The 230686-nt window shown below is 68.2% G+C and carries 190 protein-coding genes, 13 tRNA genes, 3 rRNA genes, 6 pseudogenes and 1 riboswitch (2 of these 213 cut by a window edge); of the genes and pseudogenes, 144 read left to right on the top strand and 68 right to left on the bottom strand.

Annotated features, from left to right (window positions below; genetic code table 11):
* The 5 genes from ACZ5UM_RS01610 to ACZ5UM_RS01590 form a co-directional block, all read left to right on the top strand.
* Nucleotides 1–891 carry the 3' portion of an alpha/beta fold hydrolase gene (locus ACZ5UM_RS01610; RefSeq protein ID WP_464846555.1) on the top strand. The gene continues 189 nt to the left of window position 1, outside the view, so the window shows 891 of its 1080 coding nt (coding positions 190–1080); the start codon falls outside the window, past its left edge; its stop codon occupies nucleotides 889–891.
* An 82-nt stretch (nucleotides 892–973) separates the two neighbouring features.
* On the top strand, nucleotides 974–1417 hold the full coding sequence (locus ACZ5UM_RS01605) for a peroxiredoxin family protein (RefSeq protein WP_464848254.1): 444 nt from the start codon (nucleotides 974–976) through the stop codon (nucleotides 1415–1417).
* A gap of 13 nt (nucleotides 1418–1430) precedes the next feature.
* Nucleotides 1431–1880 carry a YaaR family protein gene (locus ACZ5UM_RS01600; RefSeq protein ID WP_464846553.1) on the top strand — a complete coding sequence of 150 codons (450 nt, stop codon included), beginning with the start codon at nucleotides 1431–1433 and terminating at the stop codon, nucleotides 1878–1880.
* A 155-nt stretch (nucleotides 1881–2035) separates the two neighbouring features.
* Nucleotides 2036–3316: a homocysteine synthase gene (locus ACZ5UM_RS01595; protein WP_464846551.1), complete on the top strand. Its 1281-nt coding sequence runs from the start codon at nucleotides 2036–2038 to the stop codon at nucleotides 3314–3316.
* A 171-nt stretch (nucleotides 3317–3487) separates the two neighbouring features.
* A complete protein-coding gene (locus tag ACZ5UM_RS01590) occupies nucleotides 3488–4168 on the top strand; it encodes a helix-turn-helix domain-containing protein (RefSeq protein WP_464846549.1) in 681 nt (226 codons plus the stop codon).
* Between the two features lie 253 nt (nucleotides 4169–4421).
* On the opposite strand, the gene ACZ5UM_RS01585 is transcribed toward ACZ5UM_RS01590, so the two are convergent.
* The gene (locus tag ACZ5UM_RS01585) at nucleotides 4422–5309 is read right to left on the bottom strand and encodes a tetratricopeptide repeat protein (RefSeq protein WP_464846545.1); all 888 of its coding nucleotides are present in this window, start codon (nucleotides 5307–5309) and stop codon (nucleotides 4422–4424) included.
* A gap of 219 nt (nucleotides 5310–5528) precedes the next feature.
* Here ACZ5UM_RS01585 and ACZ5UM_RS01580 point away from each other — a divergent pair, with 219 nt between their 5' ends.
* The 12 genes from ACZ5UM_RS01580 to ACZ5UM_RS01525 all read left to right on the top strand — a co-directional run bounded on the left by ACZ5UM_RS01580 (nucleotide 5529) and on the right by ACZ5UM_RS01525 (nucleotide 17148).
* Complete coding sequence (locus tag ACZ5UM_RS01580) at nucleotides 5529–6239, top strand: HAD family hydrolase (RefSeq protein WP_464846543.1); 711 nt, start codon at nucleotides 5529–5531, stop codon at nucleotides 6237–6239.
* Between the two features lie 258 nt (nucleotides 6240–6497).
* On the top strand, nucleotides 6498–7001 hold the full coding sequence (locus tag ACZ5UM_RS01575; RefSeq protein WP_464848253.1) for an NADH-quinone oxidoreductase subunit B: 504 nt from the start codon (nucleotides 6498–6500) through the stop codon (nucleotides 6999–7001).
* 93 nt (nucleotides 7002–7094) lie between these two features.
* Nucleotides 7095–7454, top strand: coding sequence for an NADH-quinone oxidoreductase subunit A (locus ACZ5UM_RS01570; protein ID WP_464846542.1), 360 nt, complete (start codon nucleotides 7095–7097; stop codon nucleotides 7452–7454).
* A gap of 66 nt (nucleotides 7455–7520) precedes the next feature.
* Nucleotides 7521–7991 (top strand): NADH-quinone oxidoreductase subunit C, encoded by a 471-nt coding sequence (locus ACZ5UM_RS01565; RefSeq protein ID WP_464846540.1) that lies wholly within the window; start codon nucleotides 7521–7523, stop codon nucleotides 7989–7991.
* Nucleotides 7992–8005: 14 nt separating this feature from the next.
* A complete protein-coding gene (locus tag ACZ5UM_RS01560; RefSeq protein WP_464846539.1) occupies nucleotides 8006–9157 on the top strand; it encodes an NADH-quinone oxidoreductase subunit D in 1152 nt (383 codons plus the stop codon).
* Nucleotides 9158–9159: 2 nt separating this feature from the next.
* Nucleotides 9160–10341 (top strand): NADH-quinone oxidoreductase subunit NuoH, encoded by a 1182-nt coding sequence (nuoH, locus tag ACZ5UM_RS01555; protein ID WP_464848252.1) that lies wholly within the window; start codon nucleotides 9160–9162, stop codon nucleotides 10339–10341.
* Nucleotides 10342–10358: 17 nt separating this feature from the next.
* The gene (locus tag ACZ5UM_RS01550; RefSeq protein WP_464846536.1) at nucleotides 10359–11162 is read left to right on the top strand and encodes a NuoI/complex I 23 kDa subunit family protein; all 804 of its coding nucleotides are present in this window, start codon (nucleotides 10359–10361) and stop codon (nucleotides 11160–11162) included.
* The gene (locus tag ACZ5UM_RS01545) at nucleotides 11159–11689 is read left to right on the top strand and encodes an NADH-quinone oxidoreductase subunit J (protein ID WP_464846534.1); all 531 of its coding nucleotides are present in this window, start codon (nucleotides 11159–11161) and stop codon (nucleotides 11687–11689) included. The genes ACZ5UM_RS01550 and ACZ5UM_RS01545 overlap by 4 nt, the downstream gene beginning before the upstream one ends.
* Nucleotides 11689–12012 (top strand): NADH-quinone oxidoreductase subunit NuoK, encoded by a 324-nt coding sequence (gene nuoK, locus ACZ5UM_RS01540; RefSeq protein ID WP_464846533.1) that lies wholly within the window; start codon nucleotides 11689–11691, stop codon nucleotides 12010–12012. Before ACZ5UM_RS01545 ends, nuoK begins: the two co-directional genes overlap by 1 nt.
* A gap of 13 nt (nucleotides 12013–12025) precedes the next feature.
* Nucleotides 12026–14083, top strand: a complete 2058-nt coding sequence (gene nuoL / locus ACZ5UM_RS01535) for an NADH-quinone oxidoreductase subunit L (protein ID WP_464846531.1) — start codon at nucleotides 12026–12028, stop codon at nucleotides 14081–14083.
* A 13-nt stretch (nucleotides 14084–14096) separates the two neighbouring features.
* Entirely contained in the window at nucleotides 14097–15620 is a 1524-nt protein-coding gene (locus ACZ5UM_RS01530; protein ID WP_464846530.1) for a complex I subunit 4 family protein, read from the top strand.
* Nucleotide 15621: 1 nt separating this feature from the next.
* Entirely contained in the window at nucleotides 15622–17148 is a 1527-nt protein-coding gene (locus tag ACZ5UM_RS01525; RefSeq protein WP_464846528.1) for an NADH-quinone oxidoreductase subunit N, read from the top strand.
* A gap of 99 nt (nucleotides 17149–17247) precedes the next feature.
* On the opposite strand, the gene ACZ5UM_RS01520 is transcribed toward ACZ5UM_RS01525, so the two are convergent.
* Nucleotides 17248–18450: an alanyl-tRNA editing protein gene (locus ACZ5UM_RS01520; protein WP_464846527.1), complete on the bottom strand. Its 1203-nt coding sequence runs from the start codon at nucleotides 18448–18450 to the stop codon at nucleotides 17248–17250.
* 141 nt (nucleotides 18451–18591) lie between these two features.
* Here ACZ5UM_RS01520 and ACZ5UM_RS01515 point away from each other — a divergent pair, with 141 nt between their 5' ends.
* The 8 genes and pseudogenes from ACZ5UM_RS01515 (at nucleotide 18592) to ACZ5UM_RS01480 (ending at nucleotide 28081) form a co-directional block, all read left to right on the top strand.
* Nucleotides 18592–19875 carry a methyl-accepting chemotaxis protein gene (locus ACZ5UM_RS01515; protein ID WP_464846524.1) on the top strand — a complete coding sequence of 428 codons (1284 nt, stop codon included), beginning with the start codon at nucleotides 18592–18594 and terminating at the stop codon, nucleotides 19873–19875.
* Nucleotides 19876–20572: 697 nt separating this feature from the next.
* Nucleotides 20573–20926, top strand: coding sequence for a hypothetical protein (locus ACZ5UM_RS01510; RefSeq protein WP_464846523.1), 354 nt, complete (start codon nucleotides 20573–20575; stop codon nucleotides 20924–20926).
* A gap of 87 nt (nucleotides 20927–21013) precedes the next feature.
* Nucleotides 21014–21769, top strand: a complete 756-nt coding sequence (locus ACZ5UM_RS01505) for an SIR2 family NAD-dependent protein deacylase (RefSeq protein ID WP_464846521.1) — start codon at nucleotides 21014–21016, stop codon at nucleotides 21767–21769.
* Nucleotides 21770–21907: 138 nt separating this feature from the next.
* The gene (gene nrdR / locus ACZ5UM_RS01500; RefSeq protein ID WP_464846519.1) at nucleotides 21908–22360 is read left to right on the top strand and encodes a transcriptional regulator NrdR; all 453 of its coding nucleotides are present in this window, start codon (nucleotides 21908–21910) and stop codon (nucleotides 22358–22360) included.
* Nucleotides 22361–22418: 58 nt separating this feature from the next.
* Nucleotides 22419–24182: pseudogene (locus ACZ5UM_RS01495) on the top strand (ribonucleotide reductase N-terminal alpha domain-containing protein); the annotation flags it as partial.
* 27 nt (nucleotides 24183–24209) lie between these two features.
* A pseudogene (locus tag ACZ5UM_RS01490) lies at nucleotides 24210–26597 on the top strand (LAGLIDADG family homing endonuclease); the annotation flags it as partial.
* Between the two features lie 18 nt (nucleotides 26598–26615).
* Complete coding sequence (locus tag ACZ5UM_RS01485) at nucleotides 26616–27284, top strand: TSCPD domain-containing protein (protein WP_464848251.1); 669 nt, start codon at nucleotides 26616–26618, stop codon at nucleotides 27282–27284.
* Nucleotides 27285–27610: 326 nt separating this feature from the next.
* Nucleotides 27611–28081, top strand: coding sequence for a hypothetical protein (locus ACZ5UM_RS01480; protein ID WP_464846516.1), 471 nt, complete (start codon nucleotides 27611–27613; stop codon nucleotides 28079–28081).
* A 122-nt stretch (nucleotides 28082–28203) separates the two neighbouring features.
* Here ACZ5UM_RS01480 and ACZ5UM_RS01475 read toward each other — a convergent pair whose 3' ends face one another.
* From ACZ5UM_RS01475 to ACZ5UM_RS01445, 7 genes are read right to left on the bottom strand one after another with little or no spacing between them, the layout of a single operon-like run.
* Nucleotides 28204–29487 (bottom strand): Ig-like domain-containing protein, encoded by a 1284-nt coding sequence (locus ACZ5UM_RS01475; protein WP_464846514.1) that lies wholly within the window; start codon nucleotides 29485–29487, stop codon nucleotides 28204–28206.
* Between the two features lie 39 nt (nucleotides 29488–29526).
* Nucleotides 29527–30399 (bottom strand): hypothetical protein, encoded by an 873-nt coding sequence (locus tag ACZ5UM_RS01470; protein ID WP_464846512.1) that lies wholly within the window; start codon nucleotides 30397–30399, stop codon nucleotides 29527–29529.
* A gap of 3 nt (nucleotides 30400–30402) precedes the next feature.
* Nucleotides 30403–30624 (bottom strand): hypothetical protein, encoded by a 222-nt coding sequence (locus ACZ5UM_RS01465; RefSeq protein WP_464846509.1) that lies wholly within the window; start codon nucleotides 30622–30624, stop codon nucleotides 30403–30405.
* Nucleotides 30621–31358, bottom strand: coding sequence for a hypothetical protein (locus tag ACZ5UM_RS01460; RefSeq protein ID WP_464846506.1), 738 nt, complete (start codon nucleotides 31356–31358; stop codon nucleotides 30621–30623). The genes ACZ5UM_RS01465 and ACZ5UM_RS01460 overlap by 4 nt, the downstream gene beginning before the upstream one ends.
* Before the next feature lie 12 nt (nucleotides 31359–31370).
* The gene (locus ACZ5UM_RS01455; protein ID WP_464846504.1) at nucleotides 31371–32453 is read right to left on the bottom strand and encodes an ABC transporter substrate-binding protein; all 1083 of its coding nucleotides are present in this window, start codon (nucleotides 32451–32453) and stop codon (nucleotides 31371–31373) included.
* The gene (locus ACZ5UM_RS01450) at nucleotides 32450–33262 is read right to left on the bottom strand and encodes an ABC transporter ATP-binding protein (protein WP_464846502.1); all 813 of its coding nucleotides are present in this window, start codon (nucleotides 33260–33262) and stop codon (nucleotides 32450–32452) included. The genes ACZ5UM_RS01455 and ACZ5UM_RS01450 overlap by 4 nt, the downstream gene beginning before the upstream one ends.
* Nucleotides 33259–34260, bottom strand: coding sequence for a FecCD family ABC transporter permease (locus tag ACZ5UM_RS01445; protein WP_464846500.1), 1002 nt, complete (start codon nucleotides 34258–34260; stop codon nucleotides 33259–33261). Before ACZ5UM_RS01445 ends, ACZ5UM_RS01450 begins: the two co-directional genes overlap by 4 nt.
* Nucleotides 34261–34570: 310 nt before the next feature.
* On the opposite strand from ACZ5UM_RS01445, the gene ACZ5UM_RS01440 reads away from it, so the two are divergent.
* Nucleotides 34571–35683 (top strand): hypothetical protein, encoded by a 1113-nt coding sequence (locus ACZ5UM_RS01440; protein ID WP_464846498.1) that lies wholly within the window; start codon nucleotides 34571–34573, stop codon nucleotides 35681–35683.
* A 161-nt stretch (nucleotides 35684–35844) separates the two neighbouring features.
* Nucleotides 35845–36288 carry a hypothetical protein gene (locus tag ACZ5UM_RS01435; protein ID WP_464846496.1) on the top strand — a complete coding sequence of 148 codons (444 nt, stop codon included), beginning with the start codon at nucleotides 35845–35847 and terminating at the stop codon, nucleotides 36286–36288.
* Nucleotides 36289–36601: 313 nt separating this feature from the next.
* Here ACZ5UM_RS01435 and ACZ5UM_RS01430 read toward each other — a convergent pair whose 3' ends face one another.
* From ACZ5UM_RS01430 to ACZ5UM_RS01415, 4 genes are all read right to left on the bottom strand, one after another.
* Nucleotides 36602–36793 carry a hypothetical protein gene (locus tag ACZ5UM_RS01430; RefSeq protein ID WP_464846493.1) on the bottom strand — a complete coding sequence of 64 codons (192 nt, stop codon included), beginning with the start codon at nucleotides 36791–36793 and terminating at the stop codon, nucleotides 36602–36604.
* Nucleotides 36794–37747: 954 nt separating this feature from the next.
* Nucleotides 37748–39325: a glycine betaine ABC transporter substrate-binding protein gene (locus ACZ5UM_RS01425; RefSeq protein ID WP_464846491.1), complete on the bottom strand. Its 1578-nt coding sequence runs from the start codon at nucleotides 39323–39325 to the stop codon at nucleotides 37748–37750.
* 121 nt (nucleotides 39326–39446) lie between these two features.
* Complete coding sequence (locus tag ACZ5UM_RS01420; protein WP_464846490.1) at nucleotides 39447–40088, bottom strand: ABC transporter permease; 642 nt, start codon at nucleotides 40086–40088, stop codon at nucleotides 39447–39449.
* The gene (locus tag ACZ5UM_RS01415; protein WP_464846488.1) at nucleotides 40085–41206 is read right to left on the bottom strand and encodes an ABC transporter ATP-binding protein; all 1122 of its coding nucleotides are present in this window, start codon (nucleotides 41204–41206) and stop codon (nucleotides 40085–40087) included. The genes ACZ5UM_RS01420 and ACZ5UM_RS01415 overlap by 4 nt, the downstream gene beginning before the upstream one ends.
* A gap of 166 nt (nucleotides 41207–41372) precedes the next feature.
* Between ACZ5UM_RS01415 and ACZ5UM_RS01410 the strand changes: the two genes are divergently transcribed.
* The 34 genes and pseudogenes from ACZ5UM_RS01410 to ACZ5UM_RS01245 all read left to right on the top strand — a co-directional run bounded on the left by ACZ5UM_RS01410 (nucleotide 41373) and on the right by ACZ5UM_RS01245 (nucleotide 76033).
* Complete coding sequence (locus ACZ5UM_RS01410; protein WP_464846485.1) at nucleotides 41373–42176, top strand: DUF2797 domain-containing protein; 804 nt, start codon at nucleotides 41373–41375, stop codon at nucleotides 42174–42176.
* Between the two features lie 210 nt (nucleotides 42177–42386).
* Complete coding sequence (locus ACZ5UM_RS01405; protein WP_464846482.1) at nucleotides 42387–43088, top strand: 2Fe-2S iron-sulfur cluster-binding protein; 702 nt, start codon at nucleotides 42387–42389, stop codon at nucleotides 43086–43088.
* Between the two features lie 98 nt (nucleotides 43089–43186).
* Nucleotides 43187–44656, top strand: coding sequence for a MocR-like pyridoxine biosynthesis transcription factor PdxR (gene pdxR / locus ACZ5UM_RS01400; RefSeq protein ID WP_464846479.1), 1470 nt, complete (start codon nucleotides 43187–43189; stop codon nucleotides 44654–44656).
* A 216-nt stretch (nucleotides 44657–44872) separates the two neighbouring features.
* Nucleotides 44873–46069, top strand: a complete 1197-nt coding sequence (locus ACZ5UM_RS01395; RefSeq protein ID WP_464846476.1) for an ROK family transcriptional regulator — start codon at nucleotides 44873–44875, stop codon at nucleotides 46067–46069.
* 20 nt (nucleotides 46070–46089) lie between these two features.
* Complete coding sequence (locus ACZ5UM_RS01390) at nucleotides 46090–47178, top strand: ABC transporter ATP-binding protein (protein ID WP_464846473.1); 1089 nt, start codon at nucleotides 46090–46092, stop codon at nucleotides 47176–47178.
* 5 nt (nucleotides 47179–47183) lie between these two features.
* On the top strand, nucleotides 47184–48890 hold the full coding sequence (locus ACZ5UM_RS01385; RefSeq protein WP_464846471.1) for an ABC transporter permease: 1707 nt from the start codon (nucleotides 47184–47186) through the stop codon (nucleotides 48888–48890).
* Nucleotides 48891–48903: 13 nt separating this feature from the next.
* On the top strand, nucleotides 48904–50487 hold the full coding sequence (argH, locus tag ACZ5UM_RS01380; RefSeq protein WP_464846469.1) for an argininosuccinate lyase: 1584 nt from the start codon (nucleotides 48904–48906) through the stop codon (nucleotides 50485–50487).
* The gene (locus ACZ5UM_RS01375) at nucleotides 50484–51470 is read left to right on the top strand and encodes a BadF/BadG/BcrA/BcrD ATPase family protein (protein WP_464846465.1); all 987 of its coding nucleotides are present in this window, start codon (nucleotides 50484–50486) and stop codon (nucleotides 51468–51470) included. The genes argH and ACZ5UM_RS01375 overlap by 4 nt, the downstream gene beginning before the upstream one ends.
* Before the next feature lie 138 nt (nucleotides 51471–51608).
* Nucleotides 51609–52736 carry an extracellular solute-binding protein gene (locus tag ACZ5UM_RS01370; RefSeq protein WP_464846463.1) on the top strand — a complete coding sequence of 376 codons (1128 nt, stop codon included), beginning with the start codon at nucleotides 51609–51611 and terminating at the stop codon, nucleotides 52734–52736.
* Nucleotides 52737–54015: 1279 nt separating this feature from the next.
* Nucleotides 54016–55770, top strand: a complete 1755-nt coding sequence (locus ACZ5UM_RS01365; protein ID WP_464846461.1) for a peptide-binding protein — start codon at nucleotides 54016–54018, stop codon at nucleotides 55768–55770.
* Nucleotides 55771–55857: 87 nt separating this feature from the next.
* The gene (locus tag ACZ5UM_RS01360) at nucleotides 55858–56823 is read left to right on the top strand and encodes an ABC transporter permease (protein WP_464846458.1); all 966 of its coding nucleotides are present in this window, start codon (nucleotides 55858–55860) and stop codon (nucleotides 56821–56823) included.
* 9 nt (nucleotides 56824–56832) lie between these two features.
* On the top strand, nucleotides 56833–57666 hold the full coding sequence (gene opp4C / locus ACZ5UM_RS01355; protein WP_464846455.1) for an oligopeptide ABC transporter permease: 834 nt from the start codon (nucleotides 56833–56835) through the stop codon (nucleotides 57664–57666).
* 490 nt (nucleotides 57667–58156) lie between these two features.
* A 16S ribosomal RNA gene (locus ACZ5UM_RS01350) occupies nucleotides 58157–59721 on the top strand.
* A 349-nt stretch (nucleotides 59722–60070) separates the two neighbouring features.
* Nucleotides 60071–63420 (top strand): 23S ribosomal RNA (locus tag ACZ5UM_RS01345).
* Between the two features lie 59 nt (nucleotides 63421–63479).
* Nucleotides 63480–63587: ribosomal RNA gene (rrf, locus tag ACZ5UM_RS01340) — 5S ribosomal RNA — on the top strand.
* Together the 16S, 23S and 5S rRNA genes with 12 tRNA genes alongside form the textbook arrangement of a ribosomal RNA operon.
* 114 nt (nucleotides 63588–63701) lie before the next feature.
* Nucleotides 63702–63775 (top strand) — tRNA-Gln (locus ACZ5UM_RS01335).
* Nucleotides 63776–63780: 5 nt separating this feature from the next.
* A tRNA-Glu gene (locus ACZ5UM_RS01330) sits at nucleotides 63781–63856 on the top strand.
* Between the two features lie 46 nt (nucleotides 63857–63902).
* Nucleotides 63903–63986: transfer RNA gene (locus ACZ5UM_RS01325), tRNA-Leu, on the top strand.
* Between the two features lie 3 nt (nucleotides 63987–63989).
* Nucleotides 63990–64080 (top strand) — tRNA-Leu (locus ACZ5UM_RS01320).
* 11 nt (nucleotides 64081–64091) lie between these two features.
* Nucleotides 64092–64167: transfer RNA gene (locus ACZ5UM_RS01315), tRNA-Thr, on the top strand.
* A gap of 34 nt (nucleotides 64168–64201) precedes the next feature.
* Nucleotides 64202–64278 (top strand) — tRNA-Arg (locus ACZ5UM_RS01310).
* 7 nt (nucleotides 64279–64285) lie between these two features.
* Nucleotides 64286–64361, top strand: a tRNA-Arg gene (locus ACZ5UM_RS01305).
* Nucleotides 64362–64368: 7 nt separating this feature from the next.
* Nucleotides 64369–64444: transfer RNA gene (locus ACZ5UM_RS01300), tRNA-Trp, on the top strand.
* Nucleotides 64445–64455: 11 nt separating this feature from the next.
* Nucleotides 64456–64532: transfer RNA gene (locus ACZ5UM_RS01295), tRNA-His, on the top strand.
* A 5-nt stretch (nucleotides 64533–64537) separates the two neighbouring features.
* Nucleotides 64538–64613: transfer RNA gene (locus tag ACZ5UM_RS01290), tRNA-Ala, on the top strand.
* 6 nt (nucleotides 64614–64619) lie between these two features.
* Nucleotides 64620–64696 (top strand) — tRNA-Pro (locus ACZ5UM_RS01285).
* A gap of 224 nt (nucleotides 64697–64920) precedes the next feature.
* Nucleotides 64921–64997: transfer RNA gene (locus ACZ5UM_RS01280), tRNA-Pro, on the top strand.
* 267 nt (nucleotides 64998–65264) lie between these two features.
* Nucleotides 65265–66485: an MFS transporter gene (locus ACZ5UM_RS01275; protein ID WP_464846452.1), complete on the top strand. Its 1221-nt coding sequence runs from the start codon at nucleotides 65265–65267 to the stop codon at nucleotides 66483–66485.
* A 104-nt stretch (nucleotides 66486–66589) separates the two neighbouring features.
* Nucleotides 66590–68152, top strand: coding sequence for an L-glutamate gamma-semialdehyde dehydrogenase (gene pruA, locus ACZ5UM_RS01270; RefSeq protein WP_464846450.1), 1563 nt, complete (start codon nucleotides 66590–66592; stop codon nucleotides 68150–68152).
* A 504-nt stretch (nucleotides 68153–68656) separates the two neighbouring features.
* Nucleotides 68657–69952, top strand: a complete 1296-nt coding sequence (locus tag ACZ5UM_RS01265) for an IS110 family RNA-guided transposase (protein WP_464846448.1) — start codon at nucleotides 68657–68659, stop codon at nucleotides 69950–69952.
* 585 nt (nucleotides 69953–70537) lie between these two features.
* Nucleotides 70538–71203 (top strand): annotated as a pseudogene (gene ltrA / locus ACZ5UM_RS01260) (group II intron reverse transcriptase/maturase); the annotation flags it as partial.
* 553 nt (nucleotides 71204–71756) lie between these two features.
* Nucleotides 71757–73070: a group II intron reverse transcriptase/maturase gene (gene ltrA, locus ACZ5UM_RS01255; protein WP_273381634.1), complete on the top strand. Its 1314-nt coding sequence runs from the start codon at nucleotides 71757–71759 to the stop codon at nucleotides 73068–73070.
* A gap of 224 nt (nucleotides 73071–73294) precedes the next feature.
* A complete protein-coding gene (locus tag ACZ5UM_RS01250; protein WP_464846446.1) occupies nucleotides 73295–73870 on the top strand; it encodes a group II intron maturase-specific domain-containing protein in 576 nt (191 codons plus the stop codon).
* Between the two features lie 132 nt (nucleotides 73871–74002).
* Nucleotides 74003–76033 carry an ATP-dependent DNA helicase gene (locus ACZ5UM_RS01245; protein WP_464846442.1) on the top strand — a complete coding sequence of 677 codons (2031 nt, stop codon included), beginning with the start codon at nucleotides 74003–74005 and terminating at the stop codon, nucleotides 76031–76033.
* 35 nt (nucleotides 76034–76068) lie between these two features.
* Here ACZ5UM_RS01245 and ACZ5UM_RS01240 read toward each other — a convergent pair whose 3' ends face one another.
* On the bottom strand, nucleotides 76069–76716 hold the full coding sequence (locus ACZ5UM_RS01240) for an HhH-GDP family DNA glycosylase (protein WP_464846440.1): 648 nt from the start codon (nucleotides 76714–76716) through the stop codon (nucleotides 76069–76071).
* A 128-nt stretch (nucleotides 76717–76844) separates the two neighbouring features.
* On the opposite strand from ACZ5UM_RS01240, the gene ACZ5UM_RS01235 reads away from it, so the two are divergent.
* The 3 genes from ACZ5UM_RS01235 to ACZ5UM_RS01225 are packed head-to-tail and all read left to right on the top strand — an operon-like array spanning nucleotide 76845 to nucleotide 79391.
* Nucleotides 76845–78155, top strand: coding sequence for a homoserine dehydrogenase (locus ACZ5UM_RS01235; RefSeq protein ID WP_464846438.1), 1311 nt, complete (start codon nucleotides 76845–76847; stop codon nucleotides 78153–78155).
* A gap of 3 nt (nucleotides 78156–78158) precedes the next feature.
* Nucleotides 78159–78431, top strand: a complete 273-nt coding sequence (locus ACZ5UM_RS01230) for a LysE family transporter (RefSeq protein ID WP_464846436.1) — start codon at nucleotides 78159–78161, stop codon at nucleotides 78429–78431.
* Nucleotides 78432–78449: 18 nt separating this feature from the next.
* Nucleotides 78450–79391 carry a glycerophosphodiester phosphodiesterase gene (locus ACZ5UM_RS01225; protein WP_464846434.1) on the top strand — a complete coding sequence of 314 codons (942 nt, stop codon included), beginning with the start codon at nucleotides 78450–78452 and terminating at the stop codon, nucleotides 79389–79391.
* Nucleotides 79392–79571: 180 nt separating this feature from the next.
* Here ACZ5UM_RS01225 and ACZ5UM_RS01220 read toward each other — a convergent pair whose 3' ends face one another.
* On the bottom strand, nucleotides 79572–81605 hold the full coding sequence (locus tag ACZ5UM_RS01220) for a stalk domain-containing protein (RefSeq protein ID WP_464846430.1): 2034 nt from the start codon (nucleotides 81603–81605) through the stop codon (nucleotides 79572–79574).
* A gap of 193 nt (nucleotides 81606–81798) precedes the next feature.
* On the opposite strand from ACZ5UM_RS01220, the gene ACZ5UM_RS01215 reads away from it, so the two are divergent.
* From ACZ5UM_RS01215 to ACZ5UM_RS01180, 8 genes are all read left to right on the top strand, one after another.
* Nucleotides 81799–82287 carry a BsuPI-related putative proteinase inhibitor gene (locus ACZ5UM_RS01215; RefSeq protein ID WP_464846427.1) on the top strand — a complete coding sequence of 163 codons (489 nt, stop codon included), beginning with the start codon at nucleotides 81799–81801 and terminating at the stop codon, nucleotides 82285–82287.
* A gap of 161 nt (nucleotides 82288–82448) precedes the next feature.
* On the top strand, nucleotides 82449–85601 hold the full coding sequence (locus ACZ5UM_RS01210; protein WP_464846425.1) for a BTAD domain-containing putative transcriptional regulator: 3153 nt from the start codon (nucleotides 82449–82451) through the stop codon (nucleotides 85599–85601).
* 112 nt (nucleotides 85602–85713) lie between these two features.
* Complete coding sequence (locus ACZ5UM_RS01205; RefSeq protein ID WP_464846423.1) at nucleotides 85714–87468, top strand: phospho-sugar mutase; 1755 nt, start codon at nucleotides 85714–85716, stop codon at nucleotides 87466–87468.
* A gap of 93 nt (nucleotides 87469–87561) precedes the next feature.
* A complete protein-coding gene (locus tag ACZ5UM_RS01200) occupies nucleotides 87562–87999 on the top strand; it encodes a magnetosome magnetite crystal formation protein family (protein ID WP_464846421.1) in 438 nt (145 codons plus the stop codon).
* Between the two features lie 327 nt (nucleotides 88000–88326).
* A complete protein-coding gene (locus tag ACZ5UM_RS01195; protein WP_464846417.1) occupies nucleotides 88327–89835 on the top strand; it encodes a UDP-N-acetylmuramoyl-L-alanyl-D-glutamate--2,6-diaminopimelate ligase in 1509 nt (502 codons plus the stop codon).
* A gap of 140 nt (nucleotides 89836–89975) precedes the next feature.
* Nucleotides 89976–90740, top strand: a complete 765-nt coding sequence (locus tag ACZ5UM_RS01190) for a LiaF domain-containing protein (RefSeq protein WP_464846415.1) — start codon at nucleotides 89976–89978, stop codon at nucleotides 90738–90740.
* Nucleotide 90741: 1 nt separating this feature from the next.
* Nucleotides 90742–92304: a histidine kinase gene (locus tag ACZ5UM_RS01185; protein WP_464846412.1), complete on the top strand. Its 1563-nt coding sequence runs from the start codon at nucleotides 90742–90744 to the stop codon at nucleotides 92302–92304.
* Nucleotides 92279–92911, top strand: coding sequence for a response regulator (locus ACZ5UM_RS01180; protein WP_464846410.1), 633 nt, complete (start codon nucleotides 92279–92281; stop codon nucleotides 92909–92911). The genes ACZ5UM_RS01185 and ACZ5UM_RS01180 overlap by 26 nt, the downstream gene beginning before the upstream one ends.
* Here the strand turns inward: ACZ5UM_RS01180 and ACZ5UM_RS01175 are convergent.
* Together ACZ5UM_RS01175 and ACZ5UM_RS01170 are read right to left on the bottom strand one after the other, a co-directional pair.
* Nucleotides 92908–93750: a helix-turn-helix domain-containing protein gene (locus ACZ5UM_RS01175; RefSeq protein ID WP_464846409.1), complete on the bottom strand. Its 843-nt coding sequence runs from the start codon at nucleotides 93748–93750 to the stop codon at nucleotides 92908–92910. The two genes, ACZ5UM_RS01180 and ACZ5UM_RS01175, sit on opposite strands and share 4 nt — an antisense overlap.
* Before the next feature lie 1092 nt (nucleotides 93751–94842).
* The gene (locus ACZ5UM_RS01170) at nucleotides 94843–95418 is read right to left on the bottom strand and encodes an ECF transporter S component (RefSeq protein WP_464846406.1); all 576 of its coding nucleotides are present in this window, start codon (nucleotides 95416–95418) and stop codon (nucleotides 94843–94845) included.
* Between the two features lie 143 nt (nucleotides 95419–95561).
* Nucleotides 95562–95739: riboswitch (FMN riboswitch) on the bottom strand.
* A 289-nt stretch (nucleotides 95740–96028) separates the two neighbouring features.
* On the opposite strand from ACZ5UM_RS01170, the gene ACZ5UM_RS01165 reads away from it, so the two are divergent.
* The 3 genes and pseudogenes from ACZ5UM_RS01165 to ACZ5UM_RS01155 all read left to right on the top strand — a co-directional run.
* On the top strand, nucleotides 96029–98020 hold the full coding sequence (locus ACZ5UM_RS01165; protein ID WP_464846402.1) for an ABC transporter ATP-binding protein: 1992 nt from the start codon (nucleotides 96029–96031) through the stop codon (nucleotides 98018–98020).
* Between the two features lie 6 nt (nucleotides 98021–98026).
* A complete protein-coding gene (locus tag ACZ5UM_RS01160; protein WP_464848250.1) occupies nucleotides 98027–99820 on the top strand; it encodes an ABC transporter ATP-binding protein in 1794 nt (597 codons plus the stop codon).
* A gap of 276 nt (nucleotides 99821–100096) precedes the next feature.
* Nucleotides 100097–100468, top strand: a pseudogene (locus ACZ5UM_RS01155) (S-layer homology domain-containing protein); the annotation flags it as partial.
* Nucleotides 100469–100624: 156 nt separating this feature from the next.
* On the opposite strand, the pseudogene ACZ5UM_RS01150 reads toward ACZ5UM_RS01155, so the two are convergent.
* From ACZ5UM_RS01150 to ACZ5UM_RS01140, 3 genes and pseudogenes are all read right to left on the bottom strand, one after another.
* A pseudogene (locus ACZ5UM_RS01150) lies at nucleotides 100625–100762 on the bottom strand (SLOG cluster 4 domain-containing protein); the annotation flags it as partial.
* A gap of 43 nt (nucleotides 100763–100805) precedes the next feature.
* Nucleotides 100806–100958, bottom strand: a pseudogene (locus ACZ5UM_RS01145) (SLOG cluster 4 domain-containing protein); the annotation flags it as partial.
* 134 nt (nucleotides 100959–101092) lie between these two features.
* Nucleotides 101093–102355 carry an MFS transporter gene (locus ACZ5UM_RS01140; RefSeq protein ID WP_464846401.1) on the bottom strand — a complete coding sequence of 421 codons (1263 nt, stop codon included), beginning with the start codon at nucleotides 102353–102355 and terminating at the stop codon, nucleotides 101093–101095.
* A 115-nt stretch (nucleotides 102356–102470) separates the two neighbouring features.
* Here ACZ5UM_RS01140 and ACZ5UM_RS01135 point away from each other — a divergent pair, with 115 nt between their 5' ends.
* Complete coding sequence (locus ACZ5UM_RS01135; RefSeq protein ID WP_464846400.1) at nucleotides 102471–104090, top strand: putative polysaccharide biosynthesis protein; 1620 nt, start codon at nucleotides 102471–102473, stop codon at nucleotides 104088–104090.
* Nucleotides 104091–104129: 39 nt separating this feature from the next.
* On the opposite strand, the gene ACZ5UM_RS01130 is transcribed toward ACZ5UM_RS01135, so the two are convergent.
* On the bottom strand, nucleotides 104130–104630 hold the full coding sequence (locus ACZ5UM_RS01130; RefSeq protein WP_464846398.1) for a MarR family winged helix-turn-helix transcriptional regulator: 501 nt from the start codon (nucleotides 104628–104630) through the stop codon (nucleotides 104130–104132).
* Nucleotides 104631–104946: 316 nt separating this feature from the next.
* Here ACZ5UM_RS01130 and pheA point away from each other — a divergent pair, with 316 nt between their 5' ends.
* The 15 genes from pheA to ACZ5UM_RS01055 all read left to right on the top strand — a co-directional run bounded on the left by pheA (nucleotide 104947) and on the right by ACZ5UM_RS01055 (nucleotide 122157).
* Nucleotides 104947–105774, top strand: a complete 828-nt coding sequence (gene pheA / locus ACZ5UM_RS01125; RefSeq protein WP_273382115.1) for a prephenate dehydratase — start codon at nucleotides 104947–104949, stop codon at nucleotides 105772–105774.
* Nucleotides 105775–105838: 64 nt separating this feature from the next.
* Nucleotides 105839–106207: a response regulator gene (locus tag ACZ5UM_RS01120; protein WP_464846396.1), complete on the top strand. Its 369-nt coding sequence runs from the start codon at nucleotides 105839–105841 to the stop codon at nucleotides 106205–106207.
* A gap of 4 nt (nucleotides 106208–106211) precedes the next feature.
* Nucleotides 106212–107042 (top strand): HD-GYP domain-containing protein, encoded by an 831-nt coding sequence (locus ACZ5UM_RS01115; RefSeq protein WP_464846394.1) that lies wholly within the window; start codon nucleotides 106212–106214, stop codon nucleotides 107040–107042.
* Between the two features lie 615 nt (nucleotides 107043–107657).
* Nucleotides 107658–108191, top strand: coding sequence for an acetolactate synthase small subunit (gene ilvN / locus ACZ5UM_RS01110; protein ID WP_464846393.1), 534 nt, complete (start codon nucleotides 107658–107660; stop codon nucleotides 108189–108191).
* Nucleotides 108166–109182, top strand: a complete 1017-nt coding sequence (gene ilvC / locus ACZ5UM_RS01105; protein WP_464846390.1) for a ketol-acid reductoisomerase — start codon at nucleotides 108166–108168, stop codon at nucleotides 109180–109182. Before ilvN ends, ilvC begins: the two co-directional genes overlap by 26 nt.
* 492 nt (nucleotides 109183–109674) lie before the next feature.
* Nucleotides 109675–111246 (top strand): 2-isopropylmalate synthase, encoded by a 1572-nt coding sequence (locus tag ACZ5UM_RS01100; protein WP_464846388.1) that lies wholly within the window; start codon nucleotides 109675–109677, stop codon nucleotides 111244–111246.
* 74 nt (nucleotides 111247–111320) lie between these two features.
* Nucleotides 111321–112217 carry a branched-chain-amino-acid transaminase gene (ilvE, locus tag ACZ5UM_RS01095; RefSeq protein ID WP_464846386.1) on the top strand — a complete coding sequence of 299 codons (897 nt, stop codon included), beginning with the start codon at nucleotides 111321–111323 and terminating at the stop codon, nucleotides 112215–112217.
* 30 nt (nucleotides 112218–112247) lie between these two features.
* Entirely contained in the window at nucleotides 112248–113936 is a 1689-nt protein-coding gene (ilvD, locus tag ACZ5UM_RS01090; protein WP_464846384.1) for a dihydroxy-acid dehydratase, read from the top strand.
* An 18-nt stretch (nucleotides 113937–113954) separates the two neighbouring features.
* The gene (gene ilvB, locus ACZ5UM_RS01085) at nucleotides 113955–115670 is read left to right on the top strand and encodes a biosynthetic-type acetolactate synthase large subunit (protein ID WP_464846381.1); all 1716 of its coding nucleotides are present in this window, start codon (nucleotides 113955–113957) and stop codon (nucleotides 115668–115670) included.
* Nucleotides 115671–115803: 133 nt separating this feature from the next.
* A complete protein-coding gene (locus tag ACZ5UM_RS01080; RefSeq protein WP_464846377.1) occupies nucleotides 115804–116658 on the top strand; it encodes a class II fructose-1,6-bisphosphate aldolase in 855 nt (284 codons plus the stop codon).
* A 95-nt stretch (nucleotides 116659–116753) separates the two neighbouring features.
* Nucleotides 116754–117782, top strand: a complete 1029-nt coding sequence (locus ACZ5UM_RS01075; protein ID WP_464846375.1) for a carbohydrate kinase family protein — start codon at nucleotides 116754–116756, stop codon at nucleotides 117780–117782.
* The gene (locus ACZ5UM_RS01070; protein WP_464846372.1) at nucleotides 117775–119064 is read left to right on the top strand and encodes an O-acetylhomoserine aminocarboxypropyltransferase/cysteine synthase family protein; all 1290 of its coding nucleotides are present in this window, start codon (nucleotides 117775–117777) and stop codon (nucleotides 119062–119064) included. The genes ACZ5UM_RS01075 and ACZ5UM_RS01070 overlap by 8 nt, the downstream gene beginning before the upstream one ends.
* 71 nt (nucleotides 119065–119135) lie before the next feature.
* Nucleotides 119136–119552, top strand: a complete 417-nt coding sequence (locus ACZ5UM_RS01065; protein ID WP_464846369.1) for a CoA-binding protein — start codon at nucleotides 119136–119138, stop codon at nucleotides 119550–119552.
* 762 nt (nucleotides 119553–120314) lie between these two features.
* On the top strand, nucleotides 120315–121034 hold the full coding sequence (locus tag ACZ5UM_RS01060) for a hypothetical protein (protein ID WP_464846366.1): 720 nt from the start codon (nucleotides 120315–120317) through the stop codon (nucleotides 121032–121034).
* A 472-nt stretch (nucleotides 121035–121506) separates the two neighbouring features.
* On the top strand, nucleotides 121507–122157 hold the full coding sequence (locus ACZ5UM_RS01055; RefSeq protein WP_464846364.1) for a hypothetical protein: 651 nt from the start codon (nucleotides 121507–121509) through the stop codon (nucleotides 122155–122157).
* Between the two features lie 353 nt (nucleotides 122158–122510).
* Here ACZ5UM_RS01055 and ACZ5UM_RS01050 read toward each other — a convergent pair whose 3' ends face one another.
* Both ACZ5UM_RS01050 and ACZ5UM_RS01045 read right to left on the bottom strand, forming a co-directional pair.
* Nucleotides 122511–123107, bottom strand: coding sequence for a sigma-70 family RNA polymerase sigma factor (locus ACZ5UM_RS01050; RefSeq protein WP_464846360.1), 597 nt, complete (start codon nucleotides 123105–123107; stop codon nucleotides 122511–122513).
* Between the two features lie 223 nt (nucleotides 123108–123330).
* On the bottom strand, nucleotides 123331–124224 hold the full coding sequence (locus ACZ5UM_RS01045; RefSeq protein ID WP_464846359.1) for a LysR family transcriptional regulator: 894 nt from the start codon (nucleotides 124222–124224) through the stop codon (nucleotides 123331–123333).
* Nucleotides 124225–124419: 195 nt separating this feature from the next.
* Between ACZ5UM_RS01045 and ACZ5UM_RS01040 the strand changes: the two genes are divergently transcribed.
* Nucleotides 124420–125502 (top strand): M42 family metallopeptidase, encoded by a 1083-nt coding sequence (locus tag ACZ5UM_RS01040; RefSeq protein WP_464846357.1) that lies wholly within the window; start codon nucleotides 124420–124422, stop codon nucleotides 125500–125502.
* A gap of 88 nt (nucleotides 125503–125590) precedes the next feature.
* Here the strand turns inward: ACZ5UM_RS01040 and ACZ5UM_RS01035 are convergent, their stop codons facing one another.
* The 3 genes from ACZ5UM_RS01035 to ACZ5UM_RS01025 all read right to left on the bottom strand — a co-directional run bounded on the left by ACZ5UM_RS01035 (nucleotide 125591) and on the right by ACZ5UM_RS01025 (nucleotide 128507).
* Nucleotides 125591–125797 (bottom strand): hypothetical protein, encoded by a 207-nt coding sequence (locus ACZ5UM_RS01035; protein ID WP_464846356.1) that lies wholly within the window; start codon nucleotides 125795–125797, stop codon nucleotides 125591–125593.
* Nucleotides 125798–125902: 105 nt separating this feature from the next.
* Nucleotides 125903–126856, bottom strand: a complete 954-nt coding sequence (locus ACZ5UM_RS01030; RefSeq protein ID WP_464846353.1) for a GntR family transcriptional regulator — start codon at nucleotides 126854–126856, stop codon at nucleotides 125903–125905.
* Between the two features lie 136 nt (nucleotides 126857–126992).
* Complete coding sequence (locus tag ACZ5UM_RS01025; protein ID WP_464846351.1) at nucleotides 126993–128507, bottom strand: DEAD/DEAH box helicase; 1515 nt, start codon at nucleotides 128505–128507, stop codon at nucleotides 126993–126995.
* A gap of 169 nt (nucleotides 128508–128676) precedes the next feature.
* Between ACZ5UM_RS01025 and ACZ5UM_RS01020 the strand changes: the two genes are divergently transcribed.
* Complete coding sequence (locus tag ACZ5UM_RS01020; protein ID WP_464846347.1) at nucleotides 128677–128922, top strand: hypothetical protein; 246 nt, start codon at nucleotides 128677–128679, stop codon at nucleotides 128920–128922.
* Between the two features lie 12 nt (nucleotides 128923–128934).
* On the opposite strand, the gene gluQRS is transcribed toward ACZ5UM_RS01020, so the two are convergent.
* Nucleotides 128935–129903 (bottom strand): tRNA glutamyl-Q(34) synthetase GluQRS, encoded by a 969-nt coding sequence (gluQRS, locus tag ACZ5UM_RS01015; protein WP_464846345.1) that lies wholly within the window; start codon nucleotides 129901–129903, stop codon nucleotides 128935–128937.
* A 107-nt stretch (nucleotides 129904–130010) separates the two neighbouring features.
* Here gluQRS and ACZ5UM_RS01010 point away from each other — a divergent pair, with 107 nt between their 5' ends.
* From ACZ5UM_RS01010 to ACZ5UM_RS01000, 3 genes are read left to right on the top strand one after another with little or no spacing between them, the layout of a single operon-like run.
* The gene (locus ACZ5UM_RS01010) at nucleotides 130011–130766 is read left to right on the top strand and encodes a peptidylprolyl isomerase (RefSeq protein ID WP_464846343.1); all 756 of its coding nucleotides are present in this window, start codon (nucleotides 130011–130013) and stop codon (nucleotides 130764–130766) included.
* A gap of 25 nt (nucleotides 130767–130791) precedes the next feature.
* Entirely contained in the window at nucleotides 130792–132105 is a 1314-nt protein-coding gene (locus ACZ5UM_RS01005; protein ID WP_464846341.1) for a YgjP-like metallopeptidase domain-containing protein, read from the top strand.
* A gap of 43 nt (nucleotides 132106–132148) precedes the next feature.
* The gene (locus ACZ5UM_RS01000; RefSeq protein ID WP_464846339.1) at nucleotides 132149–133138 is read left to right on the top strand and encodes an ABC transporter ATP-binding protein; all 990 of its coding nucleotides are present in this window, start codon (nucleotides 132149–132151) and stop codon (nucleotides 133136–133138) included.
* 63 nt (nucleotides 133139–133201) lie between these two features.
* Here the strand turns inward: ACZ5UM_RS01000 and ACZ5UM_RS00995 are convergent, their stop codons facing one another.
* Entirely contained in the window at nucleotides 133202–133603 is a 402-nt protein-coding gene (locus tag ACZ5UM_RS00995) for a GIY-YIG nuclease family protein (protein WP_464846337.1), read from the bottom strand.
* A 268-nt stretch (nucleotides 133604–133871) separates the two neighbouring features.
* Between ACZ5UM_RS00995 and ACZ5UM_RS00990 the strand changes: the two genes are divergently transcribed.
* Nucleotides 133872–135029 carry a CapA family protein gene (locus tag ACZ5UM_RS00990; RefSeq protein WP_464846336.1) on the top strand — a complete coding sequence of 386 codons (1158 nt, stop codon included), beginning with the start codon at nucleotides 133872–133874 and terminating at the stop codon, nucleotides 135027–135029.
* A gap of 87 nt (nucleotides 135030–135116) precedes the next feature.
* On the opposite strand, the gene ACZ5UM_RS00985 is transcribed toward ACZ5UM_RS00990, so the two are convergent.
* On the bottom strand, nucleotides 135117–136043 hold the full coding sequence (locus tag ACZ5UM_RS00985) for an arginase (protein ID WP_464846334.1): 927 nt from the start codon (nucleotides 136041–136043) through the stop codon (nucleotides 135117–135119).
* A 144-nt stretch (nucleotides 136044–136187) separates the two neighbouring features.
* On the opposite strand from ACZ5UM_RS00985, the gene ACZ5UM_RS00980 reads away from it, so the two are divergent.
* On the top strand, nucleotides 136188–136439 hold the full coding sequence (locus ACZ5UM_RS00980; protein WP_464846331.1) for a small, acid-soluble spore protein, alpha/beta type: 252 nt from the start codon (nucleotides 136188–136190) through the stop codon (nucleotides 136437–136439).
* Between the two features lie 43 nt (nucleotides 136440–136482).
* Here ACZ5UM_RS00980 and ACZ5UM_RS00975 read toward each other — a convergent pair whose 3' ends face one another.
* The 5 genes from ACZ5UM_RS00975 to ACZ5UM_RS00955 all read right to left on the bottom strand — a co-directional run bounded on the left by ACZ5UM_RS00975 (nucleotide 136483) and on the right by ACZ5UM_RS00955 (nucleotide 141598).
* Nucleotides 136483–137070, bottom strand: coding sequence for a DNA-3-methyladenine glycosylase I (locus tag ACZ5UM_RS00975; protein ID WP_464846328.1), 588 nt, complete (start codon nucleotides 137068–137070; stop codon nucleotides 136483–136485).
* Nucleotides 137071–137341: 271 nt separating this feature from the next.
* Nucleotides 137342–138049 carry an SDR family oxidoreductase gene (locus ACZ5UM_RS00970; RefSeq protein ID WP_464846325.1) on the bottom strand — a complete coding sequence of 236 codons (708 nt, stop codon included), beginning with the start codon at nucleotides 138047–138049 and terminating at the stop codon, nucleotides 137342–137344.
* 231 nt (nucleotides 138050–138280) lie between these two features.
* Nucleotides 138281–139114, bottom strand: coding sequence for an ABC transporter permease (locus tag ACZ5UM_RS00965; protein ID WP_464846321.1), 834 nt, complete (start codon nucleotides 139112–139114; stop codon nucleotides 138281–138283).
* A complete protein-coding gene (gene nikB / locus ACZ5UM_RS00960) occupies nucleotides 139107–140036 on the bottom strand; it encodes a nickel ABC transporter permease (RefSeq protein ID WP_464846318.1) in 930 nt (309 codons plus the stop codon). The genes ACZ5UM_RS00965 and nikB overlap by 8 nt, the downstream gene beginning before the upstream one ends.
* Nucleotides 140037–140041: 5 nt before the next feature.
* A complete protein-coding gene (locus ACZ5UM_RS00955; RefSeq protein WP_464846315.1) occupies nucleotides 140042–141598 on the bottom strand; it encodes a glutathione ABC transporter substrate-binding protein in 1557 nt (518 codons plus the stop codon).
* Between the two features lie 316 nt (nucleotides 141599–141914).
* On the opposite strand from ACZ5UM_RS00955, the gene ACZ5UM_RS00950 reads away from it, so the two are divergent.
* Nucleotides 141915–143228: an NAD(P)/FAD-dependent oxidoreductase gene (locus ACZ5UM_RS00950; protein ID WP_464846312.1), complete on the top strand. Its 1314-nt coding sequence runs from the start codon at nucleotides 141915–141917 to the stop codon at nucleotides 143226–143228.
* Here the strand turns inward: ACZ5UM_RS00950 and ACZ5UM_RS00945 are convergent.
* The 3 genes from ACZ5UM_RS00945 to ACZ5UM_RS00935 form a co-directional block, all read right to left on the bottom strand.
* A complete protein-coding gene (locus ACZ5UM_RS00945) occupies nucleotides 143225–144403 on the bottom strand; it encodes a DUF4097 family beta strand repeat-containing protein (protein ID WP_464846309.1) in 1179 nt (392 codons plus the stop codon). The two genes, ACZ5UM_RS00950 and ACZ5UM_RS00945, sit on opposite strands and share 4 nt — an antisense overlap.
* 115 nt (nucleotides 144404–144518) lie before the next feature.
* Entirely contained in the window at nucleotides 144519–144779 is a 261-nt protein-coding gene (locus tag ACZ5UM_RS00940; RefSeq protein ID WP_464846307.1) for a YqhV family protein, read from the bottom strand.
* A gap of 12 nt (nucleotides 144780–144791) precedes the next feature.
* The gene (locus ACZ5UM_RS00935) at nucleotides 144792–145244 is read right to left on the bottom strand and encodes a DUF441 domain-containing protein (RefSeq protein ID WP_464846304.1); all 453 of its coding nucleotides are present in this window, start codon (nucleotides 145242–145244) and stop codon (nucleotides 144792–144794) included.
* Between the two features lie 115 nt (nucleotides 145245–145359).
* On the opposite strand from ACZ5UM_RS00935, the gene ACZ5UM_RS00930 reads away from it, so the two are divergent.
* The 5 genes from ACZ5UM_RS00930 (at nucleotide 145360) to ACZ5UM_RS00910 (ending at nucleotide 150055) form a co-directional block, all read left to right on the top strand.
* On the top strand, nucleotides 145360–146739 hold the full coding sequence (locus tag ACZ5UM_RS00930; protein ID WP_464846300.1) for an MFS transporter: 1380 nt from the start codon (nucleotides 145360–145362) through the stop codon (nucleotides 146737–146739).
* 81 nt (nucleotides 146740–146820) lie between these two features.
* Nucleotides 146821–147633 (top strand): GNAT family N-acetyltransferase, encoded by an 813-nt coding sequence (locus tag ACZ5UM_RS00925; protein ID WP_464846296.1) that lies wholly within the window; start codon nucleotides 146821–146823, stop codon nucleotides 147631–147633.
* A 22-nt stretch (nucleotides 147634–147655) separates the two neighbouring features.
* Entirely contained in the window at nucleotides 147656–148528 is an 873-nt protein-coding gene (locus ACZ5UM_RS00920; RefSeq protein WP_464846293.1) for a PH domain-containing protein, read from the top strand.
* Nucleotides 148529–148651: 123 nt separating this feature from the next.
* Nucleotides 148652–149476: a phosphosulfolactate synthase gene (comA, locus tag ACZ5UM_RS00915; protein WP_464846289.1), complete on the top strand. Its 825-nt coding sequence runs from the start codon at nucleotides 148652–148654 to the stop codon at nucleotides 149474–149476.
* Nucleotides 149477–149611: 135 nt separating this feature from the next.
* On the top strand, nucleotides 149612–150055 hold the full coding sequence (locus tag ACZ5UM_RS00910) for a hypothetical protein (protein ID WP_464846287.1): 444 nt from the start codon (nucleotides 149612–149614) through the stop codon (nucleotides 150053–150055).
* A 418-nt stretch (nucleotides 150056–150473) separates the two neighbouring features.
* On the opposite strand, the gene ACZ5UM_RS00905 is transcribed toward ACZ5UM_RS00910, so the two are convergent.
* The 6 genes from ACZ5UM_RS00905 to ACZ5UM_RS00880 all read right to left on the bottom strand — a co-directional run bounded on the left by ACZ5UM_RS00905 (nucleotide 150474) and on the right by ACZ5UM_RS00880 (nucleotide 156347).
* Nucleotides 150474–151199: a succinate dehydrogenase iron-sulfur subunit gene (locus ACZ5UM_RS00905; protein WP_464846284.1), complete on the bottom strand. Its 726-nt coding sequence runs from the start codon at nucleotides 151197–151199 to the stop codon at nucleotides 150474–150476.
* A 22-nt stretch (nucleotides 151200–151221) separates the two neighbouring features.
* Complete coding sequence (locus ACZ5UM_RS00900; protein WP_464846283.1) at nucleotides 151222–152943, bottom strand: FAD-binding protein; 1722 nt, start codon at nucleotides 152941–152943, stop codon at nucleotides 151222–151224.
* A gap of 25 nt (nucleotides 152944–152968) precedes the next feature.
* On the bottom strand, nucleotides 152969–153304 hold the full coding sequence (locus ACZ5UM_RS00895; protein ID WP_464846280.1) for a succinate dehydrogenase hydrophobic membrane anchor subunit: 336 nt from the start codon (nucleotides 153302–153304) through the stop codon (nucleotides 152969–152971).
* A gap of 25 nt (nucleotides 153305–153329) precedes the next feature.
* A complete protein-coding gene (sdhC, locus tag ACZ5UM_RS00890; protein ID WP_464846278.1) occupies nucleotides 153330–153752 on the bottom strand; it encodes a succinate dehydrogenase, cytochrome b556 subunit in 423 nt (140 codons plus the stop codon).
* Between the two features lie 326 nt (nucleotides 153753–154078).
* The gene (locus ACZ5UM_RS00885; RefSeq protein WP_464846276.1) at nucleotides 154079–154771 is read right to left on the bottom strand and encodes a response regulator; all 693 of its coding nucleotides are present in this window, start codon (nucleotides 154769–154771) and stop codon (nucleotides 154079–154081) included.
* Complete coding sequence (locus ACZ5UM_RS00880; protein ID WP_464846274.1) at nucleotides 154737–156347, bottom strand: GAF domain-containing protein; 1611 nt, start codon at nucleotides 156345–156347, stop codon at nucleotides 154737–154739. Before ACZ5UM_RS00880 ends, ACZ5UM_RS00885 begins: the two co-directional genes overlap by 35 nt.
* A gap of 280 nt (nucleotides 156348–156627) precedes the next feature.
* On the opposite strand from ACZ5UM_RS00880, the gene ACZ5UM_RS00875 reads away from it, so the two are divergent.
* The 13 genes from ACZ5UM_RS00875 (at nucleotide 156628) to ACZ5UM_RS00815 (ending at nucleotide 169622) form a co-directional block, all read left to right on the top strand.
* The gene (locus ACZ5UM_RS00875; protein ID WP_464846272.1) at nucleotides 156628–157404 is read left to right on the top strand and encodes an ABC transporter ATP-binding protein; all 777 of its coding nucleotides are present in this window, start codon (nucleotides 156628–156630) and stop codon (nucleotides 157402–157404) included.
* Nucleotides 157394–159451 (top strand): ABC transporter permease, encoded by a 2058-nt coding sequence (locus ACZ5UM_RS00870; RefSeq protein WP_464846270.1) that lies wholly within the window; start codon nucleotides 157394–157396, stop codon nucleotides 159449–159451. Before ACZ5UM_RS00875 ends, ACZ5UM_RS00870 begins: the two co-directional genes overlap by 11 nt.
* 98 nt (nucleotides 159452–159549) lie before the next feature.
* The gene (locus ACZ5UM_RS00865; RefSeq protein WP_464846267.1) at nucleotides 159550–160191 is read left to right on the top strand and encodes a cation:proton antiporter regulatory subunit; all 642 of its coding nucleotides are present in this window, start codon (nucleotides 159550–159552) and stop codon (nucleotides 160189–160191) included.
* A gap of 184 nt (nucleotides 160192–160375) precedes the next feature.
* Nucleotides 160376–161515, top strand: coding sequence for a betaine/proline/choline family ABC transporter ATP-binding protein (locus ACZ5UM_RS00860; protein WP_464846265.1), 1140 nt, complete (start codon nucleotides 160376–160378; stop codon nucleotides 161513–161515).
* Entirely contained in the window at nucleotides 161512–162126 is a 615-nt protein-coding gene (locus ACZ5UM_RS00855) for an ABC transporter permease (RefSeq protein WP_464846261.1), read from the top strand. The genes ACZ5UM_RS00860 and ACZ5UM_RS00855 overlap by 4 nt, the downstream gene beginning before the upstream one ends.
* Nucleotides 162127–162144: 18 nt before the next feature.
* Nucleotides 162145–162795, top strand: a complete 651-nt coding sequence (locus ACZ5UM_RS00850; RefSeq protein ID WP_464846264.1) for an ABC transporter permease — start codon at nucleotides 162145–162147, stop codon at nucleotides 162793–162795.
* A gap of 54 nt (nucleotides 162796–162849) precedes the next feature.
* Nucleotides 162850–163770 (top strand): glycine betaine ABC transporter substrate-binding protein, encoded by a 921-nt coding sequence (locus tag ACZ5UM_RS00845; RefSeq protein WP_464846263.1) that lies wholly within the window; start codon nucleotides 162850–162852, stop codon nucleotides 163768–163770.
* 729 nt (nucleotides 163771–164499) lie between these two features.
* A complete protein-coding gene (locus ACZ5UM_RS00840; RefSeq protein ID WP_464846262.1) occupies nucleotides 164500–165639 on the top strand; it encodes a betaine/proline/choline family ABC transporter ATP-binding protein in 1140 nt (379 codons plus the stop codon).
* Nucleotides 165636–166250 (top strand): ABC transporter permease, encoded by a 615-nt coding sequence (locus tag ACZ5UM_RS00835; RefSeq protein ID WP_464846261.1) that lies wholly within the window; start codon nucleotides 165636–165638, stop codon nucleotides 166248–166250. Before ACZ5UM_RS00840 ends, ACZ5UM_RS00835 begins: the two co-directional genes overlap by 4 nt.
* An 18-nt stretch (nucleotides 166251–166268) precedes the next feature.
* Nucleotides 166269–166919: an ABC transporter permease gene (locus ACZ5UM_RS00830; RefSeq protein WP_464846258.1), complete on the top strand. Its 651-nt coding sequence runs from the start codon at nucleotides 166269–166271 to the stop codon at nucleotides 166917–166919.
* Nucleotides 166920–166965: 46 nt separating this feature from the next.
* The gene (locus tag ACZ5UM_RS00825; RefSeq protein WP_464846257.1) at nucleotides 166966–167892 is read left to right on the top strand and encodes a glycine betaine ABC transporter substrate-binding protein; all 927 of its coding nucleotides are present in this window, start codon (nucleotides 166966–166968) and stop codon (nucleotides 167890–167892) included.
* A 76-nt stretch (nucleotides 167893–167968) separates the two neighbouring features.
* Complete coding sequence (locus ACZ5UM_RS00820) at nucleotides 167969–169156, top strand: mechanosensitive ion channel family protein (protein ID WP_464846255.1); 1188 nt, start codon at nucleotides 167969–167971, stop codon at nucleotides 169154–169156.
* The gene (locus tag ACZ5UM_RS00815) at nucleotides 169101–169622 is read left to right on the top strand and encodes a peptidylprolyl isomerase (protein WP_464846253.1); all 522 of its coding nucleotides are present in this window, start codon (nucleotides 169101–169103) and stop codon (nucleotides 169620–169622) included. The genes ACZ5UM_RS00820 and ACZ5UM_RS00815 overlap by 56 nt, the downstream gene beginning before the upstream one ends.
* 65 nt (nucleotides 169623–169687) lie before the next feature.
* On the opposite strand, the gene ACZ5UM_RS00810 is transcribed toward ACZ5UM_RS00815, so the two are convergent.
* A complete protein-coding gene (locus ACZ5UM_RS00810) occupies nucleotides 169688–169843 on the bottom strand; it encodes a hypothetical protein (RefSeq protein WP_464846251.1) in 156 nt (51 codons plus the stop codon).
* A 553-nt stretch (nucleotides 169844–170396) separates the two neighbouring features.
* On the opposite strand from ACZ5UM_RS00810, the gene ACZ5UM_RS00805 reads away from it, so the two are divergent.
* From ACZ5UM_RS00805 to ACZ5UM_RS00790, 4 genes are all read left to right on the top strand, one after another.
* Nucleotides 170397–171275: a basic amino acid ABC transporter substrate-binding protein gene (locus ACZ5UM_RS00805; protein ID WP_464846248.1), complete on the top strand. Its 879-nt coding sequence runs from the start codon at nucleotides 170397–170399 to the stop codon at nucleotides 171273–171275.
* Between the two features lie 79 nt (nucleotides 171276–171354).
* A complete protein-coding gene (locus ACZ5UM_RS00800) occupies nucleotides 171355–172029 on the top strand; it encodes an amino acid ABC transporter permease (RefSeq protein ID WP_464846247.1) in 675 nt (224 codons plus the stop codon).
* A complete protein-coding gene (locus ACZ5UM_RS00795) occupies nucleotides 172016–172738 on the top strand; it encodes an amino acid ABC transporter ATP-binding protein (RefSeq protein ID WP_464846245.1) in 723 nt (240 codons plus the stop codon). The genes ACZ5UM_RS00800 and ACZ5UM_RS00795 overlap by 14 nt, the downstream gene beginning before the upstream one ends.
* Nucleotides 172739–172894: 156 nt before the next feature.
* A complete protein-coding gene (locus ACZ5UM_RS00790; RefSeq protein WP_464846243.1) occupies nucleotides 172895–173860 on the top strand; it encodes an NAD(P)/FAD-dependent oxidoreductase in 966 nt (321 codons plus the stop codon).
* Between the two features lie 214 nt (nucleotides 173861–174074).
* On the opposite strand, the gene ACZ5UM_RS00785 is transcribed toward ACZ5UM_RS00790, so the two are convergent.
* From ACZ5UM_RS00785 to ACZ5UM_RS00775, 3 genes are all read right to left on the bottom strand, one after another.
* Nucleotides 174075–174344, bottom strand: coding sequence for a hypothetical protein (locus tag ACZ5UM_RS00785; protein WP_464846241.1), 270 nt, complete (start codon nucleotides 174342–174344; stop codon nucleotides 174075–174077).
* A gap of 76 nt (nucleotides 174345–174420) precedes the next feature.
* Nucleotides 174421–174555 carry a hypothetical protein gene (locus ACZ5UM_RS00780; protein WP_464846238.1) on the bottom strand — a complete coding sequence of 45 codons (135 nt, stop codon included), beginning with the start codon at nucleotides 174553–174555 and terminating at the stop codon, nucleotides 174421–174423.
* A gap of 317 nt (nucleotides 174556–174872) precedes the next feature.
* Complete coding sequence (locus tag ACZ5UM_RS00775; RefSeq protein ID WP_464846237.1) at nucleotides 174873–175820, bottom strand: COX15/CtaA family protein; 948 nt, start codon at nucleotides 175818–175820, stop codon at nucleotides 174873–174875.
* A gap of 110 nt (nucleotides 175821–175930) precedes the next feature.
* On the opposite strand from ACZ5UM_RS00775, the gene ACZ5UM_RS00770 reads away from it, so the two are divergent.
* Together ACZ5UM_RS00770 and ACZ5UM_RS00765 are read left to right on the top strand one after the other, a co-directional pair.
* Nucleotides 175931–176500 carry a GNAT family N-acetyltransferase gene (locus tag ACZ5UM_RS00770; RefSeq protein WP_464846235.1) on the top strand — a complete coding sequence of 190 codons (570 nt, stop codon included), beginning with the start codon at nucleotides 175931–175933 and terminating at the stop codon, nucleotides 176498–176500.
* Nucleotides 176501–176587: 87 nt separating this feature from the next.
* A complete protein-coding gene (locus ACZ5UM_RS00765) occupies nucleotides 176588–179431 on the top strand; it encodes a heavy metal translocating P-type ATPase (RefSeq protein WP_464846232.1) in 2844 nt (947 codons plus the stop codon).
* Nucleotides 179432–179498: 67 nt separating this feature from the next.
* Here the strand turns inward: ACZ5UM_RS00765 and ACZ5UM_RS00760 are convergent, their stop codons facing one another.
* The 6 genes from ACZ5UM_RS00760 to ACZ5UM_RS00735 all read right to left on the bottom strand — a co-directional run bounded on the left by ACZ5UM_RS00760 (nucleotide 179499) and on the right by ACZ5UM_RS00735 (nucleotide 187608).
* A complete protein-coding gene (locus tag ACZ5UM_RS00760; protein ID WP_464846229.1) occupies nucleotides 179499–180965 on the bottom strand; it encodes a hypothetical protein in 1467 nt (488 codons plus the stop codon).
* On the bottom strand, nucleotides 180955–181566 hold the full coding sequence (locus ACZ5UM_RS00755; protein WP_464846226.1) for an RNA polymerase sigma factor: 612 nt from the start codon (nucleotides 181564–181566) through the stop codon (nucleotides 180955–180957). The genes ACZ5UM_RS00760 and ACZ5UM_RS00755 overlap by 11 nt, the downstream gene beginning before the upstream one ends.
* Before the next feature lie 152 nt (nucleotides 181567–181718).
* Complete coding sequence (locus ACZ5UM_RS00750) at nucleotides 181719–184376, bottom strand: cation-translocating P-type ATPase (protein WP_464846223.1); 2658 nt, start codon at nucleotides 184374–184376, stop codon at nucleotides 181719–181721.
* A 171-nt stretch (nucleotides 184377–184547) separates the two neighbouring features.
* The gene (locus ACZ5UM_RS00745; RefSeq protein ID WP_464846221.1) at nucleotides 184548–186086 is read right to left on the bottom strand and encodes a DUF4153 domain-containing protein; all 1539 of its coding nucleotides are present in this window, start codon (nucleotides 186084–186086) and stop codon (nucleotides 184548–184550) included.
* Between the two features lie 18 nt (nucleotides 186087–186104).
* The gene (locus ACZ5UM_RS00740) at nucleotides 186105–186710 is read right to left on the bottom strand and encodes an ATP-binding cassette domain-containing protein (protein WP_464846219.1); all 606 of its coding nucleotides are present in this window, start codon (nucleotides 186708–186710) and stop codon (nucleotides 186105–186107) included.
* Nucleotides 186652–187608 (bottom strand): ArsR/SmtB family transcription factor, encoded by a 957-nt coding sequence (locus ACZ5UM_RS00735; RefSeq protein ID WP_464846216.1) that lies wholly within the window; start codon nucleotides 187606–187608, stop codon nucleotides 186652–186654. The genes ACZ5UM_RS00740 and ACZ5UM_RS00735 overlap by 59 nt, the downstream gene beginning before the upstream one ends.
* A gap of 224 nt (nucleotides 187609–187832) precedes the next feature.
* Between ACZ5UM_RS00735 and ACZ5UM_RS00730 the strand changes: the two genes are divergently transcribed.
* Nucleotides 187833–188735 (top strand): ABC transporter ATP-binding protein, encoded by a 903-nt coding sequence (locus ACZ5UM_RS00730; protein ID WP_011196731.1) that lies wholly within the window; start codon nucleotides 187833–187835, stop codon nucleotides 188733–188735.
* The gene (locus ACZ5UM_RS00725; RefSeq protein ID WP_464846213.1) at nucleotides 188728–189951 is read left to right on the top strand and encodes an ABC transporter permease; all 1224 of its coding nucleotides are present in this window, start codon (nucleotides 188728–188730) and stop codon (nucleotides 189949–189951) included. The genes ACZ5UM_RS00730 and ACZ5UM_RS00725 overlap by 8 nt, the downstream gene beginning before the upstream one ends.
* Nucleotides 189952–189996: 45 nt before the next feature.
* On the opposite strand, the gene ACZ5UM_RS00720 is transcribed toward ACZ5UM_RS00725, so the two are convergent.
* The 7 genes from ACZ5UM_RS00720 to ACZ5UM_RS00690 all read right to left on the bottom strand — a co-directional run bounded on the left by ACZ5UM_RS00720 (nucleotide 189997) and on the right by ACZ5UM_RS00690 (nucleotide 197324).
* A complete protein-coding gene (locus ACZ5UM_RS00720; RefSeq protein WP_464846211.1) occupies nucleotides 189997–190659 on the bottom strand; it encodes a response regulator in 663 nt (220 codons plus the stop codon).
* Complete coding sequence (locus ACZ5UM_RS00715) at nucleotides 190628–192190, bottom strand: PAS domain-containing sensor histidine kinase (protein WP_464846208.1); 1563 nt, start codon at nucleotides 192188–192190, stop codon at nucleotides 190628–190630. The genes ACZ5UM_RS00720 and ACZ5UM_RS00715 overlap by 32 nt, the downstream gene beginning before the upstream one ends.
* A 146-nt stretch (nucleotides 192191–192336) precedes the next feature.
* Nucleotides 192337–193191 (bottom strand): DmsC/YnfH family molybdoenzyme membrane anchor subunit, encoded by an 855-nt coding sequence (locus ACZ5UM_RS00710; RefSeq protein ID WP_464846206.1) that lies wholly within the window; start codon nucleotides 193189–193191, stop codon nucleotides 192337–192339.
* A 1-nt stretch (nucleotide 193192) separates the two neighbouring features.
* Nucleotides 193193–193756 (bottom strand): 4Fe-4S dicluster domain-containing protein, encoded by a 564-nt coding sequence (locus tag ACZ5UM_RS00705; protein ID WP_464846204.1) that lies wholly within the window; start codon nucleotides 193754–193756, stop codon nucleotides 193193–193195.
* 15 nt (nucleotides 193757–193771) lie between these two features.
* Nucleotides 193772–195976, bottom strand: coding sequence for a molybdopterin-containing oxidoreductase family protein (locus ACZ5UM_RS00700; protein WP_464846203.1), 2205 nt, complete (start codon nucleotides 195974–195976; stop codon nucleotides 193772–193774).
* A complete protein-coding gene (locus ACZ5UM_RS00695) occupies nucleotides 195973–196593 on the bottom strand; it encodes a TorD/DmsD family molecular chaperone (protein ID WP_464846202.1) in 621 nt (206 codons plus the stop codon). Before ACZ5UM_RS00695 ends, ACZ5UM_RS00700 begins: the two co-directional genes overlap by 4 nt.
* On the bottom strand, nucleotides 196590–197324 hold the full coding sequence (locus ACZ5UM_RS00690; RefSeq protein WP_464848249.1) for an ATP-binding protein: 735 nt from the start codon (nucleotides 197322–197324) through the stop codon (nucleotides 196590–196592). The genes ACZ5UM_RS00695 and ACZ5UM_RS00690 overlap by 4 nt, the downstream gene beginning before the upstream one ends.
* An 87-nt stretch (nucleotides 197325–197411) precedes the next feature.
* Between ACZ5UM_RS00690 and ACZ5UM_RS00685 the strand changes: the two genes are divergently transcribed.
* Nucleotides 197412–198044: a hypothetical protein gene (locus ACZ5UM_RS00685; RefSeq protein ID WP_464846200.1), complete on the top strand. Its 633-nt coding sequence runs from the start codon at nucleotides 197412–197414 to the stop codon at nucleotides 198042–198044.
* Between the two features lie 116 nt (nucleotides 198045–198160).
* Nucleotides 198161–198844, top strand: a complete 684-nt coding sequence (locus ACZ5UM_RS00680; protein WP_011196729.1) for an SIMPL domain-containing protein — start codon at nucleotides 198161–198163, stop codon at nucleotides 198842–198844.
* Nucleotides 198845–198874: 30 nt separating this feature from the next.
* On the opposite strand, the gene ACZ5UM_RS00675 is transcribed toward ACZ5UM_RS00680, so the two are convergent.
* The 4 genes from ACZ5UM_RS00675 to ACZ5UM_RS00660 form a co-directional block, all read right to left on the bottom strand.
* Nucleotides 198875–199855 carry a GNAT family N-acetyltransferase gene (locus tag ACZ5UM_RS00675; protein WP_464846195.1) on the bottom strand — a complete coding sequence of 327 codons (981 nt, stop codon included), beginning with the start codon at nucleotides 199853–199855 and terminating at the stop codon, nucleotides 198875–198877.
* Nucleotides 199856–199918: 63 nt separating this feature from the next.
* Nucleotides 199919–201379, bottom strand: a complete 1461-nt coding sequence (locus ACZ5UM_RS00670) for a nicotinate phosphoribosyltransferase (RefSeq protein ID WP_464846193.1) — start codon at nucleotides 201377–201379, stop codon at nucleotides 199919–199921.
* A gap of 101 nt (nucleotides 201380–201480) precedes the next feature.
* Nucleotides 201481–202356 carry a LysR family transcriptional regulator gene (locus ACZ5UM_RS00665; protein ID WP_464846190.1) on the bottom strand — a complete coding sequence of 292 codons (876 nt, stop codon included), beginning with the start codon at nucleotides 202354–202356 and terminating at the stop codon, nucleotides 201481–201483.
* 137 nt (nucleotides 202357–202493) lie between these two features.
* Nucleotides 202494–203852 (bottom strand): hypothetical protein, encoded by a 1359-nt coding sequence (locus ACZ5UM_RS00660; protein ID WP_464846188.1) that lies wholly within the window; start codon nucleotides 203850–203852, stop codon nucleotides 202494–202496.
* Between the two features lie 688 nt (nucleotides 203853–204540).
* On the opposite strand from ACZ5UM_RS00660, the gene fdnG reads away from it, so the two are divergent.
* From fdnG to fdhD, 5 genes are read left to right on the top strand one after another with little or no spacing between them, the layout of a single operon-like run.
* Nucleotides 204541–207594 (top strand): formate dehydrogenase-N subunit alpha, encoded by a 3054-nt coding sequence (gene fdnG, locus ACZ5UM_RS00655; RefSeq protein WP_464846186.1) that lies wholly within the window; start codon nucleotides 204541–204543, stop codon nucleotides 207592–207594.
* Nucleotides 207595–207598: 4 nt separating this feature from the next.
* Nucleotides 207599–208390, top strand: coding sequence for a 4Fe-4S dicluster domain-containing protein (locus tag ACZ5UM_RS00650; protein ID WP_464846185.1), 792 nt, complete (start codon nucleotides 207599–207601; stop codon nucleotides 208388–208390).
* Nucleotides 208387–209595: a polysulfide reductase NrfD family protein gene (locus tag ACZ5UM_RS00645; RefSeq protein ID WP_464846184.1), complete on the top strand. Its 1209-nt coding sequence runs from the start codon at nucleotides 208387–208389 to the stop codon at nucleotides 209593–209595. Before ACZ5UM_RS00650 ends, ACZ5UM_RS00645 begins: the two co-directional genes overlap by 4 nt.
* 30 nt (nucleotides 209596–209625) lie before the next feature.
* Entirely contained in the window at nucleotides 209626–210639 is a 1014-nt protein-coding gene (locus ACZ5UM_RS00640) for an aldehyde ferredoxin oxidoreductase N-terminal domain-containing protein (RefSeq protein WP_464846182.1), read from the top strand.
* 15 nt (nucleotides 210640–210654) lie between these two features.
* Entirely contained in the window at nucleotides 210655–211401 is a 747-nt protein-coding gene (gene fdhD / locus ACZ5UM_RS00635; RefSeq protein WP_464846179.1) for a formate dehydrogenase accessory sulfurtransferase FdhD, read from the top strand.
* A 15-nt stretch (nucleotides 211402–211416) separates the two neighbouring features.
* Here the strand turns inward: fdhD and ACZ5UM_RS00630 are convergent, their stop codons facing one another.
* Nucleotides 211417–212106, bottom strand: coding sequence for a DUF881 domain-containing protein (locus tag ACZ5UM_RS00630; protein WP_464846176.1), 690 nt, complete (start codon nucleotides 212104–212106; stop codon nucleotides 211417–211419).
* Nucleotides 212107–212277: 171 nt separating this feature from the next.
* Between ACZ5UM_RS00630 and ACZ5UM_RS00625 the strand changes: the two genes are divergently transcribed.
* The 6 genes from ACZ5UM_RS00625 (at nucleotide 212278) to ACZ5UM_RS00600 (ending at nucleotide 217464) form a co-directional block, all read left to right on the top strand.
* On the top strand, nucleotides 212278–213459 hold the full coding sequence (locus ACZ5UM_RS00625; RefSeq protein ID WP_464846174.1) for an MFS transporter: 1182 nt from the start codon (nucleotides 212278–212280) through the stop codon (nucleotides 213457–213459).
* Between the two features lie 50 nt (nucleotides 213460–213509).
* Nucleotides 213510–213608: transfer RNA gene (locus ACZ5UM_RS00620), tRNA-Sec, on the top strand.
* 216 nt (nucleotides 213609–213824) lie between these two features.
* A complete protein-coding gene (locus ACZ5UM_RS00615; protein ID WP_464846172.1) occupies nucleotides 213825–214253 on the top strand; it encodes a hypothetical protein in 429 nt (142 codons plus the stop codon).
* Nucleotides 214254–214406: 153 nt separating this feature from the next.
* Nucleotides 214407–214967: a signal peptidase I gene (gene lepB / locus ACZ5UM_RS00610; protein WP_464846170.1), complete on the top strand. Its 561-nt coding sequence runs from the start codon at nucleotides 214407–214409 to the stop codon at nucleotides 214965–214967.
* Nucleotides 214968–214980: 13 nt separating this feature from the next.
* Nucleotides 214981–215292: a phosphoribosyl-ATP pyrophosphohydrolase gene (locus ACZ5UM_RS00605; protein WP_464846169.1), complete on the top strand. Its 312-nt coding sequence runs from the start codon at nucleotides 214981–214983 to the stop codon at nucleotides 215290–215292.
* A gap of 1494 nt (nucleotides 215293–216786) precedes the next feature.
* On the top strand, nucleotides 216787–217464 hold the full coding sequence (locus tag ACZ5UM_RS00600; RefSeq protein WP_464846167.1) for a peptidoglycan recognition protein family protein: 678 nt from the start codon (nucleotides 216787–216789) through the stop codon (nucleotides 217462–217464).
* Nucleotides 217465–217528: 64 nt separating this feature from the next.
* On the opposite strand, the gene ACZ5UM_RS00595 is transcribed toward ACZ5UM_RS00600, so the two are convergent.
* The gene (locus ACZ5UM_RS00595) at nucleotides 217529–220465 is read right to left on the bottom strand and encodes a hypothetical protein (protein ID WP_464846165.1); all 2937 of its coding nucleotides are present in this window, start codon (nucleotides 220463–220465) and stop codon (nucleotides 217529–217531) included.
* Nucleotides 220466–220617: 152 nt separating this feature from the next.
* Between ACZ5UM_RS00595 and selA the strand changes: the two genes are divergently transcribed.
* The 5 genes from selA to ACZ5UM_RS00570 all read left to right on the top strand — a co-directional run bounded on the left by selA (nucleotide 220618) and on the right by ACZ5UM_RS00570 (nucleotide 227015).
* The gene (gene selA / locus ACZ5UM_RS00590; protein ID WP_464846162.1) at nucleotides 220618–222018 is read left to right on the top strand and encodes an L-seryl-tRNA(Sec) selenium transferase; all 1401 of its coding nucleotides are present in this window, start codon (nucleotides 220618–220620) and stop codon (nucleotides 222016–222018) included.
* 22 nt (nucleotides 222019–222040) lie between these two features.
* Nucleotides 222041–223108, top strand: a complete 1068-nt coding sequence (gene selD / locus ACZ5UM_RS00585; protein WP_464846160.1) for a selenide, water dikinase SelD — start codon at nucleotides 222041–222043, stop codon at nucleotides 223106–223108.
* Complete coding sequence (gene bshC, locus ACZ5UM_RS00580) at nucleotides 223108–224778, top strand: bacillithiol biosynthesis cysteine-adding enzyme BshC (protein ID WP_464846158.1); 1671 nt, start codon at nucleotides 223108–223110, stop codon at nucleotides 224776–224778. The genes selD and bshC overlap by 1 nt, the downstream gene beginning before the upstream one ends.
* Before the next feature lie 270 nt (nucleotides 224779–225048).
* A complete protein-coding gene (locus tag ACZ5UM_RS00575) occupies nucleotides 225049–225747 on the top strand; it encodes an NAD(P)-binding domain-containing protein (RefSeq protein WP_464846156.1) in 699 nt (232 codons plus the stop codon).
* Nucleotides 225748–225758: 11 nt separating this feature from the next.
* Nucleotides 225759–227015 (top strand): D-alanyl-D-alanine carboxypeptidase family protein, encoded by a 1257-nt coding sequence (locus ACZ5UM_RS00570; protein ID WP_464846154.1) that lies wholly within the window; start codon nucleotides 225759–225761, stop codon nucleotides 227013–227015.
* 327 nt (nucleotides 227016–227342) lie between these two features.
* Here ACZ5UM_RS00570 and ACZ5UM_RS00565 read toward each other — a convergent pair whose 3' ends face one another.
* Both ACZ5UM_RS00565 and ACZ5UM_RS00560 read right to left on the bottom strand, forming a co-directional pair.
* Nucleotides 227343–228545: an acetate/propionate family kinase gene (locus tag ACZ5UM_RS00565; protein WP_464846152.1), complete on the bottom strand. Its 1203-nt coding sequence runs from the start codon at nucleotides 228543–228545 to the stop codon at nucleotides 227343–227345.
* Nucleotides 228542–229432, bottom strand: coding sequence for a 3-hydroxyacyl-CoA dehydrogenase family protein (locus tag ACZ5UM_RS00560; protein ID WP_464846148.1), 891 nt, complete (start codon nucleotides 229430–229432; stop codon nucleotides 228542–228544). Before ACZ5UM_RS00560 ends, ACZ5UM_RS00565 begins: the two co-directional genes overlap by 4 nt.
* Nucleotides 229433–229768: 336 nt before the next feature.
* On the opposite strand from ACZ5UM_RS00560, the gene ACZ5UM_RS00555 reads away from it, so the two are divergent.
* Nucleotides 229769–230686, top strand: the 5' portion of a protein-coding gene (locus tag ACZ5UM_RS00555; RefSeq protein ID WP_464846147.1) for a DUF3794 domain-containing protein. It continues 426 nt past the right edge of the window; only the first 918 of its 1344 coding nucleotides appear in the window; it begins with the start codon at nucleotides 229769–229771; its stop codon lies beyond the right edge, outside the window.

Below are 230686 nucleotides of genomic sequence, written 5' to 3'. Positions count from 1 at the left end.
TGGTGGGAGCCGCTGGTCGGGCCCGGCAGGGCGTTTGACACCGACCAGTACTTCGTGATTGCGACGGACACCCTGTGCAGTCCCAAAGCGCGGGATGCCGCCGTAGCGGCGACCGGCCCCCACACGGTGGATCCCGCCGGGGGCGCCCGGGCTGGCGACGTGTTGCCGCAGATCACGGTGCGCGACAACGTCCGGCTGCAGCGGAAGCTCCTGGATTCGCTGGGCATCGAGCGGCTGGCCTGCGTGGCCGGCCCTTCGACGGGAGGTTTTCACGCCCTGGAGTGGGCGGTGACCTACCCGGATCACGTGCAGCAGGTGATTGCGGTGGCCAGCGGGCATCAGGCGAGCCCCCTGTTCGCCCTGGCCGTCTGTCAGGCGGCGATCGACGCCATCCGTTCCGACCCCGAGGCGGGACTGCTCTACGCCCTGCGGCTGTTCCTCACGCTTTCCTCGTCCAACGACTGGCTGGACGCGGTGTGGGGCAGGCGCACGGCGCCGTTCTCGCCCCATCCGTGGACAGGCCCCGAGGGGCGCTACGCCTTTCAGGCCGAGGTGGAGGCGGAGGCGGAGCGGCTGGCCGCGTCGCTGGATCCGGAGCACTTTGCCGTCGCGGCCCGCATGGCGCTGCTCCACAACATCGCCCACGGGAACCGGGACCTGCACGTGGCGGCTCAGAAGATCAGCGCCGAGCTGCTGCTGATCCCGGTTTCCAGCGACATCCTCTTTCCGCCCTCCGGCAACTTCGACTTCGCCGCCCTGGTCCGCAGCTACGGCGGGCGGGCAGAGGTCTCCGTCCTGGACTCCCGCGCGGGGCACCGCGCGGCCCTGCTGGAGGCCCACCGGCTGGCCGAGCCCATCGCCGCGTTCCTGGGGCACCCGGTGCGGCATTGAGCTTCCGGCCCCGTACCGGCTGGAGGAATCTGGCGCGCCGCGGCGAATAGCCCTTCAAGAGGGAACGGGGGTGAAGGCGCCGATGATTCAACCCGGCGAGATGGCACCCGACTTTACCCTGGAGTCCACGGAGGGGCCGTTTTCGCTCTCGGCACTCCGGGGGAAGAAACGCGTGCTGATCATTTTCTACCCCAGGGACAACACCCCTGGCTGAAATCGGCAGCTTTCGGCCGCGCGGGACGCGGCCGAGGCGTACGCCGCCCGCGGCGTGCAGGTCGTGGCTGTCAATCCCGGCAGCCTGGCCTCTCATCAGCGGTGGGCGGAGAAGAACCGCTTCGGCTTCCCGATCTGCGTGGATGAGGGGAAGCAGGTGGCCCGGGCGTACGGCGCGCTGAACGCCCTGGGCGGGATCCAGCGGACGGTCTTCCTGGTGGACAAGCACGGGGTCGTCCGCTGGGCGCAGAAAGGGATGCCCTCCACCGAGGCGATCCTCGCGGCTGTGGACGCGCTCGGCGAAGAGGCGTGAAAGGGGGATGCCCGTGGAACGGGTACGGCTGGCCACCGGCCTCACCCGCGTCGCGACCACCGGCCATGGCGAGCGGCCCACGCCCGCGGCCCGGGTGCCGTTCCGTGAGCAGCTGGCGCAGGCCCATGTCCTGCAGTTCAACGAGCGGATCGACCGCGCGCTGGCGGAGATCGACGAGCTGGGCCGGCGGCTGACCGAGTCGCTCAGCCAGCACGACCTCCGCCTGTACCGGGAGGCCATCGGCCGGCTCTTTCGCGACCTCACCCGCCACATGACGGAGGTCCGGCAGAACCTGGAGTGGGACTCCTACGCCTGGGAGCAGCGGACGATGGTGACGATCGAACGGGTGGACCAGCGGCTGGAGGAGCTCGCCCGGCTCGTGCTGGAGCAGGAGCAGGACCGGCTGGCCATCCTGGCGGCCGTGGACGAGATCCGGGGGCTGCTCCTGGACGTCCGGATGTAGCATACCGGGACTGCGGGCCCCTTCCCCTGCGGGGGGAGGGGCCGTTCGGTTTCCTGCGCAACTGTACTCACATCTGAGTACAGTTGCTGGATTCCCGGTGACCGCCGTGTTAGGATACTGTCATCGCAATTCTGGGAAGTGAGGGAGTGGTGGCGATGGCGGAAAGGGGCTACCGTTTGGAGACGCTGGCCATTCATGCCGGTCACGAGGTGGATGCGACGGGGGCCCGGGCGGTCCCGCTCTACATGACCACCTCCTACGTCTTCCGGGACACGGCGCATGCCGCCCGGCTGTTCAGCCTGCAGGAGCCGGGCAACATCTACACCCGCATCATGAACCCGACCACCGATGTGTTTGAGAAGCGGATGGCTGCCCTGGAGGGCGGCGTGGGGGCGCTGGCCGTCGCTTCCGGGCAGAACGCGGAACTGTACGCCATCCTGAACCTGGCCCGGGCGGGCGACGAGATCGTCGCAGCCACGAGCCTCTACGGCGGAACGTACGCCCTGTTCGCCCACAACCTGCCCCGCCTGGGCATTACGGTGAAGTTTGTGGAGCCCTCGGATCCCGAAAACTTCCGGGCGGCGATCACCGACCGGACCCGGGCCCTCTACATCGAGACCATCGGGAACCCCCGGTGTGACGTGCCGGACATCGCCGCGATCGCCGCGGTCGCGCACGAGAACGGGCTGCCCCTGATCGTCGACAACACCTTCGCGTCGCCGTACCTGTGCCGGCCCATCGAGCACGGCGCGGACATCGTCATCCACTCGGCGACGAAGTTCATCGGGGGCCACGGCACCGCGATCGGCGGCGTCATCGTCGACAGCGGCCGCTTCGACTGGAGCGCCGGCCGGCACCCCCTGTACACGGAGCCCGATCCGGCCTACCACGGCCTGCGGTACGCCGACCTGGGGGAGCAGGCCTACATCCTGCGGGCCCGGGTGAGCCTCCTGCGCGATCTGGGCGGCGCCCTCTCGCCCTTCAACGCGTTCCTGTTCCTGCAGGGGCTCGAAACGCTGCACCTGCGCATGGAGCGCCACTCCGCCAACGCCCTGGCGGTTGCGCGGTTCCTGGAGGGGCACCCCAAGGTGGAGTGGGTCACCTACCCTGGGCTCGAATCGAGCCCGTACTACCCGCTGGCCAGGCGGTATCTGCCCCGCGGGCAGGGGGCCATCCTCGCCTTCGGCATCCGCGGCGGCCTGGAAGCCGGGCGGCGCTTCATCGAGTCGCTCAGGCTCTTCTCCCACCTGGCCAACGTGGGCGACTCCAAGTCGCTGGCCATCCACCCGGCCTCCACGACCCATGAGCAGCTGTCCGACGAGGAGCGGCGGGCGGCCGGCGTCACGCCCGAGATGGTGCGGCTCTCCATCGGCACGGAACACGTGGACGACATTCTCGAGGACGTGGCGCAGGCCCTGGAACGGGCGACGGCCTAGCGGGGTCCATGACCGGAAAGGGCGTGCCGGCGCGAACCGGCACGCCCCCTTCTTCAGATGTTGAGCAACGCACAATTGTCTGGCAACTGTTGACTGGCTGTCTCACGGGCTGATAAAATGAAGATCCCAAACTCTTGATGGAGCGAGCGTGTGTGGCGAGGGGGGGAGACCATGCACAGCTCAATGGGGGAGCGGTTGGCCTGGGCGCGCAACCAGCAGGGGATGATCCTGCAGCAGGTGAGTGAGAAGAGCGGTCTGGCCGTCGGGTACATCTCCCAACTGGAGAAGGGGGCCAAGGTCAATCCGACCATCGACGCGCTGGGGCGGCTGGCCAAGGCCCTGGGCGTGAGCATCGCGTTCATCCTGGGGGAGGTGCACGCGCCGCCGTACGACGACCGGGCCGCGCTGCTGATCGGTGGACAGGCCTGGACGGTGGGGCAGCGCTTTGCCCGCTGGTATGAGCAGCTTTCGCCTGAGGAGCGCCGCCAGATCGAGCTGGAGACGGTGGAACAGCGTTTCGCCCGGGTGGTGGACTTCCTCTGTCAGGAGTTCCCCGAAACCTTCACCCGGCCTGTGGTGGCGTATCAGCTGGGCCTCTCCGTGCGCGCGCTGAATGACATCATGGACCGCTACTGTGAGGTGGGGCCGATGGTGCTGAGCCAGATGGTCTCCATCACCGGCATTCCGCTCTCGTTCTATGCCCGGGGGCGCATGGAGTCGACGCCCGTGGATATCACCCCGGCCCAGATGATCCAGTACGCCGAGGCGATCTCCATGGCCGCGGAGGCGCACATCACGCCGGAAGAGCTGGTCTCGCTGATCCGGGGCGCCTCGCAGGCGCAGAAAGGATGAGGCCCGTCCTCCTCCGCCGAGGACAGGCCCCCCACTTATGTTACTGTGATTAGAGGGAAGACGGACCGGCGCTCCGCGGCTCGGCCAGCGCGGTGGCCGCGATCGCGAGCATGCTGGCCATCACGAACAGGCTGATCAGGATCCGGCGCATTTTTCTCTCCCCTTTCCGCAGATCTGGATTCATGAAGCAGTCGGGCCCCCGGTGTGCAGTACCGGGCTTCTTTCTGTCTGTGCCCGAACCTTGCAGGCCTCCTCACGGGCGAATGTGGCCCAGCTCATATAACTTCCGCCGCAGCGCGGTCGCGCGGTTCATGAGGGCAGACTGACGGGACTTCAGGGCGTACTGCATGGCCAGATTGGAGAACAGCTTCGCCTCATCGTACCGGCCCAGGACGAGGGCATTCTCGCCCGCGATCACCGCCGCCGTGGAAAGCACGTTCTCGTCCTGCCCGGGCAGGCCCGGGGTCATGGCCCTGGTGCAGAACGCCATCGACTGGCGGAGATCGCCCGTCTGCTGATAGTAGTACGCCCAGTCGGTGAGCAGACTGGCTGCCACCTGGTCGTTGGGATGTTCCTGCAGGAGCCGCTCCAGCTGCTGGAGGTACGGGAGGGCCTCCTCCGGCTGATCCAGGGCCAGGTAGCAGTACACCAGACCGCGCAGGGCCTCCATGAGGAGCGGCCAGTTGCCGCACCGCCTCAGCAGATCCAGCGAAAGGTGATGGGAGCCGATGGCATCCTCGTACTGGCGGCGGTAGCGGAAGAGCAGGGCCAGGTTGTGGTGGGTGCCGGCCTCGACCTCTACCAGGTGGGGGGTCCGGTGCAGCTCATTCAGGCACTTGAAGAGATGGTCAAAGGCCTGGGGATAGTCGCCCAGCGTCAGGTAGTACTCGCCCAGGTCGAAGTGGCACTTGTTGATGAGCTCCCAGTTCGTCGTCCGCTCCGCGACCTCCAGCGCGTACTCGCCCAGCTTGATCGCGGCGTAGACCTCACGGCGGTAGTAGCTGGCCATCGCGGTACCCTTGTAGGCGCCCGCCAGCTCCTCGGCCGTGAGCGTGCCCGCGTGGATCAGCCGCTCTCCTTCAAGCTGCGCTTCGCGGTAGCGTTCCTCTTCGAGCAGGCGGCGCAGGCGAGACAGCGGCAACGGCGTTCCCCCCCGGATGATTGACAGAAACGTCAGTGCATTCTGGCTAACACTATGTTAACGGGTCAGTGCGCCAAACGCAAGAGGATGATATGTCGGAGTCGCCAGAATCATTCGACACAAACTCGACAACCCGGATGCCTGGAAAGATTGGGCGGCAGGAGTTGGCGCTCCGATGCCCAATACTCCACGTCGTAGGTATGTCGATGAGGTGATCGGTTGGTCAGGACCATTTTGTTTGATCTGGACGGCACGCTTCTCCCGATTGACACCGATGCGTTCATCAAAGGCTATTTCGACGCCCTCGCGGAGTACGCGGGCCACATCGTTCCGCCCCGGAAGCTGGTGCAGGAGGTCTGGGCTGCCACCGCGCAGATGATCCGCAACACCGACCCCGGGCTGACCAACGCCGAGGTCTTCGCCCGCGCCTTCTTCCCTGCGGTGGGCCAGGCCGAGGAAGCGCTGATGCCCGTGTTCGACAGTTTTTACCGCACCCGGTTCCCTGCGCTGCGCTCGGCGTGTTCGGGGCTGCCGGGCATCGCCCGCTCGGTGGTGGAGACGGCGCTGGAGATGGGGTACGAGATCGTGCTGGCCACCAATCCGCTCTTCCCTCGCATCGCCATCGAGGAGCGCATGCGCTGGATCGAGGTGGACGACCTGCCGTGGCGGCTGGTGACGGCCTACGAGGACATGCACGCCTGCAAGCCGCAGCCCGAGTACTACCAGGAAGTGCTGGCGCGCATTGGGCGCAGACCCGAGGAATGCCTGATGGTCGGCAACGACGTCCAGGAAGACGGTGCGGCCGCCCGTGTCGGGATCGACGTCTTCTTCGTCACGGATTTCCTGATCGACCGGGAGGGGCGCCGGCTGCCCCAGGACCGGTCGGGCTCCCTGGCCTCCTTCCGGGACCGGCTGGCGGCGGGGTGGTAAGGGCGAGGGGTCGCCTCATGCCGCAACATGCTTTCGTCGCATGGGGAGCATAACACTTTTTCATCCTGACGGCATCTTGGCTGTAGCCCTTTCGTACCGTGCCCTCGTTGACTCTTAAAGAAACATGACAGTATAATGGGCAGTAGTGTGTGACAGATGGTGCATGGGGTCGCCTAGTACGAATGACTCTTCCCAGAACGGGGGGGTGGCGCCTTGAGCCAGGCACGGCATGAGTTGGATTGGCTCAACGACGAGGTAGTGGTCTCGGAAGTCGACGTCGTCAACGAGAACGTCATCGCCGGCAAGCTGCCCAACGTCATCAAGAAGGTGTTGGGCTGGGGTTACGGCAACTCGACCTGGCCTCTGGGCTTCGGTATCGCCTGCTGCGCCATCGAGATGATGGCGGCGTCCAGTTCCAAGTACGATATCGCCCGGTTCGGTTCCGAGGCGATGCGCATGTCACCTCGCCAGGCCGACGTCATGATCGTCGCCGGCACGGTGAACGAAAAAATGGCAGTCGTCGTCCGCCGGCTCTACGACCAGATGTCGGAGCCTAAATTTGTGATTGCCATGGGTGCCTGCGCATCCAACGGCGGTCCCTATTGGGATACGTACAACGTCGTCGATGGTGTGCATAAGGTCGTGCCGGTCGATGTATACGTTCCGGGCTGCCCGCCCCGGCCGGAGGCGCTCCTGCAGGGGCTCATGGAGATCCAGGAGATGATCAAGACCGGCAAGCGCGGCCTGATTACGAAGGGTTAGCATCCTCTGGGCAGGGCCGGTTGCCCTGCCCTTTGACCGGAGGCCGGGTCCGTACGGCCTCCGACGTCGCTCTCGGAAAGGGGACAGTGCCCGGTGAGCTACTCCTACGTGGACCTCATTACGGTCCTGATCGTCGTTGTCGGTTTCGTCTTCCTGAACTACGGCATCGTGGCGCTCTTTGCGCCCCGGAACCCCAAACAGGGTGAAAAGCTGGAGACTTACGAGTGCGGTGAGCTGCCCTTCGACGATGCACTGGTCAACTTCAACATCCGGTACTACGTGTTCGCACTCACCTTTTTTGTGTTTGACATGGAGGCGATCTTCCTGTACCCCTGGGCGGTCGTGTTCAACGTGCTCGGCGCCGGTGCCCTTATCGAGATGTTCCTCTTCCTCCTGGTCCTGGCGATCGGGCTGTTTTACGCGTACAAGAAGGGCGTGCTGCACTGGGTCTGATCGCCCGCACGCGATCCCGCTTCGCCCAGCATTCGCCGTGTAGAGTACTCCAGGGGGTGAGTCCGTTTGGACTTCTTGAAGGAGCGTTTTCCGGAAGCCCAGTTTGCGACCCACGTCAACGGCGACACGGAGATCCTCGTGCCGGCGCAGCAGTACGAGGAAGCGGTCCGTGTCTGCTATGACGCGGGTTTTACTTATTGCAGCTGCGTCACCGCGATCGACTGGCAGGATCGCCTGACGCTCGTGACCAGCCTCGCGCGCATCGACCCGGATGAGGTGGGGGCCCGCAACATCCACATCAAGGTCGACCTTCCCCGGGAGGGGGCGCGCATCCCGTCCATCGCGAAGCTGTATCCCGGCGCCAACTGGCATGAGCGGGAGACCTACGACATGTACGGCATTCGGTTTGACGGTCACCCCAACCACCGCCGCATCCTGCTCCCCGACAACTGGCAGGGCGGTCACCCGCTGCTGAAGGACTTCACCGATCGGCGACCCAAGCGCCCGCGGCTTGTGCGGCACCGCTTCGCTGAATAGCCCGGTGCGGAGGTGTGAACGTGGAACGGACGCAAGAACTACTGGTCAACATGGGCCCGCAGCACCCCTCGACCCACGGCGTGCTCCGCCTCATGGTGAAGCTGGACGGGGAGCAGGTGACCTGGTGCGAGCCCGACATCGGTTACCTGCACCGCTGCTTCGAGAAGCTCTCGGAGCAGAAGACGTATACCCAGGTCATCCCCTACACCGACCGGACGGACTACCTCGCCGCGCTGCTCAACGAGATGTGCTACGTGGAGGCCGTCGAGAAGCTGTTCGGCGATGCCATCGTCGTGCCGGAACGGGCGCAGTACATCCGCGTGATGATGGCGGAGCTGCAGCGGATCACCTCGCACCTGCTCGCGCTGGGCTCGATGGCGATGGACCTGGGTGCGGTGACGCCGTTCCTCTACTGCTGGCGGGACCGTGAGAAGATCTACTCCCTCTTCGAGCGCATCACCGGCGGGCGCATGCTGTACAACTACCTGCGGATTGGCGGCGTGCGCAACGACCTGCCGGAGGGTATCCTCGGCACGCCGCAGGACGGCGAAGACAAGGCCCACAAGACCATCTGGGGCTTCATCAACTACTTCGACTCCTACGTGTACCCGCAGTGGAAGGCCCTCGTCACGGGCAACCGCATCTTCCAGTACCGCACGCAGAACATCGGCGTCCTGACGGCCGAACAGGCCATTGCTTACTCGGCCTCCGGCGCGGTGCTGCGGGGCTCGGGCGTGAAGTGGGACCTGCGGAAGAACCTGCCCTACTCCATCTACGACCGGTTCGAGTTCGACATCCCCGTCGGCAAGAACGGCGACTGCTTCGACCGCTGGTGGGTCCGCCAGGAGGAGATGTACCAGTCGTCGCGCATCGTCAAGCAGTGCCTGGCCTGGCTGGCCGAGAACCCCGGCCCCGTCATGGCCAAGGTGCCGCGCGTCCTGAAGCCGCCGAAGGGCGAGGTCTACCACCGCATCGAGGGCGCCCGGGGCGAGGTCGCCTGCTACGTGGTCTCCGACGGCACCACCAACCCCTACAAGGTCAAGTGGCGCTCGCCGGCGTTTACCCACCTGCAGCTGATGCCGCTCCTGTGCCCCGGCCATAAGGTCGCCGACATCATCGCAATCCTGGGCTCCATCGACGTCGTGCTCGGGGAGGTGGACCGGTAGTGATGGAGTGGTGGAACAGCCTCCCGCCCACCGCACAGGTGTGGCTCGGCGGCATTCTGAAGGCCAGCTTCATCCTGGTGTGGGGCCTGCTCAACTTCGCGATCTGCCTCATGCTCGAGCGCAAGATCTCCGCATGGATCCAGAACCGCGTCGGGCCCTGGCGGGTCGGCCTCTGGGGCTGGATTCAGCCGATCGCCGACCTGATCAAGCTCTGGGTCAAGGAGTACATCCAGCCCAACAACGTCGACAAGTGGCTTTATCTCATCGCCCCCTTCATCGGCTTTGCCTCTGCCAACCTGGTGTGGCTCATTGTCCCCTTCGGCGACAAGCTGATCGCCACGGACCTTGAGATCGGCATCATCTTCATCGCCGCGATCACCGGCTACGACGTGATCGCGACGTTCATGGCCGGCTGGGGCTCCAACAACAAGTACTCCCTGCTGGGCGCCATGCGCGGCGCCGCGCAGCTCATCTCCTACGAGATCACCATGGTCATGTCCGTCATCGGCGTGGTCATGATGGCGGGGTCCCTGCGGCTGTCGGATATCGTCCTGGCGCAGCAGGAGCGGGGCTTCCTGGGCTGGTTCCTGTTCCCGCAGGCGATCGGTTTCATCGTCTACCTGATCGCCTCGCTGGCGGAACTGAACCGCGCCCCGTTTGACCTGGCCGAGGCCGAGCAGGAGCTGGTGGCGGGGCATCATACGGAGTACTCCGGCATGCGCTGGGCCATGTTCATGCTGGCCGAGTACATCCACCTCGCGGCCTGGTCGGCCATCGCCGCGACGCTCTTCCTGGGCGGCTGGAGCGGCCCGACGCTGGGCCAGGTGGCGGCCGGCCTGGGCAACGTGCTGAACGGCTTCGGCGCGTTCGTCAACCCGGTGGGCTCCGCGGTCCTGAACTGGGGCCTCGCGGTGTCCGGCTCCACCGTGCTCAACTGGATTGCCGGCGTGTTCTGGCTGGTCCTGAAGACCTACTTCTTCATCTTCCTGGCGATGTGGATCCGGTGGACCCTGCCCCGGGTGCGCATCGACCAGCTCATGGACCTCGGCTGGAAGTTCCTGCTGCCGGTCTCGCTGTTCAACATCTTCCTGACGGGAACGCTCCGGTACGTCGCCGTCACCTTCGACGGCCTGCCGATCTCCATCGGATCCTTCACCCTGCGGCTCCTGGGCTGGTGGCTCTAAGGGAGGTGTGAAGCTGCATGGGCGTTACCAACTTCGTCGGGGAGGCCTTGCGCACCGGGAAGTCCATCGTCACCGGGATGAAGATCACCTTCCAGGAGATGATGTTCCGCCCGGCGATCACCGTGTTCTACCCCGACCAGCGGGACGAGATCCCGCCGTGGTTCCGGGGGATACCGGTGCTGAAGACGGACCTGCGCACGGGCGAGTACAAGTGCACGTCCTGCCTGCAGTGCGCACAGGCCTGTCCCGTTAATGTGATCACCATCGAGTGGCACCAGGATCCGGAGACCAAGAAGAAGGTCAACGACCGGTTCGCCATCGACATGTCGCGGTGCATGCTCTGCAACTTCTGCGTGGAGGCGTGCCCGTTCGACTCCCTGGTGATGGGGTACGACTACGAGCTCTGCAAGGTCGATCCGGAGAACCTGGTCTTCGAGTTCGAGGATCTGCTGCGCCTTGGGCTGAAGTACTCGAAGGCCGAGGATCCCGGTCCCAAGGCTTCCCGCTCGGCAACGCCGCCGTGGGTGTTCCACGACCTCACCAACGCCACGGAGGATGACATTCAGGACGTCCACGGCTACCTGGGCCGTCCGCCCCTGCCGAAGGGCTACGAGCCGGAGCTGAAGCCGCAGTTCCGCAAGCAGGAAGAGGCCGGGCCGGAGGCGGCCGCTGAGGCGGAGGCCAAGGCGGAGCCGAAGCCTGAAGCGAAGGCGGAGGCCAAGCCAGAAGCCAAGCCGGAAGCCAAGGCAGAGACCAAGCCTGCGTCCAAGCCGGCCGCGGAGCCGGGCAGCACAGACGGGGAGGGGGCCGGGCAGCCGTGACAACAGACCTGCTCATGAGCGGCCAGTTCTGGACCTTCATCATCCTTGCGGTGGTCACCCTGGTCTCGACCTACCGCATGGTCACCGTGCCGCTGATCACGCACGCCGCTCTGTTCATGGCACTCTCGTTCACAGCCGTGGCCGGCATCTTCCTGCTCATGCAGGCGGAGTTCATCGCGGCGATCCAGGTCCTGGTGTACGCCGGCGCCATCACCACCATGGTCATCTTCGCGATCATGCTGTCCGGTCTGCGGGACATCAAGCGGCAGCAGAAGGAGCGGGTGAGCCTGTGGCGCTCCAACCCGGCCGTCCTGGTGGTCGGTGCGGTCTTCGCCGCCTTCATGCTCTACCTGTACTCCACCGCCAACCTGCCGGCCGGCGGCGGCGAGCGGCAGGTGGTTCCGGTGAAGGCGATCGGCATGGACCTGTTCACCACCTATGTGATCCCGTTTGAGATCGCCTCGGTTCTGCTGCTGATCGCCATGATCGGCGCCATCATCCTGACGGCGAAGGAGGCGGAGTCGTAGTGGAACTGCCGATCTATTATCCACTCGGTCTCGGCGCCCTCCTGTTCGGTCTGGGGCTGTGGGGCGCCCTCACCCAGAAGAACGCCGTCCGGATCCTGATGTTCATCGAGATCATGCTCAATGGCGTCAATCTGAACCTGATCACGTTCAGCCGCTACTACTGGCAGACGAGTCCCGAGACCGCGGCCCGCGCGCCGATTCTCACGCTCTTCGTGATGACCGTGGCGGCTGCGGAGGCGTCGGTCGGCCTCGCCATCATCCTCTCCATGGTGCGCAACCGCGGCGTGGTCGAGGTCGACAAGGCCACACTCCTGAAGGGTTAGGAGGGTTGACAGCGTGGACTTCTTCCTGAATACAGCCTGGGTCATCGCTGCGCTCCCCCTGGCCGTCTCCGCACTGATCGCCATGTTCGCCGGCGTCCTGCGCGACCGGGCGTGGATCCCGGGGACCGCCGGCATGCTGATCACGTTCCTGTGGTCGGCGGGCGTGCTCGCGGCGGTGATCGCAAACCCGGCCCACGGCGGCGAGGCGTTGTACAACACGGTGCCCGCCTGGAAGGCCTCGTTCGACTGGGCCAGTTTCGGGCCCTACACGATGCGCATGGGCTTCCAGGTCGACAACCTGACGGCTCTCATGCTGCCCATGATCAGCCTCGTCTCCTTCGCCGTCCAGCTGTACTCCAGCGCCTACATGCACGGCGACAAGCGGATCCCCCGTTTCTACGCCGCGCTGAACCTGTTCACCATGGCCATGCTCGTCCTGGTCATGGCCGACAACCTCTTCCTGCTGCTGGTGGCGTGGGAGATCATGGGCCTCTGCTCCTACCTGCTGATCGGCCACTGGTACGAGCAGGCCTGGCCCCGCTACGGCCAGATCAAGGCCTTCCTCACCACCCGCGTCGGCGACATCGGCATGATGGTCGGCATCTTCATCGTCTTCTTCGCCGCCCGTGACCTGAGCTGGGCGGGCCTGGCGGAGAAGGTGCCGGTTCTGGTGCAGGATCCGGCGATGGCCAGCCTCCTGGCCCTGGGCGCCTTCCTGCTGTTCACCGGCGCGATCGGCAAGTCGGCGCAGTTCCCGCTGCACACCTGGCTTCCCGATGCCATGGCCGGCCCCACGCCGGGCTCCGCCATCATCCACGCCGCGACGATGGTCGCCGCCGGCGTGTACCTGGTGGGCCGCGCCTTCATGATCTTCGGCCATGTGCCCGACTGGGTGCTGGTGGTCGTCGCCTTCGTCGGCGCCTTCACGTCGCTGTTTGCCGCCTCCATCGCCACGCTCCGCTGGGACATCAAGGAGGTCCTCGCGTACTCCACCATCTCCCAGCTGGGCTACATGATCATGGCCATGGGCCTGGGCGGCTGGACGGCAGGCAACTTCCACCTGCTCACCCACGCCTTCTTCAAGGCGCTGCTCTTCCTCGCCGCAGGCTCGGTCATCCACGCCCATCACCACAACCAGCTGCTGCACAAGATGGGCGGCCTGCGCAAGAAGATCCCGATCACCTTCTGGACCTGGATGGTGGGCTACGCCGCGCTGGCGGGCATTCCGGGCTTCTCCGGCTTCTTCTCCAAGGACGAGCTGCTGCTGGCCGCCTGGGAATGGAACAACGGCCTGGTGGCCACCTGGCCGATCTGGCTGCAGAAGCTGCCGTTCGCCATGGCGCTGACCACGGCGTTCCTGACGGCCTACTACATGACCCGGGCCACTTACCTGGCCTTCTTCGGGAAGCCCCGGGATGAGCACCTGTACGAGCAGGCCCACGAGTCGCCCCGGGCGATGACGATCCCGCTGGTGATCCTGGCGGTGCCGGCGGCGCTCTACGGCTGGCTGGGCACCCCGCTGTTCCATCACTTCACGAACGCAGACTGGATGATCTTCATCCAGAACTTCCTGCACCTGCCCGGCCTGGATCACCACGTCGAGTTCAGCACCGAGCTGATGATCACCGGGATGGCCACCGCCGCCGGGCTCATCGGCATCTTCCTGGGCTGGTACCTGTACGCCGTGGTCCGCCCCGAGACGCGGGCGGCATGGATTGCACGGCTGCGGCCAGTTTACACCGTGGTCAGGAACAAGTATTATGTCGATGAGTTCTATGATCTGGTGGCCGTCAAGAGCACCCAGGCTCTGTCCCGGGCGATCAACTGGTTCGACATTGCGGTGGTGGATGGCCTGGTCAATCTGACGGGAACCATCTCAGTGTACGCATCGGAAGCTGCAGCCTGGTTCGACAAGCATGTCGTGGACGCGCTGGTCAACATGTGGGCGGACATCGCCCGGGCCCTGGGAGCTGCCTTCCGCCGGCTGTCCACCGGGTACGTGCAGCAGTACATGTTCACGTTCCTGGTGATGCTGGTCGCCAGCGTGGTCCTCGTCCAGGTGATTAGATAGGAGGCTGTCGGGGATGCTGTCGCTGATCATCTTTGTACCCCTGGTCTTCGCCTTCGTGATGCTTTTCGTGCCGAAGACTCAGGAGCGGCTCCTGTACTGGCTTGCGGGGATCGGTACCCTCATTCCGTTCGTGCTGGCCCTGGTGCTGGCCGCGCAGTGGCCCACCGCGGAGGTCTCCACGGCCCCCTACGCAGCAGGCATGCGCTTCGTGACCCACGTGCCGTGGATTGAGGCCATCGGCGTGCACTACACGCTGGGCGTCGACGGCTTCGGCTTCACCATGATCCTGCTCTCGACGCTGCTCTTCCCCCTCGCCGTTCTGGCCTCGTACAAGTACATCAACGACCGGGTGAAGGACTACCTGATCCTGCTCCTCATCCTGGCCACCGGTACCAACGGCGTCTTCGCCACCCTGGACTTCATGCTGTTCTACGTGTTCTGGGAGATCGTGCTCCTGCCCATGTACTTCCTGATCGGCATCTGGGGCGGCGAGCGGCGTGAGTACGCGGCCATCAAGTTCTTCCTGTACACCCTGATCGGTTCGACCGTCATGCTGGTCGGCGCGATCTACCTGTACGTCGTCACCGGCGTCGGCACGTTCAACCTGCTGCAGATGGCCGCCGCCACGTCGAAGCTGAACATCACGGGCCTGACCACCTTCGCCTTCTTCGCCCTGCTGGTGGGCTTCGCGGTGAAGGTGCCGATGTTCCCGTTCCACACCTGGCTGCCCGACGCCCACGTCGAGGCGCCCACGCCGATCTCGATGCTGCTGGCCGGCATCCTGCTGAAGCTGGGCTCCTACGCGATGGTGCGCATCAGCCACCCGATGCTGCCCCAGGTGGCGGAGCGTTATGCCGACCTCATCTTCGTCTTCGGCGTCGTCGGCATCATCTATGCGGCCCTGGCTGCGATGGCGCAGAAGGACTTCAAGAAGCAGGTGGCTTACTCGTCGGTCAACCACATGGGCTTCTTCATCATGGCCCTGGCGGCCGCGAGCAAGCTGGCGCCCACCAGCCCCGAGCTGGCGCAGGTGGCGCTGCAGGGCGGGTACTTCGTCACCATCGCCCACGGCCTGATCTCGCCCCTGTTCTTCTTCGCCGTCGGCATGTTCTACGAGCGCACGCATACCCGCGACCTGACCAAGCTCGGCGGCATGTTCCTGACGATTCCTGTCGTCTCCTTCGCCACGGCGTTTGTCGCCTTCGCCAATCTCGGCCTGCCCGGCCTGGCCGGGTTCATCGGCGAGTTCATCTCGCTCACCGGCTCCTATCCGGCCTTCGGGCTCTGGGTGCTGGTGGCCGGCGCCGGTATGGTCATCACCGCCGCCTGGCACCTCATCACCATGCGGAATGTGCTGCTGGGTGAGGCCAAGCCCGAGTATCGCGGCCTGAACGACATCACCCTGAAGGAGAAGATTATCTTCGCCCCGCTGGCCGTGCTCATCGTGCTGTTCGGCGTCTATCCCAGGCCGGTTATGGCGATTCTCGAGAGCTCTGTCGAGGTGCTGACGCAGGTGATGGGTCTGGGAGGGATGTAGGTTGGCAGGAGTCCTCAACTGGAGCCAACTGGTTAACCCCAGTTACGTCGCCGTCCTGCCGCACCTGATCGTCACCGCCACCCTCCTGGTCATCATTCTCCTGGACGCCTTCTTCAAGGAGAAGCGGAGCCTGGTCTGGGTGACGCTGGGCGGTGTGGTCCTGGCGATGCTCTCCATCCTGTACACCGCCAGCGACCAGCAGATTCAGGCGGCCATCGCTGCCGGACAGCCCCTGGAGTTCTGGGGCCGGATGATCATCGCCGACGGGTTCACCTTCTTCATGAACGGCGTGCTGCTGGGCATCGCCGCCCTGGTGATCCTGCTGTCGGGCGACTACGTCGAGAAGTTCCTGCGCGGGGCGTACATGGAGTTCTATGAGATCATCCTGGCTGTGACGCTGGGCATGATGTTCATGGTCTCCTCCCGCGACCTGCTGACCATCTACATCGGGCTCGAGCTCACCTCGATCTCCTCGTACGTGCTGGCGGGCATCCTCCGCAAGGACGCCCGCTCCAACGAGGCCGGTCTGAAGTACTTCCTCACCGGCGCGGTCGCGTCCGCGGTGCTGCTCTTCGGCCTCTCGCTGATCTTCGGCGTGACGGGCACGACCCGGCTGCCGGACATCGCGGCGGCGCTCACGGGCGCCAGCCCGGTGGTGGCGGCGGCCGGACCGGCCCTGACGCCGCTGCTGGTGGCCGGGATGGCCTTCCTGATGGTGGGCTTCGGCTTCAAGGTGGCGGCGGTGCCCATGCACCTGTGGGCGCCTGACGTGTACGAGGGCGCGCCGACCCCGGTCACCGCCTTCTTCTCGGTCGGCCCCAAGGGCGCCGCCATGGCCGCCATCCTGCGGGTCTTCGTCGGCGGGCTGGGGGTCGCCCCGTTCACCGAGAAGTGGACCCTGATCTGGGCCGTGGCCGCGGCGGCCTCCATGACCCTCGGCAACCTGGTCGCGCTGCAGCAGACGAACATCAAGCGGATGATGGCCTACTCGTCGATCGCCCAGGCCGGCTACGTCCTGGTCGGCGTGGCGGCCTCGGGGCTGCAGTCCACCGAGGGCATCTCGTCGGTGCTCTTCTACGTGATGGCCTATGCGGTGACGAACCTGGGCATCTTCGCCATCCTCACCCACATGGATCAGGAGGGCGGCTGGGTCGAGATCGACAACTACAAGGGGCTGGCCAAGCGGAACCCCCTGTATGCCTGGGCCCTGCTCCTGTTCTTCGTCTCGCTGATCGGCATTCCGCCGACCGTGGGGTTCGTGGGCAAGTTCTTCCTGTTCCGCGCGGCGGCCGCGGCCGGCTATCTCTGGCTGGCGCTGCTGATGGCGGTCAACTCCGTCATCTCCGTCGGCTACTACTACCGGGTGGTCAAGGTGATGTTCCTGGATCCGTCCGACGACCCGGCCCTCACGCCCAGCGCGGGCATCTCCGCCACCGTGGCGCTGTCGCTGGCCGGTGTGGTCCTGTTCACCATCTTTGCCAACCCGTTCGTCCAGTGGACCGCCCAGTCGGCCGCACTGCTGAAGTAGACCGAAACGTAGAAACGAGCCGGGAGCAGCAGCCCCCGGCTCGTTCTTCTTTCGTCGGCTGTGCAGCGCCTTCCTCACGCTGTGCGGAAGGATCCGCCCTTACGCCCGCAGCGCCGCGGCGATGCGGCTGACGGCCGCCTCCATGGCCTCTTCCAGCCGCTCAGGCCGGCTGCCGCCGCCCTGGGCCTGGATGGGCGATCCGCCGCCCTTGCCGTCGATGATGGGCAGGACCTCCTTCAGGATCTGCCCCACATCCAGGCGCAGGTCGGTGGCCCGGTGCAGGATGATCTGCGGCACGGCGCCCCGGGTGCCGAAGACGGCGATGCAGCCCGGGGCTGCGGCCACCTTGGCGGCCAGCAGCCTGAGCTCGTCCGTGGGCCGGCCGCCGAAGATGTGGCGCACCAGCCGGGCCGGCCCGACCCTGTGGGCGTCGGCCAGCAGCCTTTCGGCCTCCACCGCAAGCAGCTCTTCCTGCTGGGTGCGGACCCGTTTCCGCAGGCTGTTCAGCTCCTCCTGGGTGCGGTCGGCCCACCGCGGCAGGTCGGAGACGCCGATGGAGAGCCGGCGGCCCAGGTCACGGGTCATCCGGTCCAGCGCGAGGTAGTCGTGCAGCGCGCGCTGGCCCGCCAGGAACGTCACGCGCACGGCCTGTTTGTACCGCTCCCAGGCCTTGATCTTCAGCAGGCCCAGCTCCCCGATGCTCCTCAGGTGCGTGCCGCCGCAGGGCGACCAGTCGTAGCCCTCGATCTCCACGACGCGGATCGGGCCGCTCACCGGGGGCGGCTTGCGCAGCGGCAGCTTCTGCGCCTCCTCAGGCGCGCACAGGTGGATGTGCACCGGAAGCCCGGTGCGGATCAGGCGGTTGCAGGTGAGCTCCAGCTCCTCCACCTGCGCGGCGTCCAGGCTCTCCATGCCGACATCGACCGTGCTGGCCTCCGCACCCAGGTGCCAGCTGAGGGTCTCGGCCTGGAAGAGGTGCACGAAGGCGGCGGAAAGGAGGTGCTGGCCCGTGTGCTGCTCCATGTGGTCGAGCCGGCGGCTCCAGTCCACCTGGCCGATGACGGTGCCGGTGAGCGGCGAACCCACCACATGGACGACGGTGCCATCAGGCTCTGCCCGCACGTCCAGCACGGGCGCACCGCCCAGCGTGCCGCCGTCGCTGGGCTGCCCGCCGGAGGCCGGGTAGAAACAGGTCTGATTCAGCACCACGGCCCAGGCGTCGCCGACAGGGGTACAGGAGAGTACGCGGCCCTCGAACTCGGTGCGGTATGCATCTGCTTGAAACAGCTTCACCGTGCGCACCTGGCATCACCCTTCAGATGTCGCTGACCCCATTTTAGCACATAGATGAAGCAACAGCGGGGGCAGGAACATCACTGTATCATGCTGAATCAAAAAACATTCATGTCGAAACCTATTGGCACGACTGGAGGAGGGGTTCCTGTGTTCTGGCGCGCCTGGGCCAGCAGTCTGGTCACCGGGGGTCTCGTGGCGGTTGCGTTCCTCAGTCCTGCACCGGTCGCCCAGTACTCCCTGCTGGCTGCCGGACTGCTGGCCTCCCTGCTGGGCGGGCTGTGGGTGCAGCGCGCGGCGGCGTCCTCCCCCGCGCAGACGGCGGGTCCCTCTGTGCAGGCAGCCCCTGCCGGGCCGACAGCTGCCGGGCCGGCAGCTTCTGCCGGGCAGACAGCCTCTGCGGAGGAGACTGCCCCCGGCGGGCCGGCGGAGGCTCTGGCGGGCGCCGCTGCGCAGGCGGCCGCTGCTCAAGGGGAGGCGAGGGTGGCCGACCCCCCGGGCGGGGCGGCCGTGCAGGAGCTGTCCGGCGCCTGCGAACACCTGCTGCTGGAGGCGCAGCGCACGCAGGAGGCGGTGCAGGAGATCCTCCGGCTGACCGGCCGGGTCAACGAGCTTCTCGAACAGCTCCACCGGGCCACCCGCGACCAGCTGGACGACCTCGACCGCACCCGGGGGCTGGCCCACCAGGTGGTCACGGTGTTCGAGGAGATGACTTCTGCGGCCCGTGCCGCGCGGGCGGAGGCGGCGCGCCACCGGCAGGCGGCGGAGGCGGTCCAGCGGGCCCTGGGCCAGATCGGCGCCGGCATGGAGGGCATCCGGGCGGCAACCGATGCCTCCGCCCGGGCCCTGCGGGACCTGGACGAGCAGTCCGGCGAGATCGGCGACATCGTGAAGCTGATCCGGGACGTGGCCGACCAGACCAACCTGCTCTCCCTGAATGCGGCCATCGAAGCGGCGCGGGCCGGCGAGGCCGGGCGGGGCTTTGCCGTGGTGGCCTCCGAGGTGCGCGCGCTGGCCGACCGCTCCCGCAACGCCACCCGGCAGATCCAGGAGCTGGTGGCGAAGATCCAGGCCGGCACCGCCGCCGCGATGGCGGCCATGCAGGAGTCGCAGGAAGAGGTCAGCCGGGGCACGTCCACCGTGGAATCGACCCGCGCGGCCATCGTGCAGGTCCTGGAGTCCTTCGAGGGCCTCGCCCATACCGTGGAGGGCTTCGGGGAGCGGGCCGAGGCGACAGCCGGGGAGATGGCGGAACTCGTGAAGGCGGTGGAGGAGGCGACCCGCCTCGCCAACGAGAACACGGCGACCTCGGGCGAGCTGGCCGAGGCCGACTGGTTCTCCCGGGCGATACGGGAGGCCGAGGCCCGGGCCGCCGCTCTGGTGGCCGTTGCACAGCAGCACATGGAGATGCTGGTGCAGGCGCGGCGGCAGTAGCGCATCGTGCGGATTCGGGGGGCCCGACTCGCAGGGTCGGGCCTCAGCCGCGCCTGCGCTGCAGGGGTTCGTAGAGGTGAGGGAACTGCTTGCGCCAGCCGAAGCGCCACAGGAGCCACCAGGGCAGCCAGCCCGCGCCAGCCAGGGCCGCAGCCAGGACCGTTGCGGCAGGGCCGCCTCCGGCCGCTCGGGCCCGCAGGGCCAGCCAGACCTGCGCCGCCCCGATCAGCAGGGTCGCGGCGCCCGCCTGGACGCTGTACTGCAGCCGGTGCCGGTCCCGGCTGCGGGCCAGCCGCTCGGGGCGGACGTCGACCGTGCGGAACGACCGGTCCAGGGCGAGACTCGCGAGGAGCCACTGGGCTCCGTGCAGCAGCAGCGCAGGCAGCAGGACACCTCACCTCCTTCCGGATCTCGCATTCCCATCGTAGCCGCGCCAGCCTGCGCTGTCCAGCAGGCCGGCAGAGGCTGCGCCATCTGCAGGATCCGTCAAAGCGGGCGCGCTTTCCCGACAACGAATCGTCGCAGGTGGAGAACCCGCCGCGACTTTTGTCCGTTTACACCAATGGAGTCACGGGGAAGCGGAAGGGGGAGCTGGCAGGTGTCGCGGAGCCCGGTATCGTGGGGGAAGGGCCTGCGCCTGAGGCGCACCTCACTGGATGACAAGCTGATGAGGCGAAGCGGACTGGATGAGGTGAACTTGAGGCGGGCTCGGAGGGCGTTTCAGAGGCGCTGGCTGCGCACGCCGCTGCCTGAGCGGCGCCGGCTGGCGGAGGCTGGCACCGCTCTCCGGTTTGGATTCGTGGTCAGTACGCTGCGGACGGCCTGGTCGCCTGAAGTGTGGAATCTGTGGCTCAGGTACCTGGAGCACACCGATGCGGAGATCGACGAGATGGTCGCCGGGGAGTACCCCATTTCGCCTTACATGGTCCGGGTGAGCAGCGCGCTGCTGGGCGTGACCGTGGATTTTCTCGCGGCGGGCTGCTGGCCCGCCGGGGCTTACGACGGGCCTGACATCGACGTGCTCCCGTCGCGCCACTTCGGACGCGCCTGACGGCGCCGGCCTGTTTTCCAAACGGCCACCAGTAGAGGTGGCCGTTTTTTCATGGCGAAGAAAAGAATGGTGAAGGGGTGAAGCACCATGATGGAGCAGATTCGGGAGTTCGCTCAGGCACTGAGGACGGCGAAGCACGCGGTGGCCCTGACGGGCGCCGGCGCCTCCACCGAGTCGGGACTGCCGGACTTCCGGTCGAAGACCGGGCTCTGGAGGGGCATCGACCCGGTGTCGCTCATCTCCATGACCGCCCTGCGCAGGCGGCCTGTGGACTTCTACCAGTTCTACCGGATGCGCTTCGCGCACCTGTGGGGCGCGCAGCCCAACCCCGTTCACAAGGTGCTGGCCGCGCTCCAGCGGGAGGGGCTGCTGAAGCGGCTGATCACCCAGAACGTGGACGGCCTGCACCAGGCCGCCGGGTCTCCGGAGGTCATCGAGCTGCACGGCTCGCTGCGGGAGTGCCAGTGTCTCACCTGCGGCCGCCGGTTCCCCAGCAAGCTGATCGACGTTCCGGTGGAGACGGAGGCCGACATTCCCCGCTGTCCGGAATGCGGCGGCATCCTGAAGCCCGGCGTGGTCCTCTTCGAGGAGGCGCTGCCGCCGGATGCGATCGAAGAAGCGTTCGAAGCCGCCATGCAGGCCGACCTGTTCTTCGTGGTGGGTTCCTCGCTGGAGGTGGGACCGGCGAACCAGCTGCCGTTGGTCGCGGTGCAGCACGGCGCGCCGCTGGCGATCTTCAACCTCACGCCCACCTTCCTGGACCACCGGGCGCGCTGGATCTTCCGGGAGAAGGCGGGGCAGGCCCTCACCGCGCTAGCGGAAGAGCTGGGGATCTCCCTGTGAGGTAGAAATTCGAAGGAAGAAGGAAGAAGCGGGAGCAGCGCGCGTCAAAAGTCCAATTTTGGGAGCTCAGCACAGTTGTCGCACCCTACATATGGTGGTAAAGTAGGACGTGCAATCACTACATATGGGGGTTGCACGATGAAATGCCCGTTCTGCGGAGGTGAGTCACGGGTCATCGAGTCCCGTCCGGCCGCGGACGAGGAGGCCGTGCGCCGGCGCCGGGAGTGTCTCGCCTGCGGACGGCGCTTTACCACCATGGAGCGGGTGGAGGTGCCCCCGCTGATCGTGGTGAAGAAGGACGGCCGCCGCGAACGTTTCAACCGGGACAAGCTGCTCAGCGGAATCCTGAAGGCCTGTGAGAAACGGCCGGTGCCGATGGAAGTGATCGAGAAGCTGGCCGACGACATCGAACGGGACCTGCGCTCCTCGCTGGACCAGGAGGTTCCCACTTCGGTCATCGGGGAGCGGGTGATGGAGGCGCTGCGCCAGATCGACGGCGTCGCCTACGTGCGGTTCGCATCGGTCTACAGGGAGTTCAAGGATCTGAACGAGTTCCGGGAGCAGCTGGAACAGCTGCTGAAGTCCCGCTGAAGCGGGGCCGTGCCGCGCCCGGGGGACGGCGCGCGGCCGGCAGCAATCTACCTGATGGATGGGGGGCCCCGACTTGGAACTGACGCATATCGCGAAGACCGTACTGGAAAAGCGGTACCTGCGGACGAAGGAAGACGGCACCCGGGAGACGCCGGATGAGATGCTGCGCCGCGTGGCCAGGGTCATCGCTGCGGTTGAGGAGAAGTACGGTGCGAGCAAGAAGGAGATCCGGGCGGTGGAAGAGCGGTTCTACCAGCTGATGGACCGCCAGGACTTCATGCCCAACAGCCCGACGTTCACCGGCGCTGGGACGGCCCTGGGCCAGCTGTCTGCGTGCTTTGTCCTTCCCGTGGGGGACTCCCTGCCGGAGATCTACGAAACCATGAAGCAGGCCGCCCTGATCCACCAGACAGGGGGTGGGTGCATCGCCGGCGACGCCCACGTGCACACCACCTTCTGCGGCGTCGAGCAGATCAGCACGCTGTACGAGCGGGTGCGGGCCCTCGGCGTGCCCGAGATGGCGGAGGCCGACCATCGCATCATGGATGTGACCCACCTGGGCATCCGCACCTTCGCCGTCGACCCGGCCACGGGGCGGTTCGAGCCCCGGCAGGTCACGCACCTGTGGCAGTGGGACGTTCCGGCGGAGAACCAGTACACCGTGGTGTGTGCGGATGGCACCGAGGTGACCACCAGCGCCTGGCACCCGTTCATGGTCTTCACCGCCGGCGGCATCGTGGAGCGGCGGGCCGACGCCCTGCAGCCCGGCGACCTGCTGCTCACGCCCAACCCCTCGGTGCGGGCGCAGTGGCCGTTCACGGAGCCCAGGGAGGTGGAGGGGTTCACCGTCACCGAGCCCCTGGCCTGGCTGGTCGGCTTCGCCCTGGGCGACGGCGGCCTTGACTGGTTCGAGAACCGGACCACCAGCTACCGGGCCCTCCGGCTCCGCCTGTTCGACGGGCGGAAGGAGAGCCTGGAGTTTGCGCAGCGGGTGCTGGCGGATTACGGCGTGGAGGTTTCGCTGCAGCAGGACAACCGCGGGCTCTACCGCCTGACGACCACGGACTCCCGGTTCGTGCCCGCCTTCGCCCGGCTGGCCGGCCTGGAGCCGGGGCCGAAGGATCACCTCACCCTGCCGGAGTGGGTGGCCAAGTCGCCGCTTTCGGTCATCGGCGCCTTCCTGGGTGGCCTGATCGACTCGGATGGGTACGTCTCGCTGGGGCGGCGACGGGTGGAGTTCTCCACCGTCTGCCCGGACCTCGCCCGCCGGCTCACGTCGCTGCTCAGCCTGCTCGGCTTCAATCCCTCGATCCGCGAGAAGGCGCCGGGCCGCAAGGGCACCAGGACCGAGTACGTGCTGCACATGGCGGATGCCAAGCGCACGCCGGAGCTGGTTTCACTGGTGCTGCCCTGGGTGCACGACGCGTTGAAGAAGGAGCGGCTGCTCAAGCTGCAGGAGCGGCTGGCGCACAACAGCCACGCCCGCATTCCGCTGCCCTTCGGCGCGGTGGAGGGGCTGCTGCAGGCGGCCGGCGTCGACACGCACGCCACTGCCATTCACCGGAAGCCGGTGTCGATCGGCGGTGAGGCGTTCTGGCTGCACCGCTTCAAGTGGGGCGACGGAATCGGCGAGGACAAGCTGATGCGCCTCGTCCAGGCTCTGCGCCGGGTGCTCCCGACTGCGTATGAGCCCCAGCTCGCCCGGCTGGAGAGCCTGGCCGCCGGCTGGACGGTGGTGGAGTCGGTGGGCCCCGCCGCGGTGCCCAAGCAGTTCTACGACTTCACGGTGGAGGGTCACAACAACTACCTGGCCGGCGGCGGCCTCGGCCAGATGACCGTGGTGCACAACACCGGCTTCGCCTTCTCCCGCCTGCGGCCGGCCGGCGACGTCGTGCGTTCCAGCCAGGGCGTCGCCTCGGGCCCGGTCTCCTTCCTGCGGGTCTACAACGCCTCCACCGAGGCGATCAAGCAGGGCGGCACCCGCCGGGGGGCCAACATGGGCATCCTGCGGGTGGATCATCCCGACATCCTGGACTTCATCGAGTCGAAGGCCGACATCACGCAGATCACCAACTTCAACATCTCGGTGGGCATCACGGACGCCTTCATGGCCGCCCTGGAGGCCGGCACCGAGTACGAGCTGATCAACCCGCGCAACGGCGAGGTCACCGGCAAGCTCTCGGCCAAGCTGGTCTGGGACAAGCTGGTGGAGAACGCGTGGAAGACCGGCGAGCCCGGTATCATCTTCCTCGATAGAATTAATAGGCGTAATCCCAATAACCATGTAGAAGTTATAGAAGCTACGAATCCCTGCGTGACCGGCGACACCCTGGTGTACACCGACCAGGGCCTGCGACGGATCGACGAGCTGGCCATGGCCGATGAGCCGCCGGTGGTTGTGACCGACAGCCGCCTGAGCGAGCAGGCCCGCGCGGCCGCGTCGGGCGCCTTCCTCACGGGGATCAAGCCGGTCTACCGGCTCACCACCGCCGAGGGGTTCGAAGTGCGGCTCACCGCCGACCACCGGGTCATGACCGATCGCGGTTGGGTGGCAGCGGCTGACCTCGTGCCGGGAGACCGCATCCACGTGCTGGACCGGCCCGGCGGCTTCGGCACTGCTGGCTCGCGTGAGCTCGGCCTCGTGCTGGGCTGGCTGGTGGGCGACGGTTCGCTGAAGGAAGACCGGGCCACGCTGCACTTCTTCGGCGAGGAGAAGGCGGAGCTGGCCCCTGCCCTGGCGGCGGCCGTCAACGCCGTGGTGCCGGAGAGCGCAAACGGCCGCAGCTATGCGGTGGGCGTCGTGGATGTGCCGGCGCGCGACGAGGCGCGGGTGCAGTCCGCCCGTCTGCTCCAGCTTGCCGCTGAGCACGGTCTGGATGCCGACAAGCTGCAGGTGCCCGCGGCGGTGTTCCAGGGCTGCCGGGAGATGCAGGTGGGCTTCCTCCAGGCCCTGTTCAGCGCAGACGGCCACGTGGAAATCGGCGACGGCGCACGCTGTTCGGTGGTGCTGACGTCGGTCAGGCCGGCCTTCCTCCAGCAGGTGCAGCGGCTGCTGCTCAACTTCGGCATCTACAGCCGGATCTACCGCAGTCGCAAGCAGGCCGGGCGCAAGCTCATGCCCGACGGGAAGGGGAGCCTCGCCGAATACGACTGCCAGGAGGTCTGCGACCTTCGGATCACCGGCCACTCCCTGCTGGCTTTCCACCGGGAGATCGGTTTCCTCCATCGCCGCAAGGCCGAGCGGTTGGAGCACATCGTCCGCTCGTTCGTCCGCGGCCCGTACCGGAAGCCGTTCATTGCCCACTTCGAGGCGTTGATCCCCGACGGCACCGAGATGGTTTACGACCTTAACGTACCCGGCGTCCATGCGTTTGCGGCCAACGGACTGGTGGTGCATAACTGCGGCGAGCAGCCGCTGCCGCCCTACGGCTCCTGCAACCTGGGCTCGGTCAACCTGGCCAACTTCGTCAAGAACCCGTACACCGACCAGGCTGAGGTGGACTGGGAGCGGCTGGGCGAGGTCGTCCGCACCGCCACCCACTTCCTGGACAACGTCATCGACGCCAACAAGTACCCGCTGCCGCAGATCGCCGAAAAGGCCCTGCGCGACCGGCGCATCGGCCTCGGGATCATGGGCTGGGCGGAGATGCTGGTGCAGATGGGGCTGCCGTACGACTCGGAAGAGGCGGTGGCCCTGGGCAACCGGGTGATGACCTTCATCAAGCAGAAGGCGCTTGAGGAGTCCATGGCGCTGGCCGAGGCCCGGGGCGCCTACCCGGAGTGGGAGGGCAGCCAGTGGCACAAGGCGGGCCTCAAGGTGCGCAACGCCACCCTGACCACGGTGGCGCCCACCGGCACCATCTCCCTGTTCGCGGCGCGGCCCGACATGCCCTGCTCCGGTGGCATCGAGCCGAAGTTCGCCCTGGTCTTCACCCGGAACCAGGCCGGCGTGATGATGCTGGACGTGGATGGCCAGTTCGCCACCATCGCCAAGCGGGAGGGCTGGTACTCGGACGAGCTGATGCAGAAGGTGGCCGAGCGCGGCACAGCCCGGGGCGTCGACGGGGTGCCCGAAAAGTGGCAGCGCATCTTCGCCACCTCCCACGACATCTCGCCGGAGTGGCATGTGCGCATGCAGGCGGCCTTCCAGGGCATGGACGGGCTGCCCGTCGACCAGCAGCCGGTGGACGCGGCGGTGTCAAAGACGATCAACTTCCCGCACCACGCCACCGTGGAGGACGTGGCCAAGTCGTACATGCTGGCCTGGAAGCTGGGGCTGAAGGGCATCACCGTCTACCGCGACGGCTCCCGGGTGTCGCAGGTGCTGACCACCGGCGACAAGACCAGCCAGCAGCAGACCGCCGAGCCGGCCCCTGCGGCCCCGCAGGGCCCGTCGATCCGGCCCCGCCCGACCGAGGCGGTGGGCAAGATGTTCGTCGTGCCCACCCACTTCGGCAAGATGACGCTGGACGTGCACATGGACGAGGAGGGCGAGCCCTTCGAGATCATCGTGAACGTGGGCGCCGTGGGCTCCGACCTGATGGCCGACGCCGTGGGCATGGGCATGCTGGTCTCCAAGATGCTCCGGCTGCGCTCGGACGTGCCGGTGCGGGAGCGCATCGAGATCGTCATCGACACGCTGAAGAACATCGGCGGCTCCGGCTCGTACGGCTTCGGCCCGAACCGCATCACCTCCCTGGCCTCCGCGATCGCCAAGGGGCTGCAGCGGTTCCTGGCCTGGAAGGACGCCAACGGCAAGCTCCAGCAGGTCACCGCCACGACGGCGCCTGCGCCGCAGCCGATGATGAAGGGCGCCCAGGTGGACACCCCCGTCGACCCGTGCCCCGAGTGCGGCTCCTTCGCCCTGGCGATCGGTGAGGGCTGCGCGACCTGCCACAACTGCGGGTATTCCAAGTGCAGCTAGTCTCATAGGACGTATGTGGGAACAACGGCCCGGCGCTGGTGCCGGGCCGTCTGTTTGGTCGCAAGCACTGGTGACGCATTACCCGACGCCTGGTCGGTACTGGGACCGGAGTTGCTGCCGCTCACCGATCCGTTCAGAGTCGCGTCCTATGGCTCGCATGGACTTCATGGAACCTGAGCCGGCCCCGGATCGTCCTTTTCGTGAAACGATCGCAATACTGTTGCGACTGGGAGGGTTAGCGGTGCCTCGCCCTTCTGCAAACTTGGGCGGGTTCTGGCGAGAACCGTTGAGGGGGATGACGCGTGCGGTCAGGATTGCGATTCTGGATGGTCGTCTTGATCGCGGTCGCCGTTGGAACGGGGATAGGATGGATCTATACACATCCGCCCCTGCGCAGCACCGGCTTGTCGGAGCGATACACAGGAGACAAGACGCTGGCCTACGGCATCGACCTGCAGAACACGGGGCGGTGGTCTCTCCGGCTGACCGGAGTTCGCGTCAACGGTGAAAACTGGGAGTACCCCCGAGCGATGGCTGTGGCCAATTTCACCGATACCCACCTCGCCGGAAACGCGGCGATCGATCTCGATGCGAACGGCCACAAGCTGAAGACAGGGCCGGTAAGGGGATGGGAGATAGAGCCCCGGCAGCGCGTTCTGGAAAAAGGAGAAGGAAGCTACGGACTTCGTCTGGACTGGGAGGGTATGCCTTCGGAACAGACCGAAGTCATCATCTACTACCGATACCTTGGTCTGCCCTTGCGACACGCTGTAACGTCGATATGGGCAATACCCTGACCGGACGCGAACCCCGCCGAGACCATTCGGCCCTGCCGGGTGCGGCGGCACATCCGGAACGGACAAAGGGCTGTCCCGCCGGAGCGATCAGCTCCCGGGACAGCCCTTCTGCACTGCCTATCCTACTCCTCGCCGGGGACCTCGTCCTCAGCAGGTGCCTCCTCGTCAGCAGGGGTCTCCTCCTCAGCGGGGGTCTCCTCCTCGGCAGGAGCCTCTTCCTCTACGGAAGCATCGTCCTCATCGGCAGTGCCTTCCTCATCGGCAGTGCCCTCCTCAGCGGGAGCGCCTTCCTCATCGGCGGCGCCCTCCTCAGCGGGAGCGCCTTCCTCATCGGCGGCGCCCTCCTCATCGGCAGCGCCTTCCTCGGCGGGGGTGCCTTCCTCAGCCGTGTCCTCTTCCTCCGCAGGAGCCGCGAAATCCGTGGTGGTCACCAGCACGGTGCGGGACTCGGCGTCGAAGTCCACAATGAACCCGAAGACATCGGCCAGGTCGCGCAGCTTGAAGTAGTTATAGCCGCCGATGTTGTAGGTGTAAGCCGTGGAGGGGGCGCCGTTGAACAGGGCCGGGTGCGGGGACGGCATGCAGGTGGCGCTCAGGTCCTCAGCGCTCTTCTGCAGCTCGCCGCCCACGGGCACGTAAGCTTCGCCCGAAATGGCCGTGACCAGGCCCTTCTCCTCATCCCAGTTCACCGAGAACTGGTTGGCCGTTCCGTTCAGGGCCATCGCGATGTCCCGCAGCTTGTAGTAGTTGTAGCCGTCCACGTTGTAGGCCTGGGCGTCCACCGGCGTACCGTTCACGACCAGGGTCCAGTCGGAGAGGACGCAGTACTCGAATGCCGGGGTGTCGGCGGGCTTGATCTCAACTGCGGGTTCCTCGGCAGGCTCCTCAGCAGGTTCCTCAGCGGGCTCCTCGGCAGGCTCCTCAGCGGGCTCCTCGGCAGGCTCCTCAGCGGGCTCCTCGGCCGCAGCCTGGGCCGCCACGGTGAAGCTCACCCGGACATCCTCCCCGAGGGTGTTGCCGTTGTTGGCCATGACATCGGCTCCGATGACCAGCGCGTACTCGCCCTCGGCCAGCGGCGCGGCCGGCGTCACGGTGTAGACGGACTTATCATCGCCCTGGGCCACCTCGGCCTCGACTTCCGTATCACCGGCGTACAGCTTGATCAGGGCCTTGTTGGCTTCGAAGTTGTCCTTCATGCCACGGTCGAACGTGATGGCGATGACGGCATCGGGACCCACGGTGGCGCCCTCCAGGTCGGCGCCGTCCACCTGAACGGACACGACGTTAAGCGGGCTCTGGCCGCCACCGCCACCACCGCCGCCGCCGGCGGCAAAGGCCGTGGCAGTGAGGACGAACACCATCAGCAGGGACAGCAGAAACCCGAACGACGTTCTTCTTGTCTTCATCCGTACCGCTCCTTTGACCATATTTATAGCAAAGAATAGTTACGACGACTTCCCTTTTTTGAGCAAAATTCCTCCTGCGATTGCCACGGCAACCGCACCGAAGGCCACCGGCAGCACCGGGAAGCCGCCCTGCCGGCTCGTGGCGTCGCCCGCCGCCGCGCCCTCACCTCCGCTTGGCTGCGGCTGCCCTGCGGCCGGCGGTGCGGCGCCCGATCCGGACTCGAGGTCGCCTGCAGGGGGCTGGTCCGGGGCGGCCACGGCGGGCGCTCCGCCGTACGGCCCTGCGGAGGAGGGGGCCGCCTGTGCGGGTTCTTCAGCGCCGGATCCTTCCGCAGCAGGATCGTCCTTCGCGGGTTCACCCGCAGGAGATGCCACGGCCGGAGTCTCTGCTGCCGGCTCCTGTTCTGCCGGCGGCGCTTCTGCCTGAGCCTCGTCGGCGGGCGAAGTCTCCGCCGGAGCTGTCTCGACCGCCGGCTCACCGGCGACAGTGAAGCGGAACGTGATGTCCCGGTCCAGCTCTGTGCCGTTCTTGGCCGTCAGACCCTTTTCGATCACCAGCACGTAGGCGCCCGGCTGTAGACCGGTCGCCTGCAGGTCGACCAGGCGCTTGACGCTGGGATCCACCTGCGCGTCCCCCATGATCACTTCCAGGGGGTGCCGCTCGCCGCGCTCGTCGTACAGGGCGAAGCGGGTCATGTTGTTCTGGCGGACGGAGATGTGAACCACGTTCTTGTTGAACTCGAGGTGGACCGACAGCGTGTCGCCGTCGATGACCGCCCCGTCTTCCAGCGAGCTGTAGACCACGGCAATCGGCTCATCGCGGTTGTCCCCGGACCCATCGCCTGCCAGGGCAGCGGCGGAACCGCACAGCGTCAGGGCGAGCACCAGCAGGAGCGAAAGCAGTCTCCTCACCGTCTATCCGTCCTTTCGGAGGCATGTAAAGCTGTCTGCCGTCCACCGGCGCCAGCGGCAGTTGTAGCACGTCACGGCCTCGTCGAAGAAGCACTCCTCCTCGTCGTCCCGCTCGAACCGGCCGCAGTCCAGGGCCGCCCGGGCGGCCAGTTCGGGCTCGTCGTCGCCGTGCAGGAAGCGCTTCGTGCCGTCGGCGGCGATCTCCCACATGCGGCCTGACCTCACTTCTGCGCCTTCTCCCTGCGCAGCTTGGGCCTCGGCTCCCAGTGGTCGCCGTGCCAGACGAGCTGCGCCGTGATCTTGTGGTCCAGGTACACCGCCTTGGTCTGCTCGCGGAAGACCAGCGGTTCGTTCTCGCCCACGGGCGCTCCGTCCACTTCGCGAACGGCCTGGTGCAAGCCGTATTTGCGGCAGAACTCGCCCACCGTGAGCCGCTCGCCCGGCGTCTCGGGGTGGATCTTGCCCTTCACCCGGCCGTCGCTGCCGGTGAGGCGCAGCGCCGCCCCGGCCAGCGCGCCGATGATGCCGATGCCGGTTCCGCCGTGCTCCGACAGCCAGACCCGGCCCGGATAGGCCTGTGCGACCCGCCAGGCGTCATCCTTCGACAGGATCTCCGTCTGCGCCCGACGGCCGTAGTCGAGGAGGGAGGCGGCCCCCTCCAGCTCATCCGGCAGGAGCAGGCACATCCCGGGGTCGGAGCCCTGCGCGGCATGGGCCTGCAGGTAGTTCCCGGCGAAACGCGCGACGGCCTCGGGGTTCTCCAGCGTCACCTCGGTGCACATGGCGCTGTTGTGCGAGGTGTAGGGGATGTCCTCGTGGACGAAGAGCTGGTGCCGCGTGACGAAGCCCCCCGTGCCGAGGCCCGCCTCCTTCAGCGCGGCGCACAGGTGCTCCAGCAGCTCGCCGGTGCCGATGCTGTCCAGGTTGTCCGTGTCGTCGATGCAGAGATAGGCCCTCATGGGTGTCCTCCCTTACTCATCCCTGCCGCCGCTCTTCTTGGGCGTGCGGATGCCGTCGCCCTTCAGCACGGCCGCGGCTGTCTCGTCGTCCATGTCGTAGTCAAAGAACATCTTGTAGAAGTGCTTCATCTCGGCCACGATGTCGATGTCGAACCGGTCAGGGTACAGCAGCTCGGCCAGCCAGAGGATGGCCAGCGGCGTTTCGACGCTGTTCGGGTGGCCCCACCGGGTCACGCCCACGGGAATCTGGTACACCCGGCCGTCCCGCACGGCGCGCAGTCCGGCCCACTTCTCGTCGGTCAGGATATAGTCGTCGACCCCCGGCTCGTTGGCGATGATCACGTCGGGATCCCACACGTAGATCTGCTCCAGCGTGGTGTAGGCGTGGTCGCCTTTCATCTCCAACTCCGCATCCAGCGAGACGTTGATGGCGCGGGTGACGGCGATCCAGTCCGCCGGCACGCTGCCGGGATAGTCGGTGCGCACCGCCTCGTTCACGGAATGGTAGAGACGGGGCAGCTCGTCCCCGGGGATGTCGGCCACGCCCCCGGCCACCCGGTCAATAGCCTCCTGATACCAGGCGACATAGGCCTCGGCTTCCTCTGTCTCACCCAGGGCCTCGCCGATCACGCGGGCGGCCGCCATCTGGCCGGCCATATCCGTGAACTGGATGACCACGTAGGGAAGGCCCAGCGCCTCCAGCTTGGCCCGCTCGTCGGGATCGGCGTAGATCTCCGGGTCGACGAAGATGAGGTCCACGTTCAGCCGCAGGATTTCCTCCGCGTTCATGGAGCCGCTGCTCTTCACACTCACGGAGTTCTCCAGCGCGGGCTCCATGGCATGGATCAAGAGGTCGCGCTTGACCGCGTTGGTGGTGGCCGGCATCCGGTCGCCCCATCCGTAGAGCACCACCATGGGCCCGGCGAAGGGGCTCAGGGTGGCCACGGCCTTCGGTTCGGCCGGAACCTCCACGCTGCGGCCGAGCGTGTCCACGACGGTGCGCGTGTCGCTGCCGGCGGGGGACTTTCCGCCGCAGGCGGCGAGCGGGACCGCCAGGCAGCAAAGCAGCAGCAGAGCAATCAGTTTCTTTCTCACTTTATCGTCCTCCGCAGCGAGATGGAGCGGATGGCCCGCCCCTGTTCATCGATGTCGGTCACGATGCGTGCCTTCACCCCGTACACCTGCTCCAGCGCGGCCTCGGTAATCACCTCCTCCGGATCGCCGTAGGCGAAGATGGTTCCGTCCTTGAACATGGCTGCCCGGGTCTCGGTGCCCAGGCCGGCGAAGTAGAAAGCGTGTTCCGGCGAGTGGGTCGCCATCAGCACCGAGATCCGCTCCTTGGCCACCAGCGAGGCGATGGTCTCCAGGAAGAGCAGTTCGTTCCGGTAGTCCAGGTGTGCGGTGGGCTCGTCCATGAGGATGAGCCGGGTCTGCTGCCCGAGCGCCCGGGCCAGCAGCACCAGCTTGATCTCGCCGCCGGACAGGCGGGAGTAGGGCTGGTCGGCGAAGCGATCGACGCCCACCCGCCGCATCGCGGCCAGGCAGACCGCTTCGTCCTCCTCGTCAGGCTCGCCGAACAGGCCGGTGTAGGCCGTGCGCCCCAGCATGACCACCTCGCGGACCGTGTAGGGGAAGTGGACGTCGTGGATCTGCGGGACGTAAGCGATCTCGGACGCGATCTCGTGCCGCTTGTAGGCGTGCAGCGGCTTGCCCAGCAGGGTGATCGAGCCCTGGTCCGGCCTGTGAATCGCCATGATGTTGTCCAGCAGCGTGGTCTTGCCGCAGCCGTTGGGCCCCATCAGGCAGACGATCTGTCCTGCCGGAACCGAAAAGCTCACGTCCCGGAAGACCTGCCGCATGCCGTAGGAGAACGCCAGGTGTTCCACCCGCAGGAGTTCACTCATCGCCACGCGCCCCCCTTCGTCTTCTTCAGCAGGTAGATGAAGAAGGGTGTGCCCACCAGCGACGTCAGGATGCTCAGCGGGACCTCGGACGTCGTGATGTTGCGCGAGATCAGGTCAGTGAGGACCAGGAAGCAGGCCCCGAGCGACATGCTCACGGGCACCAGTCGGGTGTTGTTGTTGCCCACGAGCATGCGGCCGATGTGGGGAATCACCAGGCCGATCCAGCCGATCGAGCCGCTGATGCACACCGCGGACGCGGTGCTCAGCGTGGCGCCGCCGATGATCAGGAACTTGTAGAGCCTGGTGTCCACGCCCAGGGCCAGCGCCTCGCGCTCACCCATGGACAGGGCGTTGATCTTCCACCGGCAGAGCCAGACCAGGAACATACCTGCCGCCATGGGGAGCACGGCGACCAGGTGGGTGTAGCCCACCGAGGCCAGGGAGCCCATCATCCAGAAGGTGATGGCCGGCAACTGGGTGTAGGGGTTGGCGAGGTACTTCAGCAGCGAGGTCAGGGACCCGAAGAGCGAGGAGATGATCACGCCGCCGAGCACGAGCGTCACCGTGGGCGATGAGCCGTACACCCGCCCGGCCAGGGCGCTCATCACCACAGCCAGGATGGCGAAGGCGAAGGCAAAGATGTAGCTGTAAACCCCGCCGCCCATCAGCACGATGGCCAGCGCGGCGCCGAAGGCCGCGCCGTTGTTGACGCCCAGGATGCCGGAGTTGACCAGCGGGTTCCGGAAAACCCCCTGGAACGCGGTGCCGGCTACGGCCAGCGACGCGCCCACAAAGGCCGCCGCGACGGCGCGGGGGAGGCGCAGGTACCAGATGACGGTGAGCACCTCGATGGATCCGCGGCCCAGCAGGGCGCCCCACACCCCGCTGAAGCTGACCGCGTAGCGCCCGACGAACAGCGTGAGGAGGATGCACAGCAGGGGGCCCAGAATGAGCAGCAGCTTACCGGCTATCCTGGGAGATGTCTGACGGATGATCATACGCGCCTCCTCTGCCGCGATGCTCCGTTCAGCATCACGCCAGAAATATAAAAAGGTGGTCGTGTTTTCCGAGAACGGTCACACAGGCGCACCGGCTCAATATCTCAGGGTATGAATTGTTCGCATCAAAAGCATTGCCTCTCTGATTGTAACATGGCGGGTGCAGTTGTGCGAACCCACCGATAGGGCTACCCGAGTACTACTCAACACCGGCTGCTGGTCCTTACTGCCCGCAACTTCGGTGCGTTGGCCGGCGTTATGGCAGGTGAAGGTGTCCAGATGCAGGTTTGAACAGAGGAGGGGGCCTCCCATGAGAATCGCAGCGCTCTTGCTTGCGCTGGTCGTGCTGGTGGGCTGCAGTTCGCCCAGCCGCTTGCCCGGTGGGGAAGTTGCAGACGAGTCTGCGGCGGTGAGTCAACCCGCTGGCCCGATCGGTGAACAGACGCCGGAACCCCCGGCCGGGGTCGCTGACGCGGATGGGCCGGACTCGCCCGGGGGGGGGGCCGCCGGTGCCGCGCCGGGGCGCGACTGGGATGAACGGGCGCGCAGGGCGGACGAGCGGCTGGCCGAGCTGCGCCAGGAGCTCAGCTACCCCATCTTTGTCCCCACGCAGGTTCCGGAAGGACTACATCCGCTCATGCCGACTCACCAGGACCGGCTGGTGAGGATCGTCTACGTCGACGATGACCTTCAGGCGGAGTTGAGCGTTGCCGCCGGCCCGGCAGGGTGCTGCATCGATGCCGATCCGCGCAAGATGGTCGGCGGTGGCACGCCCATCCGCGACGGCCGTGAGGCGCGCTTCATCCCCAACCAGCCGGAGTTCGGGGGGAACATCGTGTGGTGGAACGAGGACGGGGCCTACATCGCGCTGTCCGGGCCGCACTTGACCCAGGAGGACCTGTTCGCCATCGCCGAATCCATGTCGCCGACTGCGCTGCTGAGCGGCCCCGGCGGGGAGGACGAGGCGGCATCGACTCCTCCCGACGTCTACCCGCCCGATTTTCGCACGCAGATCGCCGAAGTCGACGCCGTCATCGATGCGTTCCTGGCGAAGGATGTCGACCGCCTGGTGTCCTGCGATATGCTGGAATGTGAAGAAGACGCAGAAGGCGCGCTGGCACCGCGTGTGACGTGGGGATCGTGCCAGGTCAACAACACCTGGACGGGCCGGGATACCGTCCGCAGCCTCGCGGAGAACTGGGTGGGGGGATCCCGGTGGCTTTACGCCGCCTACCGGGTGCACGGCATCGGCGACTGGGCCTATTTCGTGCAGTTTGCGGAGTACCGCCACGATCATGGAGCCAAGGCAGCCGTTCTGAACGAGGATGGCCGGATCCTGCAGCTCTGGATGGGCTGCGGCGCGCCGCTGGATATGCCTGCCGACCATTACGAACCGATCGCCCCGCCTCGGGTTGGCCGGTAATCGCCCGCGCTGCTTGCCTTGTGTGGCGGCCTGGAAGCGGCAGGCGGGGCGAAGTCTGTCGCCATGGCCGTAATTGATCGAACCTTCCGGCGCCTCTGGGCGGTCTAAGAGTGTGAGAGGGATGGCTGCACAGACCCGTAAGGGGAAGGGAGGCGAAGGGAATGCGTTCGTGGGGACTTCATCTCCTCGTCATCTGTGGCGGGGTGGCCCTGGTTTGCGTGGCGGGGTCGCTCCAGCAGCTGGTCGTCAATCCGCGCACCCTCACACACTCGTGGGGCTACTTCTTCCTGGCAGGCGCCCTCCAGGTGCTGGCCGGCCTCCTGGTCCTGGCGCCGATCCTCTGGGCGCGGCTGCGGAGACAGGACTTCGCTCGGCCGCAGTGGGGGCTGACCATCCTGTACCTGGCCGCTGGGCTCCTGCTGGTGAGCGCACTGCCCCTTCAGGTGGCGCTGTACAGGGCGGGACTGTCGGCGGCAGGGCACTGGCTGAGCCCGCTGGCCTCGGGAGCCGCCCTTCGCATGTTCGGCGCGTTCCTCATCGCTGTTGGGGTGCTCCATGCGTTTGGCTCGCAGCCGAGGCCCAACGAGAATCCCGCCGAGCGGTGAAGGGGGCCAATCGGAAGGTTCGTTGCTGCATGTCGGCCCTGGGCGAGATGCATCGCCCAGGGCCGACCACGATTCCGGCGTCGCTCTGTGGGAACCGCATCCAATCGATCCAGCGGTGGTCACGGAGGAGGTCATCCGTGAGGCGGTGTCCCACCTCGGTGAATCCGAGTACAGGGGTGAGTTTGAAGTCTGGAACACGCGGCTGGTCACTGAATCCCTTCGCGTGGGAGTAGGCGAAGCAAAGGTGGAGCAGCTCCAGCGGCAGTTGGAACTGCTCCACAGCTTGTTCGGAGCAACGACTGTACACGCGGGGTTACGATGACGGCGCCGGGCGTCCGCGCCGGTGCAGCAGGTATGCCAGAAGGCCCAGGAAGGAGAACAGGTAAGTCGCCAGGGCCCAGGTCGGCGCCCAGGGATCCCGTCTCCGGTGGCCGTCCCGCCACACCCATATGGCAGCACACAGGTTGAAGAGCAGGATCGTGATGTTGATGACCGTGAAGACCATGCGGCGCCTCACCTCGTGCTGCCGCATGAATGCCTGCAAGGGCGGATGGTGCGCTCTTTCAACGCTTCAACCACCCCGCGCAGAGGCGTGGCGTCCGCCAACTGCGGCCGATTTCGACTTCGCTATCGGGCGAAGTGGAAACCGGCCGCACTTCGTGTCCCGCGGCCGTCTCCTTCAGACCTCAACCACATGGCAGCGGTCCGCGGCGCCGGCGAGTTGCGGCGGATTTCGACTTCGCTTGCGTACCAAGTGGAAATCGGCCGCACTTCGTGCCCCACAGCCGACTCCCTCAGCCTTCAACCACACGGCAGCGGTCCGCGGCGCCGGCGAGTTGCGGCGGATTTCGACTTCGCTTGCGTACCAAGTGGAAATCGGCCGCACTTCGCGCCCCGCGGCCGACTCCCCCAGCCTTCAACCACACGGCAGCGGTCCGCGGCGCCGGCGAGTTGCGGCGGGTTTCGACTTCGCTTGCGTACCAAGTGGAAATCGGCCGCACTTCGTGCCCCATAGCCGACTCCCTCAGCCTTCAACCACACGGCAGCGGTCCGCGGCGCCGGCGAGTTGCGGCGGATTTCGATTTCGCCCCGAGAGCAAGTGGAAATCGGCCGCACTTCGCGCCCTGTGCCCGATTCCGTCACGCCTCCGGGAAGAATGTGCACTCGCTCCTGCCCCCTCGGTGCACATCTTGCCCGCTCACCGGTCCCGAGGGCAGTTGCCAGTCTCGCCGCGGGGCCCTTGGCGCCGCCCTACCCGCCGATCTGGCGCGTCTCGGGTCCCGTTCCGGGCAGAATGTGCACCCTCAGCCCCCGCCCCAGCGCACATTTTGCCCGTTCCGTGACCGCAGCCCCTGCCGGTGACATTGTCGTGAGGTCCATCGTATTAGCCGCCCCGCACGCTGCCTGATGCCATGTCGCCACAGCACCCGTCCTGCCACCACCACCCATATCCCAAAACTCACTGCACGATCCCTTGACTCCGCAAGAAGTCCCGCGCCACCTCCTGCACGCTCTCCCCCAGCACCTCCACCCGGTAGTTCAGCTCCCGCATCGCCTCGTCCGAGAGCGTGCCGGCGAGCAGGTTCACCGCCTCCATGAGCCCCGGGTTCTTCGCCACGGTGTCCTGCCGGATGATCATCCCGCCGTTGTAGGGCGGGAAGAAGCGCTTGTCGTCCTCCAAGATCACCAGGCCGAACGCGCGCAGCTTTCCGTCGGTCGCGTAGGCGTCCATCACGTGGATCTCGCCCGACTGAATCGCGGTGTAGCGCAGCCCGGCGGTCATGGTGCTGACGCTCTTGAACTGGTACCCGTAGGTCTCCACCATCGGCTGGTAGCCGTCCACCGCCCGGCCCATGAACTCGTTGGTGGTGCCGAAGACGAACCGGGGGCTGTGCGGGGCAAGGTCGGACGCGGTGCGGATGCCGTACTGCGCCGCCAGGTCCTCGGGCATGGCCAGGGCGTAGGTGTTGTTGAAACCGAACGGCTCAGACCAGGTGAGCCCGAACTTCACCTCAAACTCCCGCCTGACCTGGTCGTACACCGCCGCCGGGTCGGTGACGGGCTCGGTGTGGCCCAGGTGGATGGCGTAGGCGGTGCCGTCGTACTCCGGGTACATGTCGAGGCTGCCGCTGCGCAGCCCGTCGAAGTTCACCTTCGTGCCGCCCAGGTTCAGCTTCCGCACCACCCGGATGTCGGTGCGGGCCTCGATGGTCTGCGCGACCATCTCGCTCAGCAGGATCGACTCCGTGAAGTCCTTTGAGCCGATCGTAACCACGCCCTCCCGTGGGCCGGCGCCGCCGGCGGCCGACATGGCCACCAGCGACACTGCCGCGAAGGCGCCGATGGTCGCCCACTGGCGCAACCGCCGGCCGCCCCGCCGGGCTCCGCCGGGCATGAGCCCGGCGGGGGTGAGCAGCACCTCCAGCGCGCCGATGGCCCGGTCGGCCAGGACCGCCAGCACCGCCGCCGGGACCGCGCCGGCCAGGATCATCTTGTTTTGGACCCGGTCGATGCCCGCGAAGATCTCCTGCCCCAGTCCGCCGGCCCCGGCCAGCGACATCATCGTGGCCGTGCCCACCGCGACCACCGTGGCCAGGCGCACCCCGACCAGGATTACCGGCAGGGCCAGGGGGATCTCCACCCGGGTCAGGATCTGCCACCCGGTCATGCCCATGCCGCGGGCGGCCTCGATTACCCCGGGCTGCACCTGGGAGATGCCCGTGTAGGTGCCCCGCACGATGGGCAGCAGGCAGTAGAAGAAGAGCACCGTGATGCCCGTCCAGCGGGTGAGCCCCAGGAAGATCATGACGAAGCCGATGAAGGCCAGCGCCGGGATGGTCTGGAAGACTGCGGTGGTACCGACCAGCGGACCGGCCACGGCGGGGTACCGGCTGGCGAGGATGCCCAGGACGACGCCCACCACCAGGGCCCCCAGCACCGCGATCAGGGCGATCTGCAGATGCTGGCCCGTGAGTTCCAGCAGGTGGCGCCAGTTCTCGGCCATGTAGCGCAGGGTCTCGATGGCGGTCGCCTCCAAACATCAAGGGTCGGGAAGGGTCGGGCACAGGCGCAGGGTCAGGCACAGGATCGGGCACAGGGTCAGGCACAGAGTCAGGCACAGGCGGTGCCGGTGGCGGCACCGCCGGGCGCCCGCCGCGTCAGGTGCGGGCCTGGCGGGTCCCCGCCCGCTCCAGCCGGCCCAGCAGGAAGTCGGTGAGCAGGGCCAGCAGCGTCACGGGGATGCCGCCGGCCAGGATGTGCGGCGTGGAGACCATGGCGAACCCGGTGAGGATGGTGTCGCCCAGGCCCCCGCCGCCCACGAAGGCCGCCAGGGTGGCCCATCCGATGACCATGACGGCGCTGGTGCGGATGCCGGTGAGGATTACCGGAAACGCCACCGGCAGCTCGACCATCCTGAGGAGCTGGAGGTTGCTCATCCCCATGCCCCGGCCTGCCTCCCGCAGGTTCGCGGGCACCTCGCGCAGGCCGGTGTAGGTGTTGCGCAGGATCGGCAGCAGGGCGTAGAGGAAGAGCGCCACCAGGGCGGGCGTGCGGCCGATGCCCAGGAGCGGGATCATGAAGGCCAGCAGGGCCAGCGAGGGCAGGGTCTGCAGCACGCTCACCGCCGCCATCACCGGTTCGGCGAAGCGCTCCAGCCGGGTCAGCACGATGCCCAGCGGAACGGCCGCCAGGATGGCCAGCCCCACCGCCGCCAGCGAGAGGGTGATGTGCTCGCCCGTCTGGCGGAGCAGGTTCTGCTGGAGGGCCGGATCGCCCAGCACCGCGAAGAGGTCGTTCATTCCGACTCCCCCTCGTCAGACCAGAGCGCCTGCGAGAGCGCGTCGACCATGGTCGTGCTGGTGATCAGCCCCACCAGCCGGCCTTCCTCGTCCACCGCCGGCAGGTAGTCCAGGTGCGCCAGGAACATCCGCTCGAAGGCCTCCTGCAGCGGGGTCTCCGGCGATGCGGTGATGATGTCCGGCCGCATCACGTCGGCCACCCGGCCCCGCCGCACCTTCTCGATCATGCGAGGGGTGACGAACCCCAGCAGCCGGTCGTCCTCATCCACCACCATGAGCGAACTGACCCTCCGCTTCTTCATCAGCACCAGCGCCTCGGCCAGGCCGTGCTCGGGGCCGATGGTGACGGGCCGGATCATGACGTCGGCCACCTTCAGCAGGCTGACATCCCGCGTCCGGTCCCGGCCCACGAACTGGGCCACGAAGTCATCCTTCGGGTTGCGCAGCAGCTCATCGGGCGAGGCCGCCTGGACGATCTTCCCGCTCCGCATCACCACGATGGTGTCGCCGAGCTTCAGCGCCTCGTCCATGTCGTGGGTCACGAAGACCACCGTGAGCTTGTACTTGTGCTGCAGCCGCTTCATCTCGTCCTGCAGCGTCTCCCGGGTGATGGGGTCCAGCGCGCTGAAGGGCTCGTCCATCAGGATTAGCTCCGGCATGGCCGCCATGGCCCGCGCAATCCCGACCCGCTGCTGCTGACCCCCCGAGAGCTCGCTGGGGTAGCGGTCGCGGTAGGTGGCCGGGTCGAGCCCCACCAGCGGCAGCAGCTCGTTCACCCGCTTCTCCTGCCGCGCCCGGTCCCAGCCCAGCAGCCTGGGCACCAGGGCAACGTTCTCCGCGATGGTCATGTGGGGCATGAGGCCGATATGCTGGATGACGTACCCGATCTGACGCCGCAGGGTGACCGGATTCATCTGCATGATGTCCCGGCCGTTCACGTAGATGCGGCCGGAGGTGGGCTCGTGCAGCCGGTTGATCATCTTCATCGTCGTGGTCTTGCCGCAGCCCGACGGGCCGATGAGGCAGACGAACTCGCCCTTCCTCACCTCCAGGTTCAGGTCGTCCACGGCCTTTTGCCCGCCGGGGTAGACCTTGCTCACGTGCTCGAAGCGCACCATGCCGCATCCCTCCTCTCCGCTCCCGCTGTAGTATGCGCGTATGCGCCGCCGCGGCACCGCACTGCGGCGCGCCTGTCGCGCCGTGCGCCCTGGGGAGGAGAAAGGACCGCGCGCCCCGAACCGAGGGAGGGAGGTTTCGCAACCCTCTCAGAATCGGGGTGGAATCGTGTACACAGGGATGATCCGCGATCTCCTGCTGCGCATCGGCGACGGCGTGGTGGACTACCACCTGCTGCTGGACGACCGCGAGATCGCGCTAAATCCGCTCATCGGCGAGCGGGTGGCCATCCGGTTCACCGGCGAGCGCCGGTGCATCTACTGCGGGCGCAAGTCGAGCAAGCTGTTCAACAACGGCTCCTGCTGGCCGTGCTTCCGGCGGCTGGCCGTCAACGACCTCTGCCAGGTGAAGCCCACGCTCTGCCACTACGAGACCTGCCGGGAGCCCGAGTGGGGCGACGCCCACTGCATGATCCCCACCTACGTCTACCTGGCCAAGTCCAGCGACGTGAAGGTGGGCGTCACCCGCAGCCTGCCCGGCCGCTGGCTGGACCAGGGAGCCGTGGAGGCGGTGCCCATCGCCCGGGTGCCGAACCGGAAGATGGCGGGCGAGCTGGAGGCGTTCCTGACCCGGTTCGTGGCAGACAAGACCAACTGGCGGCGCATGCTGAAGGGGGAGGTGTCCGACGCCGACCTCCTGGCCGAGCGGGCGCGCCTCCTGGAGCTGATTCCCGAGCCGTTCCGGCCCTACATCCTGCCCGACGAGTCCCTCCGCAGCTTCACCTATCCCCTGGAGGCGGCACCGCCCAGGCTGACGTCCCATGACCTGGAGAAAGGCGGCGCCGAGGGCGTGCTGCTCGGGATGAAGGGCAGTTACCTGGTGCTGGACACCGGGGTGCTCAACGTGCCCAAGTTCGCCGGCTACCTGGTCTCCTTCGAGACCCTCACCGTGGCCGGGGCGCACAGTGGCTAGCCTTACCTGTGGTCAAATCGTTACATTCGTGTCACGGAATTGTAACGCGAGTGGGGTAACATACGAAGTGTGTTGACCCCCTCTGTGTGTTCGTTTTCTTGGCGGCTCGAACAGAGCCGCCGCTTTTTTCATTGAGCGATCATAAAAACTTCCGTATAATAGGCATGTTGATTCATGTTGGAGCTTCCGTGGGAGGAGGAGGGTCCGGCAGTGCCTGAGACCAAGTATGGATCGCAGATCTACCTGGGCGTGCTGGCCGATGCCGAAACCGCGGGCGCGACAGCCGCCCGGGTCTTCCAGGACTTCGTCGGCCGGCTGCGCCGGGCGGCCCCGGGCGTGAGGGACCTGCGGCTGGAGCTGGAGGAGCCGGCGCCGCGCAAGGAAGATCCCGGGGTGTTCGAGTGCTGGGCCACGCTGAAGGCGGTGGTGCCCCATGACCTCACGCACATCGGGGCCGACAACCACCGGGACGCCTGGCGGGCGATCCTGCGTGACACGTTCCAGACCACGTGCCACCTGAACCACGAACTGGTGCACCACACCTCCAGCCGGGTGGGGGTCACCCGCGAGGTCTTCCCCTACGAGGAGGAGCCGCAGGTGGAGAAGGCGCCGGCGGAGGAGAAGCCCAGGGAGATGATCCGGGTCAAGGTGCTGCTGGGCGGGCAGGTGCACGAGGTCGACATCCCCAAGGACGAGAACCTGCTGGACGGCGTCAACGACAAGGGCGTCGACGTGAAGTGGGACTGCAAGAGCGGCGTCTGTGACACCTGTAAGATCCGCGTGATCAAGGGCATGGAGAACCTGAGCCCGGTCAACGACCGAGAGCGGGAGATGCTGGGCGACAAGGTGGAGCAGGGCTGGCGCCTCTGCTGCCAGGTGACCGCCCACGGACCCTGCGAGTTTGAACACTGACCGATGGCCGCCGATCCCGCGCGCTGCGGGGTCGGCGCTTCTCTTCGCGTTGTGCTACAATCAGCAGGGCGGGCCGAGGACGGAAGGGGGAAGGAAGCGTGTTCAAACTCGACCGCAACAGCACGACGCCGCTGTACCGGCAGCTCTACGCACAGGCCAGGGAACGGATCCTCTCCGGCGCGCTGCCCCCTGGAACCCGGCTTCCGCCGGAACGCACGCTGGCCCGCCGGCTCGGCGTGAACCGGACGACCGTCGTCAACGCCTACCGCGAACTGGCGGCGGAAGGGCTGGTGGAGGGGCGGGTCGGCCACGGCACCGTGGTACTCGGGCCGCCCGAGGCGCCGGGCGCCGACGTCATCCGTCCGATGCCCTGGGCCGGCCCGACCGAGGCCGAGGAGCCGCTGGTCGCGGACATCAACGCCATCATCCGGCGCCCCGGGGCCATCTCCTTCGCCCACGGCGAGATGTCGCCGGAGCTGTACCCGGCCGGAGCCCTGACCGAACTGATGCTGCAGGTGCTGCAGGACAGCTCCGCCCTGGGCTACGGGCCCATCGCGGGCCTGGCGCCCCTCCGGCAGGCGATCGCCGACGCCATGGGGGCGGCGGCCGACGAGGTGCTCATCCTGGCCGGGTCGCAGATCGCCCTGTACCTGATCAGCCGGGTCCTCCTGCAGCCGGGCGACACGGTGCTTCTCGAGATGCCGTCCTACATCAACACCCTGGGCATCTTCGACTCCGCCGGCGTCCGGGTGGTCCCGGTGGCGGTGGACCAGCACGGTTTGGTGGTGGAGGGGCTGGAGGAGCTGATGCTGCGGTACCAGCCGAAACTGCTGTTCACCCTGCCCACCTTCCACAACCCCCTGGGGGTCACCATGACCCTGGAGCGGCGGCGGCGGCTGATCCAGCTGGCCGCGCGGCACCAGGTGGGCATCGTGGAGGATGACCCCTACGGGCCGCTGTACTTCACCGAGCGGCCGGTGCCCACCCTGAAGTCGCTGGACCCCGGGGGCTATGTGATCTACGTCAGCAGCGCGAGCAAGGCGGTGAGCCCGGCGCTGCGGCTGGCCTGGATCGTGGCGGCGCCGCCGGTGGTCGAGCGGATCGCGCGCGCCCGGGGCAACCTCGACTTCCGCGCCGCCCTGCTCAACCAGCGGGTGATGGAGGCCTTCCTGCGGGAGGGACGGCTGGCCGAGCACCTGGCGAAGCTGCGGCCCGCCCTGAAGGCGCGACGGGACCTGATGCTGAAGGCCCTGGCCGACCACATGCCCGGCGGCGTGACCTGGTACGTGCCGGAGGGCGGATACCACATCTGGTGCCGTCTGCCCCGGCCGCTCACGGCCCGGCGGCTGCTCGCGGAGGCCGGGCGGGAGGGCGTGGCCTTCGTGCCCGGAGACTTCTACGGGGCCGGCCAGATGGCGCGGCGCGGACTGCGGCTCAACTTCTCCTACCCCCGGCCCGAGGAGATCGAGCCTGGCATCGAGCGGCTGGCCCGGGCGGTGGAGAGGCTGCTGCGTGAGGAGGCCGGGCAAGGCGGGGAGACCGACCCCATCAGCGGTCCCGTAGTGTGAGAAGCGACCCTCGCGCGCGGCGGGCGAACGGCCCGCCGCTTTTCCGCGTCCCGACGCACCGGTCGCGTGGTATAAAAACGTTCTATCAAGACTATCTCTGGCGCGAAAAATCATTATCCTGTGTTCGGGAGGAGTTCCGGCCGCCGGACGGGAACTCCTCCACACATACTTTCTTAAGCGAATTTAGTAAGTCGGCGCGCGGTGGGAGGGGTTGCCGTGCCCAGGCCAGCCAACGCCCGATTGATGAAGCATCTGAACCGGCACGCGGTGCTGTCGGCGATCCGGGATCGCGGGCCGATCTCCCGCGTCGAACTGGCGACGCTGACGGGGCTGAGCCAGCCCGCAGTCACGGCCATCGTGCGCGATCTGCTGGACCTGGGCCTGGTGGAGGAGAAGGGGCTGGGCCAGTCCTCCGGCGGCCGCCCCCCCATCATGCTGCTCTTTAACCCGGCTGCCCGCTTCATCCTCGCCGCCTGCCTGGAAGGGGAGCGGCTGTGGGGCGGGCTGGCGGACCTCAGCGGCGCGCTGCAGGCAGAGGCGGAAGTGGTGCTTCCCTCCGACCCCCACGACCCGGCCCGCGCCCTGGGGGACTTTCTGCAGGGGCTCATCGGCCGGGCCGGGGTCGACCCCGCCCGGCTGGCTGCCGTGGCCGTCGGGGTACCCGGCATCGCCCACCTGGAGGGCACCGTGAGCCACGCCCCGTCGCTGGGCTGGTGGCAGAAGGTGCCCCTGCGGGACCGGCTGCACCAGCGCTTTGGCGTGCCCGTGGTGGTTGAGAACGACGTGAACCTCATGGCCCTGGGCGAGTACTTCCAGGGGGCGGGGCAGGGCGTTGCCAACCTGGCCCTGATGCACGTCAGCGACGGCATCGGCGCCGGGATCCTGATTGACGGCACGCTCTTCCGCGGCGCCCGCCAGGCGGCGGGCGAGGTGGGCTACCTCCCTCTGGGACCGGTGAGCCCGCGGCGGCCCCAGGACTACGGCCTGTTCGAGCTGCACTACTCCTCCCGTGCGATCCGCCGGCGGCTTCAGGAGGCCGCCGCGGCAGAAGGCCCGCACGAAGGCGCGGGAGACGGCGCAGACGGGCGGCCCGTCCGGCGGCTCAGGGAGCTGGCCGAGGCGGGGGTCCCCTGGGCCCGGGCGCTTCTGGAGGATGCCCTGCGCCACTGGGCCCACGCCCTGGCCAGCATCACGTGCATCCTCAATCCCGAACTGGTCCTCCTGGCCGGCGACGCGGTGGACTGCGGCCAGGACGGGCTGGAGGAGATCCGCCGCATCGTGGCCGGTCTGGTGCCCGATCTGCCCGAGATCCGCTTTGCCGAGCTGGGCAGCCGTGCCGCCCTCACGGGCGCGGTGGCCATGGCCCTCAGTCTGGCTGACGAGAACGCTTACGGGATCGAAGCAGACCAGTGAACAGGGAAGGGGAGTCACCTATGGGCGAGGCGCAGTCCGTCACCCTGGAGCGCGTGTCCAAGAGCTTCGGCGGCGGCGTGCTCACGGTGAAGGAAGTCGACCTGCATATCGCCGGCGGCGAGTTCTTCACGCTGCTCGGCCCCTCGGGCTGTGGCAAGACCACAACCCTCCGGATGATCGCCGGTTTCTACTACCCCACGTCCGGACGCATCCTCTTCGGCGACCGCGACGTGACCTACCTGCCCCCCAACCAGCGGAACATCGGCATGGTGTTCCAGAACTACGCCCTGTTCCCGCACCTCACGGTGTTTGAGAACGTGGCCTTCGGCCTCCGGGTGCGCAAGGTGCCCCGGGCTGAGATGCAGCGCCGGGTGGCCGAGGCTCTGGCCCAGGTGCGGTTGGAGGGCATGGAGCACCGGCGCATCGACCAGCTTTCCGGCGGCCAGCAGCAGCGGGTGGCCCTGGCCCGGGCCCTGGTGATCCGGCCGGCGCTGCTCCTCCTGGATGAGCCGCTCTCCAACCTGGACGCGAAGCTCAGGGACGAGACCCGCACCGAGATCCGCCGGCTCCAGACCGAGGCCAACATCACGGCCGTGTACGTCACCCACGACCAGGCCGAGGCGATGGCCATCTCCGACCGCATCGCCGTCATGGAGGGCGGCGTGGTCCACCAGGTGGGTACGCCGCAGGAGATCTACCACCGGCCCGCCACCCGCTTCGTGGCCACCTTCATCGGCAAGTCCAACCTGCTGGAGGGCCGGCTGGTGGAGGCGGACGGCACGGCCGGCCTGGTGGAGCTGCCCGGCACCGGCCGGATCCGGGTGGACCTGACCCGGCGGAACCCGCACGTCCCCACGTCGGTGGGCAGCCGGGTGGTGCTGACGTTCCGCCCCGAGGGCGTGCAGGTCGTGGACGGGCCCGGCGGCGACAACGTCATCTCCGGGCGGGTGACGGCCGCCGAGTTCAGCGGCGCCTACACCGAGTACATCGTGGCGGCGGGCGAGACGACCCTCATGGCATCGGTGACCGACCGGTACGGCGGCGTGCGCAGGCAGGGTGAGTCGATCCACCTGCACATTCCGCCCGAGCGAGTCTATCTGGTGGAGTGATGACGGTGGCAGCCAAGTGGACGGACAGGTGGCAGCGGGTCACCGCCTCGCCGTACTTCGCATACGTCCTGGTCGCTCCCCTGGCCCTGGTGCTCTGGGGTTACGTGGTGCAGCCCATGCTGGCCACCTTCCTCACCAGCGTCCGGGACGACGGCGGTTTCACCCTGAAGTACTACCAGGGCTTCCTGAGCCTGCGCATGACCACGCAGATGGAGGCGCTCCTCACCAGCGTGGGCATCTCGGTGCTCAGCGTCATCACCTGCGCCATCGTCGGCGTGGGCATGGCCTTCCTGCTGAATCGGTTCGAGTTTCCCGGCCGCCGGCTGCTGGAGAGCCTGGCGCTGGTGCCCATGGCGCTGCCGCCGCTCATCGGCGTCTACGCGTTCATGTTCCTTTATTCCTCCAGCGGCATCATCCCCCGGGCGATCAAGGTGCTTTTCGATCTGCCCCAGGTCCCCTTCGCCCTGAAGGGGCTGACCGGCGTCCTGGTGGTGCACACCTTCACCATGTATCCCTACTTTTACACCGCCGCCGCGGCGGCCTTCGCCGGCTTTGACCCCTCCCTGGAGGAGGCGGCTCTGGGCCTGGGCGCCAAGCGCTGGCAGGTGTGGACCCGGGTGCTGCTGCCGATGCTGACGCCCGCCCTGGTGTCGGGGTCGCTGCTCACCTTTATGGTCTCGATGGCCTCCTACACGGCGCCGCTCATTTTCGGCGTGGACCGGACGATGACGATGCAGATCGCCATCGCCCGCACCAACGGCAACCTGCCGCTGGCCTCTGCCGAGTCGACGATCCTTTCCGTGGTCTCCATCGCCTTCCTGATCCTGATGCGGTGGTACCAGAACCGGCGGACCTACCGGTCGCTCTCCAAGGGCGTCTCGGTCCACCGCACGGAGGTGAAGAGCCCGGTGGGTCGCATCCTGGCCATGATCGGGGCGATCATCGGGACCCTGATCCTGATCCTGCCCATCATCACCCTGGCCCTGATCTCCTTCTCCAAGGACGGCTCCTGGACCGTGCAGGTGCTGCCGCCCAAGTACACGCTGGAGAACTATATCACCCTCTTCAACGATCCCCGGGCCTGGCGGCCCATCAAGAACAGCTTGCAGATGAGCGGCATCGCGACCCTGGCCTCCATCGTGGTGGGGGTGGCGGCGGCCTACGTCATCAACCGGCTCAACTTCAAGGGCAAGTCGCTGCTGGACATGGCGGTGATGCTGCCCTGGGCCCTGCCGGGCACCGTCGTCGGTATTAACCTGATCGCTGCTTTCAACCGGCCCTCGGTGTTCAGCCTCGGCCATGTGCTGGTGGGCACGTTCTGGATCCTGCCCCTGGCCTACTTCGTCCGCTTCTCGCCGCTGGTCTTCCGCTCCAGCAACGCCACCCTGGCGCAGATGGACCCCTATGTGGAGGAGGCCGCCTTCTCTCTGGGCGCCACGTGGTGGTACACCTTCCGCCGAGTCACCTTCCCGCTCATGTTCCGCGGCGTCCTGGCCGGCGCCCTCCTGGCCTTCGTGCAGGGCGTGGGCGAGTTCGTGGCGTCGGTGCTGATCTACACCGCCCGCAACCAGCCGATCTCGGTGGAGATCAACAACCTCATGTACTCCTTCAAGTTCGGGACGGCGGCCGCCTACGGCATGCTGCAGATCCTGCTGATCCTGCTGGTGCTCTTCATCTCCCGCCGCCTGGACCAGCGGCAGAACCTCGCCTAAGGAAGTGATCTCGTTGACGCACCACACCGCGCCCCAGGCTCCGAGCCGTGCGGAGATCGCCGCACAGGACGGCCGCTGCTTCCCGGGCCGCAGCTACGCGGAGGCCGTGCTCAGCCCCATCTACGAAAGCGCCAAGCACGAGCTGCTCGGGCCGATGATGGCCATCCACCGGGCCCACCTGGTGATGCTGGCGGAGCAGGGGCTCGTGGATCCCGGTTCGGCCCGGAAGATCCTGGCTGCCCTGGAGTCCATCGACCTCGCCCAGGTGGCCGCTTCCCGCTACGACGGCAGGTATGAAGACCTGTTCTTCTACGTGGAAGACCTGACCCTGCAGGCCGCGGGCGAGGAGGCCGGCAACCTGCACATCGCCCGCAGCCGCAACGACATGGGCGTCACCATGTACCGCATGGTGCTGCGGAAGCACCTGCTGGACGCGATTGAGGCGGCCCAGCTGCTCCACCGGGTGCTGTTGCGGTTCGCCGCGGAGGAAGCCGATACGGTGATGCTGGCGCACACCCATACGCAGCAGGCGCAGCCCACCACGCTGGGCCACTGGCTCACCGCCGCCGCCGATGTGCTGGAGCGGGACATCGTCCGGCTGCAGGCCGCCTACCAGCGGGCAAACCGCTCGCCCATGGGCGCCGCCGCCCTCTCCACCTCGGGCTTCCCCATCTCCCGGGAGCGGGTCGCCGAGCTTCTGGGCTTCGACGGGCTGGTCGAGAACAGCTATGACGCCATAGCCGGGGCCGACTACGTGAGCGAGGCGGCGGCAGCGGCACAGCTGGCCGCGCTGCACACCGGTCGCATGGTCCAGGACCTGCTCACCTGGTGCACGCAGGAGTACGGGGTGCTGCGGGTGGCCGACCCGTACGTGCAGACCAGCTCCATCATGCCCCAGAAGCGGAACCCGGTCTCGCTGGAGCACGCCCGCGCCCTGCTCAGCAGCAGCGCCGGGCGGGCGCAGACCGTGCTGCAGATGCTGCACAACACGCCCTTCGGCGACATCGTCGACACCGAGGACGAGATGCAGCCCAACCTGTGGGCGGCCCTGGCCACCCTGCGGGACGTGTTCCGGCTGCTGGCCAACGTGCTGGGCACCGCCGAGGTCAGCCGTGAGCTCCTGCTGGAGCGGGCCCGGGCCAGCTTCGCCAACGTGACCGAACTGGCGGACCTGCTGGTGCGGGAAGCCGGCCTGCCCTTCCGCACCGCGCACCGCGTCGTCGCCGCGCTGGTCCGGGCAGCCGAGGCCCGGGGCATCCGCGACGTGCGCCAGATCGAGCCTCAGATGGTCGAGGAGGCGACCCGGCAGGTGCTGGGACGCGACCTGGGCGTACCGGCCGGGAAGCTGCGGCAGGCGCTGGACCCCGTGCACTTCGTCGCCGTCCGCACCGTGCGGGGCGGCGTGGCTCCGGCCGAGGTGCGCCGCATGCTGGAGCGGCGGAAGGCGCGCCAGGCCGAGATGGCCGCCTGGCTGGACGGCGCCCGGACTCGGCTGGCGGATGCGGCGCACCGCCTGGATGAGGCCTGCAACGCGCTGGCACGTGCCGAGGGAAGCGGCGCGGGCCCTCAGGCCGAAGGGGAGGAGGGCCGGCGATGACCTACTACCTCGCGGTGGACGGCGGCGGCACCAAGTGCCTCGCGGTGCTGGTCCACCGGGGGCAGGGGGTGGTGGGCAGCGGCCTGTCCGGCGGGAGCAACCCGCACTCGGTGGGCCGTGAGCAGGCCGTGCGGGCGCTCACGGACGCCGTGCGTGCAGCCTGCCGGGATCTGCCGCCGGGCTGCCGCATCGACACCGCTGCCTTCGGGCTCGCCGGGGTGGACACGCCTGCGAGTGAGGAGGAAGCGCGTCGGCTTGCGCAGGCCGCGCTGGATGCGGCCGGGGTCGCCGCCGCCCGGGTGCTGGTGGAGAACGACGGCCTCATCGCCCTGCGGGGCGCCGCAGACGGCGGGCGCGGCCTCCTGGTGGCATCCGGCACCGGATCGGTGGTTTACGCCGGCGACGGCCAGCGGTTCGTGCGGGCCGGCGGCTGGGGGCACCGGGTGGGCGACGTGGGCAGTGCCTTTCACATCGCCCAGATGGCCCTGTCCAGCGCCTTCCGCTCGCTGGACGCAGGCGAACCGGACACTCCGCTGATCCGCCACCTGTGCGAGGCGGCCGGGGCACGCGACCTGTATGCCCTCTACGACTGGCTCTACCTGCCCGCCACGGGCGTCGATGCCGTGGCCGGGCTCGCCCGGGCGGTGGACGCCGCGGCCCGGGCGGGCGATCCCGCCGCCGGCGAGATCCTGGCCCGGGCCGGCCGGGAACTGGGCGGCGCCGCGGCGCTGGCGGCCCGCCGGGCCGGCCTCCCGGATGGCGGCCCTTTCCCCGTCTTCCTGCTGGGCGGGGTGCTGCAGAACTCGCCGGCCGTGCGCTCAGCCCTGCTGGAGCGGCTGGCGGAGGAGGCCCCCGGCGGCGTGGTGCAGGTGCCCCGCTATGCCCCCATCTACGGAGCCGTGATGCGGGCCCTGGGCGGCCCGGCCGCGGTGGACGAGGGGCTGCGGCGCCGGCTCCTGGCGGCGGACGTGCTGCTGGTCTGAGTGAATGGTCTTCAGGCGCACAGCGCCTGAGTTGTCTTAGAAGATTGCGGGAACCGAAGGGGGGTGGATCTGCCCGTTCGCGGATCCGTTACGCGTGCAGATCCTGTATTTCACCATACTGAAGGGGGATATATGCCAATGCGAAGCACCTGGTCTCGCAAACTCGTGGGTCTCTTGCTGGTCGCCGGCCTGTTCGCCGCCGGCTGCGGCAGCTCCGGCCAGCCCTCGGGCAGCCAGGGCGGCGGCTCCCAGACGCCTCCCGCCTCGCAGACGCCGCAGCAGAACCAGGAGCCGCAGGAGGAGGCCCGGCTGGTCATCTACACCGGGCGCGACCAGTCCATCATCGACCTGATGGTCGCGAAGTTCGAGGAGAAGTACCCTGAGTACAAGGGCAACGTCGAGGTCCTGCCCATGGGCGCCCAGGAGATCATGGAGCGCGTCCGGGCCGAGAAAGAGAACCCCCAGGGCGACATCTGGTGGGGCGGCACCCAGCAGGCGCTTTCCCTGGCCGTGAAGGAGGGGCTCCTGGCCAAGATCGAGCCGGAGTTCGCCGCCAAGATCCCCGAGGGGTACAAGGATCCTGAGGGTCACTGGTACGGCGAGATGCTCCTCCCGGAGGTCATCATGTACAACACGGAGATGATCTCCGAGGACGAGCTGCCGAAGGACTGGGATGACCTGCTCGATCCCAAGTGGAAGGACCAGATCATCATCCGCGCCGTGCCGGCCTCGGGCACCATGCGCACGATCTACGCGGCGATGATCGACCGGTTCTACCAGCAGGACGGCACCCCTGACCGGGGCTACGAGTGGCTGCTGAAGCTGGATGCCAACACCAAGGAGTACGCGGCCAACCCGACCGACATGTACCTGAAGATCACCCGCCAGGAAGGCAGCCTCAGCCTCTGGAACCTGCAGGACGTGCTGATCCAGGCGGAACAGGAGGGCATGCCCTTCGGCTACATCATCCCCGAGAGCGGCGTGCCGATCCTGGTCGACGGCGTGGGTATGATCGCCGGCGCCAAGCACCCGCAGGCGGCCGAGAAGTTCCTGAACCTGCTCTTCAGCGACGAGATCCAGGCGGAGCTGTCGGCCAGCCGGTTCCAGATCCCGTCCATCAGCCTCCCCGAGTCCATGCAGCCTGACTGGCTGAAGGAGCTCTCCCCGAAGCTGAAGGCCATGGACCTGCAGTGGGACGTCATGGCGGAGAAGGAAGCCGAGTGGATCGGCTACTGGGACGAGAACATCAAGGGGAAGGGCAAGTAACGGTTGAGAACTGCGAGGTCCGGGCGTCCCCGTGAGGGGGGCCCGGACCTTCTTAGCTGTGAGCGGTGGGCGGTGAGCGGTGAGATGAGTGGTGAGCGGTGGGCGGTGAGCGGTGAGATGAGTGGTGAGCGGTGGGCGGTGAGCGTGGCAGTGGGAGAGGCCTGCGCGGTGGGTGGTGGGCAGTGGGCGGTGAGATGGGCGGTGGGCGATGTGCCGTGAGCGGTGAGAGGGGCGGTGGGCGATGTGCCGTGAGCGGTGAGAGGGGCAGTGGACGGAGGCGTGAGGGTGGGTGGTGGGCAGTGGGCGGCGTTAGCGGCGGGTAATGGGCCGTGAGCAGTGAGAGGGGCGGTGGGCGATGGGGCCGAGAGCGGTGGGTGGTGAGAATGGCAGTGGGAGGCGTGAAGGTGGGTGGTGAGATGTGGAAGGTCGGAGGGCGGTGGGAGAGGCAGTGGGTCGCCGGACATCGGGCGTGAGATCGGTTGTGGGCCCCGGGAATGGCAGCGAGCGGGGAACTTCGCAGCGAGACTGCTGCGGGCGGTCACATGCAAGGGCCACGGTCGCGCAGAATGTGCAGTGGGCCGGGCACCCCGGGGTGTACATTTTGCGCGCAAGCCTGGCAGAACCCGGCCCGGACGAGGGGTGCTGGGACCAGGGGAAGGGCTCGAGCGACTCCGCCGGCGGGGATGCAGGCGCGTGAGCGCGCAGAATGTGCAGCGGGCCGGGCACCGGGGGTGTACATTGTGCGCGCAAGCCTGGCCGAACCCGGCCCGGACGAGGGGTGCTGGGACCAGGGGAAGGGCTCGAGCGACTCCGCCGGCGGGGATGCAGGCGCGTGAGCGCGCAGAATGTGCAGCGGGCCGGGCACCGGGGGTGTACATTGTGCGCGCAAGCCTGGCCGAACCCGGCCCGGACGAGGGGTGCTGGGTCCAGGGGACGGGCTCGAGCGACTCCGCCGACGGGGATGCAGGCCCGTGAGCGCGCAGAATGTGCAGCGGGCCGGGCACCGGGGGTGTACATTGTGCGCGTAAGCCTGGCCAGACACGGCCGGATGCGGGAGTTCGCGGCCTGCGCCACACAGCGGTGAGCCCGAGCTTGCGCGGGGCCGCGGACGGGCATCCCCTGGGGACTGGTTCCCCGGTTGGCCGCGCCATACTACCGGTGAGCAACATCCTTCATCCTGAGCATACACTGCGCCCGCGGCGGCCCCAGGTATAACTCCGCCTGTCCGCGCATCTGCTAGAGAGGGGCTGTCCCGGGCGCCGTCCTGTGGAGGCTGCCCATGCCTGGCTGGAGACCCATCGCCCTGACCGTGCTGCTCGCCCTTCTGCTGGCCGGCTGTGCCCCGCCTGCGCGCCCCTCGGCGGAAGGAAAAGCGGGGCAGGCCCCGCCCGCTGAGGAACCGGTGGACGGCGGGACGCTCTATCTCTCCATGTTCTCTGCGCCCCGGGGTGTCTTCAACCCCATCCTGATGGAGGACGGCTACGACGCCACCATCGTCGGCCTCGTCTTCGCCGGCCTGCTGACCCGGGACGAGCGTCTGGACCTGGTCTGCGATCTGTGCGAGAGCTTCGCCGTCTCGCCGGACCACCGCCAGTTCACCTTCCGCCTGCGGCGGGACGTGACGTGGCACGACGGCCGCCCGTTCACCGCCCGCGACGTCGCCTACACCTTTCTGACCATCCTGCACCCCGACTATCCCGGCGTGTTCACCGGGGAGTACGCCGCCCTGCGGGGCGTCGAGGCGATGCTGGCGGAGCGGGCGGAGGCCGACAGGGATCAGGCCGAAGGACGCATCACCGCCGGGGAGGCGGCCGGGCGCAAGCGGGCGGGCTGGCAGGCCTGGCTGGACGGCCCGGGAAAGGAGGCCATCCGGGTAGTGGACGACCACACCGTCGTCTTCACCGCCGACCGGCCCCACGCCCCGCTGCTGGGGAACCTGGCCGTCCCGCTGCTCCCGGCCCACATCTTCAGCGATACGCCTCCGGGCGAACTGGCCGGGCACCCGGCCACGCGGGCGCCGGTTGGCGTCGGGCCGTACCGGTTCGTCCGCTACGTGCCGGACCAGTACGTGGAGCTGGTGCGCTACGAGGCCTACCACCGCGGCCGGCCGCACATCGAGCGGATCATCTACCGCATCGTGAGCCAGGACGTGGCCATCGGCCAGCTGAAGGCCGGCGAACTGGACTACGTGCCGCTGAAACCGGGCGACGTGGCGCTGGTGGAGGGCGACCCGTACATCGGCGTCTTCACCCGACCGGACCTGGGCTACCAGTACCTGGGGCTGAACCACCGCAACCCGCTCTTCGCCGACCGGCGGGTGCGGCAGGCCATCCTGCTGGCCATCGACCGGCAGGCCATCGTCGACCATCTGCTGAAAGGGTACGGCCATGTCGCCGAGAGCCACCTGCCCTACGGCCACCCGTACCACGATCCCGGTGCTTTGCCGGTGCGCCGCCGCGATCCGGAGGCCGCGGCCCGGCTGCTGGCCGAGGCCGGCTGGCGGGACCGGGACGCGGAGGGCTACCTGGTCCGTGACGGCCAGCGCTTCCGCTTCACCCTGCTCTACCCCTCGGGAAACGCCGTGCGCGCCGCCACGGCCCCGCTGATCCAGGCCGACCTGAAGGCGGTGGGCATTCAGGTCGACCTGCAGATGGTGGAGTTTTCCACCCTCGCGGCGATGGTCTTCGGCGGCGGGCAGGCCGACGCCTGGCTGATGGGCTGGAGCGTGGGACCGGACCCGGATCCGGGGCCCGTCTTCGACCCCGGCAGCCGCTGGGGACAGGCGACGGGCTGGCGGAGCGCCCGCAGCCTGATGCTGCTGCGCCTTGGGGCGAGCCGGCTGGAGCCGGCGGAGCGGCGGCTGGTCTACCGGGAGTGGTCCCGGCTGCTGGCAGAGGAGCTGCCGGTGATCTTCCTCTACAGCCAGGACCAGCTCGAGGCGGTGCGCCTGGACCGGGTACGGGGCCTCCGGCCGGACGCCCGGGGCAGCCTGTGGAACATCTGGGAGCTCTGGATTTCCCCGGAGCGCCGTTGAGGGGGTCAGCCGCCGCCGCGCGGCCGGCCGCCGTGCGGCGGGGCAGCGGTCCTGACGGCGGCGTCGCAACAGGGAGGGGGACAGGCGGTGGCCGGCTTTGTGCTGCGGCGCTTCGTGCAGCTTCTGCCCATGCTGCTGGGCGCCTCGCTGCTGGTCTTCGCCGTGATCCGGCTGGCGCCCGGCGATCCCTACAGCGGGCTGATCGACCCCCGGGCTGACCCGGCGAAGGTGGAGGAACTGCGCCGGCGCCACTGCCTGGACTGCCCCATGCTGCAGCAGTACTGGCGTTGGCTCACCCACGCGGTGCGGGGAGACCTGGGCACGTCCATCCGCTTCCGCATCCCGGTTGCGGACTTGATCGGCGACCGGCTGGGCCCCAGCATCGCCCTGGGCGTGGCGTCCCAGTCCATCGTGCTGCTGGCGGGCATCCCGTTCGGCGTCCTGGCCGCCGTCCGGCGGGGAACCTGGGTGGATGCGGTGCTGACGACCTGCTCGCTGGCCGGCCTGGCCATCCCGGCCTTCTTCTTCGGCCTCCTGCTCCTGCGCTGGCTGTCCCTGGGCGGCCTGCAGATCCTGCCGTCGGCGGGGTTCACCACCCCGGGCATCCATGTCACCGGCGTGGCGCTGTGGCTGGATGCCGCCCGCCACCTCATCCTGCCGGCGATGGCCCTGGGGGTGACCAGCATCGCCGGGCTGATGAGCCACGTGCGGTCGGCGATGCTGGAGGTGCTCCGGCAGGACTACCTGCGCACCGCCCGGGCCAAGGGGCTGCCGGAGCGGGTGGTGCTGTACCGGCATGCCCTGCGCAACGCCCTGATGCCGGTGGTGACGCTCCTGGGCCTCAACCTGCCGGCGCTGCTCGGCGGCGCGATCATCACCGAGTCCCTGTTCCAGTGGCCGGGGCTGGGCAGGCTGACCTACACCGCCCTGCTGGAGCGGGACTACCCGGTGCTGATGGCGCTGAACCTGCTCTTCGCCGGGCTCACGCTCCTGGGCAGCCTGCTGGCGGACGTGGGCTACGCCGTGGTCGATCCCCGGGTGCGCTACGGCTGAGGAGGTGGGATGGTGGCCTGGCGCCGCTTTCGCGCCAACCGGCGGGCGATGCTCGGGCTGTACGTGCTCATCGTTCTGGCGCTGGCCTCGGTCTTCGCGCCGCAGCTCACCTGGCACGACCGGGACCTGCCGGACATCCGGCACGCCGAGCAGCCGCCCTCCCGGGAGCACTGGCTGGGCACGGACGAGCTGGGCCGGGACGTCTACACCCGGTTGCTCTACGGCGGGCGGGTCTCGCTGACCGTGGGGCTCGTGGCCGTCGCCCTCTACATGGTCATCGGCGTGACGCTGGGCGCGGTTGCCGGCTACTACGGCGGCGTAGTGGACACCGTGATCATGCGCATCACCGACGTGGTGATGATCATCCCCTTCTTCCCGCTGGCCCTGACGATGGCGGCGGCCCTGCGGCCGTCGGTCTACAATACGATGCTCGTCCTCGGCCTGCTGGGCTGGACCGGCATCTGCCGCCTGGTGAGGGGCGAGTTCCTGACGCTGCGCAGCCGGGAGTACGTGGAGGCGGCCCGGGCCATCGGCATGCCGGACGGGCGGATCATCTTCCGCCACATCCTGCCCAACGCGCTCGGCCCGGTCGTGGTGGCCGCCACGCTCGGGATGGGCTCGGCCATCCTCAGCGAGGCCGGCCTCTCGTTCCTGGGCTTTGGCGTACAGCAGCCCGTGCCCTCCTGGGGCAACATGCTCTCAGCCGCGCTTTCATTGAAGGTCCTGCTCCTGCAGCCGTGGATCTGGCTGCCGCCGGGGCTCCTGATCTTCGTGGCCATCCTGGCGCTCAACCTGGTGGGCGAGGGGCTGCGGGAGGCCCTGGATCCGCGGCTGCACCGGTAGAGGGTTGACCCGGGCCACGGGAGCGAGGATACTGTGGGCGCGCGTGCCCACCGGCACGGCGACGGCGGCCACAGGGGCGGCGTTCTACGCCCGGCCCGTCTTCGGCCCGGGCATCGGGTCGCCGTGTCTGAAGTAGAAATTGTCGGTCCGGGCTCAGGGCTTGCCCTCGGGCGGCGTCGCGTGTTAAGATGCACAAGCCGCCACTTCAGGATGCGGCGACGTGATTGGGCGGATTTGGTCGGTTGACGCCGGTCCGTCCGCCTGATAAAATCACTTCTTGCCGCCAGCTGGGCGGCGGGGTTCACGGCGGAGACAGCCGGCCGGAACGGCCAAGTGGCACGAACTGGCCGGTTGACACGACGCCGGGAACTTGCTAAACTGGTGAAGCTGTCGCCTGACGGCGGCGGCGGATCTCGAACCTTGAAAACTAGACAGTGCAGAAGAGGGAAGCCGAGCGAGCCGGTATTCCAAAGGAGCCAAAGTCAAGCTTTCCACGGAGAGTTTGATCCTGGCTCAGGACGAACGCTGGCGGCGTGCCTAAGACATGCAAGTCGAGCGGGGCTTCGGGGCTTCGGCCCTGAAGCCCAGCGGCGGACGGGTGAGTAACACGTGGATAACCTGCCCTCTGCTCTGGGATAACAGGCCGAAAGGCCTGCTAATACCGGATAAGCTCACGGTCCCGCATGGGGCTGGGAGAAAAGGCGCTGGAGTCAGTGGCGCTGGCAGAGGAGGGGTCCGCGGCCCATTAGCTGGTTGGCGGGGTAACGGCCCACCAAGGCGACGATGGGTAGCCGGCCTGAGAGGGCGACCGGCCACACTGGGACTGAGACACGGCCCAGACTCCTACGGGAGGCAGCAGTCGGGAATTTTGCACAATGGCCGAAAGGCTGATGCAGCAACGCCGCGTGAGCGAAGAAGGCCTTCGGGTTGTAAAGCTCTGTTGCCTGCGAAGAAGGGCCCCGTCAGGAAATGGGCGGGGTTTGACGGTAGCAGGCGAGGAAGCCCCGGCAAACTACGTGCCAGCAGCCGCGGTAATACGTAGGGGGCGAGCGTTGTCCGGAATTACTGGGCGTAAAGGGCGTGTAGGCGGCCTGTTAAGTCAGGGGTGAAAGACCGGGGCTCAACCCCGGGGGTGCCTCTGAAACTGGCGGGCTTGAGTGCTCTAGAGGGCAGTGGAATTCCCGGTGTAGCAGTGAAATGCGTAGAGATCGGGAGGAACACCAGTGGCGAAGGCGGCTGCCTGGGGAGTCACTGACGCTGAGGCGCGAAAGCTAGGGGAGCAAACAGGATTAGATACCCTGGTAGTCCTAGCCGTAAACGATGAGTGCTATGTGTGAGGGGTATCGACCCCCCTCGTGCAGGAGCTAACGCACTAAGCACTCCGCCTGGGGAGTACGGCCGCAAGGTTGAAACTCAAAGGAATTGACGGGGGCCCGCACAAGCAGCGGAGCATGTGGTTTAATTCGAAGCAACGCGTAGAACCTTACCAGGGCTTGACATCCACCGAACCCTGCAGAGATGCGGGGGTGCCTCTTTTCGGAGAGGAACGGTGAGACAGGTGGTGCATGGTTGTCGTCAGCTCGTGTCGTGAGATGTTGGGTTAAGTCCCGCAACGAGCGCAACCCCTGTCGCATGTTGCCAGCACGTTATGGTGGGCACTCATGCGAGACTGCCGGTGACAAACCGGAGGAAGGTGGGGATGACGTCAAATCATCATGCCCCTTATGTCCTGGGCTACACACGTGCTACAATGGCCGCCACAGAGCGCCCCGAACCCGCGAGGGGGAGGCAATCGCGAAAGGCGGTCCCAGTTCGGATCGCAGGCTGCAACTCGCCTGCGTGAAGTCGGAGTTGCTAGTAATCGCGGATCAGCACGCCGCGGTGAATACGTTCCCGGGCCTTGTACACACCGCCCGTCACACCATGGGAGCTGGCAACACCCGAAGTCGGTGAGCTAACCCGCAAGGGAGGCAGCCGCCGAAGGTGGGGCCGGTGACTGGGGTGAAGTCGTAACAAGGTAGCCGTATCGGAAGGTGCGGCTGGATCACCTCCTTTCTAAGGAGCACAGCCCCTGAGAAGGGGAGACTCCGAGGTCGATCCTCAGCCCATCAAAACGGGCTGAGGGAAACTGACGGCCGCTGGGCGGACCGAATCTGCACTGTTTAGTTTTGAGGGTTCGAGATGAGCGGTGAGCAGTGGGCTGTGAGCAGTGAGAGCTGTTCCGGCCCGCACGCTTGCTGACTCAGGATCTTCGAGCCCCTCAGTGAGTGCCTGCGGGAGCTTCGCTCCCGCACGGGACCACGGGCTGCTTCGGGAACCTTGGGTTCCCTGCAGCAGCGTCGTACCTTGAAAACTGCACAGTGGACACACGCAAAGGCAACGCGGGAAGCGTGCATCTCAGCGAAATCAAGCTGGGAAGGGCACACGGTGGATGCCTGGGCGCCAGGTGCCGATGAAGGACGTGGAAAGCTGCGATAAGCCTCGGGGAGCCGCAAGCAGGCGTAGATCCGGGGATCTCCGAATGGGGCAACCCGGCTGGCGTAATGGCCAGTCACCCACAGCTGAATCCATAGGCTGTGGGGGGGCACCGCCCGAACTGAAACATCTCAGTAGGGCGAGGAAAAGAAATCAACCGAGATTCCCTCAGTAGCGGCGAGCGAACGGGGAGGAGCCTAAACCAGCAGCGAGCCATCGCTGCTGGGGTTGCGGGACGCCCGTAAAGCGATGCTGCCGAGTCTAGCCGAAGAGGTCTGGAAAGGCCCGCCACAGAAGGTAAGAGCCCTGTAGGCGAAAGGCGAGGCGCCGCTGGGCGGATCCCAAGTACCACGGGACACGAGGAATCCCGTGGGAATCCGGGGGGACCACCCTCCAAGGCTAAATACGCCTGGCGACCGATAGTGAACCAGTACCGTGAGGGAAAGGTGAAAAGCACCGCGGGAGCGGAGTGAAAGAGACCCTGAAACCGTGTGCCTACAAGCAGTACGAGCCCCGTACGTGGGTGAGTGCGTGCCTATTGAAGAATGAACCGGCGAGTTACGGTCACTGGCGTGGTTAAGGGCCTCAGGCCCGGAGCCGAAGCGAAAGCGAGTCTGAAGAGGGCGTAGTCAGTGGCTGTAGACCCGAAACCCGGTGATCTATCCATGGCCAGGGTGAAGCGGGGGTAAGACCCCGTGGAGGCCCGAACCGGTTAGCGTTGAAAAGCTATCGGATGAGCTGTGGATAGGGGTGAAAAGCCAAACGAACCGGGAGATAGCTGGTTCTCCCCGAAATAGCTTTAGGGCTAGCGTCGGCATGTGAGCTTGCTGGAGGTAGAGCACTGATTGGGCTAGGGGCCCTACCGGTTACCGAACTCAGTCAAACTCCGAATGCCAGCAAGTATGGCCGGCAGTCAGACGGCGAGCGCTAAGGTCCGTCGTCAAGAGGGAAACAGCCCAGACCGCCAGCTAAGGTCCCGAAGTTCCTGCTAAGTGGGCAAGGATGTGGCGTTGTAGAGACAACCAGGATGTTGGCTTAGAAGCAGCCATCATTGAAAGAGTGCGTAATAGCTCACTGGTCGAATGACGCTGCGCCATAAATACTCGGGGCTAAGCAGGACACCGAAGCTGCGGGTGTGAGCGGTGAGAGGTGAGTGGTGAGCAGTGAGTGCGGTCCGGAGTTTTCGGGATCTGCGGGTGTACCAGCGGAGCTATGAGCTGGCGCTGACGGTACACCGGCTGACCCGAAGCTTTCCGGCGCACGAACAGTTCGAGCTCGGACAGCAGCTGCGTCGCGCAGCCGTATCGATACCGGCGAACATCGCCGAGGGATTCGGTCGGCGCGAGTCGGCCGCTGACTTCCGACACTTCTTGCGGATGGCGTTGGGGTCTGCCAACGAGATGTTCGTGCTGAGTCTGGCCAGGGATCTCGGGTACGAGATCGCTGCCATGGACAAGGTGATATCCGAGTACGAACAGCTCGGGAAGCAGATTTACGCGCTGATGCAGAGGTTGCAATAGCTCACTACTCACTACTCACATCTCACTGCTCACGCGGTAGGGGAGCGTTCCATGTGCGTCGAAGGTCGACCGGAAGGACGGCTGGAGCGCATGGAAGTGAGAATGCCGGTATGAGTAGCGAAAAGACAGGTGAGAATCCTGTCCACCGAAAGCCTAAGGATTCCTGAGCAAGGCTCGTCCGCTCAGGGTCAGTCGGGACCTAAGCCGAGGCCGAATGGCGTAGGCGATGGGAAACAGGTCGACATTCCTGTACCACCTACGGGTCGCTTGACCGATGCGGGGACGCAGGAGGCTAGGGGGACCCGGCCGCTGGTTGAGCCGGGGTAAGCGGGTAGCGTGGCCCGGTAGGGAAGTCCGCCGGGCTAAACGTGAGACGCGATGCCGACCGAACTGAAGTAGGGAAGCCCCTGACGCCACACTGCCGAGAAAAGCCGCTAGGGAGACCCGGGGTGCCCGTACCGCAAACCGACACAGGTAGGCGGGGAGAGAATCCTCAGGTGCGCGGGAGAACCCTCGCTAAGGAACTCGGCAAAATGCATCCGTAACTTCGGGAGAAGGATGGCCCTCGGACCGTGAGCGGAGAGACGCCGCAGAGCGGGGGAGGGTTGCAGAGGAGAGGCCCAAGCGACTGTTTACCACAAACACAGGTCAGTGCTAAGCCGGAAGGCGACGTATACTGGCTGACGCCTGCCCGGTGCTGGAAGGTTAAGGGGAGAGGTCAGGCCGGAAGGCCGAAGCTTTGAACCGAAGCCCCAGTAAACGGCGGCCGTAACTATAACGGTCCTAAGGTAGCGAAATTCCTTGTCGGGTAAGTTCCGACCCGCACGAATGGCGTAACGACTTGGGCACTGTCTCAGCGAGGGACCCGGTGAAATTGCAATACCTGTGAAGATGCAGGTTACCTGCGATTGGACAGAAAGACCCCGTGGAGCTTTACTGTAGCCTGGCATTGGATTTTGGTGGTGCGTGTACAGGATAGGTGGGAGCCTGCGAAGCCGGGTCGCCAGATTCGGTGGAGGCGCCGTTGGGATACCACCCTCGCAGCATCGAAGTTCTAACACGGGCCCCTGCAACGGGGTCGTGGACCGTGCCAGGTGGGCAGTTTGACTGGGGCGGTCGCCTCCCAAAAGGTAACGGAGGCGCCCAAAGGTCCGCTCAGGATGGTTGGAAATCATCCGGGGAGTGTAAAGGCAGAAGCGGGCTTGACTGCGAGACAGACAGGTCGAGCAGGGTCGAAAGACGGGCTTAGTGATCCGGCGGTTCCGAGTGGAAGGGCCGTCGCTCAACGGATAAAAGCTACCCCGGGGATAACAGGCTGATCTCCCCCAAGAGTCCACATCGACGGGGAGGTTTGGCACCTCGATGTCGGCTCATCGCATCCTCGGGCTGAAGTCGGTCCGAAGGGTTCGGCTGTTCGCCGATTAAAGCGGTACGCGAGCTGGGTTCAGAACGTCGTGAGACAGTTCGGTCCCTATCCATCGCAGGCGGAGGAGATTTGACGGGAACTGCCCCTAGTACGAGAGGACCGGGGTGGACGGCCCGCTGGTGTACCAGTTATCCCGCCAGGGGTACAGCTGGGTAGCCAAGGCCGGAACGGATAAGCGCTGAAAGCATCTAAGCGCGAAGCCAGCCCGAAGATGAGATCTCCCATCCCGCAAGGGAGTAAGGCCCCTGGAAGATGACCAGGTAGATAGGCCGGGAGTGGAAGCGGCGCAAGCCGTGGAGCGGACCGGTACTAATCGGCCGAGGGCTTGATTTCGCTGAAGCCGGAGCGTGTGCAGATCACTGTGCAGTTTTGAGGGTAGGACCTCAGGAGTTTTGGGTGGCGATACCGGAGGGGATCACCCGTTCCCATACCGAACACGGAAGTTAAGCCCTCCAGGGCCGAAGGTACTCCGCAAGGGGGAGAATAGGTCGCTGCCCAAACTAGATTTCTGCGGTAAGCCTCCCCCGGCGGCAGCCGTCGCCGGGGGACGGCGGACCGATGGGTGGGCTTGTCTGCAACTGACGGCTTCACGAGAACGCATTTCGCGTGTATACTGGGGATTGGGGTAACGGTAGCCCGCCTGACTCTGGATCAGGTAGTCTAGGTTCGAATCCTAGATCCCCAACCACATGCGGCCCCATCGTCTAGAGGCCTAGGACGGCGCCCTCTCACGGCGCAAACAGGGGTTCGAATCCCCTTGGGGTCACCACCACATGCCCCTTCAGGGAGCCCCCTGAAGGGTGCATGCCACCTCTGTCGGAGTGGCGGAATTGGCAGACGCGTACGTTTGAGGGGCGTATGGGTTTCCCGTGCGGGTTCAAGTCCCGCCTCCGACACCACATGCAGATGTGGCGGAATTGGCAGACGCGCACGGCTCAGGACCGTGTCGGGTAACCACTCCCGGTGGGAGTTCGAGTCTCCCCATCTGCACCACCCTTGTTTCCGCTGATGTAGCTCAGGTGGTAGAGCACGTCCTTGGTAAGGACGAGGTCACCGGTTCGAGCCCGGTCATCAGCTCCATCGGCGGCGAGTCACCGCTCGCCGCACAACGTTTGCGCCGGTAGCTCAGCTGGATAGAGTACCTGACTACGAATCAGGCGGTCGCAGGTTCGAATCCTGCCCGGCGCGCCAGCATTATGCGCCCGTAGCTCAGCGGATAGAGCGCTTGCCTCCGGAGCAAGAGGTCGTAGGTTCGAGTCCTGCCGGGCGCGCCAGTTTCCTAGGGGCATAGCTCAATTGGTAGAGCAACGGTCTCCAAAACCGTAGGTTGTGGGTTCGAGTCCTACTGCCCCTGCCACAGACAACATGCAGACCGTAGCTCAGTAGGCTAGAGCGCCAGATTGTGGCTCTGGAGGTCGCCGGTTCGACCCCGGTCGGTCTGCCCATATATGGGGCTGTAGCTCAGATGGGAGAGCGCTTGAATGGCATTCAAGAGGTCAGGGGTTCGATTCCCCTCAGCTCCACCACCTTGTCGGGCTGTGGCGCAGCTTGGTAGCGCGCTTCCTTGGGGTGGAAGAGGTCGCAGGTTCAAATCCTGTCAGCCCGACCATTTGGATAGCAGGTGTGCGTCAGCACATCTGCTATCCAAATGGGAAGCCTCTTCACCCACACACCTTTCGCCGTTCACTACCCGCTGTTCAGGGCTCATGACCTCTGACTGCTCACTTCTCACGCCCAACAGCACAGACGACTCACTGCTTGCAGCTTCTCACTACCCACTGCTCACGGCTCACAGCTTCTCACCGCATACTTCTCACCGCTCACAACGCATTCCGGGGTGTGGCTCAGCTTGGTAGAGCGCACGGTTCGGGACCGTGAGGTCGCAGGTTCAAATCCTGTCACCCCGACCAGCAGAAGGGCAGGTGTGCAGACGCACACCTGCTTTTGGCTTGATCAGCTTGATCAGCTTCCCGCGCGCTGCAGAGCCGGGTGCGGGAGCCGACCCCCACGACCAAGGGACGTGCTGTGCACGTCCCCCTTTGCGTTATCGCCTTCTTCCAGGCCGGGGCCGCGGCGCTCCCGGCAGGAACGGGCCGGGTCGCCGGGAAACACTTAATGAGCTGAAGTAAGCATCGAGAACGGCAGCATACGTCGGAGCCCGCCTGGAGGTAGGTGCCATGCACGAAGAACGGGGAATACTCGCCCTCCTGCGCCAGCGCAACTACATGCTCTACTGGTTCGGCTTTCTCGTCTCCAACGCCGGCGCCTGGATCCAGTCGGTCGCCCAGGGCTGGCTGGTGTACGACATCTCCAACAGCGCAGCCTGGCTGGGCACGGTGGGGTTTGTGCGGGCGTTCCCGCTCATCTTCCTTTCGATGATCGGCGGCACCGTCGCCGACCGTTTCCCCAAGCGGCCGATTCTCTACGTGACCCAGACGGTGCAGATGCTGAGCGCCGCGGTGCTCGGTCTGCTCACCCATCTGGGCCACATCCAGGTGTGGCACGTGGTGCTGCTCTCCGCGGTCTCCGCCTGTGCGCAGGCGTTTGATCAGCCCACCCGCCACAGCCTGGTGCCCCAGCTGGTGCCCAAGCGAAACCTTCACGCGGCCATTTCCTTCAATTCCATCGCCTTCAACGGCGCCGCCCTGTTCGGCCCGTCGCTGACCGGCGTCCTGGTGCCGCTCGTCGGCTTTGCCGGCTGTTTCTACGTGAACGCGATCAGTTTTGTGGCGGTCTTCATCGCCCTGGCCCTCATGAAGTTCCCGCCTCACACCCGCGGCAGGGGCCAGACCTCCATGCTTCAGGACCTCTTCGCGGGGCTCTCGTTCATCCGCCATAACCCCGTGATCCTGGCGCTCATCTCCATGGCCGCTGTCACCTCCTTCTTCGCCCGGCCCTACCAGCAGTTCATTACCGTCTTCGCCCGGGACGTGGTGCACGGCGATGTGGGAACCGCCGGCCTGATGCAGGCCGCGCCGGCCCTGGGCACGGTGATCTTCATGCTGGTCATCGCCTCTGCGACCAACATCCAGTGGAAGGGCAAGCTGCTCCTGGGCGCCGGCATCCTCTTTCCTGCCGCGCTGATCGCGTTCAGCTGGACGTCGAACCTATACCTCTCCCTGGCGCTCCTGGTGCTGGTCGGCGGCCTGAACATGACCTGGCAGACGACCCTGAACACCCTCCTGCAGACCAACGTGGTGGACGAGATGCGGGGGCGGGTCATGTCGGCGTACACCATCACCGCGCTGGCGATGATGCCGCTGGGCCAGGGGCCGCTGGGCATGTCCTTCGACCGGCTCGGGCCCTCTCTGGCGCTGACGGTGAACGCCCTCATCTCGCTGGCCTGGACGGTCTACATGGGCATCATCCGGGTGAAGCAGATCCGCTCGCTCCCCTAGCCAGGCACCGATGCCGCACAAAATTGCACCCTATTCTTGCAGGAAGGCCTGCCCTCCTCAGGGAATATGCATGAGTGAATACCCCGCGAAGGAGGTTGCAGCGCATGGCAGTCGTGCCCTTCAAGAACGAGCCGCTGACCGACTTCTCCCTTCCCCAGAACCGTGAGGCCTTCAAGCAGGCGCTGGAGTTGGTGCAGAGCCGCTTCGGCCGGGAGTACCCGCTGATCATCGGCGGGGAACGGATCATGACCCGGGAGCGCATCCTGTCGACCAACCCGGCCAATCCCAAGGAAATCATCGGTTCTGTGGCCAAGGCCGACCGGGAGCTGGCTGACAAGGCCATGGCCGCGGCCCTCGCGGCCTTTGAGGAGTGGAGCCGGGTGAGCCCCAAGGCCCGGGCGCGGGTCCTCCTGCGGGCCGCCTCCATCATGCGCCGCCGTAAGCACGAGTTCTCGGCGACCATGGTGGTGGAGATCGGCAAGAGCTGGGTGGAGGCCGATGCCGACACCGCGGAGGCGATCGACTTCCTCGAGTACTACGCGCGTGAGATGTACCGGCTGTCTGAGTCCCAGCCGCTCACGCGGATTCCCGGCGAGGACAACGAGCTCTACTACGTGCCGCTCGGCGTCGGGCTGATCATTCCGCCCTGGAACTTCCCCTGCGCCATCATGGTGGGCATGACCTCGTCCGCCATCGTCGCCGGCAACACCGTCATCCTGAAGCCGGCTTCGCTCACCCCGGTGGTGGCCGCGATGTTCGCCGAGGTGATGGAAGAGGCCGGCCTGCCGCCTGGCGTGCTCAACTTCCTTCCCGGTCCCGGCGGTTCGGTGGGCGATTACCTGGTGGGCCATCCGCAGACCCGGTTCATCAGCTTTACCGGTTCCAAGGAAGTCGGCCTGCGCATCAACAAGGTCGCGGCCGAAATCGCCCCCGGCCAGAAGTGGATCAAGCGGGTCATCGCCGAGATGGGCGGCAAGGACGCGATCGTGGTGGACCGTGACGCTGACCTGGACGCGGCCGCGGAGGGCATCGTGACCTCGGCCTACGGCTTCCAGGGGCAGAAGTGCTCGGCCTGCTCCCGGGCGATCATCCACCAGGACGTGTACGACACGATGATCGAGCGCATCGTGGAGCGGACCCAGAAGCTGCTGCAGGGCGACCCGCGCAACCCCGAGGTCCACCAGGGCCCCGTGGCCGACGAGAACGCGTTCAAGTCGATCCTCAACTACATTGAGATCGGCAAGTCGGAAGGGCGGCTGGTGCTGGGCGGCGGCCCGTCGCCGCTGGCGGCCGAGACCGGCGGCTACTTCATCCAGCCGACGATCTTCGTCGACGTCGAGTCCCGGGCCCGCATCGGGCAGGAGGAGATCTTCGGTCCGGTTCTGGCGATCATGAAGGCGAAGGACTTCGAGGACGCCATCCGCATCGCCAACGACACCGAGTACGGCCTTACGGGCTCGGTGTACTCCCGCAACCGGGCCAACCTGGAGTACGCACGGCGCCACTTCTTCGTGGGCAACCTCTACCTGAACCGGAAGTCCACCGGCGCCCTGGTCGGCGTGCACCCCTTCGGCGGCTTCAACATGAGCGGCACCGACTCCAAGACCGGCGGGCGCGACTACCTGCTGCTCTTCACCCAGGCCAAGGCGGTGAGCGAGAAGCTGTAGGCGACCGTGGGACGCTGCGAGGAATGCGGCCCCGCCACGTACGGCGGGGCCGCTTCTTCGTGCGCCCGGCATGGGCGCTGACTTGGCGGTGAGAGTCCGCTGCGGGCGAGGCAGCACGAGCCCGCTAGCCAAAGGCAAGGGTGTCCGTCGCGAGGCGGAATCTGGAGGAAGCCGGAGGCAAAGCCACGACCCGAGGAACACGAACCTCATACGAGGCTGTGCCGCCTGGGTGAGCTGGCGAACCACAGCAAAACCCGAGGCTGCCAAAGGGCGGTGCAGTAGATGGGGCGGGTGCGGGGCGAAGGTCAGCGTCCTTACCCGGGGAGGTCTGCCGGAAAACGCCAGCAACGCTGGTAACCCGGGCCGAGAGGCCCGGCTGAACCGGCAGAAGTCAGCAAAGCAGTCCTGTAATGATGTAGGACGGCGTTGAGAAAAGTAAAGGCCTCCTGATACGGTAGGGTGTGAAAGGTAATCACCACTCGTAACAGGAGGTCACGGAACGCAATGCAATTGAAGCAGCGAGCCAGGAAATTGGCCCTGGTCCGAGGTGAACCCACGGTGGTGGTCGGTATCGACATCGCCAAGCGGAAGCACTGGGCCTGGGTGGTCGACGGAGTGACCGAGGTGCCCGTGGGCAGCCCCTTCCATTTCCAGAATAGCAGGGAAGGGTTCGACCGTCTACTGGGAAAGATCGCACGAGCGAAGGAGAAGGCTGGCGCTACCCGCGTGGTGGTGGGGATGGAACCGACCGGGCACTACTGGAAGCCGCTGGCGTGGTATCTCCAGCAGGTGGGCTTCACGGTGGTCATCGTCAACCCGGCCCATGTCAAGGCGAGCAAGGAACTGGACGATAACTCGCCCACGAAGAACGACCGTAAAGACGCCTGGCTCAACGCCCAGTTGGTCCTGCAAGGCCGGTTCTCCGTGCCGTATCTGCCAGACGGGGTCTATGCAGAACTGCGGATCCTAACCCAGGCCCGGCAGCAACACCGGCGGAAGCTGAACGCCGCCCTGAACCAGCTGCAGGCGCTCCTGGACGAGTACTTCCCGGAGTACACGGAGGTGTTTGCCGACCCGCTCGGTCAGGCGTCGCTGTATGTGCTGCAGTACCGGCCGTTTCCACAGGACGTGCTGGCGGTGCCGGTGACTCAGCTGGCGGCGGAACTCCGGGCTGCCAGCAACCGGCGGGTCGGGCTCCGGCGGGCCCAGGACCTGCAGGAAGCGGCTCGGCGGTCTATAGGGGTGCCGTACGGGCTGGACGCCGCCCGGCTTCAGCTGCGGCAGATCCTCCAAGAAGTGATCTTTTGGAAGGAACGGTTGGCGGAGACGGAGGCGGCAATGGCCGAGGCGTTGGAGAAGACGGGCCTCGCCCAGTACCTGCTGAGCGTGCCTGGGGTCGGTGTGGTGACCGCTGCTGCCTTCCTAGGCGAGGTAGGCGACCTGCGCCGGTATGCGGACTGGCGGCAACTTCGCAAGCTGGCGGGCTACAACCTGACAGAGAACACGTCGGGGCAGCGGGACCGCAGCCGGACGCCCATCAGCAAGCGCGGCCGGCCTGGACTGCGCCACGTGCTGTACCAGATGGCGATGACGGCGGCCGCCAAGAACCGGGAGTTTCGAGCGCTGTACAAGCACTTCAGGACTCGCCAGCAGAACCCGCTCAAGGGCAAGCAGGCCCTGGTGGCGCTGGCGTGCAAGCTGTTGCGGGTGCTGTTCACCCTGGTCAGGAAGCAGTGTAGCTATGATCCGGCCAGGGCCTTGGGGGCCTGGCGGGCGGAGCAGTTAGGTCTCGCCGCCTGAGAGGGCGGTGTGCCGATAGATGTGCCGCTTTGGGTGGGGGAAGCCGACTATGGCTGGAAGGGCATGACCCTGCAGCAAAGTACTAGCGCCCCACCCGCCCCCATTTAGGCAGGACGAAGGACTTTGAGGGCAAGGACCCCGGGAGACATGATAGGGTGGCCGGGGGCGGAGTACGTGGGACCCGTCCAGGCGGCAGCATACAGGGCATGTCTGAAGAGTCGCACGGGGCTCTTCTCTGCCACCCCGCGTTTGTCTCGCACCAGAAGTCAGAGTCTTTCGTCCAATGGGTGTGTCTGAGCCAAGTGGCAGGACGCGAAATGGTGCGAACCAGCGAGATTGAGAGAGTTTGAGTGCATAACATCGAGATAGGCCATAGTACCGGCAGGGGGACGCCCCGACCGGGAAGGGCCGAACGTCAGGAGAGGGGTGAACCCGTTGCGTTCGAGCAGCCCGCGACAAACGCAGAAAATCCCGCACGGGGCCTGCTCGCCGGAGGTAGCGGTGAAGCCGCAAGGGACGGCGGGAGGGCGGAGTGGGCAGCCGGCACAAGGCGGAGCGTCACCCCGCGGGGAGCAAGGCAAGCTGATGGAGCAGGTGGTGGCCAGGGAGAACATGCTGGCCGCCCTGAAACGGGTGGAGCGGAACGGAGGCGCCCCAGGCGTGGACGGTGTCCCCACCGAACGGCTGCGGGACCAGATCCGCGCGGAGTGGGAGCGCATCCGTGAAGAACTGCTCCGGGGGACCTACAGACCGCAGCCAGTCCGCCGGATCGAAATCCCGAAACCGGGCGGCGGCAAGCGGATGTTGGGTATTCCCACCGTGATGGACCGCCTGATCCAGCAGGCACTCCTGCAAGTACTGACGCCAATCTTTGACCCGACATTCTCCGAATCCAGCTACGGCTTCCGGCCGGGGCGGCGGGGTCATGACGCGGTCAGGAAGGCACGTCAGTACGTGGAGGAAGGGTACGACTGGGTCGTGGACATGGACCTGGAGAAGTTCTTCGACCGGGTCAACCACGACGTGCTGATGGCCCGCGTGGCACGGCGGGTAACGGACAAGCGAGTGCTGCGGCTGATCCGGCGATACTTACAGGCTGGGGTCATGCTGAACGGGGTAGTCATGGCGACGGAGGAAGGGACGCCGCAGGGCGGTCCGCTGAGCCCGCTGCTGGCGAACATCCTGCTGGATGACCTCGACAAGGAGCTGGAGCGCCGCGGGCACCACTTCGTCCGGTACGCCGATGACTGCGCGGGCCGAAGGCCCGTGTGTCTTGTGAGCTGAGATGTGCTCACCCCGGGAATTCCCAGTTCGCCGGGTAGTTTGGGGTCCGCTGTAGGCGGGTAACTGCCTGCGGCGAAGCGACCCGACAAAGGTCCTCGCACCCAGCCAAGGGACTGAAACGAACCTGCAGGCCGTAACGAAAGTGAACGCGGATTAGCATCGTCAGCGTAGCTCTGGCGGGTATCGCTGGGAGAGCCAGGGTTTTGAGGTTGCCGAGCCTCTAGTCGTCGGGCGAAGGCTGTCACTGCAGCACGAGTAACTGGGCGATGACTGTTGCGGGACCTCCGGTGTGAAAGCGACGGCATGCAGGGAAAGCACACGGGAGAAACGGTCGAGACCCTGCCGCATCCCGGCATCCCACCGGGTAACCGAGGACATAAGGGAGGCCCCCGAAAGTTCAGGCGGAATGTGCGGCCAGGGAGTCGGAGGAGGCCATGGTAGCGATGACCCTGCGGACAACACAACCGCAGACAGCGACGGGCCTCTGCTTCAGCAACGCTTCTTAAGGAGGAAGGGCTGCGTGATTGCCCGACCGGCTATAAACACGCCACAAGAAAAGGTCCGCGTACTCCAGCGGAAGCTCTACACGGCGGCCAAGGCGGATAAGAGCAGGAAGTTCGGGGTTCTGTACGACAAGGTTTACCGCCGAGACGTGTTATGGGTAGCATGGACCCGGGTCAAGGCCAACAAAGGTGGGCCCGGAGTCGATGAACGAACCATAGAGGAAATCGAGCAGAGTGGAGTCGGCCCCTTCCTGGCCGAGATACAGAAGGAGCTGTACACGAAGACGTACAGGCCGGCACCGGTGCGGAGGAAGTACATCCCGAAGAAGAACGGGAAGTTGCGGCCCCTGGGCATACCGACCGTGAAGGATCGGGTAATCCAGACCGCAGTGAAGATCCTGATTGAGCCTATCTTCGAGGCAGACTTTCTTCCGTACTCGTATGGCTTCCGACCTAAGCGGAGCCAGCATGACGCACTCAGAGAGATCCAGAAATGGGTAACCTGGGGATGCAGAAAGGTAATTGATGCCGACCTGAGCAGCTACTTCGATACCATTCCGCACGACAAACTCGTGGATCTCGTAGCCCAGCGAATTACGGACAAGTGGATCCTGCGGCTCATTCGAGCATGGCTCAAGGCTGGCGTGCTGGAGGAGAGCGAAATCTCCTACTCAGAAGTGGGCACACCGCAAGGAGGGAGTATCTCTCCACTCCTCGCGAACCTCTACCTGCACCACGTCCTTGACAGGCTCTGGGAGCGGTACAACCTAGCCGGGCGCAAATATGACGCCCACTTGGTACGGTACTGCGACGACTTTGTGGTACTCTGCGGCAAGAACCCGCAGCGGATCATGGAGGGGCTGAAGAGGGTCCTGGCCGAATGGGGACTAAAGCTGAATGAGGAGAAGACCCGCGTAGTGGACGCCCAGGAAGGGTTCGACTTTCTCGGAATGCACTTCCGGATGAAGCGGACCAAGAAAGGGCGCTGGTTCTGCTACCGGTGGCCCTCGCTGAAGTCCATGCAGAACATCCGTGACAGGGTCAGAAAGGTCATGGCCACGGGCGGCACTTTCCCGTCCCTGGAAGACAAGATTGCATGCCTCAACCCGGTCCTGCGCGGCTGGTGCCAATACTTCGCTGCCGGCAATTCGCTACGACACTTTATAAAGGTGGACTCCTACGTCTACACGAGCCTCTGTGCATACCTGCGAAAGAAGCACAAACGGCGAGGCAAGGGGTACAGGGACTACCCACCCAGCTTCTTCTACAAAGAACTGGGTCTTTACCGCCTATTTGGAAAGGTAAGGCGCCAACCGTTCGTGTACCGCTGAATGCTTCCGTGTGAACGCTGTCGGAAAGCCGGATGACGGAAAACGTCACGTCCGGTTTGATGAGGGGGAGCTGGAAACCGGGACATGGCAAGGCTAGTGAGACACTGCAAGGGGGAAACCCGCAGAAACCGAGTAGGCCAAGCCTACAGCCACGGCGCCAGTTCTCTACTCTACGCAACATCTACGTCCGCAGCAAACGGGCGGGAGAACGGGTCTACAGGAACGTGCGCCACTTCCTGCAGGAGCGGTTACGGCTGAAGGTCAACGAGGAGAAGAGCGCAGTAGACCGGCCGTGGAAGCGGCAGTTCCTCGGGTTTAGCTTCTACAAGCACCGGGGAGTGCGCATCCGGCTGGCCCCGAAGAGCCTGAAACGCGTGAAGGACAAGCTCCGCACGCTGACGGACCGCAACCGCAGCCAGAGCATGGAGGACCGAATCCGGCGCCTGAATGCTTACTTGCGGGGCTGGGTTGGGTACTATGCGCTCTCCGATGCCAGGTCAGCCTTTGAAAGACTCGAAGGATGGCTGAAGCGTCGGCTGCGAGCATGCGTATGGAAGCAGTGGAAGCGTGTACGCACGCGCTTTCGGGAGTTGCGCGCCCTCGGTTTGCCCGAATGGGTAGTCTACCAACTCGCCAACAGCCGCAAAGGCCCGTGGCGAATGGCAGGTGGCCCACTAAACAGCGCCCTGGGCAACGCCTACTGGCGTGCCCAGGGGCTGATAAGCCTGACCGAATGCTATGAAGCGACTCGTCAATCCTGGCGAACCGCCGGATGCGGACCCGCATGTCCGGTGGTGTGAGAGGACGGGGGTTAGCCGCCCCCTCCTACTCGATTATCGGTCGCCATGCGGTCGGACTCCGCCTCCTCTTTCCAATGCCTGTCCCGTCGGGTATCCTTGATGCTATCAGAGCACCGCCAGGAGGGGTCCCGTTTGCAAATTCGCTGGACGAAGCTGCCGTTTCCCGCGCACAACGAGACCGAATACCGCCAGGGGCTGAACGACTGGCTGGGCCGGGTGTTCTACGACGTGCTCCCCGAGCACGGTTTCGAGGTGCGGGAGGAGCAGATCTACACCGCCTTCCGCATCGCCCGGGCGCTCACCGAGGGATCCACCCTGCTGGCTGAGGCCGGACCGGGCACGGGGAAGACCTTCGCCTACCTGCTGCCGGCGGTCTGCCATGCGCGCATGCGCGGCCGGCCGGTGGTGGTCGCCAGCGCCTCCAGCGTGCTGAAGGCGCAGCTGACCGGCCCCGGGGGCGACATCCAGACGCTCTCCCGGCTCCTCAACCTGAACATCGATGTGCGCGTGGCCGGCGATCCGGCGGATTACCTGTGTGAGCTGAAGGTCGAGGCGAACGACTTCGCGCCGGGCGAGGAGCCGGCGGGGTGGACCGACCTCGTCCGCTGGGCCCGGCGCACGGCCACCGGAGCCCGTTCCGAGGTGCCCGGGGTGGCGGACGACCTCTGGGAGCTGGTGAGCTGGGATCCGTCGCTGAGCTGTGACACCTGCCCGCGGCGGGGCCACTGCCTCATGGTGGCCGCCCGCCGGCACCACCGGGAGGCAGCTGACCTGGTGGTCTGCGATCACCGCCTGTTCGCGCAGGACCTGCTCACGCGAAACGACCTCCTGGAGGGCGGTCTGCTGCCGATCCTGCCCGCTTATTCGGCGGTCATCTTTGATGAAGGGCACTACTTCCCCGAGATGTGGCAGCGCATGCAGGGGTGGTCCCTGAGCCGGCGCCGGCTGAAGCGGACCCTGGAGCGGCTGGAGCTGTGGCACGCCCGGGAGAAGCTGGCCTGGCGGCTGGAGACAGCCCTGGCCGCCACGGACAACTTCATGCGGGGGCTCGACCTGCACACCAGCCCTGGCGAGGGAAAGCGGGACGTGGACCGCACCGATCTGCTCCTGAAAGCCGCCGCCCGGCTGGACCAGGCCCTGGACCTGCTCCAGACCGAGCTGGTGACCGAGGAGGCCATGAGCGAGGGGCAGTCGGGCGAGACCGAACTGAATGCCTACCAGAACCGCATCGACGAAATCCGGACCGCGCTCCGCCTCTTCCGCCGGCCCGAATCGGTGGTCTGGCGGGAGGGGGACGAGCTGTGGGTCGTGCCCCAGAAGCCCAGGCCGCTCTTCGGCGGCGATCACCTGAAACCCGGCACGCCCGTGATCTTCTCGTCCGCCACCCTGGAGCCGGACTACCAGGCCCGGGTACTGGGGCTGAGCCGGTTCGAGGAGAGCCGGGTGGGGGTCCCGTTCGACCTGGGCCGGCAGTCCCTGGTCTACCTGCCGCCGGACGGCGACGGCGAACATGGCGGCGCCCCCGGCACCGCCGGCAACCGCCGCGCGGGCAAGGCGGACCGGGTGGCTGGCGAGGCAGACCGGGTGGCTGACGAGGGCGACCCGGTCGTGGCCGAGGCCGTACGGGTGCTGCACGCCACCGGGGGCCGGGCGCTGGTCCTGCTCCGGTCGCTGGCCGAGGTCCGCCGCTGGCGGCAGGCCCTGGCGGCCTTCGACCTCCCGTGGGCGGTGATCTACGAGGGCGACGGAGACCGCGGCGCGCAGCTGGCGCGGTTCCGGACCGAGGTGGATTCGGTTCTGGTGGGCGCCAGCTTCTGGGAAGGCGTCGACGTGCGCGGGGAGGCGCTCTCGTGCGTCATCATCCCGTACCTGCCGTTCCCCGAGCACGACCCGCTCATCCGGGAGCGGCGGGCGCAGGCGCAGGCCGCGGGGCAGGATCCCTTCCGGGCCGTCGACCTGCCCGAGATGCTGATCAGGCTGAAGCAGGGGATCGGCCGGCTCATCCGCACCGCCGAGGACCGGGGGGTCGTTGCCCTCCTGGACCGTTCTTACCGGGGAACCGACTGGGCCGGGATGGTGGACGCAGCCTGCCCCGAGGACGCCGGGCGGGTCTCGGATCTGGCCGCGGTCGAGGCGTTCCTCGCCCGCGGCGCGCGCGCCTGAGCGCAGCATGAGGGCCCCGCGGGATGCGGGGCCCTTCACATCAGCCGGAAGAGCGACGCCATTTCCCGGGCCCGCCGGTCGCCGACCTGGTGGGCCCAGTTCCACAGCACCAGGTCCACCACCCGGATCCGCTCGCCCACCCGGGCGGCGGTCTCCTGCACCAGCTGGTCCGGTGTGAGTCCCAGGTAGGCCGCCAGCCGGACCACGGGGCCGGTCTGCACCACCACGTCCCAGCCGAGGTTGCGGGCGAGGTGGCAGCGGCTGACGGGCCCGACCCAGGGCAGGGTCTGCAGCCACGCCAGGACCTCGGGAACCGGCAGGGCGGCGAGCCGCTGCATCTGGCCGGGATGGCGGTCCAGCGAGTCGGCGAAGGCGAGGATGGCGCCGATCTTCCGGGGGTGCTTCAGAACGGAGAGCGCCTCCACCTGCACGTCCCGCGGCGCGGCGGCGACGGCCGCGGGGTCCCAGCCCCGGAAGGCGGCGGTGAGCCGGGGCCAGAGCCTGCCGGTGACGTGCGCGGTCATGCCGCACGAGACGACGACCCAGCCGTACTCGGCCAGCAGGTCGCGGTCGGTGCGGTTTTCGGGCCGTTCGGAGCGCCATTCGTTCAGCCTGGCCTCGGGATCGGGGTCCGTCGCCCGCAGGTGGTCCAGCGCGTGTGCGTAGAGCGCGGTGAAGTCCATCAGATGGCCTCCTTGGGTCGGAGAATGGCGGCCGCCGGCGGTCCGCAGGATCGTTGACCCCGCCGGGGCAGGAGGAAGGCGGTTGAACTCGAATTCACTGTGGCAGAGCAGTAAAGGAGGGGCTGTGGTTGGAGAAACAGACCATGCGGTTTGCCATCCTGGGTCTCGGCACTGTCGGCAGCGGCGTGGTGAGGCTCCTGCAGGAGAGCCGGGAGATGCTGCACCTGAAGACCGGCCTCAACCTGGAGCTGGCGAAGGTGCTGGTGCGCGATGCCTCCAGACCGCGGCCCGGCTTTGAGGGTCTCCCGCTGACGGAGGACGTGAACGAGATTCTGGACGATCCGTCGATCCGCATCGTGGTGGAGCTGATGGGCGGCATCGAGCCCGCCCGCACCTACCTGGTCGAGGCGCTGCGCCGCGGCAAGACCATCGTGACCGCCAACAAGGACGTCATGGCGGACTACGATAAGGACCTGTACGATGCCGGCGAGATCGGCGACGCCGAGATCTACTTCGAGGCCTCGGTGGGCGGCGGCATTCCCGTCATCCGGCCGCTGAAAGAGGTGCTGGCTGCGAACACGATGCGGCTGGTGATGGGCATCGTCAACGGGACGACCAACTATATCCTCACCCAGATGAGCCAGTACGGCAAGAGCTACGAGGAAGCTCTCCGGGAGGCGCAGGCGCTGGGCTACGCAGAGCCCGACCCCACCAACGATGTCCAGGGTTACGACGCCGCCCGGAAGCTGGCGATCCTCTGCACCATCTGCTTCCTCTCCCGGGTGAAGCCGGGGATGGTCTACACCGAGGGCATCACGCGGATCACGCCGCGGGACATCGAATACGGCCGTCGCTTCGGCTGGGTGCTGAAGCTGCTGGCCATCGGCAAGGAGGTGGACGGGGAGATCGAGGCGCGGGTGCACCCGGCGTTCATCCCCCGCAGCCACCCCCTGGCCAACGTCTCCGACTCCTTCAACGCCATCTACACCGTGGGCGACCCGGTCGGCGAGACCATGTTCTACGGCCGGGGCGCCGGGGCCGGGCCCACCGCGTCGGCCGTGGTCTCCGACCTCATCGCCGCGGCGCTCTCCAAGCGGACCCCGGGCCGGCGGGCGGGCGACGCCCACACCGTTTTCTTCGAGAAGCGGGTCGTGCCGATCTCGGAGACCCGGAGCCGGTACTACCTGCGCCTGCACGCGGTGGACGCGCCGGGCAGCCTGGCCCGTATCGCCGAGCGGTTCGGCGCGCACGGCGTCTCCCTGGCCGAGGTGGTGCAGCTCTCCGGCGGTCCCGACCAGCCCAACGGCGGCGCCGGCGCCGAGCTGGTGCTGGTCACGCACACGGTTCAGGACGCCAACCTGCAGGCGGTGGTGCGGGATCTGAAGGCGATGCCGGACACGGTGCACTGCGTGGACAACGTCATCCGCGTGGAGGGGTAGTCCTTGGCGGCGGCGCTGCTGCACGGAATGCTGCTCGCCTTCGGCCTCATTCTCCCCTTGGGCGCGCAGAACACCTTTGTGCTCACGCAGGGCGCGCTGCACCGGCGCTGGTCCGGCGCCTTCCCGGCGGTGCTGACCGCCGCGCTCAGCGACACGCTGCTCATCACCCTCGCCGTCTCAGGACTCTCGCTGGTGCTGCTTACCGTTCCCTGGCTCCAGTCGACCCTGCAGTGGGCCGGCGTGGCTCTGCAGCTGCTGTTCGCGCTGTCGGCGTGAGTTACGGGAGGCATGGACATGTCTGCTGTGCTGCTTCGCAGGTCCCGCCGGCGCCCCCGGCGCTGGCCGGGCGTGCTGCTGGCGGTCGCCGCGGTGCTCGCGGCGCTGGGCGTCCTCCGCGCCCTTACGGTCCAACCGCTGCCCGACCGGCCCTACACGGCCCGGCGGCCGGTGGTGCTCGCGCACCAGGGCGCCTCGGGCCACGCGCCGTCCAACACCATGGAAGCCTTCCGTCTCGCCCTGGAGCAGGGGGCGGACATCCTGGAACTGGACGTGCACATGACCCGGGACGGCGTCGTGGTGGTCAGCCACGACGAGACCATCGACCGCATGACCGACGGGTCGGGGCTCATCAAGGAGATGACCCTGGCCGAGCTGCGCCAGTACGACTTCGGCTACGGCTTCACCCCCGACGGCGGGCTGACCTATCCCTACCGGGGACGGGGCGTGACGATCCCCACCCTGGAAGAGGTCTTCCGGGCCTTCCCCGACGTGCCCATCAACATCGAGATCAAGCAGGCCGACCCGCCCATGGAAGCACAGGTGTGGGAGCTGATCCGGCGCTACGGGGCGGAGGACCGGGTGCTGGTCGCGTCGTTCCACGGAACCGTGGCGAAGCGGTGGCGGCAGCTGGCCGGCGACCGGGTGGCCACCTCGGCGCCGCTGACGCACATGTATCTGGTGGCCGCGCACTACCTGCCGTACCTGGACCGGCTCTACGCCCCCGTCTACGACGCCTTCCAGGTGCCGGTGTCCAGGAAGGCCGGGCCGATCACCGTGCGCTTCGACTCGCCGCGGTTCCTGGCCATGGCCGAGCGGGTGAACGTCGCGGTCCACTACTGGACGATCAACGACGAGGACGAGATGCGGCGGCTGTTCCAGCTGGGCGCGCACGGCATCATCACCGACTACCCCGACCGGGCGGTGAAGGTGCTCCGGGAACTGGGCATGCGGGACTAGGAAGTCGTACTCCTGATCTCGATGAATCCAGGGCGACACAGCGATGCGGCGCACCCTTCCTCCCCACGCGCGCATGGTGGCCGCACTGCTTCTTTCCCTGGCGCTGGGTTAGTGGGGCGCCGCGCTCGCCTGGCCGGAACAGGCCGGTCCCGCCAGCGGATGGCGGGACCGGCCTGCACGCTAGAACTGAATTACGTCCAGTTCGAACAGGTTGTTCTCCTTCATGATGCGGATCAGCTTGGTCGGATACTCGGGGTCGGTGGCGTAGCCGCCCTTGCGCAGCCCCCAGGCCCCCAGCACCGGGTCGCTCATCACTTCCCGGAAGACCTCGTACCACGGCCGGGTGAGCAGGAGATCCTTGTGGTCCTGCCAGCTCTCGCGCACGTTGTTGTAGGCGCGGAACTCATCGTCCACCGTGTAGCTCTGGCCGTTGTACACCTCCCACGTGGTGGAGATGATGGAGCCGGCGGGCCCCTGTCCCTTGATGCCGAAGAGGTTGTTGGAGCGCTTGCCGCTGTACTTGTCCACCGGCACGTACTGGCCCCAGCCGGTCTCCAGGATGGCCTGGGCCACCTGCAGCGCCGCCGACATGCCGGTCTCCCGGTAGGACTCCACGGCCATCGCCGCGGCGAAGTCCTTGAACTGCGACTTCTCCACGATGGGCACCGGCCCGTAGGTCGGTCCCAGGTAGGCCCGGACGTAGATGGGCTCCGTGGAGACCTTCAGCTGCCCCTGGTGGAACGCGTCGGCGTAGATCATCCACTCGCCGCCGCGCGGCGGGGTCCAGGAGACCCGCTGGGTAAGGCCCGTGGTGCCGATCAGGATGCGCTCCCCATTCTGCACCGCGTAGTACCGGACCTCGTCCGCAGCCACGTTGGGCATGGCGAACATCTCGACCTGGCCCGTGATGACCTGCCCCGGGCCGACGCCGTACATCCAGAGGCCGGGTTCGGTCTGGATCCGGAAGGTGATCGGCCCGACCGTGTGGACCGTGCCATCCGCCGCCGTCACCTCCACCCTCAGGGTGTGGGTGCCGTTGTCCTGCGGACCGAAGGTCCACCAGTAGTTGTTCTCCGCAGCCAGCAGGCGGCCGTCCAGGTAGAAACGCACCGACTGGATGGGGTAGTTGGCCGAGACGGAGAGCGTGCGGGCCCGGCCGGTGACGGTCTCGCCCTCCGTCACGGAGCTGAAGCCCGTGCGGTGCGGTGTGGCGACGGTGACCCGCACCGGGTCGGAGACGTACCAGCCGCCGTTGCGGTCGTAGGCGTAGATGTAGAGCTCCTTCGGGCCGTTGAACGAGACCGGCGGGTACCAGGTGTAGCTCTCGTTGGGACCCACCGTGGCCAGGTTGTGCCAGGAGCCGTCGGTCAGGTCGACGAGCTGGTAGATGACGTGGGTGGCCGCGAACCGCACCTCATGCTTGAAGGTGAAGGGCCCGTCGATGATGCCGCCGTGGTCGATGCCCACCGGCCGGACGGTGGTGTCGGGGGCCACCTTCACGCTCACGGGGGCGGAGTAGACCAGGGTGCCGTCAGGCCGCCTGACCGCGGCCATGAGCTGCTGCTCGCCGGCATGCGCCGGGTCGGGGGTGAAGGTGTAGGTCTTCCCGACGTCGGCGCCCGCGGCGACGATGCGCCCTTTCCGCGTGGCCGGGTCAACCAGGTAGAAGTACGCATAAGTGCCGTTCAGGCCCTGGACCCGCAGCGAGACGGGGCCGGTGATCACCTGCCCCTGCGTCACCCCTTCCAGCACGACCGGCGAGGCCGCAGGCGTGGAGCTCAGGTAGACGGTGCGGGTGGGGTTGTCCCACTCGATGGCGAGGCCCAGGGACTCCGCCAGCGCCCGCACGGGGATGAAGGTCCGGCCGGCGCCGACGATCCGGGCCGGCACGTCCAGCATCCGGGTCTCCGTGCAGGCCGGGTTGAGGCAGGCCACGCGGTCGTCAATCTTCAGCTTCAGGTAGCGGTCGCCCCGCTCCACGACCACGGTCCGCTCGTCGTTGTTCCAGATGGGCTCGGCGCCCAGCGCCTCGGCGATCCCCCGCACAGGAGCCAGGGTCCGTCCCGCTTCGATAAAGGGGGCGGGGTCGAGGTTCAGCACCGCGCCGTCGAGCACCACCCGCACGGGCGCGGCCGCGGCGGCGGAAGGGACGGGGAGCAGGGACGCGAAGAGAGCCAGGACGGCGGCCGATGCCAGCCACTTGCGCGTTCGCATCGTCGACATTCCTCCGTCTGTAAACAGGATACAGAGGTTCTGTCAACTTCGACGCACTTCAGGGGCATACAGTTTCACGCCAATATCCGGATTTTCGGTGTCCCGCGATCCGGGGAGGAGGTACGGCCCGTGTGTCGTATCGGTGTTGGGTAGGGCAAGACTAACGCGAGACCATCGCAGAAGAGGTGCAGAAATGCGGCGTTTCCTGTTTCCCGTGCTGGCCGTCCTGACGCTGACGCTCCTTCTGGCCGCCTGCGGCCGGGCGCAGGGGCCCGAGTGGGGCAACCTGAAGCTCACCCTGGAGAAGGTGCAGCAGACCGACAAGCACTGGACGGCCCGAATGGTGCTCACCAACCCCACGGACAAGGTGCAGGTCATCGAGTACGTGAGCGATGCCCGCTACACCCTGATCGTCACCAAGGACGGCGAGGAAGTGCTCGTGCAGCCGTTTGACATCCAGAAGGAAGACGCCACCAAGATCCTGAACCTGGCGCCGGGCGTCGCGAAGGAGTACGTGGTCGCCTGGACGTACCGGAACCAGGATGGCGACCGGGTCGAGCCCGGCACCTACGAGGTCTCCGTCCGGCTCAACGCGGTGACGGTGGTGCAGGAGCGGGGCAAGACCCAGCCGACCCTCATCGAGCCGCGCACGGTAGGCCCGGTGAAGGTGCAGGTCCAGTAGGGTGGCATAGCCATCCGTCCGCAACCTACGGAGGAAAGGCCGGGAGAGGTGTTGAACCTCTCCTCGTGCGCATTGTGGAGGATGGTGATTCATTCTTGCTTGCCGCCGAGCGAGTCCTGACCGCAAAACTGCTTCCACCCCGCCCGCGGAGGCACACGCTCGTGCGCCAGCGGCTGCAGGAGCGCCTGCGCGAGGTCTGGGAGGTGCCGCTGACGATCATTCAGGCGGGGCCCGGATACGGAAAGACCACCGCGCTGGCGTCGTTTCTGGCCGAGCAGCCGCATGCCAGCGCCTGGTACAGCATCGGCGAGGACGACGCTGATCCGCTGCCCTTCCTGCTCCACCTGGTCCATGCGCTGCGCATGGTCAACCCGCTCATCGGTGACAAGGCGCTGAGCATTCTGCAGGAGGGCGAGGGGCCCAGCCGGCCGTGGCACCTGGCCGTCGAGGCGCTGATCAACGACATGGTCTTCTCCGCCCAGCCTGAGACGCTGGTCGTGCTGGATGACTTCCACCTGGTGGACGGGGTGCCCCAGATCTGCTCGATGGTGGAGCACCTCGTGGATCACCTGCCCCCGCAGGTGCACCTCATCATCTCCAGCCGCCGCCGTCTGCCGCTGCCCGGACTGGCCCGGTGGCGGGCCAGGGCCGACCTGCTCGAGATCACGCAGGAGGATCTCCTCTTCACGTCCAGCGAAGTGGAGGCGCTGTTCCGCGACCATTACGGCTGGAAGCTGACCGAGGCCCAGGTGGAGGCCCTGACCCGGCGGACGGAGGGCTGGATCATCGCGCTGCAGCTGGTGTGGCAGGGCCTGAAGAAGGGCTCTCCGCTGGGCGAGGTCTGGAGCGACCAGGGCGGCTCGCAGGACGCGCTGTTCGGCTACCTGGCGAAGGAGGTGCTGGACCGGCAGAAGCCCTTCGTGCGCCGGTTTCTGCTGACCACGTCTGTGCTCGAACGGCTGACGCCCGAAGTGTGCAACGCGCTGATGGAGATCGACAACAGCGCCCAGGTGCTGGCCGAGCTGGAGGACAACGGTCTCTTCATTTCGCAGGTGCCGGAGCGGGGCTACCGCTATCACCAGCTCTTCCACCAGTTCCTGCAGGAGCAGGCGCGCAAGGACGAGGAGACCTGGCGGAACAACCACCTGAGGGCGGCCGCGCACTACCGGGAGGCCGGTGCGCCCGAGGACGCCGCCGTCCACTACATGGCGGCCGGAGACTTCACCGCGGCGGCGGACGCCCTGCAGGAGGCGGCGAGGGGGCTGTTGGAGTCGGGCCGCATCGAGGTCCTGCTGGGACTGCTGAACCGCCTTCCCGGGGACGTGGTCGCCGAGCGCCCCGCGCTGCTGCTCTACTGGGGCGACGGTCTGCGGCTCACCAGCCGCTTCGACGAGGCCGTGGCGTACTACGAGCGGGCGGCAGAGGCCTTCCGCCGGCAGGGCGACCGGGCGGGGCTCAGCCGGGCCCTGGCCGGGCAGGGCCAGGTCTACCTGGACACGATCCAGCCGGGGAAAGCCGACGGGCTGCTCCGCCAGGCCCTGGAGCTGGCCGATGCCGTCAGCGAACACGAACGGGCTGCGCTGATGGCGCTCATCGCCGAGAACGAGACCAACTGGGGCCGCCCGGAGCACGCCGCGCGATTCGCACAGATGGCGGCACAGCAGCGGCCCCTGCGGGAGGACTTCGAGATCCGGGTCCACCTGCGGACCGGACGTCTCCAGGCCGGGCTCGGGATCCTGGAGCGGGTGGCGCGGGCGGACGCCGACAGCCCGGCGCGCAGCCACCGGGAGGCGCCGCTCCTGCTTTCCCTGTTCACGGCCATCATGGGTGACCACGAGCGGGCCCAGGTCTCGGCCGAGGAAGGCATCGCGTTGGGGCAGGCGAAGGGCTCGCCCTTCGTCGAGGCGGTGGGCTACATCCGCATGGGGCATGCGCTCCAGCTCAACCCCATCGCCTCGGTGGACGAGGCGGCGAGGTCCTACCGCACGGCCATCGAGATGATGGACCGGATGAACGTGATCCGGGGCAAGTCCGAACCGCTGGCCGGTCTCGCCCTGCTGATGGGCCACCGGGCGGGCGACTGGGCCCAGGCCCGGCGGTACGGGCAGGAAGCCGCCGAGATCGCCCACACAGCCCGGGATCTCTGGTTCTACGGCTACTCCCTGCTCGCCCTGGGCAGTTCTGCGCTGGTCACCGATCACGGGGACGAGGCCGGTCGGTACCTGGCGGAGGCCGAGGAGACGCTGCGGCAGGCCGGAGACGCGTGCGGGCTGGCCACCGCGCGCATCTGGCGGGCCCTGCTCGCCCGCCGGCACGAGGACTGGGACGCGTTCGACCGCCATTTCGGCCTCGCCCTCTCGTCCGCAGAGGCCAACGGGTACGGCTTCCTCTTTCAGCGCGTGACGCTCTGGGGCGTGCGCGACCCGCAGGTGCTTGTCCCCCTCCTGGCGGAGGCGAGGCAGCGGGGCGTGCAGGCCGACTACGCGGGCTGGCTGCTGTCGGAGATGGGGATCGCCAATCCCGAGCTCCACCCGGGGTACACCCTGCGCATCCGCACCCTGGGCACCTTCGCCGTGTACCGGGGGCGACACGAGATCACCGCCAGGGAGTGGCAGCGGGAGAAGGCGAAGCAGCTTTTCCAGCTCCTGGTGACCCACCGCACGCAGGTGCTGCAGAAGGAGCAGATCATCGAGATGCTCTGGCCCGGGGCCGACCCGGCCACCGCGTACCGAGACTTCAAGGTGGCGATGAACGCCCTGTGGTCGGCGCTGGAGCCGAACCGGGCCGCCCGCTCCGGCTCGTTCTTCGTGCTGCGCCAGGGCTCGGCCTACGGCCTCAACCTCGCGTCGGGCTTCTGGCTGGATGCCGACGAGTTTGCCAAGCAGGTCAACCGCGGTCTGAGCCTGATGGCCCGGGGCCAGCACGAGGCCGGCGCCCGCGCCCTGCGCCGGGGCCTCGACCTGTATCAGGGCGACTACCTGGAGGCGCTGCGGTACGAGGACTGGTGCACCGAGGAGCGGGAGCGGCTGCAGGTGCTCTACCTGCGCGCGACCGAGGCGCTGGCGCACCATGCCGTGGAGAAGGGCGACTATGAGGCCGCCATCCACCTGTGCGACCGGATCATCGCCCGGGACCGGGGCTGGGAGGAGGCGTACCGGCTGCTGATGTTCAGCTACTATCGCCTGGGCAACCGCGCGATGGCCCTGCGGGTCTACGACCGGTGCGTGCAGAACCTCGCCGAGGAACTGGGCATCGAGCCCGCCCAGGCCACAAGGCAGCTCTACGAGCGGATACGGACGAACCAGCGGGACTGAGCGGGCGCCGCCCGTGTGACGCCAGGGGGACCGGGCGCCTGCGCGGGTCGTGGCCAACTGCAGCTGTGGGGCGTATGCTGTCGCAGACGACAGAACAGGGAGGACCCGCCTCATGGCTGCGGCCATGGACCGCTTCCGGCTCTGGAGCCGCGATCCGTACTTCGACGAGGCGACCCGCCGGGAACTGGCTTCCATCGCAGGCGACCCTGACGAGATCGCCGACCGGTTCGACCGCATGCTGGCATTCGGCACCGCCGGCCTGAGGGGGCGCCTTGGAGCGGGAACCAACCGTATGAATCGCTATATGGTCCGCCTGGCCACGCACGGCCTGGCGGACCTTCTGCGCGCCTCGGGCCCGGACGCGCCGGCCCGGGGGGTGGTCATTGCCTGGGACGCGCGGCGGGGCTCCGCCGAGTTGGCGCGGGAGGCTGCCCTGACCCTGGCCGCCAACGGCGTGGTGGCCTGGCTGTGGGACGAACTGCGCCCCACGCCGGTGCTCTCCTTCGCCGTGCGGGAGCTGGGGGCCAAGGCCGGCATCGTCATCACCGCGAGCCACAATCCGCCCGAGTACAACGGGTACAAGGTCTACTGGGAGGACGGCGCCCAGATCACGCCCGGGCGTGCAGACCGGATCCGGGCGGCGATGGAGGCGGTGCGGGACATCCGCGCCATCCGGCCGATGGCGGAACCCGAAGCTCGCGCCCGGGGGCTGGTCCGGCCGGTGCCGCCGGAGGTGGACGAGGCCTACGTGCGGCGGCTCGTGGACCTGGCCGTTTCGGCAGCGGCGGAGCGGCGGGCCGTGCGCATCCTGTTCACGCCGCTGCACGGCACGGGCCTCAGGCCGGTCCGAACCGCCCTGGAGCGGGCCGGCTTTCCGGTCGGGGTGGTGGCTGAGCAGGCTGCGCCGGACCCCGACTTCCCCACCGTGGCGCAGCCCAACCCGGAGGATCCGGCCGTCTTCGCCCTCGCACTGCGCCGGGCCGGGGCCTCCGGCCCCGACCTCATCCTGGCCACCGATCCGGACGGCGACCGGCTGGGCGTCATGGTCCGGGATGGGCGCGGCCGCTACCGCCACCTCACCGGCAACCAGATCGGCGCGATTCTGACGGACCACATCCTGCGGTCCCGGGCGGCGGCCGGAACGCTGCCGCGGCGGGGGGCGGTGGTGAAGAGCATCGCCACCACCAACCTGGTCGTGCCGCTCTGCCGGTCGTACGGGGTCGCCCTGCTGGAGACGCACGTCGGCTTCAAGTTCATCGCCGACAGGATCCGGGAGTTTGAGGAGACCGGCCGTCACGAGTTTCTCTTCGGCTTCGAGGAGAGCTGCGGCTACCTGGGCGCCACCTTTGTGCGGGACAAGGACGCGGTGATGGCCGCGCTCCTGGTGGCGGACGCGGCGGCGCGCCACAAGGCCGAGGGCCGCACCCTGCTGGACGCCCTGAAGGCGATCTGGCGCCGGTGCGGCTGCTTCCAGGAAGGTCTGCACAGCCTGACGCTGACGGGCCGGGACGGCCTGGCCCGGGTCGGGGCGCTGATGGCCGCCTTGCGGGCGGATCCGCCCCGCGCCTTCGGCGGCATCCCCGTGGTCTGGCGTGACGACTACGCCGCGGGCGTGCGGGTGGAGGCGGCCACCGGGCGCGCCTTCCCGCTGGAGCTGGAGCCTGCGGACGTGCTGCACTACCGCTTCGCCGACGGCGGGTTCGTCATGGTCCGCCCGTCGGGCACCGAGCCGAAGCTGAAGGTCTACGTCTCTGTGGTCGGGCCCGGCGAGCGCGAGGCCGCCCTCCTCCGGGACCGGGTGATGGCCGACGCCCTGGCGCAGATGGGGCTCGGCGCCGGAGGGGTGAACCGGCCGGCTGAAGAATAATGATAGAAAAATCGACCGGTCTGCGAGGCGGCCGGGGCGGGTGACGGCCCCTGACGGGAAGGTGCGCGCAGCCGGTCGGCAGGAGGGATGGGCATGAATCCCGGCTCCGAGGACCGCAACCTCGCCATGATCGCCCACGGGCTCGTGCTGCTCACCGGCGTCTGTTCGTTTCTGGGGGGCCTGCGCTACCTGGGGTGGCTGGCGGCGGTCGTGTCGGTGGTGCTCTACTTCATGTGGAAAACCAAGAGCCCGTTCGTAGTCCGCCACGCCAAGCAGGCTGCAGGGCTGCAAGTCTTCCTCTTTCTGTTTACCTTCGGGCTGTTCATCGTGGCGAGCGCCATGACCGTGGGGGCGGCGGCGGCCGGTTCGATTGGGGGCGCCTTCGCCATCCTGGGCCTGACGGGGCTCATCAGCTTTGCCGTGGGCGTGGCCGCGATCGTCTGCGCCGTCCTCGGGCTGATGAACGCGCAGAAAGGGGAGGAGTACACCTACCCCGTGGTTGGCGGTTTCGTTGACCGGATCAACGTGTAGCCGACCGCCGGCGGCGCCCGTGCGCAGGCGGCGCCGGTTCCGCAGACTGTTCCTGGTCATACCGTCAAGAAAGCCCGTCCGGCTTTTGCCGGGCGGGCCTTCTTGACGGTATGTTTTATGTTCCCGCTGGATACAATCCCGGTACATCCACCCTTTCGCGGGCTGCATCCTGACGCCGTACCCCACGACGCCGCCTGCGCCGGAGCCGTTCGACAGACGTGTCGACGGAACATCGCCCCTATTTCGGGCTCGCTCGACAGGATGCGCGGCCGATACGTCGAAAGAGGCTTAGATGATCAGGGCTTTAATGTGCAGGAGGGACTATCGTTGAAACTCGTCGATCTGCTGTCCGCCCTGGATTCGGCCCAGGTGCTGCAGGCTCCTGACATCACCGTCACCGGCATCGCCGCGGACTCCCGCACGGTGAAGCCCGGCGACCTGTTCGTCTGCATCCCCGGCGCGCAGGTGGATGCGCACCAGTTCATCCCCGATGCCCTCCGGCGCGGGGCGGTCGCCGTTGTGAGCCAGCGGCCCTGGCCGGCGCCGGTAGGGGTCGGCGCGGCCGTGGTGTCTGACCCGCGGCGGGCCCTGAGCGCCCTGGCGGACCGCTTCTACGGCTCTCCTTCCTGCAGCCTGAAGATGGTGGGCATCACCGGCACCAACGGCAAGACGACCACCGCGTTCCTGGTCGAGGCCATCGCGCGGGCGGCCGGCCGGACCATGGGCGTGATCGGCACGGCCGGCATGATGCTGGGCCCGGAGAAGCTGGAAGGCAAGTCCGGCTACACCACGCCCGAGCCGCAGACGATACACCGGCTGCTGGCCACGATGCTCCGGCGCGGCGCCTGGGGCGCGGTGATGGAGGTCTCCAGCCATGCGCTGGAGCAGCGGCGTACCGACCACTGCCGGTTCGACGTGGCCGTCTTCACCAACCTCACCCATGAACACCTCGACTACCACGGGGACATGGAGGGCTACTACGCGGCCAAGGCCCGGCTCTTCCGCACGCTTGAGCCGGGCGCGGCGGCGGTGGTCAACATCGACGACCCCTACGGCCGCCGGCTGATCGAGGAGATGCCCGCCGGCGTCCGCATCCTGACGTACGGTTTCAGCGAGGGGGCCGACATCCGGGCGGTGGATGCGCAGCTCACCGCGTCCGGCTCCCGCTATCGGCTCATCACCCCCTTCGGCCAGGCCGCCGTGGAGGCACCGAATCTCTTCGGTACATACAACATCGCCAACGCCATGGCTGCTGTCGGGGCCGGGCTGGCTCTCGGCTTCGGGCTGGAGACCGCCGCCCGCGCGCTGCGCATCGCCAAAGGCGCGCCCGGCCGCTTCGAGCGCATCGACGAGGGGCAGGACTTCACGGTCGTGGTGGACTACGCGCACACGCCCGATGGCTTCGAGAAGCTGCTCACGGACGTGACCCGGGTGAAGGAGCCGGGCGCCCGGGTGATCATGGTGTTCGGCTCGGCCGGCCAGCGCGATCCGTCCAAGCGTCCGGATATGGGCCGGATCGCCGGTGCGTACTGCGATGTGCTGGTGCTGACGGAAGAGGATCCCCGGACCGAAGACGCCCTGGAGATCGCCCGTCAGATCGCCTCCGGCGTGACCCGGGACGAGGTGGAGATCCTGCTCATCGAGGATCGGGTGGAGGCGATCCGCGAGGCCATCCGCATGGCCCGCACGGGCGACATCGTGCTGATCACCGGCAAGGGGCCCGAGACGGAGCTGGAGGTGCAGCACCCGACCACCTGGCGGGGCGACGTGGCGGAGGCCGTGGCCGCCCTGCAGAGCCGGGCCCGGGAGGAGGAGGCCCGGGGCGTGCGGGCCTAGCGTGGCCGGAGATCGTCGCGCAGGGGCGTTGTGCCTGGGTGCAGATCGTACTCAGGTACGATGCCCTCTTTCGCACTCGCGTACCTGTCCGCAGATGGCCCCGTGCGGTAGGATGGTGCCAGGGTTACCGGAAGGAGAGGATGCAGTTGCGGCAGTACGCCGGGGGACTTCTGCTGATCGGGCTTGGAGTGCTGTTTCTGCTGCAGACGCTGGGCGTGACCACGGGCCTGTCCTTCTGGTCGGTCGCGGGGGTGCTCATCGGCCTGGCGATCGCCGGCGACGGCCTGTCGCGCCGCCGCCCGGATCTCTTCACCGTGGCCCTGGGGCTCTGGATTGCGGCCATGGGCGCGTTTTCCATCCTGTCGCGGTCGGGGGTCACCACCGTGACCGGGGGCGACGTCGCCCGGCACGGCTGGCCGGTCCTCATCGTGGCGCTGGGGCTTTCCATGCTGGTCGGTCAGGGCGCGTCCGGACCGCCCGGGCCGAAGGGGCACAAGGGGGCGTACAAGAAGCGGGTCACGGCGCAGATGGTGGGCGACCTGCGGTACGGCCGTGAGCCCTGGAGCCTGGAGGACGACATCAAGCTGCAGACCTTCGTCGGCGACCTGAAGCTGGACCTCACCACCGCGGTCATCGCCCCGGGGCCGCACCGTATCGAGGTGAGCCAGGTGGTCGGCGACGCGGTGGTGAAGGTGCCCGACACAGTCTCGGTGCGGGCCCGGGCTGAGTCGACCATCGGCGAAGTAAGGGTGCTGGGCGAGAGCCGCTCCGGCGTGGGGTACGTCCACCTGGAGCGGGAGGAGATCGTTCCCGGCGCCCATGCGGAGATCATCATCGACGCGTCGGTGCGCGTCGGCTCGATTCGCATCGAGCAGGTGCCGGCGTCGGACTTTGAGGTTTTCTGACATGATCGAACGGCGATCGATCGGGATGCAGTGGCGGCTCTCTGCCATCAACCTCGCCTCCGGGCTCCTGAGCAGCGTGCTGGCCGCCACGGGTTTCTGGGCCGCGACGACCTACGGACTTCCGTTCGAGCTCACGCTGCTGGCCGGGGTCGGCGTGGGGCTCGTGGGCGGGCTGATCACCTCGGCGTGGGGGTTTTCCCTCGCGAGGGAAATCAAGCACCGGCTGTGGAACGCCGGCGACCTGGCGATGCGCATCAGCCGGGGGGAGCTGTCGGCCCGTCTTGCGGTGGTCGAGCCGGATGAGCTCGGCGAACTGGAGGCGCAGCTGAACCAGATGGCTGCGTACCTGGAGCAGGCGGTAGGCCAGCTCTCCCGCCTGGCGGAACAGAACCGCCTGCTGGCTGAGGAGGCTGGCCGCGGCGCCGCGCTGGAGGAGCGGGCCCGCATCGCACGGGACCTGCACGACACGGTGAACCAGCAGCTGTTTGTGCTGTCGCTGCGGGCCGCGGCGCTGCGGAAGCGCGTGGCGGCCGCCGCGGCAAGCGCCGGGACCGCGGTGGGCGGGGCTCAGGGTGCGGGCAGCCCGGGCGGTGCGGCAGGCGCCGGCGGCGTGGGCGCTGGGGGCAGCGCTGCAGGTGCGGTCGGCGTGGGCGCTGGAGGCAGCGCTGCAGGTGCCGTCGGCGTGGGCGCTGGGGGCAGCGCTGCAGGTGCCGTCGGCGTGGGCGCTGGAGGCAGCGCTGCAGGTGCGGTCGGCGTGGGCGCTGGGGGCAGCGCTGCAGGTGCGGTCGGCGTGGGCGCTGGGGGCAGCGCTGCAGGTGCGGTCGGCGTGGGCGCTGGAGGCAGCGCTGCAGGTGCGGTCGGCGTGGGCGCTGGGGGCAGCGCTGCAGGTGCGGTCGGCGTGGGCGCTGGAGGCAGCGCTGCAGGTGCCGCCGGCGTGGGCGCTGCAGGCAGCGCCGGGCCGGTAGGCCTGGATCCTCAACTGGTCAGCGAACTGGCGAATCTGGAGGAGATGGCCCGTACGGCCCACAGCCAGATTCGGGAGATGATCCTGCAGCTCAGGCCGACCACCCTGGAGCAGCAGGGATTGGGTCCGGCCCTGGCCGAATACGTGAACACCGCAGCGGAGCGGGAGAACTGGGTGATCGAGAACGAGATCGACCAATCCCTCAGGCTCCGGGGCGCGCGGGCCGAGGCGCTGTTCCGGGTGGCGCAGGAGGCGCTGAACAACGTGTCCAAGCACGCCCGGGCGCAGCGGGTCCGCGTCGTGCTACAGCGGAGCGAGGACGGCGAGGTGCGCCTGGTCGTGGCCGACGACGGCGTCGGGTTCGACCGGCGGGCCGGCATCCGGCCGACGGCGGTAGGCCTCACGGGAATGCGGGAGCGGATGCACGCCCTGGGCGGCCGCCTCCAGGTGCGGAGCGCACCGGGCGAAGGCACCGAGGTGCTGGCGGTCCTGCCGCCGGAGCAGCCTGAGGGCGGCGGACGCGAGAACGCTGCGGCGGACCAGAAGGCGCAGGACGGTCAGGAGGTGGCACCGGGTGATTCGGCTGCTGATCGTGGATGACCACAAGATGGTGCGCGAGGGGCTGAAGATCTACCTGTCGACGGAACCCGAGATCGTGGTGGTCGGCGAAGCGGAAAACGGCGAGGAGGCCGCCAAGATGACGGCCGAGCTGAAGCCGGATGTCATCCTGATGGACCTGATGATGCCGGGCGTCGACGGCATCGAAGGGACGAAGCGCTGTCTGGCGGCGCATCCCGGTGCGAAGGTCATCGTCCTGACCTCGATGCCCGATGACGAGCTCGTCGTCCCGGCGATCCGGGCCGGTGCGCTCTCCTACGTGCTGAAGGACATCGCCGCCGAGGAGCTGGCCGAGACCATCAAGAAGGCCGTCTCGGGGCAGCCCACGCTCCATCCGATCGCGGCCCAACGCATGATGCAGGAGCTGACCGCCCCGCCCAGGCCCCAGGCGGGGGTGGATGAGATCACCCCCCGGGAGATGGAGGTCCTGCGGCTCATCGCCCAGGGGCTGTCCAACAAGGAGATCGGGGAACGGCTGTTCATCGGCGAACGGACTGTGAAGACCCACGTATCCCACCTGTTAGAGAAGCTACACCTGCAAGACCGGACGCAGCTGGCGATTTATGCATTGCAGAACAAGCTCGTCTAGAGGACTCCCTCCCGGGCCTCCGTCCCGGGAGGGTTTCTCTTTGGCAGAGGCGGGGGAAGAAGCGGTCGCTGCCTGTACTTCTGGCTCAGGGACTCCAGGTGCTCGATGACCAGATCCATGCCGTCAAGATTGCGCCGGGGCAAGCAGTTCGGGATGAGTCTCAGCATGCCCTCCAGTGAAAGATCCTCGGCGTGGACGGTCACAAGTTGAATGCCCCGATTCGTGCAAATATCCCGCTTGATGAGGTCGCGGCCCATCTGCCGGCGCGCCTGCTCCTCACTGGGGTACAGCGCCGTCGGCCCGTAATGCTGCGGGCCGTTGAACTCAAACGCCACATCAGGTGGGTAGAGACGGTCGAACTGCATTTCTTCGCCTGTATACGGGTTGATCAGGAACCCTGGCGAAGCGTCGTCTTCGAAGTGGTCAAGTGGGATGAGCAGGGTGAGCCACTCGCGCATGAGGCCTTCACCGTAGTAAGGGGCCTTTGCGAGTCGGGCGTCGATGGCAGCGATCATGCGCAGTTGTGCAATGAGTTGGGGATTGCGAACGAGGACGATGAACGGCCCTGTACGCCGGAGCCGTTGGATTTCCACCCAGCCCGAGCCCGTCAGGGCGTGCAGTGCCCGCCGCACTGTCGCCGGATGCAGGCCTGTGAAACGCGCCAGTTGCTCAACGTCGGTCTTGGCATGCTGGTCGACAAAGGTTGGGCAGAACTGGATGGCGCCGTATATCACCTTGGCTTGGGCATGCACCCCCTTACTGCACAGGAGATCGACAGGAAGGAGCGCATACCCGCCCTTGCCGGGTACAACGCGGTCGAGAAGGTCGAGACGCTCCAACTGCTCTCGGCCCGACTCTATGCATCTGCGAGAGAGACCGGACAGTGCGAGGAGTTCTCGTTGGTTCTTCGGTGAGAGCTGCCGGGCTGCCCACTGCACCTTGGCCGTCGCGCTCAACGCGTGGTGGAGGAGCACTAGCCGGGGCACCTTGATCTGCCCAGGACGATACCGCACAATCATACGCATCACCAGAATACCAGTTCGATGCCAGGAATGGGAATTCCTTCCTCCATCGTGGGTCAGCAGCTGGGTGCTGAGCGCGCAGAATGTGCAGTGTACCCGCGGCGACGGGTGCACATTCCGCCCGGAACCGTGCGTGTGACCCCGGCTACCGGGCGGTCAGGATGGGAGTGAGAAGGAAGGAGTGGGCCCCGTGGTCCGGCGGCCGGGCGGCGAGCGCGCAGAATGTGCAGTGTACCCGCGGCGACGGGTGCACATTCCGCCCGGAACCGTGCGTGTGACCCCGGCTACCGGGCGGTCAGGATGGGAGTGAGAAGGAAGGAGTGGGCCCCGTGGTCCGGCGGCCGGGCGGCGAGCGCGCGGAATGTACAGTAGACCCGCGGCGGCAGGTGCACATTTTGCGCGGAACCGGGCGTGTGACCCCGGGTACCGGGCGGTCAGGATGGGGGTGAGAAGGAAGGAGTGGGCTCCATGGTCCGGCGGCCGAGCGGTGAGCGCGCGGAATGTACAGTAGCCCCGCAGCGGCAGGTGCACATTTCGCGCGGAACCGGGCGTGTGACCCCGGGTACCGGGCGGTCAGGATGGGAGTGAGAAGGAAGGAGTGGGCCCCGTGGTCCGGCGGCCGGGCGGCGAGCGCGCGGTATGTACAGTAGCCCCGCAGCGGCAGGTGCACATTTCGCGCGGAACCGGGCGTGTGACCCCGGGTACCGGGCGGTCAGGATGGGAGTGAGAAGGAAGGAGTGGGCCCCGTGGTCCGGCGAACTGCGGGGCCGAGTGGTTAATACCGACGGTGGACCCCACCAGGTCCCGCTGGGTCCCGTGGGGCGGGGCTGGCGCCCGCAAGGGCGCGAACAAGCCCTGCGGCAACCGCCGCAGGGCTTGTTCCCCACTACCTGTTTCCCACTACCTGTCTCATGCCACCCGGTTTGCCGTACGGCCCAGGAGGAACGGCTCCAGCCGCCGGTAGAACGCCAGGCTGATGCTCGTCGAAAGCATACCCTTGAAGAGGTTGAACGGGGTCGACAGCGTGAGCGCACCGACCCAGGCGGCGGTGCCCTGCATCCCCCACAGCGGGTAGATGAAGAGTGCGTTCGCCGGAATCAAGATGGCCGCCATGATCACCGTGCCGATGACGGCGGAGAGGAAGGTCCACCCCCAGTGCTTCAGGCCCGCCCGGTCGAAGAGACGGTGCGAGACCCCCGCGGCGATGACCAGGGCCGCGCCGGCCACGAAGTTGGCCAACCCGCCGACCCAGCCTGCGCTGCTCCTGCCGGAGAGCATGAAGAGCCCGATCTTGATCCCCTGGATGGCCACACCGGCTGCGGGGCCCAGCGTGTAGGTCGCCACGACCGCCGGAACGTCGCCGGGGTCGTAGCGGAGGAACTCCGCGAAAGGCGGAACGTAGATCTGACCGAAGAACATCAGCAGAAAAGCCATGGCCCCCAACATGCCGATCATGACAAGCCGGTGCAGACGTTCGTTGCGCATCTCCCATCCACTCCTTCTTGATCTGCGCCTGGAGGGCCACAACCCCGTCCCTGTCCGGGGAAAACAGAACACCCCGGACGCCTTCCGGGGTGGGGTTGCGGGCACAGCAAGAAAGAGCCTCCCTGCGGGCGCAGGGCTGCCTCTCTCGCCTTCTCCCATCCGGACTGTACCGTCGGCCCCGGATTCTCACCGGAGTCTGCGTTCGTGCGGCTCTGTGGCTGCACGACGCTCGCGGCGCTCGTCTCTTCCGCGCTGCGGAGAGCATCACCGCCGGTCGGGAATTGGCGGCAGATGCCGCCTCACCCTGCCCTGAAGGCGCTCTTTGGCTAGTATGATACCACGGTCACGAGCCAGATGCAACCTGGGAGATATACTGGAGGCGTACGGTTACCATAACAAAGATTTGCCCACGGAGCGATCGCGGTTCGTCCCGACCAGCGACGATAGGCCGCCGATGGGGCGATTCACCAGGACAACAGTCAGCGCCGTGGGTTATTTGTGTTGTGCATCATTCTTGTCAGCCGCTATACTATGACTATGCACAGGAAAGGGCCAACCGATCATAGATGAGCGTTTGTGCCTCCAGCTTCTATACTGAGGTGAGCTGCACATGCAGTTCTGGAAGCGGCTCTGGCCCCTGTACCGTCCGGGCCTGCCGCTGGTGATGCTCAGCCTGACCCAGATCGCGCTGGTCTCCCTGCTCAGCACGGTCCAACCGCAGATCATCCGTTTCGTCACCGACCTGGTGCTGGAGGCCGGACAGTGGCAGTACCTGGTGCCCGGGGCACTGGGCGTTATTGTCGCGGCCCTGGTCCAGGGCGGACTGCGTTTTGGCCAGCGTTACAGCATGGAACTCGTCTCGACGCGGGTTGTCGCCGAACTGCGGTCGCAGGTGTATCGCCACCTGCAGCAGCTCTCCTTCGCCTTCTACGATCAGGCCCAGACCGGTGAACTGATGTCCCGGGCCACCGCAGATGTCGACGCAGTGCGCATGGCCGCCGGGATGGCCCTGGTCAACGGGCTGACCCACCTGGGCTCCATCATCGCGGTGGTCATCGCCATGTTCCTCATGGACTGGCGTCTGGCCATCGTTTCCCTGCTGTTCCTCCCGCTCCTCGTGCACGCCATCGCCCGATTCCAGGCCGGGTCGCGGGCGGCCTGGGGAGAGGTGCAGGCGAAGACGGCCGAACTGTCGGCCACGCTGCAGGAGAACATCGCCGGGGTGCGGGTGGTGAAGGCCTTTGCCCGGGAGGAGGAGGAGATCGTCCGGTTTCGTGCCGCCAACGATGCGTTTCAGACAGCCAACCTCAGGGCGATTCGACTGAGCGCCTTCTGGACCAACTACATGAACTTCCTCACCGCGGTCGGCGCGGTCGCGGTGCTCTGGTACGGCGGCCGCCGGGCGATGGCCGGTGCGATCTCGGTGGGCACGCTTGTGGCGTTCAACGCCTACGTGACGCAGCTGGTCGGCCCGGTCCGGATGCTGGGCATGGCGATCTCCCACTTCACCCGGGCGGCGGCGAGCCTGCAGCGGATCTTCGCCCTGCTGGACACGCCCGTCGAGGTCGCCGACCGCCCCGGCGCCCGGGACCTGGAGGACGTGGTCGCAAGCGGTGCTAGGCGTGAAGCACCTGATGCCGCGGCTGACGACAGTGCCCAAGCCGCCGCAGCCGAAGCCCCGTTGGCCGTGGCTGGCGACACTGCCCAAGCTGCCGCAGTCGAAGCCCCGTTGGCCGCGGCTGACGACAGTGCCCAAGCTGCCGCAGTCGAAGCCCCGTTGGCCGCGGCTGGCGACAGTGCCCAAGCCGCCGCAGCCGAAGCCCCTGTGGTCGTGACGGGCCGCACCCCCCGCCCGGTCGCCGGCAGAGTCACCTTCGAGGGCGTCTCCTTCCGCTACGCCACCGGCGAGACGGTACTCCGGGACATTCACCTCGACGTGGCCCCGGGCACCAAGGTGGCGGTGCTGGGCCTCACCGGCTCGGGCAAGTCCACGCTGCTCCACCTCATCCCCCGCTTCTACGACCCCACCGCCGGGCGGGTGTGCATCGACGGCGTGGACGTGCGCGACGTGACCCTCGCCTCGCTGCGGCGGCACGTGGCCATCGTTCCCCAGGAGACCTTCCTCTTCTCCACCACGCTGCGGGAGAACATCGCCTACGGGCGGCCGGACGCCAGCCCGGAGGAGATCGAGGCGGCGGCCCGGGCGGCGCAGATCCACGACTTCATTGAGAGCCTGCCCCAGGGGTACGACACCATCGTGGGGGAGCGGGGCGTGGGGCTCTCCGGCGGGCAGAAGCAGCGCATCGCCATCGCCCGCGCACTGCTCACCGACGCGCCGATCCTCCTGCTGGACGAGTCCACGTCGGCCGTGGACGTGGCCACCGAGCGGCTGATCCAGCAGGCCATGGAGCGGCTGATGGCGGGCCGGACCACGTTCATCATCGCCTCACGCCTCTCCACCGTGATGAAGGCCGACCTGGTGCTGGTGCTGGAGGACGGGCGCATCGCCGCCCGGGGCACCCACCAGGAACTGATCCGGCGGGAGGGGCTCTACCGGCGGATCTACGAACTGCAGCTCCGGCCTGCGGAGGAGGTGGTCTAGGTGGCGATGCGTGGCGGCCCCGGCGCCTTCCGGCTCGACGACTACGACGTGAAGCTGAGCGAGGTGGACCCCCGGGTCTACCGGCTGCTCGGATCCCTCATCCGCCCCTACGTGCCCCGGCTGGGTCTGGGCGTCGTGCTGATGGTCACCACCGCCCTCACCGGGCTGGTGGGGCCCTATCTGACCCAGGTGGCCATCGACCGGTTCGTCGCCGAGGGCGACCCCGCAGGGCTCGACCTGGTGGCCCTGGCCTTCCTGGCCACCGCCCTCCTCAACTGGTGGTCCAGCTACGGCCAGACCTACATCGTCTCCTTCGTGGGACAGTCCATCATCTACGACCTGCGGGACCGCATGTTCCGCCACCTGCAGCGGCTCTCTTTCCGCTTCTTCGACTCCATGGCCACGGGCCGCATCATGTCCCGGCTCATGTCCGACGTGGACGCCATCAACCAGCTGGTCTCCTCGGGGCTGGTCAGCCTGTTCGCCGACTCCCTGGTGCTGGTGACCATCATGGCCACCATGCTCTGGATGAACTGGCGGCTGGCCCTGGTCTCCTTCATCACCATCCCGACCCTGCTCGTCGTGCTGCGGATCTTCCGGGGCTGGATGCGGGACGCCTTCATGACCATGCGCCGCCGGGCCGCGGATATGAACGCCCACCTGGCCGAGGCCATCGCCGGCATCCGGGTCACCCAGGCCTACGGGCGGGAGGCCCGCAACCAGCAGCAGTTCGACGACATCAACGAGCGGTTCCGTCAGGCCAACCTGGGGGCGGTGCGAGTCTGGGCGACGATGATGCCCTCCATCGAACTGGTCTCCGCCTTCGGCGTCACGCTGGTGCTCTGGTATGGCGGCGTCCTGCTCCGGGGCGGCACGGCCGATGTGACCGTGGGCCAGGTGGCGGCCTTCATCCTGTACCTGAACCGGTTCTTCATGCCCATCCGCGACCTGTCGCAGGTGTTCAACGTGTTCCAGGCGGCGGTGGTCTCGGCGGAGCGGGTGGCGGAGCTGCTGGACCAGCAGCCGGAGATCGTGGACCGGCCCGGCGCCCGCGACCTGCCCCGCGTGGCCGGCCGGGTGGAGTTCCGGAACGTCGTCTTCGGCTACGAGCCCGGCCAGGTGGTGCTGAAGGGGATCAACCTGCGGGCGGAGCCGGGGGAGACCATCGCCCTGGTGGGGCCGACCGGCGCCGGCAAGTCGTCCATCATCAACCTGCTGGCCCGGTTCTACGAGCCGCAGGAGGGGCAGGTGCTGGTCGACGGCGTGGACCTGACCACCGTGACCCAGCGGTCCTGGCGGTCGCAGCTGGGCATCGTGCTGCAGGACACTTTTCTGTTCTCGGGCACGATCCGGGAGAACATCCGCTACGGCCGGCCGGACGCCACCGACGAGGAGGTGGAGGCCGCCGCCCGGGCGGTGGGCGCCCACGAGTTCATCACGCGGCTGGAGAAGGGCTACGACACCGAGGTGCACGAGCGGGGGGCGAAGCTCTCGGTGGGCCAGCGGCAGCTGATCGCCTTCGCCCGGGCGCTGTGTGCGGACCCCGCGGTGCTGATCCTGGACGAGGCGACCTCCAACATCGACACGCACACGGAGTCGGTGATCCAGTCGGCCTTACAGACGCTGCTCCGGGGGCGGACGGCCTTCGTGATTGCGCACAGGCTTTCCACCATTCGGTCCGCGGACCGGATCTACTACATCGAGGACGGTCAGATCACGGAGCAGGGGCGGCATGAGGAACTGCTGGCCCTGGGCGGACGGTATGCGGAGCTGTACCGGGGGCAGTGGGAGGGAGTGTGATCACTGGCCGGGCAGGAGCGTGGCGCCGCACCCGACAGGAGCGGGGGCAGCGGCCCGTCGGGAGCGGCGGAGGATCCTGAGGGGGCGCCCGATAGGCTGGCCAGGCGGACAGGTGTGAGCAGCGGGGAGACCCTGGCGGACAGGACCGCCGGCACAGGCTGCGCAGCAGGAGATGCCTTTCTCAGCAGGAACGACAGCCCGCTGACCAACGTGGGCGTGCTGGGCGCGCGCTGATCTGGAGGCGATGGCCGCCCGGAACGTCGTTCGCGGCGACCAGTGGGGCCGGTTCAACCCCGGGCGGGCGGTGACCGGCGCCGAGTTTGCTGCCCTGCGGGTCCGCACGCTGGGCCTCGAGCGGTTCACGCCAGCCGAGCCACCTTCACTGACGTGGACCCCGCTGAGTGGTTCTACGCCGACGTCGAGGCGGTGGCCAGAGCCGGGCTGATTCAGGGAGCCGGAGGACAGTTCTGGCCGCTGGACACCATCGCCCGGCAGGTGATGGCCGCCCTCCTCGCCCGAGCGCTGCGCCAGCGGGGGGTGGAGGCAGGCCTCACCGCCGAGGGGGCCGAGGCGCTGCTCGCCAGTCTCTCCGACCGGGCTGAGATTGCGGCCTGGGCGGAGGGCGATGTGGCCCTGGTCTATCACCTGGGTCTGCTGCGTGGTCGCGGTGAGGGGCGCTACGAGCCGCAGGCGCCGGTCATCCAGGTAGCACCCGTCCACCAGCGCCGCAGGCAGCCGGTCCCCCCAGCCGCCCACTCCCCGGAGGGCGACCATGGGCTTGCGGTGAAGGTAGGCGATGGCGATCTCGGCCAGCGTTCCGGCGCCACCGCCCACGATGATGACGGCGTCGGCCGCGTGGATCAGCACCTCGCTCCGCCCCTGGAACGTGAGGCACGTCGTTACCGGCACGGTGACGTCGGGGGTTGGCCTGCCGCACGTCATCTCCCGGCGGGATCCCGACCGTCATCCCGCCCGCCGATTGGGCGCCCTCGCTGGCGGCAGCCATCACGCCGTCCCGTCCGCCGGTGAACAGCAGCGCCCCCCGTGCACCGGCGGCGCGCCCGACCGTGTAGGCGGCCGCCCGCAGTCGCTCGCTGATGGGTCCTGACTGGCCGATTACCGTGATCCGCAGGACCATTTGCACGTCCCTCCTCGTGCGGTGATGACGCCGAACACGCGGCACGGGTTTCGATGCCCCCGCCGCCGCGACAGGAAGGGAGACAGAAGACGACTGGAGCCGGGCACGCACGATGCACCGGCTCCAGTCCTTTCCTATTCCGCCCCCATTTCCCCCTCCGGCGCACCCACCAGCGGCTCATTCGTTTGCCGGCCCACCAGCATCCGCTGGACCCAGGCCGAGGCCCCCAGCATCACGATCCCCGTCACCACGAAGACCGCACGGGGGCCGAAGGCGTCGGCCACCCAGCCGCCCAGCGACGGGCCCAGCACCGACCCCAGGTTGTTGGCGCTGGTGTTGATGCCGTACGCCCGGCCCCGGAAGGAGGGGTGCACCACCTCGGCCAGGGCGGCGTGGACCGACGGCTGCACCGCCGCCGTGGCGATGCCGAACACGAAGCGCAGCAGGATCAGCCAGCCCACCGTCTGCACCAGGGACTGGGGCAGCACCAGCAGGCCCGCGGCCATGAGGCCCACGGAGAGCATGCGGCCGAAGCCGATCCGCTCGCCCATCCGTGCGAGGCGCGGCGCCGTCAGCACCGTCGCGACCGCCGGCAGGGAGAAGACGAAGCCCACGATGAAGTCGGAAGCGTCGCCCTCGCCGAAGAGGAGACGGGTGGTGGCGGCGATCCACCCCTCACGGGCCAGGGTGGGGATGAAGTTGGACAGGATCGGCTGCAGCGACTGAAGCGAGGCCTGGATCATCAGCGCCGCGACCATAAGTGCCAGCAGCCGCCTGTCGGACACCGCCAGCTTCAGGTCGGCGAGCACGCTGGACCGGGCCTTCCCGGCGCCGATGACCCGCTCCCGCACCAGGAAGATCACCAGCAGCACCGAGACCAGGACCAGCCCCGAGGCCACCCGCATCGTCCAGCGGATGCTCATGAGCTCCGCCAGGGTTCCGCCCAGCAGCGGCCCCAGGATGGTGCCGGTGGCCATTCCCGTCTGCAGGATCGCCAGGTAGCGGCCGACGCGGTCCTCCGGCGTGTTGGTGGCCACCAGCGCGATGGCCGAGGGGATGAAGCCGGAGAAGGCGCCGTTGAGCAGCCGCAGCCAGAAGAGCTGTATGTGGGTGGTGACGAAGCTCATCAGCAGGTAGACGGTGCTGATGGCCACGCCCGCTCGGATCAGCATCGGCTTGCGGCCGTAGCGGTCCGCCAGGCTGCCCCAGATGGGCGCCATGATCGAGCTGGAGAAGAAGGTGATCGAGAAGATCAGCCCGGACCACGTATACAGGTTGGCCGTGACCCCCAGCTCCGCGATGAATCGGGGCAGGAAGGGCATCACCAGGGAGAAACTGCACGCTGTAAGGAAGTTGCCAAACCAGAGCACGTAGAGGTTCCGCCGCGCCTGATCCATGGTATTTAATTCGCCTCCCCGATTAGTGACAGAATTAGTCATGCGGAGGCAAACTCCTGCAGCCCGGCATGTCCCCTGCATCCTCGGCATAACTTGCTTCGGAGGGGGGACGAGCATGAGCCGGAGAGAGTCGGTGCTGAGAGGCGCGGCCGCCCTGGCGCTGGCGGGGCTCCTCATCAAGATCGGCAACCTCCTGGTCCGGCTGCCCCTCACCCGCCTGGTGGGTTCGGAGGGCCTGGGCATTTACCAGATGGCCCTGCCGGCCTATAACGCCCTGCTCCATCTCGCGGTGGGCGGCGTGCCCGTCGCCGTGCAGAACCTGGTGGCCGAGTACAACGAGCGGGGCCGGCGGGACGTCATGCACCGGGTGCTGCGCCTGGCCCTCACCTACGGGCTGCTCGCCGGCGGCGCGGCCGCCTGCCTGCTCCTCGTCGGCGCCCCGTTCCTGGCCCGGGCCCTTGGCGATGCCCGCGCCTACTGGCCGTTGGTGGCCCTGGCCCCGGCGGTCATTCTGAACGGCCTGGACTCGGTCCTGCGCCACTACATGCAGGGACAGAAGCGGATGACCCCCAGCGCCGTGGCTTCGGTGGTGGAGCAGGGGACCAAGATCGCCGTCAGCATGGGCGCAGCCATCCTGCTGCTGCCGCTGGGCCTGGAGTACGCCGCGGCCGGCGCGGCCCTGGGAATCACGGTCGGGGCCCTGGCCTCGGTGCTCTTCATGCTCTGGCGGGTGCGCCGGGAACAGGCGGAGGAGGAGCCAGACCTGGACGAGGCCCCGGCGGCTGCCTCGAAGGCCGCCTCGAAGGCTGCCCGGCCCGTACCCCGGGGACTGGGAATGCGCATGCTGCGGCTCGCGTGGCCCGTTACCCTGGGTTCGGTCACCATGCCCCTGCTGAACGTGCTGGACGTCTCCATCGTCCAGCGGGGCTTCCTGAAGGCCGGCTACCCGCCCGCCGAGGCCACCGCGCTCTACGGCGCCTTCGCCGGCATCGCCGTGCAGGTGGTCTGGTTCCCCTTCGTGCTCACCAACGCGGTGGCCAACGCCACCGTGCCGACCCTCACCGCCGCCCAGGCCCGGGGGGACATGCAGGCCGTGCGGCAGCGGGTGGTGCTGGGGCTGCGGACGGCCAGCCTGATCTGCCTGCCCGTCGCCATCGGCGCCATGGTGCTCGCGGCCCCGATTGCACTGCTCTTTGGGGAGCCGCTGGCAGCAGACCCGCTGCGCCACCTGGGGCCGGTGGCGCTCCTGGGGCCGCTCACCTGGATGACCGTGGCCCAGCTGCAGGCCCTGGGGGAGACCGGGGTGCCCATGCGCAACCTCACCCTGGCGATGGGGCTGAAGCTGGCCCTCGACGGGATGCTGGCGCCGGTCCGGGGCATCGACGTCAACGGCGTCGCCACCGCCTCGGTGATCATGTTCTTCACCGCCCTGTGGTTCAACGCCCTGGCCCTGGAGCGGCTGCTGGGGGAGCCGGTGCCCTGGGGCCGCATCCTGATGGGGCCGATGGTTGCCTCCCTGGTGATGGGCCTGGGCCTGGTGGGCCTGGTCGCCGCTCTCTGGAGCCCGGCGGGGCGCATGGAGGCCCTGGCCGCCGCCGCCGTGGCCGCGCCGCTCCTCTACGGCGGAACACTGATCGCCACGCGCAGCATCACCCGGACGGAGCTGCTGGCGATGGCCGGCCCCTTCGCCCCGCGCCTGGAGCGGTGGATGGCGATATTGTGGCCCTGGAGCTGACGCGCAGGGACCACCTGGCCTCCACCAGGTGGTCCCTGTCTACATCGCTTCGGTCGCCGGCTTCTCGGCGGTCTGCTTGACCGTCTCGCCCTTCAGCTCGCCGTACAGCCGCTCGAGGGCACGAAGCATGATGGTCATCTCGTCAGGCGACCAGATTTTCGCAATCTCGGCCATCTCCTTGGCCAGCGCGTTCTTGATTTCCCACACCTTCTTGCCCTTTTCGGTCAGGCGGATGTTGACTACCCGCCGGTCCTCCGTGCTGCGCTCCCGCACCAGCCAGCCGTCCCGCTCCAGCCGGTCGGCTACCCCGGTGAGGTTGCCGCGCGAGCAGTTGAGCTCGTCCGCAAGGCTGCCCAGGGTGGTCGCCCCGCCGTACATCGCCGCGAGGAGCAGCTGGTACTGGGGCATGGTCAGCCCGTAGTTCCGGCTGAGGAACCGGTGACACCGTTTTTCCACCAGGTCGGCGATGGTCTGAAGGAGGGGAAGAATGTTCTCAGGCGTAAACCGATCTGCCGGGGCCGAATCGGCCAGTTGTTTCAAGCCTTTCACCAACCTTTCGCTTTTTCGGTGGCACGGCCTTGACCAGAAGGACACCGGCCGCTCCATCGCGTTCGCAGAACCCATTATCCCATGGAACCCAAATATTGTCAATAAAGGGAGAAGGTGAAATTGATTTTCTTTCCCTCATTTCCCGCGAGGCAGGTTCACATGGGACTGTTCGCTCTGTCATCACTATGGTTCCCATTTACCGTATACTCATACATATTCTCCGCACCCAATTCTGATACCGAATGCTCGCCGGAAACCCCGATGTATGATAGAATGAACCCCAAAATCGTGTTCGGGAGTGAACCCTATGCCGGTCGTCGCCTTTCAGGGGGAGCTGGGCGCCTACGGGGACGAGGCCGTGCGCGCCCGGTTCGGCCCGTCGGCAGAGCCGTATCCGTGCAAGACCTTTGCCGATCTCTTCGAGGCGGTGGCCAGCGGTACGGTGGACTACGGGCTCGCGCCCGTGGAGAACTCGCAGGCGGGCTCCATCAACGACGTGTACGACCTGCTGCGCCAGTACGACCTGTACGTGGCGGGCGAGGTGCTCCATCCGGTGAACCATGCGCTGCTCGCCCTTCCGGGGCAGACCCTGGCGGACATCCGCCGGGTCATCTCGCATCCGCAGGCCCTTGCCCAGTGCGACCGCTTTCTGCGTGAACTGGGCGTGGAGGTGGTCGCCACTTACGACACGGCCGGGTCGGCCAAGATGATTCGCGAGCAGGGTCTGACCGGTGTCGCCGCGGTGGCCGGACTGGGCGCCGCCGAGCGGTATGGGCTTACGGTGCTGGCGGAGTCGATTCAGACCATCAAGGACAACGTGACGCGCTTTGTGCAGCTGCAGCGGCATCCCGCCCCGCGGGAAGAGGGGCCCCAGAAGACCATGCTCTTCCTGGCCCTCGCCCACCAGCCGGGCTCGCTTTACCTGGCGCTTTCGGCCCTGGCCAGGCGGAACATCAACCTGCTGAAGCTGGAGTCGCGGCCCTCGCGCAATCGGCCCTGGGAGTACGTCTTCTACCTGGACTTCGAGGGCCATCGTGACGATCCGGATGTGCGCGCGGCTTTGGCAGAGTTGGCGAAGCATGCGAACTATTGTAAGGTGTTGGGTTCTTTCAGGCGGGCAACAGTGTTGGAGTAGCAGGATTTCGCAGGGAGGGGAGCGAACAGCACTGGTGGCGTATCCCGGCAAGGAGGAAAGCCGAGTGATCAAGAAGATCCTCATCGCCGACGCAGACCATTCGAGACGCAACCTGCTTCGTGCCACCCTTCAGGATCCCCGCTATCAGATCATCGAAGCTTCGGGCGGCGTCCAGGCTCTCGCGCTGCGGGAGAAGCACAAGCCTGACTTGGTCATACTCGACGAGTCGATGCCGGGTGTCAGCGGTGTGGAGGTATGCCGCGCCATCAAACGCGATATGGGATCCGGGAGCACCCCGGTCATCCTGCTCACGGAGCAGGAAACCCCGCCGGAGGTCGGCGATGCCGGTCCCGACGTTTTCCTTCCCAAACCTTACAGCCCGCTGCGCCTGCTGGGCGCCGTCGAGGAACTCCTCGCCCGGGCGGAGGACTGAGCCCATGTACGACGACATCTCCGGGCTGACGCGCGACGAGTTGGAACGGGAGGTCCGCTACTGGCGAGCCCAGAGCCTGCTCCTCGCCAAAGATTTCGGCGGGGTGCGCGCCGATCTGTCCCGCCATGCCGCCGAGGTCGGGCTGCTGCGGGCGCAGCTGCTCTCGTATGCGGAGGATCTGAACCGCGAGTATCAGCTGGTGCGGCAGCGGACCATCGAGCTGGAGCGCATGCTGGTGGCCACCGTGGGCGCGCTGGCGAACGCCATCGAAGCCCGGGATCCATACACGCGCGGCCACACCGACCGCGTGGCCCGCATCACGATCGCCTTCTGCGACCGACTGGGCTGGGAGCGCGAGAAGCTTTCCATCGCCCGTATGGGCGCCCTGCTCCACGACATCGGCAAGATCGGCGTGCCCGACGCCATCCTGCGCAAACCGGGGCGGCTGACCGCCGATGAGTACGAGCTGATGAAGGAGCATACCGTCATCGGGGCGCAGATCCTGCAGGGCATCCACGCCCTGGAACCTGCGATTCCGTTCGTGCTGTCGCACCACGAGCGGTGGGATGGCAAGGGCTATCCCGAGGGGCTTTCGGGGAAGAACATCCCCATCGAGGGGCGCATCCTTGCGATCGTCGACGCCTTCGACGCCATGACCAGCGCCCGCGTCTACCGTGCGCCGATGAGCATGGACGCAGCGGTCGCCGAGATCCGCCGTTGCGCCGGCACCCAGTTCGATCCGGGACTCGTGCCCGCGTTCGTGCGGCTGTACGAAGACGGCCTGATCCACCAGGCCCTGCAGGAAGAGGTGACGCGGGAGCTGTACGCGATCTAGCGCGCCTTTCCGCACTGCCCGAGTGCACGGCAGCGGGAAACGGATTTCTGTTTCCCGCTGCCTTTTTCTGTCTGTCTGCACGGGCCTGCGTGCCGCTCGATCCGGGAAAATGTGAAAAAGTGTGCAAGAGGTGTTGACAGAGGGGAAGGGCGTGGGTACAATCGCAATCAATACGCTGACACGTTAGTCAAGTAAAGTACACGCGGATCACCGCAGGGAATATGGGACAAAGCGATGACGGGGCCAGTAGGACCGGATCCACGGGTTCCAGAGAGCGGCCGGCGCTGGGAAGGCCGTACCCGTACCGGTCTGAATCTCACCCCGTAGCTGCCCCGCTGAACCTCTGTGCCCTCCCCGCCGCTGCCGGCTGAGAGAACAGGCCGAACGCGGCGCCGCACAGTCAGTAGGCGGGCGCCGGCCGCCAGGCCGTTATGCAGGATGAGGCTCTTCCGCCCGTATGGGGCCGGCCCCGGCGCCGGGGGCCCCGGCACGGGGGGAAGGGCGAAGTAGGGTGGTACCACGACGGTCAGATCGTCCCTATCGCGAGGGTGCAGAACCTGAGCGATGGGGATTTCTCTTTTCCCCAGTGGCAGCGACTTGAGGAGGTGAGGTCGGGTGAAGCGCATCCTGGCGGTGTTGGTGGAGAACCATCCGGGCGTGCTGGCGCGGGTGGCAGGGTTGATTCGGCGGCGGGGGTTCAACATTGAGAGCCTGGCTGTCGGGGTGACAGACGACCCGGCCATCTCCCGGATGACCCTGGTCGTGGAGGGCGACAAGTCCACGCTCGACCAGGTCTCCAAGCAGCTGGACAAGTTGATCGAGGTGATCCAGGTGGCCGACCTGGACGCGGAGCACAGCGTGGCCCGGGAGCTGGCCCTGATCAAGGTCAGCGTCGACCCGGAGCGCCGTCCGCAGGTCCTGCAGCTCGCGTCGGTCTTCCGGGCCAACGTGGTGGATGTGGGCCACCAGGCGGTCATCCTCGAAGTCACGGGCACCCACGACAAGGTGGAGGCCCTGATCAGCCTGGCCCAGGAGTTCGGTGTCCAGGAGGTCGCCCGCACGGGGATCATCGCCCTGGCGCGGGGGGCGCAGTCGATGACGGTGCAGAGGGAGGAGCGGTACCATGACGCGGCTGTACTACGAGTCTGATGCCAATCTCGCGGCCCTGCAGGGGAAGAAGATCGCAGTCATCGGGTTTGGCAGCCAGGGCCACGCCCACGCCCTCAATCTGCGGGACTCCGGGCTGGATGTGACCGTGGGCCTGCGGGAGGGCCGTCCCAGCTGGGCCCGGGCCGAGGAGGCCGGCCTGAAGGTGGCCCCCGTGGCGGCGGCGGCCGAGATGGCCGATGTCATCATGATCCTCATCAACGACGAGCAGCAGGGGCGGGTCTACGAGGAGCACATCCGGCCCCACCTGAAGCCGGGCAAGGCGCTGGGCTTCGGCCACGGCTTCTCGATCCACTTCGGCCAGGTACGGCCCCCGGCGGACGTGGACGTCTTCATGATCGCCCCCAAGGGCCCCGGCCACCTGGTCCGGCGCCAGTACCTGGAGGGGCGGGGGGTCCCCTGTCTGATGGCGGTTCATCAGGACGCCACCGGCCGCTGTAAGGACATCGCCCTCGCCTGGGCGAAGGGCATCGGCGGCACCCGGGCGGGCGTCATCGAGACCACCTTCAAAGAGGAATGCGAATCTGACCTCTTCGGCGAGCAGGCCGTCCTCTGCGGCGGCATGACTCAGCTGGTCAAGTACGGCTTCGAGGTGCTCACCGAAGCGGGCTATGCGCCGGAAATCGCCTATTTCGAGTGCCTCCACGAACTGAAGCTGATCGTGGACCTGATGTACGAGGGCGGCATGGCCGCGATGCGTTACTCCATCAGCGACACTGCTGAGTACGGCGACTACGTCAGCGGTCCCCGGGTGATCGGGCCCGAGGTGAAGGAGCGGATGAAGCAGGTGCTGGCGGAGATCCAGAACGGCTCCTTCGCCAAGGACTGGATCCTGGAGAACCAGGTGGGCCGGCCGCGGTTCAACGCCCTGCGGCGGCAGAACGCCGAGCACCCGGTCGAGCAGGTCGGCGCCCGCCTCCGGGCGATGATGCCCTGGCTGCCGAAGCCGGTGGGCAGCGTGCGGAGCGAGTAAGACGTTCCCTGCGCCAGCCTGTCCTGCGGCCCGGAGCCTGGGGACCTGGGGGCCTGAGGGGCAACCTGTGGCGACCATACCGGGCTGTTCTCGCTGCGTGTGGGTCGCTGCGCTGCGTCGAGTGTGAGCTGCTCGAAGGGATCTTCCCTGGGCGATGACCAGCGTGGATCCACAGCGGACGCGAACAGAGCGGGTACCGGGCGCTCCCCGTCGGGGCGGGTACCCACAGCGAATGAGAACAGAGCGGATACACCGGGTGAACCCCCTGCGGGCGGGCACCCACAGCGGATGCGAACAGCGCGGATACACCGGGGGAACCCCCTGTGGGCTGGCATCCACAGCGAATGCGAACAGAGCGGATACATCGGTGGACCCCCTGTGGGCTGGTACCCACAGCGAATGCGAACAGAGCGGATACACCGGGGCCCCCCTCGGGGCGGTCCCCCACAGGGGATCGATAGTTTAGTACAAGCGTGAAGGATGGTGATGGCGATGACGCGGCGGATTCGGATCTTCGACACCACCCTGCGGGATGGTGAGCAGGCTCCTGGGTTCGGCATGACGGCGGAGGCCAAGTTGGAGGTGGCCCGCCAGCTTAGCAGGCTGGGCGTCGACGTCATCGAGGCCGGCTTTCCCGCCGCCTCGCCCGGCGATTTTGACGCCGTGCGCACGATCGCCGAGACCATCACAGGGCCCACGATCGCCGGCCTCGCCCGGGCCAACGAGGACGACATCCGGCGCTGTTACGAAGCCGTGAAGGGCGCGGCGAAGCCCCGCATCCACACCTTCATTGCCACGTCGCCCATTCACATGGAGTACAAACTCCGCAAGAAGCCGGAAGAGGTGGTGCGGGCGGCCCGGGACGCTGTGGCCCTGGCCCGTTCGCTGGGACCTGAGGTCGAGTTCTCGGCCGAGGACGCGACCCGCTCCGACTGGAACTTCCTGGTCCAGATCTTTACCGTGGCCGCCCGGGCAGGCGCGACCATCCTCAACGTGCCCGACACCGTGGGCTACACCACGCCCAAGGAGTACTACGACCTGATCCGCTACCTCATCGAGCACGTGGACGCCCCGGAGGGGGTGCAGTTCTCCGTCCACTGCCACAACGACCTGGGGCTGGCGGTGGCCAACACCCTGGCCGCCATCGAGGCCGGCGCCACGCAGGTGGAGTGCACCATCAACGGCATTGGAGAGCGGGCGGGCAACGCGGCACTGGAGGAGATCGTCATGGCCCTGCGGGTACGCAGGGACCAGTGGGGCGTTTCCACCGGCATCAACACCCGGGAAATCTACCGCACCTCCCGGCTGCTCCAGAGCGTGACCGGCATCGCCGTGCAGCCCAACAAGGCCATCGTTGGGGCCAACGCCTTCGCCCACGAGTCCGGCATCCACCAGGACGGCATGCTGAAGCACCGGGATACCTACGAGATCATGAAGCCGGAGGACGTCGGCGTGCCCGAGTCGTCGCTGGTGCTGGGCAAGCACTCGGGGCGGGCGGCTTTCCGGACCCGTCTGGAGCACCTGGGCTACCAGCTCACCGACGCCGAGATCGACGCCGCGTTCCGGCGGTTCAAGGAACTGGCCGACCGGAAGCGCTCGATCACGGACCACGACCTGGTGGCCATCGTCGGGGACGAGCAGGCGCGCCGGACGGTGACCGAGGTCTGCCGCCTGGAGTCCTTCCAGGTGGTGGCAGGCAACGAGCGGATGGCGACCGCGTCGGTCCGGCTGGTGCGGGACGGCGAGGTGGTCCAGGAGGCCGCCTCGGGCGACGGGCCCATCAACGCGCTCTACCACGCCATCGACAGGGCCGCCCGCTTCGAAGGGCAGCTGCTGGACTACCGGCTCAACGCGGTGACCGAGGGGCAGGACGCCCTCGGCGAGGTGACCGTGAAGGTGCGGGCCGGCGACCGGGTGGCGTCGGGCCGCGGCACGTCCACCGATGTCATCGAGGCTTCTGCCCGGGCTTACATGAACGCCATGAACAAGATCCTCTCCGGGGCCGCACTGGCGGTGTCGGACGATCCGGCGCCGGGTTGGCAGATGCGGGCGTACGGAGACTGAAGCGCTGGCGGAAGGAGCCGGATGCGGCGGCACAGCGGAAGCGGGCTTAGAGAGACTGCGTGGGAGGGGTTGCGGTGTCCATCCAGATCTACGTGGACGGCCAGTGGTATGCGCGCGATGAGGCCAAAGTGTCCGTTTTCGATCACGGCTTCCTTTACGGCGACGGCGTTTTCGAAGGGATTCGGGCTTACGGGGGCCGGGTCTTCCGGCTGACGGAGCACCTGGATCGGCTCTATGATTCCGCCAGGGCGATCTGGCTGGAGATCCCGCTCTCGTGGAAGGAGATGGAGGAGGTCGTCCTCGAGACCCTGCGCCGGTCGAACCTGCGGGACGCCTACATCCGGCTGGTGGTCTCCCGGGGCCGGGGCGATCTGGGGCTGGACCCCCGCAAGTGTCCCCGGCCGACGGTGGTCTGCATCGCCGATTCCATCGCCCTGTACCCCGAGGAGGTCTACAGCCGGGGGATGCAGGTGATTTCCGTCTCCACCCGGCGGAACCCCGCGGATACGGTCTGGCCGCAGGTGAAGAGCCTCAATTATCTCACCAGCATCATCGCCAAGATCAGCGCCGCGACCCAGGGCTACCCCGAGGTCGTGATGCTGAACAAGGAAGGCTACGTCTGCGAGGGTACCGGAGACAACATCTTCATCGTGAAGAAGGGCCGCGTCATCACGCCGTCGGTCCATCTGGGCATCCTGCCCGGCATCACGCGGGCGGCGGTGATGGAGTACGCCCGGGACCTGGGCTACGAGGTGGAGGAGGGCACCTTCACCCTCTACGATCTGTACACAGCGGACGAGTGCTTCCTCACGGGCACCGCGGCGGAGATCGTTCCGGTCGTGGAGTGCGACGCCCGGAAGATCGGCACCGGGAAGCCCGGAGAGATCACCCAGCACCTGATCGCGGAGTTCCGCCGGCGGGTGCAGGTGGAAGGCACGCCGATCTATGCGGAGGAACGGCAGACCGGTTAAGACGGATGCCGGATCATCGACGATGGAGGGATGACGGTGCGCAGCGACATGATCAAGAAAGGGCCCGACAGGGCTCCGCATCGAGCGCTGCTGAAGGCGACCGGTGTGACCGACGCCGACATGGGAAAGCCCTTCATCGGCATTGCGAACAGCTACATTGATATTGTCCCGGGGCACGTCCACCTGAAGGAGTTCGGCGACCTGGTGAAGGAGGCCGTGCGGGAGGCCGGCGGCGTGCCCTTCATCTTCAATACCATCGGCGTGGATGACGGCATCGCGATGGGCCACATCGGCATGCGGTACAGCCTGCCGAGCCGGGAGCTGATTGCCGATGCGGTGGAGACGGTGATCGAGGCGCACCAGCTGGATGCGATGATCTGCATCCCCAACTGCGACAAGATCACCCCGGGCATGCTCATGGCGGCCATGCGGGTGAATGTGCCCACGATCTTCATCTCCGGCGGCCCCATGCGGGCAGGCCGGCTGAAGGACGGCCGCAAGGCGGACCTGATCAACATCTTCGAGGGGGTCGGCGCCCACAGCCGGGGCATGATCACCGACGAGGAGCTGAAGGAACTGGAAGACCTCGCCTGCCCCTCCTGCGGCTCCTGCTCGGGGATGTTTACGGCCAACTCGATGAACTGCCTCTGTGAGGCCCTGGGGCTGGCGCTGCCGGGCAACGGCACCGCCCTGGCGAAGTCCGCCGAGCGGGAGGCCTTGGCGCGGGCGGCTGCCCGGCGCATCGTCGAGATGGCCCTGGCCGGCGGCCCCAGGCCCCGGGACATCGTCACGATGGAGGCCATCGACAACGCGTTTGCGCTGGACATCGCCATGGGCGGCTCCACCAACACGGTGCTGCACACCCTGGCCATCGCCACCGAGGCCGGTATCGACTACCCGCTGGAGCGGATCAACGAGCTCTCCGCGCGGGTGCCCTACCTCTGCAAGGTCTCGCCGGCCACCTACGAGGTGCACATCGAGGACGTGCACGCGGCGGGCGGCGTCATGGCCATTCTGAAGGAGCTGTCCCGCAAGGAGGGAACGTTGCACCCCCACTGCCTCACCGTAACCGGCAGGACCATCGGCGAGCTGTGGACGGAGGCAGAGAACCGGAACCGGGAGGTCATCCGCCCGGTGGAGGATCCGTACGCCGAGACCGGCGGCCTGGCGATGCTGTTCGGCAACCTCGCGCCCAACGGGGCGGCCCTGAAGGTGGGGGCGGTGGATCCGTCCATCAGCACCTTCACCGGCCGGGCGATCTGTTTCGACTCGCAGGATGAGGCGCTGCAGGGGATCTTCGGCGGCAGGGTGCAGCCGGGCCACGTGGTGGTGATCCGCTACGAGGGCCCGAAGGGCGGCCCCGGGATGCCGGAGATGCTGGCGCCCACGTCGGCCATCGTGGGGATGGGCCTCGGCACGCAGGTCGCCCTCATCACGGACGGTCGCTTCTCCGGCGGCACCCGCGGCATCTGCCTGGGCCACATCTCGCCGGAGGCTGCCGAGGGCGGGCCCATCGCCCTGGTTCAGGACGGCGACGTGATCACGATCGACATCCCCGGCCGCCGTCTGTGGCTGGAGGTCTCTCCGGAGGAACTGGAGCGGCGCCGGGCGGCCTGGGTGAAGCCCGCACCGAAGGTGCGGCGGGGGTGGCTCGGGCGCTACGCCGCCCTTGTGACGTCGGCCAATACGGGTGCGGTGCTGCGCACGCCGGAGGAGTGAGCAAGGGAGGACGTGCAGATGGAGATGCAGGCGGCCCGCGCCCTGCTGCGGGCTTTGGAGATGGAGGGGGTCGAGGTCATCTTCGGCTACCCCGGCGGGGCGAGTCTGTACATCTACGACGCCCTCTACGACAGCCCCATCCACCACGTGCTGACCCGGCACGAGCAGGGGGCCATCCACGCGGCCGAGGGGTACGCCCGGGCGACGGGCAAGGTCGGGGTGGTGCTGGCCACTTCCGGCCCCGGCGCCACCAACCTGGTGACCGGTCTCTGCAACGCCATGATGGACTCGACGCCCATCGTGGCGATCACCGGTCAGGTGGTGCGCTCGCTCATCGGTCGGGATGCCTTCCAGGAGGCCGACGTCACCGGCATAACCATGCCGGTGACGAAGCACAACTACTTGGTGACGGACCCGGGCGACCTCCTGCGGGTCGTGCGGGAGGCGTTCTACATCGCCAGCACCGGCCGGCCGGGCCCGGTCCTCATCGACATCCCGAAGGACGTGACCAACGCGCAGGTCCGCTGGGAGTATCCGCCCAGGATCCACCTGCCGGGCTACCGGGTGTACCGGGAGGCGAGCCCTGACGCGGTGGCGGCGGCCGCCGACGCCATCAAGGCCGCCCGGCAGCCGGTCCTGATCTGCGGCGGGGGGGTCGTCTCGTCGGAGGACGCCGCCCGGCCCTTCCGGGCCCTGGCGGAGCGCATGGACGCCCCGGTGGTGGAGACCCTGATGGGTCTCGGGGGCTTCCCGATGGACCATCCGCTCTGCCTGGGGCTCGTGGGGATGCACGGCACCTTCGCCGCCAACCGGGCCGTGGCCAACGCCGACCTCCTGATCGCCTGCGGGATGCGCTTCGACGACCGGGTGACCGGCATGGCCTCCAGGTTTGCGCCCCGGGCGCGCATCATCCACATCGACATCGACCCGGCGGAGATGTCCAAAAACCTCACCTCCCACATCCAGCTGGTGGGCGACTGCGGCAACGTCCTGGCACAGCTCAACGAGGCGCTGGGCGACTGGTCCCAGTCCCTGCCCGAGTGGCGGGCGAAGGTGCAGGCCTGGCAGGAGCAGTTCCCGCTCTGGGGCGTGCGCCGGGGCGAGGAGATCCCGACCGATCCCGCCGGGGTGCCGAAGCCGCAGCAGGTGATCCAGGCGGTGCAGGCGGCTTTCGGCCCGGAGGCCATCGTGGCCACCGACGTCGGCCAGCACCAGATGTGGGCCGCGCACTACTGCACCCGCACGGAGCCCCGCACCTGGCTCTCGTCCAGCGGGCTCGGCACGATGGGGTTCGGCCTGCCCGCGGCGATCGGCGCCGCGATCGGCCGGCCCGACCGTGAGGTCGTCCTCATCACCGGCGACGGCTCGGTTCAGATGTGCATCCAGGAGCTGGCCACCGTGGTGCAGGAGCAGCTGCCGGTGAAGATCGTGCTCCTCAACAACGGCTACCTGGGCATGGTGCGCCAGTGGCAGGAGATGTTCTACAAGGGCCGCTACAAGGAGGTCGACCTGCGGCGGGGCATGCCGGACTTCGTGAAGCTGGCCGAGGCGTACGGCATCAAGGGCCTGCGGGTGCGCCGGCTCGGGGAGCTGGAGGCCGCGGTGGCCGAGACCCGGGGGCACGACGGTCCGGTGCTTCTGGAAGTCGTGGTGGAGGAGGAGGAAAATGTCTTCCCCATCGTGCCGCCTGGCGGTGCCAACACCGAGGCCCTGCTGCAGAAGGCCACTCGGTAGCCGGTCGGATGTGCAGGTGACCGGAGATATTGAAAGAATCTATAGCTCTCCCGATAGGAAGCACCGATACGGCTGGCATAACACTCCACTTTAGAAGCAAGGGCGCCCCTGGGGCGCGGTGGGAGGCAAGACGATGACTCTGGTCTCACTGAAGACGGTCCTCGATGCAGCACAGGCTGGGAAGTACGCGGTCGGCGCTTTCAACTGCAACAACATGGAGATCGTTCAGGCCATCGTCGCAGCGGCGGAGGAGGCCCGTTCTCCGGTCATTCTGCAGGCGAGCCAGGGGGCCATCAAGTACGCCGGCCTTGATTACATCGTCGGCATGGTGAAGACCGCGGCGGAGAAGGCCACGGTACCCATGGTCCTGCACCTGGACCACGGCACCGATTTCAACACGATCATGGCCTGCATCCGCGCCGGCTTCACCTCGGTGATGTTCGACGGGTCGCAGTATGAAAAGGAAGAGAACATCGCCCGGACCCGCGAGATCGTCAAGATCGCCCACGCAGTGGGGGTCTCCGTCGAGGGCGAGATCGGCAAGATCGGCGGTGTGGAAGATGACATCGCGGTCGACGAGCGGGATGCCATGCTCACGCCCGTCCCGGATGCCATCGAGTTCTACCAGGCCACCGGGGTCGACGCCCTGGCGATGTCCTTCGGCACGGCCCACGGCCCGTACAAGCTGCCGCCGAAGCTGGCGCTGGACCGCATCGCCGAGGTGCACCAGCAGACCGGCGCCTACCTGGTGATGCACGGTGGGTCAGGCGTGCCGGAGGAAGATGTGCGCAAGGGCATCGAGCTGGGCATCCGCAAGGTGAACATCGACACGGAGCTGCGGCAGGCCTTCCTGGGCGAGATCCGCCGGCAGCTGGCGGAGAAGCCCAACGAGATCGATCCGCGCAAGATCTTCGCCCCGGCCCGGGACGTGCTGAAGGAGCACATCAAGGAGAAGATGCGGCTCTTCGGCTGCGCCGGGAAGGCCTAGCGGTTGCACCGGGAAAGTCCAGACCAGGAGTTGCGATCGCCGCTGGGGAAACTTACCCAACGGCGATCGTTCCTTGCACAGGAGGAGATCAGCCTTTGCAGCATCTGTTCACCTTCGGCGACTTGGTCCTCGATGTGGTGGCCACAGCGGCCGGACGTCTGGAACCCGACACCGACACCCCAGGCGAGGTGCGGTCCTCCCCCGGCGGGTCGGCGGCCAACTTCGCGGTCTGGACCCGCCGGCTGGGCAGCCCGGTCTCCTTCGCCACCCGGGTGGGTGACGACCTGCTGGGCCGGGCGCTGGTGGCGGACATGCGCGCGGAAGGTGTCGAGGTGCACGCGGCAGTGGATCCGGTGCACCCCACGGCGGTCCTGGTGCTGTTCAGCGACGGCGTGCAGCGGCACATGATGGTTCCCCGGGGGGCGAACCACTTCCTCGGACCGGACGATCTGCCCGAAGCGAGCATCCGGACTGCCGGGTGGCTGCATGCCACGGGCTACGCCTTCTTCTGGGAGAAAACCCGCCGGGCGCTGGACCGCGCTCTCGCCTTGGCGCGCGAGGCAGGGGTGCCGATTTCGTTCGATCCCTCCTCTGCGGGGTTCATCCGCCGGCACGGGCTGGATCTGCCGGAGGGCATCCAGGTGCTCATGCCCAACCGCGATGAGGCCCTGGCGCTTACCGGATGCTCGGACCTGGAGGATGCCGCCCGCCAACTGGCCCGCAGAGCTGAGCTGGTGGCGGTGAAGCTGGGGCCGGAGGGCGCCTTGCTTGCACAGGCCGTCGCCGCCGCCGCTGTGGAGCCGGCGGTGGGCTTGCAGTCGGACGAGGTAGCCGGAGAGCCGGCGCAGCACGTGCGGTCGGACGATGCCGCCGGCGAGATGGCGCTGCGCGTGCAGTTGACCTATGTGCCTCCTGCGGTGCCCTCGGCCCCGCCGGTGGACGGCACGGGGTCCGGCGATGCCTGGGGCGCCGCCCTGATCGACGGTCTCCGGCGGGGCCTCGATCCTTACCGTGCCGCGGTCCGGGCGAACCGGCTGGGGGCGGAGGTGGTGACCCGGGTGGGCGCCCGGCCGGTGCTCCCCCCCGAGATCATGCAGCAGTTGGAGGTTGAGCGCGATGTCTGACCGCTACCATCCGGCGACCCTGGCGGTTCACGCCGGCTGTCAGCCCGATCCGGTGACGGGCGCGCAGGCCGTGCCCATCTACCAGACCACCGCCTATGCCTTTCAGTCCACCGAGCACGCCCGGCAGCTCTTCTCGCTGGAAGCGGAGGGCAACATCTACACGCGCATCAACAACCCCACCACGGCGGCGTTCGAGGCGCGCGTGGCCGCGCTGGAGGGCGGGATCGGGGCTGTTGCCTTCGCCTCCGGCCACGCCGCGCTCGTGGCTACCGTGCTCGCCATCTGCAACGCCGGCGATGAGATCGTCACCTCCTCCAGCCTCTACGGCGGGACCTATAACTTGTTCGCGACCACCCTGCCCAAGTGGGGAATTACGGCCCGCTTCGTCGAGTCGGGTGACCTGGCGGGTTTCCGCCGGGCCATCACCCCGCGGACCCGCCTGATCTTTGGCGAGGTGATCGGCAACCCGCGCCTGGACATGTTCGACATCGCCGGGGTGGCGGCCATTGCGCACGAGCACGGGCTGCCGCTGGTCATCGACAACACCTTTGCCACGCCAATCCTGTGCCGGCCCATCGAGCATGGCGCGGACCTGGTCATCCACTCGGCGACCAAGTGGCTTGGCGGCCACGGTGTCGCGATGGGCGGCGTGGTGGTGGACTCGGGCAACTTCGACTGGAACTCGCCCCGCTTCCCGGGCTTCACCGAGCCGGATCCCTCCTATCACGGCGTGCGCTATGCCGTCGATTTCGGGCGCGCCGGGTTCATCACCAAGGTCCGTGCTCAGATGCTGCGGGACCTGGGCGGCTGCCAGTCGCCGTTCAACGCCTTCCTGCTGCTTCTGGGGCTGGACACGCTGGCCCTGCGCATGCGGGCCATCAGCGAGAACGCGATGGAGATCGCCCGGTACCTGTCGGAGCACCCAGCGGTGGCCTGGGTCCGGTATCCCGGCCTGCCCAGCCATCCCGATCACGCGCTGGCGCAGCGCTACCTGAGCGGGGGCTACGGCGGCATGCTGGTTTTCGGGCTGAAAGGCGGTCTGGAGGCCGGGGCCCGGTTCATCGATTCGGTGCGGCTCTTCTCCCACGTGGCCAACGTGGGGGATGCCCGATCGCTGGTGATCCACCCGGCTTCCACGACGCACAGTCAGCTGACGCCGGCCCAGCGGGAGGCGGCCGGTGTGGGCGATGACCTGATCCGGGTTTCCGTGGGGTTCGAAGACGTTTCTGACCTGATCGCCGACCTCGAACAGGCGCTGGAGAAGGCCATGGCCGGCGCGTGAACCGACCATTCCGTCAGGCCTTTCGCGTACGTCTCAATTGTTGAGACATACGTGCAAGGAGGGGGATTGGCGTGGCGGTCAACGATCCCAACACGGTGGCGTGGGTGCTGAACGGGCCGAAGGTGCTGGCGGTGGTGGGGCTGTCCGACAACCCTGCGCGTCCGAGCTACCATGTGAGCCAGGAGATGCAGCGCCGCGGGTACCGCATCGTGCCGGTGAACCCCAAGGGCGGCGAGATTCTGGGGGAGAAGGTGTACGCGTCACTGAAGGAGATCCCGTTCCCGGTGGACGTGGTGCAGGTGTTCCGCGCGCCCCAGTACGCTCTGGATGTGGTGCGGGAGATCGGCGAGATGGCGACGAAGCCGAAGGTGCTCTGGATGCAGGAGGGCGTCGTGAACGACGAGGCGGTTGCCGAGGCCGAGGCGATGGGCCTGCTTGCCGTGCAGGACCGCTGCCTCTACAAGGAGGCCGTGAAAGCTGGCAGGTAAGAGAAGGACCGGGGTGCGGCCCTGAAGGGCGTGCCCCGGTTTTCTTTCGCTGTGCGCACCGCGCCCCGGGGTCCGTCGCCGGTCCATCTGCGCTGTTCGCATTCTGTGTGGGTTGCTGACCGGGCTCCGCCGGGCCTGCGCTTGGGGTCGATCTGCGGCCTGCGCCCCGGGGTCCGTCGCCGGTCCATCTGCGCTGTTCGCATTCCGTGTGGGTTGGTGCCCGGGCTCTGTCGGGACTGCGCTTGGGGTCGATCTGCGGCCTGCGCCCCGGGGTCCGTCGCCGGTCCATCTGCGCTGTTCGCATTCTGTGTGGGTTGCTCACCAGTCTGCCCGACCTGTGCCTGGGGCCCATCTCCGGCCCATCTCCGCTGTTCGCAGCCCGTGTGGGCAGTTGACCCGGCAGCCGGGCCCCCGCCCCCCGGACCCTAACCCCCCGACCCCCGACCCGCGGCCCTCCAAAATGCGGACGCTCTTGTTCTGTCTACAGAATTTCAGAAACTGCTTGACAGGGAACTCCGGTTCGGTTATCATGGGAACAGATACCGAACAGGAAAGGGGCCTGAGCGGACCGTGAACAGCAGCGCTGACCGGCCTGTCATCTGCTTCCACTGTCAGGCAGCGGCGGTCCAGAGTCACGGATGCTACACGCGGAAGGACGGCACACGGGTCAAGCGATACCTGTGCAGGTCGTGCAGCCGGTCTTTCAGCCAGGTGACCGGCACACCGGCGTTCAGGCTGCGCAAGCGGAAGGAATGGAACGAAATGGTCAGCCTGCTTGTCGATTTCCTGCCGCTGCGCCAGGTGGCGGCGCGGTTGGGGGTGAGCCTGTCCACCGCTTTCCGCTGGCGCCACCGCGCCCTGGCGGTCCTGGCGCAGAAGCCGCGCACGCAACTGGAAGGTCGGGTCTGCGTGGGCTGTTTCTACATTCGCTATTCGGAGAAGGGCAGCCGCATCTGCAACGGTCCTGGGAGCTGGGGCTACGACCACTGGCTGCGGAAGGGGGTTCTCGATCCCACCCGGACCGATCAGCGCTTCCGCCTGCTGGCCGACGGCCGGCCCAACGTCATCCTGGTGGCCCAGAATGAACAGGGGTACCAGCTGTTCCACCTCGGTCAGGGGCGAGTGACGGCTGACCGGTTGGCCACGGGGCTTAAGGCCCTGCTTCGACCGGGTTCGGAGGTCTATGCCTACCAGCAGCGCCATTTTGAAGCCGCGTGCAGGCAGAGCAACCTTCAGTTCCGCGACGCAAACCGGGCCCTTGCCTTGCTGTATGACAGGAAGACGGAAGCCGAAGAGTACTGGGCGGACTTGCCTGCCGCGCCTGAGTATGCTTATGGGTGGTTCCGCCAGTTCAACGGAATCGCCACCCGATATTTGGAACACTATATGGTTTGGTACTGTGAAGTCGTACGGAAGCTGGCCCGTAACCTCCGGCGGGACAGCGATCTGCCGGAGCTCGGGATGCTCACGGCCAGCGCGTGATGCGGTGATGGGCCGGGCTGGAGGTGCCCAGATCGGGCGCGGGAGCCGTAGATGGGCCGGGTTGGAAGTGCCCAAGGCGGGCGCGGGATGCCGAAGATGGGCCGGGTTGGAAGTGTCCAGGGCGGGCGCGGGAGCCGAAGATGGGCTGGGTTGGAAGTGCCCAAGGCGGGCGCGTGATGCCGAAGATGGGCCGGGTTGGAAGTGCCCAAGGCGGGCGCGTGATGCCGAAGATGGGCCGGGTTGGAAGTGCCCAGGGCGGGCGCGTGATGCCGAAGATGGGCCGGGTTGGAAGTGCCCAGGGCGGGCGCGTGATGCCGTAGATGGGCCGGGCTGGTCCCGGTGGAAGTGGTCTGCGGCGTGTCGGCCCACACGGAGTGCGAACAGCGCGGAGAGGTCGGCGAGGGAGGGTGTACCCCGCCGAAAGGTTTTTTCCGGTGCGGGGCAGACTATGCGGGACAGGGGGGAAGTCAGGATGATTTGGTTCTTGCTCTTTCTCGCTGTGCTCGGCATCGCCTGGTTCCTGTTCGTGCCCCGTACCGGCGAGAATGAAACCATACTGCCGCTGGACGCAGACCGCCCGGAGGAAGATCAGCCTGACGCCGGCGACGTGGCCATGCTCGGGGATTACCAAGTCGGCGCGCATGCGACGGGCACGGTTGAGCCGCTGTTCACTGCCGATGGCACGGGGGACGCCACCCTGACCGGGCAGGCTGCGCCGGGACCGCTCGGGGCAGGCAGCGACCTGGACAGCGACCTGACCGCCGAGGCCGCACAGGGGCAGATCGGGTCCGACGGCGACGTGGCCGGGCAGGCCGTAGTTGGGCAGATCAACTCGGACGGCGACGTGGCGAGGCAGGCCGTAGCTGGGCAGATCGACTCAGACGGCGACCTGGCGAGGCAGGCCATAGCTGGGGAGATGGAGGCGGGCGGCGGGGCGGCCGCGCAGAACGCAGCCGAGTTGGACGCAGCAGGGCCGCACGCAGCCGAGCCGCGTACAGCCGAGCCAGATGCAGCCGAGCCAGATGCAGCGAGCACGATTCAGGGGCATGGCTGGATGCCCGAGAACTACGAGGGCGACAGCTACAGGGTGGAGCGTTACGAGCAGCCCGGGACCTTTGAGTAACGGGCTGCAGTCCCTGCACGCCTGTTCGTGTCACCGCTCCCCAATCCGTGCACGCGCGAACAACCCCCTGAAGGTTACCCTTCAGGGGGTTGCGGTGCCCGGTTCGCCACTCTTGTCCCTACCTCACATCACACCCGGGCACCCCAAAGGAGCGACAGAGGATTTCGGAACAACGGGTTCCACATACCGGGCCGGGTCGCGATTCTCGGATCCGGAGATCTCGAATCAGCGGGCTTCGGACTCTTGCGCCATCCCCTGCGCCCCTTGCACTTTCAGTCTACCACACGTATTCGCCCGCGAACAGCGAACGGGGGGTTACTTTTCCGAAAGAATCGTACGAACAAAAGTTTCGTTTAACCCGCAATGTCGAGCCGCTTGCCCTCGGTGTCCTCAATAATGCAGCGCAGCGCCTGCCGGGCCCGGTGCAGCCGGGACTTAATCGTGCCCAGCGTGGTTCCCAGTACGGCGGCGATCTCCTGATAGCTCAGGTCGTGGAGATCGCGCAGGATCACGACGACCCGGTAATCGTAGGGAAGGCGACCGATGGCCCGATGCACGGCGGCCTGGATCTCGTGCCGCTCCGCGTACTCCACGGGGCCGTCGGCGTCATCCGCGGCCTGGCGCGGCACCGAGCCCTCATCCAGCGGCAGGGCCTCGTCCAGCGACGCGCAGCGAGACCGCCCTCTGCGGCGCAGTTCATCCAGGCAGGTGTTGGTCACCACCCGGTAGAGCCAGGTGGAGAACTGGGAATCGCCCCGGAAATTGTGCAGCCGCACGCAGACACGGACCAGCGCCTCCTGGGCCGCGTCGCACGCGTCGGCATAATTTCCCATTAACCGGTATGCCAGATTATAGGTACGCTGCTCGTAACGGCTGATCAACTCGCCCAGCGCGCGGCGATCGCCTTCCTGTGCCCGTTCCACTAATTGCTCATCCGTCAACACTGCCATTCCAGTGCGTCCCTCCCGTCATCACGTCCCGAGCCTCGCGCCCTGCGGTGGGGGGCTATTGTCTATCGCCCTTACTAACGAGATTCGACGTCGAAGGTTACGGGTTGCCCGTCGGTTTTTTCCCTTGTCGCCGTATAAAAGTTCGCAGGCGTGTACATAAACATGACCGCAGCGGTGCCGCCCCGGGGGCGGCACCGCTGTCGCCAACGCCGTATATTTCGGATTAATCCTCTTCGTCCCGTCCGGTCAGGATGGCGATGAACTTCTGCAGGGTCTTGCTAAAGTTCTTGCCGCGCTTGTAGATCACGCCGACCGGACGCTCGATGCGCATGTCCGCGATGGGCAGCGCGACGAGAGATCCGGACTTGACCTCCCACCGGGCGCAGCGCCGGGGGATGATCGAGACGCCCAGCTCGGCTTCCACCGACCGCTTGATCGTCTCGACGTTGTCGAACTCGTGGATCACCTCCACATCCACGCCGTGGTCGTGGAGCACCCGGTCGGTGGCCTTTCGGGTGGGAATGTCGGGGTCGAAGGCGATGAAAGGCATGCGGTGAAGCTGCTGCAGGGCGACCGCCTTGCCGGCCTGGGCCAGCGGGTGGCTGGGGCTGACGATGACCACCAGCTCATCCGACGGCAGGGGGATGACGCCCAGGTGCCGCCCCTCCTGGGGGTAGGCGACGATGCCGATATCCACCTGGTTCTGCCGCACGGCCTCGTAGATCTTGTTCGTGCGGCTGTACTCCAGGTGCACCCGGGCCTGGGGGTAGGCCTGGATGAACTTCTTGATATACGGCGGCAGGTCGTGCAGGCCGACCGTGTACACCGTGGCCACCCGGATGGTTCCGGAGACGGACTTGCTCAGGTTGGCCATCTGCTGCTCCAGGGCCTGGTAGCGTTCCACGATGTCGCGGGCGGCCTCGTAAAACACCCGTCCGGCCTCCGTCGGGTAGATGCCCTGGGGTGACCGCTCGATCAGCCGCTGCTGGAAGTGCTCCTCCATGGCCTTGACCTGCTGACTGACGGCGGGCTGGGAGATAAAATTCCGGGCGGCCGCCTTGGAGAAGCTGCGGGTCTCAATAATGTCGCAGTACACGCGGAGGTATGACAACAGCATGGTGGCGCCCTCCTTTCGGCGTCCTGCTGCGGTAGGCCAAAAGCTCCGCTTATGATCAGATTAGACGGGGTGAAGAGGGAGGGCAATAGACTAAAGTCGCATTACGACTAGGGAATCGGCAGGGGATTTCCGGCGGGTGGTGGAATTAACCACAAGCTTCGTCAACTCTACCACGAGGGGAGAGGGTGGCCCACATTGGCGGATCAACGGCTGAAAATGTATGAGGAACTCACCTGCGCCAACGGGATTCCCGGTTTCGAGGAGCCCGTGCGGCAGGTGATGCGCAAGTACCTGGAGCCGCTCTGCGACGAGATCATCAGCGACAATCTGGGTTCCATCGCCGGGATCAAGAAGGGACGGGCGGGCGGCCCCCGCATCATGCTGGCCGGCCACCTGGATGAGGTCGGCTGGATGGTCACCCAGATCACCGACAAGGGTTTCCTGAAGTTCCAGCCCGTGGGCGGGTGGTGGAGCCAGGTGCTGCTGGCCCAGCGGGTCAAGGTGCTGACCCGCAAGGGCGAGCTGATGGGCGTGGTCGGTTCGAAGCCGCCGCACATCCTCACCCAGGAAGAGCGGAACAAGGTCGTCCAGATCAAGGATATGTTCATCGACATCGGCGCCAGCTCGCGGGACGAGGCCCGGGAATGGGGCGTGCGGCCGGGTGACCCGATTGTGCCGCACTGCGACTTCCACGTCATGCCGAATCCGAAGATCCTCATGAACAAGGCGTGGGACAACCGGGCCGGCTGCGCCGTCGCGATCATGGTGCTGGAGGAGCTGAAGGACCAGGACCATCCCAACGAGGTCTACGCGGTGGGCACGGTGCAGGAGGAGGTCGGCCTGCGCGGCGCGGCCACCATGGCCAACACCATCGAGCCTGACATCGCGTTTGCCCTGGACGTCGGCCTGGCCACGGACGTCCCCGGCGGCGACGGGCAGGTTGAGGGCAAGATGGGCGAGGGCCCGCTCATCATGGTCTACGACGCCTCCATGGTGCCGCACCGGGGCCTGCGGGACCTGGTGATCGACACCGCGGAGGAGCTGGAGATCCCCATCCAGTTCCAGGCGATGGCCGGCGGCGGCACCGATGCCGGCCGCATCCACATCCAGGGCCGGGGCGTGCCTTCGCTGGTGGTCGGCTTTGCGACCCGGTACATCCACAGCCATGCAGGCCTCATCCACCGGGACGACATGGAGAACGCCGCCAGGCTGCTGGCCGCGGTCATCAAGAAGCTGGACGCCGAGACGGTGGCGCGGCTGAAGAACAACCTGAGCTAGCGACCGCCGGGAGCGGCCGCCAGCGCAGGACTGGCACGGACGAGTGAGCCGGGCGGGGTCTCCCCTCGCCCGGCTCACGGCGTTACGCTCAGACGGGAACCGACCGGCGGCGGTGCTCGGCCAGCAGCGTCCGGAGGGCCTCCAGAGACGGGGCCATCCGCGCTCTCTCCTTCAGCGCCTCTGGAAACTGATCGGAGCAGACGATGGCCACGCGCAGGGCCACCGGATCCTCCGTCCGCTCCAGGATGTCCAGGTAGACGTCGTGCATCGTCCCCTGGCTCGCCGTCTGGCTCACCTGCGATCACCTCCACCGGCTGTCGCTATGTGCCTATCATACCGCGGCCGGCGCGGGTGTAGTACGCTGCGCGGCGAAATGCCCGACGCAGGCGGTGAACTGCGGCTAGACCCAGGACGAGCGCACGGCCACACGGGCCGGCCTGGAGGGGCTGCCGAGCCGCGCACGCAGGGTGTCCACGGCCTCCGCCGGCGCCGCGAGCGGCTCCCGGATGCAGGGGATGTCCGGCCTGGCCGCCCGTGCGCCGTCGGCCAGCTGGAACCCGCTGGGCGCCGCCAGCAGGCACGCGGCCTCGGGCAGGACGGCCGCGAGCCCCTCCGCGTCCGTGACCGGGCGGAAGTGCAGATGGCGCAGGCCCCCCTGCTCCAGGCTCTGCTGCACGCGCGCCGCCTGCACCCGGTCCGCCGCCGCCACCGCGACGCAGGCGCCGGCGGGGAGGCGCTCCAGCTGCTTCAGCGCAGCACGGGCTTCGGCTCCGGCGAGGACGACCGGCTGACGCTCTTGCAGGGCCGCCGCGTGGAAGAGGGTGGTCACGATGGGGGTGGCAGGCGGGATCTGGTCCAGCTCTTCCGGCAGCGTCGGCGCCACCCGGGCGGTGGGAAGCAGCGACTCCAGCTGGCGCTGCAGCCGCCGCAGGTCGGCCCGGGCGGTACCCACGAGGACGACCCGGTTCGGGGCGGGCCGCGGCCCCCGGGCCAGGCGCGCCTGCGCGAGCAGACCCAGTGCCAGCTCCTCGGGATCCATCCCCCACTCGTCGGCGGTGGCCAGCACGCCCGCCAGGAGGGAGCGCAGCGCGGCTCCCGGCGTCTGTCCCGGGGGGTCGTCGGCCACGAAGATCCCCTTGCCCTGATGGGACGTCAGGTAACCTGCCCGGATCAGCTCGTCCACCGCCCGGGCCACGGTGTTGACGTTGATGGCCAGCCCGGCGGCCAGATCCCTGAGCGACGGGAGCTGATCCCCCGGGTGGAGGAGACCGGCGGCGATCTGGTACCGGATCTGGGCCTGCAGCTGTTCTTTGATGGGCACGCAGCTCTCCCGGTCCAGCCGGAAAGCCTGCACGCGTGCACCTCCTCTCGCCTTCTGGGCCGTATCGGGGCATTATTACGACCCGACCGGGCAGGAACCCTTCGGGCGGAGAGGCGTGAAGGAGGCGGGAAACAGGACGTCCGGAGCCGCAGGACGGCTCCGGACCCTCTCAGTGCAGGCCGAAGAGCGAGAGAATTTCTTCCCCGGTGAGACGCTGCAGGACGTACTGCTGCTCCTGCGCCTCGTTCATCTCGGTCAGCGGATCCATGACCTGGTGGAACAGCTCCCGCTTCTGCTCCACCAGCTCGGCGATGCGCTCCTCCACCGTGCCGCGGGTGAGCAGGGTGGTGACGTAGACGGGCCGCCGCTGGCCGATGCGGTGGGCGCGATCCTCCGCCTGCTGGGCCACCGCCGGGTTCCACCAGGAGTCCAGGTGGAAGACGTGGTTGGCCCGGGTCAGGGTGATGCCCACGCCCCCTGCCTTCAGCGACATGGCCAGGACGCGGGGCACGTCCCTGTGCTGGAAGTGGTGCACGACGAGCTGCCGGGTCCAGTCACTCAGCGAGCCGTCGAACAGGACCGTCCCGAAGCGCTCCAGGCGGGGAAGGAGCGGCTCCAGGGCCACCTTGGGGTACTGGGAGAAGATCAGGGCCTTCTCCCCGCGCTCGATCAGCGGGGCCAGTTCCTGCTCCAGGAACGCCATCTTGCACGACGACCCGGTGGCGGGATCCAGGTTGCAGATCTGCTTCAGATTGTTCAGCAGCGCGAGCGCGATCATGGGCGCGGCGGCGCGGCCAGCCTGCCGGATGGCGATCACCCCCGCGCGTTCGGCGGCCTCGTAGGCCATGCGCTGGGCCGGGGTGAGATCCAGCCAGACGGTGCGGTGCTCCTTGGGCGGCAGGTGGCTGAGCACGTCCGCCTTGCGGCGCCGGAGCACGTAGGGCGCGATCCGCCGGTGAATCTCCTCCATGGGGCAGCCCTTCCGGTCGGGGAGCAGTCCCGGCTTCAGGTAGGCGAAGACGGCCAGCAGCTCCTCCAGCCGGTTTTCCAGCGGCGTGCCCGAGAGCCCCCAGCGCCACCGGGCGTCCACCCTGGCCACAGCCCGGTGGGTGGCCGTTCCGGGGTTCTTGATGCGCTGGATTTCATCCAGGATGATCAGATCGTAGGCGTCGGGGGCGGCCAGGCCCGTCCTGAGGTCCTCCCGCCAGGTCTCGTACCCGGCGAGATGCACGTGTACCTGGCAGCGCCAGTACCACCACCGCCGCCGGCGGGGGCCCTCCACCGGGACCGTGCGCAGATCCGGGGCCCAGCGGCGCAGTTTGTAGTACCAGTCGAAGATCAGCGTCTTCGGGCAGAGAACCAGCGCCCGGGTCACCTCGCCCCGGCGGATGAGCACCCGCAGGGCCGCGATGGCCTGGATCGACTTGCCCAGACCCATCTCGTCGCCCAGCAGGGCCACGGGGTGCTCCATCAGAAACCGGGCGCCGTCCACCTGATAGTCATAGAGTTCCTCGCCGGGCGGAGCCCAGAGCGCGTCCGGATCGGGCACCGCACCCTCCGGCAGCGCCGGCAGGTCAAAAAACTGGAGGGGTGCGTCCGGGCCCTGTGCGCCCCACCCTTGGTCGGCAAAAATACTGGGAGCCGGCGGCAGCCCGAGGCTGTGGGTCACCGTAGACAGACTCACAGCACAGACTCCCCCCATCGCTCAATCTGTTCCGCGATAGTCTGCGCGGCGGTGTGGTCAACATAACAGGGATGTTCTGGACGACGGGGGCGCGCGGTCCGGGCGGGTCCGGCCGACCGGGGCAAGAACGTCCTGTACGATGCAAAGGTGCTGCGGAGGTGTGAGCCGGATGATGGACGCTGCGGATATCCGCAAGTTCGGCGTGGAGCCCGATTTCGAGCATTACACATACGAAGAGAACGCCTGCTCCTGGTGCGGTCAGCCGGTGCTGATCATCCAGTCGAAGGAGCGGATGCCCGGCTACCGCACGGCGGCCACGGCCTGCGAGAACTGCATGTCGAAGATGACGAAAAGGACCCGGGCCAAGGAGTTCCGCTGGGTCTTTCTTCCGGGCTGGCGGCCGGACCAGGGGTAGCCGTGGGCCGCGCTACCCCCCGCCGTTCAGGGCCGCGAGCGTCTCCGCCGGCAGGCGCACCGGCTCACGGGGGACCCGGGCCAGGTCGAAGCCGGCGACCAGTTCCTGCGGCCGGACGGGTTCAGGCCGGTCGATGAGGCCGCTCAGGTACGCCAGGTGGCCCACCACCGCCTCCGGGCGTGTGCCGGCGGCCCGGATGCCGGCCAGGGTCACCGCGCCGTGCCGCTTGGCCAGCCGGGCGCCGTCGGGTCCCAGGAGCAGCGGCAGGTGGCCGAACCGGGGCACCGGCCAGCCCAGCGCGCGGTAGAGCAGGATCTGCCGCGGGGTCGAGTCCAGCAGGTCGCCGCCCCGCAGCACGTGGGTCACGCCCATCAGGGCATCGTCCACCACCACGGCCAGCTGGTAGCCGATGACCCCGTCGGCCCGGAGCACCACGAAGTCGCCGCCGGCGCCGGGCGGAAAGCGCTGCGGTCCGGCCACCAGGTCGGTGAAGGTGATCGCCTCGTCCGGGAGGGCGAAGCGGAGGGACGGCGTCTTGCCGCCGGCTTCCCGTTCGCGCCGCTGCTCAGGCGTCAGGCGGCGGCAGGTGCCGGGGTAGGCCGGCCCCTCCGAGGCGAGGCCGTGCGGGGCGGAGGCGATGGCCATGAGCTGCGCCCGGCTGCAGTAGCAGGGGTAGAGGCAGCCCGAGGCCTGAAGCCGGGCCAGCGCCTCCCGGTAAAGCGCCTCCCGCTCCGACTGGTAGTACGGCCCATGGGGACCGCCGACGCCGGGACCCTCGTCCCAGTCGAGCCCCAGCCAGCGCAGGTCTTCGATGGCCTGCTCGGCCAGGTGGGGGCGGGAGCGGGCCCGGTCGATGTCTTCGATGCGCAGGAGAAACCGCCCGCCTTCCCGGCGCGCGTGCAGCCAGGCCAGAAGGGCGGTGCGGGCGTTGCCCAGATGAAGCGCCCCCGACGGGGTGGGGGCAAAGCGGCCGCAGACCATGTTCGATCACCGGACTATCTATTCTGCGCGGCGCACCGGCTTGCCCTTCCCGGCGGGGACAGGTTATGCTGTTCGGGAGCACACGGACCATATGGAGGGAACGACCGATGCACACCAGCGGGTGGAAGGCGGCCGCCGCCTCGCTCCTCCTCCTGGCCATGCTGGCCGGATGCGGCGGGGCAGGCGGTCCGCAGAACGTCTATAAGAACGGGCAGTCCGCGGGGCAGCAGGACGGCGCCGGGAGTCCAGATGCGGGTCAGGGCGGTGTAGGCCAGGGCGACCCGGGTCAGGGCGGCTCGGGTGACGCCGGGACGGGCGGATACAAGCAGTGGGACAGCCCCCCCGAGATGAGCATCGATCCTGCCAGACGGTACACCGCCACGATGGAGACCAGCCTCGGCACCCTGACCTTTGAGCTCTTCGCCGAGGAAGTGCCGCAGACGGTCAACAACTTCGTCTTCCTGGCCCGCGAGGGCTTCTACGACGGCGTGACCTTCCACCGCATCATCAAGGACTTCATGATCCAGGGCGGCGACCCGACGGGGACCGGCACGGGCGGGCCCGGGTACACGATTCCGGACGAGTACCCCGTCACCCGGCCCTACAAGCGGGGCACCCTCGCCATGGCCCGCACCGCCCTGCCGAACTCGGCCGGCAGCCAGTTCTTCATCTGTACCGGGGAGGACTGCGGCGGCCTTGACCGCCAGCCGGACTACGTGATCTTCGGCCAGCTGATCGAGGGGGATGACGTGCTCACCCAGCTGGAATCGGTGCCGGTGCGGCGGGGCAACCCGGTCGACCCGGTGCCGTCCACGCCCGAGGATCCGCCCGTCATCAAGAAGGTCACGATTATCGAGGAGTAGGCCCTGACGGAGGGCGGAATCACCTGTGACGGAGAAACGGATGCCCGTGGGCGCGGCGGGCCGGGTGCCGGTGCGGCCGGAGCCCCCGGAGGGCTGGCGCGCGTGGCTGGCCGAGGTCTACCGGCGGCTGCTCGGGGCTTTCGGGCCCCGCCACTGGTGGCCCTCCGCCCTGGCGCCTTCCCCCGCCAGAGCGGAGCCCTTTGAGATGATCGCCGGCGCCATCCTGGTGCAGAACGTGGCCTGGAGCAACGCGGCGAAGGCGGTGCAGGCCCTGGCCGGGGCCGGACTGCTGGACGTGGCGGCAATGGCCGCGGCGCCGGTGGCGGAGGTGGAGCGGCTGATCCGGCCGGCCGCGTACTTCCGGCAGAAGGCGCGGCGGCTGAAGGGCTTTGCCGCCTACGTGACGGATCGGTACGGGGGCGATCTGGCGGCGATGCTGGGCCGGCCCCTGGCGGACCTGCGGCCGGAGCTGCTGAGCCTCAGCGGCATCGGTCCCGAGACGGCGGACTGCATCCTCTGCTATGCCGCCGGCCATCCGGTAATGGCCATGGACGCCTACACCCGGCGCATCTTCTCCCGCCTGGGGGTCTTTGCCCCAGACGTCCGGTACCACGACATGCAGGCGTTTTTCCACGCCTACACCCCGGCCGATGCGGGCCTGCGGGGCGAGTTTCACGCGCTGATCGATACCCTGGGGAGCCGGCTCTGCCTGAAACGGGAGCCGCACTGCGGCGAATGCCCCCTGGCGGACCTCTGCGGACGGGTGGACGTCCCGGCGCAGGGGGAACCGGTGCGGATCGTCTTCAAGGACAAGAAACACTCCTCGGGCACCATCCGGGACGGCGAGATCGTGCTCTACATCTCCAGCCGGCTCTCCCGGGCGGAGCAGGCCCGCCATATCGAGGAGCTGACCCGGCGGCTGCTGCCCCGCCTGGCGCGGGCGCGCCGGCTCCGCCAGAGCGGCGCGGATCCCACGCGGGGTCTGACCCCATCCCCGGTGACGGACGACGCGGCGCTGGCCCGCTGGGCCCGGGAGATCAACGAGCGGCACTACGGCTTTCCCATGGGCCAGGTGCGCTTCCGCCGGCAGACGTCCCGCTGGGGCTCCTGCAGCACCCGCACCCGCAACATCCAGATCAGCCACCGGCTCCGGGGCGGCCCCCACGAACTGCTGGAGTACGTGCTCATCCACGAGATCGCCCACCTGGGGGAGCCGAACCACAGCCCCCGGTTCTGGGCGCTGGTGGAGCGGGCCTGTCCGGACTGGCGGGAGCGGCGCCGGCTGCTGCGGCGCTACGAGGAGTACCTGCGCGCTTCGGGATCGGCAGCTGAACCTTGAACATTGAAACCCGTATCGTAACCACCGTGGAGGGGTATTGAACGTGGGCACAGTGATCGAGGTCAGGGGGCTGCGCAAGGAGTTCAAAGTGGCCAGGCGCAAGGAGGGACCGTTCGCCGCGCTGCGGACGCTTTTCTCCCGGGAGTTCGACACCCGTGTGGCGGTCGACGATGTCTCCTTCACGATCGGGCGGGGCGAGCTGGTGGGCTACATCGGCCCCAACGGCGCGGGCAAGTCGACGACGATCAAGATGCTGACCGGCATCCTGGTGCCGACCGCCGGCGAAGTGCGGGTGCGGGGGCTCGTCCCGTACCTGAGGCGGGCGGAGAACGCCCGGCAGATCGGGGTGGTCTTCGGCCAGCGGACCCAGCTCTGGTGGGACCTGCCGACCATCGAGTCGTTTCAGCTGCTGCAGCACATCTATAAGGTGCCCCGGGAGCGGTACCGGCAGAACATGGACCTGTTCAGGGACCTGCTGGGGCTGGATGAGTTCCTGAACACCCCCGTGCGCCAGCTCTCGCTGGGGCAGCGCATGCGCGCGGACCTGGCCGCGGCGCTGCTGCACGACCCGGAGATCGTCTACCTGGACGAGCCGACCATCGGCCTGGACGTCGTCGCCAAGGAGCGGATCCGGGAGTTCATCCGGGCCATCAACCGGGAGCGGGGGGTCACCGTCATCCTGACCACCCACGACATGCAGGACATCGAGAAACTCTGCGAGCGCATGATCCTCATCGACCACGGCCGGGTCATCTACGACGGGCCGATCGCACAGATCAAGGCCCGCTTCGGCAAGCACCGCACCCTGGTGGTGGACCTGGAGCCCAACGGCGCCGTTGACGCCGTGGCGGTGGAGGGGGCCGAGCTGGTGCGCCGGGATGGCAGCCGCATCTGGCTTCGGTTCAACCGCGACGAGCTTTCGGCCAGCGACCTGATCGCCCGGGTGTTGCGCCGCTTCGCGATCCGGGACCTGACCGTGGAGGAGCCGGACATCGAGGGCATCATCGCCCGCATCTACCAGGAAGGGATCTAGCGGGCAAAGGAAGAGGGGCCGCCGGCAGCACGTCTGCCGGCGGCCCTCTGTCATCTCGCGCCTCTAGTACGGATTGCACCCGATGTTGTCGACGGCGGGAACCTGCTCCGGGGAGTTGCAGGCAGGCCGGTAGTACTCGTACAGGCTGCGGAGGCACCCCTGCCGCTCGGTCTCATCCGTCACCACGGCGTAGGAGTACGCCACCTCGTCCGTTTCCACCCGGGCCTTGGCACACGCGCTGATGCCCGCGGCCTGCGCGTCGCCTTCCACGATGGTGCCCAGGTAGGCCAGCAGGGTGTTGTACAGGTTCTGCGCCTGGCCCACGTAGAAGACCTCCCACTCCCCGCTTTCGCGGCGGGCGTGCAGCTTGAACACGCCCGGCTTCTGCGGCACGTCCACAATGTCGAGCGGGTGGGCGAACCGGCCGCCCTTCCAGTCAAGGCCCAGGATCGTCATCCAAGCCACGGGTCGCTCCCCTTTCGGTCAGTACTAAAGTGCAGCAATGTGATGTACTATCGGTGAACTATCGTAGCACATTGGCGCCATGCCGTCCAGCGCCGAAAACCAGCCGCGGATCCCCCGGGTCGGGCGGACGATGCCGGCACGCGCCGGCGGGGCGCCGGACTCTGGCAGCGTTTGGCGGCAGGAAGCCGGGGTGCGTCTGCCGAATCAGGGCAGAGCGCGATGTGTTGTACGTATAGTATTTGTATATTTAAGATAAGGAGTCGTGACGGTGAAGCGCTTTCTGTTCATCCCCCTGCTGATCGCCGCCCTGGTCGGCTGTACCGCACTGTCCGCGGGGCCCACCGGCACGGATCCGGGCGCCGGTCCGTCGCCGGCGGGCGAAGCTGGGGCGCCGGGCGGCGGGGACGCCGGCGGTCCGGCGGAGGATCCCGGAGACGAACCCGGGCACCCGCCCGGCGGTGCGCCGGGGACGGAGCCTGACGGGACGGCCGGCGGCACCCCCGGGGAGCCGCCCGAGGTGACCATCACCTTCGTCGGCGACATCATGCTGACCCGCCTCCCCGGCGAGCACCTGGCCCGGGGGGAGGACCCGTTCGCCGGCGTGGCGGACGTCCTGACCCGCGCCGACCTCACCATCGGCAACCTGGAGTGCGTCGTGGCGACGGTGGGCGAGCCGGTTCCCAAGTGGTTTAACTTCCGGTGCCACCCCCGGGTGGTCCCGGTGCTGGCCCGGTACATCGATGCCGTGTCGGTGGCCAACAACCACTCCGGCGACTACGGGAAGGAGGCCTTCGCCGAGCAGCTGCAGCTCCTGAAGGAGGGCGGCGTGCACTACTTCGGCGGCGGCATGAACCTCGCTGAGGCCCATCAGCCGCTGATCCTGGAGCGCAACGGCCTGAAGATCGCCATCCTCGGCTACAACAACGTGGAGCTGCGAAGCTATGAGGCCGGGCCCGACACGCCGGGGCTGGCGTGGATCGAGCTGGACCAGCTGGCCGCCGACGTGCGGGTGGCAAGGGCGCAGGCGGATGTGGTGGTGGTGTACCCGCACTGGGGTTACGACTACATGTTCTGGCACGCAGAGGACCAGGCGGAGATCGCGCGGGTGGCCATCGACAACGGCGCCGACCTGGTGGTGGGCACGCACCCCCACGTCACGCAGCCGGTGGAGATCTACAAGGACCGGCTGATCGCCTACAGCCTCGGCAACTTCGTCTTCGACGACTTCGTCGACGTCGGCCCCGATCTGGACGAGCCTGCGCGCACCAGCTGGGTCCTGACCGTGACGGTGGGGCCGGACGGCATCAGACGCTGGGAGACCCGGGTGGCCCGGACAGACGACCGGGGCTTCCCGCAGTGGCTGGAGGGCGTGCCTTCCCCCTGCAGCGACGGGGCGCCGGAGGACGGCTATCTCTGCTATCCATGAGCCTGTGGGAAGAAAGGGAGGGGCTGCAGTCGCCCGGTGGCGGCTGCAGCCCGTCGGTCTTTCTGGGTGCGTTCAGGAGGCGTACACTTAGCTGGTGCGGGAAGCCCAGGCGGAGGAGGTGCTGTTCACCGCCGGTCTGCCGGCGGAGGAGCTGCCCGGGCGCTTCGAGACCGGACGGCTCCACTCGCCCAGGGCCGCCCGCAGCACCGCGTGGGCGAGCCGTTCGGTCAAGCCGCCCGCATCGCGGTCGGGGTGGAACTCCACCAGGTCCAGGGCCAGCAGGTTGCGCCCCCGGACGATGTCGGCCACCAGCGCGACGGCCTCCTGCTGGCTGAACCCGCCGGGCACGGGGGTCATGGTGCCGGGGGCTTCCGCGGGATCCACCGAGTCGATGTCGAAGGAGACGAACACGTTGGGCCGCAGGCTCGCGATCAGCTGCGCGCGCCGGGTGCGGACCTCCGCCGGCGAGAGCACCTCGACCTTCGCCTCGCGGAGCAGCCGCTGCTCACCGGGATCCAGGTCGCGTATGCCCCAGAGGCGGAGACGATCCGGCGGGATGATGCGCGGGAGCGCCTCCGGCAGGAGGCCGGCGGCCAGGGAGAGGACCATCCCGTGCGGGTTGCCGGAAGGCGACGTGGCGGCGGTGTTGAAGTCGCCGTGTGCGTCGATCCACACCACGTCGAAGTCGTAACCCATCGCGGCCAGCGCCATGATGGTCCCCAGCGACGTGGAGTGATCACCCCCGACGGTCAGCATGAGGTCGCCGGGACGGGCCACCTGCTGCCAGTGCTTCTGCTGGCGGCGGGCGGCCTCCACCACTTTTTCGATGCGCACGGGCACGGGATCCGACCGGAGCCCGGGCGGCAGCGCCATGTCCCCGTGGTCGACCACCTGGCTCCCCAGCTGGCTCAGGAAGGACACCAGCCCCGACGCCCGGAGGGCCTCCGGCGCATGTCGCTGGCTGTCGCGCGGCAGCCCCAAAGTGGTTGGGAAGCCGAGAAGGTGTATGGTCATCGCGTCCATCTGCCCCCAATGTTGGCAAGAGTCTATGCAATGCGGTATATGCACTTGTGCATATTCGGGTTCGTCGGCTGAGATTCCTTCTCGTTCGTTTATGAATTGGCGTCTGCGGTCAAGCTAGGGGCGGGAGGGAACGACATGCAGAAGAAAGCCAAGGCGACGCAGGGCAAAGCGCGGCAGAAGAAACCGAAGGAGCTGACGCCGCTGGACAAGCTGAAGCTGGAGATCGCTCAGGAGCTGGGACTGGGCGAGAAGATCGCCCGGGCCGGCTGGGCCGAGCTGACCGCCGCGGAGTCCGGGAGGGTCGGCGGGATTCTGAACCGGCGGCTGAAGGAACTCCAGCTGGCCATCGGTCCGAAGGGTACCCTGATCCCTACAGCCAAATCCTAGGAAGCTGCACCCCGGCGACTGGCGTCGGGGGCTTCTTGTGGCCTCACCGGCTGAGGACCGCACCTGCACCGGCCAGTTCCGCATGCCGGAAGCAGTCCACCAGGTGGTCGTTCACCATCCCGACGGCCTGCATGTAGGCGTAGCAGATGGTCGGCCCCACGAACGTGAAGCCGCGCCGGCGCATGTCGCGGCTCATCGCCACCGACTCCGGGCTGCTGGACGGCACCTGGGCGGGCGACCGCCAGTGGTTGACGCGGGGTTCGCCGTCGACGAAACGCCAGACGTACCCGGCGAACGAGCCGAATTCGGCCTGCACGTTCAGGTACGCCCGGGCGTTCTGAATCGCCGCCTCGATCTTGCGCCGGTTCCGGATGATCGACGTGTCTTCCAGCAGGGCCGCGACGTCCGGCGGGCCGAAGCGGGCCACCCGTTCCGGGTCGAAATCGGCAAAGGCGCGGCGATAGCCCTCACGCCGCTGCAGGATGGTGGACCAGCTCAGGCCGGCCTGTGCGGCCTCCAGCACCAGGAACTCGAACAGGGTCCGGTCGTCACGGACGGGCACGCCCCACTCGGTGTCGTGGTAGGCGAGCAGAAGCGGGGTGGTGGCCCAGCTGCACCGGTGCCTGGTCATCGGGAACACGCCCCCTTCATAGCATGGGTGACGGGCACGCGCATCGATTCAAAGTGGCAGCCCGGGCGGCCTCCGGAAGGCGGAAGCCGCCCATTTTATGGTGTCGCTGGAGATATTCGCCGCTCCGCGGCGAACTCCTGCTCGCTCCCGGAGAATCCTTGTTCCCTTTCGGTGCACGGCGACGCTGCGCTCCCGACCCGGCGCCCCCCTGTTCGGGTGGGCTCTCGGCGCGTGCCGCTACAGGCGACACCGCGATGCCCAACTCCCCGCGTCACTCCACGTAGATCATCTTGCGCGTCATGCCCCCGTCCACGACCAGCTGCTGGCCGGTGATGAAGCCGGATTGGGCCGGATCGGCCAGGAACACGGCAGCCGCGGCGATGTCCTCGGGCCGCCCCACCCGTCCCGCCGGATGCTGGGCGTGGTCCTCGGGCCGGAGCGGCTCGCCGACCACGTCGATCCATCCGGGCAGAATGGCGTTCACCCGCACTGCGGGCCCCAGCGTCATGGCCAGCGCGTGGGTGAGGGCCAGTATCCCGCCCTTGCTGGCCGAGTACGCTTCGGTGTTGGGCTCGGACATGAGCGCCCGGGTGGAGGCGATGTTGATGATCGCCGCCTGGCCAGCGGCCCGGAGCAGGGGCGCGGCGAACCGGGACATGAGGTAGGTTCCCCGCAGGTTGACCGCGATCACCCGGTCGAAGTGGGCCACCGGGGTCGACTCCAGGTCGCCGAACTCCGAGATGCCGGCGTTGTTCACCAGCACGTGCAGCACCGGGCCCACCTGCTCCAGGAAGCGCCGGACGTCCCCTTCATCCGAGACGTCGCAGCGGTACATCTCGACCCCCTCCACCGGCAGGGGATCCACGTCGGCGCCGAGCACCCGGGCGCCCCGGGCGGCAAACGCCCGGGCGATCGCCCGCCCGATGCCCCGGGCGGCGCCGGTCACGGCGACCACTCTGCCTGCAAACGTCTGCTCCATGCTTTCTCTTCCTTTCGTCCTGTGTTCCGGCCGGGGGTCCGTCCGGGGTCTGCCTCCGGCCCCTTCGCCGCCGCGGCCTTCCGCGCCCTCGGCCCCTGCCCCGGCGTACCCCGGGATGCGTGGTCTGCCGGTCGGGTAGGAGCGGCCCGGAAGGTATGACGTCGGCGTTTCTGCCCGGGTTGCAGGCCGAGAAACAGGCACCCCCGCCCGTACCGGGGGTGCCCTGTCTGATCAGCGTTCATTCTTCGTTTTCGGATCGAAGTAGTCCCGCAGCCCGTCGCCCACCAGGTTCACCGAGAGCACGGCCAGCATGACGAACAGGCCGGGGAAGACCGCCAGCCACCAGGCCTCCGGCAGGTACTGCCGGCCCGAGGCGAGCATCTCGCCCCAGTCGGACGTGGGCGGCTGGGTGCCGAGGCCCAGGAACGAGAGGGAGGCGGTGGTGAGGATCGCCGAGCCCACCGAGAGCGTCGCCTGCACCAGCAGCGGGCTGAGGATGTTGGGCAGCAGGTGGCGCAGCAGGACGCGGCCGTGGGTCGCGCCGGCCGCCTGCGCGGCCACCACGAAGTCCCGCTCCCGGAGCGCCAGCACCTGCCCCCGCACCAGCCGGGCGTAGCCCGGCAGCGAGACCACCGCGACGGCGAGCATGGCGTTGAGCAGGCCGGGCCCCAGCGTGCCCACGATGGCCAGGGCCAGGAAGATCATGGGGAAGGCCAGCAACACGTCCAGCAGCCGCATGAGCGCCTGATCCCACCAGCCGCCCATGTATCCGGCCACCAGGCCGATCAGGGTGCCGGCGCTGGCGCCGATCAGCACCGGCACGATGCCCGCCACCAGGCTGACCCGGCCGCCGTAAAGCGCGCGGGAGAGCAGGTCGCGGCCGAACTCATCGGTGCCGAAGGGGTGCGCGGCCGAGGGCGGCTGCAGCCGGATCTTCCAGTCCTGCAGGTTCGGGTCGTGGGGGGCCAGATACGGAGCCAACAGGGCCGAGAGCACGAGCAGGCAGAAGACCACCAGCCCGGCCACGGCCAGCCGGTTGCGCGCGAAGCGCCGCCAGTTAGTCATAGCGGATCCGCGGGTCCAGCCCCGCGTAGCCCAGATCGACGACCAGGTTGACCAGACTGAAGACCACCGCGACGAACAGGATGGTCCCCTGGATCAGCGGCAGGTCCCGCCCCTTGATGGCGTCCACCGTCAGCCGGCCGATCCCCGGCAGGCTGAAGACCGACTCCACCACCACGGCCCCGCCCAGCAGGCTGCCGAACTCCAGGCCCAGGGTGGTCAGCACCGGGATGAAGGCGTTGCGCAGGGCGTGCCGGAACACCACAGTGCGCTCGGCGACCCCTTTCGCCCGGGCGGTGCGGACGTAGTCCTCCCGCAGCGCCTCGATGAGCGAGGAGCGGGTCATGCGGGCGATGAAGGCGATGGAGGCCAGGGCCACCGTCGCAGCCGGGAGCACCATGTGCCGCCAGGTGCCGGTGCCGGAGGGGGGCAGGATGCGCAGCTCCAGGGCGAAGAGCTGCATCAGCATGATGCCCACCCAGAAGGTGGGCATGCTGACGCCGAGCAGCGCGAGCAGCATCACCAGGTGGTCGGCCCACCGGTTCCGCCGGACCGCCCCGATGACGCCCAGCGGAACCCCCACCAGCGCGGCCACGGTGAGGGAGATCACCGTGAGCCGCAGCGTGGTGGGGAAACGGGCCGCGATCTCGCCGGCCACCGGCCGGTCGCCCCGGAAGGTGCGGCCCAGGTTGCCCTGCACCGCCTCGCCGAGGAAGTCCAGATACTGCTCATACCAGGGGCGGTCGAGCCCCAGCTGGTGCCGCAGCCGTTCGATGTCCTCCACCGACAGCCCCTGAGCCTCCTGGCCGAGGATCGCCCGGACCGGGTCGCCAGGGGTGAGGTAGAAGAGCAGGAAGACCAGCAGGGTCACCCCGAACAGGACGGGCAGCATCAGCAGGAGCCGGCGCGCGGCGTAGCGCACCATGGGCGCTACTTCACCTCGGCCTTGCGCAGATCGAGGTTGATCGCGGCGAAGGGATAGACCTCGCCCTGCAGCCGGTCGTTCTTGGCGTAGGAGGAGAGCGGGTAGTACAGGTTCAGGTACGGCAGGTCCGCCATCACCTGCTCCTGAATCTGCCGGTACAGCGCCTGCCGCTGGCCGTCGTCCGTGGTCCGCCGGGCCTCCGTCAGCCACGCATCCACCTGCGGGTTGGCGTAGAACGCCTTGTTGTCGGCGCCGTGCTGCCCGGAGTGGAGCAGGGCCCAGAGGGTGTAGTCGGCGTCCATGGTCACCGTGCCCCAGGAGGAGAGCCAGAGCCCGTGGTCATCCCTGGCGATGGCCTCCGAGAAGGCGCCGTAGTCGGTGACGATCACCTCCACGTCGATGCCGATCTGGCTGAGCTGCGCCTGGATGGCCTGGGCGATCTGCTGGGTCTCGCTGCCCTCGTAGGTGTTGAGGGTCAGCTTCAGCGGGGTGGTCACGCCCGCCTGCGCCAGCAGCGCCTTCGCCCCCTCGGGGTCGTACTCGGGGCCGGCCAGGTCCGGGACCGAGCCGAAGACGGTGGGCGGCACCAGCGAGTTGCCAAACTGCGCCATGCCCTGCCGGAGGGTGTCCACGATGCCCTGCCGGTCGATGGCCATGGCGATGGCCTGGCGCACCTCAGGCTGGGCGAGGGGGCCGCTCTTCATGTTGAACCCCAGGAACATGGAGCCCCAGCCCAGGAACTTGGCGGCCGAAAGCTGCGGATCGCCGTCGATCTCGTCGAACCGCTCGGGCTGCACGCCGCTGATCAGGTCGACGGTGCCCGCCTTCAGCTCGGTGAGCTGGGTCCCGGCCTCGGGGATCACCCGCAGGATCACCCGCTCCAGCTTGGGCTTGCCGCCCCAGTAGTCGGGGTTGGCCTTCAGGGTGACGGAGTCACCGGCCTTCCAGTCCTCCAGCAGGAAGGGGCCGGTGCCGGCCGGCTCCTTGGAGAGGTCGCCGGCCGTGGCTGCCGTCGGGCTCACGATGGCGGTCACGGGGTGGGAGAGGTGGGCCAGCAGCGGGGTGAAGGGGGTGCTGGTGCGGATGTGCACCGTGTGCTCATCGACGGCGGTGATCTCCTCGATCATGCCCACGATGAACGCCCCGGGGCCCTTGGTCTCCGGGTCGGCCAGCCGCTCCAGGCTGAACTTCACCGCCTCGGCGTTCAGCGGCGTGCCGTCGCTGAACTTCACGCCCTCCCGGAGCTTGAACTCCCAGGTGGTCTCGTCGACGGGGGTCCACTCGGTGGCCAGGCGCGGCTGCAGCGTGCCGTCCGCGGCGCGGTAGAGCAGCGTCTCGTAGAGCTGGTTGGTCACGGTGAAGACCAGCCCGTTGAAGCTCTTGTGGGGATCCAGGGTCGTCGGGTCGCCGCTGTGGGCGATGGTGATCACCTGCTCCGGCGCGCCGGCCTGCCCGCCGTTCTGCGGACTCGGGGTCTGGTTCTGGTTGTTGGCGCCGCCGCCGCAGGCGGAGAGCACCGCCAGGGCGAGAGCCAGCACGAGCGCAAGCACTCTCGGTTTCATGGGATGGCACCTCGCTTGTGTTCTAGAGTCGAGAGGGCAGAACATTCCGGGTTTTCCAATTCGGTCAATCGGAAATGTCGCCTCCACTCGGCCTATTATGCCTTACGGTCCGGAGATTTTCCATACCTGACCGGTCGTGTTGGCGTGTCGATTTTCGCCCTCCCCGGCCGCAAGAGCATGGCTTCCCTCCAATGCTTCCCGCGGCGCCCGGATCTTCTTCGGGCCGCCCCGCGTTCTGTGCGCGAACTCGCGTGCTGCCACCGCGTTGTCGCGTTGTATAATGTAGTCACACTAGTTCGACACTGGGGGCGGGGCCGTGAGCGACAGGGAGAAGAGCTTCTGGCTGGAGACGGCCGGCCCGTACCAGGAGCGTCCGCCCCTGGCGGGCGACCGTACGGCGGACGTCTGCATCGTCGGCGGGGGCTTTACTGGGGTGTCCGCTGCGCTGCACCTGAAGGAAAAAGCACCCGGGCTGCGGGTGCTGGTGCTGGAGGCCGCGGTCGTGGGATTTGGCGCCAGCGGGCGCAATGCGGGCTTCAGCATGACGCTTTTCGGCCTGTCGCCGGAGGTGACCCTGTGGCGGTTCGGGGCGGCGCGGCTCAGGGAGGCCGACGCATATATGATGCGGGCGGTGGACCTGGTGCGGCGCCGGGTAGCCGAGCACCAGATCGACTGCGACTACGAGGAGAACGGACTCCTGACGGTGGCGACCAATCCGGCGCAGCGCCGGCGGCTGCTCCGGGAGATGGAACTGGCCCGGAAGGCGGGGCTCCACGAGACGGCGTGGCTCGAGGCCGACGACGTGCGGGCCCTGGTCGACTCGCCGCTCTTCCTGGGCGGCAGGCTGGACCGGCACTGCGCGCTGCTCAACCCGGCCAGGCTGGTGCGGGGGCTGGCCCGCGCCGCGGAGCAGGCCGGGGCGGAGATCTGTGAGCGCTCGCCGGTGGTGGAGGTGGTGCCCGGTCGCCGTGTCCGCGTCCGCACCCCCGGCGGCACCGTGACCGCCGAGAAGGTGATCTTCGCCACCAACGCCTACTCGGCCCGGTTCCGGCCCCTGCGCAGCCGCCAGCTTCCCATCCACACGTACATCGTGCTGACCGAGCCCCTCTCCCCGGAGCAGCTCTCGTCCATCGGGTGGCGGGAGCGGCAGGGCATCGAGGACGGCCGGAACCTCATCCACTACTTCCGCCTTACCCGCGACAACCGGCTCCTGATGGGCGGCGACGACGCCCTCTATTACTGGGGCAGCGCAGACGACCGCGACCGGAACCCGGCCATGCAGCGCCGCCTCCAGGAAGCCGTGAAGCGGATCTTCCCGGCGCTCGCGGGGATCCGCTTCACCCACCACTGGGGCGGGCCGATCTCGGCCACCCTGGACCTGGCGCCGCTGATCGGCCGCATCGGCCCCAACATGTTCTACAGCGTGGGCTGCATGGGCCACGGGGTCTCGCTCGCCAACCTGAACGGGGCGACGCTGGCCGACCTGGCCCTGGAGCAGCAGACCGATCTGACCGATGTCTTCTTCGTCGACCGCCGGGCCCTGCCGGCGCCGCCTGAGCCGCTGCGCTTCGCCGTGGCCGGCGCCATCCTCGCCGGCATGCGGCTGCAGGACCGCTGGCACGAGCGCTAGCGGGTGTCGACGCGGATCGACCCCGTGTTGGCCTCGAGACGGACCAGGTGGGTGCCCGCGCCCAGCGTGCGGGTGGCCGAGCGCGACGGGCCCGAACCGTCGCCGGCGCCCAGGCCGCTGATCGAGCCCGATCGGGTGGTGGCGGAGATGGTCGCGTCGGATGCCTCGGGCAGCGACAGGTTGATGGAGCCGGTCCCCGTTCGCAGGGTGACGGGTCCCTCCGGGGGGTTCTCCAGCCGGGCGTGGATGGAGCCGGTGCGGGTCTCGGCGGTGAGACCGGGGCCCACGTGGTCTTCCACGTTGATGACGGCGGTTCCGCTGCGGATTGTGAGCTCGCCGTTCACGCCTCTTGCCTTCACGGGACCGGCGTTGGTGGAGACCGTGACGTCGCCGGTGAACCGGGCGATCTGCACGCCGCCCGAGTTGGCCAGGGCCTTCAGTGAGCCGGCGCTGTCCTCCACGGTGATGCCGCCGGCGTTGGCGTTCAGGTCCAGGTCGCCGTCGTAGTGCTCCACGTGGATGGCGCCCACGTTCGACACGACCTTCACGGTCAGTCCCTCGGGGGCGTAAATGCGGTAGACCGCCTGCAGCGTGCCCGCACCGATGGCGATCGGCGAGGCGTCCTTCGGCGCCCGGGCGGTGATGCGGACCGTGTGCCCTTCCACCACGGTCAGGCTGAACTCCTCCTCGAGCCCGGACCAGTGGGGCGGCACGACGCCGAGGAACCCGTACTCGGCCTCGACCCGCACCTCCTCGGCCTCGTGGGCGGTCAGGATCACCCGCCCCACGTCGACCTCGACCAGGACCCTGCGGGCCTGCCCCACAGGCACGGACCGGGTCACGGTCTGGGAGTTGGTGACCGGGGGCGGCGGGGACTCGGTGAAGCCGAAGCCGGTGAAGGCCCTGACCACCGACGCCAGGGCGAGGGCGCCGGCGAGCAGCAGGGCGCCGCCCACCTCGAACCGCATCGGCCGGGCCTCGCCGGCCTGGTTCAGCAGTCCGGCGATCAGAAACTCCAGTCCGAAGCCGATGAGGAGCACCGGCCACAGCCTGAGGAGCAGCGTCGTGAAGCGGGGTCCGGTGCCGAGTACATTATCCAGCAGCAAGGCGGAGCCGGTGGCCACGAATCCGACGGCGACCGTGACCCGTCCGACTCGGCGCGCGTTTGCGTTCATGCAGGGAATCCTCCTTCGCGGGCGTCTCCGTCCGTGACCTTTCACCAGGTTGGACGCCGCCCGCAGGGGGATTCCTTCACCGCGCGTGCACGGCGGCTGAGCGCCGCCCGTGCCATCACCGGGTGCCCCACAGGACCAGCGCGATCCCCACCAGCACCACCAGGACGCGGCCGGGCTGCAGTCTGCCGAGGCTCGCGGCCAGCCCCAGCGCGCTGACGGTGATGAAGATGACGGGCCCCACCAGCCCGAGCAGCGAGTTGAGCCGCAGCATCGCCCTGGGGTCGGCCATGCGGAGCAGCAGCACCGCAGCCGACACCTCGATGCACGCAGACAGCATCCGGGCCAGCCGCATCCCCCAGATCAGCCGTTCCTCCATCGAGCGGCCTCCTCAGTGCCAGCGGACCAGCGCCAGCAGGATGGCGGTGAAGCCGGCCGCCGCCAGCGGCCCCACGGGGATTCCCCGGAAGAGCACCACGCCCAGGATGGTGCCCACCACCATGCCGACGATGATCTCCGGTTTCACCTGCAGCAGGGTCACCCCGTAGCCGCTCAGCACCGCGGCGATGATGCCGCCCAGCACGGCCGCCAGCCCGGTCCACGATGTGAAGGACTGCCGGATCTCGGCCCAGCCCACCTCGCCGGTGGCAAAGGGCACGAGGACGGCGATCAGGAGGAAGATCAGCCCCGCCTCGAGCCCGCGCCGCTCCAGCAGCGGGAAGAAGCGGTCGAGGCCCAGGACGCGCATGATCAGCACGACGCCGGCTGCGGTGACGATCAGCGAGTTGCGTGCCGCCACCCCCAGGGCCATCAGGCTGAGGAGGATCACCCGATCGCCCGGCATGGACATCCCTCCCCCTGCGATTCTATCGGCCGCATGGGCCGAAAATGCCTGGAGGGTGTCACAGGCCGTCAGTTCGGGGACGCTAAGCCTGAACGGCAGAGGGAGGGATGCTGCGGTGGGGCAGTCGAACGCGCCGGCGGGGCCGAAGGGCCCGCAGCAGAGCGTGTCTGCCGGGCCGAACCGCTGGCTCCAGCTGGCGGCGCTCTGCACGGTCCCGCTCATCATGGTTCTGGGCAACTCGATGCTCATCCCGGTGCTGCCCGACATGGGCAGGGTCATGGGCCTGAGCAAAGCGACCACGGGGCTCGCGGTCACCGCGTTTTCGCTCTCCGCGGGCATCGCCATCGCCGTGGCCGGCTTCCTCGCCGACCGCTACGGGCGCAAGCGGGTGGTGGTGCCCAGCCTCCTCATCTACGGAGCGGGGGGAATCGTCTCCGGCCTGGCCGGCTGGCGGCTGGGCCCGGGCGGGTTCATGCTGGTGATGGCCGGCCGGGTGATCCAGGGCATCGGGGCGGCCGGAACGGCGCCGGTGGCCATGGCCTTCGTGGGGGACCTCTTCCGGGGCGGCAGCCGGGTGACGGCCCTGGGCATCTTCGAGGCCTCCAACGGCCTGGGGAAGGTGGTCTCGCCGATCCTCGGGGCCCTGATCGGTCAGGTCTTCGTCTGGTGGGCCGTATTCTTCGCCTACGCCGTCCTCGCCATCCCCTTCGCCGCGGCCGTCTGGTTTTTCACCCGGGAGCCGGAGCGGCAGAAGGCGCCGCCGGCCCGGGAGTACTTCGGGCAGGTGCTGGCGATCTTCCGGCGGAAAGGCGTACCGCTGGTGGCCTGCTTCTGGGCGGGCACCGTGGCCCTGTTCGTCCTCTTCGGCGTCCTGTTCTTCCTGTCGGAGCACCTGGAGACGGTGCACGGCATCGACGGCGTCCCCAAGGGCGTACGCATCATGTGGCCGGTACTGGCCATGTCGGCCACGTCGTTTTCCGCAGGCCTCTACTTGCAGAAGCGGGAGGCGCTGCTGAAGCCGGCGGTGGTCGCCGGTCTGGCCCTGGCCATCGGCGGCACGGCGCTCATCGCGTTTATCCAGGCGGACTGGGCCTTCTACACGGGCCTGGTCATCGCCGGTGTCGGCACCGGTCTGCAGCTGCCGGGCCTCAACAACCTGATCACGTCGGCTGCGCGGTCGGAGCAGCGGGCGATGATCACCTCGGTATACGGCGCCGTTCGCTTCATCGGCGTTGCCTTTGGCCCGCCCATCTACGGGGCGCTCATGCGCAGGGGCGAGGCGCTGCCCTTCTGGTTCTCTGCCGGCATCCTGGCCACGTCGCTCGCGGCGACCCTCTTCCTGATCCGGCCTGACCGGCTGATCGAGGCCGAGGATCAGACGGAGGGGCAGGGGCCGGAGCGGCGGGAAGGGGGCGGCGGCCGGACCGGACCGGCCATCCCCGCCTGGGAGCCTCCGGCGAACGTTCCTCTGGGGACCCGGGCGCCCCTGCACTGAGCCATCGCGTGCCAGGGCTACAGGGAAGCGGACCGGGCAGGGCGAATTCTTACGGGGAGAGCCAACCGTGGGGGGAGCCGTATGGACGTCGCCCTTCTGGCCGAACTGTGGGAGGAGAACCAGGAGCACCTGAAACAGCACCTGGGAGAGTCCGGTTCGCAGCAGTTTGGCGCCCGCTGGGTTCTCATGCCCGCCGCGCCCTATCCGCGGTACAACCACGTCGGCTGCATCCGCGTGGGCAGCGACCAGGTGGAGGATCTGGTCTCGGCCGCGCGCGCGTTTTTCCAGGCGCACGGGCTGCCCTACGTGGCCTTCCTGATCACGCCCGCCACCCGTCCCGCCGACCTGGCTGACCGCCTGCTGCGCCAGGGGTTCCGCACGGAGACCGTACCGGTGATGGTCTGGGACGGCACGCCGCTGCCGGCGCCCGCGTGCCCGGACCTGCGGGTGGTGCGCCTGCTGCCCGGCCAGTGCGAGCTGCTCTGGCAGGTGATGCGCCAGGTGTTCTTCCCCGGCGCCGACCGCGACTTCCTGGCCGCCGGGCGCAAGGGCGTGGAGGTGGCCGACGCCCTGGGGGCCCGGCACTACGTGGCCTTCCTGGGGGATCAGCCGGTCGGGGGCGGCACGCTGTACCCGCGCGGGCGGATGGGCGGCCTGTACAACCTCTGCACGCTCCCGGCGTATCAGCGCCGGGGCGTGGCCACCGCGGTGGTGCGGACGTGCATCGCGGAGGCGCTGGAGCTGGGCTGCGACCACGTGGGGCTCACCCCCACCGCGATGGGCCGCAGGCTCTACCAGCGCCTGGGCTTCCGCGACGTGTACCTGGAGCGCTACCTTTTCCAGCGGCTTCCGCCCACGGGCTCCGGGGTCGCCGTCAACCGCAACGCATTCTAGGGAGAGGCAGGATGATGAGATGATGAAGGAGACGTTCTACCCGCCCCGTCCCACCCGCTCACACGCCCTCAAGGGCATCAACTTCGTCACGCTGGCGGCGCTGCTGCTGGCTGTGGCGGCCCTGGCGAGCAGCATGCTGTCGGCGGTCAATATGCAGTACCAGCTGACTCCCGAGGCCCTGCGCATCCGCAGCGGCTTCAGCACCCGCGAGATCCCGCTGGACGAGGTGACCGCTCTCTGGCGGCCGGAGTCGCTGACCGGCGGCGTGCGGAAGTTCGGCACGGCCATGCCCGGTCTGCGCACGGGCCGCTTCAGCTTCAAGGAGACCGGGAACATCACCCTGTACGCGACGCATCTGGAGGCGCTGGTGATCATCGACACCGCGGATCACCGCTACGGCGTGACCCCCGAGGACCCCGAGGCGTTCATGGCCGCGGTGCAGGCGCGGACGCCCGGGATCTTTGAGCCCCTCGGCGGCACGGGAAGGTTTCCGGGGTCGATGGTGGTGCTGATCCTGGTGATCGTGGCCGGCGGGGCGGTGACGTTCTACGCGACCGGTCTGGCAGGCCGCTTCCCACAGACGCTGCGGTATGAACTGGGGCCGGAAGGCCTGACGATCCGGACCGGCTTCCGGCCGGTGGACATCAGGTACCCCGACGTGGAGCGGGTGGAGCTGGCCTCGCCGAAGGGCTTTCCGGTCCGCCTCTACGGCACGGCCATAGGCGGCCTGCTCTGGGGCCGCTTCCGCTGGCCGGACGCCGGGCCGAACCTGCACCTGTACTGCACCCGGATGAAGCCGCTGGTCCTGCTCCACCTGCGGGACAACCGCACGATCGGCATCACGCCCGAGGAGGACGAGCGTTTCGTGGAGGTTATCCGGACGCGCCTGCGGTGAGGGCCGCCTCGCGGTCGGCCTGCGCGCTGCGCCCCCGGGCACACGCCCGGCCGCCCCACTTCATACCCTGCATGGGAGAACGCACAGGCAGCACATACGCAGCCGAAGTGGAGGAGGCCGGACGTGAACCAGGACGTGCGTGCGTACGCGGGGGTGATCCGGCCCCCGCTCACGGGGCGGGCGCGCAAGCCCCGCAGCGAGGGGCAGACCATGGTCATCGACAAGGGGCTGGGCCTCGCCCAGACCCGTGCCCTGCTGGAGATGGCCGGCGAGTACATCGACTTCATGAAACTGGGTTTCGGCACGGCCGCCCTCTACCCGGAACGGCTCCTCCGGGAGAAGGTGGCCTTGCTCCGCGGCGCCGGCGTGGAACCCTACCCTGGGGGGACGTTCTTCGAGGTGGCCGTGATCCAGGGCCGGCTGGAGGCCTACCTGGCGGCGACGTGGGAGCTGGGCTTCCGCACGGTGGAGGTGAGCGACGGCACCATCGACCTCTCCCCGCAGGAGCGGGAGCGGGCCATCCGCACGGCCCGGGCTTTCGGCTTCACCGTGATCACCGAGGTGGGGAAGAAGGACGGCGCGCAGGAGCTGGACCCCGTTTGGGCCCGGGCGCAGATCGAGGCGGACCTGGCGGCCGGCGCGGCCCGGGTGATCCTGGAGGGGCGGGAGTCCGGGAAGGGCGTGGGCCTGTATGACCGGGACGGGCGCCTGAAGCCGGGGCTGCTGGAGCAGCTGGCCTCAGGCCTGCCGGACCTGTCGGCGGTGATGTGGGAGGCGCCGCTGAAGGCGCAGCAGCAGGAACTGATCGCCCGCTTCGGCGCCAACGTCAACCTGGGGAACGTCCCGCCGGACGAGGTGATCGCCCTGGAGGCGCTGCGCCGCGGGCTGCGGGGCGACACGCTGCGGCTGGCCATCCCCGCCGGAGGCGCCGCCGGGCTGCATCCGTGAGGGAAATCGCATGTGGTGGCCCGCCTGCCGCCGTGACGGTGCGTGCGCAGCCCGACACCGGGGCGGCTGTGACCGGCCAGCGGCGGGGCACGGGCGCCACCCGGGGCGATTCGTTCACAGCGAAGGGTGGATGGAATGGAGCACTGCACGACACAGGAATTGCAGGAGGCGCTGCGCCCGATCGCCTTGCTGATCAGCAAGTCGGAGAAGGCGCAGCGGAAGCTGAGGCCGGGGACCTGGCAACACCGGATGCTGCAGGAGAACCTGGAGGCGCTCCACCTGGCGGCGGCGCTGATGGCCCGCCGGGCCGGCTGCATCCCGTCCGGGCCGGCTGGGGGCGTGCAGGCGGCCGATGTGCCGGGGGCCGGGAGTCCGGAGGATGCCCGGGCGTTCGGCCGGGAGGACCTGCAGAAGGCCCTCACCGCGCTGTCGTCGATGATCCGGAAGGCTGAGGAGGCGCAGGCCAGGTTTGCGCCGGGCACTCCGCAGCACTCGCTGCAGCGCAACCGGATCCGGGCGCTGCGCCTCGCCGAGGCGCTGACCCTGGCGGAGGTGGAGGCGCGGGATGAACAACCGTGAAGACTGGCGCTCACTTTCCGTGGCGTTCCGCGGCCGCGTGCCCGGAACGCCCGCTTTTTCACTTTCGCCTCCGGCTCGAAGTCGAAAACCTGACCGTCCCACGGAGCAACTGGCCCCACTGCCCGGGAATTCCAGCCGGCGTGACGCCCGCGAGGCGGTCACCGGTGAGGGGGCGACCCGACTATGGGCCCACTGCACGCTCCTTCCGGAAGTCGGGAGGGCCAACTTTTTCACTTCAGGCTCCCGCTCGAAGTCGAAAACTTGACCTTCCCACTGCGCACCGAGCTTTGCGGCCCGGTGATCCCCGCCGCCGGTGTCGCCTCCGCGCACGCGGCCCCGCACGCCGATGAAAAACAGAAAAGAGGGCTGTCCCAAGCGTCACCCGAGGTGACTGCGGGACAGCCCCCGCGCCCTAGCTCTACTTCTTCTTGATTAACCCGAGCTTGTACGCCATCGCGGCCTTCTTCAGCCGCTGGATCGCGTCCGTCGGATTAATGTGCTTCGGGCAGGCCTCGACACAGTTGAAGATGGTGTGGCACCGGAATACGCCGTATTCGTTGGCCACGATCTCCAGCCGCTCGATGTCGGCGGTGTCGCGGGTGTCGTGGAAGAAGCGGGACGCCCAGACCAGCGCGTGGGGCCCCAGGTACTCCTCGTTGTTGGCGCCGCTGGGGCAGGAGGCGAAGCAGGAACCGCACAGGATGCAGTCGATCTCCATGTTGTACTTCGCCCGATCCTCCGGGCTCTGCAGCCGTTCCCGCTCGGGCGGCGGCGTGTCGTTGATCAGCCACGGCTTGACCTTGGCGTAATTGGCCCAGAGCTTGGTCTGGTCCACCACCAGGTCCTTGATCACCCGCATGTGCGGCAGGGGGGAGACGGTGACCGTGTCGCCTTCCAGCGCGTCCTTCACCTGCACCTTGCAGGCCAGGGCGTACCGGCCCGAGATGTACATCGCGCAGGATCCGCAGATCGCCTCACGGCAGCTGTAGCGGAAGGCCAGCGAGGCGTCCTTCTTCTCGAAGACCCAGATCAGGGCCTCCAGGACGGTCATGCCTTCCCGGTAGTCCACCGTGTACGTCTCGTAGTGGTGCCGCTCGTCCTTCTCCGGATCGTAGCGGAAGACCTTCAGCTTGAAGTTTTCCATGGCTCTTGTCACACCCCCCTCTCTAGTACTTCCGCGCCTGCGGCTGGTACCGGGTGATGGTGACCGGGCTGTAGTCCAGCCGCACGCCCTCCGGCGTGAGGTAGGCCAGGGTGTGCTTCAGGAAGTTCACGTCGTCGCGCTCGGGGTAGTCGCGCCGGGCATGGGACCCGCGGCTCTCCTTCCGGGCGAGCGCGCCCGCCGCGATGGCCTCCGCCACGTCGAGCATGCCCCGCAGCTCGTACGCCCGGATGAGCTCCATATTGTAGACCTTGCCGGTGTGCCGCACCTTTACGCCCTTGTACCGCTCCCGCAGCTCCCGCACCTTGGCCAGGCCGCGCTTCATCGACTCCTCGTCGCGGAAGATGCCGACGTTGTTGAACATGTTCTCCTGCAGCTCGGTCCGCAGGACGGCCTCCTGCTCGGTGCCCGGGCCGTCGAACAGCTCCCGGATCCGGGCCTCCACCTTCGCCTGCGCGTCGGCGAGGGCCGAGTCGACGGAGCCCTTGACCGGGTCGTCCTGCACGAACTTGGCCATGTGCTGGCCGGACAGCTTGCCCCACACGATGGTGTCCAGGAGCGAGTTGCCGCCCAGCCGGTTCGCGCCGTGCACGCTGACGCAGGCGCATTCGCCGGCGGCGTAGAGCCCCTTCAGCCGGGACGCGCCGTGAATGTTGACGTCAATGCCGCCCATGGTGTAGTGCTGGCTGGGCTGCACGGGGATCGGCTCGTAGACCGGGTCGATGCCGGCGAAGTTCTTGCAGATCTCCCGCACCTCAGGCAGCCGCTCGTTGATCTTCGCCTCGCCCAGGTGGCGCAGATCCAGGTGGACGTACCCGCCGCCGGGGCCGCCCTGGTTGAAGCCGCGCCCCTCCAGGATCTCGGTGAGGATCGAGCGGGCGACGATGTCGCGGGGACCCAGCTCCATCGCCTTCGGCGCGTACCGGGCCATGAACCGCTCGCCCTGGTTGTTCACCAGGTAGCCGCCCTCGCCGCGGCACCCCTCGGTCATCAGGATGTTGGTGCCCCAGAGGCCGGTGGGGTGGAACTGGATGAACTCCATGTCCTTCAGCGGCACCCCGGCCCAGTAGGCGACGGCCATGCCCAGGCCGGTGTTGAGCAGGTTGTTGGTGGAGTGCGCGTAGATCTTGCCGGCGCCGCCCGTGGCCATGAGGATCGCGTCGGCCTGCACCGTGCCAATTTCGCCGGTGACGATGTCCATCAGCACGGCGCCCACGGCCCGGTCCTCATGGGTGACCAGGGAGAGCACCAGGACCTCCTGGTAGATCTTGATGCCTCGCTTCAGCACCTGCTGGTACAGGGTGTGGAGCAGGGCGTGGCCCGTCTTGTCGGCCGCGTAGCAGGTGCGGGGGAACCCCGCGCCGCCGAAGGGCCGCTGGGCGATGGTGCCGTCCGGATTCCGGGAGTACGGACAGCCCCAGTGCTCCGTCTCGACGATGACGTTCACCGCTTCCTTCGCGAGGATCTCTGCGGCGTCCTGGTCGGCTAGGTAGTCGGAGCCCTTGATCGTGTCAAACGCGTGCTTCTCCCAGTTGTCGTCCTTGCCGTCGGGATGATTGGCCAGCGACCCGTTGATGCCGCCGGCCGCCGCCACCGAGTGCGACCGGACAGGAGGCAGCTGGGAGATTATGGCCACATCTTGAACGCCGCCGTCATAGACCGCGATGGCCGCCCGGAGCCCGGCCAGGCCGCCGCCGACGATGGCGACGCGATGCTTGAGTCTCATTACAGGAACACCTCCCGGTGCGTGACTACTGCGTCAGGAACGCGGCCAGGGCCATCGACCCATAGCCGAAAGCGGCAATGCCCACCACCGCGAGGATCCACGCGGCTACCCGGCCCGAGTTCGGCCAGTAGTCCAGCAAGACGTTGCGGATGCCGTTGAGGCCGTGATAGAGGCCCAGAACGAGCAACCCCGAGTCCACCAGCATGTACAGGGCGGACTGCAGCCGCATCTGGCTGTCGGCGAAGGTAATCACTGCCGTGGGGTCCACGAAGTGCATGATGCCAAAATGAATGGCGACCAGCACCACCAAGAGCACGGCGGTGATGCGGTGCCAGATCCAGGCCCAGAGGCTTCCTTTCACCTTTTTTCACCTCCTACCAGGCCGTCTACGCGGCCCACGGGTACGCCAGGAAGCGCAGCACGAAGAAGTAGCTTCCGACGGCGATGATCAGCGCAGAGATGACGAAGACCACCCAGAAGGCCTGCTTGTGCTGGCGCGTTCCCCAGCCCAGGTCGAGGAGGATGAGCCGGATGCCGTTGATACCGTGGAATGTGAGAGCCAGGAACAGCAGCCATTCGCCGATGACCCAGATCTTCGCGGCCATGCCGGCCATCTGGGCGGTGAAGCCCTCCGCGCCGCCGCGCACCACCGAGGTGATCTCCCAGATGTGCAGGAGCAGGAACACGGTGATCGCGATGCCGCTGATCCGGTGAAGCACGTGGGACCACATACCGGTGGCGTAGTAGCGCGGGTTCAGGTCCGCGAAGTTGCGCACGCCCCGGTTCCGCGCAGAATCAACCCTCGCCATTGTCTCACCCCTTTCTTGGTCTCTGTATCAATAGAACCTCTCTGCGGGTCCGGTTGCAATTGGTTGCCCGGGGGATAGCCGGGAAATGACCCTTCAGGCCAATCGAACCACTTTCGTGCCAGTCGCGCATCGACCATTCGACTACGGCAGGCGCCGCGTGACCTTCTGGTTCCTGGGGTATATCCTGGGAATTGTCGCCCCCAAGTATGCGTGCACCCGCACCGCCCGGGCCGCTGTCCGCCGGGCGGGCCTGCACACGCCAGGGGAGCCCCCCATCCGAGGATGGCGGGGCTCCCCTGCTGTGTACCCCGGCACTGCAGGGGCGGCTAGCGTTCCTCGGGCACGGACCACGGGTTGCTGAGCGCCCAGGCCGCCGCCTGCACCCGGTTCTCCAGCTTCAGCTTCGCAAGGATCGACTTCACGTAGTTTTTCACCGTGTTCTCAGACAGCCCCAGCTGTTCCGCAATCTCGCGGTTGGTACTTCCCGCCGCGATCCGCCGGAGGATCTGTGCCTCCCGGGGCGACAGCAGGCTGCCGTCGGGCTCTGCGGCCGTCTGCGGGGCCGGGGACGGCGGGGGCGCGGACGGGGCGGAGGACATCGCGCGCACCACGTTGCGCACCACCGAACCCGAGACCGGGACCTCGCCGCGCACCGCCTCCCGGATGCGGCTGGCCAGCGCCTCGGGCGCCATGCTCTTCACCAGGTAGCCCGCGGCGCCCATCTGCAGGGCCGTCATGGCGTCCTGCTCCGAGGTGGAGTAGGTCAGGATGATGACCAGGGTCTCGGGAAGCTCCTCCCGCAGCCGGGGCAGGATCTCCAAGCCCGTCCGGCGCGGCAGGGCCAGGTCCAGCAGGACGACGTCAGGCCGCACTTCCTGCGCGAGGCGCAGGGCTTCCAGGCCGTCGCCGGCCTCGCCGACGACCTCCATGTCGGGTTCCATCGACAGCACCTGCTTGATGCCGTTGCGCACAAGCGGGTGGTCGTCAGCAAGCAGGATGCGCAAGGGCTTCGTGCTCATGCTCCATCTCCTCTCGGCGGGGCAGTGGCAGTGCGAGCGAGATGCGGGTTCCCCGCCCGCGGGCGCTGGAGATGTCGATCCGGGCGCCGATGGCGGCGGCCCGCTCCCGCATCAGCGACAGGCCGAAGTGGTGCGGATCGGCCGGCGCGGTGGGATCGAACCCGCACCCGTCGTCCTCGATGGCGATATGCAGGGTGGCCCGCTCCACGTGGGCCCGCACGATCACGGTGCTGGCGCCCGAGTGCTGCCGGGTGTTGGCGAGGGCCTCCTGGAGGATGCGCGTGAGCTGCGCCTCCACATCCTGGGGCAGCACCACCGTCGGGCGGTGGCGCGTCTCGATGCGCGCGGCGATCCCGGTGCGGGCGGCGTAGTCGTCCAGCAGCTGCCTCCAGCGTTCCACGAGGGGAGAGCGGGGCTGTGCGCTGCGGCGCAGGTCGTACAGCGAGGCCCGGATCTCCTCATGGGCCGTGGCGACCATCTCCCGGAGGCCTGCCAACTCCTCGCTCGCGGTGGCCAGGTCGTTCTGCCCCAGCGCCTTTTCCACCACGTGCAGCCGCATGCCCAGGAAGGTGAGCACCTGGCCGATGTGGTCGTGAATCTCGCCCGCCAGGCGCTGCCGCTCTTCCAGCACCGCCAGGTGCTGCATGTCCTTGAGCAGCTGCGCATTTTCCGCCGCGGTGCTGAGGTAGGCGCCCAGATGGCTGAAGAGCAGCAGATCGTCGTCCCGCAGCGCGCCGGCGCGCCGGGCGGCGCCCAGCAGCACGCCCTGGCTCCGGGCCCGCAGCCGGTACGGGATGGCCACGAAGGTGTGCATGGGCAGCGGGGAGAGGTAGGGATCGAGGCCGTCGGCGCTCGCGGAGTTGTAGGTCTGCCCCTCCAACAGGGTCCGGACCAGCGGCGAGTTCTTCACGGTGCGCAGCGGCCCCAGGAGCTGCTCGGACCCGGGCCCGTGGGCGGCGGTCCAGACCAGCTCCTCCCGGTTCTCGTCCAGCATGCCCCAGGCGGCCAGATCCAGATCCAGCAGCCGGCAGGCCCGTTCCAGCAGGCCGCTGAGCCGCTGCCGCTGCTCGTGCAGCGTGCCGATCTCCCGGGCCATTGCGGCCAGCCCTTCGGCCTGCTGCCGGCGGCGCTGCGCTTCCTTCTCCAGCTCCACCTGCCGCCGCACGTCCCAGAAGAAGCAGACCCAGCCCTGGAGCTGGCCGTCGACCCGGAGACCCGCCGAACTGGCCATGATCGGGATGGCCTGTCCGTCCCGGGTGAGCAGGTCCAGGCGCCTGGCCTCCATGGCGCCGCCGCCGATCTGGTCGCAAAGCCGCTGGCTGTAGTCTGCACCCGGCTGGACCATTTCGGGGGGCAGGGCCAGGAAGTTCCGGTAGTGCTTGCCGTGCATTTCCTCCAGGGACCAGCCGGAGAGCGTGCGGGCCGGTTCGTTGGCGCGGATCAGGCGGTTTTCCTGGTCGAAGATCATGATCGGCACCCGCGACTGCTCCACCAGCGCGCCGCAGAGCGCAGCCTCCAGGATCTTCTGCTTTCTGCGCAGGAGTCGGTTGCGGAGTCCCTTGACTCGGTACGCCACCGGCCATCACCCCCTGTCTAAGATTCTAAAGTTCCGCCCATCCTGGTCTCCATAGCGCATAGGTCCTCTCTCCGTGGCCCCCATGCGGCGGGGTTGTTCTGGAGACTGGACCCGATGTGGCTGATCCGGTCGGTGCGCGGGTAGGCACTTTGGCTTAGGTTCATGGCGCTTACGAAACCGTAAGCTTCCCGCCGAAAACCGTAAGCTCCGTGCAGGGGCGTCCGAAAGGAGCATCCGCTAGGCTGGTGCACAGATACGCCTCACATGGAGGGATGCACCTGTGCCTGCTGCAGAGCGAATTCTGGAGGTCGTCGACCTCGTGAAGGACTACGGGAGCCGCGGCACCGTGACCCACGCGCTGCGCGGCGTCAGCCTGGCTGTCGACCGGGGCGAGTTCGTGGGGGTCATGGGGCCGTCCGGCTCCGGCAAGACCACGCTGCTCAACGTGATCTCCACGATTGACGCGCCCACCGCCGGCCGGGTCTGGATCGGCGGCCGGGAGGTGACCGCCCTGGGCCGGCGGGAGTTGGCCCGGTTCCGCCGGGAGCGGCTGGGCTTCATCTTCCAGGATTTCAACCTGCTGGACACCCTGACGCTCCGGGAGAACATCGGCCTCGCCCTCTCCATCGCCGGGGCGCCCGGCCGGGAGATCGACCGGCGGGTGGCCGCCATGGCCCGGCGGCTGGGGATCGAGGACGCCCTGGACCGGTTTCCGTACCAGGTCTCCGGGGGCCAGAAGCAGCGCGCCGCGGCGGCCCGCGCGCTCATCACGGGGCCGGACCTGGTGCTGGCCGACGAGCCGACGGGAAACCTGGACTCCCGCTCGGCCGGGGACCTGCTGGAGGCCCTCGCGGCGCTGAACCGCGAGCTGGCGGCCACCATCCTGCTGGTCACCCACGACCCCGTGGCCGCGAGCTACTGCCGGCGCATCCTCTTCATCAAGGACGGCCGGCTCTTCACGGAGCTGGTGCGGGGCGACGCGCCCCGGCAGCGCTTCTTCGACCGGATCATCGGCGTGCTGGCCGAGCTGGGGGGTGGCCACGACGGTGTACGCTAAGCTGGCCTGGCGCAACCTGCGGCGCAGCCTGCGGGACTACGGCATCTACTTCATGACGCTTGTATTTGCGGTGGCCATATTTTACGTATTTAACTCCGTGCCGGATCAGCCCGCGTTCCAGAGCCTGTCGGAAAGCCAGCGGCGCATGGCCCGGGGCGCGGTGGCGGCCACGGAGTGGGTGTCGACCGTGATGACCGGGGTGGTGGCCCTGCTGGTGCTCTACGCCAACCGCGTGATCGTGCGCAAGCGGAGCCGGGAGCTGGGCACCTACCTGCTGCTGGGCATGGAACAGGGGCGGCTGGCCCTTCTCCTTCTGGGCGAGATCGCCGCCATCGGCGCTGTGGCCCTGGGCGCGGGGCTGGCCCTGGGCGTGCTGCTCTCGCAGGCCTTTGGCCTGGTCGTCGCGCAGGTGCTCCAGGCGCCGGTGGCCGGGCGGGGCGTCGTCTATTCCCCGGGGGCCGCCCTCCGGACTCTGATCCTTTACGGCCTCATGTTCCTGGGCGTCGCACTCTGGCAGGCGGCCGCGGTCTACCGGCAGCGGCTGATCGAGCTGATCATCGGGGCTCGCAGGAACGAGGAGATCCGCCTGCGGAGCCGGCCCCTGGCCCTGGCCGCCGGGCTGCTCAGCGCCGGCGCGCTGGGATCCGCCTACTGGCTGGCGGACCAGGTGAGCCGCACCGTCGGGCTCGACCCCACCGATCCCCGCGTCCCCGTGGGCATCGTGCTGGGCGTCGTCGGGACGTACCTGCTCTTCCTGGCCCTGGCCGGGCTCCTGACCGGCATCCGGCGGCGCACCGGTGGCTGGCTGGCCCGGGGGCTGAACCTCTTCCTCTACCGGCAGGTCACCAGCAAGATCAACACCCATGCCGCGATGCTGGCCACCATCGCCCTCATGCTCACCTTCACGATCTGCGCCATGTCCACCGGTCTGGGCCTCGGTGCGGCGGTCCGCCAGGGGATGGAAGGGGAGGTGCCCTTCAGCTACATGGCGGTCAGCACCGATCTCGACCAGGACTATCGCGGGCTGCGGACGATCCTGGCTGAGCACGGCGTTGCGGAGGGGCAGGTGGCCGAGTTCGTGGCGGCCCGCACCGGCGTGCAGGGGGCCGACTTGATGCTGCCGGAGGACGCCGAGCGGTTCCGGGCGGACGAGCAGTGGGGCTACCCGGCCTATATGCCGGCGCGGGCCATATCCTCCTCCGCCTACCGCGCCCTGCGGGCCCTGAAGGGCTACCCGGACGTACCGCCGGCCGGGGACGGTTACCTGGTGCACGCGCTGAGCAGCGGCCATCCGGCCGCGGAGGCCAGCCTCGCCGCCTGGGAGCGGGCGGTGGCGGCTGGGCAGCCCGTGGAGCTGGCCGGGCTCCTGCTGCGGCCGGCCGCCGCGCAGGTCTTCACCGAGCCCCTGGGCGCCCAGCTGGCCTTCGACGGCCCGCTGCTGGTGGTGCCGGATGCGGTGCTGGAGGCGCTGCTGGACGCGGCGCCCGAGGACGAGCGGCACCTGTTCGAACGGCACCTGGTGGCCGAGGCGCCGGGCGCGGCGTCCGCCGGGCTGGAGGAGGCGGCCAGGACCTGGGTGCGGGAGCACTGGCCGGAGGACGGGTGGATCTCGTTCTCGTCCCGGAACGAGACCATGGGGACCGTCTACATGGTCGAGGGCATCCTGGTGTTCTTCTCCTTCTACGTGGGGATCATGTTCATCCTCATCTCCGCCACCCTGCTCGCCCTGCAGCAGGTGACGGACGCGCTGGAGCACCGGCAGCGGTTCACCGTGCTCAGCAAGCTCGGTGTGGACGACGCCATGCTGGGCGGCCTGATCGCCCGGCAGGTGGGGCTCTACTTCCTGACGCCGGTGCTGGTCGCCCTCCTGCACGCGGGCGTGGCCCTGGTGGCGCTGAACCGGGCGCTGCTCCGGGAGGCGGGGTATGACACCGTAGCCCCCGCGGCCCTGATCACGGCCGGCATCTTCGCGGTGGTGTACGGGGCGTACTACCTGCTGAGCGTGCAGACGTGCCGCTCGCTGTACCGGCCCGGGGCGGCGTCCTGAGCCGGGGCGGCCGGCGCCCGGCCGCCCCGGCTCCCCTTGCGCCTTTTCTGACGTGTGATACCATAAAGATGCGATCAGTGACAGGGGAGCTGAAACGTGTGAAGCGGGAGCAGACCGGTCTGCCGCGGTACGAGGCCATCGCACTGGATCTGGCACGCCGCATCGCCTGCGGCGAACTGGAGGAGGGCACCCGGCTCCTGGGCCGCTCCAGCCTGGCCGGCACCTACCAGGTGTCGCCCGAGACGATCCGCCGGGCGGTGGCGATTCTCCATGAGCGGGGTGTGGTGAAGGCGGTTGCCGGGTCTGGCATCCGCATCCTTTCCCAGGTGGCCGCGCAGGAGTACGTGGACGCCGAGGCCAACCGGTTCCGGGTGGAGCAGGAGATCCGGCAGCTCCGCCAGCTGCTGCGCGAGCGGCGGCGGCTCGATGAGCAGATCGAAAACGCGCTGGACCGCCTGCTGAAACATGCGGCAGGCGCCGTGGGGACCCGCCACGTTGAGGAGCTGGTGCTGCAGGCGACCTCCTGGGCCGTGGGCCGGTCGCTGGGCGAGATCCGTCTGCGCACCTCCACGGGGGTCACCGCGGTCGCGATCATCCGCGGGAAGGAGGAGTACTTTTCGCCCCCGGCCGACATGGAGCTGAAGGCCGGCGACGTGCTCACCATCGTGGGGTCCGACGCCGCCCGCGCCCGCTGCCGCGAGCTGCTGGCCTCCACGGCGGTGCCGGTGATGGATCCCTGACACGAAGACTGCCGGCGCCCACCAGCCGCCCCTGGCCGGTGGGCGCCGTTCCTTTTCCGGCGGATAACCTACGACGCACCAATAGTTAATGGGGTTGACAACCAACAACCCCTTCTTTTATCTTAGGGTTGTTGGTTAACGTCCAGCTCTGCGCTTCAGTGACAGAAGGGGGCAATGCTGCAACATGGTTCGCTTTGAAAATGTATCCAAGGTCTACCCCGATGGCACGAAGGCGGTACAGGAGCTGAACCTGCACATCGCGCGCGGCGAGTTCGTCTGCCTGATCGGCCCTTCGGGGTGCGGCAAGACGACGACGATGAAAATGATCAACCGGCTGCACGAGGCCACCTCCGGCAAGATCTACGTGGACGGGCGCGACATCTCCACGGTCAACCCGGTGGAGCTCAGGCGCAACATCGGCTACGTGATCCAGCAGGTCGGCCTCTTTCCGCACCTGACCATCGCGCAGAACATCGAGCTGGTGCCCCGGCTGCTGGGCTGGGACAAGGCCCGCCGGGACCGGCGGGTGGATGAGCTGCTGGAGATGGTGGGGCTGGACCCGGCGGTGTACCGGGACCGCTACCCGCGGGAGCTGTCTGGCGGGCAGCAGCAGCGGGTGGGGGTGCTCCGGGCGCTGGCCGCCGAGCCGGACCTGATCCTGATGGATGAGCCGTTCGGGGCGCTGGACCCGATCACGCGGGAGACGCTGCAGGACGAGCTGAAGCGACTGCAGGCGAAGCTGAAGAAGACGGTGGTCTTCGTGACCCACGACATGGATGAGGCCCTGAAGCTGGCGGACCGGATCGTGGTGATGAAGGAGGGGCGGATCCACCAGGTGGCCAGCCCTGAGGAGCTGCTGCGGAACCCGAAGGACGAGTTTGTGGAGCAGTTCGTGGGGCGGCACCGGATGGTGGCGCCGGCGGAGTCGCTGACGGTGGGGGAGATCATGATCCAGGACCCGGTGTCGGCCCGTCCGGATTACGGGCTGGCGGAGGCGGTGGCCACCATGCGGAAGCGGCGTGTGAACTCGGTGCTGGTGGTGGACGAGGACGGGAAGCTGCTGGGGCTGGTGACGGCGCGGGCGATCGAGCGGGGGATGGCGCGGCACCGGACGCTGGGGGAGATCATGCAGACGCGCCTGACGACGGTCCAGCCGCACCAGCCGGTGACGCATGCGGTGCAGCGGATGCTGCTGGAGCGGCTGGAGTTCCTGCCGGTGGTGGATGAGCAGGGGCGGCTGCAGGGGCTGGTGACCAACACCTCCCTGGTGGGGACGCTGTCGGGCCTGGAGGAGGCCGAGCGGAGCGGGGGTGCGACGGCATGATCACGTGGCAGAAGCTGGCCCATCTGACGCTGGAGCACCTGACGCTCTCCCTGTCAGCGGTCCTGCTGGCGATTGCGGTGGCCGTTCCTGCGGGCATCGTGCTGAGCCGCAGCCGGCGGCTGGCGGACCCGGTGATCACGGTGGTGGGGCTGTTTCAGACGCTGCCGGCGATCGCCCTGCTGGCGTTCATGATCCCGCTGATGGGGATCGGGACGAAGCCGGCGCTGACGGCGCTGTTTCTGTACGCCCTGCTGCCGATCCTGAGCAACACGTGCAAGGGGCTGGTGGGGGTGGACCCGTCGGTGAAGGAGGCGGCCCGGGGCATGGGGATGACGCCGCTGCAGATGCTGGTGACGGTGGAGCTGCCGCTGGCGTTCCGGGTGATCATGAGCGGGATCCGCACGTCGACGGTGCTGATCATCGGCTGGGCGACGCTGGGCGCGTATGTGGGCGCCGGGGGCCTGGGCGAGCCGATTGTGAGCGGCTACGCCATGGTCTCGCCGAAGCTGATCCTGGCGGGGGGCGTGCCCGTGACGCTGATGGCCCTGCTGGCCGACTTCCTTCTGGGGCGCCTGGAGCGCAAGGTGACGCCGCGCGGGCTTCAGGTGTAGGAAGGGGGAAGGTGTGCGATGGAACTGATGCAGGAACTGATCACCTATGTGAGCGGCCACTGGCCCAGGCTGCTGGGCCTGACCGCGCAGCATCTGAAGCTGGCCCTGACCGCCGTGTTCTACGGCGTGCTGGTGGGCGTGCCGGTGGGCTATCTCATCACCCGCTTCCGCCGGCTGGCGGAGCCGGTGCTCTGGGTGGCCAACGCGCTGCAGACGATTCCCGCGCTGGCGCTCATCGGCTTCGTCATGCTCTTCCTGGGCCTCAGCCCCGCGACCGGCATCTTCTGCCTGTTCGTGTACACCCTGATGCCCATCATCCGGTCCACCCACACGGCCATCCTCTCCATCGACCCGGCGCTGATCGAGGCGGCCGAGGGGATGGGGATGACCCGCTGGCAGATCCTGCGGATCGTCCAGCTTCCCCTGGCCCTGGCCGTGATGATGGTGGGGATCCGCCTGGCGGTGGTGATGTCCATCGGCACGGCGTCGATCATGTCGCTGGGCGGCGCCGGGGGGCTGGGTTCCGAGATCTTCGCCGGCATCGACCGGGTGCAGGACAAGATGATCCTGGCCGGCGCCCTGCCGGCGGCGCTGCTGGCGATTTTTGCAGACCTGGGCATGGGCGCCCTGGAGCGTTGGCTGACGCCCCGGGGGCTGCGCCGGGCGTGAGGTTTGCTGGAGGCCGTCGGCATCATGCCAAGTACAGGGAGGTTAAGTCATACAATGTTGAAGAAACGTATGTTCTCTCTCATCATCGCCGCACTGCTGTCCGTTTCCCTGCTGGCCGGATGCGGCGGGTCCGCCGGCTCCGGCGGGACGGGCGACACCATCGTCGTCAGCTCGAAGGACTTCACCGAGGGGATCCTGCTGGGCGAGATCGCGGCTCAGCTCATCGAAAACCGGACGGACCTGAAGGTCGAGCGGAAGCACAGCCTCGGGGGCACGTCGGTGAACTTCAACGGCCTGAAGAACGGCGACATCACGCTGTACGCCGAGTACGACGGCACGGGCTACGGACCGATTCTGGGGCACACGGAGCCCATCACCGATCCCGACGGCCTGTACGACCTGGTGAAGAAGGAGTTTGAGGAGAAGTTCGGGATCACCTGGACGGCGCCCCTGGGGATGAACAACACCTACACGCTGGCGGTCCCCCGGGAGATCGCCGAGAAGTACAACCTGAAGACCTTCTCCGACCTCCTGGCGGTCGACGACCAGCTGATCTTCGGCACGACCAACGAGTTCATGGGCCGCCAGGTGGACGGCTACTACCCGCTGGTGGAGGCGTACGGCTTCGAGTTCAAGGACGTGGCGACGATGCAGACCGGCCTGCGCTGGAAGGCGATCGAGGCCGGCGAGATCCAGGTGATCGACGCCTACGCCACCGACGGCAAGCTGAAGGAGTTTGACATGGTGATCCTGGAGGACGACAAGAACTTCTTCCCGCCCTACAACGGCGCGTATGTCGTGCGCATGGACGCGGCGGAGAAGCACCCCGAGATCATCGAGCTGCTGAACCAGCTGGGCGGCCTGCTGCCGGATGAGAAGATGCAGGAGCTCAACTACCGGGTCGATTCGCTGGAGGAACCGGTGGAGGAGGTCGCCCGGGATTTCCTGGTGGAAGTCGGACTCATTGAGCCGTGAGCCGTGAGCGGTGAGCAGTGGGCGAGCGATGAGCGGTGAGCAGTGAGCAGTGAGCTTTTGGCGGTGAGCGGTGGGCTGTGGGTGAGCGATGAGCGGTGAGCAGTGAGCTTTTGGCGGTGAGCGGTGGGCTGTGGGTGAGCGATGAGCAGTGAGCAGTGAGCTGTTGGCCGTGAGCGGTGAGCAATGGGCGAGCGATGAGCGGTGAGCAGTGAGCAGTGAGCTTTTGGCGGTGAGCGGTGGGCTGTGGGCGAGCGATGAGCGGTGAGCAGTGAGCTGTTGGCGGTGAGCGGCGGGCTGTGGGCGAGCGAGCAGTGAGCAGTGAGCTGTTGGCCGTGAGCGGCGGGCTGTGGGTGAGCGATGAGCAGTGAGCTGCTGGCCGTGAGCGGTGGGCTGTGGGTGAGCGATGAGCGGTCGACGGTGAGCTGTTGGCTGTGCACTGTGGGCGAGTTGCGGTGAGTGGTGACCCGCGAGTCTCGACTCGCGGCTCGTGGGTCGCCTTCGGTATCCGGCCCTGTGCGTCAGGAAAACCAGGCCGGCCCGAAACGGGGGCCTGGTTTTCCGCGTCCGGCCGCCGGGGGGCAGCAGGGCGCCGTCTGCCGTCCCGCTGGACGAGGGGCGGAGGTTGCCGTGCGATTTCTGGGTTGACATCTGACAACTTGGATCGTAATGTGAGGTTGTTGGTTACTGTCTCCGGCGGCCTTCGCTTGGGTGTGGCAAGGGGGGAGTGGTATGGTTCGCTTTGAAAATGTATCCAAGGTCTACCCCGATGGCACGAAGGCGGTACAGGAGCTGAACCTGCACATCGCGCGCGGCGAGTTCGTCTGCCTGATCGGCCCTTCGGGGTGCGGCAAGACGACAACGATGAAGATGATCAACCGGCTGCACGAGGCCACCTCCGGCAAGATCTACGTGGACGGGCGCGACATCTCCACGGTCAACCCGGTGGAGCTCAGGCGCAACATCGGCTACGTGATCCAGCAGGTCGGCCTCTTTCCGCACCTGACCATCGCGCAGAACATCGAGCTGGTGCCCCGGCTGCTGGGCTGGGACAAGGCCCGCCGGGACCGGCGGGTGGATGAGCTGCTGGAGATGGTGGGGCTGGACCCGGCGGTGTACCGGGACCGCTACCCGCGGGAGCTGTCTGGCGGGCAGCAGCAGCGGGTGGGGGTGCTCCGGGCGCTGGCCGCCGAGCCGGACCTGATCCTGATGGATGAGCCGTTCGGGGCGCTGGACCCGATTACGCGGGAGACGCTGCAGGACGAGCTGAAGCGACTGCAGGCGAAGCTGAAGAAGACGGTGGTCTTCGTGACCCACGACATGGATGAGGCCCTGAAGCTGGCGGACCGGATCGTGGTGATGAAGGAGGGGCGGATCCACCAGGTGGCCAGCCCTGAGGAGCTGCTGCGGAACCCGAAGGACGAGTTTGTGGAGCAGTTCGTGGGGCGGCACCGGATGGTGACGCCGGCGGAGTCGCTGACGGTGGGGGAGATCATGATCCAGGACCCGGTGTCGGCCCGTCCGGATTACGGGCTGGCGGAGGCGGTGGCCACCATGCGGAAGCGGCGTGTGAACTCGGTGCTGGTGGTGGACGAGGACGGGAAGCTGCTGGGGCTGGTGACGGCGCGGGCGATCGAGCGGGGGATGGCGCGGCACCGGACGCTGGGGGAGATCATGCAGACGCGCCTGACGACGGTCCAGCCGCACCAGCCGGTGACGCATGCGGTGCAGCGGATGCTGCTGGAGCGGCTGGAGTTCCTGCCGGTGGTGGATGAGCAGGGGCGGCTGCAGGGGCTGGTGACCAACACCTCCCTGGTGGGGACGCTGTCGGGCCTGGAGGAGGCCGAGCGGAGCGGGGGTGCGACGGCATGATCACGTGGCAGAAGCTGGCCCATCTGACGCTGGAGCACCTGACGCTCTCCCTGTCAGCGGTCCTGCTGGCGATTGCGGTGGCCGTTCCTGCGGGCATCGTGCTGAGCCGCAGCCGGCGGCTGGCGGACCCGGTGATCACGGTGGTGGGGCTGTTTCAGACGCTGCCGGCGATCGCCCTGCTGGCGTTCATGATCCCGCTGATGGGGATCGGGACGAAGCCGGCGCTGACGGCGCTGTTTCTGTACGCCCTGCTGCCGATCCTGAGCAACACGTGCAAGGGGCTGGTGGGGGTGGACCCGTCGGTGAAGGAGGCGGCCCGGGGCATGGGGATGACGCCGCTGCAGATGCTGGTGACGGTGGAGCTGCCGCTGGCGTTCCGGGTGATCATGAGCGGGATCCGCACGTCGACGGTGCTGATCATCGGCTGGGCGACGCTGGGCGCGTATGTGGGCGCCGGGGGCCTGGGCGAGCCGATTGTGAGCGGCTACGCCATGGTCTCGCCGAAGCTGATCCTGGCGGGGGGCGTGCCCGTGACGCTGATGGCCCTGCTGGCCGACTTCCTTCTGGGGCGCCTGGAGCGCAAGGTGACGCCGCGCGGGCTTCAGGTGTAGGAAGGGGGCAGCCGAGGGATGGAGCTTCTTCAGGAGTTCGTGCAGTACGTGGGGCTGCAGTGGCCCCGTCTGCTGCACCTGACGGGGCAGCACGTGAAGCTTGCCCTGCTGGCCGTGTTCTACGGCGTGCTGGTGGGCGTGCCGGCGGGCTACCTCATCACCCGCTTCCGCCGGCTGGCGGAGCCGGTGCTCTGGGTGGCCAACGCGCTGCAGACGATTCCCGCGCTGGCCGCCATCGGTTTTGTGATGCTCTTCCTGGGACTGACGCCGGCTACCGGCGTGACCGTCCTTTTTCTCTACACGCTGATGCCCATCATCCGGTCCACCCACACGGCCATCCTCTCCATCGACCCGGCGCTGATCGAGGCGGCCGAGGGGATGGGGATGACCCGCTGGCAGATCCTGCGGGTCGTCCAGCTGCCGCTGGCCTTGTCGGTCGCGATGGTGGGGGTGCGCCTGGCCACCGTCATCGCCATCGGCACAGCATCGATCATGTCGCTGGCGGGCGCCGGCGGTCTGGGTTCCGAGATCTTCGCCGGCATCGACCGGGTGCAGGACAAGATGATCCTGGCCGGGGCCCTGCCTGCGGCCCTGCTGGCGATCTTCGCGGACCTGGGCATGGGCGCCCTGGAGCGTTGGCTGACGCCGCGGGGCCTGCGGCAGGCCTGACAGCTCCAGGGGAAACTCGAATGCGTGAAGGAGGTTCCGTTTTTCTATGGATGTTCAGCGCCGAACGCGTCTTGCGGTCACCGGTCTCCTGCTCTCCATCGCACTGATCGCCGGTTGCGGCGGCTCCGGCGGTGGGGCCGGTGCGACCGGGGCAGACAAGGTGATCGTCGGATCGAAGGACTTCACCGAATCCATCCTGCTGGGCGAGATCGCCGCACAGGTCATTGAGGCCCGGACCGACCTGCAGGTGGAGCGCAAGCTCAACCTGGGCGGCACGACGGTGAACTTCAACGGCCTGCGGACGGGCGACCTGACGCTCTATGCCGAGTATGACGGCACCGCCTACAGCGCGCACCTGCAGCGCACGGATCCCATCGAGGATCCGACCAAGCTGTACGAACTGGTGAAGAGGGAGACCGAGGAGAAGTTCGGCCTCACCTGGTCGGAGCCGCTGGGCATGAACAACACCTACACGCTGGCCGTGCCGCGCGAGGTGGCGGAGAAGTACAACCTGAAGACTTACTCTGATCTGCTCGCAGTGGACGACCAGCTGGTCTTCGGCACCACCAACGAGTTCATGGCCCGCACCGTGGACGGCTACGAGCCGCTGGTCGCGACTTACGGTTTCGAGTTCAAGGACGTTGCGACCATGCAGACCGGCCTGCGCTACAAGGCGATTGAGAACGGGGACGTGCACATCATCGATGCCTATGCGACCGACGGCAAGCTGAAGGAGTTCGACATGGTGATCCTGGAGGACGACAAGAACTTCTTCCCGCCGTACAACGGTGGCTACCTGGTCCGCATGGACGCGGTGCAGCGGCACCCTGAGCTGATGGACGCCCTGAACGAGCTGGCCGGCAAGCTGACGGATGAGGTCATGCAGGAGCTGAACTACCGGGTGGACTCGCTGGAGGAGCCCGTCGAAGAGGTGGCCCGCGACTTCCTGCGGAGCATTGGCATCGTGCAGTAGCCGCGTCGCGCCCTTGCCTGTCCCGCCAGATGCTTCTAATATGAAATGGATAATGTCATTCTTCGGGGGAATATCCGTGGAACTCTGGCTGCAGAACGTGCGCGTGGCGCTGGAACAGTACTGGGTGGCGTGGGTGGTCTTCGCCGGGCAGGTGCTGGTGGCCTGGTTCGTGGCCGGCCTCGCGAAGCGGATCCTGCGCTGGATCGCCAACCGGGTGGTCAACCGGTCCAACACCACCCTGGACGACCGGCTGGTGGAGGCCGGGACGCCGGCGGTTCGCTGGGTGATCTTCTCCCTGGGTCTGCGGCTGGCGCTGATGTCCCTGGGCAGCGCCATCCCTGCCTTCCGGGCCGGCGGGCGGTACGCCGTGCAGTTCACGGTGGCCGGGAACCTGGTCGAGGCCTTCGTGGTGGTGGCGGTGGCGGTGCTGGTCAACGCCCTGATCATGGCCGCGCTGGACTGGTACCTGCACGAACTCGCGGGCCGGAGCGGCGGCACGTGGGACCGGGAACTGCTGCCGATGGTGAAGAAGCTGGTGGCGGGCGTCGTCTACTTCTTCGCCATCTCCATCGTGCTGGAGCTGTTCGGCATCTCGATCTCCGCGCTGGTCGCGACGGCCGGCGTCGCCACGGCGGCGATTGCCCTCGCCTCGCAGGAGACGCTCTCCAACATGCTGGGCGGCCTGGCCATCCTCATCGACCGGCCGTTCCGGGTGGGCGACTGGATCGAGCTGAACGACGGCAGGGTAGGCGTGGTGGTGGAGATCGGCCTGCGCACCACCCGCATCCGGCAGTTCGACGGGACCGCCCTGGTCGTGCCCAACAAGGATATGGCCAACACGCGGGTGATCAACTACGCGCTCCCCACGCCCCAGGCGGCCATCCGGCAGACCATCCGGGTGACCTACGACACCGATGTCGAGAAGGCCAAGCAGGTGCTGCGGGAAGTGCTCGAGAGCCATCCCGAGGTCCTGAAAGACCCGGCCCCCGGCGTCTGGCTGAGCGCTTTCAGCACCTACTCACTGGACCTCTTCTTCAGCTGCTGGGTCGATTCGTATACGAACCGGTTCCGCGTTACGGATGAACTGAATATGCAGATCCTCAACGCCTTCCGGGAGCATGGCATCAAGATCGCGATCCCGGCACAGGCTATCCACATCCGACCGAAGGAGGATTCCCGTGGCGAAGCAGTGGAGTTCCCCGCCTCCGATGCAGATCGACCCGTCCAAGCGGTACCGGGCGACCCTCAGGACCACCAAGGGTGATATCGTCATCGACCTGTTCGCCGGCGACGCGCCCCTCACCGTCAACAACTTCGTCTTCCTGGCCCGGGAGGGGTTCTACGACGGGGTGAAGTTTCACCGGGTCATCAAGCCGTTCATGATCCAGACCGGCGACCCCACGGGCACCGGGCGCGGCGGTCCCGGCTACCGGTTCCCGGACGAGCTGCCGCCGAAGCACCCCTACGAGCCGGGCATCGTGGCCATGGCCAACGCCGGCCCGAACACCAACGGCAGCCAGTTCTTCATCTGCTCCGGGCCCCAGGCGGCCGGCCTGAACCAGTTCCCCCACTACACCCAGTTCGGCCGGGTGGTGGAGGGGATGGACGTGGTCGAGGCTCTGGCCTCGGTGCCGGTGGGACCGTCGTACGGCGGGGAGCGCTCGAAGCCGCTGGAGGAGATCCGGATCGAGTCGGTGCGCATCACCGAACTCCCTGAAACCGAAGCATGAAAGAAGCCCCCGCGGCGCACGGGCGCCTGCGGGGGCGAGTCGCGTGAGTTCGGAGAATGCCGGGGCTAGTCGTGGAAGGGTTGCCGTTCGCCGACGGGGTACAGGGGAGTGGCCGATTCCATCTCGTCTACCTGGCTGCACTCCGGGCAGAGGTTGCTGTGGTCCTCCTGCTCATCTGCGATCGCCGAGCCGCACCAGACGCAGACGCGCGGGCAGTTCATGGAATTGACACCCCTTTCTATCAACAGGTTACCCGACCCGCGGCGCAGGTGTCCAAAGGGAAGTCTCTATCGCCGCGATTTATGCCGTTTATGGGAGAGGCGTGGGTTTAACCATAGGTATCCTGAGATGGGATCGTTGATAAAGAATACATAGCGAAAAATGATTCTCGCGCGGTGCAGGGGGACATGGTATAATCTCATGTAGTCGCCGCGTGTAGGCGACCTGTGGTCGTGACGGGCTGACTGTAGCGGTGCGGTGAGCCCGGAACGACCACCACCCCGGCCGGAGTGGTGACCCGGCCGGCGCTGGGCGGGGGAGTGGTGGCCCCCCATCCAGCACTGTCTCCTTGAGACGGGGGAGTGGTGGCCCTCCGTCGCACATGCAGGGGGCGAGACGCAGGTCTCGCCCCCTGCACCCTTTTTACCGCATCGGACTCAATTCGGAACTGTGCGTGTTCGCTCTGCAGGCTTGCATATTTATTCAGCCGGGTGTATATTCACTCTCGACACTTCTCGACCCCGATGAGGATATGCCGATAAGGAGTAGATGTTCATGAAGAAAGTCCGCACCCTTGCCCTGGGATTGATCCTCAGTCTGGCGCTGGCCGCCTGCGGCGGCGCGCAGTCTGGCGGCACGCAGTCCGGGGGCGCCCCGAACGGCGGCGCGCCGGCTCCGCCCGCGCAGAACGAGCAGGCCGAGGCCCCGGTCAGCCGGCTGGAGCAGATCAAGCAGAGCGGCAAGATCGTCGTGGCCACCAGCGCCGATTACCCGCCGTTTGAGTATCACGCCATCATCGACGGAAAGGATACCATTGTCGGCTGGGAGATGGAGCTGGCCCAGGCCATCGCCGACGAGCTGGGTGTGGAGCTGGAGATCACCGAGGGCATCTTCGACACCCTGCTGCTCGACCTGGCGGCCGGCAAGGCGGACATGGTGATCTCCGCCATGACCATCACCCCCGACCGGCTGGAGTCGGTGGACTTCTCCGATCCCTACTGGATGACGGCCCAGTCCGTGCTGATCCCCGTGGCCAGCGAGGGCACCATCCAGAAGGCGGAGGATCTGCAGGGGAAGACCATCGGCGTGCAGCTGGGCACCACCGGCGAGATCGCGGCGAAGGAGATCGAGGGCGCCGAGGTCCGCTCCTATGAGCTGTTCGAGGCCGCGGTGCTGGATCTGGTGGCCGGCCGCGTGCAGGCCGTCGTGGGCGACTACGCCGTGGTGAAGAACTACGCCGCCACCCGGCCGGAGCTGACGGTGGCCTTCGAACTGACGAAGGAAGAGAACGCCGTGGCCTTCCGCAAGGACGACGATGAACTCCGGGAGGCCGTCAACGAGATCCTCGCCAAGCTCCAGGCGAACGGCACCATCGACCAGCTGATTGAGAAGTACGAGGTGGCGCCGCCGCCCGAGGCCAAGGCCGAGGAGTAGCAGCCGCTCCGAAGACGCACGGGGCCCCCAGTCCGCCAGGGGAACGGCGGTCTGGGGGCCTTTTGAGGGGAGATCCGCGATGCGCTGGGACGTCATACCCGTCTTTGCTCCGATCATCTTCGAAGGGGTCAAGATCACCCTTCAGATCTCGGCCCTGGGGATCCTCTTCGGTACCCTCATCGGCCTGGTCGCCGGGCTCCTGCGCAGCCAGAAGCCGTCCAACCTGGTCCTGCGGGCGCTGTACGGACTGGCCACGCTTTACGTGGAGGTCGTGCGCGGCACGCCGTTCCTGGTGCAGCTCTACCTGATGTACTACGGCCCCTTCTTCCTCTTTGGCATCGACCTCCCCGCCATGACCGCCGGCACCATCGCGCTGTCGCTCAACAGCGGCGCCTACGTGGCGGAGATCTTCCGCGGGGCGATCGAGTCCATCGACCGGGGGCAGATGGAGGCCGGCCGGTCCCTGGGGCTCACCTTTGCGCAGACGATGCGGCACATCATCCTGCCCCAGGCCTTCCGCCGCGCCCTGCCGCCGCTGGCCAACGAGTTTGCGTCGCTTATCAAGGAGTCGTCCGTGATCTCGGTGCTGGGCGTCGCCGACATCATGTTCAAGACGAAGACGGTGGGCACCGCGCACTTCGCCATGTTCCAGGCCCTGGTGGTGGCCGCCGTGTACTACTTGCTGCTGACCGGGATCACGTCACAGCTGGTGCGGCTGCTGGAGAGGAGGCTGGGCAAGGGTGATACGCATTAGGAACCTGCGCAAGTCCTTCGGCAAGCTGGAGGTGCTGCGGGGCATCGACCTGGACGTGGGCAGAGGCGAGGTCGTCGCGCTCATCGGGCCCTCCGGCTCCGGTAAGTCGACCCTGCTGCGCTGCGTGAACCTGCTGGAGCGGCCCACCGCCGGCTCCATCGAGGTGGACGGGCAGGAGATCACGGCGCCCGGCTTCGACGTCAACCGGCTGCGGCAGCGGGTGGGGATGGTCTTTCAGCACTTCAACCTCTTTCCGCACATGCCGGTACTGCGGAACGTGGCGCTGGCGCCGGTGCTGACCGGCCGCCTGTCGCCCAGGGATGCCGAGGCCCGTGCTCTGGAGCTGCTGGCCCAGGTCGGGCTGCGGGACAAGGCCCACGCCTACCCGGACAGCCTCTCCGGCGGGCAGAAGCAGCGGGTGGCCATCGCCCGGGCGCTCGCGATGAACCCCGAGGTCATGCTCTTCGACGAGCCCACCTCCGCCCTGGACCCGGAGATGGTCAAGGAGGTGCTGGAGGTGATGAAGCGGCTGGCGCTGGGCGGCATGACGATGATGGTGGTCACCCACGAGATGGGCTTCGCCCGGGAGGTCTGCGACCGGGTGATCTTCATGGACGAGGGCCGGCTGGTGGAGCAGGGAGAGCCGAAGCAGATCTTCACCAGCGCGCAGCACCCCCGCACGAAGGCGTTCCTGAATGCGATTCTGTGAGGTGAACAGCCCGTCCCGGGCGTGCCGGGGCGGGCTGTCTCATATACCCATGGGGGTATCTGACCGCCGTCGTCCGGTGTCCAAAGAGGTAACAGCCGCGGCGAGGGTCCGGCGGCATCCGTGTGCAGACCCTGCAAGGAAAGGGGAATGGGCGATATGGCAGCGACTCTGAGCCACACGCCGGCCGAGCAGCTGTACGACCTCGTGATCATCGGGGGCGGGCCGGGCGGCGCGACGGCGGCGCTCTACGCGGCGCGCGCCGATCTGAAGACGATCGTGATCGACAAGAGCCTGGGCGCAGGCGCGCTGGGCATGACGCAGAAGGTGGACAACTACCCGGGGATGCCGAACGCGACGGGGCCCGAAATCGTCAGGACGATCCGCAGGCAGGCGGAGTCCTTCGGTGCCGAGTTCGTGCAGGAGCAGGTGATCGGCGTCAGCCTCGACGGCGAGGTGAAGGAGGTCTACACCGGCAGCGGCACGTTCCGGGGCCGCGCGGTGATCCTGGCCACCGGCTCGATGGGCCGCGCCAGCTTCGTGCCCGGCGAGGAGCGGCTGGTCGGTCGGGGCGTGAGCTACTGCGCCACCTGCGACGCCGCCTTCTTCCGGGGCCGGCCGGTGGCCGTCGTCGGCAGCGGGGAGGAGGCCGTGGAGGAGGCGCTCTACCTGAGCAACTTCGCCGGGAAGGTCATCCTGGTCCACGCGGGCCGGCAGCCCAAGGCGTCGCCGCACCTGCTGGAGGACCTGGAGCAGAATCCGAAGATCGAGCGGGTCCCGGGCCGGCTCCTGGAGGTGCTGGGCGAGCAGAAAGTGGAGGGCATCCGGATCGCAGGGCCGGAGGGTGAGCAGGTGATCGAAGTGCCCGGCGTGTTCATCTTTATGCAGGGCAACAGGCCGGTGACCGACTACCTGATGGGCACCGTGCCCACCAACCCGGACGGCACCGTCATCGTGGACCGGGAGACCTTCGAGACCCGGGTGCCGATGGTCTTCGCGATCGGCGACCTGCTGGGCGGCGAGGTCAAGCAGGCTGTGGTCGCCGCTGCCCACGGCGCCCTGGCGGCGGTGAATGCGGAGAAGCGGCTCCGGGGCCGCAGGCAGGCCCGCAGCGACTGGAAGTAAGCTGACTTCGGCAAGTCGCCCCGGTGATCGTCCTGGCGGAGGGGGGCATCGTCACTGCGGCGCTTCCAGCGCGGCTCCCCTGGTCGCACGGGAGGCCGCCGGGTGAAGGTTGGGTTGCCGTGAAGAATTGGGCATCGAAAATGAAGCCATCGAGGCTGGGAAGGACCGCTTCTTAGCTCCTCGATGGCTTCTCTGCCCTCAGCGGTCGTGCGAGTCATCGTAGTCGTGCTCCGCAAGACCATGTCGGTTGAGCCGGCGTCTGCGGTTCACTACAACCCCGGGCGCCATGACTGTCAAGGCGCTCCCGCGGCACGGGCAGGACCGCTTCCATATCATGCGGGGGACAGTAGCTCACCGGATCCCGCAGCAGGGCGGAGCCGAGCACCTCATAGCCGTACTGCAGCTCGCGCCGGCGGATCTCCACCGCGGTCGGGCGGAACAGGACGGTGCTCAGCAGGCCCAGGATGATCACCACGTCCATCATCATGACATCCTCCTTCCGGGTCGCTCCGCTTGCGGATGCTCGCGGCGCGCCGCCCGACCCTGGGGCAGGGCCGGAGTTACCGGACGCGGCCCGGGAGGGCAGAGCCGAGGAACTCGCAGCCGTGCTGCAGTTCACGCCGCCGGATCTCCAGGGAAGTCGGGGCGAACAGGACGATGCTCAGCAGGCCCAGGACCACCAGGACTTCCATCATAATGGCTTCCTCCTTCCGGGTCGCTCCGATTGCTTACGGTTCGAGCATACCCGGGAAGAAAGGCGGCGAAATCGGCTTCGGGGGCATTCTTCCGCCGGTCTTTGGGGAATGAACCCGGTCGCACCGAAGGGAGAGGGAAGGGTCGGCCGCTGGGGGCAGGCGCATCGTACCTGCGGACGACGGCGCGCGGTTCCCCCCGTGGCGGACGGTTCGGGGAAGAGAAAAGGCGTCCGGAAGCCATGAACTCCGGACGCCGTCTTATTGGCAGAGTGCGGCTCACGGTGATCCGCCGTCAGCCCTCCCGGGCTCGGTGTCAGCTACACAGAGGAGGCGTCGGCCAGGGCTGCGGCCCTCCGCTCCGCCGGCAGCGTGACGTAGCAGAGGTAGCTGAGCACGCCCCAGAACCCTGCGATCAGGCTGGTGTGCAGAAGCTGGGTCAACAGGTTGAGGTAGCCCAGGGGAAAGAGCGCGCCGCTGGCCACCTGAGCCAGCATCAGAGCCAGGGCCCACGCCGCGCCGCGGCGCAGGTCGGCCCGGTCGGCCGCCCGGCGGGCGGTCCACCAGAGCCGCAGCACCAGGACCACGGCCAGGGCGGCGCCGAGCCGGTGGGCGAAGTTGGCGCCCACGGGGCCGTAGAGCGTCGGGATCAGCTCCCCGTTGCAGAGCGGCCAGCCCGTGCAGGCCAGGGAGGCCCCGAGGTGGCGCACGTAGGCCCCCAGGTACATGACGAGGTAGGTGTAGACGGCCAGGCCCCACACCTGGGTGCGGATCCCCTGGGCGGCAGGCGTTTCGGCGCCGCCTCCGCCGGCGGAGGCAGCGGGCAGGCGGGCCGTGCCGTCCAGCCGCGCGAGCTCGACGGTGGCCAGCAGGGCGAAGGTGAAGCAGAGCAGGGAGAAGCCGAAGTGGAGGGCCATCACCAGGTCGGGCTGGGGCCACAGGACCGCCGCCGCACCCAGCGCTCCCTGCAGCACGACGAAAAAGAAGGTTCCGAAAGCGAGCCGCTTCAGGCGGCCCGCGGCGGGCAGGGCCCGCAGAATCCAGACCAGCACCACCACCGAGAGCAGCCCGGCCAGGGCGGAGACGACCCGGTGGCCGAACTCGACGATGGCGGCGTAGTCCCAGTCGGGCATGAAGGTGCCCTTGCACAGGGGCCAGGAGGCCCCGCAGCCGTCCCCGGAGTCGCTGGAGGTCACCCACGCGCCCCAGAGCACCGCCAGGAGCATCACCACCGTGTTGGTCAGCGAGACCGCACGCAGCGCCTTCATGCCGCAATTCCCCCATGCAAGATGATTCTTACAAATGTTTCGTCAGAGGGGTGCCCTTTCCCCTTCCGGTTCGCCCGATTCGCGACGCGCACGAGAGGAGGAGGCAGACTGTGCAGCACGCGATCAGCTTCCGCCGCCTGACGGAGGACGATCTGGACCTTATGCACCGCTGGCTCAACACGCCCCACGTGATGCGCTGGTACAGCCCCGGCGGGCGCACGCGGGAGCAGGTGGAGCAGGAGTACCTGCCCTACATCCGCGGCGAGAAGCCCACGCAGCCCTACGTCATCCTGCACGGGGATACCCCCATCGGGTACATCCAGACCTACCGGGTCAACGACTGGCCGGACTACGCCCGCCACATCGGTGTCGACGACGATACCGCCGGCGTGGACCTGTTCATCGGCGAGCCGGAGCTGATCGGCCGGGGGCTGGGGCCGGCGGTCATCCGCGCCTTCATGCGGCAGGTGGTCTTCGGCTCCTTCGGCGCCCGTGCCTGCGTGATCGGCCCCGAGGTGGCCAACACGGCGGCCATCCGTGCGTACGAAAAGGCGGGCTTCCGCTTCTGGAAGCGCGCGGCCGTTCCGGGGGAGCCTACGCCTGAGCACCTGATGCGCATGACGCCCGACGACCTGTGCGATCCGCCCCTTGACGCCGTTCACTCAGGTGCACTACGATAAGAGCAGGAACCCATACCCCGTAGGGGTACTCACCCAGAGGGGGCCCGAGGGGATCCGATACAGCGAACTCGTCTGGAGGACATGACCATGAACGAGATTATGAACCTCGCCGAAGGGGTGGAGAGCCGCACCGGCGTCAAGCTGGAGTTCGGCGTGACGGGCATGACCTGCGCCGCCTGTTCCACCCGCGTCCAGCGGCGGCTGGGGAAGGCGGAGGGCGTGCAGGAGGCCAGTGTCAACCTGACCACGGAGAAGGCCACCGTCTACTACGACCCGGCCGTCATCACCCCCGACAAGCTCTTTGACCTGGTGACGGACCTGGGCTACGGGGTCGTGAAGGACAAGTTCACCTTTGATGTCTCGGGCATGACCTGTGCGGCGTGCTCCACCAAGATTGAGCGGAAGCTGGCCAGGATGCCCGGTGTGCTGAGCGCCAGCGTCAACCTGAGCACCGAGAAGGCGACCGTCGAGGCCGTCGGCGTGCGGGCCGAGGACCTGATCCGGGTGATCCGGGACCTGGGCTACGGCGCCAGGCTGGCCGCCGACGCGGCGGACGCCGACCGGGAGCGGCGGCAGAAGGAGATGCGCCGGCAGATCGCGCTGCTCGCCTTCTCCGCGGCGCTGACCCTGCCGCTGTTCATCGCCAACATGATCCTGATGCCGCTGCGGATCGACCACCCGGTGCTGATGAACCGGTGGTTCCAGTTCACACTGGCGACGATCATCCAGGTGGTGGTCGGCTGGCGCTTCTACCGCGGGGCCTGGCTGAACCTGCGCCACGGCTCGGCCAACATGGACGTGCTGGTGGCCATGGGCACGACGGCCGCGTACCTGTATTCCGTCGCCCTCTCCTTCTTCCTGGGCGGCGAGAACTACTACGAGGCCAGCGCGACCATCCTGACCCTGATCCTGCTGGGCAAGACCTTCGAGGCCATCGCCAAGGGCCGGACCTCCGAGGCGATCCGCAAGCTGCTGTCGCTCCAGGCCAAGACCGCCCGGGTGGTGCGGGACGGCGTGGAGCGGGACGTGCCTGTCGAGGACGTGGTGGTGGGCGACGTCATCGTCGTCCGGCCCGGTGAGAAGATCCCGGTGGACGGGGTGGTCCTCTCCGGCGAATCGGCCGTCGACGAGTCGATGCTGACCGGCGAGCCCATCCCGGTGGACAAGAAGCCGGGCGATACCGTCACCGGGGCGACCCTCAACAAGAACGGCGCCATCACCATGCGGGCGACCCGGGTAGGCAGGGACACCGCCCTGGCCCAGATCGTCCGGATGGTGGAGGAGGCCCAGGGCTCCAAGGCCCCGATCCAGAAGCTGGCGGACCAGATCTCGGGCATCTTCGTTCCCGTCGTGGTCGGCATCGCGGCCGTCACCCTGGTGGCCTGGGGGCTGATCGCCGACGACTGGAACGCGGCCCTGCACGCGGCCATCTCCGTGCTGGTCATCGCCTGCCCCTGCGCGCTGGGGCTGGCCACCCCGACCGCGGTGATGGTGGGCACCGGCAAGGGGGCGGAGGTGGGCATCCTCTTCAAGGGCGGCGAGCACCTGGAGCGGGCCCACAAGGTGGACGTGGTGGTGCTGGACAAGACCGGCACCATCACCTGGGGCCGGCCCGAACTGACTGATGTCATCCCCGTGGGCACCCTGACCGAGGCGGAGCTGCTGGCCCTGGTGGCCGCGGCCGAGTCCCGGTCGGAGCACCCGCTGGGCCAGGCCATCGTGTCGGGCGCGAAGGAACGGGACGTCGTCCTGCCGGAGGTCGAGTCCTTCAGCGCCATCCCCGGCGCCGGCCTGGAGGCCCGGGTGGCCGGACACCAGGTCCTGGTCGGCACCCGCCGGCTGATGGCCGAGCGGGGCATCGACACGGCCCGGGCGGAGGCGCAGATGGCGGAACTGGAGGCGGCGGGCAAGACCGCGATGCTCGCGGCGGTGGACGGCGCCCTGGCCGGGATCATCGCCGTGGCCGACACGGTCAAGCCCACGTCGGCGGAGGCCATCGCCGAGCTGCACGCGCTGGGGCTGGAGGTCGTGATGATCACCGGCGACAACCGGCGCACGGCCGAGGCCATCGGCCGGCAGGTGGGCGTGGACCGGGTCCTGGCGGAGGTGCTGCCGGGCGACAAGGCGCAGCACGTGGAGCAGCTGAAGGAGGGCGGCCGGAAGGTCGTCGCGATGGTGGGCGACGGCATCAACGACGCGCCGGCGCTGGCCACGGCGGACCTGGGCATCGCCATCGGCACCGGCACTGACGTCGCGATCGAGACGGGCTCGGTCACCCTGATGAACGGCGACCTGAAGGGCATCGCCCAGGCCCTGCGGCTGAGCCGGCAGACGATGCGGACCATCAAGGAGAACCTGTTCTGGGCGTTCATCTACAACGTGATCGGCATCCCCATGGCGGCCTTCGGGCTCCTGAACCCGATGATCGCCGGCGGGGCCATGGCCTTCTCGTCGGTCTCGGTGGTCTCCAACTCGCTGCTCCTGAAGCGCTACGATCCCCGCAGCCGGGGCGGCATTCGCGGCGACGCGCTGGTCAAGACCGTCGCCGCCGGGGTCATGGCCTTCGCGATCTGGCTGGCCTTCTTCTACACCCAGCCCTTCAACACCGTGCGCTACGACCTCACCATCCGGGACCTGGAGCTGCCGGTGGAGATCACGGTGCGGGCGGGGCAGCAGGTGCGGATCTCCCTCACCAACGAGAACCCGGACGTGATCCACAACTTCATCATCCCGGAGGTTCCCCACCGGTTCCTGAAGATGGTGCGATTCGATCCGCAGCTGCACATGCACGCGGGCGGCGCCGACGTGGAGGTGTGGGTGTCGCCAGGCCGCACGGCGGTCGTGGAGTTCACGCCGACCGTGCCGGGGCGGTACGCGATCGGCGACCCGGGCAAGTACGGGGTGAGGGGCTGGCTCGTGGTGGAGGAGTGATGCGCGGGTGCGAGGAAGGGTTCAGCAGAGAGGCAGGGTGCCGCCAGTTGGGCGGCACCCTGCCTCTCTACTCCGTATCAGGCCGGTCGCTGGGCACCGGCAGCTCCACCTGCCATTCGCCGTGCATGCGGTACTCCGGGTCGGCGAAGACGATCACCAGGTTCCGCCGCGGCGCGCTGCGGAAGTCGACCTCCATGCTCGTGAACTGGCCGTTTTCCCCATGGGCGCTCCAGGCGCGCGGTCCACCGAACATGCGGTGGCCGATCCCCACTTTCTGAAGGAGGACACCGCCCTCCTCCGGCCCGAGGTCCAGCGTGAAGCCGAACGTGTCGGCATCGATCCGGGTCACCGTCTCGACGGTGAAGCGGTGGCTGCCGATCTGCAGTTCCTCGTTCAGCCGGAGCGGCTTTCCTTCGGCGAGTTGCTCCAGGGGTACGGTGAGTCGGGCTTCGGCGGTGTAGTCCTCCAGTATCAGGTAGGGCACCGTGAGCGTCAGCCGTCGGGCGTCCGGCGCCAGCGGCCCCTGGAAGACGGCGCGCCTCCAGGGCCCCGAGCGGTCGGCCTCATCGATCATGAGGGGATAGGTGTGCCCCTGGTCGTCGATGAGGACGGGCTCCACGAAGCCGTGCGGCTCGATCCAGTCACGGTAGTCGATGACCCGGGTGCCGTCAGGCAGTCGGGTGTCAAGGGAGACGACGATGCGATCATCCACCGCCGTCCAGTACGGCACGCCGACCTGCACACCGAGCCGCTCCTCCGACCAGTTTCCGGGGTGTGCCCCGGCCAGCCCGGCCTCTTCCGCGTTGACCAGGGTGACGGGAATCTCCACCGGTTCGGCGACCCCGGAGAGGTAAGGCAACACCAGGGTGACCTCGCTGGTTCCGGGCGGCAGCGGACCGAAGTTGTACTGGCCGACCATGTCCCGCGTGCCCCCGGCCAGGGAACCGCCCCACCTCCGGATCACGGTTCCATCCGGAAGACGTAGTTCAGGAAACGCACTCTCGCGGGCAGACGCGAACTCGACCTTGTCGAGGGGCTCATCTGCGGGCCAGTCCACGCGGTACCGCACCTGCGTCCCGTCGAGGTTGCTGATGGCACCGGTTACGGTCACCCGCACGCCGTCCTGCTCCACCGACACGGGCTCGGGCAGGATCCACGTCTCGCCGTCGGTCTCGGTCAACCCGATGCCCGGCACGAGGCGCACCAGCCGCTGGATGGCGGCCAGGGCCCCTTCGGGGTTGCTCAGCACCACCGTTCCGCCCACCAGCAGGAGAGCCGCGGCGGCAGCGGCCAGCCAGCGGCGGGGCCGACGGTCGGGCCGGCGGCTGGGCAGTGCAGGGGTCGCCGCAGCCGGGGCAGCGGCCGCAGCGGCCGGCGCAAGCCCTGCCTTCTCACGCGCCCGGCTGCGGATGCGCTCGAGCGTGTCAGCCGGGAGCGGCGGGGCGTCCGCCACCAGGAGGGCGAGGTCGTCGGCCTTCAGTCCGGTCTCCGTCAGAAACGCCTGCTCATCCGGCGTAAAGTGCTTATCGGTCATGCGTGTGCACCTCGCTTTCGTCGCTCAGCAGCCGCCTGAGGTTCTGCCTGGCCCGCCAGAGGCGGGTGTCCAGGGCGCCGCGGCTGAGGCCCAGATCCCGGGCCATTTCGGCCACGGATTCTTCGAAGAAATACCGACGGATCAACAGTTCCCGCTCCGCCGGCGGCAGGCGGCGCAGGGCGGCGTGCACGGCGGCCTGCTCCTCATGGGCCACCACCGCCGCATCGACGGGAGGGGCGGTCTCTTCCGGCTCTGCCGCTTCCGGCACGGCGCTGAGGGGGATGACCTTCGCCCGGCCCATGTCGTCCAGGGTGCGGCGGCGAAGCGCCCGGCGCCGGTCCAGCGCGGCGTACTTGGTGAGCATCAGCACCCAGTTGGCGAGGGTGGACCGCTGCGGGTCGAACTCGGCGGCCCGCTCCCAGGCGGCGGCCAGGGCGTCGCTCACCACCTCCTCCGCGTCCTGCGCACTGCCGAGCCCGCACAGGGCCATCTCGGCCAGCCGGTAGAGCCTGTGAGCGAGCGCGCCCGCCAGCGCATCGAGCCCGGCCGGGTCCCGGGCCAGGAGCTGCCTGTGTATCGTCTGCTCATCCCACTCCGGCATGGGCGCCCTCCTTCGGATGGCCTCACGGCCCAAGATGGCCGTGTGGCGTTCTTCACCTGGTACTACGTCGTCAGGTTGGCATTTCTCACGGGATTCTCCTGCGCAGACGACAGGAAACCCCGGGCCCTGCAGGGGCCCGGGGTTCACCCGCCCTACTTCTTCCGGCGGGCGAAGACCCACTTGACCGGTTCCATCAAGGTCGTGGGGATCAGCGACAGGATGAGCACCGTGAGCCACCCGTGCAGGCCGATGGGCGTCACCTTGAAGAAGGGCTGCAGGAAGGGGATGCTCATGACCGCGACCATCAGCAGCAAGCCCACGCCGGTGGCGAGCCAGGCCACCCGGTTGCGGAAGAACCCGATGCGCCACGGGGCCCGGGTCAGGCTGCGGCAGCTGTGCGCCCACCAGAGCTCGCCGATGGCCAGGGTCGCGAAGGCGTAGGTGGAGCCGGTCGCCACCGGGTTGCCCCCGGCCCCGGCCCGCATCCCCAGGAACAGCGCGGCCAGTACGGTGACACCCAGGAACACGGCCTGGATGGCCATCAGGGTGAGGAGCCGGGAGGTCAGCACCGGCTCCCGGGGGTCCCGCGGCTTCTGCCGCATGATCCCGGGTTCGGCGGGCTCCACGCCCAGGGCGATGGCCGGCAGCGAGTCGGTGACCAGGTTGACCCACAGCAGGTGGATCGGCTGCAGCGGCACGGGCCAGCCGGCCAGCATGGCCACGGTCATGATCAGCAGCTCGGCGACGTTGGCCGAGAGCAGGAAGAAGGTCGCCTTCTGGATGTTCGCGTAGATCGTGCGGCCCTCTTCCACGGCCGCCACGATGGTGGCGAAGTTGTCGTCCATCAGGACCATGTCGGCCGCGCCCCGGGCCACGCCGGTGCCCACCACGCCCATCGCGACGCCGATGTCGGCCCGCTTCAGGGCGGGCGCGTCGTTGACGCCGTCGCCGGTCATCGCCACCACGTGGCCCTGCCGCCGGAGCGCCTCGACGATGCGCAGCTTGTGATCCGGCGAGACCCGGGCGTATACCGGCACCGTGCGCACGGCCTTCTCCAGGGCGGCGTCGTCCATCTCCTCCAGATCGGGGCCGCTCAGCACCCGGTCGTCCGCACCGGCGATGTGGACCTGCCGGGCGATGGCCAGCGCCGTGGTCGCGTGATCGCCGGTGATCATCATGGTGCGGATGCCCGCCTCGTGGGCCTTCCGCACGGCCGCCGCACTCTCGGGCCTCGGCGGGTCCGTCATGCCGATCAGGCCGATCAGCTCCAGGTTCTCCTCCAGCGCCGCGGGGTCCTCCGGCAGTTCCGTCCGGGGGGCCGTGAAGGCCACCGCCAGGACGCGGATGCCCTGCTCGGCCATCTCCCGGTTGGCTTCCTCCACCGCCCGGCGGCGCCCGGGGGTCATGGGCTCGGTGCCCTGGGCCGTGCGGATGCGCGTGCAGCGGGCGAGCACCACGTCGGGCCCGCCCTTCACGATGCCGGTGTAGCCCTCGTCCGGATCGCCCAGCGCGTGGAAGGTGGTCATGCGCTTGCGGGTCGAGGAGAAGGGCACCTCGGCGACCCGCGGATGCCGCGCCTCCAGGTCGCGCTTGTCCAGCCCGGCCTTCGCCGCGCCCAGGACCAGGGCGGTCTCCGTCGGGTCGCCGACGGACCGGTACTCGCCGTCCTCCTCCGAGAGGCTCGCGTCGGTGCAGAGGGCGCCGGCGGCCAGGAGCAGGCCGGCCCGGCTTTCCAGCGGGTGGGGCTGATCGGGCGCCACCCACTCCTCCGGCAGCCAGAGCCGGGTGACGGTCATCTTGTTCTGCGTGAGGGTGCCGGTCTTGTCGGAGCAGATGAACGTGGCGGAGCCCAGGGTCTCCACGGCGGACAGCCGGCGGATCACCGCGTTGCGCCGGGCCATGCGCTGCATCCCCAGCGCGAGCACGATGGTGGTGACCGCCGGCAGCCCCTCGGGAATCGTCGCCACCGCCAGCGAGACGGCGACCATCAGCACCTCCAGCCAGGGCATGCCCCGCCACAGGCCCACGGCGCCGAGCAGGATGACCAGCACCAGCATGGCCCCGCCGAGCACCCGGGCGAAGTGGGAGAGCCGCTTCTGCAGCGGCGTCGCCTCCTGGGGCTCTTCCTGCAGCCTGTCGGCGATGCGGCCCACCTCGGTGCGCATGCCCGTGCCGACGACCACCCCCTCGCCGTGGCCGTAGGTGACGGCCGTGGACATGAACGCCATGTTCACCCGGTCGGCCAGCGGGGCGCCGGCTTCCAGGGTCTTGTCCGCGTCCTTCTCCACCGGCACGGACTCGCCGGTCAGCAGCGACTCGTCGATCTGCAGCATGGCGGACCGGAGCAGGCGCAGGTCGGCGGGCACGGGATCGCCGGCCTCCAGCACCACGATGTCGCCCGGCACCAGCTCGCGGGTGTCGATCTCGATCACCCGGCCGTCCCGCCTCACCTTGCAGTGGGGTGCGCTGAGCTCCTTCAGGGCCTGCAGGGCCTGGTCGGCCTTGAACTCCTGGACCAGCCCGAGCACGGCGTTCAGGATGACGATGGCGAGGATCGCTCCGCCGTCCAGGAACTCCCTGAGGACCAGCGCCAGGAGCGCGGCCGCCAGCAGGATGAGCACCAGGGGGTCCCGGAACTGATCGATGAATGCCGCCAGCATGCTGCGCCGCTTCTCTTCGGCCAGCCGGTTCGGGCCGTGCCGGGCCAGCCGCTGCGCGGCCTCCGCGGCCGTGAGCCCCGGCCCGGGGTCGACCTGCAGCCGCTCGGTGACTTCAGCGGGCGTCAGCGTGTGCCAGTCCGTTCGTTCCATCGTTCTGCCTCCTCGGTTCCGGGGAACTGCGGGAAAGATGCCCGGGGCATCAGGGGGTGGGAGCTGCCCCCATCTCTAAATGAAGAGTCGCTTTCCTGCGTCTCAGGTTCGGTGCGGACGGGTTCACGCGCAGCGAAAGGGGGCGCCGGCACGCGCCCCCCTTAGTCTCTCCTATTCCGTTCGCAGGCTTGAAGCCACTTGCGCCGCGCGGGCGCGCCCCCAGTTCCACGCCCGCCAGTCGGCGCTCGGCGGCCGATGGATGCGCTCCTCGAGCCGCGCCTCCAGCTCGGCGCGCGCCGGGTCCGGCAGGCGATCCAAAGCTTCCACCAGCACCGGCAGCGCATCGGGTCCCAGCGAGGCTGCGTACCCGGCGTCGAACCGGCCCGTCTCCACCGCCCGGGCGACGTTGATGCGGGCGATGAGCGCATCGGGGTTCACGGCGTGCAGGAGCAGCAGCACGGCGAGGCCGCCCGCCAGCGCCCCGGCGGCGAAGCGCTCCCGGGCGCCCCGCATGACCGTGGCCAGGAACCAGACGAAGAGGAAGGCCATCCAGACCATGAAGGCCGTGGCGTAGAGCCTGAGTTCGGTCAGGCCGTACTCCAGCACGTAGAGCCACATCCGCTGCACGGCCGACGCCATGACGCTGAAGAGCAGCGCGATCAGCGGCGTGCCGAGCCGGCGGAAAAGCCGGTGCGCGGCCCGGTCCTCCTCCGGCAGGGCCCAGTGCAGGGCCAGCAGGACGGGCAGCACCAGGGCGGTGACCTGGACCAGTTCGAAGAACCCGCTGCGGGCATACTCCGCGTAGGTGAGACCGGCGGTGGCCATGACGAGGTCGGCGCCGCCGAACAGGTACCGGATCTGGACCAGCACGAAGGCGAGGAAGAGCAGGTTGAGCAGGCCGAGCACGACGCCGGTCTCAACCGGGCCCAGTGCGAAGCTGCCCCTCTCCCCGACCCCGCTGGCGTCCAGCCGGGGCAGCCCGCCGGGTTGCCGGATCAGCCCGGTGCGCAGGAAGCCGGCGGCGAGGAACCCGAAGAAGAGCGTGCCGAAGAGATGGAGCAGCCAGCTGCCGGGCCTCCAGACGAAGGCGCGGTCCAGCAGGGCGGCAAACACGGCGTCCGCCGCGGCCAGCAGGCTGCCGAAGAGCAGCAGCAGGGGGACGGCGATCACGAGGCCGCGCAGAGCCGCAGCGGCGTGCCGGGACCCGGGGCCGCGGGAAAGCCCTTTCCAGTCCACATCGCTGAACAGCAGCCAGAAGGGGCCCGCGGCGTGGTGCGCGGCCGACAGCACGAGGCCCAGGGGGTAGGTGAGGATGCCGGCCCGGCTCAGCCCTCCGTCCCGCAGCGTGAGGGCGGCCAGCCCCAGGCTGAGGCCGATGGCGAGCAGGTTGAGGAACTGGAGCACCGGCGAGGCGCGCCAGGCCAGGCAGGCGGCGAACACCACCGCAGCGGCCAGCAGCCAGCGCCCCTCGCCCTGCAGGGACCCGTGCCGCCCCCTTTCCACCTGCAGGGCCGGTGCGGACTCGGCCGCGGGCGTTTCGGCCTCCGGCACCCACCGGGCGAGCACGACCGTCGCCGCGGCCAGCGCCGCCACCCAGAGGAAGCCGCCCATGCCCAGGTCCGGGGCATGCAGGATGAGCTGATCGCCCAGAACGCCGATCAGCAGGGCCGCGCACAGCGCCCAGAGGGCCAGTCGGGAGGGTGCACGCATGGAAGCACACCCCCCTGCCTACTGGGCGGCGCGCAGCCGGCGGAGGTGGGGCCGCCGGGGCTCCGCCGGCAGGTCGGCCAGACCCGGCGCCTCCCGGGCCACCGCCACCACGGTCATGCCGGCCAGGTGCTCCGCTTCCACCAGGCGCACGGCGCGCAGCGCCTCATCGCGCCCCATGTAGTAGAAGGGCTCCTCCCAGAGCAGGAGCCGGGGCTTCTGCATCAGGGCAACCGCCAGGTCGGCCAGGGCCCGGGTTCCGTGGGTCAGCGAGGCCACTTCCCGCTGCAGCACCTCTTCCAGCCCCAGGGCGCGGGTCACGCGGCGGAGCCGCTGCCGGTACACGTCCGGGCGCAGCCGGCAGAGGTGAGCCTGCCACCGGAAGGAGGCCTCCAGGGTGAACTCCCACCACAGGTCATGCCGCTCCCCGTGCACGTAGGCGACGCCGTCCGGCACAGCGGCTGTCCCGTCCCCGGAATGGCTGTCTCCGCCGGATCCGGTCCACGTCCGCAGGGCGGCCCGTCCCCCCTGTGCCAGGGTGAGGGCGGCCAGTTCAGCCAGGCGCCGGTCACTCGTCCAGGGATCGGTTGCGGTTCTGAAGCGCCAGATCACCGTCGACGCCGTCATCAGAATCCCTCCCGAGGTAGGCTTTGGCCTGTGCGGCCAGCTGGTCGATGCGCTCCGGATTCAGCTCGTACAGGATGAACTTGCCCTCCTGGCCGGCCCGCCCCACCAGCCCGGCCTCCACCAGGAGGCGCAGGTGGCGGGAGACGGTGGACTCGTTGAGGCCGAGGCGCTTTGCCATCTCCTGCGCCGGCAGCCGCTCCTGCGCGATGAGGCGCAGGAGCTTGAAGCGGGTGGCGTCGGCCAGGGCGGAAAAGCCCAGCAAGAGGCTCTCCGGCGCCTCCTCCGGCTGGCTGGCCGCGGGATGTTCCGGGTTGTAGAAGAAGATCTGCGTCCGGTCCAGGCGGTAGAACATCAGGCGGCGGGGGCTGAAAGCCGAGGGGACGAAGAGGATGCGGCTGAGGTCCCCCAGCGGCACCCGCATCCCCTTGCCCCAGTGGAGGATCAGGGCGTCGCCGTCCCCGGCCACCCCCACCCGGTCGGAGAAACGGGAGATGAAGGAGACGGGATCGATCTGGGCCAGCAGCGCCGCCTCCCGCTGAATGGACTCCGTGAGCAGCCCCACCCGGGCGCCGATCTCCGGCGAGATGGCCTCCCAGTACGCCAGCAGGTCGGCGGCGAGCTCCGGCTGCCGGTCCGCCAGGCCGCGCAGGGCGTCGGGGGTGGGCAGCGGCGCCGACTCCTCCAGCTCCAGGGCCAGGGCGAAGAGGTCGGTCCGCTGGGCGTGCCCGTGCAGCCGCTCCAGCAGGCCCGGCGGCAGCCGCTCCAGCACCCGCTGCTCCCAGGGGGCGGCGGTGCCGAAGCGCTCGGGGTTCTGGATCACCAGCAGGGAAAGCGCCAGGTCGAGCAGCGGCGAGTACCGGAACTGGATGAGCTGCCTCAGCCGGTCGTGGTCGGTCAAGCGGACCTCACTCCTTACACTTGCGTGTACACGCAACTCAAATGTACCATTGCTTGCATCCAGAGTCAAGTGTGTGAACGCCGGCACGGCCTTGGGCGCGTCGGACGCGGCGAAAGAGTGGGCACCCTGGCTCCCGGGGAACCGAACCGGGATGGGCAGTGAACGGATTTGCAGTCAAAGGCGTCTAGAAAGTGTTAGGAACTTGCGCACGACGGAGGGATAATGTGACGCTGCAGGTGCTGGACGTATACAAGGCCTTCGGCCCCGTCAGAGCGGTGCAGGGCGTCAGCTTCACCGTGCCGGCCGGGCGGGTGTGCGGTCTGCTGGGCTCCAACGGCGCCGGAAAGACGACCACGATGCGCATGATCATGCGCATCTTCCTGCCGGACCGGGGCGAGATTCAGTGGAAGGGCCGGCCGGTGACCGACGCCATCCGCTCCACGTTCGGCTACCTGCCGGAGGAGCGGGGGCTCTACCCCAAGATGCAGGTCAGGGAGCAGCTCATCTACCTGACGCAGCTGAAGGGCCTGTCGCACGCCGAGGCGGCGCGGCAGGTGGACCGCTGGATCGAGCGGCTGGAGCTGGGCGAGTACGCCCTGCGGAGAGTGGAGCAGCTCTCCAAGGGCAACCAGCAGAAGGTGCAGTTCGCGGCGGCCGCCGCCAGCCGGCCGGAGCTGTGCATCCTCGACGAGCCGTTTACGGGGCTGGACCCGATGAACACCCTCGTGATGGAGCAGGCCTTCCGCACGCTGGCCCGGGAGGGGACGACCATCCTCTTCTCGTCCCACAACATGGACCAGGTGGAGGCCCTCTGTGACGATGTGGTCCTGCTCCACCGCTCGCGGGTGGTGCTCGCCGGCACCCTGCGGGAGGTGAAGCGGGCCGCCCGCCGCCAGACCGTGCGGCTCCGGGTGGATTCGGGCGACTACAGCTTCCTGCGGGAGTTCCCCGGCATCCGCACCCAGTCCGCCGCCGGCGGGGCCGTTGAAGTGGCCGTTCCCGATACGCTGGATCCGAACCAGCTGCTGGCCCGGGCGATGTCCGCCGGCACGGTGACGGAGTACTCCCTGGGCGAGCCGTCGCTGCGGGAAATCTACATCGAGAAGGTGGGTGGGGCCGATGCGTAACCTGTGGCTGGTCACACGGCGCGAGTTCACGAGCCGCATCAAGTCCGGCGCCTTCATCGCCTCCACCCTGATCATGATGATCGTCGTGTTCGCGGCCACGGCGATCCCCCTCCTCATGGGCGGATCCAGCGCGCCGCTGTCGGTGGTCGTCCTGGACCGCACCGGGCAGCTGCTGGCCCCCCTGCAGCAGGCGGTGGCCGCCATGGAAGGCGGACGGGAAGTGGTGCTCACGCCCGGTGAGGGCGACGAGCGGACCCTGATGGCCGAGGCCCGCGCGCAGGGTTCCGTGCTGCTGATCCTCGACGGGACCTACCCGGACGCCGTGCACGCCCGGCTGCTCTACAACAGCATGGGCGACCTGTCGGACTCGTACCTGGTCACCGATCCCCTCGTGCAGCTGGTCCGGGCCGCACGGCTTGAGCAGCGGGGCCTGCCCCAGGAGCTGGCCCAGGAGGTGCTGCAGCCGCTTACCCTGGAGACCCTGCAGCTCCGGTCGGCAGAGGAGGGCGCGTCGGACCAGTTCCTGGGGACGCTGTTCCTGGCCTTGGGGGCGATCATGTCGGTCTACATGATCAGCATGATGAACAGCCAGTTCGTCTTCCAGGGCGTGTTGGAGGAGAAGGTCTCGCGGGTGGTGGAGGTGATGGCGGCCGCCGTCAGGCCCTCCGAGATGATGCTGGGCAAGATCCTCGGCCTGGGCCTGCTGGGCATCCTCCAGTACATCGGCATGATGGCCGCCTGGCTGGCCGGGAGCGCCCTCACCATGCGGGCGATCGGCGCATCGATGGCCGCCCTCACCCCCGGCGTCGCGCTGCTCATCGCGGCCTTCGTGGTGCTTTCCTACGCCATGAACGCTTCGGTGCTGGCGGCCCTGGGCGCCACCGTCAGCCGCATGGAGGACAGCCAGACCATGGTTTCGCCGGTGCTGATCCTCATGATGCTGCCGATGTTCCTCCTCACCCCGGTGATGAACGACCCCAACGGCACCCTGGCGACGGCGCTCTCCTTCGTCCCGCTCTGGACGCCCATCGTCATGCTGATGCGGGTCATGATGGCCGATGTGCCCGCGGTGCAGGTGGCCGTCTCCCTGGCGCTGCTGGCGGCCACCACCGCGCTGCTCTGGTGGGCCAGCGGCCGGATCTACCGGGCCGCGCTGCTCAGCTTCGGCGCCCGGCCCACCCTGAAGCAGCTCTGGCAATATTTGAGGGCGGGGTAACCCCGCCCGGTTGGCGGACCCCGCCCTGCATCGGATCGCGCCCCGTCAGGGGCGGATCAGCCCTTCCCGCACGGCCCAGGCCACGGCCTGGGCCCTGTTCTGTACCTGCAGCTTGGCCAGGATCGACTTCAGGTGGTGCTTGACCGTGTTCTCCGAGATGAACAGGGTCTCGGCGATCTCCCGGTTGGTGGCACCGGCGGCGCAGAGCTCCAGCACCTCCAGTTCGCGGGCGGAGAGGCGCGGCCCCTCTTCCGCCGCGGCGGGGGCGGCCGCGTGCTCCTGCCCCGGCCGGAGCTGGGCCAGGATCTTCGTTGCCATGGCCCCTGCGATGGGGGCCTCTCCCCGGGCGGCCCCGCGCACGCTGCTGAAGAGCGCCTCGGGCTCCAGGTCCTTCAGCAGGTAGCCCTGTGCGCCGCTGCGCAGGGCGGCCATCAGGTCCTCCCCGTCGTCGGAGTAAGTCAGCACGACGATGGCGGCCTCCGGCAGCCGCTGCCGGAGGCGGGGGATGGCCTCCAGGCCCCCGCAGCGGGGCATCTCCAGGTCCAGCAGGATGACGTCAGGCTTCAGCTCGACCGCCAGCGCCTCCGCCTCCAGCCCGTCTGCCGCCTCGCCGACCACGGCGATGTCCGGCTGCGTCGCCAGCAGCCGGGCGATCCCTTTTCGCACCAGGGTGTGGTCATCGGCCAGGAGCACCTTGATCTGTGACACGGTCGTTCCCTCCTTCTGCCACCGGAACGGAAAGCCGCACCGTCGTGCCCCGCCCCAGCTCCGAGGCGATCTCCAGCCGGCCCTGCACCGACTCCATCCGCTCCCGCATGATGCTGAGGCCGAAGTGGAACTGCTCCGGCCCGGGGGTCTTCGCCAGTTCGAACCCGCAGCCGTCGTCGGAAATGGCCAGCACCAGGGCGGGGCCGTCCCGCCAGGCGGCAAAGGAGACGGTGCGGGCCCCGGAGTGGTTCCGAACGTTGTTCAGGGCCTCCTGAATCACACGGGTGAGCTGCCGCTCCACCCGGTCCGGCAGGTGGGCCGGCACCGCCTCGCGCCCGGTCATCTCCACCCGAATCCCGGTCTGCTTCTGGAACAGGCGCAGGTGCTCGGCCCAGCGCTCCCACAGCGGCGCCAGCGGCGGGCCGCTCTGCTTCAGCTGGAAGATCGACCGGCGCACCTCCTCGTGCGCCTCCTTCAGCACGGCCCGCAGGTCGGCGATCTCGGCCAGGAGCTCCTCGGTCTGGCCCGCCCGCGCCATGCCCTCCATGAGGTGCAGCCGCATGCCGAAGAGGGTGAGGGTCTGGCCGAAGGAGTCGTGCATCTCGCGGGCCAGCCGCTGCCGCTCCTCCAGCGCCGCCAGGTGCTGCATGCGGGCCAGCAGGTCGCTGTTCTCCACCGCGATGGAGAGGTGGCTCGCCAGGTTGGAAAGCAGCATCAGGTCTTCATCGCTCATGCGCACCCGCCGGCGGTGGCCCACGAAGAGCACCCCGTACTGCCGGTCGTGCACCCGCATGGGCACCGCCAGGGCGGCCTGGAGGCCCAGCCGGCCGGCCGCGGCGGAGGCTATCGGATTCACTGCCAGGTCCGCCCGGATGTCCTGGGTGACGTAGGGGCGCCCCGCGGCCAGCAGCCGCCCGATGACGCTGCCGGCCAGGGGGAGCGGCGGCAGCTGTCGGGCGCCCGGGCCCACCCGCACCTGCCAGGTCAGCTCCAGGGTCCCCTCGTGGAGCGTGCCCCAGCCGGCCACGTCCGCCTCCATCACGTTCCGGGCCTTCTCCAGCAGCCGCTCCAGGTTGCGGTCCAGGTCCACCACCGAGGCCAGCTCCCGCCCCACCTGGTAGAGCGACTCCACCTGACGCCGCCGCCGGGCCAGCTCCTGCTCCAGCCGGGTCCGCTCGCTCACGTCCCAGAACAACAGGTAGAACTCGTTGGGCGAGAGCGCGGTTACGGAGACCGCCACCGCCACCTCGCGGCCGCTTTGGGTGCAGAGCGTCATGCGGCACACCTGGCCGGGGTCTTCGCGGGCCACCAGCCCCAGGCAGTGGGAGAAACAGACCGGCCGGCCCGCCGGGTCACGGCTGAACAGGTCGGAGCAGACCTTCCCCTCCAGGTCGTCTGCCGCGTACTCGGTGAGGCGGCACGCCGCGGGGTTGGCCCGCAGGATCCGACAACCCTCGCCCACCAGCACCATGCCCACGGCGGTGGTGGAGAAGAACCGCTCCATGCGCTGCTGCTGGCTGCGTACGTCCATGGCCTCAGCCTCCCGCTGTGAAACCCGTCTGCCTGTAACGATGACATACTCCTTCATGACCAGACAATCGCACGAATTAGCTAAGAACAGACAGAAATGGCGGCAGGGAGGGCGGCTGAGCCGCCCTCCCCTGCGGTTGGGAAGGATCAGAGACCGGTGTTCACGCCCGTGAACACGGAGCTGGCGAAGAACAGCAGCCGGCCGATGAACTCGCCTGCGACCAGGAGGCCCATCGGCGCCAGCAGAACCAGCCGCTCCAGCCGGGGGCGCCAGGCCAGCCAGAGGAGGAGGGCCGCGGGGAGGGCGAACCCCAGGAGCAGCCGGGCCAGGTGCCAGGCAGAACCGGTCAGGATCGCCGCCTGGGCGCGGGCCTCAGGGACGCCGGCAGCGGCGGCGCCGGTGTAGGCGAAGGTGAGGAAGGCGGTGAGCAGGATCGCCCCGATGGTGAAGAGCGCCAGGTCCACCTGCCAGGAGGGGGCCAGGGCGCGTCCGCTCTCCGAGAGGCAGAGCAGTGCGAGCAGCGCTGCGCCGCCGGTGGCCAGGGTGGTGGCCAGGAAGAGCAGGACCGGGAAGCCGCCTGTGTTGGCCGGTAGCGAGGGCAGCACGTAGATCATGCCGGAGGCGACGACCGCCGCGAGCCCCACCAGGCTAAGCAGGCCCAGGGCCCAGCGAGGGGCGGTTCCGGTGCGGGACCGGAGCCAGAGCAGCAGCGCGCCCAGCAGGAAGAGGCCGGTCAGGAGCACCTCCCAGCTCAGCCACGAGGTGGGCAGGCCGCCCAGGGCCCGGAAGGCGTACTGGGGGTGGCCCAGGTGGGTGAGCGAGAGGAGCATGGCCGCTGCGGTGGCGACCCAGGCGGCGAGCAGCACCGGGCGCCCCAGCCGCCCGTAGGCGTCGGGCTGGTGTCGGGCGGAGGGGGCGAACCCGAAGAGCGTGTACAGCACGACCAGCCCGACCGCCGTTTCCGAGAGAACCGTGAACAGGCTCAGCGAGGTCCACTCCATGCTAGAACTCCCTCCTGTACTGACGGCCGGCGACCGGCGGGGTGAAGCGGATGGACGGGTTGGTGATGTCGCTGTCGGGGAAGCCGGGCACCGAGCGCACGGCCCGGGGGTCGTCGAAGGCGCCGAGGTCGATGAGCTTCAGGGCGGACATGGGGCAGGCGGCGACACAGGCGGGCGGGAGCCCGGCGTCCAGCCGGTCCTTGCAGAGCTCGCACTTGGAAGCCTTGCGCGCCTTGGGCGAGTAGCGGGCGGCGCCGTAGGGGCAGGCCATTGTGCAGAGCCGGCAGCCAATGCAGCGGTCGCGGTCCTGCACCACGATGCCGTCCTCCCGCTTGGTGTAGGCCCCCACAGGGCAGACCCGTGCGCACTCGGGGTTCTCGCAATGGTTGCAGGCGACGGAGAGGAAGTTGCGCTCCGGCTGGGCGGGGTCCTCGCGGAAGGGGTAGACCCGGCGCCAGTTGACCTCCGCCTCCAGTTCGTGTTCGTTCTTGCAGGCCATCTGGCAGGCCTTGCAGCCGATGCAGAGGTCCATGTTGTGGTGGAAGCCAAGCTGCTTCTGGGGCACGGGGTGTTCCCTCCTTTATACCCGCTCGATCTCGACGAAGTTGTCGTGGAAGGCGATGCCGTCGTTGCCCTCCATCACCTTGCCCATGTCGGCCGGGATCGGGTGGACGGTGTTGTTGACGTTGAAGGAAGAATCCTTGAACCAGGCCTCGTAGGTGACCACCGTGTCTGGCGGCACGGTCCGGGTGATGCGGGCCTTCACCCGGAACTCGCCCAGGTCGTTGTACACCCGCACCATGTCGCCGTCCCTGATGCCCCGCTGCTCCGCCAGCCGGGGGTGAATCTCCAGGAGCGGTTCGGGGTTGGTCTGCATCATGTAGTCCAGGTTCTGGAACTGGCTGTGCAGCGAGTGCTGCGCGTGCGGGGTGAGCAGCCGGATGGGATAGCCGGGCGGCGGCTGCATCTCGGGCACATAGGTGGGCATGGGGGGAAGGCCGTTGGCCGCAGCCTGGTCTGACCAGATCTCGAACTTGCCGGAGGGGGTGGCAAACTTCCGGTCCTCCCAGATGGCGGCCGGCAGCTGGGCCTTGTAGGGCCGCTCCTTCAGCTGGCGCCAGTCGGTGAGGCCGAAGAGCTTGTACAGCTCGTCGTTGAACTCCAGCCCGACCCACTCCTCCTCGTCGCCCTCGGTGGGGAAGGTGCAGGAGCCGGGGGAGAGCTCGTTCAGCTTCTTGGAAAGGGCCCAGGCGATCTGCAGGTCGGACTTCGCCTCGAACAGCGGCTCGATGGCTTTCTCGTTGATGGAGATCCAGCGGTGGAAGTAGGAGACGTTCACGTCCCAGTTCTCGAAGTGGGTGGTGACCGGCAGCACGATGTCGGCCATCTCCGCGGAGTGGTTCATGAACTGGTCGGCGACCACCACCAGCTCCATCGAGTTAAAGGCCCGGCGGATGTCGTTGGCGTCGGGGTCCTGGGAGCCCGGGTTGCGGCAGGCGATCCAGAGCATCTTGACCGGGGGATCGTCCAGGGCCTGAATTTCCGCCGCGAAGTTGTTCATGTTGACGGTCCGGTTGGTGTAGCCGCCGTTGCCGTCGGGCACGCCCACCGAGCCGGGGGGCGGACCGTAGGACTGCACGTGGTAGTTGAAGCCCCAGGTGGACAGGTGGCCGTAGAGGATGCCGCCGCCCACGGTGCCGATCTGGCCGGTGATGGCCCCCAGGGCGTCGATCGCCCGCACGTTCTGGCCGCCGTTGGTGTGCCGCTGCATGCCGTAGCCGATCCAGATCATCGACGGCCGGGTGGTGGCGTAGCCGCTGGCCAGCTCGACGATGGCCTCAACCGGCACGCCGGTCACCTGCGAGGCCCACTCCAGGGTGACCTCCTTCTTCAGGTAGGCCTCGAACTCGGGCCAGCCCTTGACGTACTTGTTCAGGTACTCCACGTCGTGCAGGTTGTTGTCGACGATCCACCGGGCCATGCCCAGGGCCAGCGCACCGTCGGTGGAGGGCTTGATCTGGATGTAGAGGTCAGCCTGGGAGGCGGTGGCGGTGTGGATCGGGTCGATGACGACGATCTTGGCGCCGTTCTCCTTCGCCTGGCGGATGAAGTCCATCATGTGGACGGCGTTCCAGGCGGGGTTGCCGCCCCAGATGATGACGTACTTGGACTGGGCCATGGTCTCCGGGTCGTCCATGACGAAGGCGCCGAAGTCGTAGAAGGTGGCGTCGATGCCCGCAGGCCAGCAGGGCGAGCCCAGCGCGCGGGTGGTGTAGCCGATGGACTGGAACATCCCCTCCACCGCGTAGTGGAGGATGCCGAAGTTGCCGGAGTACTTGTTGAGGGCGATCGGAAGGGTGGAGCCGTAGCGCTCCTTCAGCTCCAGGATCTTCTCGGCGATGATGGTGAGCGCTTCGTCCCATGAGATGCGGCGCCAGTTGCCCGAGCCCCGCGGTTCCTGGATCATCGGGTACTTGATGCGGTCGGGCGAGTAGGTGCGGTTGACGTAGGTGTAGCCTTTTACGCACAGCCGGCCCTGGGTGTAGCCGTGGAGCGGGTCGCCGTCCACCTTGCGGAGCACGCCGTTCTGCACGGTGGCGATCTGCCCGCACGTGTCGTAGCAGTTGCGCGGGCAGGCGGTGCGGAAGGTGGTGACCTCCGACCGGGCTGCGGCGCCGGTGCCGGCGCCGGTGATGCTGGCAGGCTCTGCGGCACAGCCGCTGAGGGCGGCCGCGGCGCCGGCTAGAGTCCCTGCCTTCAGCAGGGTGCGGCGGGAGAGCTTCATGCCGTACACTCCTCCTTCGTGTGGATAGCCGGGTTGAGGCGGCGTTCCTCCAAGGTGATGACCGCATGGGTGAGGGCGGCCAGGGTGCGGTAGAAGGGGGAACGGGAACCCGCCTGAATGCGGCGGCAGAACTCGGGCACCCAACGGGCGAGGTGCTCCGCCAGGAACCGGCGCTGGGCCTCGGCCGGCCCGGGGCCCGCGTCCGGCGCCAGGCTGCGGGCCTGCAGGCGGGCGTAGAACTCCAGCTCGAAGGCGATGTGGTCGTCCGGCTCGTTCAGACCCGGGGGCAGGGCCAGGCCGTGCTCCCGGTAGAAGGCGCGGACCGCCAGGGTCTCCGCCTGCATCAGGGCCCTTGCGGGGTTGCGGTAGGCCGACTCGTAGGGCGGGGCGACGAGGCGGCCCGGGCCCACGAAGAGCCGGTGGAACTCCGGGACGTCCCGCTCTGGCACCATGGGCGCCGGCCGGGGCAGCTCGCAGCCGAGCCCCGCGCCGTAGGCGGCGGCCACCTCCGTCAGCGCCTCCGCCAGCTCCGCCGTGGGCGGGGCGGCGTAGGCAACCTGCAGGAGCTGAAACAGGGCGAGGCGGACTTCCTCCGGGGAGACCTGCTCCTGGGTCACGGGCGCATCACCTCCGTCGTTCCGGGGGAAATGCGGCGCATGGCGCACGAGAGGCAGAGGGTGTGGGCGGGTGTGCCGCCCGGCGTGCCGCTGGATGCAGCGCCGGGTGCGCCGTGCGGCGTGCTGGGCGGGGTGGCGGGCGCATGGCTGGGTGCAGCGTGCGGCTCTCCGGCGGGGAGCACGACCAACACCTCCGCGCCGCAGGCCGTGCAGCGTGTGGGACGGGGCGAGCCCAGGGGGACGGGATCGGCGCGCAGAAGGTGCGAGATGGGCCGGGGCTCGCCGAGGGAGAGGGCCCGAACCGGGCATACCTGCGTGCAGAGCCCGCAGGTATGGCATTGCTGCGGAGCGAGGGAGAGGCCGCCTTCGTCCAGGCTCAGGGCGCCGTTGGGGCAGAGGCGGGCGCACACGCCGCAGCGATGGCAGGGGCCGGTGAGGTGGAGGGCGGCGTCATCCCAGACCACGTCGTCCTGGGGGGTTCGGCTCGGTAGCGTCAGCCGCTGCAGGGCCCACAGGAGGATTTCCCGCCTGCGCGAGGGGCTGTGAGCGAATGGATCGGGCCCCTCGTTCCGGGGGGCAGCCGGAAGGGCCTGCCGCAACAGGCCCAGGGCGGAGAGGAGGAAGGCCCTCCGTTCGGCGTGCACCGGCGGGTCGAGCCGGCGTTGGGCTGTCCTGGTTCTTGCTGCGGCCGCCGGCACGGGCTTGTGTTCCGCGGGATGTTGCAGGCGCATGTCGCACTGGGTGCCCACGTGGTCCAGTACGGTTTGCACCTTTGTGACCGCCCTGCGGAGCCGGTCCATGCCGGCGGCCCGGTCGCAGTGCGGGCACGTGGCGGGCTGGAGCAACCGGACCTCTGCGAACCCGCAGGCCGCCGCCGCCAGGAGCAGCTCCGGGGTCAGGCGGCCGAGACAGGTCAACTGGAGATGGGCGGCACGGTCTGCGCCCGCCCGGCTGTGGGGGGAGCCAGCCTGGCCCTGTGCAGCGCCATCCTGTCCACGTGGGGCGGCAGCCTGCCCGTGTCCGGCGCAGGTCAGCTGCAGGCACGTAGCTGTACGGGCGAGGCGGGCGAACCGCTGAAGCAGTTCCGGGTCCGAGGGGTCATCCAGCCGGAGGGCATCGGCCTGGCAGACCGCCGTGCAGAGGCCGCAGCCGGAACATTCCCGGACGGCCGGTACCCGCCCCAGGGAGATCGCGCGCTCCGGGCAGACGTCGGCGCAGGCTGTGCAGCGCACCCGGGGCGAGCGGCAGGGCAGGCAGCGGCGGGCATCGATGTGGACGGCCCGTATCTCCGACAGGGCATCAGCCACCTGCTCCAGGGTGATCATCGACCGTTCACCCCTCCCGCTTTGTGTCTGCATCCACAATACCGGAACCTTCCGGGCGACGAAATTACCCGATCGGGCGGATTTGCCCCGGCGGCCGCGGCGCCGCCGAGCTACCCGATCGGGTGACGGCATGGACCCTTCGTCTATCGTACGATTGGCTCGAAGCGGCGGTGGGCCACCTACCGCGGCTCGTGGCGCGATAAACTGTTGGTACAGACGCGCGCGGGAAGGAGGAGCGCACGATGGGCACGTTCATGGGTTACCCCGCGGGCTTCGCCGCCGGGCCGGTGGAACCGCCGACGCTCCAGGTGACGGGGGTGGGGGAGGCCGGGGCGGCGCCGGACACCGCACGCCTCACCCTGGGCTTCACGGCGCGGGCGCCGCAGGCCGCGGCAGCCTACGAGCAGACTGCGGCCGCGCTGAACCGGGTGGTGCAGGCCCTGATGCAGGCGGGACTCGCCGCCGATCAGATGCAGACGCAGGAGGTTGCGCTGAACCCAGTGTTCGACCGGCCCCGGGATGGCGGCGAAACCCGGCTCACCGGTTACGAGGCGACGGCGACCCTCGCCGTCACCTTGCGGGATCTGGCCCGGGTGGGGGCGATCATCGACCTGGCGGTCTCCGCCGGCGCCAACCGGGTCGACGGGGTGCAGTTCACGGTGCGCGAGCGGGAGCGGGCGGAGGCGGCGGCTCTGACGCAGGCGGTGCAGGATGCGCAGCGGCAGGCGGCAGTCCTGGCCCGGGCCCTGGGGGTGGCCCTGGGGCCGGTGCGGGAGGTGAGCACGGAGGCGGCGCCGGGGCCATCGCCGTATCTCGCCCGCTCGGCCGCAGAGGGGATACCCGTGCTGCCCGGCCGGCTGGCGGTGGTGCGCACCGTGCGGCTGGCGTACCAGATCCACCCGTCGGTCACGGCCCGGGCGCGGTGAGGCCGGGGATGGTGCCCCGGGCGAAGGGGCCTACCCCCCGCCGCCCGCGGGCATCGTCGCCCGCACGTACCACATCCAGGGCCGGAAGCCTGCGATGCCGTAGAAGCGCACCAGCTGCGTCCAGTCGATCACGGCGCTCCGCACCCCCCGGTCCCGCAGCTCGGCCAGGGAGGCGGAGAGCAGGGCGAGGCCGGTGCCGCGGCCCCGGGCCTCCGGCGCCACCCCGATGGGCCCCAGGCTGCCGTGGGGGCCCTGAAAGCGCGGCGCCCAGTAGATCCCCGGCGAGAAGTGCCGGGACCAGGGCCCGGCGATGCGGGCGAATCCCACGATGGCGCTGTTTTCCAGGGCCAGCATCACGTCCTCCCGCAGCCCGCCGCCGGCCAGATGCCGCTCCAGTTCCCACGCCCAGCGGCCGGGGAAGGCCCGGCGCATGAAGGCGAGAGCGGCCTCCTCCTCGCCCGGGGCCATAGGCCGGTAGATGATGCCCGGTTCCCGGGCGAACGCTCGCCGGGCCGCCTCGGGGTGCTCGTATGTGGCCATTTCGGTGTTCACCAGGTCGCATTCCAGGGCGCCCAGTTGGGCCCCGCGCCGGGCGAACCAGTCCAGGGCCCGGCGGCAGTCCAGGGGGATGCCGGGGAAGAAGTGGCCGGGGTCCGACCCCAGGGCCACGGGCTCGGCGGCGTACCGCCCCAGGTGGGTGAGGGCGTCCCGGAGCAGGGCGCTGCCGACGCCTTTGCCCTGGAAGGCGGGATCCACGACCAGGGCGGAGATCCAGCCCTGCTGGTCCGCGGGCAAGGTGTGCATGGGGTGCTGCCGCCGCTTGACGGCCACCAGGGCCACCATGCGGCCCCCGGCGAGAATCGCCCGGCTGCCCTCCGGGTCGAAGCTGGGCTCGTTCCACAGGTTGGACGCCATCAACTCCGGGCGCATGGGGAACAGGTCCCCCAGCGTCCGGTTCCAGAGGTCCACGGCCTGGGGAAGCAGGTCGAGTGTGAGCGGTTGGTTCTGCATGGTCACCCTCCCAAGAAAAAAGTGTGCCCCCCGCGGCCGCTCGGGCTCCGGGGGGTTGCGATTTCAGTGTCTGGTTGAGCTTTCCAGCATCTGCATCTTCAGCTTCCACAGGGGCTCGGAGAGGTCCACCTTGTAGGCGGCCGGATTGGTGAGCCGCTGGATCTCCTCGTAGAACCGCTTCCGCTGGACCGCGACCCACTCCCGGGCCGCTGCGGTCACCTCGTGGGGCGACCGGTCGGGCAGAAGCGGCTTCCCGTCCTGGATGTAGGTGTGCAGCAGGTCCTCCACCTCGAAGTTGCGCAGCAGGGTCCGCTTCCAGGTATGGACCGGGTCGAAGATCAGGAAGGGCTCGTCGGGGTTGGGCAGCGGCTCGTCGGGCAGCATCAGCAGGTCGGCCAGGTAGTAGCCCGTGTCCCGGCTGCGGAACCGGATGAGCTGCTTCGGTCCGCCGGGATGCGTCACCTTCTCGGGGTTCTCCGAGACCTTGATCCGGGGCGACCAGACGCCGTTCTCCTCCACGGCGGACAGTTTGTACACGCCGCCCAGGGACGGCTGGTCGGCGGCGACGACCATGTTGGTGCCCACGCCCCACATGTCAATGGGCGCCTTCTGCAGCTTCAGGTCCCGGATCACGTACTCGTCCAGATCGCCGGAGGCGACGATCTTGGCGTCGCGGAAGCCGGCATCGTCCAGCATCTGGCGGCACTTCTTGGAGAGGTAGGCCAGGTCGCCGGAGTCGATGCGGATGGCGCCGATGCGGATGCCCATCTCGCGCGCGACGGCGATGGCGTTGGGCAGGCCCGACCGGAGGGAGTCGTAGGTGTCGACCAGGAAGGTCGGGTTGCGGCCCAGCTTCAGCTGCGACTGCGCCCAGAGCCGGAAGGCCTCCTTTTCGTCGCCGCCCAGCATGACCAGCGCGTGGGCGTGGGTGCCCCGGGCCGGGATTCCGAAGAGGCGGCCGGCCTCCAGGTTGGAGGTGGAAGCCACCCCGGCGATGTACGAGGCCCGGCTGTGGTAGATGGACGCGTCGCCGCCCTGGGCCCGGCGCAGGCCCATCTCGAGGATCGGGTCGCCCTGCGCAGCCTCGACCACCCGGAACGCCTTGGTGGCCACCAGGGTCTGCGGGTTGACGATGTTCAGGATGCGGGCCTCCACGTAAGTCAGCTCCTCGATGGGGCCCACCAGGGTGATGATCGGCTCGCCGGGGAAGACGAAGGTGCCCTCGGCGACGGCCCGCATGGTGCCGGTGAAGCGCAGGCCGCGCAGGTGCTCGACGAACTCCGGCTCGAAGCCCAGGGACCGGATGTACTCCAGGTCTTCGTCGGAGAGCTTCAGCTGCGCCAGGTACTCGGCCACCTGGTTGATGCCCACGGCCAGAGCCAGCCGGCCGCCGAAGGGGGCCTTGCGGAAGAAGACCTCCTTCACGACCCGGCGCCGGTGCTGGCCGGCCAGCCAGTAGGCGCGCATCATCTCGAGGGCGTACTCGTCTGCCAGCAGTCCTTCAGACGGTGTCGGGGAGCGCATGGATCCACCTGCTTTCCCGGGCTGTCGGCGGAGGTCAACAGCCGAAAATGTCTGTTACCAAACGAAAGCATAACGCACCGGGTCCCTGCCGTCAAAGCCGGTCAGCCGTCCCGGTAGTGCTGCTTCAACATATGGATAAAGGTCCGCACCTGCTCGGGGAGCACGCCCTCGGCCCGGACATAGGCGCGCACGGTGCGGCCGGGGCCCGGCCAGTCCTCCACCGGACGGGCGGCCAGCCGGCCGTCCCGCACCTCTCCCCGGACCGCCGAGGCCGGCAGGAGGGTGACGCCCATCTGCAGCATGACCGCCGTCTTGATCGTCTCCACGGTGGGGTGCTCCACCATGCGGCAGGAGACCCCGTGTTCCGCCAGGGCCTGCTCCACCTCGCCGCGCATGCCCGCGCCCGTCTGGAGCACCAGCAGGGTCCGGCCCTCCAGGTCCCGCAGCCGGCAGAGCGGTTCCGCCGCCGGATGGCTGACCAGCAGCATCGGGTCGGAGAACAGCTTGATCGCCTTGACCCCCGGGGCCGAGACGCGGGAGTGGAGGAAGGCGACGTCCACCTCGTACTCGAGGAGCTGGTTGAGCACGTCCCGGTTGTGCCCGGGGCGCAGGTCGACGGGAATGGAGGGGTACGCCTCACGGAAGGCGGTGATCACCGGGGGCAGGGTGTAGAGGGTGAGGATCAGCCCGGCGGCGATGCGGAGCCGGCCCGGGCCGGCTCCGGAAGCCTGGGCGGCCGCGTGGCGGCAGGCGGCCACGGCGGCCAGCGCGGCGCGGGCGTGGGGCAGCACGGCCTGTCCCGCCGGCGTGAGCTCCACGCCCCGGGGCGTCCGGTTCAGCAGCACCGCCCCGAGCTGGGCCTCCAGGGACTTGATCTGCCGCGTGATGGCGGGCTGCGAAAGGTGCAGCATCTCGGCCGCCTTGTTCAGGCTGCCGGTCTCGGCCGCGGCGCAGAAGCTTTCCAGCAGGTGCAGCAAGTCAGGGTCCCTCCCAGCGTTCGTGCACGTAATAGCTTCTGCATACGCCGGCCCAGTCCCTACCCGCGCGCCGGGCGCCTGCAGGGTGCACCCTGCAGGCGCCCGGGAGTTTCGGCCACGCCCCGCGGCGGCGACGCTCAGGGGGAATCTGCGGCCGGGAGGTCCAGCAGCGCCCGGAGCTGGCCGCGCTGCCGGTCGGTCAGCGGCTCCTTCAGCAGCTCGGACCGGGCCCGCACACGGACCGCCGGATCGTGCTGCTGCAGGGCCAGTTCGTAGAGCACCCGCTGCCGGACGGTCAGGTTGCCCACCGGCGAGAAGACGTTGTCGAGGCCGTACTCCGCCGGCGGGCCCCACGGAGCGGCGGCGTTCCCCCAGTCGATCATGCGCTGGCTCAGGCTGCGGTCAGGGAAGGTGAAGGGGCGGTCCTCCCACTGCGCGCCCCAGGCCAGGGCGGTGTACAGGGCCACGGCACGGGCCGTGTCGCCCCGGAGCTGGTGCCAGCGGGCCCGGAGGAAGCGCACCTCGGGATCGGAGGGCGTGTCCCGCTCCAGTCCGGCCAGCAGCCGGTTCATGCGGGCGAAATCGACCTCCTCCGGCCGCACCCGGCTGCCGGCCAGGTTGTACCAGAGGATGGCCAGGTGGTCCGCGCGCCGCTCCTCCGCGGCCACCTCCTCCGGCGTCAGCCCGTCCCATTCGGAGGCCTGGCGGACGACGATGTTGGGCACCGCGGACAGGAAGAGATCCAGGTCCGGCTTGTGCGCGGCGCCGATGAGGACGGCCACCCGCTGTCCTTCATGGTCGGCTGCCATGTTGACGATGTGCCGCGCGATGATCAGGTTGCGGTAGAGCATGTAGCGCCGCCCGGCCTCGCTGTAGGGGTTGGGGCTCGCGCCGGCGTTGGCGTAGGCCCGGTTGACGGCCTCGTGCCATTCGGGCGTGTCGGCGAAGAGGAGGGGCGGCACGTCCCAGGACTCGAGGAGTTCGGTATAGGAGGGCGGTTGCTCGTCTTCATCGGCAGGCGCCGGCTCCGGATCCAGGGCCGGCCACGAGAGGGCCCCGATCTGCTCCAGCGGCGGCGCCATCCAGTCGATGGGCCGGACCTCTTTCCCCTTCTCGATGGCCCAGGGCACGGCCACTCCGTACGACTCGTAGGCGATTTCGAAGTAGATGCCCTCGGCGTACCACTCGGGGGGCGCCTCCACGCCCACCGCCGCGGGGTCGATGCGGTTCAGCAGCGCCCGGATCCGCGCCGGGCTGTGCGCCTCGTACTCCAGCTGGGCCGAGTGCATGGTGCCGATGATCACGACCTCTGTGGGCCTGGTCGGGAAACGGGGGAGATCGATGGGCACGGGCTCGGCGGCTTCCGGTGAAGCGGCGGCTGCGGGCGAAGCCGCGGCGGCCGGCGGCATGGCCAGCCCGGTCAGGGCCGCGCAGATGGCCAGCAGCCAGGCGGTGCGGGTTCGCAGCGACGCGGTGCGTCTCAGGAAGGTGCGCATCAGGCGTGAACCTCCTCCCATCTGGTTGTTCCTGCCCTCAGCGTACCAACTGCCGCCCGGGACTGCCTGTAAATTGGCTTACAGAAGCGCCCATCTGCCTTACATTCCTGCAAGGTTCATCCAGCGGATGGGCCGCACCGGCCTCGCCCGGGGGGGGGGCCGCGGCTGCGGTTCGGACGTGATCAGCGCAGAAGGCGGACCGTGATGGGAAAGTGGTGCCAGGGTCGTGATAGTCTTCACAATCAAAGTCTAGACAGGATGGCGCACCATAGGACTACTCCTAAATATCCATATCGCCCCATAAGACCGGTACCTATCGACCCCGCCGTTCGGCCGGGTCGGATGAGCCGGGGCGCGGAGCGGCTAGCGCTGAACCGCGGGGAGGTGTAGGAAAACTGTAATAATCAATAGGCGGATTAGCACTTGACAACTCCAGGCATGAGCCTATAGGACTAGTACCAAAGTGATGCCGAAGATTCGCACAACCATCTTGTGAAGGGGGGCACAACTCCGGCGGGGCTTTGTGACCCCCCTAACAATTAGACCGGGGGACAAACGGTGCTATGGCGAAACCTCCATCCTGCGCTATTTCCCGGCGGTATGGCCAAAGGTATGATGAGAACTAAACCGTACGTCCCACGGCTTGGCGCGCGATGGCACCGAAGTCGTGGATGGAACGGCGCTGCACATGGGGGTGGAAAGTTTGTCCCTGACGCGACGTGAACTCCTGAAGGGCTCGTTGGCGGCCGGGGGCGCGCTCTCGCTGCTGGAGCTGGGCAACGCCGCGGAGGCCGGCGTCCGGCGTGACCTCAAGATTGAGGGCGCGAAAGACTACCGTACGATCTGTCCGTACTGCTCGGTCGGCTGCGGCATCCAGGTCTGGGTGAAGGACGGGGAGGTCGTCCACGTCAACGGCGACCCGGATCACCCGATCAACGAGGGCACCCTGTGCCCCAAGGGCGCGTCCATCGCCAACCTGCGCATCGTCGCCGACAAGAACAACCAGTACCAGCCCAACCCGCGGCGGCTCACCAAGGTCCTCTACCGGGCCCCTGGCGCCACCGACTGGGAGGAGAAGGACTGGGACTGGGCGATTGAGCGCATCGCCCGCAACGTGAAGGCGGCACGCGACGCCACCTTCGAGCGGGTGGACGAAAACGGCGTCACCGTCAACCGCACCTTCGCGATGGCCCACATCGGCTCGGCGGCCCTCGACAACGAGGAGAACTACGTCCTCGCCAAGCTGATGCGCGGCCTGGGGATTGTCCGCCTGGAACATCACGCCCGTCTCTGACACAGCTCCACGGTGGCCGGTCTGGCCCCCACGTTTGGACGCGGCGCGATGACGAACCACTGGACCGATTACCAGAACACCGACGTGTTCATGGTGCTGGGCACCAACCCGGCGGAGAACCACCCCATCTCCATGCGCTGGATCGACCGGGCGCGGGAGACCCGGGGTGCGAAGCTGATCGTGGTTGACCCCAAGTTCAACCGCACGGCCGCGAAGGCCGACCTGTACGTGCAGATCCGCCCGGGCACCGACATCGCCTTCCTGGGCGGGCTCATGAACTACGCCATGACCCACGGCCGGTACTTCCACGAGTACGTGGCCAAGTATACCAACGCCAGCTACCTCATCCACCCGGACTTCAAGTTCGAGGAAGGCCTCTTCTCCGGCGCCCAGGTGGGCGAGGACGGCCAGGTGAAGTACGACACCGCCACCTGGCAGTACCAGCGGGACGAGGACGGCAACATCAAGAAGGATCCGACGCTGCAGCACCCGCAGTGCGTCTTCCAGCTCATGAAGAAGCACTACGCGCGGTACACGCCCGAGATGGTCGCCGAGACCTGCGGCATGACGGTCGAGGAGTTCCTGGAGGTCGCGGAGCTCTTCACCTCCACCGGCCGGCCCGACAAGGCGGGCAACATCATGTACGCCATGGGCATCACGCAGTCGTCCCACGGCTCGCAGAACGTGCGGGCGGTGGCCATGCTGCAGCTCCTGCTGGGCAACATCGGCATCCCCGGCGGCGGCGTGAACGCCCACCGGGGCGAGTCCAACGTGCAGGGTTCCACCGACATGGCGATGCTCTGGAATAACCTGCCCGGCTACATGCCCATGCCGTCTGCGGCGCAGCACCCGACCCTGGCGGCCTACCAGGCGTCGACGCCCAAGTCGGGCTACTGGACCAACCGGCCCAAGTTCATGGTTTCGCTGCTGAAGGCCTGGTGGGGCGAGAACGCCACGGCGGAGAACGACTTCGCCTACGACTACCTGCCGAAGCTGGACCACCGGGACCACTCCCACATGTCCATCTTCGAGGCGATGGGCCGCGGCGAGCTGAAGGGCCTGTTTGCCTGGGGCCAGAACTTCGCCGTGGGCGGTCCCAACGTCACGAAGGAGCGGTCGGCCCTGGCGAACCTGGACTGGCTGGTCGTGGTCGACCTCTTCGAGACCGAGACGGCGGCCTTCTGGAAGGGCCCGGGCATGAATCCGGCCGAGATTCAGACCGAGGTCTTCCTGCTGCCCGCCGCCGCCTCCTACGAGAAGTGCGGCACCGTCACCAACTCCGGCCGCTGGATCCAGTGGCGCGACAAGGCCGTGGAGCCCATGGGCGACGCGCACGACGACCTCTGGATCGCGGACCGGCTCTTCAAGAAGCTGCGTGAGCTCTACGCCACCGAGGGCGGCGCCTTCCCCGATCCCATCCTGCAGCTGCACTGGGACTACGACGACGGCGACCACCCCTCGGCGGAAAAGGTGGCCTTCGAGATCAACGGCTACACCTGGGCCGACCGGAAGGGGCTCACGACCTTCGGCAACCTGCAGGACGACGGTTCCACCGCCTGCGGCTGCTGGATCTACGCCGGCTACTTCGACAACTTCGAGACCCCGAAGTGCCGGAGCCGGGTGAAGGACGAGCCGGGCACGACGCTGGGCACCCACCTGGGCTGGGCCTGGGCCTGGCCGGTCAACCGTCGGATCCTGTACAACCGCTGCTCGATGGACGAGCACGGCCAGCCGTGGGATCCGGAGCGGCCGCTCTTCCGGTGGGACGGCGAGAAGTTCATCGCGCAGGACGTGCCTGACTTCGTCGCCACCAACCCGCCCGAGGTCTCGGCGCAGAACCCGTTCATCATGATGCAGGAGGGCGTGGGGGCGCTCTGGTCGCCCTCCGGCATGAAGGACGGCCCCATCCCCGAGCACTACGAGCCGGTGGAGTCGCCGGTGACCAACCGGCTGAACCGGCGGCAGTTCAACCCCGTCACCATCATCTCCGGCAAGGGCGAGTTCGGCGCGCTGACCGAGGCCGAAAACCCCGACTTCCCGTACATCTGCACCACCTACCGGGTGACCGAGCACTGGCAGTCCGGCGCCATGACCCGGTCGCTGCCGTGGCTGGGCGAGATGATGCCCGACATGTTCGTGGAGATGTCGCCGAGCCTGGCGGCCAAGCTGGGCGTGCAGTCGGGCGACCGGGTGGAGGTGACCACCGTCCGCGGCTCGCTGGTCGCCCCGGCGATGGTCACGCCCCGCATGCGGCCGGTCCGGGTCCACGGCCGGGAGATCGAGATCGTGGGCATGCCCTGGCACTGGGGCTTCATGGGCAAGTTCACCGGCGCCTCGGCCAACGTGCTCACGCCGCACGTGGGCGACGCGAACACCCAGATCCCCGAGTACAAGGCGTTCCTGTGCAACGTGAAGAAGGCCGGCGGCTCCGGCCCGGTAAGGGGGTAAGCTCATGACCTACGGGATGCTCATCGACCTGTCCAAGTGCATGGGCTGCCGGGGCTGCCAGGTGGCCTGCAAGCAGTGGAACGACCTCCCGGGTGAGGACACGAGCGTGGGGCCCGACTTCACCAACCCGCAGAAGCGCTCGGCCTACACCTGGACCACCATCGACTTCGTGACCGCCGAGGTGAACGGCCGCACCGTGGCCACCTTCACCAAGTCCGGCTGCATGCACTGCCTGGAGCCGGCCTGCGAGTCGGTCTGCATCGCCGGCGCCATCAAGCGGCAGGCGAACGGCGCGGTCACCATCGACCACGACAAGTGCATCGGCTGCCGCTACTGCCAGCTGGGCTGCCCCTTCGGCGTGCCCAAGTACGAGTACGACAAGCCGGTGCCCCGCATGCAGAAGTGCACCCTGTGCTACGACCGCATCTCGGAGGGCCTGGAGCCGGCCTGCGCGGCCACCTGCCCCAGCGGCGCCATCCTCTTCGGCGAGCGGGAGGAGCTGCTGAAGCTGGCCAAGCAGCGTATTGCCGAGGGGGGCGGCCGGTACATCGACCACGTCTACGGCGAGCACGAGGCCGGCGGCACCGCCGTCATGTACATCTCCTCCGTGCCGCTGGACCTGACCACCCTCAACACCGACGTCACCACCGAGTCGGTGCCGGGCTTCACCTGGAAGGCGATGCGGCAGCTGCCCGGCCTGGTGAGCGGCGCGGCGGTGCTCTCGCTGGGGCTCATGGCCTACTCCAAGCGGCGGGCCGCGCTGGAAGCGGCGCAGAAGGGGGGCGGGGCGGAATGAGCACCATGAACGCGACCCCGAGGCCCACGAAGCTCCTCCGGATGGAGTGGTGGCGGTGGCGCATGACGCCGGGCAAGGCCGTGCTCCTGGCCCTGCTGGCGGCCGCCGCGGTGGTCGCCGTGGTCCGGCTCTTCCTGGGCCTGGGCGCGACCACAGGGCTCAACGACTCGATGCCCTGGGGCCTGTGGAAGATCTTTGACGTGGTGGTCGTGGTGCCCCTGGGCGCCACCGGGTTCGTGATGGCCTTCATCCGCTACTTCACCCCTGGCGGCGAGCAGTACGAGTACCTGAACCGCCGGGCGGTGATCTGGGCGGCCATCATGTACCTCTCCATGGGCGTCCGGCTGGCCTTTGACATCGGCCTGCCCTGGCGCATCGCCAACCCGCTGATCTTCGGCGGCAACCTGCACTCCCCGCTGTTCGAGATCGCCTGGTGCGTGGCGCTCTACCTGATCGTGCTCTTCTTCGAGAACATCAGCCGGGTGGCGGAAGAGCAGCAGCGGCCCTGGGTCAAGAAGGCGGACCACGCCCTGCACAAGATCCTGCCGGGGTTCGTGCTGGCGGGTGTGCTGCTCTCGACGATGCACCACTCGTCGCTGGGCACCCTGTTCATGATCACCGGCAAGCGCATGGATCCGCTGTGGTACCACCCGTGGCTCAACTACGTCTACCTGCTGACCTCCATCGCCACCGGCATGGCGATGATGATGGTCCTGGAGACGCTGACCAGCCGGTACTACAAGATCAAGTTCGAGACCGGCCTGCTGGCCCGGCTGGCGCCCTGGGTCGCCGGCATCCTCAGCGTCGTGCTGGTCTGGCGGCTGGGCGCGATGGCGGCGGAAGGCCAGATCGGGCAGATCTTCGTGCCCCGGGTGGAGACGGCGCTGTGGTGGGGTGAGATCCTGCTGGGCTACGTGGCCCCGATCGCCATCCTCTTCTCCCGGGCCCGGCACACCCAGAAGGGCCTCTTCGCCGGCGGCCTGCTGACCGTGCTGGGCATGATCGCCCTGCGCCTGAACGTCGGCTTCACCGCCCTGATGGGCGCCCTGAACGCCGAGTACACGCCGACCATCCCGGAGATCCTGTTCACCGTCGGCGCCACCGCCGGCACCGTGGTCATCTACACCTGGTTCGTTGAGACGTTGCCCTCCATCCTGGGCTCGCGCGAGCGGGATGCCGAGGGGCTGGAGGCAGTGGGGGACTAAGCTGCTGCGGCAGCGGAGGAGGGAGCTTCCGTGACGACGTGGGCCTATGCCGAGCAGATTCTCTACGTGGACCTGGAGCGCCGCACCGCCCGCATCGAGCCGACGCCGACCGCGCTCAAGCGGGGCTACATCGGCGGCGCAGGCTTCGTGGCGAGTCTCCTGGCAGAGGCCCCGTCGGCGCGGGGCGCAGAGGGCGCCCACCGCGTCGCCCTCGCCACGGGGCCTCTCTCGGACGAGATGGCCGGCCGGCTGGCGATGGGGGCGAACCACGGCGGCCGGACGGTCTTCTCCTCCATGGGCGGACGCGTGGCCGCGGCCCTGAAGGGGGCCGGCTACGACGCCGTCGTGATCGACGGCCGGCTGGACCGGCCCGGCGTGCTGGTGCTCGAGCCGGACGGGGTGCGGGTGCTGGACGCCGGCCATCTGGTGGGGCTGGAGGTGCCCGACGTCGCCCGGGAGCTCTACCTGGAAGGGGGCCCCTACTGGGCGACCATGGTGCTGGGGCCGGCGGCGGACTACCAGGTGCCCTTCGCCACGATGGTGCATGAGGGCCACTTCGCCGGCGGCAGCGGCGTGGCGGTCGCGCTGGGGCGCAAGCGGGTCAAGGCGGTCATGGTGTGGGACACGATGGCCATTCCCTCCCGCTGCACGGGCTGCAGCATCGCCTGTGCCGCGAAGCTCTCCCCCAGTGCCGGCCGGGCGGGCGACCTGGGACTCGACGCGCCGACGGCCGAGCGGCTGGCCGCCTTTGCCCACGCCCTGATCCAGGCAGGGATGCTGCCCGAGCCCATCGAACTCCTCACGGAGATCGCGTACCGCCGCGGCGTGGGGGCGATCTTCTCGGACGGCGAGCAGGCCGCGCTCCGGCGGCTGGGGCCCGAGGCGGCCCGGTTCCTGCCCTCCCTGCCGCCGCGCAGGCGGCGGGGCGGCGTCGGTATCGCCGACCTGCTGGGCACCTGCCAGCGGGTCTGGCGCGAGCGCCCCGGGGAGATCCTGCGCTCGGCGCTGGTGGCCACGCAGGGGCTGCTGGCCGACGCGAGCTGACGGAGGAGGAGGCCCATGACCGAATTCGGAGGGCTGCCGCCCATGCCCGTGGAGCGGCCGGCCACGCTGTACATCAACGACCAGGAGATCGTGACACTGCAGACGACGCCCAGCCATCTCGATGACTGGGCAGTCGGCTTTCTTTTTGGGGAAGGGATCATCCGGCGGCTGGACGAGGTGGCCCGGCTCTCGGTGGACGAGGACCGGGGCATGATCTGGGTCGACCTGCCGGACATCCGGGAGCTCCCGGACGCCTCGACGCGCAAGCGGTACCTCACCGCGGGCTGCGGCAAGGGGGTCACGTTCAGCTCCCTGAAGGACGCGCTGATGCTGAAAAAGGTGGACCACCCGCTCCGGGTGCGGGTGGCCGACCTGCTGGACTGGGTGAAGGAGATGCAGCGGAACACCCCCCTGTACGCCGCGACCGGCGGCGTGCACGGCGCGGGGCTGAAGAACGTGGCGACCGGTGAGATGATCGTGCGCGAGGACATCGGCCGGCACAACGCCCTGGACAAGGCCATCGGAGCCGCGTTCCGGGCCGGCTGGGACTTCACGCAGGTGGTGGCGGTGAGCTCCGGCCGCATCAGCTACGAGGCGGCGACGAAGCTCGGCCGGGCGCAGATCGCCGTGGGCGCCACGCTGACCGCGGCCACTGACCAGGCGGTGCGGCTGGCCAGCCACCTGGGCATCGACCTGGTGGGCTACGCCCGCAGCCCCAAGCACATGGTGGTGTACACCCGCAGCGGCCGGCTGCTGTCGTAAGGACGGCGGCCGGCCTTATGAGCCCGCGGGTTCTGCCGACTTGGCGTGCATGAACGCAGGCGCGGTCTTGAGGGGCGGCAGCGTCAGGCTGTCGCTCTTGACCACGGTGACCTTGATCCCCCACCGGGCGAGCAGGTCGATGACGCCGCCCCGCAGCTTCAGCGAGGCGTCCAGCACCGCCGGATCGCCGATCGCGTGGATCTCCACCGGCGGGGCGATCATCGTCTCGCCCACCAAGATGCGCTCGCCGACGTTGCGGATGCCGCTCACCGACGTCAGCCGTACGCCGCCCACGGCGATGGCCTCCGCGCCGGCGGTGTACAGCTCGTTGACCACCCGCCAGATGTCCTCGTCCGCCACCCGGTTCTTGGCGGTGACGGCCTCCGGCGTTTCTGACAGCGTGACGACCACGCCCGGGCCCGTCACCGCCGTGGTGCCGGCCAGCAGCCGGAGCCGCTCCAGCTCCGCCTCCTGCGCGGGCGAGTTCAGCGACCGGCGCAGCTCGGAGACCTCCCGCTCCAGGGCGCGGATGCGCTCCTCCGCCGCCGCCAGTTCGGCCTCCCGGTCGGTCAGTGCGGCGATCAGTTCGTCGATGCGCAGCCTTGTGGGATCGATATGGCGTTCACTGGTGATGCGGAACTGGATGGTCAGCATGAGGCCCAGGAACAGCATCACCACGCCGAGTGCCCAATACGTCTTCTTCACCGGTTCACCACTTCCGTCGTCCGAGTGCTGCCTGCGGATTTCTCCTCCGCTCTGTTCGACTCATGCGGGCAGACTCCTCCAGCGGCGCCAGGGAGGAACTGCGGCGCGCAGGGGCGAAGCCACTCTGCTGTATCTCCTATCATAACAGCCGCGCAAGGAGGATCTGAACCCTTGAACTCCACGATCTCGGCTGGCCGGCCGGTCTTCGCCCTCCTGCTGGTGCTCAGCCTGACGCACGCCGTCGTCGACCTGACCTCCGGCGCCATCATCGCGCTGCTGCCCGCGCTGCGGGAGACCTACGCGCTCGATTATGCCATGGTGGGCCTCATCCCGCTGTTTGCCAACCTGACGTCGACGTTCACCCAGCCGTTCTTCGGCATCATCAGCGACCGCTCGGAGATGCGGTGGCTCCTGCCGGTCAGTCTCGCCCTGGCCGGTCTGGGCCTCGCGGCGGTGGGGTACCTGACCAACTACTGGCTGGTCCTGGCCGCTGTGATGATCAGCGCCCTGGGCAGCGCGGCGTTCCACCCCGAAGGGGCGCACGCGGCCCACAACCTGGCCGGGGAGCGGCGCGCGCAGGCCATGGCGATCTACAGCGTGGGCGGAAACCTGGGCTACGCGCTGGGGCCGGGCTTCGCCGCGGCGCTCATCGCGGCCTTCGGCCTGCGGGGCACCGGCTTTGCCGCGCTGCTGCCGCTGCTGCTGGCCGCGTTCCTGCTCCGCCTGCTGCCCCGCTGGCGCGCCCAGGAGCAGGAAGCGGTGGCCCGGAAGCGGGAGCACGCGGCGCCCGGCGCCACCAACTGGACGGGCACCGTGCTGATCACGCTGGTGGTGATCCTGCGGTCGATCATCCACCTGGGCATGACGACCTACCTGCCGTTTTTCTGGATCGACGTGCTGGGCAACGACCCGGCGACCGCCGGCCTGGTGCAGATGACCTACCTGCTGGCCGGCGTACTGGGCACGCTCCTGGGCGCGCCGCTGGCCGACCGCTTCGGCACGAAGCCGGTGCTCATCGCCTCCTTTGCCCTGCTTCTGCCGGTGCAGGCGGTCCTCTCCACCCTGCAGGGCTGGCCGCTGCTGATCGGCCTCTTCGCCGCGGGCTTCCTGGTGGTCTCCACGTTCACGACCACGCTGGTGATGACGCAGGAGTACATGCCCCGCAGCCTGGGGCTGGCCTCGGGGCTGAACCTGGGCCTGGCCTTCGGCATGGGCGGCGTGGGCACCTCGGTGCTGGGCGTGGTGGCCGACCACTTCGGGGTGCTGGTGGTGATGCGGTGCATCGCCTCGCTGGTGGTGCCGGCGCTGCTGCTGACGTTCGTGCTTCCGCCCGTGCGGCTCAACCGTGGCTGAGGCTTCCGTTGCAGCAAAGTCTCGCATATGGTATAGTCATGGTTGCAGACGGGAGTAGATCGGGTCCTGGTGGCCCGCACGGTCTTCAAAACCGCTTGAGCCGTAGTGATCCTGCGGCTGGTGGGTTCGATTCCCACATACTCCCGCCACGACAGCCAGGACGGCTGCAGGGTTTCGGCCCTGTGGCCGTCTGTTTTTTTGCTGGCCATGGTGCAGCGATCCGGCGGGCGCCGGCACTGTCACCGGCGGATCCCTGCGGATGCGGCAGGGAGCACGGCTTCGCGAGATCAGCATTTCGACCGGTCATGGCGGTTTCTCCCCGTTGCTCCACATGCTGTACAATTGAGATGAGGAGTGAGTCGACGATGGGAGAAACCGTCGTGACCGTGATGGTGCAAGGGTTGATGGCCCCGCCGTGGGTGGTTTCGGCCAAGCTGACCGATCTGGGCTTCGGGGCGGATGTGCGCACGCGCCTCAGACCGGCGGTGATGGGAAACCTGGTCCACGTCGAGCTGAAGACCTGGCGGGGAGACGACGTCGTCGAGCACCTGGCGGCGGGCACCCCCGAGGCCGTGGCCGCCCTTGCCCGGTTCCTCCGGTTCATGGCGAAGCTGGCTTACGGCGTCCAGTTCGCCCTGCACAAACCCGGACGGGAATGGGTCGCGCACTCCTGCGAGGTGGCGCCCGGGCAGATCGGGCGCATCCTCCCGGAGTTCATGGCGCACCGGGACGGGATGGCGTTCATCTATCCCACCCGTGCCCGTGAGCTGTACCGGCGGTACCCGCAGTCATAGGACTCCGCCCGGCCTCCCGTGTGGGAGCCGGGTTTTCGTTGGGCTCCTGGCTTTCTTTTTTCTCACAGCCCGACGGGACCCCTCGCTTTATGGTGACAATCGTGTTATTTTGAAATGTACCATTCATCTATGTGTAAGAAGGGGCCGGTCACCTTGAACCTCACGACGCCCTTCAAGAGAGTGCGGCCGCGGGCGCGATCCGAGCGGGATGCAGGGATTCTGTGGGAGGACGTCGCGACCCTGGTGGCCGCCGCAATCCTGGCCTGGCTGATCGTCCAGTACGTCATCCAGGTGGGCCACGTCAACCAGAACTCGATGCACCCCACCCTGGAGCACGGCGAACGGATCCTGGTCAACGTTCTGTCGCCCCGGTACCGCCTCCCTGAGCGGGGGGAGATCATCGTGTTTGCCGATCCCCGGGGGGTTGAGCACTTTCTCATCAAGCGGGTCGTGGGGCTGCCCAGGGACAGGGTGGAGATTCGTGACGGCGCGGTGCTCGTCAACGACCAGCCCTTCCCGGAGGCCCCTACCGTTCAGCCGCATGATGAGGACCGCGGCCCGATTGTCGTGCCGCCGGGCAGCCTCTTCGTGATGGGCGACAACCGCCCGTCCAGTCTGGACAGCCGGGACTTCGGCCCGATTCCCGCTGACAGCGTGAGGGGTTTCGCGGTGTTTCGGGTCTGGCCGCTGGATCGCATCGGATTGCTGCACTGAGGAGGGAAGGTCGGTGAGGGTTTACAACAAGCTGGTCAGAGACCGGATTCCGGAGATGATCGCGGCGTCCGGCCGGCAGTGTGCGGTACGGGTGCTCGACGACGATGCATACATCGCCAGCCTGAATCAGAAGCTGGGGGAAGAGCTTCAGGAGTACCTGGCCACCCAGGGGGTGGAGGAGCTGGCGGACCTGGTGGAGGTGGTGTGCGCGATCGTCGAGTTCAAGGGGCTCACCTGGGAGCAGTTTGAGCGGATCCGGCTGGGGAAGCGGGAGGACCGCGGCGGGTTCAGCCAGCGCCTGTACCTGGAGCACGTATCGGAGTAGCGGTTCGGCCCCGCAGCGCAGTCCGGCCGGGACGTGCGATCTCAGTGCGCCCGACCACGGGGGCCGCGGCGCCTTCGGGTTGCGGACCGCCCGCCCGGGCAGCGTGCTGCGCCGGTCCGCGCCCTGTGACAACCTGATCGGGCCATGCGTCCGAGCGGCCCCGCGCCATCTCATGTGCGCCGGAACCGCCGCTTTTGTGCTTTCGCCCCGCGAGCGAAGTCGAAAACTTGACCCTTCGAGCCGGGGGTGCGCCGGGGGCCGCTCGGGTTTCCGCCTGACGACTCGCGTGACGTCAACCAGAATGCCGCGTTATGTCGCCTCGCACCCGATCCCGCAGGGGCGATGAGGAAGCGCGGCAGACGGCGACTCGGGGTGGACCCCTCATATAGATCTCGGACCGCCTGCTTTTTCACTTCGGCCCAGCGGGCGAAGTCGAAAACTTGACCATCCCAGGTGAGGAGTGACCAGCCGCGGCGTGGGCGTCAGCTTGGCCACCCGCATTACGTCAACCAGGAAGCCGCGTTATGTCGTCTCACCTCTTATCGGCAGGGGCGATGAGGAAGCGCGGCAGGCGGAGACTCGGGGTGGACCCCTCATATAGATCTCGGACCGCCTGCTTTTTCACTTCGGCCCAGCGGGCGAAGTCGAAAACGTGACCTTCCGAGCCGGGGGTGCGCCGGGGGCCGCTCGGGTTTCCGCCTGACGACTCGCGTGACGTCAACCAGAATGCGGCGTTATGTCGCCTCGCCTCTTATCGGCAGGGGCGATGAGGAAGCGCGGCAGACGGCGACTCGGCGTGAACCCCTCATAGCGATCTCGGAACGTCCACTTTTTCACTTCGGCCCAGCGGGCGAAGTCGAAAACTTGACCATCCCAGGTGAGGAGTGACCAGCCGCGGCGTGGGCGTCAGCTTGGCCACCCGCATTACGTCAACCAGGAAGCCGCGTTATGTCGTCTCGCCTCTTATCGGCAGGGGCGATGAGGAAGCGCGGCAGGCGGAGACTCGGGGTGGACCCCTCATATAGATCTCGGACCGCCTGCTTTTTCACTTCGGCCCAGCGGGCGAAGTCGAAAACTTGACCATCCCAGGTGAGGGGTGACCAGCCGCGGCGTGGGCGTAAGCCTGGCCACCCGCATTACGTCAACCAGGAAGCCGCGTTATGTCGTCTCGCCCTCGGTCGTCAGGGACGATGGCGAAGCACTGAGGCCCCTGGTTCACCCGCCACCCCTCGGCCTCACCTCGGAAGGTCTTCTTTTTCACATCCGCCCGGAGACTGAAGTCGAAAAACTGACCTTCCGAGCCGGGGGCTGCCCCGGGCCCGCGTCGACCTCGGGTTCACCGACCCTCCCAGCCTGTGGGGCGCCCTGAGTCCTCGCCGTGCGCCGCGGCGGCGTATGCCTGATCCGAAGGCGCCACCTCCCTCCGTTCACACCGCCCCTCAAGTTTACATATTCTGTCGTGACCCGGAGGGCGCTAAGAGGAGGCGAGGCCAGGTGATCACCATCATTCCCGACTTCCTGCCGGACAACCACCCGCTGGAGCGCCTGCCCATGACCCCCCGTTATGTCACCATCCACGACACCGCCAATCCCGCGCCCGGCGCCAACGCCGAGATGCACGGCCGCTATATGCGCAGCCAGGCGGCCATCGACCGCCAGGTGATGTGGCACTTCACCGTCGACGACCGGGAGATCCGGCAGCACCTGCCGCTGGACCGCAACGGCTGGCACGCCGGAGACGGCTGGTACGGCACTGGCAACCGGGAGTCCATCGCCATCGAGATCTGCGAAAACAGCGACGGCGACCGGACCAAAGCCGAGGCCAACGCCGCACTGCTGGTGGCCCACCTCATCCGCACGCAGCCGAGCCTGCTCCCGTTCCCGGAGTGCGTCGTGCAGCACAACCGCTGGTCCGGAAAAGACTGCCCCCGGGTGCTGCGGGGCAGACCCGGGGGCTGGGATGCGTTTCTGAGCAGCGTGGCCGCCCATCTGGCCGATACGCGGCGCCCGGTTCCGGTGCGGGATCCCGCCGGCCGGCTGCTGTGCACCGGCTGGCTGGAGGAGAACACCACCGTCGTGCCCCTGCGGGCCCTGGCCGAGGCTCTGGGGCTGGTCGTTGAGTGGGAGCAGGCGGCCGGCGAGGCCAGACTGCGCTGGCCGGGCGGCGCCTAGCGCTCGCCGGCGGGCCGGCGTCGCACTGCCTGTGTCGGGCGGTCAGCACGTCCGGCGTCGTCGGTCACCTGAGCAGCTCCCGCAGCCGGTCCCAGTCGCCGGGCGACACGGCGTGGTACGGCAGGGCTGCCTGGGCACAGACCTCCGCCGCCTGGCCGGGTTCGCCCGCGTCCAGTTCGACCACGGCCAGCGGCCGGAAGGTGTCGGCTTCGAGCACGGTGATCAGGGGGTAGGCGGACACCGCCGCCTCCTGTTGCGTTGCGGGGAGCGCGGCGAACCGCTCCGGTCCCAGCGCCCACGCCAGCGGGAGGCGCGGCGCCAGGATCACCTGCCGCTGCCGCAGGACCGCTGACAGCCGGTTGTAGAGCTCGCGCTCGGGGCCGGTGAACCCCTCGGCGACCGCCTCGCGCGCGGTGAGACAGGCGTGGTGGTGCGGGTGCTCGGAGGGCAGCAGCCCCAGCGCCATGGGCTGCAGGCCGGCGGCCTGGGCCGCGCCTTCCGGCCGCGGTTCGCCGATCAGGTCGGCGACCGCGGAGATCTCGGCCAGCGTCGCCCGGCGCCCCACCACCACAGCCTGCTGCGCCCCGCAGGCCAGGGCCCGTGCGACGGCCCGGCGCCGCTCGCCGAGCCACTTCAGGCTTTCCGGGGTGGCGCCGGCGGCGAGCACCAGCGAGACGACGACCGCCTCGTGCCGGCACAGCGGCTCATCCGCCGCGTAGACGGAGATGCGGCGCAGCGCGGCAGAACGGTCCGGATCGCGCTCGGCGTCGGCCAGACGGGTGAGGAGCTGCCGGAGCAGCCGCACCTGGCCGCTGAAGGGGCTCCAGAGCGCGATGTCGCGCATGCCCGCGCTCAGGAGCCGCGTGGCCTGCAGCAGGGCGGCCCGCGCCTCCAGCGGGTTCTGCGCCTGGCTGAGGGCCGCCGGCGCCGGCAGGAGCGTCTGCCCGTCGTCCACGTTGATGAACTGCACGTCCTTCCGGGCGTAGTACGCCCCCTGCAGCCGCTGCGTCTGCGGGCCGGTCACCGCCAGGGCCCGGTGCAGCGGCGACACCTCGGTGTAGGCGAAGGGGGCCAGATTGTGCTCCTCCACCTGGCCGAGCAGGCGGGAGTCCTCGTCGGGCCCCAGGCTGGACGGCGGCAGCCCCCCGTCCTCATCGCCCAGCAGCACGACCCGCTTGGCCCGGTAGAGCACCGGCAGGAACGGCGGAATCGGCACCCGGTCAGCGTCATCGAGCACGAGCAGGTCGAACAGCTCCGGCTCGTTGGGCACGATGCCCGCAACGGCCAGGGTGGGGCTGACGACCACCGGGAAGGCCGCGAGCAGGTCGGCGAACCGCTGCCGGCTGAGGATCGACCGGCGGGGGCCGCCCTTTTCCAGGGACTCGATCTCGCCGGTGACCGAGGCGATGATCTTGTCCAGGTTCGGCCGGATCTCGGCGGCCTTGCGGAGCCATGCGGCGCGCAGTCGGCGGCGGTCCTGCTCGGCCTTTCGCTCGGCCGCGGCGGCAGCCCGTGCGGCCGCCTCCTGCCGACGGTCAGCGGTGACGCTGGCGGCCAGCAGCCGGCGGGCGCGGGCCAGGAGGAGGGGGTAGGCCTGGATCAGCAGCCCCAGGCCCTCCACCTGCTCCCGCAGATCGCCCTCGGGATGGCAGAACTCCGGGATGCCCGCCTGCCGGAGGGCATTCTTGATCTGTCCGGCGCGGCGCATCTGGCTCAGCCGGCCGGCGAACCCGCCCTCCTCTTCCCAGGCCAGGACCCGGACGTGAAGCTGCCGCAGCACCGCGAGCTGTTCGGGCCGGAACTGTCCGGCGTTGGCCGGCGTGATGCGCGCCGCCAGCGCATCCATCCACGCCCGGCGCGGGTGGTGCGCCAGGCTGGCCTCCACCTGGTCGGAGACCGGCTCCATCGCCTCTCCCAGCTCGGCCATGGCGGCGGCCTGCGCATGCTCAGACTGGAGCCGGTCCAGCTCCTGGGCGAGCGCCTTGCCCTCGGCGGCGAGGCCGGCCATGTCGGGCGGCGCCGTCTCGCCCTCTGCCTTCAGCGCCTCCAGAACCTCCAGGGCCCGGCGCAGGGAGGAGAGCCACGCCTCCTGGCTGCCGATGTGGAGCACGCCGGGGAAGGCCTGGTGAAACTCGTCGGGCAGCCGGCCGTCCGGGGTCACGAACAGGACGCGCTGCCCCGCCGCAGCCGCACTGGCGATGAGGCCGGCTGCGGTGCGGCTCTTGCCGGCGCCGGCGGGGCCGGCGACGGCCAGGAACGGCGCCCGCCACCGCTTCAGCACCCGCACCTGGTCGGGGTCGGCCGGGAGGATGGACAGGTAGTCGTCGGCCTCGCGGGCGGTCGGCAGCCCCTGCTCGCCGATGAAGATGCGGATGGTGTCCGGCAGCCGGTCGCGGCGCAGCTGCTCCATGAGCTGAAGCTCGCGGGAAGGTCCCCGGGCGTGGCCGACCCCTTCCGAGCCGAAGAGCACGGCGTCGTACTGCAGGTCGACCCCGGAGAGGTACTGCTCCAGGAGTTCGGCCGGCTCGGGGCCGCGGGTGCTCAGCCAGGCCCGCGTGAGCTCAGCGATCTCGGCGTCGGTCAGACCGGCGATGAGCCGCAGGAACCGGCGGTTGAAGAGCAGCTCGCTGACGCCCCGGGTCAGCACCACGGTCTGCGGCGCGGAGCCGGGCTCCAGGGTGACCTCGGTGCAGCAGATGGGAACGAGCCGATCGCCCTCGCGGGCCAGGGGATACCCGTAGTAGAACGTGCCCCCGATGCCCCGCCCCCGCCGGTTCAGATAGGCGAGGATGGGTTGCGTGTGCTGCGGCTCGCTGATGATGGTGGTGGTCGCCTTGCGGGTGATCAGATGCTCCTGCAGGGCGGGGAGAATGACGCGCGCGTTCGGGTCGGCAGGGACCTGTATGCCCAGCTCCTGCTCTCGGTCGAGGCAGCTGCGGTAATACTTAACAAGGCTGGTCCAGAACGGCGTGGTTGGATGTGGCGGCCTGAGGGTGGACATTGGAGCCTACCTCCCCCTGAATCGTCTAATACTGGATATTCCTGATCACGCCGCGTACTTCCTCTTTCCAGCCGGACTTGGCCCTGCCAATTCCGAGGCTTATAATAGGAGCGACTTGAAGTTCAGATGCCGGGCGATCGGAGGAACGGAACATGAAACCATGGCAGCAAGCGGCACTCAGAGCCATCCCGCCGGTCAACGAGATTCTGGCTGCGCCCACCGGGCAGCGCCTGCTGGCCGAGCGGTCCCGCCCGCTGGTGGTGGACGCGGTGGGCGAGGCCCTGGAGGCGCTGCGCAAGCGCATCGTGGCTGCCGTCAGCGAGGCAGAAGTTGCGTCCGTCGACCTCTCCCCCGAGGGGCTGGCCGCGGACGCCGCCGAGCGGCTGGCGCGCCGTCTGCGTCCCCGGCTGCGCCGGGTGGTGAACGCCACCGGCGTGGTGATCCACACCAACATGGGCCGTGCGCCCCTGGCGGAGGAGGCGGTGGAGGCCATCGCCGAGATCGCCGGTCGCTACAACAACCTGGAGCTGGACCTCTCCACCGGCGAGCGGGGCTCCCGCTATGCTCACGTGGAGGCGCTGCTGGCCGAGCTCACCGGCGCCGAGGCGGCCATGGTGGTCAACAACAACGCCGCCGCGGTGCTGCTCATGCTCTCCGCCCTGGCCGCCGGGAAGGAGGTCGTCGTCTCCCGGGGCGAACTGGTGGAGATCGGCGGCTCCTTCCGGGTGCCGGACGTGATGAAGCAGGGCGGCGCGAAGCTGGTGGAGGTGGGCACCACGAACAAGACCCACCCCCGGGACTACGAGCAGGCCATCGGCCCCGAGACCGGGGCGCTGCTGAAGGTGCACCGGTCCAACTTCCGGCTGGAGGGGTTCACCGCCGAGGTCTCGGTGGCCCAGCTCGCGGAGATCGCGCACCGGCACGGGCTGCCCTGCCTGGTGGACTGGGGCTCCGGGGTCATGCTGGATCTCAGCCGCTTCGGGCTGCCCCGCGAGGCGACCATGCCGGAGCTCATCGCCGCCGGCGCCGACCTGGTCACCTTCTCCGGGGACAAGCTGCTGGGCGCGCCGCAGGGCGGCTTCATCGTCGGCCGCAGGGAACTGGTGGAGCGCTGCCGCAAGCACCCCCTCACCCGGGCCGTGCGGGTGGACAAGCTGACGCTCGCGGGCATCGAGGCGACCCTGAAGCTTTACCTGGAGCCGGAGCGGGCCGCGGCGCGCATCCCGGCGGTGCGGATGCTCACCGCCTCCAGGGAGCAGATCGCCCCCCGGGCCGAGGCCCTGGCCGGCAAGGTGCGGGCCGCCGGCATCGCGTGCGAGGTGATCGACGGCGTCTCCCGGGCGGGCGGCGGCGCCCTGCCGGGCGTGGACCTGCCCACGCGCCTCGTGGCCATCGCGCATCCGGCGCCGCAGGAGGTGGAGGCGCGGCTGCGGGCCTTCGACCCGCCGGTGATGGTGCGCATTCAGGCGGGGCTGATCCTGCTGGATCCCCGCACGCTCTGGGACGACGAGTTCGATCTGGTGGTATCTGCCCTCCGGTCCGCGATCGTCTAACTTGCTGGAGGAGGTGAACCCGATGAGGCTCTCCGGTCCCGAAGACGCCATCCGGCTGACGCAGTACACCGCCAAGTCCGGCTGAGGGTGCAAGATAGGTCCGGCGGACCTATCCGAGGTGCTCCGGCACCTGCCTCCCTCCCTGAAGAACGCGGACGTCATCGTCGGGCTCGACACGCCGGATGACGCCGGGGTCTACCGCATCTCCGACGAGGTGGCCCTGGTGCAGACGGCGGACTTCTTCACGCCGATCGTCGACGACCCGTACTGGTTCGGTGCCATCGCCGCGGCCAACAGCCTCTCCGACATCTACGCGATGGGCGGCCGGCCGGTGACCGCGCTCAACCTGGTGAGTTTCCCTGTCAGCAAGCTGGACAAGCGCATCCTCGCCGAGATCCTGCGCGGGGGCGCCGAGAAGGTGGCCGAGGCCGGAGCGGTGCTCATCGGCGGCCACTCCATCGACGGCCCCGAACCCACCTACGGGCTGGCGGTGACGGGGCTGGTCCACCCGGAGCGGGTGGGCGCGAAGGCCGGCGTGCGGCCGGGCGACCGGCTCATCCTGACCAAGCCCATCGGGGTGGGCGTCATCACCACGGCGATCAAGCGAGGCCTCGCCACTCCGGCGGACATTGATGAAGTGACCCGGGTGATGGCGAAGCTGAACGACGTCGTCGACGTGCTCGCCCCCTTCGACATCCGGGGCATGACGGACATCACCGGCTTCGGCCTGCTGGGCCACGCCTCCGAGATGGCCCGCACCAGCGGGGTGGGGCTCCGGATCAAGGCGGGGGCGGTGCCCGTGCTGCCGTCGACCTACGACTACGCCGAACAGGGCGCTTTCCCCGGCGGCTCCAAGGCCAACTTCCGGTTCCTGACCGGCGAGGGGCACGTGGAGTTCGCCGAGTCGGTGCCCGAGCTCGTCCGGATGATCCTCTGCGACGCGGTGACCTCCGGCGGCCTCCTGATCGCGGTGGAGGCCGGGCGGGCGGAGGAGCTGGCCGCAGCCCTTACAGCACACGGGACGCTCACCGCTGCCGTGATCGGCGAGGCCGTGGCGGAGCATCCCGGGAAGATTATGGTGATTGACTGATGCACATCGAACGGGTGCCGGGCATCGCCCTGAGCCGCAGCGACGCGGTGGCGGCGTATCTCAGCGATTGGGCGCGCGTGGCCCCCGCCTACGAGTACGACTGGCGCCTGCAGGAGAGCTTTGAACGGCGTGCGGCGTTCCTCCGCGGCGGCGGCTACGCGGGCGACCGGGCCGCGGTGGCGGCGGCCCTGGAGCGGTACAACCGTGCCCTGGGCGCCGACGAGGCCGCCCTGGAAGGCGCCCGGCTGCTGGGCCGGCCGGGCACCCTGGCGGCGGTGACCGGGCAGCAGGCGGGCATCTTCACCGGGCCCGCCTACACCATCTACAAGGCCATGACCACCATCCGGCTGGCCCGGCTGCAGAGCGAGCGGCTCGGGGTGCCGGTCGTCCCCGTGTTCTGGATCGCCGGCGAGGACCACGACTGGCACGAGGTCAGCTGGGTGATGGTGCCGGCCGGAAACGAGGCCCGCCGGCTCACGCTGCACGAGCGGTTCGAGGGAGAGCGGCGCTCGGTGGCCCTGGCGCCCATGCCGCCCTCGGTCGCCGACGTGATCGACGAGTTTGCGGCGCTCATGCCGGACACCGAGTTCAAGGAGGAGGTCGTCGCGCGCCTCCGGGAGGCTGCGGCGGCCGGGCCCGCGCTCGACCCGGCGGCCACCGGCGGTCAGCCTTCGCTGGCCGACTGGTTCGGCCGGCTGATGGCGTGGCTCTTCCGCGGCACCGGCCTGGTGTTCCTCAACTCGGCCGACCCGCTGCTCAGGCGCATCGAGGCGCCCTTCTTTGCCCGCGTCCTGGAGCGGCAGGGGGAGGTGGAGACCGCCTGCGCCGAGGGCATGGACCGGTGGGAGCAGCGGCTGGGGTTTGCCTGTACCCTCGAGCAGACGCCCGGCAGCCTGAACCTCTTCATTTATGTGGATGGCGACCGGCTGCCCCTGGTGGGGGAGGGGGACCGGGTCTGGGTGCGCGGCCGTCCCGACCTCTCCTGGAGCCGGACCGAACTGGCAGATCTGGCCCGGCGGCATCCGGAGCGGTTCTCCACCAACGTCGTGCTGCGGCCGGTGGTGCAGTCGTTCCTGCTGCCCGACCTGTTCTACGTCGGCGGGCCGGGGGAGATCAGCTACTTCGGCCTGCTGCGGGATGTGTACCGGGCGATGGGCCAGCAGATGCCGATCGTCGTGCCCCGGGAGGGCTTCACCCTGGTGGAGCCGCCCATCGCACGCATCCTGCAGAAGCACGGCCTCACCCTGGACGACGCCTTCCACCGGCTGGACGAGCGCAAGCAGGAACTGCTGGAGCGGGAGGACCGGCTGGGGATCGCGCAGGCGTTCGCGGCCTTCCGGGAGGACTTCGCCCGCCGGCACGGCGAGCTGTCCGCCCTGGTGCTGCAGCTGGACGCGGGGCTGAGCCAGATGGTGGAGGAGAACCGGCGGCAGATCGAGCACCAGATCAGCCGGCTGGAGGAAAAGGCGAAGCAGCAGCACCGGAAGAACTGCGAGACGGCCCTGCGCCAGTTCGACCGGGTGCGGGCGAACCTCACGCCCCACGGGCTGCAGGAGCGCGGGTTCAGCATCTTCCCGTACCTGGTGAAGTACGGGCCCGATCTGGTCCGCCGGCTGGTGGACGAGGTGCCGCTGGAGGCGGGCTGGTCGCACCGGGCCGTCTACCTCTAGACTCGGACCCCGGATGCAGGAGGGCACAGCGGGAGCGGACCTGCCGGTCTGCTCCCGTTTTCCGCGACCTCCCTGCACCGGCGGTCGTCATACTCGTGTATAATGGTAGCCGTTGAAGCAGGCGTGCTGTCTGTCCGGCTCGTGCAGTTGCCGACCTTCGATGTGGATAGCTCCTCACATACGCAGCGCCCCCGCGCCGCGGCGATTGCCTCCGGCAGAGGATGGGCACACTTTCAGTGTCCTGTACCCATTCTGCGAGGAGGCAGCGCGGTGAACGACAAGATCGCGATCATCGGCGCCGGACCGCTGGCGTCGATTCTGGCGCATCGCATCCCCAGCTCTGCCCGCAAGGTGATCATCGGGCGCCCCAAGGCGGCGGCAGTGGCCCTGGCCGATGAGGTCGGCGGCATCGCCTCCGACCAGGTCAGCGCCGTGCGCGGCTGCCGGGTGGTGTTCCTGGCCGTGGCGACCCCGGAGGTGCCGCAGACGGTGGCGGACATCAAGCCCCACCTGTCGGAAGGCGCCCTGGTGGTCAACATGGCCCCCGATCTGCAGACGGCGGAGCTGGCGGATGACGGGGTGCGCGTGGCCGCTGCCAAGATCATCGGCCATCACCGGGAACTGGAGCTGGGCGCTCCGGGCGTCGTCGTGCTCGACCACGTCGAGCCCGCCGATGCGGACCTGCTGGCAAAGCTGCTGGCCGATCTGGGCCCGGTGGTGCAGGGCGACGAGCAGACCGTGCAAGCGGCGGTCCGCGCGGTGGCCGAGGTCCTGGCCGGGGCGCGCGACGAGCTCCACCGACGCCTCGTGGAGGCGGGGCTGCCGGCCCGCGTGGTGCCTGCGGCGATCGCCGCTGCGGGGCCCGGGGTGCTGCGGGCGCTGGCGGCGGGTGAGGAGAACGCGACGGACGGGGGGGTCTGGCAGCGTGCAGGGGCCGGCGAGACTGCTGCTTCGCGAGTCTCGCACTAGGAGGGTGCCCTTTGCTTAATCGAAAGCGACTTCGCCCGGCTTGGGCCATCGCGCTGGTGGCCTTGCTGGCCGTGCTGCTGACCGGAACGCTCACCGCACCCGCGCAGGCAGCACCCGCCCTGGACCTGGAGGCGCGGGCCGCGGTACTGATGGACTTCGAGACGGGTCAGGTGCTCTACGAGAAAAACCCGGACGAGCCCATCTCGCCGGCCTCGCTGACCAAGCTGATGACCCTGCACCTGGCCTTCAAGCGCATCGAGGCGGGCCAGATGCGCCTGGAGGATCCCGTGGTGGTCAGCGAGAACGCGTGGGCGGCCAACTTCCCCGACTCGTCCCTGATGTTCCTGGAGCCCGGCGACAAGGTCACGGTGGGCGAGATCCTGAAGGGCATCGCGATCGTGTCGGGCAACGACGCTTCGGTGGCCCTGGCGGAACATATGGCGGGTTCGGTGTCCGCCTTCGTGGAGCAGATGAACGCCGAGGCGCAGGCGCTCGGCTTCAGGACGTTCCACTTCGTCGATCCCCACGGCCTTTCGCCGCAGAATCAGGTGACGGCCCGTGAGTTCGCCGAGTTCGCCCGGCTGTATATCCAGCTTCACCCGGACTCGCTGGAGATGCTGCACAGCCAGAAGTCCTTTGCATATCCGCAATATGAGAATCTTTCCGACGCCCGGCAGGCGGTGACCTCGCCGGAGGCGCACAAGCCCATCCCGCAGGATAACCGCAACGGCCTGCTCTGGACCTACGACGGCGTGGACGGCCTGAAGACCGGCTACGTGGACGAGGCCGGGTTCAACTTGGCGGTGACGGCCAAGCGCGGGAACATGCGGCTGATCGGCGTGCTGCTGGGCATCCAGGCCAACTCGATCCCCGAGGGATCGGCCAAGCGGGAGGCCGAAGGCGCGGCGCTCCTCAGCTGGGGCTTCAACAACTTCGTCACCGTGAAGCCGCAGATGCCCGAGTTCAGCACGGTGCGGGTCTGGAAGGGCGCCGCCAACGAGCTGAACCTGGAGCCGGCCGGCGGCGCGCCGACGCTGGTGCTGGAGAAGGGGCTGGAGTCGTCGCTCACCGCCTCGGTCCGGCAGGAGGCGTCCGTGATCGCCCCGGTAGAGAAGGGGCAGAAGCTGGGCGAGGTGATCTTCGCCGCCGACGGCAAGGAGGTCGCCCGGATCGACCTGGTCGCGGCGGAGGACGTGCCGCAGGGCGGCTTCTTCAAGCGGCTCTGGGACTCGCTCCGGCTCTGGATCCACGGGTTCTTTAATCGGTAGCGAAACATGCATAGTGCCGAAGGCCAGGGTGAATGCCCTGGCCTTTGTGCTGGTGCGCGGCGGGACGGCCAGAGTAACGCTCCCGGTGCGCAGGCCGGGCGGGCGGTGCGACGGGGGCGCTGCCGGTACGCAGGCTGGCGGGCGGTGCGAACGGGGGCGTTCCGGGTGTGCAGGTCGGGCGGGCGGTGTGAACGGGGGCGTTCCCGGTGCGCAGGCCGGGCGGGTGGGGCGAACGGGGGCACTCCCGGCACGCAGAATGGGCGGGCGTGGCGCAAGGGTACGAAAAACGGCGGTGCACCGGGGGGTGCACCGCCTCCGTATGAAGGGTTACTTGCGCAGGCCGGCGACCAGTTCCGCCGTCTCCCGGGCGATCATCAGCTCCTCGTTGGTGGGGATGACCATGACCGCCACCTTGGAGTCGGGGCCGGAGATGATCCGCTCCACGCCCCGGCACTCGTTGGCCTCCTCGTCGAAGGTGACGCCCAGGAAGCCCAGGTTCTCGCAGACCGCCTTGCGGAAACGGGGCGAGTTCTCCCCGATGCCGCCGGTGAACACGATGGCGTCCACCCGGCCCAGGACCGCGGCGTAGGCGCCGATGTACTTGCGCAGCCGGTACTCCATCATCTCGAAGGTCTCGATGGCCCGCGGATCGCCGTTGTCCATCTCCTCCTCGATCTGCCTGAGGTCGCTGGAGATGCCCGAGATGCCCAGCATGCCGCTGTGCTTGTTGAGCATCGAGTTGACCTCGGAGATGCCGATCTCTTCCCGGGCCATGATATAGGGAATGACCCCGGGGTCCAGGTCGCCGGCGCGGGTGCCCATGATCAGGCCCGCCAGCGGCGTGAAGCCCATGGAGGTGTCCACCGACTTGCCGCCCTGCACGGCCGTGACGGAGGAGCCGTTGCCCAGGTGGCAGGTGATCACGTTGACTTCCTCCGGCGGCCGGCCCAGCAGGTCTGCGGCCCGCTGCGACACGTACTTGTGGGAGGTGCCGTGGAAGCCGTAGCGGCGGACCTTGTGCCGCTTGTACATCACGTACGGCAGGGCGTAGAGGAACGCCTTGCGGGGCATGGTGGCGTGGAAGGCGGTGTCGAACACCGCAACGCCGGGGGCGTGCGGCAGCGCCGCCTCGGCCGCCAGGATGCCGGTGAGGTTGGCCGGGTTGTGCAGCGGGGCCAGGTCAAAGAGGTCCCTGAGCGTGCGCTTGACCTCGTCATCGATGAGCACCGATCTGACGAACGCCTCGCCGCCGTGGACCACCCGGTGGCCCACCGCCGCGATCTCCTCCGGCTTCTGGATGACGCCGTGGACGGGATCCGTCAGGGCCTTCAGCACCTTGCGCACGCCGGCGGTGTGGTCGAGGATCGTGCCGATCTCCTTGATCTTCTCGCCGGCGCCCTTGTACTCGAAGATGGCGTCTTCCATGCCGACCCGCTCGACCTTGCCGATGGCCAGCACCGTTTCTGTCGTCATGTCCAGGAGCTGATACTTGATGGACGACGACCCGCAGTTGAGCACCAGGATCTTCATCGGCCTGTCCCCCCGTCCTTGATCCGATCGCCTTCGGCATCGTACTTGAAGAAGCCCACACCGGTCTCCACGCCCAGGTGGCCCGCGCGCACCAGCTTCTTCAGGATGGGGGCCGGCCGGTACTTCAGGTCGCCGTACTCCCGCCAGAGCCGCTCGGCCATGACCAGCACGGTGTCCAGGCCGATGCGGTCTGCGATCTCCAGGGGACCCCGGGGCATTTCAAAGCCCAGCCGCATGGCGGTGTCGATGTCTTCGGCCGAGGCGACGCCTTCCATCAGCACCTGGCAGGCCTCGTTGATGAGCGGAACGATCAGCCGGGTGGTGATGTAGCCCGGCGATTCGAACACCTCCACGCCGGTCCGCCCGATCCGCTCCACCAGCGCCATGACCTCGGCGACGGTCTCGTCGCTGGTCTTCAGGCCGCGGACCACCTGCACCACCCGGGTGCGGGGAATCGGCTGCAGGAAGTGGCAGCCGATCACCCGGTCAGGCCGATTGGTGGCGGAGGCCATCTCGGTGATGGAGAGGGTCGAGGTGTTGGAGGCGAGGATCACCTCGCGCCGGCAGACCTGGTCCAGCGTGCGGAAAATCTCCTTGTCCTCCTCGATGTCCACGACCCGGGTGGCGATGACGAAGTCCGCCTTCGCCATCTCCGTCATATCCGTGGTCATGGAGATGCGGGCCAGGATCGCCCGCTTCTCGGACTCGGTGATGGCCCAGCGTTCGATCTCGTGCTGCAGCGAAAGCTCGATCTGCCGGCGGGCCTGTTCCAGCTCCTCGGGCGCCTGCCCGAGCATGATCACTTCCAGGCCCTGGGTCGCGACCAGCTGCGCGATCCCGCGCCCGGCCGGCCCCGTGCCGACGATTCCCCAGATTCGGACCGACATAGTCACACTCCTTACCCACCGATGCAGACTTTGTTCATTCGTTCTCAATCATACCGGGAAACGGTAAAGATTCCTAGAGGGACTTTTGCACAGTTTACACACCTGGTCGGGTAGGGCGTCTGCCTGATACTCAGTCTGCTTGACTGGAAGTGCGGGCATGCAGGGCGGAGCGGGCGCATTTTCGCGGGCCTTCGCACCGGTTGACGCGGGGGTACATATCATAACCAGCAGGAGGCGGGCGCGTGCCCGCCACTCCACCCCGAGTGCGGTCCGCCACATAGCTTCCCTTCGCGGCGCCGCCCCTGGGGTCAACGCTATGGAAGGGGGAAGTCGAGCGTGGCCGACTTGCTCAGCACCCAGCTTCTGAAACTTCAGTGTCTGGTGTGCGAGAATACTGGCGAGGCCTGCATCGAGTCGCGTTTCAAGCTGCCGCGCAAGGCGAAGAAGATCGCCGAAATCCAGGCCCGCATCGTCGACCTGGAAGCGGACGTCATTGACGACCAGGTCTGCATCTCGGGCGTGGTCCACAAGCAGATCTTCTTTGTCGGCGAAGATCACCATGTACATCACGTTCCTGAGGACGTGCCGTTCACCACCTTCGTCAACTGCCCAGGGGCCAAGGCAGGCGATACAGCGGAGGTCAAGGCGAACATCGCCAAGGTGAGCTTCAACCTGGAGTGGGGGCAGGAAGTTGTACAGCGGGTGATCGTCCAGTTCGTCGTCAGGGTCTCGGAGGACTGCCAGGTCAACGTGCGCCTCAACCCCCGGGGGCCGCTGGTGAAGGCGGAGTGCGTGGTGGGCGAGGCCACCAAGGCGGTCACCATCGAGAACTGCATCGAGCTGGACCGGCGGGCCATCAAGATCCGTGACCTGCAGGTGTCCCTGGAGGACGTGAAGGCAGAGGCCACCAGCGACCAGGTGATGTTCCAGGGAACCCTGGTGAAGAATATCTTCTACATCTCGGATGAGGATGTGGAGCTCTTCCAGGAGGAGCGCATCCCCTTCTCGGGCATCGCCGACGTCTGCGGCGCGGAGCCCGGCGACAACGTCACGCTGCAGGCGCAGATCGTCCGGGTTGACAAGGTGCTCTCCGATGGCGTGGAACTCCGGCAGCGGGTGGTGCTTTCGCTGTTCATCAAGGTCACCCGCACCTGCGAGATCAACGTCGCCGAGGATCCCACCGGTCCGCAGGTGATGGCCTCCCGGGTCGTCGCCACCGGCGAGCGGCAGGTGCTGGTGGAGAACGTGGCCGAC

The sequence above is a fragment of the Symbiobacterium ostreiconchae genome (assembly GCF_055396975.1).
This window is presented reverse-complemented; position numbering and strand designations above follow the sequence as displayed.

What these genes read in the sequence shown, in the direction of transcription:
- ACZ5UM_RS01595 (WP_464846551.1), top strand. Translation starts at nt 2,036, where the DNA reads ATGGCGGAAAGGGGCTACCGTTTGGAGACGCTGGCCATTCATGCCGGT.
- ACZ5UM_RS01590 (WP_464846549.1), top strand. Translation starts at nt 3,488, where the DNA reads ATGCACAGCTCAATGGGGGAGCGGTTGGCCTGGGCGCGCAACCAGCAG.
- nuoH (WP_464848252.1), top strand. Translation starts at nt 9,160, where the DNA reads ATGGAGTGGTGGAACAGCCTCCCGCCCACCGCACAGGTGTGGCTCGGC.
- ACZ5UM_RS01550 (WP_464846536.1), top strand. Translation starts at nt 10,359, where the DNA reads ATGGGCGTTACCAACTTCGTCGGGGAGGCCTTGCGCACCGGGAAGTCC.
- ACZ5UM_RS01530 (WP_464846530.1), top strand. Translation starts at nt 14,097, where the DNA reads ATGCTGTCGCTGATCATCTTTGTACCCCTGGTCTTCGCCTTCGTGATG.
- ACZ5UM_RS01505 (WP_464846521.1), top strand. Translation starts at nt 21,014, where the DNA reads ATGATGGAGCAGATTCGGGAGTTCGCTCAGGCACTGAGGACGGCGAAG.
- nrdR (WP_464846519.1), top strand. Translation starts at nt 21,908, where the DNA reads ATGAAATGCCCGTTCTGCGGAGGTGAGTCACGGGTCATCGAGTCCCGT.
- ACZ5UM_RS01485 (WP_464848251.1), top strand. Translation starts at nt 26,616, where the DNA reads ATGCTGGCCTGGAAGCTGGGGCTGAAGGGCATCACCGTCTACCGCGAC.
- ACZ5UM_RS01480 (WP_464846516.1), top strand. Translation starts at nt 27,611, where the DNA reads ATGGTCGTCTTGATCGCGGTCGCCGTTGGAACGGGGATAGGATGGATC.
- ACZ5UM_RS01475 (WP_464846514.1), bottom strand. Translation starts at nt 29,487, where the DNA reads ATGAAGACAAGAAGAACGTCGTTCGGGTTTCTGCTGTCCCTGCTGATG.
- ACZ5UM_RS01460 (WP_464846506.1), bottom strand. Translation starts at nt 31,358, where the DNA reads ATGAGGGCCTATCTCTGCATCGACGACACGGACAACCTGGACAGCATC.
- ACZ5UM_RS01450 (WP_464846502.1), bottom strand. Translation starts at nt 33,262, where the DNA reads ATGAGTGAACTCCTGCGGGTGGAACACCTGGCGTTCTCCTACGGCATG.
- ACZ5UM_RS01445 (WP_464846500.1), bottom strand. Translation starts at nt 34,260, where the DNA reads ATGATCATCCGTCAGACATCTCCCAGGATAGCCGGTAAGCTGCTGCTC.
- ACZ5UM_RS01440 (WP_464846498.1), top strand. Translation starts at nt 34,571, where the DNA reads ATGAGAATCGCAGCGCTCTTGCTTGCGCTGGTCGTGCTGGTGGGCTGC.
- ACZ5UM_RS01435 (WP_464846496.1), top strand. Translation starts at nt 35,845, where the DNA reads ATGCGTTCGTGGGGACTTCATCTCCTCGTCATCTGTGGCGGGGTGGCC.
- ACZ5UM_RS01430 (WP_464846493.1), bottom strand. Translation starts at nt 36,793, where the DNA reads ATGGTCTTCACGGTCATCAACATCACGATCCTGCTCTTCAACCTGTGT.
- ACZ5UM_RS01420 (WP_464846490.1), bottom strand. Translation starts at nt 40,088, where the DNA reads ATGAACGACCTCTTCGCGGTGCTGGGCGATCCGGCCCTCCAGCAGAAC.
- ACZ5UM_RS01415 (WP_464846488.1), bottom strand. Translation starts at nt 41,206, where the DNA reads ATGGTGCGCTTCGAGCACGTGAGCAAGGTCTACCCCGGCGGGCAAAAG.
- ACZ5UM_RS01390 (WP_464846473.1), top strand. Translation starts at nt 46,090, where the DNA reads ATGGGCGAGGCGCAGTCCGTCACCCTGGAGCGCGTGTCCAAGAGCTTC.
- ACZ5UM_RS01375 (WP_464846465.1), top strand. Translation starts at nt 50,484, where the DNA reads ATGACCTACTACCTCGCGGTGGACGGCGGCGGCACCAAGTGCCTCGCG.
- ACZ5UM_RS01370 (WP_464846463.1), top strand. Translation starts at nt 51,609, where the DNA reads ATGCGAAGCACCTGGTCTCGCAAACTCGTGGGTCTCTTGCTGGTCGCC.
- ACZ5UM_RS01365 (WP_464846461.1), top strand. Translation starts at nt 54,016, where the DNA reads ATGCCTGGCTGGAGACCCATCGCCCTGACCGTGCTGCTCGCCCTTCTG.
- opp4C (WP_464846455.1), top strand. Translation starts at nt 56,833, where the DNA reads ATGGTGGCCTGGCGCCGCTTTCGCGCCAACCGGCGGGCGATGCTCGGG.
- ACZ5UM_RS01275 (WP_464846452.1), top strand. Translation starts at nt 65,265, where the DNA reads ATGCACGAAGAACGGGGAATACTCGCCCTCCTGCGCCAGCGCAACTAC.
- pruA (WP_464846450.1), top strand. Translation starts at nt 66,590, where the DNA reads ATGGCAGTCGTGCCCTTCAAGAACGAGCCGCTGACCGACTTCTCCCTT.
- ACZ5UM_RS01265 (WP_464846448.1), top strand. Translation starts at nt 68,657, where the DNA reads ATGCAATTGAAGCAGCGAGCCAGGAAATTGGCCCTGGTCCGAGGTGAA.
- ACZ5UM_RS01240 (WP_464846440.1), bottom strand. Translation starts at nt 76,716, where the DNA reads ATGGACTTCACCGCGCTCTACGCACACGCGCTGGACCACCTGCGGGCG.
- ACZ5UM_RS01225 (WP_464846434.1), top strand. Translation starts at nt 78,450, where the DNA reads ATGTCTGCTGTGCTGCTTCGCAGGTCCCGCCGGCGCCCCCGGCGCTGG.
- ACZ5UM_RS01220 (WP_464846430.1), bottom strand. Translation starts at nt 81,605, where the DNA reads ATGCGAACGCGCAAGTGGCTGGCATCGGCCGCCGTCCTGGCTCTCTTC.
- ACZ5UM_RS01215 (WP_464846427.1), top strand. Translation starts at nt 81,799, where the DNA reads ATGCGGCGTTTCCTGTTTCCCGTGCTGGCCGTCCTGACGCTGACGCTC.
- ACZ5UM_RS01205 (WP_464846423.1), top strand. Translation starts at nt 85,714, where the DNA reads ATGGCTGCGGCCATGGACCGCTTCCGGCTCTGGAGCCGCGATCCGTAC.
- ACZ5UM_RS01200 (WP_464846421.1), top strand. Translation starts at nt 87,562, where the DNA reads ATGAATCCCGGCTCCGAGGACCGCAACCTCGCCATGATCGCCCACGGG.
- ACZ5UM_RS01190 (WP_464846415.1), top strand. Translation starts at nt 89,976, where the DNA reads ATGCAGTTGCGGCAGTACGCCGGGGGACTTCTGCTGATCGGGCTTGGA.
- ACZ5UM_RS01185 (WP_464846412.1), top strand. Translation starts at nt 90,742, where the DNA reads ATGATCGAACGGCGATCGATCGGGATGCAGTGGCGGCTCTCTGCCATC.
- ACZ5UM_RS01170 (WP_464846406.1), bottom strand. Translation starts at nt 95,418, where the DNA reads ATGCGCAACGAACGTCTGCACCGGCTTGTCATGATCGGCATGTTGGGG.
- ACZ5UM_RS01165 (WP_464846402.1), top strand. Translation starts at nt 96,029, where the DNA reads ATGCAGTTCTGGAAGCGGCTCTGGCCCCTGTACCGTCCGGGCCTGCCG.
- ACZ5UM_RS01160 (WP_464848250.1), top strand. Translation starts at nt 98,027, where the DNA reads ATGCGTGGCGGCCCCGGCGCCTTCCGGCTCGACGACTACGACGTGAAG.
- ACZ5UM_RS01140 (WP_464846401.1), bottom strand. Translation starts at nt 102,355, where the DNA reads ATGGATCAGGCGCGGCGGAACCTCTACGTGCTCTGGTTTGGCAACTTC.
- ACZ5UM_RS01135 (WP_464846400.1), top strand. Translation starts at nt 102,471, where the DNA reads ATGAGCCGGAGAGAGTCGGTGCTGAGAGGCGCGGCCGCCCTGGCGCTG.
- pheA (WP_273382115.1), top strand. Translation starts at nt 104,947, where the DNA reads ATGCCGGTCGTCGCCTTTCAGGGGGAGCTGGGCGCCTACGGGGACGAG.
- ACZ5UM_RS01115 (WP_464846394.1), top strand. Translation starts at nt 106,212, where the DNA reads ATGTACGACGACATCTCCGGGCTGACGCGCGACGAGTTGGAACGGGAG.
- ilvC (WP_464846390.1), top strand. Translation starts at nt 108,166, where the DNA reads ATGACGCGGCTGTACTACGAGTCTGATGCCAATCTCGCGGCCCTGCAG.
- ACZ5UM_RS01100 (WP_464846388.1), top strand. Translation starts at nt 109,675, where the DNA reads ATGACGCGGCGGATTCGGATCTTCGACACCACCCTGCGGGATGGTGAG.
- ilvD (WP_464846384.1), top strand. Translation starts at nt 112,248, where the DNA reads ATGACGGTGCGCAGCGACATGATCAAGAAAGGGCCCGACAGGGCTCCG.
- ilvB (WP_464846381.1), top strand. Translation starts at nt 113,955, where the DNA reads ATGGAGATGCAGGCGGCCCGCGCCCTGCTGCGGGCTTTGGAGATGGAG.
- ACZ5UM_RS01080 (WP_464846377.1), top strand. Translation starts at nt 115,804, where the DNA reads ATGACTCTGGTCTCACTGAAGACGGTCCTCGATGCAGCACAGGCTGGG.
- ACZ5UM_RS01070 (WP_464846372.1), top strand. Translation starts at nt 117,775, where the DNA reads ATGTCTGACCGCTACCATCCGGCGACCCTGGCGGTTCACGCCGGCTGT.
- ACZ5UM_RS01060 (WP_464846366.1), top strand. Translation starts at nt 120,315, where the DNA reads ATGGTCAGCCTGCTTGTCGATTTCCTGCCGCTGCGCCAGGTGGCGGCG.
- ACZ5UM_RS01055 (WP_464846364.1), top strand. Translation starts at nt 121,507, where the DNA reads ATGATTTGGTTCTTGCTCTTTCTCGCTGTGCTCGGCATCGCCTGGTTC.
- ACZ5UM_RS01050 (WP_464846360.1), bottom strand. Translation starts at nt 123,107, where the DNA reads ATGGCAGTGTTGACGGATGAGCAATTAGTGGAACGGGCACAGGAAGGC.
- ACZ5UM_RS01045 (WP_464846359.1), bottom strand. Translation starts at nt 124,224, where the DNA reads ATGCTGTTGTCATACCTCCGCGTGTACTGCGACATTATTGAGACCCGC.
- ACZ5UM_RS01020 (WP_464846347.1), top strand. Translation starts at nt 128,677, where the DNA reads ATGATGGACGCTGCGGATATCCGCAAGTTCGGCGTGGAGCCCGATTTC.
- gluQRS (WP_464846345.1), bottom strand. Translation starts at nt 129,903, where the DNA reads ATGGTCTGCGGCCGCTTTGCCCCCACCCCGTCGGGGGCGCTTCATCTG.
- ACZ5UM_RS01010 (WP_464846343.1), top strand. Translation starts at nt 130,011, where the DNA reads ATGCACACCAGCGGGTGGAAGGCGGCCGCCGCCTCGCTCCTCCTCCTG.
- ACZ5UM_RS00985 (WP_464846334.1), bottom strand. Translation starts at nt 136,043, where the DNA reads ATGACCATACACCTTCTCGGCTTCCCAACCACTTTGGGGCTGCCGCGC.
- ACZ5UM_RS00980 (WP_464846331.1), top strand. Translation starts at nt 136,188, where the DNA reads ATGCAGAAGAAAGCCAAGGCGACGCAGGGCAAAGCGCGGCAGAAGAAA.
- ACZ5UM_RS00975 (WP_464846328.1), bottom strand. Translation starts at nt 137,070, where the DNA reads ATGACCAGGCACCGGTGCAGCTGGGCCACCACCCCGCTTCTGCTCGCC.
- ACZ5UM_RS00970 (WP_464846325.1), bottom strand. Translation starts at nt 138,049, where the DNA reads ATGGAGCAGACGTTTGCAGGCAGAGTGGTCGCCGTGACCGGCGCCGCC.
- ACZ5UM_RS00965 (WP_464846321.1), bottom strand. Translation starts at nt 139,114, where the DNA reads ATGACTAACTGGCGGCGCTTCGCGCGCAACCGGCTGGCCGTGGCCGGG.
- nikB (WP_464846318.1), bottom strand. Translation starts at nt 140,036, where the DNA reads ATGGTGCGCTACGCCGCGCGCCGGCTCCTGCTGATGCTGCCCGTCCTG.
- ACZ5UM_RS00955 (WP_464846315.1), bottom strand. Translation starts at nt 141,598, where the DNA reads ATGAAACCGAGAGTGCTTGCGCTCGTGCTGGCTCTCGCCCTGGCGGTG.
- ACZ5UM_RS00945 (WP_464846309.1), bottom strand. Translation starts at nt 144,403, where the DNA reads ATGAACGCAAACGCGCGCCGAGTCGGACGGGTCACGGTCGCCGTCGGA.
- ACZ5UM_RS00940 (WP_464846307.1), bottom strand. Translation starts at nt 144,779, where the DNA reads ATGGAGGAACGGCTGATCTGGGGGATGCGGCTGGCCCGGATGCTGTCT.
- ACZ5UM_RS00935 (WP_464846304.1), bottom strand. Translation starts at nt 145,244, where the DNA reads ATGCCGGGCGATCGGGTGATCCTCCTCAGCCTGATGGCCCTGGGGGTG.
- ACZ5UM_RS00925 (WP_464846296.1), top strand. Translation starts at nt 146,821, where the DNA reads ATGGACGTCGCCCTTCTGGCCGAACTGTGGGAGGAGAACCAGGAGCAC.
- ACZ5UM_RS00920 (WP_464846293.1), top strand. Translation starts at nt 147,656, where the DNA reads ATGAAGGAGACGTTCTACCCGCCCCGTCCCACCCGCTCACACGCCCTC.
- ACZ5UM_RS00910 (WP_464846287.1), top strand. Translation starts at nt 149,612, where the DNA reads ATGGAGCACTGCACGACACAGGAATTGCAGGAGGCGCTGCGCCCGATC.
- ACZ5UM_RS00905 (WP_464846284.1), bottom strand. Translation starts at nt 151,199, where the DNA reads ATGGAAAACTTCAAGCTGAAGGTCTTCCGCTACGATCCGGAGAAGGAC.
- ACZ5UM_RS00900 (WP_464846283.1), bottom strand. Translation starts at nt 152,943, where the DNA reads ATGAGACTCAAGCATCGCGTCGCCATCGTCGGCGGCGGCCTGGCCGGG.
- sdhC (WP_464846278.1), bottom strand. Translation starts at nt 153,752, where the DNA reads ATGGCGAGGGTTGATTCTGCGCGGAACCGGGGCGTGCGCAACTTCGCG.
- ACZ5UM_RS00885 (WP_464846276.1), bottom strand. Translation starts at nt 154,771, where the DNA reads ATGAGCACGAAGCCCTTGCGCATCCTGCTTGCTGACGACCACCCGCTT.
- ACZ5UM_RS00860 (WP_464846265.1), top strand. Translation starts at nt 160,376, where the DNA reads ATGGTTCGCTTTGAAAATGTATCCAAGGTCTACCCCGATGGCACGAAG.
- ACZ5UM_RS00855 (WP_464846261.1), top strand. Translation starts at nt 161,512, where the DNA reads ATGATCACGTGGCAGAAGCTGGCCCATCTGACGCTGGAGCACCTGACG.
- ACZ5UM_RS00850 (WP_464846264.1), top strand. Translation starts at nt 162,145, where the DNA reads ATGGAACTGATGCAGGAACTGATCACCTATGTGAGCGGCCACTGGCCC.
- ACZ5UM_RS00845 (WP_464846263.1), top strand. Translation starts at nt 162,850, where the DNA reads ATGTTGAAGAAACGTATGTTCTCTCTCATCATCGCCGCACTGCTGTCC.
- ACZ5UM_RS00840 (WP_464846262.1), top strand. Translation starts at nt 164,500, where the DNA reads ATGGTTCGCTTTGAAAATGTATCCAAGGTCTACCCCGATGGCACGAAG.
- ACZ5UM_RS00835 (WP_464846261.1), top strand. Translation starts at nt 165,636, where the DNA reads ATGATCACGTGGCAGAAGCTGGCCCATCTGACGCTGGAGCACCTGACG.
- ACZ5UM_RS00830 (WP_464846258.1), top strand. Translation starts at nt 166,269, where the DNA reads ATGGAGCTTCTTCAGGAGTTCGTGCAGTACGTGGGGCTGCAGTGGCCC.
- ACZ5UM_RS00825 (WP_464846257.1), top strand. Translation starts at nt 166,966, where the DNA reads ATGGATGTTCAGCGCCGAACGCGTCTTGCGGTCACCGGTCTCCTGCTC.
- ACZ5UM_RS00815 (WP_464846253.1), top strand. Translation starts at nt 169,101, where the DNA reads ATGCAGATCGACCCGTCCAAGCGGTACCGGGCGACCCTCAGGACCACC.
- ACZ5UM_RS00810 (WP_464846251.1), bottom strand. Translation starts at nt 169,843, where the DNA reads ATGAACTGCCCGCGCGTCTGCGTCTGGTGCGGCTCGGCGATCGCAGAT.
- ACZ5UM_RS00805 (WP_464846248.1), top strand. Translation starts at nt 170,397, where the DNA reads ATGAAGAAAGTCCGCACCCTTGCCCTGGGATTGATCCTCAGTCTGGCG.
- ACZ5UM_RS00800 (WP_464846247.1), top strand. Translation starts at nt 171,355, where the DNA reads ATGCGCTGGGACGTCATACCCGTCTTTGCTCCGATCATCTTCGAAGGG.
- ACZ5UM_RS00790 (WP_464846243.1), top strand. Translation starts at nt 172,895, where the DNA reads ATGGCAGCGACTCTGAGCCACACGCCGGCCGAGCAGCTGTACGACCTC.
- ACZ5UM_RS00785 (WP_464846241.1), bottom strand. Translation starts at nt 174,344, where the DNA reads ATGATGGACGTGGTGATCATCCTGGGCCTGCTGAGCACCGTCCTGTTC.
- ACZ5UM_RS00780 (WP_464846238.1), bottom strand. Translation starts at nt 174,555, where the DNA reads ATGATGGAAGTCCTGGTGGTCCTGGGCCTGCTGAGCATCGTCCTGTTC.
- ACZ5UM_RS00775 (WP_464846237.1), bottom strand. Translation starts at nt 175,820, where the DNA reads ATGAAGGCGCTGCGTGCGGTCTCGCTGACCAACACGGTGGTGATGCTC.
- ACZ5UM_RS00765 (WP_464846232.1), top strand. Translation starts at nt 176,588, where the DNA reads ATGAACGAGATTATGAACCTCGCCGAAGGGGTGGAGAGCCGCACCGGC.
- ACZ5UM_RS00760 (WP_464846229.1), bottom strand. Translation starts at nt 180,965, where the DNA reads ATGACCGATAAGCACTTTACGCCGGATGAGCAGGCGTTTCTGACGGAG.
- ACZ5UM_RS00755 (WP_464846226.1), bottom strand. Translation starts at nt 181,566, where the DNA reads ATGCCGGAGTGGGATGAGCAGACGATACACAGGCAGCTCCTGGCCCGG.
- ACZ5UM_RS00750 (WP_464846223.1), bottom strand. Translation starts at nt 184,376, where the DNA reads ATGGAACGAACGGACTGGCACACGCTGACGCCCGCTGAAGTCACCGAG.
- ACZ5UM_RS00745 (WP_464846221.1), bottom strand. Translation starts at nt 186,086, where the DNA reads ATGCGTGCACCCTCCCGACTGGCCCTCTGGGCGCTGTGCGCGGCCCTG.
- ACZ5UM_RS00740 (WP_464846219.1), bottom strand. Translation starts at nt 186,710, where the DNA reads ATGACGGCGTCGACGGTGATCTGGCGCTTCAGAACCGCAACCGATCCC.
- ACZ5UM_RS00725 (WP_464846213.1), top strand. Translation starts at nt 188,728, where the DNA reads ATGCGTAACCTGTGGCTGGTCACACGGCGCGAGTTCACGAGCCGCATC.
- ACZ5UM_RS00715 (WP_464846208.1), bottom strand. Translation starts at nt 192,190, where the DNA reads ATGGACGTACGCAGCCAGCAGCAGCGCATGGAGCGGTTCTTCTCCACC.
- ACZ5UM_RS00710 (WP_464846206.1), bottom strand. Translation starts at nt 193,191, where the DNA reads ATGGAGTGGACCTCGCTGAGCCTGTTCACGGTTCTCTCGGAAACGGCG.
- ACZ5UM_RS00700 (WP_464846203.1), bottom strand. Translation starts at nt 195,976, where the DNA reads ATGAAGCTCTCCCGCCGCACCCTGCTGAAGGCAGGGACTCTAGCCGGC.
- ACZ5UM_RS00690 (WP_464848249.1), bottom strand. Translation starts at nt 197,324, where the DNA reads ATGCGCCTGCAACATCCCGCGGAACACAAGCCCGTGCCGGCGGCCGCA.
- ACZ5UM_RS00680 (WP_011196729.1), top strand. Translation starts at nt 198,161, where the DNA reads ATGGGCACGTTCATGGGTTACCCCGCGGGCTTCGCCGCCGGGCCGGTG.
- ACZ5UM_RS00675 (WP_464846195.1), bottom strand. Translation starts at nt 199,855, where the DNA reads ATGCAGAACCAACCGCTCACACTCGACCTGCTTCCCCAGGCCGTGGAC.
- ACZ5UM_RS00670 (WP_464846193.1), bottom strand. Translation starts at nt 201,379, where the DNA reads ATGCGCTCCCCGACACCGTCTGAAGGACTGCTGGCAGACGAGTACGCC.
- ACZ5UM_RS00660 (WP_464846188.1), bottom strand. Translation starts at nt 203,852, where the DNA reads ATGCGCACCTTCCTGAGACGCACCGCGTCGCTGCGAACCCGCACCGCC.
- ACZ5UM_RS00650 (WP_464846185.1), top strand. Translation starts at nt 207,599, where the DNA reads ATGACCTACGGGATGCTCATCGACCTGTCCAAGTGCATGGGCTGCCGG.
- ACZ5UM_RS00645 (WP_464846184.1), top strand. Translation starts at nt 208,387, where the DNA reads ATGAGCACCATGAACGCGACCCCGAGGCCCACGAAGCTCCTCCGGATG.
- fdhD (WP_464846179.1), top strand. Translation starts at nt 210,655, where the DNA reads ATGACCGAATTCGGAGGGCTGCCGCCCATGCCCGTGGAGCGGCCGGCC.
- ACZ5UM_RS00615 (WP_464846172.1), top strand. Translation starts at nt 213,825, where the DNA reads ATGGGAGAAACCGTCGTGACCGTGATGGTGCAAGGGTTGATGGCCCCG.
- ACZ5UM_RS00595 (WP_464846165.1), bottom strand. Translation starts at nt 220,465, where the DNA reads ATGTCCACCCTCAGGCCGCCACATCCAACCACGCCGTTCTGGACCAGC.
- selA (WP_464846162.1), top strand. Translation starts at nt 220,618, where the DNA reads ATGAAACCATGGCAGCAAGCGGCACTCAGAGCCATCCCGCCGGTCAAC.
- bshC (WP_464846158.1), top strand. Translation starts at nt 223,108, where the DNA reads ATGCACATCGAACGGGTGCCGGGCATCGCCCTGAGCCGCAGCGACGCG.
- ACZ5UM_RS00565 (WP_464846152.1), bottom strand. Translation starts at nt 228,545, where the DNA reads ATGAAGATCCTGGTGCTCAACTGCGGGTCGTCGTCCATCAAGTATCAG.
- ACZ5UM_RS00560 (WP_464846148.1), bottom strand. Translation starts at nt 229,432, where the DNA reads ATGTCGGTCCGAATCTGGGGAATCGTCGGCACGGGGCCGGCCGGGCGC.